Origin of the sequence: Geodermatophilus ruber (genome assembly GCF_900114385.1) — a bacterium.
GTDB lineage: Bacteria > Actinomycetota > Actinomycetes > Mycobacteriales > Geodermatophilaceae > Geodermatophilus > Geodermatophilus ruber.
This window is the reverse complement of record NZ_FOSW01000002.1, coordinates 56,506-284,146: the sequence shown is the minus strand read 5'-3', so window position 1 is coordinate 284,146 and position 227,641 is coordinate 56,506. Positions and strand designations below refer to the sequence as shown.

The 227,641-nt window shown below is 72.9% G+C and carries 200 protein-coding genes, 3 pseudogenes and 1 riboswitch (1 of these 204 cut by a window edge); of the genes and pseudogenes, 94 read left to right on the top strand and 109 right to left on the bottom strand.

The genetic code is table 11. The annotated features are described in order from the left end of the window. Positions 1 to 53 precede the first annotated feature (53 nt). The 7 genes from BMZ50_RS04020 to BMZ50_RS03985 all read left to right on the top strand — a co-directional run bounded on the left by BMZ50_RS04020 (position 54) and on the right by BMZ50_RS03985 (position 11,633). Positions 54 to 1,673, top strand: coding sequence for a tripartite tricarboxylate transporter permease (locus BMZ50_RS04020; RefSeq protein ID WP_091321477.1), 1,620 nt, complete (start codon positions 54 to 56; stop codon positions 1,671 to 1,673). A 23-nt stretch (positions 1,674 to 1,696) separates the two neighbouring features. Further along, on the top strand, positions 1,697 to 3,304 hold the full coding sequence (locus BMZ50_RS04015) for an FAD-dependent oxidoreductase (RefSeq protein ID WP_245753374.1): 1,608 nt from the start codon (positions 1,697 to 1,699) through the stop codon (positions 3,302 to 3,304). Between the two features lie 86 nt (positions 3,305 to 3,390). Further along, positions 3,391 to 4,725 carry an FAD-dependent oxidoreductase gene (locus BMZ50_RS04010; protein ID WP_091321473.1) on the top strand — a complete coding sequence of 445 codons (1,335 nt, stop codon included), beginning with the start codon at positions 3,391 to 3,393 and terminating at the stop codon, positions 4,723 to 4,725. 36 nt (positions 4,726 to 4,761) lie between these two features. Further along, entirely contained in the window at positions 4,762 to 5,739 is a 978-nt protein-coding gene (locus tag BMZ50_RS04005; protein WP_091321471.1) for a zinc-dependent alcohol dehydrogenase, read from the top strand. Between the two features lie 70 nt (positions 5,740 to 5,809). After that, positions 5,810 to 7,651 (top strand): bifunctional sugar phosphate isomerase/epimerase/4-hydroxyphenylpyruvate dioxygenase family protein, encoded by a 1,842-nt coding sequence (locus tag BMZ50_RS04000; protein ID WP_245753331.1) that lies wholly within the window; start codon positions 5,810 to 5,812, stop codon positions 7,649 to 7,651. 1,822 nt (positions 7,652 to 9,473) lie between these two features. Continuing rightward, on the top strand, positions 9,474 to 10,862 hold the full coding sequence (locus BMZ50_RS03990; protein WP_177212633.1) for an MFS transporter: 1,389 nt from the start codon (positions 9,474 to 9,476) through the stop codon (positions 10,860 to 10,862). A 72-nt stretch (positions 10,863 to 10,934) separates the two neighbouring features. Next, on the top strand, positions 10,935 to 11,633 hold the full coding sequence (locus BMZ50_RS03985; RefSeq protein WP_091321467.1) for a nitroreductase family protein: 699 nt from the start codon (positions 10,935 to 10,937) through the stop codon (positions 11,631 to 11,633). Positions 11,634 to 12,113: 480 nt separating this feature from the next. Here BMZ50_RS03985 and BMZ50_RS03980 read toward each other — a convergent pair whose 3' ends face one another. The 19 genes from BMZ50_RS03980 to BMZ50_RS03890 all read right to left on the bottom strand — a co-directional run bounded on the left by BMZ50_RS03980 (position 12,114) and on the right by BMZ50_RS03890 (position 32,514). Then, positions 12,114 to 13,133: a phosphotransferase family protein gene (locus BMZ50_RS03980; protein WP_091321465.1), complete on the bottom strand. Its 1,020-nt coding sequence runs from the start codon at positions 13,131 to 13,133 to the stop codon at positions 12,114 to 12,116. Further along, positions 13,130 to 14,353 (bottom strand): acyl-CoA dehydrogenase family protein, encoded by a 1,224-nt coding sequence (locus BMZ50_RS03975; protein WP_218146084.1) that lies wholly within the window; start codon positions 14,351 to 14,353, stop codon positions 13,130 to 13,132. Before BMZ50_RS03975 ends, BMZ50_RS03980 begins: the two co-directional genes overlap by 4 nt. 48 nt (positions 14,354 to 14,401) lie before the next feature. Next, positions 14,402 to 15,586: a thiolase family protein gene (locus BMZ50_RS03970; protein WP_091321463.1), complete on the bottom strand. Its 1,185-nt coding sequence runs from the start codon at positions 15,584 to 15,586 to the stop codon at positions 14,402 to 14,404. A gap of 114 nt (positions 15,587 to 15,700) precedes the next feature. Then, positions 15,701 to 16,462, bottom strand: a complete 762-nt coding sequence (gene fabG / locus BMZ50_RS03965) for a 3-oxoacyl-ACP reductase FabG (protein WP_091321461.1) — start codon at positions 16,460 to 16,462, stop codon at positions 15,701 to 15,703. Positions 16,463 to 16,578: 116 nt separating this feature from the next. Next, complete coding sequence (locus BMZ50_RS03960) at positions 16,579 to 17,820, bottom strand: LLM class flavin-dependent oxidoreductase (protein ID WP_091321459.1); 1,242 nt, start codon at positions 17,818 to 17,820, stop codon at positions 16,579 to 16,581. Between the two features lie 28 nt (positions 17,821 to 17,848). Continuing rightward, entirely contained in the window at positions 17,849 to 18,154 is a 306-nt protein-coding gene (locus BMZ50_RS03955) for an EthD family reductase (protein WP_091321457.1), read from the bottom strand. Between the two features lie 61 nt (positions 18,155 to 18,215). Further along, a complete protein-coding gene (locus BMZ50_RS03950; RefSeq protein WP_091321455.1) occupies positions 18,216 to 18,986 on the bottom strand; it encodes an SDR family NAD(P)-dependent oxidoreductase in 771 nt (256 codons plus the stop codon). A gap of 25 nt (positions 18,987 to 19,011) precedes the next feature. Further along, positions 19,012 to 19,785: an alpha/beta fold hydrolase gene (locus BMZ50_RS03945; RefSeq protein ID WP_091321454.1), complete on the bottom strand. Its 774-nt coding sequence runs from the start codon at positions 19,783 to 19,785 to the stop codon at positions 19,012 to 19,014. Beyond that, entirely contained in the window at positions 19,782 to 21,044 is a 1,263-nt protein-coding gene (locus tag BMZ50_RS03940) for an LLM class flavin-dependent oxidoreductase (RefSeq protein ID WP_091321452.1), read from the bottom strand. Before BMZ50_RS03940 ends, BMZ50_RS03945 begins: the two co-directional genes overlap by 4 nt. Before the next feature lie 22 nt (positions 21,045 to 21,066). After that, complete coding sequence (locus BMZ50_RS03935) at positions 21,067 to 21,858, bottom strand: SDR family NAD(P)-dependent oxidoreductase (RefSeq protein ID WP_091321451.1); 792 nt, start codon at positions 21,856 to 21,858, stop codon at positions 21,067 to 21,069. Positions 21,859 to 22,008: 150 nt separating this feature from the next. Continuing rightward, positions 22,009 to 23,583, bottom strand: a complete 1,575-nt coding sequence (locus BMZ50_RS03930) for an ABC transporter substrate-binding protein (protein WP_091321450.1) — start codon at positions 23,581 to 23,583, stop codon at positions 22,009 to 22,011. A gap of 35 nt (positions 23,584 to 23,618) precedes the next feature. After that, positions 23,619 to 24,410, bottom strand: coding sequence for an SDR family NAD(P)-dependent oxidoreductase (locus tag BMZ50_RS03925; RefSeq protein WP_091321449.1), 792 nt, complete (start codon positions 24,408 to 24,410; stop codon positions 23,619 to 23,621). 305 nt (positions 24,411 to 24,715) lie between these two features. After that, a complete protein-coding gene (locus BMZ50_RS03920) occupies positions 24,716 to 26,293 on the bottom strand; it encodes an ABC transporter substrate-binding protein (protein ID WP_143087073.1) in 1,578 nt (525 codons plus the stop codon). A gap of 240 nt (positions 26,294 to 26,533) precedes the next feature. Beyond that, positions 26,534 to 27,331: an SDR family NAD(P)-dependent oxidoreductase gene (locus tag BMZ50_RS03915; protein WP_091321447.1), complete on the bottom strand. Its 798-nt coding sequence runs from the start codon at positions 27,329 to 27,331 to the stop codon at positions 26,534 to 26,536. 122 nt (positions 27,332 to 27,453) lie between these two features. Continuing rightward, a complete protein-coding gene (locus BMZ50_RS03910; RefSeq protein ID WP_177212632.1) occupies positions 27,454 to 28,494 on the bottom strand; it encodes a zinc-dependent alcohol dehydrogenase in 1,041 nt (346 codons plus the stop codon). A gap of 10 nt (positions 28,495 to 28,504) precedes the next feature. Next, positions 28,505 to 29,548 carry an ABC transporter ATP-binding protein gene (locus BMZ50_RS03905; protein ID WP_218146108.1) on the bottom strand — a complete coding sequence of 348 codons (1,044 nt, stop codon included), beginning with the start codon at positions 29,546 to 29,548 and terminating at the stop codon, positions 28,505 to 28,507. Further along, a complete protein-coding gene (locus tag BMZ50_RS03900; RefSeq protein WP_091321443.1) occupies positions 29,545 to 30,570 on the bottom strand; it encodes an ABC transporter ATP-binding protein in 1,026 nt (341 codons plus the stop codon). The genes BMZ50_RS03905 and BMZ50_RS03900 overlap by 4 nt, the downstream gene beginning before the upstream one ends. Positions 30,571 to 30,598: 28 nt before the next feature. Beyond that, positions 30,599 to 31,573 carry an ABC transporter permease gene (locus BMZ50_RS03895; protein ID WP_091321441.1) on the bottom strand — a complete coding sequence of 325 codons (975 nt, stop codon included), beginning with the start codon at positions 31,571 to 31,573 and terminating at the stop codon, positions 30,599 to 30,601. Beyond that, on the bottom strand, positions 31,570 to 32,514 hold the full coding sequence (locus BMZ50_RS03890; RefSeq protein WP_091321439.1) for an ABC transporter permease: 945 nt from the start codon (positions 32,512 to 32,514) through the stop codon (positions 31,570 to 31,572). Before BMZ50_RS03890 ends, BMZ50_RS03895 begins: the two co-directional genes overlap by 4 nt. Before the next feature lie 509 nt (positions 32,515 to 33,023). Here BMZ50_RS03890 and BMZ50_RS03885 point away from each other — a divergent pair. The 3 genes from BMZ50_RS03885 to BMZ50_RS03875 all read left to right on the top strand — a co-directional run bounded on the left by BMZ50_RS03885 (position 33,024) and on the right by BMZ50_RS03875 (position 37,051). Beyond that, a complete protein-coding gene (locus BMZ50_RS03885; protein ID WP_091321437.1) occupies positions 33,024 to 33,827 on the top strand; it encodes an alpha/beta fold hydrolase in 804 nt (267 codons plus the stop codon). Between the two features lie 106 nt (positions 33,828 to 33,933). Next, positions 33,934 to 35,430: an MFS transporter gene (locus BMZ50_RS03880; RefSeq protein ID WP_143087072.1), complete on the top strand. Its 1,497-nt coding sequence runs from the start codon at positions 33,934 to 33,936 to the stop codon at positions 35,428 to 35,430. A gap of 52 nt (positions 35,431 to 35,482) precedes the next feature. Then, the gene (locus BMZ50_RS03875; RefSeq protein ID WP_177212631.1) at positions 35,483 to 37,051 is read left to right on the top strand and encodes an AMP-binding protein; all 1,569 of its coding nucleotides are present in this window, start codon (positions 35,483 to 35,485) and stop codon (positions 37,049 to 37,051) included. 15 nt (positions 37,052 to 37,066) lie between these two features. Here BMZ50_RS03875 and BMZ50_RS03870 read toward each other — a convergent pair whose 3' ends face one another. Then, a complete protein-coding gene (locus BMZ50_RS03870) occupies positions 37,067 to 38,986 on the bottom strand; it encodes a helix-turn-helix domain-containing protein (RefSeq protein WP_091321433.1) in 1,920 nt (639 codons plus the stop codon). Further along, positions 38,983 to 41,037, bottom strand: a complete 2,055-nt coding sequence (locus BMZ50_RS03865; protein WP_091321431.1) for a helix-turn-helix domain-containing protein — start codon at positions 41,035 to 41,037, stop codon at positions 38,983 to 38,985. The genes BMZ50_RS03870 and BMZ50_RS03865 overlap by 4 nt, the downstream gene beginning before the upstream one ends. Positions 41,038 to 41,389: 352 nt before the next feature. On the opposite strand from BMZ50_RS03865, the gene BMZ50_RS03860 reads away from it, so the two are divergent. The 6 genes from BMZ50_RS03860 to BMZ50_RS03830 all read left to right on the top strand — a co-directional run bounded on the left by BMZ50_RS03860 (position 41,390) and on the right by BMZ50_RS03830 (position 47,521). After that, positions 41,390 to 42,640, top strand: a complete 1,251-nt coding sequence (locus BMZ50_RS03860) for an LLM class flavin-dependent oxidoreductase (RefSeq protein WP_091321429.1) — start codon at positions 41,390 to 41,392, stop codon at positions 42,638 to 42,640. Between the two features lies 1 nt (position 42,641). Beyond that, the gene (locus tag BMZ50_RS03855) at positions 42,642 to 43,292 is read left to right on the top strand and encodes an NADPH-dependent FMN reductase (protein WP_177212630.1); all 651 of its coding nucleotides are present in this window, start codon (positions 42,642 to 42,644) and stop codon (positions 43,290 to 43,292) included. Next, entirely contained in the window at positions 43,289 to 44,383 is a 1,095-nt protein-coding gene (locus BMZ50_RS03850) for a 3,4-dihydroxy-2-butanone-4-phosphate synthase (protein ID WP_091321427.1), read from the top strand. The genes BMZ50_RS03855 and BMZ50_RS03850 overlap by 4 nt, the downstream gene beginning before the upstream one ends. 55 nt (positions 44,384 to 44,438) lie before the next feature. Further along, positions 44,439 to 45,245, top strand: a complete 807-nt coding sequence (locus BMZ50_RS03845; protein ID WP_245753328.1) for an SDR family NAD(P)-dependent oxidoreductase — start codon at positions 44,439 to 44,441, stop codon at positions 45,243 to 45,245. Positions 45,246 to 46,049: 804 nt separating this feature from the next. Next, positions 46,050 to 46,475 (top strand): DUF6221 family protein, encoded by a 426-nt coding sequence (locus BMZ50_RS03840; RefSeq protein ID WP_091321425.1) that lies wholly within the window; start codon positions 46,050 to 46,052, stop codon positions 46,473 to 46,475. A gap of 830 nt (positions 46,476 to 47,305) precedes the next feature. Continuing rightward, the gene (locus BMZ50_RS03830) at positions 47,306 to 47,521 is read left to right on the top strand and encodes a helix-turn-helix transcriptional regulator (RefSeq protein ID WP_091321924.1); all 216 of its coding nucleotides are present in this window, start codon (positions 47,306 to 47,308) and stop codon (positions 47,519 to 47,521) included. 300 nt (positions 47,522 to 47,821) lie between these two features. Here BMZ50_RS03830 and BMZ50_RS03825 read toward each other — a convergent pair whose 3' ends face one another. The 4 genes from BMZ50_RS03825 to BMZ50_RS25220 all read right to left on the bottom strand — a co-directional run bounded on the left by BMZ50_RS03825 (position 47,822) and on the right by BMZ50_RS25220 (position 52,553). Beyond that, positions 47,822 to 50,272, bottom strand: coding sequence for a heavy metal translocating P-type ATPase (locus tag BMZ50_RS03825; RefSeq protein WP_091321424.1), 2,451 nt, complete (start codon positions 50,270 to 50,272; stop codon positions 47,822 to 47,824). Between the two features lie 312 nt (positions 50,273 to 50,584). Further along, complete coding sequence (locus tag BMZ50_RS03820) at positions 50,585 to 51,292, bottom strand: hypothetical protein (RefSeq protein ID WP_091321422.1); 708 nt, start codon at positions 51,290 to 51,292, stop codon at positions 50,585 to 50,587. Between the two features lie 260 nt (positions 51,293 to 51,552). Beyond that, the gene (locus BMZ50_RS03815; protein WP_091321420.1) at positions 51,553 to 51,807 is read right to left on the bottom strand and encodes an SHOCT domain-containing protein; all 255 of its coding nucleotides are present in this window, start codon (positions 51,805 to 51,807) and stop codon (positions 51,553 to 51,555) included. 209 nt (positions 51,808 to 52,016) lie between these two features. Then, a complete protein-coding gene (locus BMZ50_RS25220) occupies positions 52,017 to 52,553 on the bottom strand; it encodes a DUF2218 domain-containing protein (RefSeq protein WP_143087071.1) in 537 nt (178 codons plus the stop codon). Here BMZ50_RS25220 and BMZ50_RS03805 point away from each other — a divergent pair. Then, entirely contained in the window at positions 52,552 to 54,180 is a 1,629-nt protein-coding gene (locus tag BMZ50_RS03805) for an SGNH/GDSL hydrolase family protein (protein ID WP_091321416.1), read from the top strand. The genes BMZ50_RS25220 and BMZ50_RS03805 overlap by 2 nt on opposite strands. A 235-nt stretch (positions 54,181 to 54,415) precedes the next feature. Here the strand turns inward: BMZ50_RS03805 and BMZ50_RS03800 are convergent, their stop codons facing one another. Next, positions 54,416 to 54,925, bottom strand: coding sequence for a C40 family peptidase (locus tag BMZ50_RS03800; RefSeq protein WP_091321414.1), 510 nt, complete (start codon positions 54,923 to 54,925; stop codon positions 54,416 to 54,418). Positions 54,926 to 54,940: 15 nt separating this feature from the next. Next, positions 54,941 to 55,096: riboswitch (cyclic di-AMP (ydaO/yuaA leader) on the bottom strand. A gap of 537 nt (positions 55,097 to 55,633) precedes the next feature. Here BMZ50_RS03800 and BMZ50_RS03795 point away from each other — a divergent pair. After that, a complete protein-coding gene (locus tag BMZ50_RS03795; RefSeq protein ID WP_091321923.1) occupies positions 55,634 to 56,014 on the top strand; it encodes a hypothetical protein in 381 nt (126 codons plus the stop codon). Here BMZ50_RS03795 and BMZ50_RS03790 read toward each other — a convergent pair. Beyond that, entirely contained in the window at positions 56,000 to 56,668 is a 669-nt protein-coding gene (locus BMZ50_RS03790; protein WP_218146082.1) for a dienelactone hydrolase family protein, read from the bottom strand. The two genes, BMZ50_RS03795 and BMZ50_RS03790, sit on opposite strands and share 15 nt — an antisense overlap. 20 nt (positions 56,669 to 56,688) lie before the next feature. Next, entirely contained in the window at positions 56,689 to 58,698 is a 2,010-nt protein-coding gene (locus tag BMZ50_RS03785) for an erythromycin esterase family protein (RefSeq protein WP_091321410.1), read from the bottom strand. Between the two features lie 242 nt (positions 58,699 to 58,940). Between BMZ50_RS03785 and BMZ50_RS03780 the strand changes: the two genes are divergently transcribed. Next, on the top strand, positions 58,941 to 59,990 hold the full coding sequence (locus tag BMZ50_RS03780) for a DNA topoisomerase IB (protein ID WP_177212629.1): 1,050 nt from the start codon (positions 58,941 to 58,943) through the stop codon (positions 59,988 to 59,990). A 27-nt stretch (positions 59,991 to 60,017) separates the two neighbouring features. Here the strand turns inward: BMZ50_RS03780 and BMZ50_RS03775 are convergent, their stop codons facing one another. Next, entirely contained in the window at positions 60,018 to 60,317 is a 300-nt protein-coding gene (locus BMZ50_RS03775) for a hypothetical protein (RefSeq protein ID WP_143087070.1), read from the bottom strand. Here BMZ50_RS03775 and BMZ50_RS25215 point away from each other — a divergent pair. Then, positions 60,294 to 60,659: a tetratricopeptide repeat protein gene (locus BMZ50_RS25215; RefSeq protein ID WP_091321404.1), complete on the top strand. Its 366-nt coding sequence runs from the start codon at positions 60,294 to 60,296 to the stop codon at positions 60,657 to 60,659. The two genes, BMZ50_RS03775 and BMZ50_RS25215, sit on opposite strands and share 24 nt — an antisense overlap. On the opposite strand, the gene BMZ50_RS03765 is transcribed toward BMZ50_RS25215, so the two are convergent. Further along, entirely contained in the window at positions 60,587 to 61,648 is a 1,062-nt protein-coding gene (locus tag BMZ50_RS03765; protein WP_245753326.1) for an AI-2E family transporter, read from the bottom strand. The genes BMZ50_RS25215 and BMZ50_RS03765 overlap by 73 nt on opposite strands. A gap of 520 nt (positions 61,649 to 62,168) precedes the next feature. Between BMZ50_RS03765 and BMZ50_RS03760 the strand changes: the two genes are divergently transcribed. Together BMZ50_RS03760 and BMZ50_RS25210 are read left to right on the top strand one after the other, a co-directional pair. Then, positions 62,169 to 62,603, top strand: coding sequence for a DUF1707 SHOCT-like domain-containing protein (locus tag BMZ50_RS03760; RefSeq protein ID WP_091321400.1), 435 nt, complete (start codon positions 62,169 to 62,171; stop codon positions 62,601 to 62,603). Positions 62,604 to 62,605: 2 nt separating this feature from the next. Continuing rightward, a pseudogene (locus BMZ50_RS25210) lies at positions 62,606 to 64,222 on the top strand (phosphatidylglycerol lysyltransferase domain-containing protein); the annotation flags it as partial. A gap of 288 nt (positions 64,223 to 64,510) precedes the next feature. On the opposite strand, the gene BMZ50_RS25205 reads toward BMZ50_RS25210, so the two are convergent. Continuing rightward, positions 64,511 to 65,038 carry a universal stress protein gene (locus tag BMZ50_RS25205; protein ID WP_091321921.1) on the bottom strand — a complete coding sequence of 176 codons (528 nt, stop codon included), beginning with the start codon at positions 65,036 to 65,038 and terminating at the stop codon, positions 64,511 to 64,513. A 96-nt stretch (positions 65,039 to 65,134) separates the two neighbouring features. Between BMZ50_RS25205 and BMZ50_RS03745 the strand changes: the two genes are divergently transcribed. Beyond that, positions 65,135 to 65,644 (top strand): mycothiol transferase, encoded by a 510-nt coding sequence (locus BMZ50_RS03745; RefSeq protein ID WP_091321399.1) that lies wholly within the window; start codon positions 65,135 to 65,137, stop codon positions 65,642 to 65,644. Between the two features lie 11 nt (positions 65,645 to 65,655). Here the strand turns inward: BMZ50_RS03745 and BMZ50_RS03740 are convergent, their stop codons facing one another. From BMZ50_RS03740 to BMZ50_RS03730, 3 genes are read right to left on the bottom strand one after another with little or no spacing between them, the layout of a single operon-like run. Beyond that, a complete protein-coding gene (locus tag BMZ50_RS03740; protein ID WP_091321397.1) occupies positions 65,656 to 66,627 on the bottom strand; it encodes an NAD(P)-dependent alcohol dehydrogenase in 972 nt (323 codons plus the stop codon). Then, the gene (locus tag BMZ50_RS03735; protein ID WP_091321396.1) at positions 66,624 to 66,863 is read right to left on the bottom strand and encodes a helix-turn-helix transcriptional regulator; all 240 of its coding nucleotides are present in this window, start codon (positions 66,861 to 66,863) and stop codon (positions 66,624 to 66,626) included. The genes BMZ50_RS03740 and BMZ50_RS03735 overlap by 4 nt, the downstream gene beginning before the upstream one ends. Continuing rightward, complete coding sequence (locus BMZ50_RS03730; RefSeq protein ID WP_091321394.1) at positions 66,857 to 67,285, bottom strand: hypothetical protein; 429 nt, start codon at positions 67,283 to 67,285, stop codon at positions 66,857 to 66,859. Before BMZ50_RS03730 ends, BMZ50_RS03735 begins: the two co-directional genes overlap by 7 nt. Before the next feature lie 171 nt (positions 67,286 to 67,456). Here BMZ50_RS03730 and BMZ50_RS03725 point away from each other — a divergent pair, with 171 nt between their 5' ends. Next, the gene (locus BMZ50_RS03725; RefSeq protein WP_245753325.1) at positions 67,457 to 68,638 is read left to right on the top strand and encodes an acyl-CoA dehydrogenase family protein; all 1,182 of its coding nucleotides are present in this window, start codon (positions 67,457 to 67,459) and stop codon (positions 68,636 to 68,638) included. A 10-nt stretch (positions 68,639 to 68,648) separates the two neighbouring features. On the opposite strand, the gene BMZ50_RS03720 is transcribed toward BMZ50_RS03725, so the two are convergent. Further along, on the bottom strand, positions 68,649 to 68,864 hold the full coding sequence (locus BMZ50_RS03720; RefSeq protein ID WP_091321390.1) for a hypothetical protein: 216 nt from the start codon (positions 68,862 to 68,864) through the stop codon (positions 68,649 to 68,651). Positions 68,865 to 69,108: 244 nt separating this feature from the next. Here BMZ50_RS03720 and BMZ50_RS24945 point away from each other — a divergent pair, with 244 nt between their 5' ends. Together BMZ50_RS24945 and BMZ50_RS03710 are read left to right on the top strand one after the other, a co-directional pair. Continuing rightward, entirely contained in the window at positions 69,109 to 69,684 is a 576-nt protein-coding gene (locus BMZ50_RS24945; protein ID WP_091321388.1) for a hemerythrin domain-containing protein, read from the top strand. A 63-nt stretch (positions 69,685 to 69,747) separates the two neighbouring features. Then, on the top strand, positions 69,748 to 70,053 hold the full coding sequence (locus BMZ50_RS03710; protein ID WP_091321386.1) for a hypothetical protein: 306 nt from the start codon (positions 69,748 to 69,750) through the stop codon (positions 70,051 to 70,053). Between the two features lie 12 nt (positions 70,054 to 70,065). Here BMZ50_RS03710 and BMZ50_RS03705 read toward each other — a convergent pair whose 3' ends face one another. Further along, positions 70,066 to 73,440 (bottom strand): pyruvate carboxylase, encoded by a 3,375-nt coding sequence (locus BMZ50_RS03705; RefSeq protein ID WP_091321383.1) that lies wholly within the window; start codon positions 73,438 to 73,440, stop codon positions 70,066 to 70,068. 173 nt (positions 73,441 to 73,613) lie between these two features. Between BMZ50_RS03705 and BMZ50_RS03700 the strand changes: the two genes are divergently transcribed. Continuing rightward, positions 73,614 to 74,030, top strand: a complete 417-nt coding sequence (locus BMZ50_RS03700) for a heme-binding protein (RefSeq protein ID WP_091321381.1) — start codon at positions 73,614 to 73,616, stop codon at positions 74,028 to 74,030. A gap of 10 nt (positions 74,031 to 74,040) precedes the next feature. On the opposite strand, the gene BMZ50_RS03695 is transcribed toward BMZ50_RS03700, so the two are convergent. Together BMZ50_RS03695 and BMZ50_RS03690 are read right to left on the bottom strand one after the other, a co-directional pair. Beyond that, entirely contained in the window at positions 74,041 to 74,976 is a 936-nt protein-coding gene (locus BMZ50_RS03695; protein ID WP_091321379.1) for an oxygenase MpaB family protein, read from the bottom strand. Between the two features lies 1 nt (position 74,977). Continuing rightward, complete coding sequence (locus tag BMZ50_RS03690; RefSeq protein ID WP_091321919.1) at positions 74,978 to 75,706, bottom strand: glutamine amidotransferase; 729 nt, start codon at positions 75,704 to 75,706, stop codon at positions 74,978 to 74,980. A 104-nt stretch (positions 75,707 to 75,810) separates the two neighbouring features. Here BMZ50_RS03690 and BMZ50_RS03685 point away from each other — a divergent pair, with 104 nt between their 5' ends. The 9 genes from BMZ50_RS03685 to BMZ50_RS03645 all read left to right on the top strand — a co-directional run bounded on the left by BMZ50_RS03685 (position 75,811) and on the right by BMZ50_RS03645 (position 85,565). Next, positions 75,811 to 76,434 (top strand): TetR/AcrR family transcriptional regulator, encoded by a 624-nt coding sequence (locus BMZ50_RS03685; RefSeq protein WP_091321377.1) that lies wholly within the window; start codon positions 75,811 to 75,813, stop codon positions 76,432 to 76,434. Between the two features lie 17 nt (positions 76,435 to 76,451). Next, positions 76,452 to 78,131: an MDR family MFS transporter gene (locus tag BMZ50_RS03680; protein WP_091321376.1), complete on the top strand. Its 1,680-nt coding sequence runs from the start codon at positions 76,452 to 76,454 to the stop codon at positions 78,129 to 78,131. Positions 78,132 to 78,310: 179 nt separating this feature from the next. After that, positions 78,311 to 78,571 carry a hypothetical protein gene (locus BMZ50_RS03675; protein WP_091321374.1) on the top strand — a complete coding sequence of 87 codons (261 nt, stop codon included), beginning with the start codon at positions 78,311 to 78,313 and terminating at the stop codon, positions 78,569 to 78,571. Next, complete coding sequence (locus tag BMZ50_RS03670; RefSeq protein WP_091321372.1) at positions 78,568 to 79,398, top strand: hypothetical protein; 831 nt, start codon at positions 78,568 to 78,570, stop codon at positions 79,396 to 79,398. The genes BMZ50_RS03675 and BMZ50_RS03670 overlap by 4 nt, the downstream gene beginning before the upstream one ends. After that, the gene (locus BMZ50_RS03665; RefSeq protein ID WP_177212627.1) at positions 79,398 to 81,224 is read left to right on the top strand and encodes a fumarate reductase/succinate dehydrogenase flavoprotein subunit; all 1,827 of its coding nucleotides are present in this window, start codon (positions 79,398 to 79,400) and stop codon (positions 81,222 to 81,224) included. Before BMZ50_RS03670 ends, BMZ50_RS03665 begins: the two co-directional genes overlap by 1 nt. After that, positions 81,221 to 81,976, top strand: coding sequence for a succinate dehydrogenase/fumarate reductase iron-sulfur subunit (locus BMZ50_RS03660; RefSeq protein WP_091321370.1), 756 nt, complete (start codon positions 81,221 to 81,223; stop codon positions 81,974 to 81,976). Before BMZ50_RS03665 ends, BMZ50_RS03660 begins: the two co-directional genes overlap by 4 nt. Positions 81,977 to 82,139: 163 nt before the next feature. Next, positions 82,140 to 83,078, top strand: coding sequence for an alpha/beta hydrolase (locus BMZ50_RS03655; RefSeq protein WP_091321368.1), 939 nt, complete (start codon positions 82,140 to 82,142; stop codon positions 83,076 to 83,078). 88 nt (positions 83,079 to 83,166) lie between these two features. Further along, positions 83,167 to 84,774 carry a flavin-containing monooxygenase gene (locus tag BMZ50_RS03650; RefSeq protein ID WP_091321366.1) on the top strand — a complete coding sequence of 536 codons (1,608 nt, stop codon included), beginning with the start codon at positions 83,167 to 83,169 and terminating at the stop codon, positions 84,772 to 84,774. 110 nt (positions 84,775 to 84,884) lie between these two features. Beyond that, positions 84,885 to 85,565 (top strand): GntR family transcriptional regulator, encoded by a 681-nt coding sequence (locus BMZ50_RS03645; protein ID WP_091321365.1) that lies wholly within the window; start codon positions 84,885 to 84,887, stop codon positions 85,563 to 85,565. Between the two features lie 265 nt (positions 85,566 to 85,830). On the opposite strand, the gene BMZ50_RS03640 is transcribed toward BMZ50_RS03645, so the two are convergent. From BMZ50_RS03640 to BMZ50_RS03625, 4 genes are all read right to left on the bottom strand, one after another. Beyond that, positions 85,831 to 86,394, bottom strand: a complete 564-nt coding sequence (locus BMZ50_RS03640; RefSeq protein ID WP_091321363.1) for a hemerythrin domain-containing protein — start codon at positions 86,392 to 86,394, stop codon at positions 85,831 to 85,833. A 168-nt stretch (positions 86,395 to 86,562) separates the two neighbouring features. Further along, positions 86,563 to 88,293, bottom strand: coding sequence for an MFS transporter (locus BMZ50_RS03635; protein WP_091321361.1), 1,731 nt, complete (start codon positions 88,291 to 88,293; stop codon positions 86,563 to 86,565). Positions 88,294 to 88,434: 141 nt separating this feature from the next. Then, positions 88,435 to 89,922 (bottom strand): FAD-dependent oxidoreductase, encoded by a 1,488-nt coding sequence (locus BMZ50_RS03630; RefSeq protein WP_091321360.1) that lies wholly within the window; start codon positions 89,920 to 89,922, stop codon positions 88,435 to 88,437. Further along, complete coding sequence (locus BMZ50_RS03625) at positions 89,849 to 91,075, bottom strand: polysaccharide pyruvyl transferase family protein (RefSeq protein ID WP_091321910.1); 1,227 nt, start codon at positions 91,073 to 91,075, stop codon at positions 89,849 to 89,851. The genes BMZ50_RS03630 and BMZ50_RS03625 overlap by 74 nt, the downstream gene beginning before the upstream one ends. A gap of 309 nt (positions 91,076 to 91,384) precedes the next feature. Here BMZ50_RS03625 and BMZ50_RS25345 point away from each other — a divergent pair, with 309 nt between their 5' ends. From BMZ50_RS25345 to nrfD, 4 genes and pseudogenes are all read left to right on the top strand, one after another. Continuing rightward, complete coding sequence (locus tag BMZ50_RS25345; protein ID WP_091321358.1) at positions 91,385 to 91,969, top strand: dehydrogenase; 585 nt, start codon at positions 91,385 to 91,387, stop codon at positions 91,967 to 91,969. Between the two features lie 12 nt (positions 91,970 to 91,981). Beyond that, positions 91,982 to 94,639, top strand: a pseudogene (fdh, locus tag BMZ50_RS03615) (formate dehydrogenase); the annotation flags it as partial. Next, complete coding sequence (locus BMZ50_RS03610; RefSeq protein ID WP_091321354.1) at positions 94,636 to 95,679, top strand: 4Fe-4S dicluster domain-containing protein; 1,044 nt, start codon at positions 94,636 to 94,638, stop codon at positions 95,677 to 95,679. The pseudogene fdh and the gene BMZ50_RS03610, both read left to right, overlap by 4 nt. Next, positions 95,676 to 96,641, top strand: a complete 966-nt coding sequence (nrfD, locus tag BMZ50_RS03605) for an NrfD/PsrC family molybdoenzyme membrane anchor subunit (RefSeq protein ID WP_218146078.1) — start codon at positions 95,676 to 95,678, stop codon at positions 96,639 to 96,641. Before BMZ50_RS03610 ends, nrfD begins: the two co-directional genes overlap by 4 nt. A 97-nt stretch (positions 96,642 to 96,738) precedes the next feature. Here the strand turns inward: nrfD and BMZ50_RS03600 are convergent, their stop codons facing one another. From BMZ50_RS03600 to BMZ50_RS03560, 9 genes are all read right to left on the bottom strand, one after another. Continuing rightward, positions 96,739 to 98,874: a putative bifunctional diguanylate cyclase/phosphodiesterase gene (locus BMZ50_RS03600; RefSeq protein WP_091321352.1), complete on the bottom strand. Its 2,136-nt coding sequence runs from the start codon at positions 98,872 to 98,874 to the stop codon at positions 96,739 to 96,741. A 227-nt stretch (positions 98,875 to 99,101) separates the two neighbouring features. Continuing rightward, positions 99,102 to 99,686 carry a hypothetical protein gene (locus BMZ50_RS03595; protein ID WP_091321351.1) on the bottom strand — a complete coding sequence of 195 codons (585 nt, stop codon included), beginning with the start codon at positions 99,684 to 99,686 and terminating at the stop codon, positions 99,102 to 99,104. Positions 99,687 to 99,702: 16 nt separating this feature from the next. Then, positions 99,703 to 100,854: a zinc-dependent alcohol dehydrogenase gene (locus BMZ50_RS03590; RefSeq protein WP_091321349.1), complete on the bottom strand. Its 1,152-nt coding sequence runs from the start codon at positions 100,852 to 100,854 to the stop codon at positions 99,703 to 99,705. Between the two features lie 180 nt (positions 100,855 to 101,034). After that, positions 101,035 to 102,084, bottom strand: coding sequence for a cytochrome d ubiquinol oxidase subunit II (locus BMZ50_RS03585; RefSeq protein WP_091321347.1), 1,050 nt, complete (start codon positions 102,082 to 102,084; stop codon positions 101,035 to 101,037). Then, positions 102,081 to 103,466, bottom strand: a complete 1,386-nt coding sequence (locus tag BMZ50_RS03580; RefSeq protein ID WP_091321345.1) for a cytochrome ubiquinol oxidase subunit I — start codon at positions 103,464 to 103,466, stop codon at positions 102,081 to 102,083. Before BMZ50_RS03580 ends, BMZ50_RS03585 begins: the two co-directional genes overlap by 4 nt. A 76-nt stretch (positions 103,467 to 103,542) precedes the next feature. Further along, positions 103,543 to 104,208 carry a DUF1345 domain-containing protein gene (locus BMZ50_RS03575; protein WP_091321344.1) on the bottom strand — a complete coding sequence of 222 codons (666 nt, stop codon included), beginning with the start codon at positions 104,206 to 104,208 and terminating at the stop codon, positions 103,543 to 103,545. A gap of 79 nt (positions 104,209 to 104,287) precedes the next feature. After that, positions 104,288 to 105,463, bottom strand: a complete 1,176-nt coding sequence (locus BMZ50_RS03570) for a zinc-dependent alcohol dehydrogenase (RefSeq protein WP_091321342.1) — start codon at positions 105,461 to 105,463, stop codon at positions 104,288 to 104,290. Next, positions 105,460 to 105,981 (bottom strand): hypothetical protein, encoded by a 522-nt coding sequence (locus tag BMZ50_RS03565; RefSeq protein ID WP_245753323.1) that lies wholly within the window; start codon positions 105,979 to 105,981, stop codon positions 105,460 to 105,462. The genes BMZ50_RS03570 and BMZ50_RS03565 overlap by 4 nt, the downstream gene beginning before the upstream one ends. A 75-nt stretch (positions 105,982 to 106,056) precedes the next feature. Beyond that, positions 106,057 to 107,217, bottom strand: a complete 1,161-nt coding sequence (locus BMZ50_RS03560) for a glutathione-independent formaldehyde dehydrogenase (protein ID WP_091321340.1) — start codon at positions 107,215 to 107,217, stop codon at positions 106,057 to 106,059. Between the two features lie 270 nt (positions 107,218 to 107,487). On the opposite strand from BMZ50_RS03560, the gene BMZ50_RS03555 reads away from it, so the two are divergent. Continuing rightward, positions 107,488 to 108,552, top strand: a complete 1,065-nt coding sequence (locus BMZ50_RS03555) for a glycosyltransferase (protein ID WP_091321338.1) — start codon at positions 107,488 to 107,490, stop codon at positions 108,550 to 108,552. On the opposite strand, the gene BMZ50_RS03550 is transcribed toward BMZ50_RS03555, so the two are convergent. Continuing rightward, positions 108,511 to 109,350 carry a glycerophosphodiester phosphodiesterase gene (locus BMZ50_RS03550; RefSeq protein ID WP_177212625.1) on the bottom strand — a complete coding sequence of 280 codons (840 nt, stop codon included), beginning with the start codon at positions 109,348 to 109,350 and terminating at the stop codon, positions 108,511 to 108,513. The genes BMZ50_RS03555 and BMZ50_RS03550 overlap by 42 nt on opposite strands. Before the next feature lie 2 nt (positions 109,351 to 109,352). Then, entirely contained in the window at positions 109,353 to 110,336 is a 984-nt protein-coding gene (locus tag BMZ50_RS03545) for a LysR family transcriptional regulator (protein ID WP_177212624.1), read from the bottom strand. 215 nt (positions 110,337 to 110,551) lie between these two features. Here BMZ50_RS03545 and BMZ50_RS03540 point away from each other — a divergent pair, with 215 nt between their 5' ends. Then, positions 110,552 to 111,577 (top strand): helix-turn-helix transcriptional regulator, encoded by a 1,026-nt coding sequence (locus tag BMZ50_RS03540; RefSeq protein WP_091321905.1) that lies wholly within the window; start codon positions 110,552 to 110,554, stop codon positions 111,575 to 111,577. A gap of 27 nt (positions 111,578 to 111,604) precedes the next feature. Here the strand turns inward: BMZ50_RS03540 and ctaD are convergent, their stop codons facing one another. The 12 genes from ctaD to BMZ50_RS03480 all read right to left on the bottom strand — a co-directional run bounded on the left by ctaD (position 111,605) and on the right by BMZ50_RS03480 (position 124,283). Continuing rightward, a complete protein-coding gene (gene ctaD, locus BMZ50_RS03535; RefSeq protein WP_091321331.1) occupies positions 111,605 to 113,359 on the bottom strand; it encodes an aa3-type cytochrome oxidase subunit I in 1,755 nt (584 codons plus the stop codon). A gap of 292 nt (positions 113,360 to 113,651) precedes the next feature. Continuing rightward, positions 113,652 to 114,095 (bottom strand): DUF1931 family protein, encoded by a 444-nt coding sequence (locus tag BMZ50_RS03530; RefSeq protein ID WP_091321329.1) that lies wholly within the window; start codon positions 114,093 to 114,095, stop codon positions 113,652 to 113,654. Between the two features lie 69 nt (positions 114,096 to 114,164). After that, positions 114,165 to 115,883: an FAD-dependent oxidoreductase gene (locus tag BMZ50_RS03525; protein WP_091321327.1), complete on the bottom strand. Its 1,719-nt coding sequence runs from the start codon at positions 115,881 to 115,883 to the stop codon at positions 114,165 to 114,167. Next, complete coding sequence (locus BMZ50_RS03520; protein WP_245753321.1) at positions 115,880 to 116,119, bottom strand: UBP-type zinc finger domain-containing protein; 240 nt, start codon at positions 116,117 to 116,119, stop codon at positions 115,880 to 115,882. The genes BMZ50_RS03525 and BMZ50_RS03520 overlap by 4 nt, the downstream gene beginning before the upstream one ends. Before the next feature lie 85 nt (positions 116,120 to 116,204). After that, a complete protein-coding gene (gene trxA, locus BMZ50_RS03515) occupies positions 116,205 to 116,690 on the bottom strand; it encodes a thioredoxin (protein ID WP_177212623.1) in 486 nt (161 codons plus the stop codon). Further along, positions 116,687 to 119,338, bottom strand: coding sequence for an ATP-dependent chaperone ClpB (gene clpB, locus BMZ50_RS03510; RefSeq protein ID WP_091321325.1), 2,652 nt, complete (start codon positions 119,336 to 119,338; stop codon positions 116,687 to 116,689). Before clpB ends, trxA begins: the two co-directional genes overlap by 4 nt. 18 nt (positions 119,339 to 119,356) lie before the next feature. Then, positions 119,357 to 119,734, bottom strand: a complete 378-nt coding sequence (locus BMZ50_RS03505) for a chaperone modulator CbpM (protein ID WP_091321323.1) — start codon at positions 119,732 to 119,734, stop codon at positions 119,357 to 119,359. Continuing rightward, on the bottom strand, positions 119,731 to 120,744 hold the full coding sequence (locus BMZ50_RS03500; protein WP_091321321.1) for a DnaJ C-terminal domain-containing protein: 1,014 nt from the start codon (positions 120,742 to 120,744) through the stop codon (positions 119,731 to 119,733). Before BMZ50_RS03500 ends, BMZ50_RS03505 begins: the two co-directional genes overlap by 4 nt. A 3-nt stretch (positions 120,745 to 120,747) precedes the next feature. Then, positions 120,748 to 121,323: a nucleotide exchange factor GrpE gene (locus tag BMZ50_RS03495; RefSeq protein WP_091321319.1), complete on the bottom strand. Its 576-nt coding sequence runs from the start codon at positions 121,321 to 121,323 to the stop codon at positions 120,748 to 120,750. 7 nt (positions 121,324 to 121,330) lie between these two features. Next, positions 121,331 to 123,220, bottom strand: a complete 1,890-nt coding sequence (dnaK, locus tag BMZ50_RS03490) for a molecular chaperone DnaK (RefSeq protein WP_091321317.1) — start codon at positions 123,218 to 123,220, stop codon at positions 121,331 to 121,333. Between the two features lie 3 nt (positions 123,221 to 123,223). Continuing rightward, entirely contained in the window at positions 123,224 to 123,772 is a 549-nt protein-coding gene (locus BMZ50_RS03485; protein ID WP_091321315.1) for a YflT domain-containing protein, read from the bottom strand. 13 nt (positions 123,773 to 123,785) lie between these two features. Beyond that, positions 123,786 to 124,283: an Hsp20/alpha crystallin family protein gene (locus tag BMZ50_RS03480; protein ID WP_245753320.1), complete on the bottom strand. Its 498-nt coding sequence runs from the start codon at positions 124,281 to 124,283 to the stop codon at positions 123,786 to 123,788. A gap of 570 nt (positions 124,284 to 124,853) precedes the next feature. On the opposite strand from BMZ50_RS03480, the gene BMZ50_RS03475 reads away from it, so the two are divergent. Together BMZ50_RS03475 and BMZ50_RS23985 are read left to right on the top strand one after the other, a co-directional pair. Further along, positions 124,854 to 126,560 carry a PucR family transcriptional regulator gene (locus BMZ50_RS03475; RefSeq protein WP_218146077.1) on the top strand — a complete coding sequence of 569 codons (1,707 nt, stop codon included), beginning with the start codon at positions 124,854 to 124,856 and terminating at the stop codon, positions 126,558 to 126,560. A gap of 207 nt (positions 126,561 to 126,767) precedes the next feature. Next, positions 126,768 to 126,941 (top strand): hypothetical protein, encoded by a 174-nt coding sequence (locus BMZ50_RS23985; protein ID WP_177212622.1) that lies wholly within the window; start codon positions 126,768 to 126,770, stop codon positions 126,939 to 126,941. Between the two features lie 18 nt (positions 126,942 to 126,959). Here the strand turns inward: BMZ50_RS23985 and BMZ50_RS03470 are convergent, their stop codons facing one another. After that, positions 126,960 to 128,180, bottom strand: coding sequence for a low temperature requirement protein A (locus BMZ50_RS03470; RefSeq protein WP_091321898.1), 1,221 nt, complete (start codon positions 128,178 to 128,180; stop codon positions 126,960 to 126,962). A gap of 29 nt (positions 128,181 to 128,209) precedes the next feature. Further along, positions 128,210 to 129,178 carry a DUF5996 family protein gene (locus tag BMZ50_RS03465; RefSeq protein WP_091321310.1) on the bottom strand — a complete coding sequence of 323 codons (969 nt, stop codon included), beginning with the start codon at positions 129,176 to 129,178 and terminating at the stop codon, positions 128,210 to 128,212. Between the two features lie 214 nt (positions 129,179 to 129,392). Here BMZ50_RS03465 and BMZ50_RS23980 point away from each other — a divergent pair, with 214 nt between their 5' ends. The 3 genes from BMZ50_RS23980 to BMZ50_RS03455 are packed head-to-tail and all read left to right on the top strand — an operon-like array spanning position 129,393 to position 132,863. Next, positions 129,393 to 129,542, top strand: a complete 150-nt coding sequence (locus tag BMZ50_RS23980) for a hypothetical protein (RefSeq protein ID WP_177212621.1) — start codon at positions 129,393 to 129,395, stop codon at positions 129,540 to 129,542. After that, a complete protein-coding gene (locus BMZ50_RS03460; protein ID WP_091321308.1) occupies positions 129,539 to 130,516 on the top strand; it encodes a hypothetical protein in 978 nt (325 codons plus the stop codon). Before BMZ50_RS23980 ends, BMZ50_RS03460 begins: the two co-directional genes overlap by 4 nt. 52 nt (positions 130,517 to 130,568) lie before the next feature. Next, positions 130,569 to 132,863 (top strand): heavy metal translocating P-type ATPase, encoded by a 2,295-nt coding sequence (locus BMZ50_RS03455; protein ID WP_281245387.1) that lies wholly within the window; start codon positions 130,569 to 130,571, stop codon positions 132,861 to 132,863. A 63-nt stretch (positions 132,864 to 132,926) separates the two neighbouring features. Here BMZ50_RS03455 and BMZ50_RS24475 read toward each other — a convergent pair whose 3' ends face one another. Then, complete coding sequence (locus tag BMZ50_RS24475; RefSeq protein WP_091321306.1) at positions 132,927 to 133,154, bottom strand: hypothetical protein; 228 nt, start codon at positions 133,152 to 133,154, stop codon at positions 132,927 to 132,929. A 337-nt stretch (positions 133,155 to 133,491) separates the two neighbouring features. Next, complete coding sequence (locus BMZ50_RS03445) at positions 133,492 to 135,291, bottom strand: FAD-dependent oxidoreductase (RefSeq protein ID WP_091321304.1); 1,800 nt, start codon at positions 135,289 to 135,291, stop codon at positions 133,492 to 133,494. A 252-nt stretch (positions 135,292 to 135,543) separates the two neighbouring features. Here BMZ50_RS03445 and BMZ50_RS03440 point away from each other — a divergent pair, with 252 nt between their 5' ends. Further along, complete coding sequence (locus BMZ50_RS03440) at positions 135,544 to 136,164, top strand: antibiotic biosynthesis monooxygenase (protein ID WP_091321302.1); 621 nt, start codon at positions 135,544 to 135,546, stop codon at positions 136,162 to 136,164. A 185-nt stretch (positions 136,165 to 136,349) separates the two neighbouring features. On the opposite strand, the gene ppk2 is transcribed toward BMZ50_RS03440, so the two are convergent. Then, on the bottom strand, positions 136,350 to 137,198 hold the full coding sequence (ppk2, locus tag BMZ50_RS03435; protein ID WP_091321300.1) for a polyphosphate kinase 2: 849 nt from the start codon (positions 137,196 to 137,198) through the stop codon (positions 136,350 to 136,352). A gap of 297 nt (positions 137,199 to 137,495) precedes the next feature. Between ppk2 and BMZ50_RS03430 the strand changes: the two genes are divergently transcribed. Both BMZ50_RS03430 and BMZ50_RS03425 read left to right on the top strand, forming a co-directional pair. Then, complete coding sequence (locus BMZ50_RS03430; protein WP_091321298.1) at positions 137,496 to 138,359, top strand: SDR family oxidoreductase; 864 nt, start codon at positions 137,496 to 137,498, stop codon at positions 138,357 to 138,359. A 130-nt stretch (positions 138,360 to 138,489) separates the two neighbouring features. Further along, positions 138,490 to 138,876, top strand: a complete 387-nt coding sequence (locus BMZ50_RS03425) for a winged helix-turn-helix transcriptional regulator (RefSeq protein WP_218146076.1) — start codon at positions 138,490 to 138,492, stop codon at positions 138,874 to 138,876. Between the two features lie 14 nt (positions 138,877 to 138,890). Here the strand turns inward: BMZ50_RS03425 and BMZ50_RS03420 are convergent, their stop codons facing one another. After that, positions 138,891 to 139,385, bottom strand: a complete 495-nt coding sequence (locus BMZ50_RS03420) for a MarR family winged helix-turn-helix transcriptional regulator (protein WP_091321296.1) — start codon at positions 139,383 to 139,385, stop codon at positions 138,891 to 138,893. Positions 139,386 to 139,489: 104 nt separating this feature from the next. Between BMZ50_RS03420 and BMZ50_RS03415 the strand changes: the two genes are divergently transcribed. The 3 genes from BMZ50_RS03415 to BMZ50_RS03405 all read left to right on the top strand — a co-directional run bounded on the left by BMZ50_RS03415 (position 139,490) and on the right by BMZ50_RS03405 (position 141,365). Further along, a complete protein-coding gene (locus BMZ50_RS03415) occupies positions 139,490 to 139,864 on the top strand; it encodes a DoxX family protein (protein ID WP_091321294.1) in 375 nt (124 codons plus the stop codon). A gap of 13 nt (positions 139,865 to 139,877) precedes the next feature. Then, positions 139,878 to 140,756, top strand: a complete 879-nt coding sequence (locus BMZ50_RS03410; protein WP_091321291.1) for a dioxygenase family protein — start codon at positions 139,878 to 139,880, stop codon at positions 140,754 to 140,756. Positions 140,757 to 140,846: 90 nt separating this feature from the next. Beyond that, positions 140,847 to 141,365, top strand: a complete 519-nt coding sequence (locus BMZ50_RS03405; protein WP_091321290.1) for a nitroreductase family protein — start codon at positions 140,847 to 140,849, stop codon at positions 141,363 to 141,365. A 93-nt stretch (positions 141,366 to 141,458) separates the two neighbouring features. On the opposite strand, the gene BMZ50_RS03400 is transcribed toward BMZ50_RS03405, so the two are convergent. The 8 genes from BMZ50_RS03400 to BMZ50_RS03365 all read right to left on the bottom strand — a co-directional run bounded on the left by BMZ50_RS03400 (position 141,459) and on the right by BMZ50_RS03365 (position 151,327). Then, the gene (locus BMZ50_RS03400) at positions 141,459 to 142,505 is read right to left on the bottom strand and encodes an ABC transporter substrate-binding protein (protein WP_091321288.1); all 1,047 of its coding nucleotides are present in this window, start codon (positions 142,503 to 142,505) and stop codon (positions 141,459 to 141,461) included. A 95-nt stretch (positions 142,506 to 142,600) separates the two neighbouring features. Beyond that, a complete protein-coding gene (locus tag BMZ50_RS03395) occupies positions 142,601 to 143,848 on the bottom strand; it encodes a 2-hydroxyacyl-CoA dehydratase family protein (RefSeq protein WP_091321286.1) in 1,248 nt (415 codons plus the stop codon). Then, positions 143,845 to 145,002 (bottom strand): 2-hydroxyacyl-CoA dehydratase family protein, encoded by a 1,158-nt coding sequence (locus tag BMZ50_RS03390; RefSeq protein WP_218146075.1) that lies wholly within the window; start codon positions 145,000 to 145,002, stop codon positions 143,845 to 143,847. Before BMZ50_RS03390 ends, BMZ50_RS03395 begins: the two co-directional genes overlap by 4 nt. Position 145,003: 1 nt before the next feature. Continuing rightward, on the bottom strand, positions 145,004 to 146,254 hold the full coding sequence (locus tag BMZ50_RS03385) for a CaiB/BaiF CoA transferase family protein (protein ID WP_218146074.1): 1,251 nt from the start codon (positions 146,252 to 146,254) through the stop codon (positions 145,004 to 145,006). After that, the gene (locus BMZ50_RS03380; RefSeq protein ID WP_091321284.1) at positions 146,251 to 147,465 is read right to left on the bottom strand and encodes a cytochrome P450; all 1,215 of its coding nucleotides are present in this window, start codon (positions 147,463 to 147,465) and stop codon (positions 146,251 to 146,253) included. The genes BMZ50_RS03385 and BMZ50_RS03380 overlap by 4 nt, the downstream gene beginning before the upstream one ends. Further along, positions 147,462 to 148,358 carry a PaaX family transcriptional regulator gene (locus tag BMZ50_RS03375; RefSeq protein ID WP_091321282.1) on the bottom strand — a complete coding sequence of 299 codons (897 nt, stop codon included), beginning with the start codon at positions 148,356 to 148,358 and terminating at the stop codon, positions 147,462 to 147,464. Before BMZ50_RS03375 ends, BMZ50_RS03380 begins: the two co-directional genes overlap by 4 nt. A 3-nt stretch (positions 148,359 to 148,361) precedes the next feature. Further along, a complete protein-coding gene (locus BMZ50_RS03370) occupies positions 148,362 to 150,131 on the bottom strand; it encodes an ABC transporter permease (protein ID WP_091321280.1) in 1,770 nt (589 codons plus the stop codon). Then, positions 150,128 to 151,327, bottom strand: a complete 1,200-nt coding sequence (locus BMZ50_RS03365; RefSeq protein ID WP_091321278.1) for an ABC transporter ATP-binding protein — start codon at positions 151,325 to 151,327, stop codon at positions 150,128 to 150,130. Before BMZ50_RS03365 ends, BMZ50_RS03370 begins: the two co-directional genes overlap by 4 nt. A gap of 279 nt (positions 151,328 to 151,606) precedes the next feature. Between BMZ50_RS03365 and BMZ50_RS03360 the strand changes: the two genes are divergently transcribed. Beyond that, the gene (locus tag BMZ50_RS03360) at positions 151,607 to 152,842 is read left to right on the top strand and encodes a cytochrome P450 (RefSeq protein ID WP_091321276.1); all 1,236 of its coding nucleotides are present in this window, start codon (positions 151,607 to 151,609) and stop codon (positions 152,840 to 152,842) included. Between the two features lie 84 nt (positions 152,843 to 152,926). Here the strand turns inward: BMZ50_RS03360 and BMZ50_RS03355 are convergent, their stop codons facing one another. Both BMZ50_RS03355 and BMZ50_RS03350 read right to left on the bottom strand, forming a co-directional pair. After that, the gene (locus BMZ50_RS03355) at positions 152,927 to 153,781 is read right to left on the bottom strand and encodes a PaaX family transcriptional regulator (protein ID WP_091321274.1); all 855 of its coding nucleotides are present in this window, start codon (positions 153,779 to 153,781) and stop codon (positions 152,927 to 152,929) included. A gap of 218 nt (positions 153,782 to 153,999) precedes the next feature. Beyond that, positions 154,000 to 154,653, bottom strand: coding sequence for a GNAT family N-acetyltransferase (locus BMZ50_RS03350; RefSeq protein ID WP_177212620.1), 654 nt, complete (start codon positions 154,651 to 154,653; stop codon positions 154,000 to 154,002). Positions 154,654 to 154,824: 171 nt separating this feature from the next. Here BMZ50_RS03350 and boxC point away from each other — a divergent pair, with 171 nt between their 5' ends. From boxC to BMZ50_RS03320, 6 genes are all read left to right on the top strand, one after another. Beyond that, positions 154,825 to 156,555 (top strand): 2,3-epoxybenzoyl-CoA dihydrolase, encoded by a 1,731-nt coding sequence (gene boxC / locus BMZ50_RS03345; protein ID WP_091321269.1) that lies wholly within the window; start codon positions 154,825 to 154,827, stop codon positions 156,553 to 156,555. A 2-nt stretch (positions 156,556 to 156,557) separates the two neighbouring features. After that, positions 156,558 to 158,042: a benzoyl-CoA 2,3-epoxidase subunit BoxB gene (gene boxB / locus BMZ50_RS03340; RefSeq protein ID WP_091321267.1), complete on the top strand. Its 1,485-nt coding sequence runs from the start codon at positions 156,558 to 156,560 to the stop codon at positions 158,040 to 158,042. Positions 158,043 to 158,132: 90 nt separating this feature from the next. Continuing rightward, positions 158,133 to 159,806, top strand: a complete 1,674-nt coding sequence (locus BMZ50_RS03335; RefSeq protein WP_091321265.1) for a benzoate-CoA ligase family protein — start codon at positions 158,133 to 158,135, stop codon at positions 159,804 to 159,806. Continuing rightward, positions 159,803 to 160,870, top strand: coding sequence for an NAD(P)/FAD-dependent oxidoreductase (locus BMZ50_RS03330; protein WP_177212619.1), 1,068 nt, complete (start codon positions 159,803 to 159,805; stop codon positions 160,868 to 160,870). The genes BMZ50_RS03335 and BMZ50_RS03330 overlap by 4 nt, the downstream gene beginning before the upstream one ends. 24 nt (positions 160,871 to 160,894) lie before the next feature. Further along, complete coding sequence (gene fdxA / locus BMZ50_RS03325) at positions 160,895 to 161,227, top strand: ferredoxin (protein WP_091321263.1); 333 nt, start codon at positions 160,895 to 160,897, stop codon at positions 161,225 to 161,227. A gap of 55 nt (positions 161,228 to 161,282) precedes the next feature. Further along, positions 161,283 to 162,194, top strand: coding sequence for an LLM class flavin-dependent oxidoreductase (locus BMZ50_RS03320; RefSeq protein ID WP_091321261.1), 912 nt, complete (start codon positions 161,283 to 161,285; stop codon positions 162,192 to 162,194). A 9-nt stretch (positions 162,195 to 162,203) separates the two neighbouring features. Here BMZ50_RS03320 and ppgK read toward each other — a convergent pair whose 3' ends face one another. From ppgK to BMZ50_RS03285, 7 genes are all read right to left on the bottom strand, one after another. Further along, complete coding sequence (gene ppgK / locus BMZ50_RS03315) at positions 162,204 to 162,992, bottom strand: polyphosphate--glucose phosphotransferase (RefSeq protein WP_091321259.1); 789 nt, start codon at positions 162,990 to 162,992, stop codon at positions 162,204 to 162,206. A gap of 20 nt (positions 162,993 to 163,012) precedes the next feature. After that, positions 163,013 to 163,957, bottom strand: a complete 945-nt coding sequence (locus BMZ50_RS03310) for an ROK family glucokinase (RefSeq protein WP_091321257.1) — start codon at positions 163,955 to 163,957, stop codon at positions 163,013 to 163,015. Between the two features lie 46 nt (positions 163,958 to 164,003). Beyond that, on the bottom strand, positions 164,004 to 165,488 hold the full coding sequence (locus tag BMZ50_RS03305) for a sugar porter family MFS transporter (RefSeq protein WP_091321255.1): 1,485 nt from the start codon (positions 165,486 to 165,488) through the stop codon (positions 164,004 to 164,006). Between the two features lie 98 nt (positions 165,489 to 165,586). Next, positions 165,587 to 166,357, bottom strand: a complete 771-nt coding sequence (locus BMZ50_RS03300; protein WP_091321252.1) for a hypothetical protein — start codon at positions 166,355 to 166,357, stop codon at positions 165,587 to 165,589. After that, a complete protein-coding gene (locus BMZ50_RS03295; RefSeq protein ID WP_091321249.1) occupies positions 166,354 to 166,533 on the bottom strand; it encodes a hypothetical protein in 180 nt (59 codons plus the stop codon). The genes BMZ50_RS03300 and BMZ50_RS03295 overlap by 4 nt, the downstream gene beginning before the upstream one ends. Positions 166,534 to 166,685: 152 nt before the next feature. Then, positions 166,686 to 168,245 carry an alpha/beta hydrolase fold domain-containing protein gene (locus tag BMZ50_RS03290; protein WP_091321246.1) on the bottom strand — a complete coding sequence of 520 codons (1,560 nt, stop codon included), beginning with the start codon at positions 168,243 to 168,245 and terminating at the stop codon, positions 166,686 to 166,688. A gap of 42 nt (positions 168,246 to 168,287) precedes the next feature. Next, the gene (locus tag BMZ50_RS03285) at positions 168,288 to 169,643 is read right to left on the bottom strand and encodes a diacylglycerol/lipid kinase family protein (protein WP_091321244.1); all 1,356 of its coding nucleotides are present in this window, start codon (positions 169,641 to 169,643) and stop codon (positions 168,288 to 168,290) included. Between the two features lie 248 nt (positions 169,644 to 169,891). On the opposite strand from BMZ50_RS03285, the gene BMZ50_RS03280 reads away from it, so the two are divergent. The 6 genes from BMZ50_RS03280 (at position 169,892) to BMZ50_RS03255 (ending at position 177,280) form a co-directional block, all read left to right on the top strand. Then, the gene (locus BMZ50_RS03280; protein WP_091321242.1) at positions 169,892 to 170,854 is read left to right on the top strand and encodes an MBL fold metallo-hydrolase; all 963 of its coding nucleotides are present in this window, start codon (positions 169,892 to 169,894) and stop codon (positions 170,852 to 170,854) included. A 5-nt stretch (positions 170,855 to 170,859) separates the two neighbouring features. Further along, complete coding sequence (locus tag BMZ50_RS03275; protein ID WP_091321885.1) at positions 170,860 to 172,506, top strand: FAD-dependent monooxygenase; 1,647 nt, start codon at positions 170,860 to 170,862, stop codon at positions 172,504 to 172,506. A gap of 16 nt (positions 172,507 to 172,522) precedes the next feature. After that, positions 172,523 to 173,728 (top strand): homogentisate 1,2-dioxygenase, encoded by a 1,206-nt coding sequence (locus BMZ50_RS03270; RefSeq protein ID WP_091321241.1) that lies wholly within the window; start codon positions 172,523 to 172,525, stop codon positions 173,726 to 173,728. Then, complete coding sequence (fahA, locus tag BMZ50_RS03265; RefSeq protein WP_091321239.1) at positions 173,725 to 174,915, top strand: fumarylacetoacetase; 1,191 nt, start codon at positions 173,725 to 173,727, stop codon at positions 174,913 to 174,915. The genes BMZ50_RS03270 and fahA overlap by 4 nt, the downstream gene beginning before the upstream one ends. A 62-nt stretch (positions 174,916 to 174,977) precedes the next feature. Next, the gene (locus BMZ50_RS03260; RefSeq protein ID WP_091321237.1) at positions 174,978 to 175,667 is read left to right on the top strand and encodes an IclR family transcriptional regulator; all 690 of its coding nucleotides are present in this window, start codon (positions 174,978 to 174,980) and stop codon (positions 175,665 to 175,667) included. Positions 175,668 to 175,918: 251 nt separating this feature from the next. Then, positions 175,919 to 177,280, top strand: coding sequence for an MFS transporter (locus tag BMZ50_RS03255; protein ID WP_091321234.1), 1,362 nt, complete (start codon positions 175,919 to 175,921; stop codon positions 177,278 to 177,280). A 4-nt stretch (positions 177,281 to 177,284) separates the two neighbouring features. Here BMZ50_RS03255 and BMZ50_RS03250 read toward each other — a convergent pair whose 3' ends face one another. Further along, positions 177,285 to 178,640 (bottom strand): MFS transporter, encoded by a 1,356-nt coding sequence (locus BMZ50_RS03250; RefSeq protein WP_177212618.1) that lies wholly within the window; start codon positions 178,638 to 178,640, stop codon positions 177,285 to 177,287. A 68-nt stretch (positions 178,641 to 178,708) separates the two neighbouring features. Next, entirely contained in the window at positions 178,709 to 179,920 is a 1,212-nt protein-coding gene (locus BMZ50_RS03245) for a cytochrome P450 (RefSeq protein WP_091321231.1), read from the bottom strand. 229 nt (positions 179,921 to 180,149) lie between these two features. On the opposite strand from BMZ50_RS03245, the gene BMZ50_RS03240 reads away from it, so the two are divergent. Further along, positions 180,150 to 181,130, top strand: a complete 981-nt coding sequence (locus tag BMZ50_RS03240; protein ID WP_245753317.1) for an ABC transporter substrate-binding protein — start codon at positions 180,150 to 180,152, stop codon at positions 181,128 to 181,130. 55 nt (positions 181,131 to 181,185) lie between these two features. Here the strand turns inward: BMZ50_RS03240 and BMZ50_RS03235 are convergent, their stop codons facing one another. Continuing rightward, positions 181,186 to 182,319, bottom strand: a complete 1,134-nt coding sequence (locus tag BMZ50_RS03235) for a helix-turn-helix domain-containing protein (protein WP_091321230.1) — start codon at positions 182,317 to 182,319, stop codon at positions 181,186 to 181,188. After that, positions 182,316 to 183,050 carry a hypothetical protein gene (locus BMZ50_RS03230; protein ID WP_143087069.1) on the bottom strand — a complete coding sequence of 245 codons (735 nt, stop codon included), beginning with the start codon at positions 183,048 to 183,050 and terminating at the stop codon, positions 182,316 to 182,318. Before BMZ50_RS03230 ends, BMZ50_RS03235 begins: the two co-directional genes overlap by 4 nt. Positions 183,051 to 183,184: 134 nt before the next feature. Between BMZ50_RS03230 and BMZ50_RS03225 the strand changes: the two genes are divergently transcribed. Beyond that, positions 183,185 to 184,612, top strand: coding sequence for a DUF2252 domain-containing protein (locus BMZ50_RS03225; RefSeq protein WP_091321227.1), 1,428 nt, complete (start codon positions 183,185 to 183,187; stop codon positions 184,610 to 184,612). 74 nt (positions 184,613 to 184,686) lie between these two features. Continuing rightward, positions 184,687 to 185,784 carry a calcium:cation antiporter gene (locus tag BMZ50_RS03220; protein ID WP_218146073.1) on the top strand — a complete coding sequence of 366 codons (1,098 nt, stop codon included), beginning with the start codon at positions 184,687 to 184,689 and terminating at the stop codon, positions 185,782 to 185,784. Between the two features lie 9 nt (positions 185,785 to 185,793). Here BMZ50_RS03220 and hppD read toward each other — a convergent pair whose 3' ends face one another. Further along, on the bottom strand, positions 185,794 to 186,999 hold the full coding sequence (hppD, locus tag BMZ50_RS03215) for a 4-hydroxyphenylpyruvate dioxygenase (RefSeq protein ID WP_091321222.1): 1,206 nt from the start codon (positions 186,997 to 186,999) through the stop codon (positions 185,794 to 185,796). Between the two features lie 171 nt (positions 187,000 to 187,170). On the opposite strand from hppD, the gene BMZ50_RS03210 reads away from it, so the two are divergent. Then, on the top strand, positions 187,171 to 187,704 hold the full coding sequence (locus BMZ50_RS03210; protein ID WP_091321220.1) for an Lrp/AsnC family transcriptional regulator: 534 nt from the start codon (positions 187,171 to 187,173) through the stop codon (positions 187,702 to 187,704). A gap of 18 nt (positions 187,705 to 187,722) precedes the next feature. Here BMZ50_RS03210 and BMZ50_RS03205 read toward each other — a convergent pair whose 3' ends face one another. Beyond that, positions 187,723 to 188,802, bottom strand: coding sequence for a DUF3616 domain-containing protein (locus BMZ50_RS03205; protein ID WP_091321881.1), 1,080 nt, complete (start codon positions 188,800 to 188,802; stop codon positions 187,723 to 187,725). A gap of 160 nt (positions 188,803 to 188,962) precedes the next feature. Between BMZ50_RS03205 and BMZ50_RS03200 the strand changes: the two genes are divergently transcribed. Then, on the top strand, positions 188,963 to 189,703 hold the full coding sequence (locus BMZ50_RS03200; protein ID WP_091321218.1) for a histidine phosphatase family protein: 741 nt from the start codon (positions 188,963 to 188,965) through the stop codon (positions 189,701 to 189,703). Continuing rightward, positions 189,687 to 190,574, top strand: a complete 888-nt coding sequence (locus BMZ50_RS03195) for an NAD(P)H-hydrate dehydratase (RefSeq protein ID WP_091321216.1) — start codon at positions 189,687 to 189,689, stop codon at positions 190,572 to 190,574. Before BMZ50_RS03200 ends, BMZ50_RS03195 begins: the two co-directional genes overlap by 17 nt. A gap of 144 nt (positions 190,575 to 190,718) precedes the next feature. Here BMZ50_RS03195 and BMZ50_RS03190 read toward each other — a convergent pair whose 3' ends face one another. After that, positions 190,719 to 192,791, bottom strand: a complete 2,073-nt coding sequence (locus tag BMZ50_RS03190; RefSeq protein WP_091321214.1) for a cation:proton antiporter domain-containing protein — start codon at positions 192,789 to 192,791, stop codon at positions 190,719 to 190,721. Between the two features lie 39 nt (positions 192,792 to 192,830). Here BMZ50_RS03190 and BMZ50_RS25200 point away from each other — a divergent pair, with 39 nt between their 5' ends. Next, entirely contained in the window at positions 192,831 to 193,292 is a 462-nt protein-coding gene (locus BMZ50_RS25200) for a YceI family protein (protein WP_425431989.1), read from the top strand. A 298-nt stretch (positions 193,293 to 193,590) separates the two neighbouring features. Here BMZ50_RS25200 and BMZ50_RS03180 read toward each other — a convergent pair whose 3' ends face one another. Next, on the bottom strand, positions 193,591 to 195,186 hold the full coding sequence (locus tag BMZ50_RS03180) for a methyl-accepting chemotaxis protein (RefSeq protein ID WP_177212617.1): 1,596 nt from the start codon (positions 195,184 to 195,186) through the stop codon (positions 193,591 to 193,593). A gap of 56 nt (positions 195,187 to 195,242) precedes the next feature. Beyond that, positions 195,243 to 195,377: a hypothetical protein gene (locus BMZ50_RS24940; RefSeq protein ID WP_281245386.1), complete on the bottom strand. Its 135-nt coding sequence runs from the start codon at positions 195,375 to 195,377 to the stop codon at positions 195,243 to 195,245. A gap of 167 nt (positions 195,378 to 195,544) precedes the next feature. On the opposite strand from BMZ50_RS24940, the gene nthB reads away from it, so the two are divergent. The 7 genes from nthB to BMZ50_RS25195 all read left to right on the top strand — a co-directional run bounded on the left by nthB (position 195,545) and on the right by BMZ50_RS25195 (position 201,143). Beyond that, on the top strand, positions 195,545 to 196,168 hold the full coding sequence (nthB, locus tag BMZ50_RS03175) for a nitrile hydratase subunit beta (protein ID WP_143087067.1): 624 nt from the start codon (positions 195,545 to 195,547) through the stop codon (positions 196,166 to 196,168). A gap of 37 nt (positions 196,169 to 196,205) precedes the next feature. Beyond that, on the top strand, positions 196,206 to 196,799 hold the full coding sequence (nthA, locus tag BMZ50_RS03170; protein ID WP_091321207.1) for a nitrile hydratase subunit alpha: 594 nt from the start codon (positions 196,206 to 196,208) through the stop codon (positions 196,797 to 196,799). After that, a complete protein-coding gene (locus tag BMZ50_RS03165) occupies positions 196,796 to 197,074 on the top strand; it encodes an SH3-like domain-containing protein (RefSeq protein WP_091321205.1) in 279 nt (92 codons plus the stop codon). The genes nthA and BMZ50_RS03165 overlap by 4 nt, the downstream gene beginning before the upstream one ends. Positions 197,075 to 197,084: 10 nt before the next feature. Further along, on the top strand, positions 197,085 to 198,173 hold the full coding sequence (locus tag BMZ50_RS03160) for an NAD(P)/FAD-dependent oxidoreductase (protein ID WP_091321203.1): 1,089 nt from the start codon (positions 197,085 to 197,087) through the stop codon (positions 198,171 to 198,173). A gap of 45 nt (positions 198,174 to 198,218) precedes the next feature. Then, the gene (locus tag BMZ50_RS23580; RefSeq protein WP_143087066.1) at positions 198,219 to 198,440 is read left to right on the top strand and encodes a hypothetical protein; all 222 of its coding nucleotides are present in this window, start codon (positions 198,219 to 198,221) and stop codon (positions 198,438 to 198,440) included. Positions 198,441 to 198,687: 247 nt separating this feature from the next. Beyond that, the gene (locus BMZ50_RS03155; RefSeq protein WP_091321201.1) at positions 198,688 to 200,727 is read left to right on the top strand and encodes a putative bifunctional diguanylate cyclase/phosphodiesterase; all 2,040 of its coding nucleotides are present in this window, start codon (positions 198,688 to 198,690) and stop codon (positions 200,725 to 200,727) included. Between the two features lie 35 nt (positions 200,728 to 200,762). Next, positions 200,763 to 201,143 carry a DUF6308 family protein gene (locus tag BMZ50_RS25195; RefSeq protein ID WP_425431988.1) on the top strand — a complete coding sequence of 127 codons (381 nt, stop codon included), beginning with the start codon at positions 200,763 to 200,765 and terminating at the stop codon, positions 201,141 to 201,143. 70 nt (positions 201,144 to 201,213) lie between these two features. Here the strand turns inward: BMZ50_RS25195 and BMZ50_RS03150 are convergent, their stop codons facing one another. Continuing rightward, on the bottom strand, positions 201,214 to 203,304 hold the full coding sequence (locus tag BMZ50_RS03150; RefSeq protein ID WP_091321199.1) for a M14 family zinc carboxypeptidase: 2,091 nt from the start codon (positions 203,302 to 203,304) through the stop codon (positions 201,214 to 201,216). A gap of 295 nt (positions 203,305 to 203,599) precedes the next feature. Between BMZ50_RS03150 and BMZ50_RS03145 the strand changes: the two genes are divergently transcribed. The 3 genes from BMZ50_RS03145 (at position 203,600) to BMZ50_RS03135 (ending at position 205,097) form a co-directional block, all read left to right on the top strand. Beyond that, a complete protein-coding gene (locus BMZ50_RS03145) occupies positions 203,600 to 203,947 on the top strand; it encodes a hypothetical protein (protein WP_091321198.1) in 348 nt (115 codons plus the stop codon). Between the two features lie 90 nt (positions 203,948 to 204,037). Further along, complete coding sequence (locus tag BMZ50_RS03140; protein WP_091321196.1) at positions 204,038 to 204,646, top strand: hypothetical protein; 609 nt, start codon at positions 204,038 to 204,040, stop codon at positions 204,644 to 204,646. Positions 204,647 to 204,851: 205 nt separating this feature from the next. Further along, positions 204,852 to 205,097 carry a hypothetical protein gene (locus BMZ50_RS03135; protein WP_091321194.1) on the top strand — a complete coding sequence of 82 codons (246 nt, stop codon included), beginning with the start codon at positions 204,852 to 204,854 and terminating at the stop codon, positions 205,095 to 205,097. A 243-nt stretch (positions 205,098 to 205,340) separates the two neighbouring features. On the opposite strand, the gene BMZ50_RS03130 is transcribed toward BMZ50_RS03135, so the two are convergent. After that, positions 205,341 to 205,904, bottom strand: coding sequence for a type 1 glutamine amidotransferase domain-containing protein (locus tag BMZ50_RS03130; RefSeq protein WP_091321191.1), 564 nt, complete (start codon positions 205,902 to 205,904; stop codon positions 205,341 to 205,343). A 1,041-nt stretch (positions 205,905 to 206,945) separates the two neighbouring features. Here BMZ50_RS03130 and BMZ50_RS03125 point away from each other — a divergent pair. From BMZ50_RS03125 to BMZ50_RS23575, 7 genes and pseudogenes are all read left to right on the top strand, one after another. Next, positions 206,946 to 207,791 carry an MEDS domain-containing protein gene (locus BMZ50_RS03125; RefSeq protein ID WP_177212616.1) on the top strand — a complete coding sequence of 282 codons (846 nt, stop codon included), beginning with the start codon at positions 206,946 to 206,948 and terminating at the stop codon, positions 207,789 to 207,791. A gap of 1 nt (position 207,792) precedes the next feature. Beyond that, positions 207,793 to 208,734, top strand: coding sequence for an anti-sigma factor RsbA family regulatory protein (locus tag BMZ50_RS03120; RefSeq protein ID WP_177212615.1), 942 nt, complete (start codon positions 207,793 to 207,795; stop codon positions 208,732 to 208,734). Between the two features lie 308 nt (positions 208,735 to 209,042). After that, a complete protein-coding gene (locus tag BMZ50_RS03115; protein ID WP_091321185.1) occupies positions 209,043 to 209,852 on the top strand; it encodes a DUF2267 domain-containing protein in 810 nt (269 codons plus the stop codon). 48 nt (positions 209,853 to 209,900) lie between these two features. Next, a complete protein-coding gene (locus BMZ50_RS23975; RefSeq protein ID WP_177212614.1) occupies positions 209,901 to 210,068 on the top strand; it encodes a hypothetical protein in 168 nt (55 codons plus the stop codon). 380 nt (positions 210,069 to 210,448) lie between these two features. Continuing rightward, a pseudogene (locus BMZ50_RS03110) lies at positions 210,449 to 211,388 on the top strand (IS481 family transposase); the annotation flags it as partial. 288 nt (positions 211,389 to 211,676) lie between these two features. Beyond that, the gene (locus tag BMZ50_RS23970) at positions 211,677 to 211,940 is read left to right on the top strand and encodes a hypothetical protein (RefSeq protein ID WP_177212611.1); all 264 of its coding nucleotides are present in this window, start codon (positions 211,677 to 211,679) and stop codon (positions 211,938 to 211,940) included. 56 nt (positions 211,941 to 211,996) lie between these two features. Further along, entirely contained in the window at positions 211,997 to 212,380 is a 384-nt protein-coding gene (locus BMZ50_RS23575; protein WP_143087065.1) for a hypothetical protein, read from the top strand. Here the strand turns inward: BMZ50_RS23575 and BMZ50_RS03105 are convergent. Beyond that, positions 212,317 to 213,825: a serine/threonine-protein kinase gene (locus BMZ50_RS03105; RefSeq protein ID WP_218146072.1), complete on the bottom strand. Its 1,509-nt coding sequence runs from the start codon at positions 213,823 to 213,825 to the stop codon at positions 212,317 to 212,319. The genes BMZ50_RS23575 and BMZ50_RS03105 overlap by 64 nt on opposite strands. Positions 213,826 to 214,201: 376 nt before the next feature. Here BMZ50_RS03105 and BMZ50_RS03100 point away from each other — a divergent pair, with 376 nt between their 5' ends. The 3 genes from BMZ50_RS03100 (at position 214,202) to BMZ50_RS03090 (ending at position 215,989) form a co-directional block, all read left to right on the top strand. After that, positions 214,202 to 214,657 carry a hypothetical protein gene (locus tag BMZ50_RS03100; protein ID WP_143087064.1) on the top strand — a complete coding sequence of 152 codons (456 nt, stop codon included), beginning with the start codon at positions 214,202 to 214,204 and terminating at the stop codon, positions 214,655 to 214,657. Positions 214,658 to 214,723: 66 nt separating this feature from the next. Further along, positions 214,724 to 215,617, top strand: coding sequence for an abortive infection family protein (locus BMZ50_RS03095; protein WP_091321181.1), 894 nt, complete (start codon positions 214,724 to 214,726; stop codon positions 215,615 to 215,617). A gap of 33 nt (positions 215,618 to 215,650) precedes the next feature. Further along, complete coding sequence (locus BMZ50_RS03090) at positions 215,651 to 215,989, top strand: hypothetical protein (protein WP_091321179.1); 339 nt, start codon at positions 215,651 to 215,653, stop codon at positions 215,987 to 215,989. Between the two features lie 76 nt (positions 215,990 to 216,065). Here BMZ50_RS03090 and BMZ50_RS03085 read toward each other — a convergent pair whose 3' ends face one another. From BMZ50_RS03085 to BMZ50_RS03055, 7 genes are all read right to left on the bottom strand, one after another. Then, positions 216,066 to 216,257, bottom strand: coding sequence for a hypothetical protein (locus BMZ50_RS03085; protein WP_091321177.1), 192 nt, complete (start codon positions 216,255 to 216,257; stop codon positions 216,066 to 216,068). Between the two features lie 633 nt (positions 216,258 to 216,890). After that, entirely contained in the window at positions 216,891 to 217,523 is a 633-nt protein-coding gene (locus BMZ50_RS03080; protein WP_177212613.1) for a GPP34 family phosphoprotein, read from the bottom strand. A gap of 252 nt (positions 217,524 to 217,775) precedes the next feature. Continuing rightward, complete coding sequence (locus BMZ50_RS03075) at positions 217,776 to 219,143, bottom strand: DUF3987 domain-containing protein (RefSeq protein ID WP_091321173.1); 1,368 nt, start codon at positions 219,141 to 219,143, stop codon at positions 217,776 to 217,778. A gap of 89 nt (positions 219,144 to 219,232) precedes the next feature. Further along, positions 219,233 to 219,766 (bottom strand): hypothetical protein, encoded by a 534-nt coding sequence (locus BMZ50_RS03070; protein WP_091321170.1) that lies wholly within the window; start codon positions 219,764 to 219,766, stop codon positions 219,233 to 219,235. Next, entirely contained in the window at positions 219,763 to 221,997 is a 2,235-nt protein-coding gene (locus BMZ50_RS03065) for a hypothetical protein (protein WP_091321168.1), read from the bottom strand. The genes BMZ50_RS03070 and BMZ50_RS03065 overlap by 4 nt, the downstream gene beginning before the upstream one ends. Continuing rightward, positions 221,990 to 223,855 (bottom strand): hypothetical protein, encoded by a 1,866-nt coding sequence (locus BMZ50_RS03060; RefSeq protein WP_091321166.1) that lies wholly within the window; start codon positions 223,853 to 223,855, stop codon positions 221,990 to 221,992. Before BMZ50_RS03060 ends, BMZ50_RS03065 begins: the two co-directional genes overlap by 8 nt. Beyond that, positions 223,855 to 225,264, bottom strand: coding sequence for a site-specific integrase (locus tag BMZ50_RS03055; protein ID WP_143087063.1), 1,410 nt, complete (start codon positions 225,262 to 225,264; stop codon positions 223,855 to 223,857). Before BMZ50_RS03055 ends, BMZ50_RS03060 begins: the two co-directional genes overlap by 1 nt. A 180-nt stretch (positions 225,265 to 225,444) precedes the next feature. Here BMZ50_RS03055 and BMZ50_RS25190 point away from each other — a divergent pair, with 180 nt between their 5' ends. After that, the gene (locus BMZ50_RS25190; protein WP_425431996.1) at positions 225,445 to 225,675 is read left to right on the top strand and encodes a winged helix-turn-helix transcriptional regulator; all 231 of its coding nucleotides are present in this window, start codon (positions 225,445 to 225,447) and stop codon (positions 225,673 to 225,675) included. A 103-nt stretch (positions 225,676 to 225,778) separates the two neighbouring features. Here BMZ50_RS25190 and BMZ50_RS03050 read toward each other — a convergent pair whose 3' ends face one another. Together BMZ50_RS03050 and BMZ50_RS03045 are read right to left on the bottom strand one after the other, a co-directional pair. Next, positions 225,779 to 226,546: a DUF2971 domain-containing protein gene (locus BMZ50_RS03050; RefSeq protein ID WP_091321163.1), complete on the bottom strand. Its 768-nt coding sequence runs from the start codon at positions 226,544 to 226,546 to the stop codon at positions 225,779 to 225,781. A gap of 136 nt (positions 226,547 to 226,682) precedes the next feature. Next, positions 226,683 to 227,641 carry the final stretch of a vitamin B12-dependent ribonucleotide reductase gene (locus BMZ50_RS03045; RefSeq protein WP_091321161.1) on the bottom strand. 1,903 nt of this gene lie beyond the right edge of the window, so the window shows 959 of its 2,862 coding nt (coding positions 1,904-2,862); its start codon lies off the right edge, out of view; the stop codon is at positions 226,683 to 226,685.

The following is a 227,641-nucleotide window of genomic DNA, read 5'->3' as shown; positions in this document are numbered from 1 at the left end:
GCTCCTGCGCCGCGACGTCGTTCCCCCCGCTACTGGCAACTGGAAGAACTAGCGTGGACATTCTCGAAGGACTTGGTCAGGGACTGGCGGTTGCCTTTCAACCGACCAATCTGCTGTTCGTCTTCGTCGGTGTGCTCATCGGGATGGTCATCGGCGTCCTGCCGGGCCTCGGCCCGACCGCGACGATCGCGCTGCTGCTGCCCCTGACGTTCGGCCTGGAGCCGGCCACCGCCGTCATCATGCTCGCCGGCATCTACTACGGGTCTATGTACGGGGGCACTATCACCTCCGTCCTGCTGCAGCTCCCGGGAGAAGCCAGCTCCGTGGTGACCGTCATCGACGGTCACCAGATGGCCCGCCAGGGGCGGGCGGGCGCGGCACTGGGCATCGCCGCGATCGGATCGGCGATCGGTGGCGTGGTCGCCACCGTCGGGCTGATCCTGCTCGCGCCTCCGCTGGCCGGTCTGGCCCTGAGACTGGGCCCGCCGGAGTTCACCTTCATTGCCATGCTCGGCCTGGTCCTGGCCGCCTACCTGGGGACTAGGTCCTTCGCCAAGTCCTTCGGCGCCGCGGCGCTGGGCCTGCTGCTGGCCACCGTCGGCCAGGACCCCATCGAGGGCACCTCCCGGTTCGCCTTCGACAGCATCAACCTGCTGGGCGGCCTGGATTTCGCCGCGATCGCCATGGGCCTGTTCGGCGTGGGGGAGGTCCTCTACAGCCTGGAGCAGCGCCAGGGCGGTCTCGTCATCGCGAAGAAGATCGGGCGCGCCCTGCCCAGCAAGGCGGAGTTTAAGCAATCACGCGGTGCGATCGGGCGCGGCAGCGTCCTCGGCTTCGGGCTCGGCGTGCTCCCCGGCGGGGGCGGCATGGTGCCGCCACTGGCCTCCTACGCCATCGAGAAGCGGTTCTCCAAGAACCGGGCCAACTTCGGCCGCGGCGCCATCGAGGGCGTGGCCGGACCGGAAACCGCGAACAACGCCGGCGCCCAGGCGGCCTTCGTTCCCCTGCTGACACTCGGATTGCCGGCCAACGGGGTTCTCGCGCTGATGTTCGGCGCGCTGCTCATCCAGGGCATCACGCCCGGACCCCAACTGGTCGACCAGCACCCCGCTGTGTTCTGGGGCGTCATCGCCTCGATGTTCATCGGGAACCTGCTGCTCCTGGTGCTGAACATCCCGCTGATCGGGGTCTTCATCAAGATCCTGCGCATTCCGTTCGCCGTGCTCGGGCCCATCGCCGCGATCGTCACGCTGATCGGCGTCTTCACGATCAACAACGACATCTTCGACATGTGGGTCGTGCTGGCCTTCGGCGCCGTCGGCTACCTGATGCGCAAGGCCGGGTTCGAACCCGGGCCGCTGGTCCTGGCGTTCGTGCTGGGCGTCATCGTCGAGCGGTCCATGCGCCAGAGCCTGCTGCTGGCCAACGGCGACCTGGACATCTTCGTCACCCGGCCGGCCTCTGCGGTTCTCCTGGCGGTGCTGGTGTCCCTGGTCCTCATGGCCGCCGTGCAGGCAGTCCGGCGGCGGCGCCACGCATCGCCGCCGACCGGCGAGCACGACGCCGCCGAGGCCCAACTGCCGAACGGGGAGCAGGCCCATCCGGTCACCGGCGCCCCCGTGACCGCCGGTCAGGTGGCCGAAGCGCCCTGCGAGCCGGGGGCGCAACGATGAGGAGAGCGCACGGCGTGAACGAGATGGCGACCGAGATCCTCATCGTCGGTGGTGGTCTGAGTGGTGTCGCCGCCGCCCTCGCGGTAGCGGCGGCGGGACGGCGGGTCGTGCTCAGTGAGGCGCTTCCCTGGCTGGGCGGTCAGCTGACCGCGCAGGCCGTGCCGCCGGACGAGCACCCATGGGTGGAGTACCAGCTGGGCTCACGCAGCTACAGCCAGTTCCGGGAGAAGATCCGCCAGCACTACCGGGAGCACTATCCCCTCACCCCGGCCGCGCGCGCCGACACCCGGCTCAACCCGGGCGCCGGCAATGTCAACACGCTCTGCCACGAGCCCCATGTGGCCGCGGCCGTGATCGAGCAGCAGCTGGCCGCCTACGTCAGCGCGGGTCGCATCTGGCTCCTGCGCGGCTACGAACCGGTGGCCGCCGAGTGCACCGGCGACAGGATCGATTCCGTCACCCTGAGGAATCGGCAGGTGGGGCATGACATCGTGGTCACCTTCGACCTGGTGATCGACGCCACCGAGCTGGGTGACCTGCTGGCGCTGGCCAAGGTGGAGCACGTCACCGGCGCCGAGTCGCAGGCCGACACCGGGGAACTGCACGCCCTGGAGGTCGCCGATCCCCTCGACCAGCAGGCAATCACCTGGTGCTTCGCCGTCGATCACCTGCCAGGTGAGGACCATGTCGTGGCCCGGCCCGCCGGCTACGACCACTGGCGCCGGATCCAGATCCCGTCCTGGCCCGGCCCCCAGTTCAGCTGGACGGTCAGTGACCACGTCACGCACCGCCCCCGCGTCCGTCAGCTCTTCGACGGGGAGCCCGACCAGGTGTGGGCCTGGGACCTGTGGCATGCCCGGCGCATCGCGGCTCGCCGCCAGCACGCGGACGGATTTTTCACCAGTGACATCACCCTGGCCAACTGGCCGCAGATGGACTACTGGGCCAAGCCCGTCCTCGGTGTGGACGACGAGTCTGCGCAGGCTGCGATGGCCGAGGCCAAGGAGGTCAGTCTCGCCTTCCTCTACTGGATGCAGACCGAGGCTCCCCGCCCCGACGGCGGCCAGGGTTACCCGGGGCTGAGGCTGCGCCCCAACGTGACGGGCACACACGACGGTTTCGCCATGCAGCCGTACTTCCGTGAGAGCCGCCGGATCGTGCCGGAGTTCCGCGTGCTCGAGCAGCATATCGGGGTCGAGGCACGCGGCAGCGCCGGAGCGGCCGAGACCTTCGCCGACAGTGTCGGCATCGGCGCGTACCGCATCGACATCCACCCGACCAGCACCGGCCGCAACACCGTCGACATCGATTCCTACCCCTTCCAGATCCCGCTGGGCGCCCTGATCCCGGCACGCGTCGAGAATCTCCTGGCCGCCGGCAAGAACATCGGCACCACCCGGATCACCAACGGGGCCTACCGCGTCCACCCCGTCGAATGGAGCATCGGCGAGGCCGCCGGCGTGACCGCAGCCCAGGCAGTGCAGCGACGCACGACGCCGCGGGCGATCCGAAACCGCCCCAGCGAACTGCTCGTGCTGCAGGGAGCCCTGACCGCGCGCGGCGTGGATCTGCGGTGGCCGAGCTTCGCCGCCCTGACGCCGACCTCCCGCTCGGGGTGGGTCGAGGCGTGACCCCGCCTGACCGCCCTGGTCCCACCCCTCTGTGTCCCCGGCTCGGCCCAGACCGCACTCATCCACCAGGCCCGTCGAGGAGCCCCATGTCTGACCTCAGCAGCACCGTCGACGAACCCGACCGCACGGTGCCCGTTCTCCGTGACACCGACGTCCTGGTCGTCGGCGGAGGGCCGGCGGGGGTCTGCGCCGCGGTCGCCGCGGCCCGCACCGGCGCGCGAGTCCTGCTGATGGAGCGCGCGGGCTTCCTCGGCGGTACGGCCACCGGTGGCATGGTGGCCGCCTGGAACGGGTTCTTCTGGCGGGACGTGCGGGTGACCGGGGGGATTGCATACGAGATCGTGGAGCGGCTCCGCGCCGCCGGTGGCGGCCACCCCAGCTTCGTCCACCACATCGCCGGAGAGCTCACCGACAGTCCCCTCGGCTTTGAGACCTTCCCGTTCGACCCGGAGATCCTCAAGTTCGTCCTCGACGACCTCGTCGGGGAGGCCGGCGTGCAGGTTCTGCACCACGTGCACGCCGCCGCGCTCACCCGGCACGACCGAGCCGTCGACACGGTGATCTACGAGGGGCCGACCGCGCGAGGGGGCATCCGCGCCCACCGCGTGATCGACGCGACCGGCAGCGGCACGATCGCGTTCAAGGCCGGGGCGTCCGCGGCACCGATGAGCCTGCCCACGCAGCCCATGACCCTGATGATGCGCCTCAGCGGTGTGAACCGGGACGAACTCGCCGCCACCGCCAAGGCCGTGCGACGGGAGATCGTCCACGCCGGCGTGGAGCGGGGATCGCTGTTCTACCGCACCCTCGCGGTGTCCTGGAGCCCCAGCAACGGCGATGCCTTCCTGCTCATGACCTCGGTCAACGGCAAGGACGCCGCCGACGAGTTCGAGCTCACCGGCGCCGAGATCGAGGGGCGTCGCCAGGCCCGCAGCACGCTGGCCTACCTGCGGGAGCACATGCCCGGCTTCGCCTCGGCCCAGCTCGTGCAGCTGGCTCCCTGGATCGGGGTCCGTGAGTCCCGGCGCGTGCTCGGCGAGTACGTCCTGACCGGGGACGACGTCCTCACCGGCCGCGCATTCTCCGATGCCGTGTCCTGGGGCGGCGGCCCCCTCGACCTGCACGAAGGCCACTCGGTGAGCCTGACCAGCCCGCAGCGGCCCTTCGCTGTCCCCTACCGGTGCCTGCTTCCCCTCGGCATCGACAACATGCTGGTGACCGGCCGTGCCGTCTCGGCAGACAGCGCGGGCATGGGCGGGCTGCGGCACATGGGCGGGGTCATGCCCGTCGGCGAAGCCGCCGGTGTGGCGGCAGCGCTGTCGCTGGCAGCAGGTCTGCGCCCCCGCGAGCTTTCCGTCGACGACCTCCGCAACCGACTCCGCCGAGCCGGCGTCATCGTCGACTCCCCGGTCGGGCGCTAGCCCGGTCCCCCTCCACACGAATCGGAGTACTGCCCCATGCACGCGGCTGTCCTCACCGCCCCCGGTCAGTTGCGGTCAGTTCAGCTCCCCGAACCCGACTGCGGCCCCCAAGACGTGCTCGTGCGCATGCGCGGCCTGGGCCTGTGCGGAACCGACCTGGCCGTGTACTCCGGTGCCCGGATACCACCGACCGGCTCCTGGCTGATGGGCCACGAAGGCGTCGGCGAGATCGTCGCCGTGGGGTCGCAGGTCCACGACCGCGCGGTGGGCGATCAGGTCGCCATAGAACCCAACTACTGCTGCGGCCGCTGCCGAGCCTGCCGGGCGGAGCTCACGTCGTCCTGCCAGAACCGGGTGGTCGTGGGGTTGAACCACCCTGGACTGCTGGCCGAGTACGTGAGCGTCCCTGGGCGCTTCACCTGGCCAGCCCCACCGAGCATCGGGATCGAGGACCTGGTCTGCGTCGAACCGCTGACCGTGGCCCGCGCCGCGATCCGGCGCGGCTCCGCCGCCTCGACGTCGCGCTGCCTCGTGGTCGGTGCCGGCTCCCAGGGCCTTCTCATGGTTCTGGCGCTACGCGCCATGGGAGCCAGGGTCTACGTGCAGGAGCCGCACGACGGCCGAGCCGAGCTCGCCCTGGCCCTCGGTGCGCGGGCAGCCGCCGAGCTCGGGGATGCCGAGATCGACGTGCTGTTCGAGACCTCGGGGGTGCCCCAGGCCCTGGGAGCTGGACTCGAGCACCTGGCCGCCGGCGGCACCGCGGTCCTGGTGGGCATCAGCAGCCGGCCGGTCGACCTGACCACCGCTGCCCTCGTCTACCGCCAGCACACGCTCCTGGGCTCGCTCATCTACGACCACCCGGTCGACTTCCCGAGCACCATCCGGGCACTGGCACGCGACGAGATCCGCCCGGGCGTCGTGCTCCAGGCCCGGTACCCGTTCCGTGAGGCAGCCGAGGCCTTCGCCTCGGTGGCAGAGGTGCCGGGGAAGGCGTGGATCTCCTTTGACGACTGAGGTCGGCCTTTTCCTCCCTCCCGGTCGGACCGGCGGGCGCAACCGAAGCCGGAATGAGCCGCTCCGACGGGTGGTCGCCACGGTGTGCCTGTCGGGCACGCTGGAGGACAAGCTTGCGGCGGTGGCTGCGGCCGGATTCGACGGGATCGAGGTGTTCGAGAACGACCTGATCGCCACGCCCTGGTCACCGGCCGAGGTCGCTGCACGCTGCGCGGACCTCGGCCTGTCGATCGACCTGTACCAGCCGTTCCGCGACCTGGACTCAGTCGACGAAGAACAGTTCGGGCGGAACTTGCGCCGGGCCGAAGCCAAACTCGACCTGATGGTGGCCCTTGGCGCGGACACCGTGCTGGTCTGTTCGTCGGTAGGTGACGACGCGGTCGCCGACGTCGACCGACTCGCCGGGCAGTTGCACACCCTGGCCGAGCGGGCGGCCGCCCGCGGGCTGCGGATCGCCTACGAGGCGCTGGCCTGGGGACGGCACGTGTCCACCTGGGACCGGTCGTGGGAGGCCGTCCGCCGCGGTGACCACTCGGCGCTCGGGCTGTGCCTGGATAGCTTCCACGTGCTCTCCCGCGGCAGCGACCCGACCGGCATCGCGGACCTGCCCGGGGAGAAGCTGTTCTTCCTGCAGCTGGCCGACGCCCCGCACCTGAACATGGACGTGCTGCAGTGGAGCCGCCATCACCGCCTCTTCCCTGGTCAGGGCGGCTTCGACCTGCCCGGCTTCCTCGGCCAGGTGCTGGCCGCCGGCTACTCCGGGCCGCTGTCGCTAGAGGTATTCAACGACGTCTTTCGGCAGACCGATCCGGCCCGGACAGCGGTCGACGCGATGCGCTCGCTCCTCGCGCTGGAGGAAGCGCTGGCCGGCCGCGACCCCCGACTGCCGGAGAGGGTGCGGCTGAGCACGCTCCCGCCGGCCCCACCGGTGGCCGGATACGCCTTCACCGAGCTCGCCGTGGACGGGGTCTCCGGCCCGGTCATCGCCACCGCCCTCGCCACGCTCGGCTTCACCCACACCGGGCAGCACCGCTCCAAGCCGGTGCAGCTGTGGGAGCAGGGCCGCGCCCGGGTGCTGCTCAACGCCGCCGTCGTCCGGTCGGATGGCGCCGGTGCCGCGGCGATCAGCGCGCTGGCGGTGGAGACCGCGGACCCGGTCGCCTCCGCGGCCCGCGCTGAGGCGCTGCTGGCCCCGGTCCTCCCCCGCAGTCGCGGCGCGACAGAGGCCGACCTGGCCGCGGTTGCTGCCCCGGACGGCACAGAGGTGTTCTTCTGCCGCGCCGGCGCCGACTGGCTCACCGACTTCCTGCCCACCCGCAGCCGACCAAGCCCCAGCGCCGGGCTGACCCACACCGACCATGTCGCCCTGGCCCAGCCCTTCGACCACTTCGACGAGGCGGCGCTGTTCTACCGTGTGGTGCTGGGCCTGCAGCCGGACGCCACGACCGAGGTCGCCGCCCCGTTCGGGCTGGTCCGGCACCGCGCGGTCACCGACTCCGACCACACCGTGCGGATCGGGCTGTCGGTGGCGCTGTTGCGCCGCGGGGAGTGGGCACCCGGCGTCCCCGACCCGCAGCATCTCGCCTTCGCCACTGACGACATCTTCGCCACCGCCCGCGCGCTGCACGCCCACGGCGCACCGCTGCTGGAGGTCCCGGCCAACTACCACGACGACCTCGAGGCCCGGCTGGACCTGGCCCCGGAGACGCTGGCCGCGATGCGTGAAAGCGGCGTCCTCTACGACCGAGACGAGCACGGCGAGTACTTCCACCTGCACACCCACGTGCTCGGCTCCCGGGTGTTCTTCGAGGTGGTGCAGCGGATCGCCGACTACACCAGCTACGGCACGGTCAACGCCCCCGTCCGCATGGCCGCCCACCGCCGACTACGGATGGCCGGCCCGAAGCGGTGACCGCGCTGCAGCGCCCCCGGTAGAACGCGTCCACGGCCGGCATGCCGCAGCTGCGGGTCCGGGTAGTCCTGCTCTTCCGCCACGCTGAGCGGCCGGACGCGGACTGGAGCCGGCGATTCGACTATAAGAAGCATCCTGGAAGGAGGCCGTAGGCGCGTGTCTGTCGGGCGATTGTTGACGAAAGTTGGTCGTCGAGGCGACCACAGCGGCTCCGCCAGGCCGCTGACCTGCGGTTCTGCTCCCCCGATTTGACTCGGACCAATATCCCTGCGAATTGATCTTGACGGTGTTGGCAGCCGTCGGGCAGCGATGGATGTGCAGGTCAGCGTTGTCCTCCAGCACCGGACGTCATCGGCTGTCGAGGGCTACTGAGGACGGATTGTTGGTCATAGATTGGTCGCGTCCGTCGCGAACCGGCCATCCTAAGGTCCGCACGACCTCCTCGACCGGAGCTGGGAGGGAACGGATGGCGACCAACCGGCCTGACCCGGGCGAATTCCTCGAACTGGCGCAGCGGATGCTGCGGGAGCTGTTCGGCGATCCGCGCAGCGATGACCAGCCGTGAGCGGAGGCGACGCGTCCTCCGCGGGAGCGCTCGGAGATCCCGCCGGGCAACCACGAGCCCAGCGCCGAGCGGTAGCGCGAGAACCTCACGTTCGCGCTCGCCACGCGCGCCGTCGAGGCGCTCGAGGATCTGGCGCTCAACGTCGCGGCGATCCGTCAGCGCCTCGAGCGCACGGACACGCAGGCCTCGGGAGCGCGACCCGAGACCGAGGAGCGAGGCCCGAACAGCTGACGCCCCCGGGCAGTGACCTTTCGATCTCACTGCGCCTGGGCCGCAGCAGGCGACCGCTCTACCGATGCTCGGCCCTCGCCGCCCAGCCGACGCCGGGAACCGGGCAGCGGCCCTCGTCGCCGTGGAGGCGACTCTTCAGGCAGGAGAGGAGCCCCGCCCGATGGGCAGGGCTCCTCCGGGGCCGGCGGATGCGGCCGGTCAGGCGGCCTGCCGCTGCTCATGGCCCGGGACCTGCCCAACATCCTTGGTACACCCCAACCAGTCCCCGGGGCGGTTTAGGGCGCAAGGGCAGAAGAGCCGGTGTTCCCTGCTGCGCTGGGCGGCCGGCGGGCCCTGGAAGATGGTCTGTGTAGGAACTCGTGGTCCGAGCCTGGGGTTTGCCTCAGTTGGGGCACGCTGGGCGTGGCCGCCGAGCTGACCGATCATCTGGGCTACGAGCGGGGTGATCAGCCCGGTCGTGGCTCGCCGAGGCCCTCGTCGCACGCACGGAGCTCATTGACGCGTGGCGACTGTTGGCCGACAGCACCCCGAGCTCCCCCATCTCCTGCCTCCACGCTGGCCGCGCGACGACATCCGCGAGATCTTCCTGGAGCTGCCTGGTCGACTGGACCCGTCCCCAGCCAAACCCCGATGCCGCTCCCCCTCGTCGAGCACTTCGTCACCACGCCGGATTTCGCGGCCCTGAGGAGCACCGACGCCCTCAGGGCCGCCGCGGACGAGCCTCGAGGGAGTGGCCCGCAGTCTCCCGCCCGCCGTCGTCGCGACGATGTGTGCGAGGCCAGCGAGAAGCCGGTCTGCACCGCCGAACCGGTCTTCCGCTTCTTCGGCCGACCACGACTCTCACGTTCGGCACCACAGATCTACCTGCCGGCGCCGCCGGAAGCAGCACATTCGGAGCGACCGCGCCATGGACGGGCTCCCATTGTCCCTGGCCGAGACCCACTCCACTGTTCCTCCCGACCGCCCAGTCGGGCGGGTCCCTCACGGACACGCCTCGAGGGCGGTCCCATCCGGGAAGGAGCCGGGGTGAGCGTGACAACAGGGGCGGCACGACCGTCCATCAGGATCGACGGCAAGCGGCGGTGGGTCTTCTACGCCGTCCTGTACACCAACTTCGTCGTCTGGCTGGACACGGCCAAGTTCAGCGTCCTCACACCGTTCTGGGCGGCTGACCTGGGAGCCGACGCCACCGAGATCGCCAGCATCTCGGCGTCGTACCTGTTGGGCTACTTCCCGATGCTGTTCCTGGCCGGGGTCCTCGCCGACCGGATCGGGCCGCGGCTCATGCTGCTGATCTGCCTCACCGGCGTTACCGTGCTCGGCGGCAGCATGGCCTTCGTCCAGACCGTCGACGAGATGTACTGGCGCAACATGCTGTTCGGCGTCTTCTTCGGCTTCTTGTGGGCGCCCTGCCAGCGGATGCTCGCCGTCTGGTTCGCCCCGATCGAGACCGCCAAGGTGACGGCGGCGTGGGTCGCCTCGCTGATGATCGTGTCGGTCGTCGCGCCACTGATCGCGCTGCCCATTGCCTCCGCCTGGGCCTGGGAAGAGGCGTTCCTGATCATCTCGGCGCTCGGCATCCCGGCGATCATCGCCATCGCGGTGTTCACGCGGAACCGGCCCGACCAGCTCCCGGGCATCAGCGCCCAGGAACTCGCGCACATCAACGTCGGTCGGGACGAGGCCGCCCGCGCCAACGTCCCCCTGCGCGAGATCGCCAAGGTGTTCCGCTCGCGCAGCGTGCTGTTCATGGTGGCCGCCGGTGCCCTGGCGACCACGCCGACCTGGCTCATCGGGACGTGGAGTACGTACGGACTGATCACTCTGCAGGGCATCGACCCGGACGTGGTGACCTACCTGGCGCCGCTGGCCGCCGTTCCGGTCATCCTCTACGCGTTCGGGCACGGCCGTGCCGTCGCGGGACCGTTCCGGGGTCGGCTGCGCCCCCCGATGGTCCTCGGTGCCGTTCTCGGCGCGGTCGGCTTCCTGGCGGCCGGACTGCTCAACCTGCCGTGGCTCGCGTGGATCTTCGCCATCGGAACGCTGGGCTTCATGGTCGACCCGCTGTTCTGGGGCAGCCTCAACACCTACTGGCTGGGGGTGGCCAAGCCCGAGCTGACCGGCACGCTCAACGGTGTGGCAGCCGGACTGCAGGTGGCCTTCGGCTACGTGCTGGTCAATGCGTCGGGGCGCTGGCTCGACACCTCCGAGGGCGGCCTCAACCAGCTCGACACCCTCTGGATCGTCGGCGGCGTCATCTACCTGGTGGCGATCATCCCGGTCCTGCTGTCGAAGGACGTCCGCATCCACCAGGAGCCCGACCCCACACCGCCGCCGCCACTGCCCGGGGAGGCCCGGTCCACCCCCGACGCGCCCGAGCCAAGCGTGCGGCCCCTGCCCGAGCCCACCACCTGATCCGCCGTCGTGCCGGCCGGCTCCTGGCCGGCCGGCACACCCGTCTCGTCCCTGCCGCCGAACGGAGACCTGATGACGTCGACCACCGAGCCCCAGGAGGACATCGTCCCCCGGAGCACCGAGCCACCCTTCGACACCGCCGAGATCGACCGGTTGCTGACCACGACCCGGTCGGTGCGCCGGCGGCTGGACCTCTCCCGCCCAGTCGCCCTGGACGTTGTGATGGAGTGCCTCCAGACAGCCGTCCACGCCCCGTCTGCCTCGAACACCCAGCTGTGGCGCTGGCTCGTCGTCACCGACGAGGGCCTGAGGCACGAGCTCGCGCGCCTGTACCGTGCCGGCGGCCAGGACTACCTGCGGGCAAACGCGGAGAACCCGGGCGACGAGTCGTCCCAGCGGGTCTACCGCTCGGCGCAACACCTGGTCGACGTGCTCGACCAGGTGCCAGTCCTGGTCGTCCCGTGCATCGCCGCCGAGGTCGACCAGAGAAACGCACCGGCCCTCTACGGCTCGGTCTTTCCCGCTCTCTGGAGTTTCATGCTGGCACTGCGTGCCCGAGGGCTCGGCTCCACCTACACCACGTTCCACCTCGCGCACGCGAAAGAGGCCGCAGCACTCCTGGACATCCCACCGGGCATCACCCAGGTCGGGCTCGTACCGGTGGCCTACACCGTGGGAACGGATTTCGGCCCGGCGCGCCGGCGCCCCGCGACCGAGGTCACGTACCTGGACCGATGGGGCGCCCCGGTTCCTCCGGCAGCCACGGGATGAGCGGGACGGTCCTGCCGGTCGTCCGGCGTTGCCGGCGACGGTCCACATCCAGTTCGAGGTCACGTGGACGAGGTCCCGGACATCCCGCAGGGTCGGGACGGCGACCTGCGGTTGTGCTCTCCATATACCCGGGCGTTCCGGGGGGGCGGCTCGTCCAGAACGGGAGCCAGCACCCTCGGCGGGAGCGGACACAGCTTGATGCCACAGGAGCCGAACACTTCTACGGCCGGTCGTCGGTACACCGCAGCCATCCGGCGGGCCACCGCGACCGGTCCCTGCCCGGACGACGGTCACCCCACTCCGACAGGGAGATGGCCGATCGGCTCGTGTGCACGGCCCGAGCCACCTCTGTCGGGGTGAGCCTGGCTGCCCTCCGGGCTTCCCCCAGGGTCCGGGGACGGCGGAGGTCCGGTGCGGTCCCCGCGACGGTGCTCCACGACGCGCTCGACGCCGCCACCCCCGGCGCACCGAGCGTGCTGGTCATCGCCGCCCGAGCGCCCCGAGACCGGCCGCGACCAGCTCGGGCACGGCCTCCGCGGCCCGCGCGGCACCCCGGCCTGCATCCGCGCCTGCGCGGGCCCGATGGGCGATGCCCTCGGCGATGACCGCGAGCTTGAGGTGGGCCAGCGCAAGGAAGAACGGCCAGTCGCCGAGGTCCCGCCCGGAGCCGCGGGCGTAGCTCTCGGCGAGATCGTCGGGGGACGGCAGCCGGGAACTGGTCCAGGCAGCGGGGATGCCGAGGATGACGTCGAGCGCCGGGTGGCGGTAGACGCACATCAGCGCCACGTCGGTCAGCGGGTCGCCGAGCGTGGACAGCTCCCAGTCGACGACGGCACGAACCGTGCCCGAATCGTCCCGATCGAGGATGGCGTTGTCGATCCGGTAGTCCCCGTGCACCACGGTCGCCTCCGCCGACGACGGCACCGAGTCCGCCAGCCGGGCGTGCAGTCGCTCCAGGTCCGGGACGTCCCGGGTCCGGACCTGGTCCCACTGGCGACGCCACAGCGCCACCTGCCGGGTGAGGAAGCCCTGCGGGCGACCGAAGTCGGCCAGCCCCACCGCCGGTACGTCGACGGCGTGCAGCGCGACGAGCACGTCGACCAGCGCCGCGGCGGCCCGCTGCACCTGGTCGTCCGCGAGCCCGGCCAGGTCGTCGCGGTCCCGGACCACCACGCCGTCCACCCACTCCACGATCGTGAACGGTGCGCCCAGGACCGTCTCGTCCTCGCACAGGCTGACCGGACGGGCCACCGGCACCCCGCTCCCCCGCAGGGCGGTGGTCACCCGCCACTCACGGACCATGTCGTGCGCCGATGCGGTGAGGCCGGCCAGCGGGGGACGGCGCACCACCCAGCGGGACGCCCCGTCGCTCACCGCATAGGTCAGGTTGGACCGCCCCCCGGCGATCAACTCGGCCCGCAAGGCCCCCGCCGGCTCGATGCCCCGCTCCACGAGGTGGACGTGCAGCGCACCCAGGTCGAGGCCGGGCGGGACGGTCACGACGAGGCTCGCAGCCGGGCGGCCTTGACCGCGCGCTTGGCGATGGCGAATCGGTGCACTTCCGACGGCCCGTCGTAGACCCGGAAGGGGCGGACCTCCCGGGCGATCCGGGCGATCGGCAGGTCGGCGGACACCCCGAGCCCCCCGCACAGCTGCATCGCCCGGTCCACCACGCGCCCGATCGCCTCGCCGCCGAACGCCTTGGCGATCGACGTCTCCTGCGACGCCGGCGAGCCGGCGTCCAGGGCCGCGCAGGCGACGTCCAGCAGGGCTCGCGTGGCGGCCAGGTCGATCTCGTTGTCGGCGATCATCTGCTGCGCCAGGCCCAGGTCGGCGATCGCGCTCCCGAACCCGCGCCGGGCCGCCGCGTGCTCCACCGCCACCTCGTGGGCCCGCACGGCCGCTCCCAGCCACCGCATCACGTGGGTCATCCGCGCCGGCCCCAGCCGCACCTGGGCGTTGGCGAAGCCCTGGTCGACCTCGCCGAGCACGGCGTCGTCGGCGACGATCAGCCCGTCGAAGACCACCTCGCAGTGCCCGCCGACCATCGAGCGGTCCATCGTCGGCACGTGCCGGCCCACCTGGAGCCCCGGTGCGCCCGCCGGCGCGAGGAACATCGTCCCGCCGCCGCGCTCGCCCGGCTCGCCGCTGGTGCGGGCCATGACGATGAAGAACCCGGCCCCGTCGGCGCCGGTGATGAATGTCTTCCGCCCGTCGATCCGCCAGCCACCGGGCACCCGGGATGCCGTCGTCGCCAGCGCCGCCGGGTCCGAGCCCGCCCCGGGCGCCGGCTCCGTCATCGCGAACGCCGACCGGACGACGCCGGCCGCCAACGGCGCCAGGAACTCCTCCCGCTGCGCCGGCGTGGCCACGTGCGCGAGCAAGTGCACGTTGCCCTCGTCGGGCGCCGCGGCGTTGATCGCCAGCCCGCCGAACACCGAGTACCCGGCCGCCTCGAACACCCGCGCGCGCTGCACCATCGACAGACCCAGCCCGCCGACGTCCACGGGTGCGTGCGGCGCCAGCAGCCCCCGTGCCCGGGCCGCGCCCTGCAGCTCGCGGCGCAGCCCGTCCCCGCCCGCGGCGGTCACGTCCCCGTCGAACCGGTCCTCCACCGGGAGGACCACCTCCCGCACGAACTCCCGCGTCCGCGCCACCAGGTCGGGGACGTCGGGCTCGGCGCCACGGGCTCCGGCGGGCACGGCGGTCGTACTGCTCACGGGGTCGGTCTCCTCTGGGGGTCGGGACGGGGCGGGACCGCGCGGGGGTCAGCCGATGCGGCGGAAGAGGGCGGCGAGCGCCTGGCCGCCGCCGATGCACATCGACACGACGCCGAGCTCGAGGTCGCGGCGCACCAGGTCCTGCACCACCCGCAGGGTCAAGATCGCCCCCGTAGCGCCGACCGGGTGGCCCAGGGCGATGGCGCCGCCGTAGGGATTGGTGCGCTCGGGATCGAGACCGGCGTCGCGGATGCAGGCGACGGCCTGGGCGGCGAAGGCCTCGTTGAGCTCCACGGTGCCGATGTCGGCCGGGGTGGTCCCGGTCTGCTCGAACAGCGCCCGCAGCGCCAGCACCGGGGCGTAGCCCATCAGCTCCGGCTCCAGCGCGGCGGTGGTCACCGCCTCCAGGGCGACCAGCCCGGTCGCCCCCCGCTCGCGGGCGACGTCCTCGGTGGCGAGCACCAGGGCGGCCCCGCCGTCGTTGATGCCCGAGGCGTTGCCCGCCGTCACCGTGCCACCCTTCTCGAACGCCGGCCGCAGCGCGGCCAGCGCCTCGGCGGTGGTGCCCGGCTTGGGGTGCTCGTCCGCGGCGACCGTCGTCGGCCGGCGCCCGCCGGTCGTCACCGGCACGATCTCCTCGTCGAAGACGGCCTTCGCGTCGGGGGTGGCGGCCCGGCGCTGGGACTCGAGGGCGAACTCGTCCTGCTCGGCCCGGCTGATGCCGTACTTCGCCGCGACCCGCTCGGCGGTCACGCCCATGTGGATGTCGTGGAACGGGTCGGTGAGCATCATGACCGTGCCGTCGACCAGGGTGCGGTCGCCCAGGCGCCAGCCGTTGCGGGCGCCGAAGTCGTAGAACGGCATCCGCGACATCGACTCGTCCCCACCGGCCAGTGCGATCGACGCCGCTCCCCAGCGGATCTGCATCGCCGCCGACCACACCGCCTGCAGTCCCGAGCCGCACAGCCGGTTGACCGTGTGCGCGGGGGTCCGCGCAGGGAGCCCCGCGGCCAGGGCGACCCGCCGGGCGTTGTAGGCATCCGCGCCGACCTGGCCGATGCAGCCCATGACGACCTCGTCGACCTCCTCAGGGGCGACCGAGGTGCGGTCCAGCGCGGCCCGGGCGGCCGTGGCGCCCAGCTCGTGCGCCGGCACCTCCTTCAGCACGCCGCCGAAGCCGCCCACCGGTGTCCGGGCGCCACCGAGCACGACGATCCGACTGCTCTCCGACATGTCCGTCCTTCTTCTTCCGAGGTCGCTGACGCGGATAGGCGAGGCACGCCCGGGGCTCCCGTCCACCCTGGGAGCACCGGGCTCCGGCTGCCCCGTGCCGGCGGGGCACGGCGCTCAGGTGCGCGGGCCGCCGGCGACGTAGACCACCTGCCCGGACACGAAACTCGCACCCTCGCTCGTCAGGAAGGACACCACGTGCGCGATGTCCTCGGGCTGTCCGACCCGCCGTACGGGGATCTCCGCGGCCGCGGCCGCCATGAACTCGCCGAACGGGACGCCCACCCGCTCAGCGGTGGCTCGGGTCATCTCCGTCTCGATGAAGCCAGGGGCGATCGCGTTGGCGGTCACCCCGAACTTGCCCAGCTCGATGGCGAGGGTCTTGGTGAAGCCCTGCAGGCCGGACTTGGCCGCCGAGTAGTTGGCCTGGCCGCGGTTGCCCAGCGCCGAGGTGCTCGAGAGGTTGACCACGCGGCCCCACCCGGCCTCGACCATGTGCCGCTGCACCGCGCGGGTCATCAGGAAAGCACCGCGCAGGTGCACGCCCATGACCGTGTCCCAGTCGGACTCGGTCATCTTGAACAGCAGGTTGTCCCGGGTCACCCCGGCGTTGTTGACCAGCACCGTCGGGGGGCCCAGCGCCGTGGCGACCTGCTCGACGGCCGAGGCGACGGCTTCGGGGTCGGCCACGTCCACGGCGGCGGCGAACGCCCGCCCGCCGGCGTCCCCGATGGCCTCCGCCGTCTCCTTCGCACCGCGCTCGTCGAGGTCCAGTACCCCGACCGCGAAGCCGTCCTCGGCCAGCCGACGGGCCACGGCCGCCCCGATCCCGCGGGCCGCGCCCGTCACCACTGCTGTCCGTCCGTTCCCGCCGCTCATCGTCCTTCTCCGCTCGTCGTCCCGTTGAACCGTCGTCCGCCGGAGCCCGGCCCGGCGGCCGGACGACGCACACGGCGTCGCCCGGCCACCGACGTCGGCTCGGCCCGGCGGGCCGCCTACTGCGGCAGCCCGCTGCCGAACTTCGCGGCCACTCGCTCCTGAGAGACCTTCGGCGTCCAGCGGTCCTCCTGGTCGGCCCACAGGTCCCGCAGCTGCGGCATGACCTCGGTGCCGAACAGCCGGTTGTTCTCCGCGGCGACCTCCTCGGGCAGGTTCCCGACGTGCATGCAGGTGATCAGCTGGCCGATCCGCAGGTCGGTCGCCAGCTCCCGCACGCGCTGCGCCACCCGGTCCGGGGTGCCGGCGATGATGTAGCCCAGCTCGTCGTACTCCCAGAAGCTGAGCTCGCCCCGCGTCGCCCGGCGCCGCTCGTCGTCGGACATGACTTTTGCCCGGTTCAGCGTGCTCCGGATCGACGCCGGCGTGTTGTACCCCGGCGGGGTCGCGAACTCGATGGCGGTCGGGTTCTGCCGGTAGAAGTACTTGACCGCCTCGGAGTACTGCCGCTCGGCCTCCTCGTCAGTATCGGCGCAGCAGATGACCTGGGTGAAGGCCATGCGGTTGGGGTTCATGTTCCCGCCCTGGCTCTCGGTGTAGTCCCAGAACCCCTTCACGATGGGCTCGGCGCTCTGCTTCCCCGAGAAGGACAGGTAGCCGTAGCAGTAGTCCAGGGCGTTGACGACATCCCAGGTCTCCGGGCTGCCGCTGCCCGGGATCCACACCGGGATGTCCTCCTGGACCGGCCGCGGCCAGGTGTTCACGTACCGCAGCTGCGTGTACTTGCCGTTGAAGGCGAACGGTTCCTCGGCCTGCCACGCGCGGGTGATGAGGTCGCGCGCTTCGTGGAAGCGTTCGCGCAGCTCGATCGGCGGGACCCCGTAGGAGAACGCGGTGTCCATCGGGGTGCCGAACACGATGCCGGCGATGATCCGGCCACCGGAGAGGCAGTCCAGCATCGCGATCTCCTCGGCGACCCGGATAGGCGGGTTGTACAGCGCCAGGGAGTTGCCGCACAGCGCGATCGCGGCGTTCTCGGTGGTCGCCGCGAGGATGCTGGCGATGAGGTTGGGCGACGGCGTCATCGCCAACGACGTCTGGTGGTGCTCGTTGAGCAGCAGCGAATCCCAGCCCAGACCGTCGGCCTGCTGCATCAGCCGCAGGTACATGTGGTAGTCCTCGCCCACCTGGACGGGGTCGGCCACGTTGATCGGCGCCGTCACCCAGGAGCTGCGGTTCACGTCCCCGTAGTCCGGCGGGAGCTTGGTGTAGTACTGCTGGGCGAACCAGTGGAACTTCATCGCAGGGTCCTCTCCCTGGCCGTGTCGCTCAGGCGACGACGCCGACGAGGCGGGTCGACGACGTGGTGCCGGGGAAGTTGGCGACATCGGCGCCGAGTGCCTTGCCCTCCTCTGACCCGAGGGCGGCCTGCATGGCCGCGGGGTCGTCGAAGGTGAGCTCGGCCATGAGGTGGTACTTCGGCAGCGAGCCGTCGGGGCCAGGCTGGAACAGCGTGACCTCGATGTCGTTGAGACCCGGCACCTTGCGGGCGAGCGGCACGTGGTTGGCCATGTAGTAGGCCTCGAACGCCTCCACGTCGGAGGGGCGGTCGTACAGGACGGTGAGCTTGATCATGAGGCCCTCCTGGGGCTGGGTGGCGGGTGGTGCGGATCGGGGTGCGGTCGGACGGGTGCGGTCAGCGGCCGCTGGAGCCGGCCTCCATCGACCCGCCGTCGACGCGGTAGGTCTCCCCGTTGACGAAGGCGGACTCGTCCGAGGCGAGGAACAGCACCATGTTGGCGATGTCGCTGGGCAGCCCCACCCGCGGCGAGGCGACCGTGGCCAGCGCCGCGGCCGGCAGGTCGGGTACGGCGTCGAGCAGCTGCTGGGTCTGGATGACCCCGGGGGCGATCGCGTTGCAGCGCACCCCTTGCTTGCCGTGCTGGGCGGCGATGTACCGGGTCAGCCCGATGACCGCGGCCTTCGTCGTGCCGTAGGCAGTCAGCGCCGTGCTGCCGCGCAGCCCGCCGATCGAAGACATGTTGATGATGGAGCCGCCGCCGTTCTCGACCATGTGCGGCAGCGCGTACTTGCAGATCAGGAAGATGCTGCGGACGTTGGTCGCGAACGCGCGGTCCCACATCTCGACCGACGTGTCGATCACGGTCGAGTCGGTGAACCACGCGTCGGGCCCGACGAGCGCGGCGTTGTTGTGGATGACGTCGACCCGGCCGTGCGCGCCGATGACCGCCGCGACCAACTCCTCGATCGACTGCTGGTCGGTCGCGTTGAAGTAGATCGGGGTCGCGGCGTCCCCGATCATCGCGGCGGTCTCCTTGGCGCCGTCCAGGTTCAGGTCGGCGATGACCACCCGCGCGCCCTCGCGCGCCAGCGTGACCGCGGTCTCCCGACCGATGCCCGCCGCGCCGCCGGTGACCAGCGCGACCTTTCCTTCGACCCTGCCCATGGCGTCTCTCCTCCGTCGATCCCGCTCAGGCGTCCAGGAACTTGCTGACCACCGACACGAACTCGTCCTCCTGCTCGACCATCGGGTAGTGGCCGGCGGCGTCGATGAGGGCGAGCTCCGCGTTGGGGATCAGGCGCACGAACTCGTCCGCGTAGGACACCGGCAGCAACCCGTCGGAGGTGCCGTGCACCACCAGCGTCGGCGCGTCGATCAGCGGCAGCCGGCGGCGCAGCCCCCGGTCGGCGATCGGCCACATGAACTTGGTGGCCGAGCCGAGGTTCTGGGCGCTGAACAGGATGGCCGCGTGCGGGTCGTCGGGGTCGGGCACGAAGTTCGTCGGCTCGTCCTTGGGCGCCTCGCCGTGCCACTTGGCCGCCTTCACCTCGGCCGCCGGGCCGAAGGGGTCCAGCGTCGGCTCGTCGTCCAGCCAGATGCCGAAGGGGTTGACCAGCACCAGGCGGCGGACCAGCTGCGGGGCGATGGCCGCCAGCTCCGCGGCGAACATCCCGCCCAGCGAGTGACCGACGACGTCGACGTCCTCGACACCCAGGGACTCCAGCAGCTCCCGGTGGTAGAGGGCGACGTCGATGACGTCGGTGAAGTTCTCGAAGCCGGTGGACCGGCCGTACCCGGGCTGCTCGGGCGCGAGCACCCGGCGGTTCTCGGCCAGCCGCGTGAGGAAGCCGGCGGTGCCCGGGTGCCGCTCGTACCCGTGCAGGTAGAGCAGCGGGGCCCCGCTCCCCTCCTCCAGCAGTTCGATGTCGAACGTCCCGATGTTCGGGATCTCCAGCGTGGTCATCGCGTGCTCTCCTGACGGCTCGGAACGGGGATCCGGGGCGCGTGGGCCGCGACCCGGTGCTGACTGACCGCGGGAGTCCAGTGGTCCTCGTGGTCGGCCCACAGATCTCGCAGGTACGGCGCCACCTGGGTGCCGAACAACTCGTTGTTCATGGCGGCGGTCTCCTCGGGGAGGTTGCCCATGTGCATGCAGGTGATCAGCTGGCCGATACGCAGCTCGGTGGCCAGCTCGCGCAGGCGCTGGCGGACCCGCTCGGGGGTGCCGGCGACGATGAACCCGAGCTCGTCGTACTCCCAGAACGACAGCTCGCCCCGCGTGGCCTTGAGCCGGGTCTCCGGGCTGACCCCCTTGGCCCGGTCGAGCGCCTCCCGCTGCGAGGCCTGCGACGTGTACCCGGGCGGCGCGCCGTAGTGCGGCGCCCCCTTCTGGCGGGTGAAGAAGTAGCGGACCGCCTCGGCGTAGCGCGCCTCGGCCTCGGCGTCGGTGTCGGCCACACAGACCAGCTGGGTGAAGGCCATCCGGTACGGGTTGGGATCCAGCCCGCGCTGCTCCACCCGGTCCCAGAAGCCCGCGACGATCGGCCGGGCGTTGGCCAGCCCGAAGAAGGACAGGTAGCCGTAGCAGTAGTTCTCGTCCAGGACGAGGTCCCAGGTCTCCACGCTGCCGGTGCCGGGGACCCACACCGGCGGCATGGCCTGCACCGGCCGGGGCAGGGTGTTGACGTACCGGAGCTTCGTGTAGGTGCCGTTGAAGGCGAACGGCTCCGGCTCGGTCCACGCCCGGGTGATCAGCCGGCGCGCCTCGTGGAACCGGTCGCGCAGCTCGGCGGGTGGCACGCCGTAGGCGAACGCAGTGTCCATCGGCGTCCCGAACACGAAGCCGGCGATGACCCGGCCCTCGGACAGGCAGTCGAGGTAGGCCATCTCCTCCGCGACCCGGACCGGCGGGTTGTAGAGGGCGAGGGAGTCGCCGATGACCAGGATGGCCGCGTTCTCGGTGGTGCCGGCCAGGCTGGCCGCCATCAGGTTCGGCGACGGCGTCATGGCGAACGTGGACTGGTGGTGCTCGTTGACGGCCAGGCCGTCCCAGCCGAGCCGGTCGGCCTGCTGCATCAGCCGGATCTGCATCCGGTAGTTGGCCCCGACGCGAGCAGAGTCGACGAGCGCGGCCGGGTAGTCGACGCTGCCGCTCTGGTGGCGCTGCGGGAACACCTCCGGCAGGTCGTCGTAGGTCGCCTCGGCGAACCAGTGGAACTTCACGGAAGTCCTCCTCCGCCCCGGCTCAGAAGTCCGGCCCGAGGCCGCCGATCGGCGGCATCCCCGAGTGCGCCCACAGCCCGCCGTCGGCGACCAGGTGGGTGCCGGTGACGAAACTGGACTCGTCGGAGGCCAGGAACAGGACGGCGGCGGCGATCTCCTCGGCCCGCCCGTAGCGGCCCATGGGGATGGCCTCCCGGATGGCCTCCCACGTCGCCGGCGCGGCGTCGTGCAGCCGGTCGATGGGCGGCGTCCCGATCGGGCCGGGGCAGACCGCGTTGCACCGCACGCCCTTGCGGGCGTACTCAATGCCGGTGACGCGGGACAGGTTCACGACGCCGGCCTTGAGCATGTTGTAGGCGCCGAGCCCGAAGTCCCCGGCCAGCCCGGAGACCGAGGCGGTGTTCACGATCGACCCGCGACCCTGAGCCAGCATCGGTTCCAGGGCCAGCTTGGTCGCGTACCAGTACGAGACCAGCCCGACGTCCAGCGAGCGGCGCAGCCCGTCCCACGTCAGGTCGCCGATCCGCCCGGCCTCGAACGAGACGTGATTGTTGTGCAGGACGTCGAGGCGGCCGTGGGTGCTCGTCGCAAACCCGATGACCCGCTCCAGATCGGCCTGCCCGGAGGCGTCGGCCTCGAGGAAGTCGATCGTTCCGCCGGCCGCCCGCAGCGCCTTGGCCACGGACTCCCCCGCGGCGGCGTCGATGTCGGCGATGACCACACGGGCGCCCTCGCGGGTGAACGCCTCCGCGGTGGCGGCGCCGATGCCGGAGCCGCCCCCGGTGATGACCGCGACCTTGCCCTCGAGACGCATGCGCTGACTTCCTCTCGGGACGGCGGCGCTACGGTGCGCCGCCGGGATCGGTGGTCCGGGATGTGCCGCCGAGCGGCTGGGGCCGGTCGATGCTGAGGTCGTGCACCGGGCGCGGGCGGGGCACGTTCCCCGTCCGCCCGCGCCCGGAGATCAGGCCGTGACGCCGACGCCGCGGAAGGTGGGCGCGTAGGCCGGCTCGTAGCCCTCGGGGAACACGGCCCGGTCGGTCCAGGCGCTGGGCGGGAAGTGCGCGTGGAGCGGGAAGGAGATCATGATCTCCTTCTCCGCCTCCACCATCCGGTGGAGCGCCGGGATGCGCTCCTCCGGCGTCGTGCCGGACAGCGCGTCCAGCCAGGCCTGCTGGAACTCCGGGCTGGAGACGTTCCACGGGTTGCGGAACGCCCCGGGCAGGTAGTTCTGGTACTGCACCGTCGGGTCGGCGAACGGTGCACCCATGCCGTTGTAGACGTTGCCCTCCTGGCGGCCGTAGAAGGTGACCGGGGTGGTGGGCGCCTCGATGACCCGCGTGTGGGCGGTCATCCCGACCTCGGCGAGCATCGGCACCAGCGCCTCGGCCACGGCCCGGTGGTCGTCCAGGCTCGGGACCAGCCACTCGAACTCGACGCCGTCGGGGTAGCCGGCCTCGGCCAGCAGCTCCCGCGCCCGCTCGGGGTCGTACCCGTACTCCCCCTCGGGCGTGACGTCCGGGTCGTAGGCCCAGTGGTCCGGCGGCATGAACTGCGCGACCGGCTCCCCGAGGCCGAAGAACACCCCGTCGACGATCGCCTGCCGGTCGATCGCGTGCTGCAGCGCCTGGCGTACCCGGATGTCGTCGAACGGCGGCTTCCCGACGTTCATGTTGATCGACATGACCGACAGGCTCTTCGACGGCGCGGAGTTCAGCCCCGCCGCCTCCGCCTGATCGGCCTGTGAGGGGTCGAGGTAGGTCAGCTCCGCCTGGCCGGTCTGCAGCATGTTGAACCGGGTGGTCGCCGAGGTCTGCACGAGGATCTCGTAGTGCGCGGCCTTCGCCGCCTCGGGGTCCCAGTACTCCTCATTGCGGTCGTACTTCGACACCTGCCCCGGCACGTACTCCACCAGCGTCGCCATGCCGGAGCCGACCGGGTTCTGGTCGAGATCCGGGTTGTCGAATGCCGCCGGGCTGATCATGCTGCCCAGCCGGTCGGTGAACAGGTTGGGCAGGTCACCGCCGGGACCGTTCAGGTTCAGCCGCACGGTGAACTCGTCGACGACCTCGACGGACTCCACCCGGGCCAGCTGCCCCTTCAGCGTGCTGGTCTCCAGCGTCTTGGCCCGCTCCAGGTTGGCCTTGACCGCCTCGGCGTTGAACGGCGTCCCGTCGATGAACGTCACGTCGTCGCGCAGCTCCATCACCAGCGCGGTCTCGCCGTCGACGAACTCCCACGAGGTGGCCAGCTGCGGCGCCAGCTCGTCGTTCTCGTCCAGCATGATCAACTGGTCGTAGACCAGCCGGAAGAAGATCATGTCCCAGGCGTTGCCCGACCGGTGCGGGTCGAACGTCGAGGGGTTCTGCACGAACACGTAGCGGAAGGTGCCGTTCGGGTCGATCTCACCGCCGGTGCTGCCGCTGTTCGCCGTGGTCCCGCCGCCACAGGCGGAGAGCACCAGGGCCAGGACCGACAGCAGGCCGACCCACAGGCGCTGTCGCCGGGGCCTGCGGACGGACGACGTCGTACCGCTCACTACGAACCTCCAGGATTGTGTGGCCGGGGTCTGGCTCAGTCGGTGAACTGGCCGCCGGCCGGGTGCAGGATCTGGCCGGTCACGAATGAGGACTCGTCACTGGCGAGGAACAGGCAGGCCGCCGCCTGCTCCTCCGGCGTCCCGTTCCGGTGCATCGGCGTGATGCTCATGGCCCACTGGTGGGAGGGGCTGTCCTCCGCGACGTCCCACATCGGCGTCGTGGTGAAGCCGGGGCCGACGGAGTTGACCCGGATGCCGGTGGTGGCCAGCTCGAGGGCCATGACCTTGGTCAGCATCCAGACACCGGCCTTGGACACGCAGTAGGGCGCCGCCCCGGCGATCGGGATCTTGGCCGCGGTGGAGGCGATGGTGATGATCGAGCCGGCGGTGCCCTGGGCGAGCATCTGCCGGGCCAACGCCCGGCTGGTCATCATCACGCCCGTCACGTTGATGTCCATGACGCGCTGGAACGCCGCCGTCGACAGCGTGGTCACGTGGCCGGCGTCGCTCTCCAGGCGCGCGACCCGGTCGGCGTCGGAGGCCGCGGAGGAGACCCCGGCCGAGGCGACGCCGACGTCCACCCGGCCGAACTCGGCGACCGCGGCGGCGACCAGCGCGTCGCAGTCGGCCTCCAGCGTGGTGTCGGTGCGCACGTAGAGCGCGCGCCGGCCGGCCTTCTCCACCAGTCGCAGGGTCTCGTCGCCGGGCTGGACGTCGCCGATCACGACGTCGGCGCCCTCCTCGGCGAACCGCACCGCGGTGGCCCGGCCGATGCCGCTTGCCCCGCCGGTGATCACCGCGACCCGGTCGTGCAGTGCGTGGCCCATGCCGTCCTCCTCGGCGACCGGGCCGGAGCCGGTCGCATCGCTTCTCGTCCCCGTCGAATCTGCTGGGTGCGGAAGACCCGAACAACGGAACGGCGACCACCTTCGGAGGCCGCATCATGGTGCGCGTCACACTGCCGACAGGCAGCCACTGTCCGGGCCGGCGGGCACCGTCGCGCGGCCCTGAGCAGCGCACTCGTCCCGCCGGCAGCGGGGACGACGACGGCCGGGCGGGGTGCACCCCGCCCGGCCGTCCCGGTGCGTCGTCCGGCCGCGGGCGGGCCCGGTCGAGCCCGCCCGCGCCGGGTTCAGGCGGTGACGCCCACCCCGCGGAAGGTCGGGGCGTAGGCCGGTTCGTAGCCCTCGGGGAAGACGGCCCGGTCGGTCCAGGCGCTGGGCGGGAAGTGCGCGTGGATCGGGAAGTTCTTCCGGATCCCCTTCTCCGCCTCGACCATCCGGTGGATCGCGTCGACCCGGGCCTCGCGGGTCGCCCCGCTGAGCGCGTCCATCCACGCCTGCTGGAACTCGTCGGTCGTGGTGTTCCACGGGTTGGAGAACTGGCCGGGCAGGCTGGCCTGGTAGGGCAGCGTGGGGTCGGCGAAGGGCGCACCCATGCCGGGGAACACGTTGCCCTCCTGGCGGCCGTAGAAGGTCACGCCGGTGGTCGGCGACTCCACCACCCGCGTGGTCGCCCGCAGGCCCACCTCGGCGAGCATCGGCACCAACGCCTCGGCCACGGCCCGGTGGTCGTCCAGGCTCGGGACGAGCATCTCGAAGTCGACGCCGTCGGGGTAGCCGGCCTCGGCCAGCAGCTCGCGGGCCCGCTCCGGGTCGTACCCGTACTCCGGGTCGTCGGGGGTGACGTCGGGGTTGTACGCCCAGTGGTCCGGCGGCATGTACTGGGCCACCGGCTCGCCCAGGCCGAAGAACACCCCGTCGACGATCGCCTGCCGGTCGACCGCGTGCTCCATGGCCTGGCGCACCCGGATGTCGTCGAACGGCGGCTTCCCGGTGTTCATGTACATCGACATGATCGACAGGCTCTTCGACGGCGCGGAGTTCAGCCCCGCCGCCTCCGCCTGCTCCGCCTGCGACGGGTCGAGGTAGGTCAGCTCCGCCTGGCCGGTCTGCAGCATGTTGAACCGCGTCGTGGCCGAGGTCTGCACGAGGATCTCGTAGTGCGCGGCCTTCGCCGCCTCGGGGTCCCAGTACTCCTCGTTGCGGTCATACTTCGACACCTGCCCGGGGACGTACTCCACCAGCGTCGCCATGCCGGAGCCCACAGGCTTCTGGTCCAGGTCCGGGTTGCCGAACGCCGCCGGGCTGATCATGGTGCCGGCTGTGGCGGAGAACAGCGCCGGCAGGTCACCGCCGGGGCCGTTGAGGTTGATCCGGACCTTGAACTCCTCGACCGCCTCCACCGACTCGACCCGAGCCAGCTGCCCCTTCAGCGTGCCGGTCTCCAGCGTCTTGGCCCGCTCCAGGTTGGCCTTGACCGCCTCGGCGTTGAACGGCGTCCCGTCGATGAAGGTGACGTCGTCACGCAGCTCCATCTCCAGCGCGGTCTCGTCGTCCACGAACTCCCACGAGGTGGCCAGCTGCGGCGCCAGCTCGTCGTTCTCGTCCAGCATGATCAGCTGGTCGTAGACCAGCCGGAAGAAGATCATGTCCCACGGGTTAGCCGACCGGTGCGGGTCGAACGTCGAGGGGTTCTGCACGAACACGTAGCGGAAGGTGCCGTTCGGGTCGATCTCCCCCGCACTACCACCGCTGGCCGTGGCCCCGCTCCCACAGGCGGACAGCAGCAGCGCCAGCACCGACAGCAGCCCGATCCACCACCGCCGTGGTCGTGCTGACCTGCGGGCGGACAACGTCGTACCGCTCACGTGAGCCTCCAAGAGAAGTCGGGTCTGCGCCGATTCGTGGCAAGGAACCTGTCGGGTCGCGGCAGCAGCGACAACGGGAGGCAGACCACCTCGGGAGCGCGGGCAGTGGTCTGCCTCACACTGCGGTGGTTCGGGACGAGGGACGTGTGACCTGCAGGGACGTGGAGACGACGACGCGCCGGGCGGGGAGCTAGCGGGCTCCCCGCCCGGCGCGTGCCGTGCGCTCGTCGGTGCGGTCGGTCAGCCGGTGAACTGGCCCCCGGCCGGGTGCAGCATCTGGCCGGTCATGAAGGAGGACTCCGACGACGTCAGGAACAGGCAGGCCGCCGCGATCTCCGCGGGCGTGCCGAGCCGGTTCATCGGGGTGATGCTCATGGCCAGGTCGTAGGCGGCCTGGTTTTGCTCGATGCCGCCGATCATGGGGGTGGCGGTGTAGCCCGGGCCTACGGCGTTGACCCGGATCCCGGTGGTGGCCAGCTCGAGGGCCATCACCTTGGTGAGCATCCACGCCCCCGCCTTGGAGACGCAGTACGGCGAGGCGCCGGCGAGCGGGATCTTGGCCGCGCTGGAGGCGATGTTGACGATGGAGCCACCCGTGCCCTGGGCCAGCATCTGCCGCGCCAGTGCCCGGCCGGTCATCATCAGGCCGGTTACGTTGACGTCCAGCACCCGCTGGAACGCCGCCACGTCGAGGTTCACCACGTGGGTGGCGTCCTTGCTCGCCGTCCGGGTCTGCACGTTGCTGGGTCCGGCGGCCGTGGCGATGCCCGCGGACGCGACGCCGACGTCCACCCGGCCGAACTCGGCCACCGCGGCGGCGACGAGACCGTCGCAGTCGGCCTCGACGGTGGTGTCGGTGCGCACGTAGAGCACGCGGCGTCCGGTCTTCTCGACCAGCCGCAGGGTCTCGTCGGCCGGACCGATGTCGCCGACGACGATGTCGGCGCCCTCCTCGGCGAACCGCTCGGCGGTGGCCTGCCCGATGCCGCTGGCCCCTCCCGTGATGACCGCGACCTTGCCTGCCAGTGCTGTGCCCATCGTCGTTCCTCTCCGGTGGTGCGGGGATGGCCGGCGTCCGGGCACGGGGGTCCCCGTGAGCGGGCGCGGGCGCGGCGGTCGCCGGCAGGTCCCGGTGACCGGTGGTGCGACGGTGCTGCGGTTCAGTCGGCGACGACGACGACCTTCACGGAGCCGTCGACGGCGTGCTGCGTCTCGAGCGCCTCCTCCACCCGGCTCAGCGGCACGCGGTGGGAGACCAGCGGCGCCACCTGCACGCGGCCCTCGGCGAGCAGCCCGAACGCCTCGGCGGAGTCCGGTGGGGTGTAGGCGAAGCTGCCCAGCAGCCGCAGCTCCTTCTGGGCCACCGTGTTGAGGTCCACGTGCGGCGTCGAGCTGGTCAGGCCGGCGATCGAGATGGTGCCGGCCGGGGCGGTCAGCTCGGGCAGCACGTCGAGCACCGGCAGGGCCCCCGAGCACTCGAAGACGGTGCCCACGTTGCCGCCCCGCTGGTACGGGGAGACCGTGGTGCCCCAGCGGTCGAGGACGTGCTGTCGGAGGTCCTCGGCGCGGGAGTCGAGCACCGCGGCCCCGGTCGCCGCTGCGACGGCCAGCCGTGGCGGCGACACGTCCACCCCGAGGACGTCGGTGGCGCCGTAGGCCCGCAGCACCCGCAGCACGCACTGGCCGATGGAGCCCAGCCCGGTCACCAGGATGGGCCCGTCCAGGTCGGGCGCGGCCGACCGCACCGCCCGGGTCGCCACCGACAGCGGCTCCAGGAAGGCCCCCTCCTCGAAGGTGAGGGTGTCCGGCATCCGGTACAGCTGCCGTCCGAGGGCGGCGTGCGGCACCAGGACCCGGTCGCTGAGGCCGCCGCGGGCGCTGTTGCTCAGGTCGGCGCAGAGGTTGGGATGGCCGACGGTGCACTGCGGGCACGCGCCGCAGGGCCCCATCGGGATCACCGCGACCCGGTCGCCGACGCCGATCCCGGCCACCTCGGCGCCCACCTCGGCCACCGTCCCGGCGAACTCGTGCCCCATCGGCGCGCCCTCGGTGATCCACGCGCCCTCGGCGTAGGCGTGCACGTCGGAGCCGCAGATCCCGCAGGCCTGCACGTCCAGGACGACGTCGTGCGGGCCGGGCTGCGGGTCGGGGACCTCGTCGAGGGAGATGCTCCGGATGCCCTTCCAGCGGGCTGATCGCATGCCGGCCGCCTCAGCCCACGACCGCGGCGTGCGGCGTGGTGAGCTCCCGGACGGACGCACCGGCCAGCTGCGGCCCGCTCGTGTGCAGGTGGCAGGTGACCTCGCCGGAGCCGATGGTCGGGGTGGGCAGCGGGACGACGGTCCGGCAGACATCCATCGCGTACTTGCACCGGGTGTGGAACCGGCAGCCCGGCGGCACCTTGGACGGGTCCGGCGGGTCACCGGCGAGCACGATCCGCTCCCGGCTGCGCTGCACCTTCGGCGAGGGCAGCGGGACGGCCGACAGCAGCGCCTCCGTGTACGGGTGCGCCGGGGCGTCGAACACCCGGTCGACGTCGCCGTGCTCGACGATCTGCCCCAGGTACATGACCGCGACCCGGTCGGAGATGTGCCGGACCACCGACAGGTCGTGGGCGATGAACAGGTAGGTCAGGTCGGCGTCCCGCGAGAGGTCCTCCAGCAGGCCGATGACCTGGTTCTGGGTGGAGACGTCGAGGGCGCTCACGGCCTCGTCGAGCACGAGGATCTTCGGGTCCGCGGCGATAGCGCGGGCGATCGTGATGCGCTGCCGCTGGCCGCCGGAGAACTCGTGCGGGTACCGGTACATGTACTCCGCCGGCAGCCCCACGCGCTGGAGCAGCGCCCCGACCCGCTCCACCGTCTGCGCCCGGTCGAGGTCCAGGTGCACGTCGATGGGCTCGGCGATCGAGTCCAGCACCAGCATCGAGGGGTCCAGCGACGAGTAGGGGTCCTGGAACACCATCTGGATGTCCTTGCGCGCCTTGCGCATCTTGTTCGCCGGCAGGCCCAGCAGTTCCCGGCCGGCCAGCGTCACCGAGCCACCGCTCGGCTCGACGAGGCGCATGAGCCCGCGGGCGGTGGTCGACTTCCCGCAGCCCGACTCGCCGACCAGGCCCACCGTCTCCCCGGGGTACAGCTGGAAGCTCACGCCGTCCACGGCCCGCAGGGACACCCGCTCGCGGAACATCTTCTTCCGCGGCGAGAAGGTGACCTGCAGGTCGCGGACGTCCAGCAGCGGCTCGGTCTCGATCACGTGGTCCCCCGCAGGGTCAGCTCGGGGTGCCGCAGGCACCGGGTGGTGTGCGTGGGGCCGACCTGTTCCAGGGCCGGCGCGTCTCCGTGGGTGCACTGCTCCCGCGTGTAGGAGCAGCGGGGGTGGAAGCGGCATCCCGCCGGCATCGCACCCACCTGCGGCGGGTGCCCGGGGATGCTGACCAGCGCCTCGCTGACCTGGTCCATCCGGGGCATCGCCATCAGCAGGCCCTCCATGTAGGGGTGCTGCGGGTCCTCGAACAGCTCGTCCAGCAGGGCGCCCTCGACGATCTGCCCGGCGTACATGACCAGGACCCGGTCGCAGACGTCGGCGACGACCCCGAGGTCGTGGGTGATGAAGATGACCGACATCCCGTGCTCGCGCTGGATCGCGCGCAGCAGCTCGAGGATCTGCGCCTGCACCGTCACGTCGAGGGCCGTGGTCGGCTCGTCGGCGATGATGATGTCCGGGGTGCAGGCCAGGGCGATGGCGATCATCACCCGCTGCCGCATCCCGCCGGAGAACTCGAACGGGTACTGGCCGAAGCGCCGGGCCGGGTTGGGGACGCCGACCCGGTCCAGCAGCTCGATCGCCCGGGCCTTCGACGCCTTGCGCGACAGCCCCTCGTGCCGGCGGAGCACCTCGGCGATCTGGTCGCCGACGGTGAACGCGGGGTTCAGGCTGCTCATCGGCTCCTGGAAGATCATGGCGATCCTCGGTCCCCGGATGTCGGCCATCTGCCGCTGGTCGAGCGCGGTGAGGTCCTGGCCGAGCAGCCGCAGCGTCCCGGCCCGGACCCGGGTCTGCCGCGGCGGCATCAGACCGGCGATGGCCAGGCAGGTGACGCTCTTGCCGGAGCCGGACTCCCCGACGATGCCCAGGGTCTCGCCCCGCCCGAGGCTGAACGAGACGCCGTCGACGACCGTGGCCCAGCCGTTCTCGGTGAGGACCTCGACGACGAGGTCCTCCACCTCCAGCGTCGTGGTGGCCGCCGGTCTGTCCAGCGGCAGTGTGCGGGTCATGTGCCCAGCCCTTCCTGTGCTCCGGTGATCAGGACTCGGTGCGCTCTTCACGGCCGAGGGCGTCGCGCAGGCCGTCGCCCAGGGTCACGAAGGTGAAGACGGTCAGGGCGATGAGCACGCCCGGGAAGATGCCGAGCCAGGGGGCCCGACCGACGTAGAGGAAGCCCTCGCGGATCATCGAGCCCCAGCTCGCATCGGGCGGCTGGACGCCGAGCCCGAGGAAGCTCAGGCCGGCCTCGGACAACATCGCGTACCCGGCGGTCACCGCGATCGCCACGGTCAGTGGCGACAGCGTGTTCGGCAGGATGTGCCGCACGATGATCGTGCGGGTGCGCGTCCCGATGCTCCGGGAGGCCTCGACGAAGGTCTCTTCCTTGAGCCCGATGACCACGCCGCGGACCAGCCGGAGGAACCGGGGCGCGAGCAGGATGCCGACGGCGATCATCGCGTTGCGCAGGCTGGGGCCGAGCACCCCGACGAGCGCGATCGCCAGCAGCAGCGGCGGGAAGCTCATCGCGGCGTCGTTGAGGCGCATCACCAGCATGTCGAAGCGCCCACCGAGGAACCCGGACAGGAACCCCGCGGGGACGCCGATGACCATGGCGACGGCCAGCGCCAGCACGATCGCCAGAAGCGACACCCGCGTGCCCATGATCAGCCGGCTCAGGATGTCCCGGCCCAACTGGTCGCTGCCCAGCAGGTAGCCGTCGCTGAAGGGCGGTAGGAGGACGCTGCGCAGGTCCTGCTGGTTGGGGTCCGCCGGGGTGATCCACGGGGCGATGACGGCGATGACCACGAGCAGGCCGAGGACGCCGAGGGCGATCACCGCCCCGGTGTTCTTGGCCACCCGCCGCCGGAAGTTGGACCAGGCGCCGCCGCGGTGGCGGACCGGGGGGTGCGCGACCGCCGCCACGTCGGTGCCGGCCGGGAGCCCGGCTGCGGCAGGTGCGCCGGGGGCCACGGACAGCTCGGAGGTCGTCGGGCCGGTCTGGGACTGGGTCATCGTGGCCGCACCTTCGGGTTGAGATAGCCGTATACGAGGTCGACGAGCAAGTTGCAGACCACGGCCACCAGAACGGCGACGAGCACGATGCCCTGGATGACCGGGATGTCGCGGGTGGTCACCGCCGCGATGGCGACCTGCCCGAGCCCGGGGACGCCGAAGACCTGCTCGACCAGCACCGCCCCGCCGAGCAGCGCGGTGATCTGCAGGCCGAGCACGGTCACCAGCGGGACGCTCGCGTTCTTCATGACGTGCTTGCCCACGACCATCCGGCCGCGCAGCCCCTTGGCCCGGGCCGTGCGTACGTAGTCCTGCTGCAGCACGCCGATGATCGAGCCGCGCAGCTGCCGCGTGCTCTCCGCGGCGCCGGCGATCCCGAGGGTCAGCGCCGGCAGGATCAGGTGGGTGACCCACGCCGCGGGGTCCGTCGCGAACGGGACGTACCCGGTCGCCGGGAGCCAGCCGAGGGTCAGGCTGAACACCAGGACGAAGACCAGGCCCAGCCAGAACGACGGCAGCGCGATGCCGAGCGAGGAGCCCAGCGTCGCCACGCGGTCGATCCAGGTCCCCCGGCGCAGCGCGGACACGATGGCCGTCGGCACCGCGATCACCAGCGAGACGAGCAGCGCCGCGCCGGCGAGTGCGATCGAGACGGGCAGGGCGTCACCGATCGACGTCGCCACCGCCCGGCTGGTGTACAGCGAGGTGCCCAGGTCGCCGGACATCGCGCTGGTGACCCAGTCCCAGTACTGGACGAGCAGCGACCGGTCCAGGCCCAGCCGCTCTCGGATGGCCGCGACCTGCTCGACCGTGGCGTCCGGCCCGGCGATCGTGACGGCCGGGTCGCCCGGGATGAGCAACACGAGGCCGAACACCACGAAGGTCACCAGCACCAGGACAGGAATGGTGGTCAACACTCGTAGCAGCAGGAATCTCAGCACAGATCCACCACCCCATCGTCGGAAGTAACGGGCGGCTGATCGCCTCGCGAGGCCTCGGACGGCACACGTCTCCCGTCCGGGTCCGCGGGATCGGACCTGACCCGGCGTCTCAGCCAGGAGTGCCGGCACGACCACGGGGGGTGTGACGACGGCCACGGACGTTAGGGGTCTGTGACCCGGGTCGCAACGACCAGTTGCTGATTCACCGGTCAAGAGGCCGCGAACCCCGGTTCCGGGTCCTCCGAGGGGCGGCCGAGTGGACCGCTGCCCACTGCCGGGCAGGTGGGATGTGGACCGTTCCCCATTGATCACCCCGCGCCCCCGCCCGACAGTTGCCCCACCGACGACTCGGTGGCCGGCGCGGGATCGCTGGTCCACCGGGGGCGCGGGATCCCTGGGGCGGTGGCACCGCCCGACCTCGCACGCCGGCGGTCCGCCGTGCCTGCGACGCCCCCACGGACGCGGATCGACGGGCCCCTCGTGGGATCCCGTGAGAGGAGCCGACCTCGATGTCCACCACGACGGTCAACGGGATCTCGATGCACTATGAGGTCAGCGGCGACGGCCCTCCCCTCCTGCTCATCGCCGGCCTGGGATCCAGCTCGATCGCCTGGACGGCCGCCGCGCCGCGCCTCCGCGAGAGCTTCACCGTCATCACGGTCGACAACCGGGGCACCGGGCAGACCGAGGTGCCCCCGGGCCCGTACTCGATCGACGACCTCGCCGACGACACGGCCGCGCTGGTGGAGTTCCTCGGCCTGGGGCCGGTGTCGGCGGTCGGCTGGTCGCTCGGCGGCTCGGTACTCCAGTCGATGCTCATCCGCCACGGCGAGGTGCTGTCGAAGGCGGTGCTGCTCAACGCGTTCCCGTCCTACACCGCCGTCCAGGACGCCTGGCTCGACACCGGCCTGGCCCTGCGGCGCAGCGGCGCCGACCCCGTGTCGATCGCCATCACCGGCATGCCCTGGGGGTTCACCCCGCGGCTGGTGAGCGACCACGCGGCGGTGACCGCGCAGGCGGAGCTGTCCCGCCTCGACCCGCACCCGACGACCCTGGCCGGCTTCGAGGCCCAGGCCGCGGGCCTGCGGATCTACGACTCCCGGCCCGACCTGCCCACCGTGCAGACCCCCACGCTGGTCCTGACCGGCGCCGAGGACGTGCTGACCCCGGTGTCGCAGTCGGTCGAGATCGCCGAGCTCATCCCCACCGCCACGCTGCAGGTGCTGCCCCGCGGCGGCCACGGCATGGTCCTCGAGTACCCCGACGACACCCTCGCCGCCATCACCACGTACCTGACCGGGAAGACCTCGTGACCCCGTCCGGGGCGGACTCCCCCGGTCGCACCCGGTGTCGCGCGGAACGGTGACCCCTCCGCCGCCGACCTGCCGGACGACCCCCGCACACCAGGAGGGCTGAGTCGTGGCCAGGCCCGTGACCGTGCCGGCGGAGCACCCCGCGCCCGCCGCACCGGCGGTCCGGCACCGGGGGCTGTTCCTGGCCCTGATGTGCAGCGTGCAGTTCATCCTGCTCGTCGGCGGGACGGTGGTCGTCGTCTCGCTCCCGGCGATCCGGGCCGACCTGGGCCTCGCGCCGGCTCAGCTGCAGTGGGTGCTGACAGCGTTCAGCCTGACCTTCGGCTGCCTGCTCCTGCTCGGCGGGCGCAGCGCCGACGTGTTCGGACGCCGGCGGCTGTTCCTGGCCGGCCTGTTCGTGTTCACCGTGGGGTCGCTGCTCTGCGCGGTCGCCTCGGACGCCGGCCTGCTGATCGCCGCCCGCGCGTTCGCCGGCATCGGCGCGGCCATGGCCTCCCCCGCGGCGATGTCCCTGCTCACCACGGTCTTCGTCGAGCCGCGGGAACGGAGCTCCGCGCTGGGCATGTGGGCGGCGATCGGGGCCTTCGGCGCCACCCTGGGCAACGTGATCGGCGGCGTCCTCACCGACATGGGCGGGTGGCGCTGGATCTTCCTGGTCAACGTGCCGGTGTGCCTGCTCGCTTTCGCGGTCGCCTTCTTCGTCGTCCCGGCGATCCGGCCGGAGCACCGCCAGCGGCTCGACGCGGTGGGCGGGCTGCTGGTCACCCTCGGGGTGGCGGCGCTCATCCTGGGACTGACCGAGCTCCAGGTGTACGGGGCGGAGCCGCGAACCTGGGGCACCCTGGCGGCCGCCGCGGTGCTGGTCGGGCTGTTCGTGGTCTCCCAGGCCCGGGGCGCCGACCCGCTGCTCCCCCTCGGCATCTTCCGGCATCGCACCTCCTTCGCCTTCCTGTTCGTCCTGCTCACCGCGGGGGTGGGCATCGGGGCGTACTACACCAGCTCGCTGTTCATGCAGGAGACGCTCGGCTGGTCGGCGCTGCGCGCGGGGTTCGCCTTCGTGCCGTGGGCGGCCACGGTCGCCGTGACCGCACGCCTGGTCTCCCGCAACACGCACCGAGTCGGCCCGCGGCTGCTCGTCCCCGCCGGGCTGGTCCTCTGCGCCGCCGGCGCCGGCCTCCTGGCCCTGGGGCTCGACAGCTCCACCGGCTACGCCGGCGGGCTGCTGGTCCCCTTCCTGCTGCTGGGCCTCGGCAGCGGGGCGATCAACGTCACCTGCACCGTGACGGCGCTGTCCGGCGTCCCGGGACGCCGCCACGGGGTCGGCGCCGGCGCCCTGAACAGCACCCAGGCCCTCGGCGGCACCCTGTCGATCGCGGTCGTCGCGGTGCTGACGACCATCGCGACCGAGCGCGCGCTCGCCGGCGGTGGCAGCCTGACCGTGAGCACGCTGGCCGGCCAGCGGTTCGCACTGCTCGTCGTAGCCGGGGTGGCCCTCGCCGGCGCCGTCCTCGCCGCGATCGTGCTGCCGCGCCGGCTGGCGGGCCCGGCGCAGGACGACGAGGACGTGCTCCTGGCGCGACCACCTGCCGCACCCCTGCCGTGACCCCCGGCCGTGCTCCCGGGCTGGGCGCGGCCGCTCCCGAGGATGGACCCTGATGACGACGCCGGATCTGGACGCCCTCGCCTTCGAGCCGCTGACGCCGATCTCCTACCTGGACCGGGCGGCCGCGGCCCACGGCGACCGGGTGGCGGTGGTCGACGGAGACCGGCGCTGGACCTACACCGAGCTGCACGACCGGGCGCGGCGGCTGGCCGGCGCGCTGGCCCCCCTCGCGCAGGGCCGGCCTGTGGCGGTCCTCGCCCCGAACACACACGTGCTGCTCGAGGCGAACTTCGGCGTGCCGTGGGCGGGGGTGCCCCTCGTCGCGGTCAACACCCGCCTGTCGGCCGGGGAGATCGCCTACATCCTGGAGCACTCGGAGTCCGCCGTCCTGGTGCACGACCCGGCGTTCGACGAGGTCGTCGACGCGGCGCTCGCGCAGGTGACGGAGCCGCCGCGGCGGCTCCGCGCGGGCGCGGACTACGAGGAGCTGCTCGCCGGGGCCGCTCCCCTGGCCCTGCGGCCGGACGACGAGCGGACGCTGCTGTCGATCAACTACACGTCGGGCACGACCGGGCGGCCCAAGGGCGTGATGTACCACCACCGGGGCGCCTACCTGCAGGCCCTGGCGATGGTGGCGCACACGCAGCTGTCGCCGTCCGCGGTGCACCTGTGGACGCTGCCGATGTTCCACTGCAACGGCTGGTGCTTCCCGTGGGCGGTCACCGCGGCCGGCGGCACGCATGTCTGCCTGCCGAAGGTCGACCCGGCCGAGGTGTGGCGGCTGATCCGGGCCGAGGGGGTCACCCACCTCGAGGGCGCGCCGACGGTGCTGTCGATGCTCGCCTACGCCGAGGAGGCGGCCCCGGTGCCCACACCGGTGCGGGTGGCGACCGGGGGCGCGCCGCCGAGCCCGGCGATCCTGCGCCGGATGGAGGAGCTGGGGTTCGAGGTGACCCACCTCTACGGGCTGACCGAGACGTTCGGACCGGCGATGATCTGCGACTGGCGCCCGGAGTGGAACGGCCTGGACCACCAGGCGAAGGCCCGGCTGCGCGCCCGGCAGGGCGTCGGCAACATGATCTCCTGCACCGCCCGCGTGGTGGGCTCCGACGGGCAGGACGTCCCCGCCGACGGCGTCTCGGTCGGCGAGATCGCCCTGCGCGGAAACAACGTGATGCTCGGCTACCTCAAGGACGAGGAGGCCACGCGGCGGGCGGTGCCGGACGGCTGGTTCCGCACCGGCGACCTCGGCGTCGTGCACCTCGACGGCTACGTCGAGCTGCGCGACCGCAGCAAGGACGTGATCATCTCCGGCGGGGAGAACATCGCCAGCGTCGAGGTCGAGCAGGCCATCGCGGAGCACCCCGCCGTCCTGGAGGTCGCGGTGGTCGCCGCCCCGGACGAGCGCTGGGGCGAGGTCCCGGTCGCCTACGTGACCCTGCACGAGCACGCCGAGGTCACCGAGGCGGAGATCGTCGAGCACGTCCGCGGGCGGCTGGCCCGCTTCAAGGCACCGAAGTCCGTGGTGTTCGGCCCGCTGCCCAAGACCTCCACCGGCAAGATCCAGAAGTTCCGGCTCCGCGAGCAGGCCGGGGACGGCGGGCACCTGGCCGTCGGGTGACCGCCGGGCCTCGGTTCACCGGGTGGGCGTCGACCTCGCGTCGGCCGCCCGCCCGGTGGCCCGGTGCAGCTGCAGCGCCATCTGCATCTCGAGGGCACCCTGCGGCTCCCGCCAGCCGGTACCGCCGAGGACCCGGTCGACGCGCTCGAGCCGCTGGTAGACGGTGTTGACGTGCACCTGCAGCCGGCGCGCCGCCTCCGGCGGGCTCTGCCCGCAGGCGAAGTAGGCCTCCACGGTGTCGAACAGCGCCGCTGAGTGCTGAGCGTCGTAGGCGGTCAACGGCCCGAGCACCCGGTCGACCACCCGCTGAACCCGCCCAGGGGTCGCGCCCTCGAGCAACTGACCGACGATGCCCAGCTCCTGGAGCATCGCCCCGTCGCCCTCCCGCCCGAGGGCGAGCAGAAGCCGGTGGCCGCGGGCTGCCTCCCGGTGCAGCGCGTGCAGGTCGGTCGCCGTCGCGGCCTGCCCGGAGGCACCCGCGGTCACCGGTGCGCCCACGAACCGTCCAAGCTCGGCGGCGACCGTCCGCGCCGCCGTCCCCCCGTCCGTGCCGGGCAGCAGCACGACCACCGATCCGCTGTGCTCGCTGGCCAGGCCGCCCGAGCGGGCGGCCAGGGCGCCGGCGGCGGTGAGCAGGGCCGACAGCGGCACGTCGGTAGCCGAGCAGACCACCAGCGTCTGCAGCTCCCCCGGGCGCAGCACGCCGAGCCGCTCGGCCCGCCGGCGCACGACGTCCCAGTCCGGCGTCCCGTCGGCGAGCAGGTCGTCCAGGAGCTCGGCGCGCAGCTCCTCCTCCAGGAGCGCCGTCTGTCGCTCCATGAGCACCAGCAGGGCGGCGGTCTGCGCCGCGCGCTCCAGCGTCCGCATCTCGGCCTCGGTGAGCGGGGTGGCGCGGGTCAGCCGCAGGCTCCCGAAGACCTCCTTGCCTGCCCGGACCCGGACGACCGCGGGCGCCGGCACCGGGCCGTCGTCGTCCCCACCGGCCGGACCGTCCGCCGTGGCCAGCAGCCGGCCCTCGGTGTCCACCAGCTCGACGGCACCCCCCAGGATGCGGCTGACCGTCTCGGCGAACTGGCCGAGGTCGGCACGGCTGAGGGCGAGCGGCATGAGCTGTTCGTGGGCGGCGCTGGCCCGCTCCAGCACGTGCCGCTGCTCGGACAGGCGGGCGTTGGCCTCGCGGAGCTCCTCGGTGGACGCCCGCACGCCCGCGAACAGGCGCGCGTTCTCGATGACCACGGAGGCGTGGTTCGCGAGCGACGACAGCAGGGCGATCTCCGCCTGATCGAACGTCCGCCGGCGGCGGTCGGCGGCGAAGAGCGCACCGATGACCTGCGAGCCGAGCTTCATGGGGACGCCGGCGATGCCGACGATGCCCTCCTCGCGGACAGCGGCCGCGACCGAGGGCGAGAGCGCGAGGCGGGGGTCGGCCAGGTAGTCGGCCGTGGCGATCGGCTGACCCGTCTCGATAACCCGTCCGCCGATGCCCCAGCCCCGGGGCTGGCGCACCGTCTCGATCGGCGCCGTCATCGCGCCCGAGGTGACCCGCATGTAGGCGTCTCCGGTCTCCTCGTCGACCAGCGCGATGTAGGTGAGGTCCGCGCCCAGCAGTCGGCGGACCCGGTCCACGATCGCGTGCAGGGCGCCGTCGACGTCGCGCAGCGACGTGAGGTCGCGGGCGGTCTCGTACAGCGCCTGCATCTCCGCCTCGCGCCGTTCGCGCTGCGCCAGCAGCTCCCGGATGCGGCGGGCGTCCTCGGCCGCGAGCAGCAGCACCTGGCGGTCCGGGGACTGCGGGGCCTCGCGCACCTGGGCGGCGAGCGCGTCGATCTCCGCGACCGGCCCCTCGTCGGCGAGCACGTCCAGCAGCCGCGCCAGGACGACGGACTGCGCCGGTGCGCGATCGGACGGAGCGGGGCGCTGACCTGGACCGTTCATGCGCCGACCAGCACCTCGATCGGGACCTGCTGGACGACCCGGTGGAGCTGGAGGGCCATCTGCATGGCCAGCGCGCCCTGCGGCTCGCGCCACGTCCGGTGCCCGAGCACGACGTCGACCCGCTCGAGGCGCTGGTAGACGGTGTTGGGGTGCACCCGGAGTGAGCGGGCCGCCGCCCGCGGGTTCTGCCCCGCCGAGAAGAAGACCGACAGCGTCTCGACCAGCGGGGTGCCGTGCTCCTCGTCGTAGCGGACGACCGGGCCCAAGGTCTCGGCGAGCACCTGTTGCAGCTGCTCGCGGGAGGTGCCGCTCAGCACCAGGCCGATGACGCCCAGGTCCTCCACGCCGGCGGCCTGCCCCTCTCGCCCCAGCGCGAGCAGGAGCCGGTGGCACCGGTCGGCGCTGCGGTGCAGCTCCCGCACCGCGGCCGCCGAGGCGGCCGGTCCGGCGACGCCGCAGGTGACCTGCCCGCCGGTCATCCGGTCCAGCTGCGGCTTGACCGTGCGGCCCGCGGTGGCCTCGTCGATCCCCGGGAGCAGCAGCACCACCTTCCCGGCGTGCTCACTGGCCAGCCCACGGCGGGTGGCCGCGTAGTCCGCCGCCGCCCGGAGGAGGCGTCGGCGCGGCACGCCGCCGGCGGTCAGTACGAGCACCGAGTGCGGCACGTCGAAGTCGATGCCGCTGGCGCGCTTGGCCCGGCGCGTGAAGGAGTCCCAGCGGGGTTCCCGCTCGGCGAGAAGGTCGGCGATGACCTCCCCGCGCACGTGCTGCTCGGCCGCCGCCGCCTGCCGCTCCATCAGCAGCAGGAGCGCCGCCGTCTGCGCCGAGCGCTCGAGGATGCGCACGTCGGCCTCCAGGAGCGGCTTGCCGGCGCGGAAGACCAGGTGCCCGAAGGAGTCCGGTCCCGCCTGCACGGGCACTGCCCAGTTCTCGGTGCCGACGTCGGCCGGCCCGTCAAGCCGGTGCGCGCCCCCTGGCCGGGCCGTGGTCGACCCGTCCGGCTCCCCGCCCGCGGCCGGCGGGTCGGCGACGGGAGGGGCGTGGCCGGCCCGCGTGCTGGCCACGACCTGGCCGTTCGGGTCGACGAGCGCGACCTCGCCCTCCAGGATCGCGCCGATCGCGTCGATCAGCTCGGCCATGTCCGCCCGCCGCAGCACCGTGCGCATCAGCTGCCCGTGCGCCGAGGTGCCGCGCTCCAGCGCCTGCCCCTGCACGCGCAGCTGGGCGTTGGCCGTCCGCAGCTCCTCGGCCGTCCGCTCGGCGCGCTCGAACAGCCGAGCGTTCTCGATGACGATCGCCGCGTGGTCGGCGAGTGAGCACAGCAGCGCGACCTCGGTCGGCTCGAACGAGTGCTCGTACCGGTTGGCGCCGAAGAGGGCGCCGACCACGTCACCGCCGACGCGCAGCGGTGCACCGATGATGCCGACGATGCCGTCCTCGACCACCGCGTCGGCGACCGAGGGATCGCGGTCGAGGCTCCGGTCGGCCTGGTAGTTGGCCGTCGCATAGGGCCGGCCGGTCCGGATGATGCGCCCGCCGATGCCCTGCCCCGGTCGCTGGCGGACCGACTCGATCCGCGTGGTGACCGTGCCCAGCGTCAACCGCATGTAGACCTCGCCCGTGTCGGGGTCCACCAGGGCCAGGTAGGCGGCGTCGGTGCCCAGCAATTGGCGGGTCCGGTGCACGATCGCCTCGAGCACCTGCTCGCCGTCCCGCAGCGAGGCGAGGTCGCGGGCGCTCTCGTACAGCGCCTGGGTCTCTTTCTCCCGGCGCTTGCGGTGGGCGAGCAGCTCCCGGACCCGCCCGGCCCGCGCCAGCGCGGTCAGCGCGAGATCCCGGTCGGAGGGTGCGGTCGCGTCGAGCACGCTGCGCGAGAGCCGGTCGAATGCCTCGGCGGGCGCCTCCTCGGCGAGCAGGTGCAGCAGGTGGGCGATGGCCCGGTGCGCCGCCGTCCCGGCGGGCCCGCTGCGCGGGACACCGCCGTTGCGGGCAGCCTGCACGCCGGCCGCCGGCACGCGCCGGCTCGTCATCGCGACTGGTGCGCTGGTCATGTGGCCCGGGTCACCTCCGCGTCAGGCACCGTACGGCAGCTCGCAACCGCTCGGGAGCGTTTCCCCAGGTGGGCCCGCACTGTGACCAACCTCACCCCCCGTCGAGTGTGCGCAGTCGCGCCCGCGCGAGGACAGGGGGAAACGCACACTCCTGCCCCCTGGGAGGTGGACACCTCTCCACACCCGGCGTCGTCGTCCGCCGTCGGCACGCGCGCTCCGACGGGTGTGACGCTGCCCACCGCCGCCCGGACACGTGTGGGCCGCTGTCCGTTGTCCGGCGCCGCGCGGGCGTTCGACAGTGAGCCCGTTCCCAGCGGGCGACGAGGACGCAACAGTCCGGGATGAGGCGACGATGAAGTTCCACTGGTTCGCGGAAGTGACCTACGACGGGCTCCCTGACCAGTTCCCGGCCCCCGGCCAGGGAGCGTGGGTCGACAGCCCGATCGACATGGCCGACCCCGGTCGCGTGGGTGAGAACTACCGGATGTTCATCCGCCTCATGCAGCAGGCCGACCGGGACGGCTTCGACGGGCTCGCGGTCAACGAGCACCACCAGACGCCGTTCGCGATGACGCCGTCGCCCAACCTGCTCGCCGCGAGCCTCGCGAGCAGCACCCAGAACGCGGCGATCCTGGTGATCGGCGACTCGCTGGCGCTCTACAACCCCCCGACCCGGGTCGCCGAGGAGATGGCCTACCTGGACTGCCTGTCCGAGGGACGGCTCATCGCCGGCTTCGTCTTCGGCACCCCGATGGACTCGGCCTTCGCCTACGCCCGCACCCCGGTGGAGCTGCGCGACCGCTTCCACGAGGCACGCCAGCTCGTCCTGCGCGCGTGGGAGGAGCGCGACCCGTTCGCCTTCAACGGCAAGTACACCCAGCTGCGCTACGTCAACCTCTGGCCCCGGCCGATCCAGCCGCGGCCGCCCATCTGGATCCCCGGGTCGAGCAGCGTCGAGACGTGGGATCTGGTGACCCGGGAGAACTACTGCTACGGGCACCTCTCCTTCTCCGGCCTGCAGGCGGCCAAGCCGCTGGTGGACGGCTACTGGGACTACGTCGCGACACACGACGGCGACATGAACCCCCACCGCATGGCCTTCACCCAGCTGGTCTGCGTGGCCGACACCGACGCCGAGGCGGAGGCGAAGTACTACGAGGCAGTCAAGTACTTCCAGCGGGTCCGCAACCCCGCCATGCGGTACGCAACGCCCCCGGGCTACAACTCGACGCGGACCCTCGCCCAGACGCTCAAGCACACGACCAACCCCGCGGCGGCCGCCGACCGGGAGCGGGCGGTCCGCGGGGAGATGAGCTTCTGGGAGTACGACGAGAAGGGCTACATCGTCGCGGGCACGCCCGACCGCGTGGCCCAGCGCCTGCGCGAGCTGGCCACGGAGCTGCGCGTCGGCCAGCTCATCGCCTCGCTGCACATGGGGAACCTCCCGGAGGAGACCGCGGCCGAGAACACCCACCTGTTCGGTACCCAGGTCATCCCGCAGCTGCGCGACCTGTGGGCCGACGAGCCCGACCACTGGACACCGCAGGTCAGCCAGCGACGGGTCGCCGCCGCCAGTCGGCCGGCCGTGCCGGCGGGGGCCTGACGTGGACCCGGCGACCGCCGCGCGACCGGGCCGGGGAGGGGACGGGGCGCGGCCGCTGCACGTCGTGGGCCTCGGCGGGACGGTGCGTCCGGGCTCGTCCAGCGAGCAGGCACTGCGCACCGCGATGCGCCGCGCGGAGGAGCTGGGCGCCACGACGCGCGCCTTCACCGGCGCGGAGCTGGCCCAGTTGCCGATGTACGCCCCGGACTCCGGCAGCGGGGGCCCGGTCGCCGAGGAGCTCGTCGCCGAGCTGCGGCGGGCCGACGGGGTGATCGTCGCCTCCCCCGGCTACCACGGCTCGCTCTCGGGGATGGTGAAGAACGCCCTCGACTACACCGAGGACATGCGGGAGGACCGGCTGCCGTACCTCGCCGACCGGTCCGTCGGGCTGATCGTCACCGCCTACGGCTGGCAGGCCTCGGTGACGACGTTGACGGCGCTGCGGGCGATCGTGCACGCCCTGCGCGGGTGGGTCACCCCCTACGGCGCCGCCATCAACTCGGCGCAGTGCAGCTTCGCGGACGGGATGTGCAGCGACCATCGGGTCCTGGAGCAGCTGCACGTGGTCGCGGACGAGGTCGTCCGCTTCGCCGAGCTGGTATCGGCGCGGCGCGACCCCGCTCTCCCTGGCCTGCCGGGCGGCCGGCGATGACCGGGGCGGTGCTCGCCGAGCGCACGGAGATGGTCGACGGCGCGCCCAGCGCCCTGGCCGCGCTTCGCCGGGGCGAGCCGGTGGTCCTCACCCACGCCCGCGAGCGGCACCTGGTGATCGCCGCGGAACGGGTGACCGGCCGGACCATGGCGCTGCTCGTGCGCTACAGCAGCGGCTTCGCTTGCGTGGCCATCGAGGGGGAACGGCTGGCGGCCCTCGACATCCCGCTCATGGAGGCCGACGACGCTGGCCGCGAGGCCTTCGCCGTGTCGGTCGACGCCGGCGCCGGGCTGACGACGGGGATCTCCGCACTCGAGCGAGCCCGCACGGTCCGTGCACTGGCGCACCCGTCGACGACACCGGCGGACCTCGTCCGCCCGGGACACGTCGTGCCGGTGCAGGTGCGCCCGGGTGGTGTCCTGGAGCGCCCGGCGCCCCCCGAGGCCGCGGCCGACCTCTGCCGCCTGGCCGGACTCGTCCCCGCCGCGGTGTTCGCGGCGATCCCCGAGTCCGTGTCCGAGCCGCTGCCGACGGCGCTGGCCGACCTGACGACCGTTCGGGTGGAGGACGTCGTCCGGCACAGGGAACGGGCGGAACCCCTGGTCCACCCCGCCGCGGTCGCCCCTCTGGCCACCCGGCGCGGGCTCTTGACGCAGCACACGTACGTCGACGTGCGCGGCGGCACGGAACACCTTGCCGTCGTGGCCGGGGCGGTCGCGGACGCAGACGCCGTTCCCGTGCGGGTCCACGACGAGTGCCTGGCGGGGGACCTGCTCGGCTCGGTGCGGTGCCGGTGCGCCGGCGACCTGGCGGCAGCGCTGGACGCCGTCGCCACGGCAGGGAACGGCGTCGTGGTCTACGTGCGCGGCGGGGCGGCGTGCGGCGGGCAACCAACCGGCGTCGCCGTACCCGCGGATCGGGACCGGGTGGCCGCGCACGTGCTGCGCGACCTCGGCGTCCGCTCTGTGGTCCTGCTCACCGACGATCACGGGCACGCCGGACGGCTGAGCGCCTTCGGGATGCCGGTGGTCGCCTGCGCTCCGTTGACGCCCGCCGGCCAGTGCGACCTCCGGGCCGGGGCCGTCGAATGACGCACCCGCCCTCCACCCGTTCCCACTCGACTGCTGCATCCCGGAGGCCGCTCACATGACACTCACCGGGACGGCCATGGGCAGCGCGCCGACGTCCACCGCCTCGCCGCTGGACGCCTTCCGCCTGGACGGACGGGTCGTGGTGCTCACCGGCGCCAGCTCCGGCCTGGGAGTGGGCTTCGCGCGTGCGCTGGCGGCCGTGGGGGCCCACCTCGTCCTGGCGGCGCGTAGGTCCCACCTCCTGGAGAAGCACGCGGAGCGGCTGCGGGCGTCGGGCAGCCGGGTGGTCACGCAGGTCGCGGACGTGAGCTCGCCGGAGGACTGTCGCGCGGTCGCCGCCCGCGCCGTCGAGGAGTTCGGGCGGATCGACGTCCTGGTCAACAACGCCGGCCTCGGCACGGCCGTACCGGCCTCGCGAGAAACGCCGGAGTCCTTCGACAGCGTCATCGACGTCAACCTGCGGGGCACGTTCTGGATGGCCCAAGCGTGTGCCCCGGCCATGCCCCCGGGGTCGGCGATCGTGAACGTCGCCAGTGTGCTCGGCCTGGTCGCCCCCCGCTTCCCGCAGGCGTCCTACGCCGCCAGCAAGGCAGGCGTGATCGGGCTGACCCGCGACCTGGCGCAGGAGTGGTCCGGCCGCAGGGGGATCCGGGTGAACGCCCTGTGCCCCGGCTACTTCGCCAGCGAGATGACCGCTGGTGACGACACGGTCCTGCGCGAGATGGTGGCCGCCCAGAGCATCCTCGGCCGGTTCGGGGAGCAGCACGAGCTCGACAGCGCACTGCTCTACCTGGCCTCCCCCGCCTCCTCGTACGTCACGGGGACGACGCTGACCGTCGATGGAGGTCTCGCTGCCGTGTGACGTCCCAGGGCCACGCCTCCCGGGGATGAGGTCGTCCTGCAGGCGGCTGCACGCCCGTCAGTCGAAGGCCACCGAGCCGTTCCGATTGCTCGGCCTCGTCTATGGGTCCGCGACCCCGGCGGCCTGGCGGCGACTGCGCGGCTGACTGGCCACGCCGAACTCACACCTGTCCCATGGGCCGCCCTCTGACCCCATAGCGGCCCACTCGGGGCGAGAGGTCTCACGCCCACCAGGCTGAGCGGTCCATCGGTAGAACTACCTAATCCTCCGATAGACGGCCTGGCCAGAGGGGTATGGAGGGTTTTTGGGAGGGGTGAACGGGCGCTCCGCGGTGCGGGTCTAACCCTGACTCGGGGCACACCCGGAGTGACTCCTCCTCCTGGCCGCCCCGGGCCGAGCTCAGGCTCGGGGGACGGTGTGAATCGCTCAGATAGCGTGCGCGTCGCCGCCCGGGGAGACTTAACACTGTCAAGTTCCGGGGAAGCCGTCTCCGGGGCCTCGGTGGCGAGGCGGGTATGAGCGAGCGAGTGACCTGGGGGGCATGTCCCAGCTGCGGTGAGCGGGCCGCTGTTGGGTGGACGGGCGACGCGGTGGCCGAGTTCGACTGCGTTGGAGGCTGCGAGCTGACCGAGGATCAGATGGCCGAGGTCCGGGCGCCCGGCGACCCGGCAGCCGGCAGCTAGACGTCTCGCGATCTAGGCCCGCCCCCAGGCCCCCGGTACGGCAGCCGACCAAGCAGTCGCCCCAGAGCGGCCCACTTAGGGACACGTTGGTTCACGCGGGGGATCGCGGGAAGATCGGCGCGTGGAGAACCTCCCCGCATTCCTTCTGGCTCGCATCACCGAGGACGAGTCAGCAGCCCGCGCGGCGGTAAGGGTGATCGATTCCCGCGAGACCGCCGGTTGGTACTGGAGCGGCGCGGGGGATGCGGTCTTCCTCGATGGAACCAGCGTCCCTGTCGCCTGTGGCCCGTGGAAGCAGTTGATGGATCAGGCGTCGGCTCGTCACATCGTTCGGAACGACCCTGAGCGCGTGCTCGCCGAGTGCGACGCCAAGCGGCGGATTCTCTCAGCCCACAGAAGCGCCCAGGACGCTGTCACCGCGACAGCAGGCGACGATCCCACGCCATCAGAGCCTCTGGGCGCTGTGGAAGCGCTCGGCCTGGTCCTCCGCTTCATGGCCGTGCCATACGCCGATCACCCGGAATACAACCCGGAGTGGATGCCATGAGGCGCCGATGCAACCTGCGACGGTCGAGCGGCGCCTGTCCCTAAAGCCGCCCTTAGGGACACCACCGCGACCAGGACCAGTCATCGATGCCACCCCTGCGCTGGTTGCCCACCGTCACAGAACGCCATCCAAGGCCTACTGCAGACTCACAAGATCAAGAGGGACACACCTCTTGCACGTCGGGCGACTTATTCCGTCGTGATGAATACGCTGCGCCTATGGCCAGGCGTTCAAGCGGACGACACGAGGCCCTACCAGGGCGTGACCAACCGCGCGGTGAGCGCTCGGGCCAGCAGCGTCCTGAGCCGCATGAGAGCTCAGAATCGCCGCCAGCGCCAACAGCAGACGATCGCCGGCGTGCGGCCGCCACGTGCGGCTGGTGCGGCCAGAAGCTCGAGTTGAAGGCGCGTGGACGGCTTCCGAAGTGGTGCTCGGTGTCGTGCCGGCAGCGCGCCTGGGAGCAAGCCCGTGCTGCCGCCTCGGGACTGGCCGCCGTACGAGTCGTCGAGCGACCCGTCGAAGTCCGGGTGCCCGCGACTCCGACACGACGGGACTGGGCGCAACTGCTGCACGAGCTCGCTCGCCAAATCGACGACGGCCGTGTCTACGACCGGGACCTGCACGACCTGAGCGCCGCGCTCCGTGAGGTGCACCAGGCCTTCGATCGACGCCTCTTCGTCCGCGACCGGAGGGCAGCGGGACGACCGATCTGAACACCGTCCGTACGCGGAACGGTGGTCCCGACGACCGGAGTGGAACTGCAGATCGCCTGGAGCGGAACCGGAGGTCTCCGATGCACGGTGCGGGACCCGAACCGCGAAGGAGCCGACGTGCACGCCGACGAGACGGTCCCCGGAGCTCCACACCTGCTCACGCTGCCGGAGGCCGCCACCTACCTCCGGACCCCGGTCGCCACGCTGCGGTACTGGCGCCATCTCGGCGCCGGCCCCCGCGGCTTCCGGTTAGGACGACGGGTCATGTTCCGCCGCGAGGATCTGGACAGCTGGCTGACCGACCAGATCGCAGCGGAAGCGTTCCGCCGGTAACAGCGGCGGGCCGGCGGCAACACCGCACGGATGCGGCAGCAAGGGCATACCCCTACCTGGGACCCCTACCTCTCGCGCCCACACCGCGCCCACAGAAGGTCCGAAAACGACCCAAAGCGGCCAACACGCACCAACTGCAAAGTCCCAGCTCAGACGCGCGATAACAAGATCGGTGCAGGTCAGAAGGGTCCTCCGAAAGACCTCATAATCCCTGGGTCGTGGGTTCGAGCCCCACCCGCCCCACCGTGCTCAGGTCCTTCGTCGCCCCACGAGAGGACCCGTGGTCATCGGCCCACGGCCTCAGCCGACCGACGGCTCGGGCGAACGCACCGTCGCCGCCTGAGCCGTGGGCGCCTCCGGGGCGGCGGGCAACCGGAGCCGCTTGAGCAGCAGGGCGTTGACCGCGACCAGGAAGCTCGACCCGGACATCGACAGGGCGGCGATCTCCGGTCGCAGCACCAGCCCGAAGGCCGGCTCGAACACCCCGGCGGCGATGGGCAGGGCGATGGCGTTGTAGCCGACGGCCCAGCCCAGGTTCTGCCGCATCTTGCGCAGCGTGCCCCGGCCGATGGTCAGTGCGGTGGGGACGTCGAGCGGGTCGGAGCGCATGAGCACGACGTCGGCGGTCTCGATGGCGACGTCGGTGCCGGCGCCGATAGCGATGCCGAGGTCGGCCGTCGCGAGTGCGGGTGCGTCGTTGACCCCGTCGCCGACCATCGCGACCCGCTCACTGGACCGCTGCAGCTCGGTGATCTTCGCGGCCTTGTCGCCGGGCAGGACGTCGGCGATGGCGGTGTCGACGCCGAGCTGGCCGGCGATGCGCCTGGCGGTGGCCTCGTTGTCGCCGCTGAGCATGACGACCTCGACGCCGGCCTCGTGCAGCGCGGCCACGGCGGCGGCCGAGGTCGCCCGCGGGGCGTCGGCCAGAGCGATCACCCCGGCGGCGCGTCCGTCGACGGCGACCAGGACGGCGGTGCGGCCGCTGCGAGCGAGCTCGTCCTGGCGGGCGGCGAGGGTGCCGAGGTCGACGCCCTCGTCGGCCATCAGCGTGGCGTTGCCGAGCAGAACCCGACGTCCCGCGACCTCGGCGGACGCCCCGTGGCCGGGGACGTTGCGGAAGCCGCTCGCGGTCAGGGCCGGCACGCCGAGAGTGTCGGCGTGCCGGGCAATCGCGGCGGCCAGTGGGTGCTCGGACTCCCGCTCCACGGCCGCGGCCAGGGCCAGGACGTCGTCGGGCTCCAGGCCGTCGACGACGACGTCGGTGACCTCCGGCTCGCCCTTGGTCAGGGTGCCGGTCTTGTCCATCACCACGGTGTCGATCCGGGCGGCGGTCTCCAGCGCGGTGGCGTTCTTGAACAGCACGCCGCGCCGGGCGCCCAGCCCGGTGCCGACCATGATCGCCGTCGGCGTGGCCAGGCCGAGCGCGTCCGGGCAGGTGATCACCACGACGGTGATCGCAAACAGCATCGCCGTGGCGAACGACGCGCCGGCCAGCAGCCACACGGCCAGGGTGAGACCGCCGCCGAGGAGTGCGACGAGCACCAGCCAGAACGCGGCCCGGTCGGCCAGCCGCTGGCCGGGTGCCTTGGAGTTCTGCGCCTTCTGCACCATCGCGACGATCTGCGCCAGCGCGGTGTCGGAGCCGACCTTCGTCGCCCGGACCCGCAGCGTGCCGGTGGTGTTGACCGAGGCGCCGATGATCGCGTCGCCGGGCGCCTTGTGCACCGGCAGGCTCTCCCCGGTGACCATCGACTCGTCCACCTCGGAGTCGCCGTCCTCGACCGTCCCGTCGACGGGGATCTTGGCTCCGGGGCGGACCAGCAACAGATCGCCGACGACGACCTCGGCCGTGGGCACCTCGGCCGGCTGCCCGTCTCGGATCACGACCGCGCGCGGCGGCGCAAGCTCCAGCAGCGTGCGGATGGCGTCGTTGGCCCCGCCGCGGGCGCGCATCTCGAACCAGTGCCCGAGCAGCACGAACGCGGTCAGCACGGTGGCCGCCTCGTAGAACACCTCGCCGCCGCCGGTCAGCGTGATCACCACGCTGTAGCCCCAGCCGGCGCCGACCGCGACGGCGACCAGCACCATCATGTCCAGCGTCCGCCCGCGCAGCGCCCGCCAGGCGCCGGCGAAGAAGATCCAGGCCGAGTAGAAGGTCACCGGAAGCGAGAGGATCAGCGAGAAGACGTCGTCCCGCAGGCCAAACGGTGCGGGCGTGGTGAAGCCCAGGACCTCCCGGCCGATCGGTGACCACAGCAGGATCGGGATCGACAGCAGCGCCGCCACCAGGAACCGGGTGCGCATGTCCCTGGTCATGTCGTCCATCGACATGCCGGCGTGGTGCCCACCGTGGCCCATCGCGTCCTGAGGCGCCATCGCGGGGTGATCGCCGTGTGCCGCCACGCGGCCGTCGGCGCCGGCATGGTCGTGCGGTGCTCCCCCGTCGCTCCCTTCCCGCCGGTGGCCGTCGGGGCGCGCGGCTCGGCCGTGCGGCTCGGCCGCCGGATCGCACACGTGCTGAGGAACCGACTGCCCGTCGCAGTGGTAGCCGCAGTCGCGGATCCATGCGGCGAGGTCGGCCACCGAGGTCCGTGCGGGATCGTAGGTGACCGTCGCGGTCTGGCTCACGGGATTGGCATCGACCGTCAGCACGCCAGGGCGTCGGCCGAGGACGCGTTCGACGGGGGCCTTCTCCGACGCCCAGTGCACGCCGGCGACTTCGAGCACGGCGGTCGTCTGCTGCGATGCCATGACCTCTCCTCTGGAGATCCGAGCGGCCGCGGAGGCCAGAAGGCTCGCCTGGCGTGGTGAGCGTGTGCCCGAGCGGTCGCTCCTCGGCGGCCTGCACCCTGAGATATACCCCAGGGGGGTAGCCAGTTCAAGGGCGGTGGGGCCTCTGTCCCGAACGAGTGCCTGGGCGCTGCCCGCCCGGCCGACTCACCGGTGACGGGATGGTCACCGTCGTGCCGAGCCGGTGAGGCGCCCGGCGCCCGCGATCCGCCCCACCGCGTCGGGCGACGTCCGCTCCGGGGCGGTCGTCGTCGGCACACCGGCCGGCGACAGTCAGGCGGCGACGCGTGCGTGGTCCGCCCGCGCGGAGACCAGGACGCCGACCCCCACGACGAGCGTCAGCACCTGGAACGCCGGCACGGCCGGCGCCTGGAAGGGACTCTCCAGACCGCTGTAGGCCACATCGACCCCGATTGCGACCGAGACGAGGCCCGCGAGTGCGGCAACCCAGCCGACCCAGGCGGCCACGGCGCGGGTGACCACGATCGTCACGCCGAACAGGAGCAGTGCCAGCCCCAGCGTCACGCGGAAGTAGCTCTGCAGGCCCCACTCGATCCAGCGCACCACCTCCGCGTCGCCGAGGCGGATGGCCCGCTCGGGTCCGTCGGCGGCAACCCAGGCATCCACGGCCTGCTTCAGCGTCACCCCGTCGACGGCCTGCAGCACGGCCCACACCGCGGCGGTCGCCACCGTCGTCCCGGCGGCGCACGCCGACAGTCGCCGGGCCAGCGGCCGCAGCACCTGATACAGGACGATCAGCCCGCTGAGGGCGGCCAGCACGCCGACGAACTGGGCGAAGTGCACCCACTCCCACGCGGCGCTCGCCGCGTACCTGGCGAAGATGTCCTCGTGGACGTCCTCGTTGCCACCGGGATGGAACAGCACGGTGACCACGGTGGTGAAGAGGAAGCCACCCAGGAGCAGCGCCCCACTGGAGCGCAGCAGCTCACGGTCGGTCTGGGTGCCCGGTGCCGACGTCATGGCTACCCCTTCCGCCGAACGGCGGCGACGGACGAGCGTAACGACCGGACCGACCGTGGAGGGCGGGTCGCGCCGCGGGGCGACCGGGGCCCAGGTCTCTCGGCCGCCGGTTCCCCAACCGGACGATGTCCCCATGTCCACCCGGCCAGCAGGTCGCGCGACCACGAGGGGCCGCTTCCCGGCCGGGATGCCGTCGACGACCCGGACCCGCACCGCCGCGGCCGCGCCCGCGCCGGCCTCGTGCGCCGCGCGCCGGCCAGTCAGCGGGTCAACACCCCGGTCCCCCGCAGCGTGGCCAGCTGCTGGCGATACTGCTCCTCGGTCAGCTCCCCGCTCGCGAACCGCTCGGCGAGGATCTTCTCGGGCGAGCGTGGCCCGGCAGACGGCTCCTGGCGGGCATAGCGGATCAGCAGCGTCCCGCCGAGCAAGAGCACGGCGATGAACAGCAGGCTGCCGAAGGTCATGACGAACCAGCCCCAGCCGGTCATGTGATCACCGACGTACCAGCCCATCATCGCTGTCTCAGCTCCTCCGCATGGGCGGTCCCCGCCGACCTGGTCCACCGCCTCGTCCCCAGCGTGGGCTCCGGCGGCCGCGCCCGGCAGCGAGCGAAGGTCACCACCGCCAGGGCCCTCAGACTCCCGCTACGGTCAGCGGATCACCAGCCATCGAGCCCCTCGACCGTGTGGTTGCCGGGGTGGAAGGAGCGACCGGCCCGCCGAGGTCACACCCTGTCCCCCGACCCCAACCCAGTGGTGGCCGGGACGCCGATGACCAGCCGGCCCTGTCGGAGTCGGTGCACCGTGGGGGTCGGCATCGCTGACCCAGGTGACGGTGAGCTGTTGCGCTGGCCGAACCGCTCAACGTGACTGCCAAGCACGAACTGCACCTGGCTCAGCGTCTCGGGGTGGGGCGTCTCCGCCATCAGGGTGAACACGCCCTCCCCGACCACGACACGGCCGGTGCCGCCAGCGATCTCCGCGGTTGAGGTGGCTCCCACGGCGGTCCAGGCGCCCCCCTGACCCAGGTGGGAGAGCAGCTGCTTGCCCCACCACGATCCGCACGTGACCACGGGCGCTCGGGCAGTCACTCCGGGGAACGACCGTCCACCGGGCGACGGGCCCCGGCATGCGCTACGGCACCGCGCGGGACCGTCGTCCCTAGGCTTCGCCCCGCGTCCACCGCCCTGAGTGCCAGCTCTGCCCCTCGAGGTGGTGCCGCACGTGCCCTCCTGCCGCTCCTCCGGAAAGGGAGGACACATGCCTCCCGCGGCCGACCGTGTCCCGCCCGGCACTCCGGAGGACGTCCGCGGACAGGCCGAGCAGCCCGAGGCCCGCGCTCCGCAGTTCGATCCCACGCTGGGGATCGCGGTCCCCCACCAGCCGCGCCGCGGGACCCCGCCGCACCGGCTGGTCGTCCTCGGGGACTCACTCAGCCACGGCTTCCAGAGCGGCGCGGTCTACCACACCGACGTCTCCTGGCCGGCGATCGTCGCCCACGAACTCGGCTGGCTCGATGAGTACCGCTACCCGGTGTACGGCGGTCCCGGCGGGCTGCCGCTCAACATCGAACTGCTGTTGCGACACCTCGAGGAGCGCTTCGGTCCGCGGATCGGACTCTGGGAGCTGCCGATGGCCCTCTTCGCCGCGCGGTCCTTCATGGACGGCGTCGAGGACTACTGGGAACGGGGGCCGGGCCGAGTCCCACCGAAGGTCGACCGGTACAACCACGATCTCGCGATCTACGGGTGGGACCTGCGTGACGCGCTCTCGCGGACCGCGGCGATGGCGGAGCAGGCCATCGAGCGACCCAACGACTCGCTGCTCGACCAGATCGTCGAGAACGACAGCGCCCGCGCGGCCCTGCGGGTGTTCCCGCACTGGAACGCCGAGGTGCGGAGGCAGACCCTGCTGGAGGCGGCCGCGGCGCTGGGCCGCGACCACGACGGGACCGCCGAGTGCGGGATCGAGACGCTGGTGGTCTTCCTCGGCGCGAACAACGCCCTGCGCTCCGTGGTCGACCTGCGGGTCCGCTGGACCGAGGACGACTTCCGGGACCTCGACCGCAAAGGCCGGTACACCGTCTGGCGACCGGAGCACTTCGCGGCGGAGCTCGCCGAGGTCGTGCGGGCGGTGCAGGCGATCTCGGCCCGGCACACCATCTGGTGCACCGTCCCGCACGTCACCATCCCGCCGGTGACCCGCGGGATCGGCCACAAGGTGCGTCCCGGCTCGCGCTACTTCCCCTACTACGCCAGACCGTGGGTCCGCGACGACCAGTTCGACCCGACCCGCGACCGGCACCTGACCGAGCAGCACGCCCGGGCGATCGACGCCGCGATCGACCTCTACAACGCGGACATCGAGCGGGTCGTCCGCAACGCCAGGACCGGTTCTCGCCGCCGGCCGCCGCGGGACTGGTTCCTGTTCGACGTCGCGGGACTGCTCGACCGGCTCGCGTCACGGCGCTACATCGCCGATCCGAACGCGCGCCCGTCCTGGTGGACGCCGTACCCGCTGCCCTCCGCCCTCGCCGCCCTGGATCCCCCACCCGACTCGCGGTTCCTGATCGGCGACGGCACCGGCGGACGTGCTGCGGGCGGCTTGTTCTCGCTCGACGGCGTCCACCCCACCACCGTCGGCTACGGGGTGGTCGCCCAGGAGGTCGTCAGCATCCTCCAGCTGGCAGGCGTGCCGTTCCACGACCCGAGCGGGCACCCCCGGGTCGGCCCGGTCCTCGTCGACTTCGACCGGCTGCTGCGCCGGGACACGCTGGTGAACCACCCTCCGCAGAACCTGGGCGCGACCCTGGATGTCCTGGGCTGGGCCGACGAGAACCTCGGCTGGGTCGCGCGGGCGCTGGCCTGGCGGCCGACGCCGCGGCACTAGCCGTCGCGCGACTCAGCTACCGCGGTCGTGGCCCTCCGGAGCGCCGCCGAGCGCCTCCGTCACCCCCGGCCCGGCTCTGCCCTGCGCCGCCCGGCGGAGCGGAACCTGCAGGTGCTCCAGCTCCGAGGTCGCAGCGGTCCGGGGCTCGGCCGACGGACCGCCCTCCACGGCGCAGAGCAGATTGCCCAGAAGATTTCCGGGCCCCGGCCGCACGAGGGCGGCCGGGGCGGCCGGCTCACCCGACTCGGCGAGCGGAGTTGTAGTCGCCGATCGCGTCGATGTCGGTCACCTTCACCACGTCGCCCTCGGTCGGCGCGTGCACCACCTGGTTGTTCCCGACGTAGACGCCCGCGTGGCTCACCGGGTCGTAGAAGAACACCAGGTCACCGGGCTGCAGATCGGCCCGCGCCACCGGTGTCCCGGTCTGGGACTGCTGCTTCGACGAGTGCGGCAACTCCACACCCGCCGCGCCCCACGCGTACTGGGTCAGGCCTGAGCAGTCGTAGCTGTCCGGGCCTGCCGCGCCGTACTCATAGGGCTTGCCGCGCTGGTTCATCGCGGTGTCGACGGCGGTCTGCGCGGCCTGGTCGGGCGCCGCGGGGGAACCCTCCGACGAGCTCGCCGCCGGCGGGGGCTCCGTGGAGGCCTGCGCGACCTGCGGTGTGAGCGCGATCCCGGCGCCGGCCAGGAGAGCGAACGTGGGACGGGCGAGACGACGGGCGGTGGACGTACGAGCAGTCGTCATGGACGACGGGTTCTCCTGTTCTCCACGAACCGCCTACCGAGTTAGCTGACGGGTTCGGGCGGGGAACGCGCCCGGCGCAACCACACGGCTGCGCTTCACCCCAGTGCTGCGGTGGGTCCCCGGCCCGGGCACCGGCACACGGCCGGCTGCCCGGTTCGGCGGTGTCCGGCGGGTGTCCCCACCTGCGGGAACGTCTGCGGCCTCGACCGGACCGCGTCGACGTTAGGAAGACTGCGAGGACGTCGCAAAGCGGGCCTGCAGCGTCGTGGCAGCGTGGCGCCACCGGGATCGAGGACGCTGATTCACCGCTCTGACCTGCGAGAACGACGCCGGCAGATGAACGGCGAGACGCCGCCGCCCCGGAATCGGATGTTTAGCGCGTGTTACCACTGCACGTGAGGGCATCTTGACCCACTGTCAGGAGCCCTTCCCGGCCCAGGGGCCGGCGAGCCGCGGTGGTCGTCGGGGCGCCGGCGCGGGGACCGAGCGACCGGCTTCCCCGTTCACGACGGGGCTCCTAGGGTGAGGGCGCGCCCCGCAAGGGCGACGCCGTCGCCGGATCCCCCGTCCGCCGTGGTCCCGACCCGCGTCGGCCGGCCCGTGCGGGCCCCGCCGGCCGCGGCGACGGAGCGGCCGGCATGCCCGGGGACGAGCGACGGCGGCCCCACGCAGCGGGGACAGGACCTCTTCACCAGGAAGCCGGACGAGATGGCCGTGACGCTGAACCAGCGGGCCTATGACCACGCGCGGTCCCTGATCCAGGACCGCCAGGTGGTGCTCGACGAGCGCGACGCGTGGAGCGAGCACCGGCCGTCGGCCCGGGAGGAGAACCGCTTCCTCGAGGAGCACGACATCCGGGCCTACGGCCGGTGGTACCTCGGCGTCGACGACGAGCACGGCGAGGACACCAAGAGCCACTACAAGTTCCCCTACGGCGACTTCGAGAAGGTGCACCGGTGCGGGGTGCTGTCGGCCGAGGCGCGGGCCGGGCAGCAGAAGTACCTCGACATCGAGAAGGCCGCCGCACACCTGCACGGGATGCTGGACGGCCTGGCGGCGGCAGACGGGGACGCCTCAGCCGACGGGTGACCCCGCCTCCGCCTCGGGCAGGTGCCGCACGAACCAGTCCCGGGCCAACGCGGCGGCCTGCTCCAGAGCCCCCGGCTCCTCGAACAGGTGGCTCGCGCCGGGCACGAGGGCCAGCTCCGCGTCGGCCGGGATCAGCTGCAGGGCCCTGCGGTTGAGCTCGAGGACGGTCGTGTCGCTGCCGCCCACGATCAGCAGGGTCGGCTGGCGGATCAGGCGCAGGAACTCCCCCGCCAGATCCGGTCGCCCGCCGCGGGAGACGACCGCGCGGACCGGGTCCGGCCGCGCGGCGGCGGCCACGAGCGCGGCCGCCGCCCCGGTGCTGGCCCCGAACAGCCCGACGGACAGCCCGGCGGTCGGCTCGTAGCCGGTCACCCAGTCGGTCAGCGCGATCACCCGGACCGCCAGCAGGCTGATGTCGAAGCGCAGCTCGCCGGTCCGGGCGTCGAGCCGCTCCTCCTCCTCGGTGAGCAGATCGGCCAGCACGGTCGCCAGCCCTACGGCCTGCAGCTCGCCCGCGACGTACCGGTTGCGCGGGCTGTGCCGGCCGCTGCCACTGCCGTGCGCGAACACCACGACACCGCGCGCCTGCGCCGGCACGGTGACATCGGCGTCGAGCACCACGCCGGCGACGCCGATCCGCAAGGCCTGGGCCACGGCCACGACGGCGCCCCGACCTACACGGCGAACGGGTACGTCTCGGGCAGCTCGCCGCGCTCCCAGCGGGCGGTCCGCTCCAGAGGCTCCAGCGCGCGCGTCTCGTCGATGTGGATGACGGCGTCGAACTGGTGGGCCACCCGGCACCGGAAGTAGTGGCTCTGCCGCTCCGTGTCGGGCCGGTAGATCACACCGATGGCCCGTTCCAGCCGGGCCGCGTCGAGCACGTCGACGGCTGGAGGAGCCCGGTCGAACGCGACGAGGAAGCCCTTCTCGCCGGTGTCGTGGAACAGCTCCTCGACGCTGTCGGGCAGCGCGGGGCGGACCCACTTGCGGTCGGCCGGCGCGCCCCAGTCGTCCGCCGCGGTCACGGTGCCGGTGTAGGTCGTGAACCCGAACAGCCGGCAGGCGTCGGGATGGCGTTCGCGGGCGAGCTGGCCGATCGTCAGCTCGCCGCGCATGCGGGCCTCGGTGGCGCGGGCGTCACCCACGTGCGAGTTGTGCGCCCACACGACGACCTTGGCCGGCTCCCCGCGCCGCCGGGAGAGGTGCGCGGTGAGCGCGTCGAGGGTGTCCATCATGTGCGTGTCGCGCAGGTTCCACGAGGAGACCCGCCCCCCGAACATGGTCCGGTAGTACTGCTCGGCGTCCCGGACGACGAGCGCGTTCAGCTGCGCGTGGAAGGCCTCGTCCTCGGCCAGCAGCCCGTCGCCGCGGGCCCGCTCAGCGGCCAGCCGCTGCATCTCGAGGAGCTGCTCGACGGCCCTCTGCTCGCACGACTCGCCGGCGCCGTAGGCCGCCGCGTACCCGTAGGACTGCCCGTCGTCACCGGCGTAGTGGTCGAAGCAGGAGTACCGCTCCCGCGCGCGGGCCGCGGCGGCCGGGTCCACGCTCTCGAGGTAGGCGATGACCTCCTGCATCGAGCGGCGCAGGCTGTAGAGGTCCAGCCCGTAGAAGCCCGCCTGCGCGCGCTCGTCGCCGACCCGGTCGTTGTGCTCGCGCAACCAGCCGACGAAGTCCAGCACCGCGGTGTTGCGCCACATCCAGGTCGGGAACCGCTCGAAGTCCCGCAGCGCCTCCTCCGCGTCCGCGTCCTCGCTGCGGCCGCGGACGTACCGGTTGACCCGGTAGGCGTCCGGCCAGTCGGCCTCGGCGGCGACCGCGGTGAACCCCTTCTCCTCGATCAGCCGGCGGGTCATCACGGCCCGCGCCGCGTAGAAGTCGTGGGTGCCGTGCGAGGCCTCCCCGATCAGCACCAGCTGCGCATCGCCGACCAGGGAGAGCAGCGTCTCGGTGGCGGGCACGCCGTCCTCCACCGGCAGGGCCAGGGCCCGGATGAGCGCGGCCTCCGTCGGCCCGGGGGCGCCGGCCGCGCCGGCCGGGGCGGTGGCCGCCGCCCGCAGCAGGTCGCGCACCTCCTCGTCGGTCGTCTGCGTGAAGTCCCAGTAGGACTCGCCGACCGCGTGGAAGGGCGACGGGGTGGTCGCGCAGACCACCTGGTCGACCATGAGGTCGAGTTCTCGGCAGGTGGACTCCGGCGCCGCGGGGACGGCGACCACGACCGGACCGGCGGAGCGTGCGTGCAGCGCCTCGATGGCCGCGCGCATGCTCGCCCCGGTCGCCAGCCCGTCGTCGACCAGGATCACCGTCCTGCCCTCCACCTCCGGGGGTGGCCGGCCCTCCCGGTAGACGACCTCCCGGCGGAGCAGCTCCCGGCCCTCCTGCCCGGCGACCTGCTGCAACACCTCGGACGGGATGCGCAGGCCGCGCACGACGTCGTCGTTGATCACGACCACGCCGCCGCCGGCGATCGCGCCCATGGCCATCTCCTCGCGGCCGGGCACGCCGAGCTTGCGGACGACGAACACGTCCAGCGGCGCTCCCAGCGCCCGGGCGATCTCGAAGCCGACGGGCACGCCGCCACGAGGCAGCGCCAGGACCAGCACGTCGGGCTGGTCCCGATAGTTCTCCAGCAGCCGCGCCAGGACCCGCCCGGCGTCCCTGCGGTCACGGAACACGCGGTCCGCCATGTCGACCCCACTCCGCTCCCCGGAGGAGAGCAACGGTGCGATGCCACGCCCGCCCGGCTCTGGGGCACGAGGCAGGAGACGCCCCGCGGGCGACGCTACGCCCGCCTCCCGGCGTGTCGGACGTCCGCCCGCGGGTACCGGGCCGGACGGCGGCCAGCATCACGGCCACCCCACGTCGCCCCCGATCCGCGCCCCCGGGGCGGCCCGGCCCCGGAGGCCAGTACGAGCGTGCGGTACCCCTCGTGACGACGCTGGATCCGCGAAGCGCCGGGGAGCTGCGTCTGGCTCCCGAGGTCGCGGCCGAGCGGGCCGGGCTGATCTACGTGACCGACACCGTCCCGGGCATCAGCCGCGAGCGCGGCGAGGGAGGATGGCGCTACCGCCGTCCGGACGGCACCGTCGTCACCGACGCCGGCGAGCTCGCCCGGATCGCGGCGATCGGCATCCCGCCGGCGTGGACCCGGGTCTGGATCACCCCCCTGCCCGACGGGCACCTCCAGGCCACCGGCCGGGACGGCCGCGGCCGCAAGCAGTACCGCTACCACCCGCGCTGGCGGGAGGTGCAGGACCGGACCAAGTTCCACCGGACGGGCGCCTTCGGGCACGCGCTGCCCGGCCTGCGCGAGCGGATCGACCAGGACCTCGACCGTCCCGGCCTGCCCCGGGAGAAGGTGCTCGGAGCCGTGCTGCGGCTCATGGACCAGACGCTGATCCGGATCGGCAACGAGGAGTACGCCCGGCAGAACCAGTCCTTCGGACTCACCACGCTGCGGCACGACCACGTCCGGGTCGAGGGCCCCACGATCGCCTTCGAGTTCCGCGCCAAGTCGGGCAAGGAGCAGCGGGTCCGGCTCAGCGACCCACGCCTGGCCACCGTCGTCCACGCCTGCCACGAGCTGCCCGGGCAGGAACTGTTCTCCTACGTCGACGATGCGGGCCAGGTGGTCGACGTCGGCTCCGCCGACGTCAACGCCTACCTGCGGGCGGTCACGCACGCGGTCTTCACCGCCAAGGACTTCCGCACCTGGGGCGGCACCCGGGTCGCCGCGGAGTCCCTGGTCGACCTCGGCCCGCCGCGCTCACCGGCCGACGCGCGGAGGAAGATCCTGGCCGCCATCGACGCCGCGGCCGCCCGGCTGAACAACACCCGCGCGGTGTGCCGGGCCAGCTACGTGAACCCCCGCGTGCCCGACGCCTACGTCGAGGGCAGCCTGACCGCCGCCTTCGACCGGGCCGGGGATCGCCAGGGCCTGTCGCACTCGGAGTCGGCGATGCTGCTGGTCATCGGCTGAGCCAGACCGAGCGGAACCGGGGTGCCGTTAGTCCTCGTCGGCGGCGACCAGGCTGAAGCTGACGCCGTGGTCCTCGTCGGGCGTCACGGCGACCGGCATGACCTTGCAGGAGACGATGTCGACCCCGCGGATGTACTGCGAGCCGTCCATCAGGGTCCAGACCCCGGCTCGGGCCAGCGCCGGGAGCTCGGCCGCGACCAGCCTGCGCGCCTCCTCGTGGGTGATCGGCGGGTCCATCCGGATGGACCGGACGAGGAGCGCCGTCGGGTTCCAGCGGACGACGTACTCGAGGCGAAAAGCGGCATGCCGCACGTCAGCTTCGGTCATGAGGAAAGCGTGGAGCGACGATCCGGGCGAAGCTCCTCGGATTGCGGGCCGGCGGTGTGGCGCGTGCACCGCGTCCGACCCCCGGCGCTGAGTGTCGCGCCCCATCAGGCGCCGTGCCGCCGGCCCCGCCCGGCCGGTTCCCGGACGACGAGCACCGGGATCTCGCTGGCCAGCTCGACGACGTCGTCCGCGCTGGCCCCGCACCTGCCCCGGTACCGGCGCTCGGTGACCAACTACGCGCGGCTGCGCGTAGTTGGTCACCGCCCTGCCTACTTCGCCGCCAGCGCGGGTCTGCGGTCCTCCCCCACGGTCGGCTCGTCCTTGAGCTCGCCCCGACGGTGATCCCACACGTCCCGCAGGATCACCTGGATGATGCTGGCCACCGGGATGGCCAGCAGCGCCCCGAGGATCCCCATGAGCTCCGCCCCGATGAGGATCGCGACGATCACGGTGAGCGGATCGAGCTTCACCGTGCGGGCGAAGACGACCGGCTGCAGCAGGTGGTTCTCCAGCTGCTGGTAGAGAACGAAGAAGACCAGCACCGTGATCCCGGCCGGCACCGAGTGGATGAATCCGGCCAGCACGGCAGTAGCACCGCCGATCGTGGCGCCCACCAGGGGGATGAGGTCGGCGATGCCGACGAAGAGTGCGATGAGCCCCGCGAAGGGCACTCCCAGGACGAGAAGCACCACGTAGGTGAGGCCGGCGCAGAGGACGCTGATCAGCAGGTTCCCCGACAGGTAGCCCGTGACCGACCGCGCGCAGTCGGCACCGACACGGCGGACCCGCTCGGCCGTCGCCGGGCGGAGGACGTTCAGCGTCCCCTCCACCACCCTGGGACCTTCGAGCACCATGAGGTACGCGAGCACCAGCACGGTGAGCGTGCCCGCGATCCCGCTGGCCAGCCCGGACAGCGCCCCGGCAACGGGCGCGGTCAGCCCGCTGGCGAAGCCGCTGATCCTCGCCTGGTTGTTCTGCACCCACTGCAGGGCATGCGTGCGCTCGAGCAGATCCCCGACCGGACCACGTCCCGCCCGCGCGTCGTCGATGAGCCCGGGAAGCTGCCCGGCGAACCTGGTTCCCTCGTTGACCAGCGGCACTGCGAAGGCCGCGATGAGCGCCGCCAGCAGGACGACCACGACGAGGAAGACCAGGAAGGTGGCCAGCGCGCGTCGCCGCCCTCCGAGCACGCGCCGCTGGACCCAGTCGACCACCGGACCGAGCGCCACGGCGAAGAACGCGCCGATGACGATCCAGGTCAGCACCCGGCGGGTGTGCAGGACGACGTACAGCAGCAACGCCGTCGCGAGAACCAGAGCGATCGTGGTCACGATCGTCCGGACCGGTACGGGCTGCGGCTGTCCGCGGGCGGGAAGGGAGGTCACCGCGGGTTCATTCCCCGGGCGTCCCCACCACACGCGGCTTCCGGACAAAAAGGTTGTGCACCGCGCTTTCCGCGGCGTGACCTGCTGCTCGGGGCGTCAGCGGCTCCGTGCATCCGCGGGGGGCCTCGTCGGACCACCCCTCGTCGGGCTCCGGGAGCGGGCTACGGACACACCCGCACGCCCCTCAGGTGGGCACCCCGGCGTCGGTCACCGTCGGACGAGGCGCCCGCGGCGGGTGGATGGCCGCACCCTCGTGCGCGGCGCGAATGGTGGCCAGCGGGCTGCGCCGGGTCCAGTGTGGTGGGCGCAGCTGAACGTCGGCTCAGAACGGGTTCCCCGGAAGCTCCCAGCCGCTCTCAACGCGGTCACAGGAACGGACCACGAGCCTCGGGGCACGGGTCGCCCGCGCGGCCCACGCATGGCGGCGAGGATCCGCGCGTACCCCCAGGAAGGACGGGCGAGGACGATGACACCCACGCCGGCCGCCGGACCGGACCCTCTTCCCGGATCGGCACCCGGACCGCGCCTGCGGGCCTCGGACGCCGACCGGGCCGCCACCGTGGCCGCGCTGGAGGACGCGGTCGGGCGCGGTCTGCTCACTCACGAGGAGGGCGGCGAGCGGATGGTGGCCGCCCTCTCGGCCCGCTTCCTCGACGAGCTCCCGCCGCTGACGGCGGACCTCCCGCCGGCCGTCGCTCCCGCCGACCACCCGGTGACGGGCTGGCGCGGCATCGGGTCCGCGGTCGCGACCCAGGTGCGCTCGGAGATGACGGCGGGGCTGCGGTCACGGCGGGTCCTCATCGCCGTGCTCGTGATCGTCGGCCTGCTGATCGCGCTGGCCGTGCTCGGCGGCCTGGCGATGGAGGGGATCGACGGCGCGTTCGAGCACCTCGACCTGTAACGGTGACCGGCGTCGCGCCTCCGGGCCCCCGGGCCGGGCCCGTGCGCTTGCTGCGGCACCTGACGACGCCCCGCTGGCTGGCCCGGCTGGTCGCCCTCCTCGGCGGAGTGAGCCTCGTGTCGGCTCTGGTCCCCGCCTGGCGGGGCCGCCTGGAACTGCTCGCCGAGGTGGTGCCTCCGGTAGCCCCGGCCGCGGCCACGGCCGGCGCGGCCGCGGTGGGGCTGCTGCTCGTCGTCCTCGCCCGGGGCCTGCGCCGCGGCAAGCGACGGGCCTGGACCCTCACCACACTCCTCGCAGCCGCGGCCGTCGTGCTGCACGTGGTCAAGGGCCTGGACGTGGAGGAGGCGCTGCTCGCCGGCGTGGTCCTGGTGCTGCTGCTCCTGGGCCGCCGGCACTTCGTCGCGGCGCCCGATCCGCGTTCCGGCCGCGCCACGATCGGGTCCGTGCTGGCCACCGCGGTCGCCGGCACCGCGCTCGGGTACGTGCTGCTCACCGCAGTCGACGGCGGGCAGGCCGCCGACACCAGGGCGGGTCAGCGGCTGGCCGAGGCGGCGTTGGGGCTGGGAGGCATCCCCGGGCCGGTCCGCTTCACGACGTCCGCGGCCGCGGAGCAGGCGGCCGCCGCGCTCGTCGTACTCGGCGTGATCGCGCTGCTGACCGTGCTCGCCGTGGCCCTGCGCCCGCCCGGCGGCCCGCACCCGCTCTCGCCCGAGGAGGAGTCCCGGCTGCGCGTGCTGCTCGGCGACCGGCACGGGCAGCCCGACTCCCTCTCCTGGTTCGCCCTGCGGCGCGACCGCTCGGCCGTCTTCTCCCCCACCGGCAAGGCCGCGGTCAGCTACCGAGTGCTGGGCGGTGTCAGCCTGGCCGCCGGCGACCCGGTCGGGGATCCGGAGGCCTGGCCGGGCGCCATCCGCGCCTGGCTGGCCGAGGCCCGGTCGTTCGGCTGGATCCCGGCGGTGCTGGGCGCGTCGGAGCGGGCCGCGACCGCGTACGCCCGGGAGGGCCTCGACGCGCTGGAACTGGGCGACGAGGCGGTGCTGGACGTCTCCGACTTCCACCTGGACGGGCGGGCGATGCGCAGCGTCCGGCAGGCCGTGGCGCGGACCCGGCGGGCCGGCTATCGGGTGCGCTGCGACCGCGTGCGGGAGCTGTCCGACGACGACCTCCGCGCGGCGCGGGAGGCCGCGGCCGCCTGGCGCGACGGCCCGGTGGAGCGCGGCTTCTCGATGGCGCTCGGTCGCCTCGGTGATCCCGCCGACGGCGACTGCGTGCTCGTCCGGGTGGCGGACGCAACCTCCGGCCTGCGAGGCCTGCTGCACCTCGTGCCGTGGGGCGCCGATGGCCTGTCCCTGGACCTGATGCGGCGGTCCCGGGACGCCGAGAACGGCACGGTCGAGGCCATGGTCACGGGCCTGCTCGCCGAGTGCGGCCGGCTGGGCGTCGCGCGGGTATCGCTGAACTTCGCGGTGTTCCGGTCGGTGTTCGCGCGCGGCGAGCGGCTGGGCGCCGGCCCGGTGCTGCGGCTGTGGCGCGCGGTGCTGCTGCAGGCGTCGCGCTTCTGGCAGATCGAGTCGCTCTACCGCGCCAACGCCAAGTACTCCCCGCAGTGGGTGCCGCGGTTCCTGTGCTTCGACCGGCCCGGGGACCTCTCCGCCGTCGGCGTGGCCGCCCTGCGCGCCGAGGCGTTCCTCACCGCTCCGGCATGGGTCCGGCGGCTGCGCCCGGCCCGCGGCCGGCCACGGCGCGCCGTGCCCGCCACCGGCGGATCAGCCGGTGTGCCCCCCATCCCACGACCACGACCACGACCACGACCACGACCACGAGGACACCCGGGCCGGCCCAGCGCCCGAAGCACCCCGCCCAGCGGCCGGCACCGGTCCGACCCCGGCGCTGAGTGTCCCGCCCGGTCAGGAGCCGTGCCGCCGGCCCCGCCCGGCCGGTTCCCGGACGACGAGCACCGGGCAGGGGGCGTGCCGGAGGACGTCGCGCGAGGTGCTGCCGAGCAGCACCTCGCTCAGGGCCCCGTGGGCGTGCGCCCCGATGGCCAGCGCCGGGGCATCCTGCTCGCGGGCCACCCGCACGAGGGTGTCGGCCACGCTCACCTCGTCGGCGACGACGAGGGACTCCGCCTCCAGCCCCATCGCCCGCGCCCGGCCGGCCCCCTGCCGCGCCATCCGCTCCGCGGCCTCGTACGCCGCCTGGTCCAGCTCGAAGGCGGTCCGCAGGTCGACGGTGGGCACCGGGACGTCGAGGGTCATCGCCGACCAGGTCGCCGCCTCGAACGCGCGCCCCGCCTCCCACACCACGACCACCAGCGCCGGCCGCGAGGCCAGCAGGCAAGCGGCCTCCGCCAGCGCCCGCTCGGCCACCGGGGTCCCGTCGTACCCGATGACCACCGGCCCCGTCCGCCGCGGGACCTCCGGGGGCGCCGTCATGCGACCTCTCTCCACATGTCGGAGGACCCGAGCGTAGGCCGGGACGAGTTCCGCGGGTGCGGTTGCGCGCGGGCCGGCTGCGGGTAGCGAGAGCCCATGCGCAGTCGCGAACTCCTGCTCGACGCCTACGGGCGGATCCAGGAGGAGCTGAGGCCGGCCGTCGAGGGCCTCACCCCCGAGCAGTTGACGTACCGGCCCGCCCCGAACGCCAACAGCATCGCCTGGCTGGCCTGGCACCTGGCCCGGGTGCAGGACGACCACATCGCCGAGGTCGCCGGAACCGAGCAGGTGTGGACGGCGGAGGGCTGGTACGACCGTTTCGGCCTGCCCTTCCCGCCTTCAGCGACCGGCTACGGCTTCACCTCCGAGCAGGTGGCGCAGGTCCGGGTGCCGTCGGCCGACCTGCTGCTCGACTACGCAGCGGCGGTGCACGCCCGGACCGCGGAGTTCCTGCGCGGCCTGACCGACAACGACCTGGACCGGGTCGTCGACGAGAACTGGGACCCACCGGTGACCCTGGGCGTCCGGCTGGTCAGCGTGCTCGCCGACGACCTGCAGCACGTCGGCCAGGCGGCCTACGTCCGCGGGTCCCTGCTTCCCGGCTGAGGCGCGACCGCCTACGGGACGACGACGGCCTTGCCCCGTGCGTGGCCGCTGCCGACGTGGTCGACGGCGTCGGCCGCGGCGGCCAAGGGGTATCTCCGGTCCACGACCGGCCTGACCCGGCCGGCCTCGATCAGCTCGGTCAGGGCCTCGAGCCCCGCCGTGCTCGACCGCGACAGCAGCGGCACCAGCCGCGCGCCGGCGAACGGGGAGAGCAGCAGCGCGCGGAGCTGGCGGTCGAAGCCCTGCAGCCACTTCCCGTCGCTGCCCTCCCCGCCGACGAGCACCAGCGTCCCGCGGGGCACCAACACCCCCCGCAGCTCCGCCAGCGAGCGGTTGCCCGCGGTGTCGACGACGACGTCGAAGATGCGCCCGCGATCGGCGATGCCCTCGCGCGTGTAGTCGACGACGTCGACGGCACCCAGCGACCGGACGAGCTCGAGCTTGCCGGTGCTGCACACACCGGTGACCGAGGCCCCGGCGGCCGCGGCGAGCTGGACCGCGAAGGACCCCACGCCCCCACCGGCGCCGACGACCAGGACGCGCTGCCCCGGCCGCACCCGCCCGACGCGGCGCACGGCCTCCAGCGCCGTCTGCCCGGAGACCGGGACGGTGGCCGCCTCCTCGAACGACAGGATGGTGGGCTTGCGCGCGAGCGTCGCCGCGGACGCGACCGCGTACTCGGCGAAGCTGCCGGAGCCGGTGCCGAACACCTCGTCCCCCGGCCGGAAGCGGGCACCGCCCGGGCCGACCGCCTCCACCACGCCGGCGAGGTCCATGCCGGGGATGCGCCTGCGGGGCCGGCGCAGGCCCGCACCGAGCCGCACCGCGTACGGCAGCCCCGTGCTCAGGTGCCACACCCCGGGATCCACGCCGGCCGCGCGCACCCGGACGAGCACCTCGCCCTTCCTGGGCTCGGGCACGTCGACGTCCCGGAGCTCCAGCGCGTCGGCCGTGCCGTACCGGTCCTGGACGATCGCCTTCACGACTGCTCTTCTCCTGACTCCCCGGCGGGGTACTGGAACACCTCGACGAGCGGCACGCCGAACACCGCCGCGATCTGGAAGGCCATCTCCAGCGAGGGCGAGTAGCGGCCCTGCTCGATGGCGATGACGGTCTGCCGCGTCACGCCGATCCGGCGGGCGAGCTCGGCCTGGGTCATCTCCCCGGCGGCGAACCGCAGGGTGCGGATCCGGTTGGTGATCCGGGTCGGCTTCACCACGACTGGAAGCCCCGGCGATAGGCGATGATCTTGGCGACCGAGCCGAGCACGGCCGACAGCGTGAAGCCCAGGTAGACCGCGTTGGCGATCCAGAAGGGATCCCACTCGGCCAGGGCCATGCCGAGCGCGGCCACCGCCCCGACGACGACGAACGACTGGCCGATGTACTCCCCGAGCCGGTGGATCTCCCGGTCCCGCTGGTCCTTCTCGTTGGCGCCCTCGGGGAAGACGGTCGACAGCACGATGTTCAGGACGATCGACGCCCCGATCGCGCCGCCCACGGTCCACAGCAGCGTGGCCGCATAGGGCACCTCGGTCAGCGGCGCTCCCCCGGCGCGGCCGAGGACGACCCCGACGTAGCAGACGTAGGCCGCCACGGCGACCAGCACCATCACCCAGGCCCGCTTCTCCTCGAACGCCACGCCCCGCTCCTCTGTAAAGAATCTTTGACGTGAGGAACGTAAAGCTTCGTCGACATGGGGTCAAGAATTTTTTACACGCTGATCCGACCCGCCGGTACGCACGGCGGGCGCCGGCGTGGTACCCCTCGGCTCGAGGAGCGGTGCGCCCGGGCCGCCCGTAGCCTGCCCGCCGTGACGACCCCCGACTTCTACGCCCTGGAGGAGCTCCTCGAGCCGGAGGAGATCGAGATCCGCGACCGCGTGCGCGCCTTCTGCGAGAAGGAGGTCACGCCGCGGATCAACGAGTACTGGGAGCGGGCGGAGTTCCCGTTCGAGCTGGTGCCGCGGATCGCCGAGCTCGGGATCTCCGGCGGCACGGTGCAGGGCTACGGATCACCGGGCATGAGCGCCGTCGCGGCCGGGTTGGTCGCCGCCGAGTGGGCCCGCGCCGACGGCAGCGTCGGCACCTTCTACGGCGTGCACAGCTTCCTCGCCATGCAGTCGATCGCGATGCTGGGCTCGGAGGAGCAGCGCGAGCGGTGGCTGCCGGCGATGGCGCGGATGGAGCGGATCGGCGCCTTCGGGCTCACCGAGCCCCGGCACGGCTCCGACGCCGTGGCGCTGGAGACCACCGCCCGCCGGGACGGCGACAGCTACGTCCTCGACGGGCAGAAGAAGTGGATCGGCAACGGCTCCATCGCCGACCACGTGATCATCTGGGCCCGCGGGGAGGACGGCGCGGTCGGCGGGTACGTCGTCGACAAGGGGACGCCGGGCTACGAGGCCACGGTCATGACCGGGAAGACGGCGCTGCGGGCGGTCTGGCAGGCCGAGATCACGCTGACCGGCGTCCGGGTGCCGGTGGAGAACAAGCTGGCGAACTGCTCCTCGTTCCGGGACGTGTCCCGGGTGCTGGACCGCACGCGGTACACCGTCGCCTGGCGGGCGCTGGGGCTGGCCACCGCCGCCTACGAACTGGCGCTGGCCCACGCTCTGGGCCGCGAGCAGTTCGGGCAGCCGATCGCCGGCTTCCAGCTGGTGCAGGACAAGCTGGCGCGGATGCTCGCCGAGATCACCTCGATGCAGCTGATGTGCTGGCGGCTGTCGAAGCTGGCCGACAGCGGCCGGATGACCGCGGCCATGGCGTCGCTGGCGAAGATGAACCACGCGGCCAAGGCCCGCGCGATCGTCGCCGACGCCCGCGACATCCTCGGCGGTGACGGCATCCTGCTGGACCACCACGTGGCCCGTCACCACGCCGACATGGAGGCGATCTTCACCTTCGAGGGCACGGACTCGGTGCAGGCGCTCATCGTGGGCCGGGAGATCACCGGCCTCTCGGCGATCAGCGGCCGCCGGCCGGAACGCGGCTGACCGCGACCGCTCAGCGCACCGAGCTGAGCGACCGGTCCGCCGCCGTCAGCCGGCAGCACTCGGGACAGGCGGTACGGCCGGCGCCCACCCGCTCCCACCGCTGCGAGCCCCACACCTGCACGATCGCGCCGCAGACGGCCAGCTCGGCCTCGCCGTCCAGCTCCTCGGGCGGGCGGTGGGCCTCGACGGCGTGCCACGGGTGGCTCTGCTCGGTGGGCTTGCCCATGGACCAGCGATCGGGACGGGCGAAACCCACGGCATAGAAGTCGACGGCAGGGGATCCGGCGGCGGGGGGTTCGGCGGCAGAGGACTGCACGGTGTGGGACCGCACGGCATAGGACGGCACGGCTGCCCTGTGCCCGGGTTCACGACGCCGGAAACCACCCGCAAGGAGCACCGGACCGGACCGGTCCGGTGCTGATTGCCGGTGGGCCCTCCGGGGCAGTGACCGGGGGCCGGAAGGAGTCCCCGTGGCCGAGACCCAGCGCGACGTGGTGGACCTGCTCACCGCCGACCACCGCCAGTTCGACCGCGTCTTCTGCGAGCTCGAGGAGCTGCTGGGCAACGCCGGTGCCGAGCTGGACGACCGCAAGCAGCAGCTGGTCGGCGAGGTCAGCCTCGGCCTGGCGCGGCACTCGGTCGCCGAGGAGGCGCACGTCTACCCCCGCGTCCACGAGCAGATCGACGCCGCCGAGGCCCGGCGTTGCCAGGCCGAGCACGAGCTGGCCGAGCGGACGATGAAGCGCCTGGAGCGGCTGCACCCCAGCGACGAGCAGTTCGACACCGAGGTGCGGGCGCTGATCCACGAGATCCGCATGCACGTCGCCCACGAGGAGGGCCAGTTGTTCTCCGGGCTCCGGGCGACCTTCTCCCACGCCCAGCTGGTCGAGATGGGCGACCAGGTCGAGCAGGTCATGACGCTGGCCGCCCCCTGGGAGCACCCGCTCGTCCCCGACGAGGGGGTGGCCCCCCGGGCGCTGGGTCCGGTGGCCGCGCTGCTGGAACACCTGCGCGCGGCGGTCGGCGGCCGGGGACCCGTCCGCTGAGCTCTCCCGGCGGGTCCCCGGCGGAGTTACCGTCGAGGACGAACGTCCGGGAGGAGCACGTCGGTGGAACCTGTCAGCCTGCTGGTCGGCGCCGCGCTGCTCGCGGCCGGCTTCCTCGGCGGTCGGCTCAGCCGCCGCCGGCCGGCCGGGCCGCCGTCGGCCCCGGCGCCGCTGTGCGGCTGCGGGCACACCCTGAGCCAGCACGACACCGAGACCAACACCTGCTACGCCGAGCTGCGACGCGACACCTACGACAAGCGGGGCCGCTGGTCGGGGCCCACCTGGGTGGCCTGCACCTGCCGGCAGTACGTCGGCCCGCGCCCGATCGACGAGGTCTTCCTCCCCCGCTTGCTGCCGCCGACCGACTGACCGGCGTCCGGTTCAGGTCAGCACGACCAGCAGGTCCCCGCCCTCCACCTGCTGCACCGGGCCGATCGCCAGCCGCTCCACGGTGCCGGCGACCGGCGCGCTGATGGTGGCCTCCATCTTCATCGCCTCGATGGTCGCCACCGGGTCCCCGGCGGCCACCTCATCGCCCTCGGCGACGGTGAGCGTGACCACGCCGGCGAACGGCGCGGGCACGTGCCCGGGCTTGCCGCGGTCGGCCTTCTCGGCCGCCTTGACGGCGGCGTCGACGTTCCGGTCGCGGACGGTGACCGGCCGCAGCTGCCCGTTGAGGGTGCACATGACCGTGCGCATGCCCCGCTCGTCGGGGTCGCCGATGGCCTCGATGCCCATGAACAACCGGACGCCCGGCTCCAGATCGACCGCGTGCTCGCTGCCGGCCCGCAGCCCGTAGAGGAAGTCCTTGCTCGGCAGCACCGAGGTGTCGCCGTACAGCTCGGCGTGCGCCAGGTACTCGTTGGTGGGCCCGGGGAACAGCAGCCGGTTCAGGGTGCCCCGCCGGTCCTCGCGCAGCCCCGCCCGGTCGGCGTCGGTGAGCTCGGCGGGCGGCCGGGCCGGACGGCGGCCCTCCAGCGCGCGGGTGCGGAAGGGCTCGGGCCAGCCGCCGGGCGGGTCGCCCAGCTCGCCGCGGAGGAAGCCGATGACCGAGTCGGGCAGGTCGTACTTGCCGGGTTCGGCGGCGAAGTCGGCGGGGTCGACGCCGGAGCCGACCAGCTGCAGCGCGAGGTCGCCGACCACCTTGGAGCTCGGGGTGACCTTGACCAGCCGGCCGAGCAGCCGGTCGACGGCGGCGTAGGCGGACTCCACCTCCTCGAACCGCTCGCCCAGGCCCAGCCCGATGGCCTGCTGGCGCAGGTTGGACAGCTGCCCGCCGGGGATCTCGTGCGAGTAGACCCGCCCGGTCGGGGAGGGCAGCCCGGACTCGAACGGCGCGTAGATCCGCCGCACGGCCTCCCAGTAGGGCTCCAGGTCGTTCACGGCTGTGAGGTCCAGGCCGGTGGCCCGCTCGGTGGCGTCGGTGGCGGCGACGATCGCCGACAGCGGCGGCTGGCTGGTCGTGCCGGCCATCGACGCGACCGCGCCGTCGACGGCGTCCACGCCCGCGGACCAGGCCGCCATCAGGGTGGCCAGCTGGCCGCCGGCGGTGTCGTGGGTGTGCAGGTGCACCGGCAGGTCGAACCGCTCCCGCAGCGCGCTCACCAGCGCCGCGGCCGCCGGCGGGCGCAGCAGCCCGGCCATGTCCTTGATCGCCAGCACGTGCGCGCCGGCGTCGACGATCTGCTCGGCCAGGTGCAGGTAGTAGTCCAGCGTGTACAGCGACTCCCCCGGGTCGCAGAGGTCCCCGGTGTAGCACAGCGCGACCTCCGCCAGCGCCGTCCCGGTCTCCCGGACCGCGTCGATCGCCGGGCGCATCTGGGCGACGTCGTTGAGCGCGTCGAAGATCCGGAAGACGTCGATGCCGGTGGCGGCCGCCTCGGCCACGAACGCGTCGGTGACCTCCTCCGGGTAGGGGGTGTAACCGACCGTGTTGCGGCCGCGCAGCAGCATCTGCAGCGCGATGTTGGGCACCGCCTCGCGCAGCGCGGCCAGCCGCTGCCACGGGTCCTCGTGCAGGAAGCGCAGCGCCACGTCGTAGGTCGCCCCGCCCCACGCCTCCAGGGAGAGCAGCTGCGGGGCGGTGCGCGCGACGTGGCCGGCCACGGCCAGCAGGTCACGGGTGCGGACCCGGGTGGCCAGCAGGGACTGGTGCGCGTCCCGGAACGTGGTGTCGGTGACGGCGAGGGCGGCCTGCTCCCGCAGCTCGGTGGCGAACCGCTCGGGCCCGACGGCCAGCAGCCGCTGCCGGGAACCCGCCGGCGGGGGCTGCTCCAGGTCCACGGCGGGCAGCTTCTCGATGGGGTCGACCAGCTGCGGCCGCTCGCCGTGCGGCTTGTTGACCGTCACGTCGGCCAGGTAGGTCAGCAGCTTGGTGCCCCGGTCGGCCGAGGTGCGGGCGGTCAGCAGGTGGGGCCGCTCCTCGATGAACGACGTCGTCACCCGCCCGGCGCGGAAGTCCGGGTCGTCGAGCACCGCCTGCAGGAACGGGATGTTGGTGGCCACCCCGCGGATGCGGAACTCGGCCACCGCCCGGCGGGCCCGGGCCACCGCGGTGCCGAAGTCCCGGCCCCGGCAGGTCAGCTTGACCATCATCGAGTCGAAGTGGGCGCCCACCTCCGCCCCCAGCGACGAGCCGCCGTCCAGCCGGATGCCGGCCCCGCCGGGCGAGCGGTAGGCGGTGATCCGACCGGTGTCGGGGCGGAAGCCGTTGGCCGGGTCCTCGGTGGTGATCCGGCACTGCAGCGCCGCCCCGCGCAGCACGATGCTCTCCTGCGCCAGGCCCAGGTCGGGCAGCGTCTCCCCCGCCGCGATCCGCAACTGGGCGGCCACCAGGTCGACGTCGGTCACCTCCTCGGTGACCGTGTGCTCCACCTGGATCCGCGGGTTCATCTCGATGAACACGTGCCGGCCGTCCGCGTCGAGCAGGAACTCCACGGTGCCGGCGTTGACGTAGCCGATGTGGCGGGCGAACGCGACCGCGTCGGCGCAGATCCGCTCCCGCAACTGCGGGTCCAGGTTGGGGGCCGGCGCCAGCTCGATGACCTTCTGGTGCCGGCGCTGCACCGAGCAGTCCCGCTCGAACAGGTGGACGACGTTCCCGGCGCCGTCGGCCAGGATCTGCACCTCGATGTGCCGGGGGTCGACCACCGCCTGCTCGAGGAAGACCGTGGGGTCGCCGAAGGCCGATTCGGCCTCCCGCATCGCCGCCTCGATCGCGCCGCGCAGCTGGTCCCTGTCGTCGACCCGCCGCATGCCGCGCCCGCCCCCGCCGGCGACGGCCTTGACGAAGACCGGGCCGTCGATCGCCCCGGCCGCGACCAGCAGCTCGTCGACGTCCTTGCTCGGGTCGGTGGACGCCAGCACCGGCAGACCGGCCTCCCGGGCGGCGGCGATCGCCCGCGCCTTGTTCCCCGTCAGCTCCAGCACCTCCGCCGAGGGGCCGACGAAGGTGATCCCGGCCCGCGCGCACGCCTCGGCCAGCTCCGGGTTCTCCGACAGGAAGCCGTAGCCGGGGTAGACCGCGTCCGCGCCCGCCCGCTGCGCGGCGGCGACGATCTCCTCGACCGACAGGTAGGCCCGCACCGGATGCCCGGCCTCGCCGATCTGGTAGCTCTCGTCGGCCTTGAGCCGGTGCACCGAGTTGCGGTCCTCCCACGGGAACACCGCCACCGTCCCCGTACCCAGCTCGTAGGCGGCCCGGAACGCCCGGACGGCGATCTCTCCCCGGTTGGCGACCAGCACCTTGTCGAACACGCGGAACTCCTCGTCGACGTCGTCGCCCTTCCCTCCGGCCGACGGTGTGCGCGCAGGGTACGGCCGCGCGGCGGCCCACCTCCACGCGCGGGCGCCCCATCCCGCGTGCGGCCGGCCGCACCGGTCCCCCGAGGATGGGCGGGTACGGCACCGACGGGAGGGACGGAGCGGAGATGGCCGAGGACATCGGGCACGAGCAGGCACGCGATGCGGTGGCCGTCGCGCTGGCGCACGCGGCGGCCACCGGGCTGCGGGTCAGCGTCGCCGTGGTCGACGCCGGCGGGTGGGACGTGGCCGTCGGCCGCGGGGACGGCGCGCCGGGGTTCACCGCAGGGATCGCCCGGGCCAAGGCCGGCACCGCGGCGGCGTTCCGCCGTCCCTCCGGGGAGCTGGCCGCGCTCCGGGAGGTCCGCCCGGAGGTGCTGGAGCTGGCGGGCGAGCAGCTGGCGTTCCGGCCGACGACGCTGAGCGGGGGCGTGCCGGTCGTCCGCGACGGCGCCGTCGTCGGGGCGGTCGGGGTGGCCGGCGCGACCCCCGAGCAGGACGTCGAGTGCGCCGAGGCGGCCTGCGCGGTGCTCGCCCGGCCCTGAGCAGCGCCGGTCAGGCCGGGGCGTCCCGGCCGGCCCAGGCGGGGGCCGGGCCGAGCCCGAGCCGCCAGCGCGCCGCCTCCTCCGAGGGGCTGTGCGGGCCGAGCACGGCGCGCAGCGCGCGCAGCTGGAGGCCGGTCACGGGCAGCCGGACGGGCGCGCCGCGGCCGCGGCCCGGTACACCCGCGAGCGGCGCCAGCGTCGGTGACAGCAGCAGCCCGGCGGCGTCGGCGAGGCCGCGGTAGACCAGCCGCTCCGCGGCGCCGAGCCCGGGCGGCGCGGCCAGGAAGGCACGCACCTCCTCCGGCACCGGCTCGAGGACCGGCCGGTAGGAGCCCAGCACCTCGGCCAGCTCCGCCGCGGTGGTGGGCAGGTCGGCTGCGCCGAGGGCCCGGGCGGCGCACGCCCACCGGGCCACGTAGGCGTCCGGCCAGCGGCGGCCGAAGCGGGCGGTCAGGTCCGGCCCGACGGCCCGGTGCGCCGCGAGGAACGCGTCGGTGAAGGCCACGTGCACCCAGCGCAGCAGGTCGGGATCCGACGCGGAGTAGGCCCGCCCGGCCTCGTCGGTCCCCCGGACGACGGCGTGCATGCGCCGCACCCGGGCGGCCTCCCGCTCGGCCAGCTCGGCCGAGCCGAAGGTGGTCACCACCAGCCAGCGCGCGGTACCGGCCAGCCGCTGCCACGGGTCCTCGAGGTAGGCCGAGTGCCGCTGCACCCCGGCCAGCGCGAGGGGGTGCGCGGCCTGGCCGAGCAGCGCCGCGACCCCGCCGATCAGCGTCGAGAGATCGCCGTGCACCCGCCACACCACGCCGTCCGGCTCGAACCAGCCGGGGCCCTCCCCCACCCGGGCGATGTCCCGGACCCAGCCCGGCGCCCCGGTGGGATCGCCGGACACGCGCGCCCGGAAGCGGGCGCGGGCGGCGTCGGGAAGGGCGGTCAGCGCGGGCATGTCAGGCGTACCGGGCGACGAAGGTGGCCAGCAGCCGGCCCGCCTCGGTCACCACCGCGAGGCGCAGCCGGTCGGTGAGCTCCTCCAGCTCGGTGGGCGCGAAGTAGCCGGCGTGCCGGTAGACCCGGATCCGCGTGAGGATCCCCGCGACGTCCAGCTCGGGGTGGAACTGCGTGGCGTAGACGTTGCGCCCGACCCGGAACATCTGGACCGGGCAGGCCGGCGAGGTGGCCAGCAGCACCGCCGACGGAGGGAGCACCTGGCACGCCTCCTTGTGCCCGACGAAGGCGTCGAACACCTCCGGCACGCCGGCCAGGAGCGGGTCGGCCCGCCCCGCGGCGGTCAGGGTGATCGGCACGCTCGAGACCGGCTCGCCGTAGGTGCGGTCGACGACGCCGCCCTGGTGGACCCCCAGCGTGCCCACCCCGTAGCAGGCCCCCAGGAAGGGCAGGTCGCGGGCGACGACCTCGTCCAGCAGCGCCGCGAGCTCGCGCTCGACCCGGTGCTGGACCGCGGACTTGCTCTCCGGCGGGTCGCTGGAGTTGAACGGCCCTCCGCCGAGGAGGATGCCCGCGTAGTCGTCCAGGTCCAGCGGGGGCAGCGGGCCGGCCTCCAGGCGGACGCGGTGCAGCTGCTCCTCGGTCAGGCCGGTCAGCCGGAGGAATGCCGCGTACTCCTCGTCCGCGGCCTCGTTCTCGGGGCGCGAGGCCAGCAGCAGGAACGGCCTCACGGGCACGATGCTAGGCCGGCCGCGCTGCCGACGAGGGCCGCTCCTCCCGGCCGTGGGCAGCGCCACTCCGCACGTCCGTTGCTGTCGCTGCACAGCGTGCAAAGATGCACGTCGTGCAAGATCTTGGTCTGCGGGAGCGCAAGAAGTCCGAGACCCGTCGCCGGCTCACCACCGCCGCCCAGGAGCTGGTGCTGGCGCACGGGCTCGACGGCATCACGGTGGAGCAGATCTGCGGCCGGGCCGACGTCTCGCTGCGCACGTTCTTCAACTACTTCGAGTCGAAGGAACTGGCCGTGATCGGCCCGGAGCCGCCCCTGGGCACGCCGGAGTCCCGCGCCGGGTTCCTCGGCGGCGGCCCCACCGGCGACCTGCTGGCCGACCTGCTGGAGCTGCTCGACCCGTCCCCCTTCCTCGACGAGGTCGGGCGCGGCGGACTCCTGGTGGCCGTGCAGCTCGCCGAGCGCGAGCCCCGGCTGCTGGCCGCGCACCTCGCGCGGGCGGCGGCCCAGGAGCAGGAGATCGTCGCGCTGCTGGCCGAGCGTCGCGGGCTGCCCGCGCCCGACACCGGCTGCATCGCGCTGGCCTCGGCCGCGCAGGCGCTGATGCGGACCGCCTGCCGCGCCTGGCTGGAGGCCGACGACGGCACCCCCCTGCACCGCTACATCGAGGGGACGCGCACCGCGCTCCTCGCCACCCTCACCCCCACGCCGGCAGACCCGGCGTCATGACCCCCTCGAGGAGCACGTTGTCCACCCCGACCACCGCCGACGCACCGATCGTCCTGACCCGCCGGCGGATCAACCTCATCTTCTCCGCGCTGATCGCCGGCATGCTGGTGTCCAGCCTGGACCAGACGATCATCTCCACCGCGATGCCGACGATCGTCGGCGATCTCGGCGGCATCTCGCACATGGCGTGGGTGACCACCGCCTACCTGCTGGCCAGCACCCTGGTGATGCCGATCTACGGCAAGTTCGGTGACCTGTGGGGCCGCCGCAACCTGTTCCTCATCGCCATCGCGCTGTTCACCCTGGCCAGCATCGGGGCGGCCCTGTCGCCGAACTTCACCTGGTTCGTCGTCTGGCGCGGCGTCCAGGGCCTCGGTGGAGGCGGCATGATGATCCTGAGCCAGGCGATCATCGCTGACGTCGTCCCCGCGCGGGAGCGCGGCAAGTACATGGGTCCGCTCGGCGCCGTCTTCGGCCTCTCCGCGGTCGCCGGTCCGCTCCTCGGCGGGTTCCTCACCGACCACGCCAGCCTCGGCTGGGAATGGTGCTTCTGGATCAACGTCCCGGTCGGCGTCGCCGCACTGGTCATCGGCTGGTTCGCCCTGGCGCTGCCGCGCAAGCGCAACACCGAACCGCTGGACTACCTCGGCGTCATCTTCCTCTCCGCCACCACCACGTCGCTGATCTTCTTCACCGACTTCGGCGGGCGGGAGGGCTGGACGGCGTGGCCGACCCTCGCCCTGGGCGCGGCGTTCGTCGTCTCGGCGGTGGTCTTCGTCCTCGTCGAACTGCGGGCCGCGCAGCCGATCATCCCGATGAGCCTGTTCCGCAACTCGACGTTCGTGGTCACCACTGCGCTGGGCGCCGCCGTCGGGCTGGGCATGTTCTCCGCGGTGGCGTTCCTGCCGACGTTCCTGCAGATGGCCTCGGGGACCTCGGCGGCCAACTCCGGCCTGCTCATGCTGCCGATGATGGGTGGCCTGTTCCTCACCGTGATCGGCTCGGGCATCGCGACCACGAAGACCGGCCGCTACAAGATCTACCCGATCGCCGGCGTGCTGATCGTCGCCGCCGCGATGATCTGGATGACCAGCCTGTCGGGCCGGACCTCGCTGTGGACGGTCGGCACGATGCTGTTCGTCATGGGCCTCGGACTGGGGCTGATCATGCAGATCGTCGTCCTGGTCGCGCAGAACGCGGTCCCGGCGTCCGACCTCGGTGCGGCGACCGCGACCAACAACTACTTCCGTGAGGTGGGCGCCACCCTCGGCGTCGCCGTCTTCGGCACGATCTTCACCAGCCGGCTCGCCGAGAACCTCTCCGGCGCGCTGCAGGCCAACGGTGAGCAGGCCGCCGCGGCGGGCATCACCTCGCCCGACAGCCTGGTCCCCGCGGCGGTGCAGGCGGCCGGCGACCCGCTGCGCGCGGCGATCGTCGACTCCTACGCCGACGCGCTGGCCCCGGTGTTCGCCTACCTGCTGCCCGCGTTCGTGATCGCCCTGGTGCTCGCCCTGCTGCTGAAGGAGATCCCGCTGTCCGACGTCGCCGGCATGGTGGCACGCGGCGAGGCGGTGGAGGACCCGGAGCTGCAGAAGTCCCACCACCACGCCGAGCCGCCGGCCGTGGGCACCGCGCCGGCCGCCGTGCCCGCCCAGCGTGACGGCGACGAGGAGCAGGCTCCGGCGCTGCCCGGCTGACCGGGAACGCCCCCACGACCGCGGGGGCGCGGTGGCTCGGAGCCACCGCGCCCGCGCGGTCGTTCGCGCGCCCATGACGCACCGCAGGCGCGCCGACACCCCTTTCCACGGGTCGGCGTCCGTGGTGCACTGCCTTCCCCCGCCGCGACGGCGGCGTTCCCACCGATCTGGGGGCAGCGATGTCACTGGAGCAGGACGTGGCGGCGGCTCGCCGAGCCGTCGATGCCCTCGAGCAGGCGTGCGGCCCGCTCGCGAGGCACTTCGGTGACACCGTGGACGCGCGCCGGTTGAAGGCCGACATCGCCCGGCTGCGCGACGACCTCACCCTGCTCTGCGGGGCCGCGCGCGGAGCGGAGGTCGCGGACCGGTCCTACGCCGCCGTCCTGTGGGACGACGGCTACCCCGAGGGCGTCGGCGGGGCCGCCCGCAGGGTCCCGTGACCGCCACCGCCCCCCGCCGGACCGGGGCGGTCACCCCCGGCGGCGGGAACGGCTCCGCCGCTCCCCGCCGCGCGGCGATCGCGGCGCGGACGCTGCGCACCGACCGCTGGTGGCTCGAGCCGCTGCTCACCGTCGCCGCGCTGGTGGCCTTCGTCGCCTGGTCGACGTTCCGCGCCTTCCAGAACGACCACTACTTCGCCGAGCCCTACATCTCGCCGTTCTACTCACCGTGCCTGACCACGGCCTGCGAGGGCGACACCTTCCCGGAGCTGTTCACCGGGCCGGCCTGGATCTCCCCGGCGATCTACATCCTGATCGTGCCGCTGGGCTTCCGGCTGACCTGCTACTACTACCGCAAGGCCTACTACCGGTCCTTCTGGCTCTCGCCGCCGGCGTGCGCGGTCACCGAGCCGCACCGGCGCTACACCGGCGAGACGCGGCTGCCGCTGCTGGCCCAGAACGTGCACCGCTACTTCTTCTACCTCGGGCTGGTCTTCAACGTCGTCCTCACCTACGACGCGATCCTCGCCTTCCGCGACGAGACCGGCGCCTGGGGGCACATGGGCCTGGGCACCGTCGTCCTGCTGGCCAACGCGGCCCTGCTGTGGCTGTACTCGCTGTCCTGCCACTCCTGCCGGCACATCGTGGGCGGCCGGCTCAACTCCTTCTCCCGGCACCCGCTGCGCTACCGGTTCTGGACGGCGGTCTCGCGGCTGAACGCCCGGCACATGCAGATCGCGTGGGTCTCGCTGTTCGGCGTCGCCTTCGCCGACCTCTACATCTTCCTGCTGGCCACCGGCACGATCACGGACCCGAGGTTCTTCTGATGGAGCTCGAGAGACACGAGTACGACGTCGTCGTGGTCGGCGCGGGCGGGGCCGGCCTGCGGGCGGCGATCGCGGCGCACGAGGCGGGTGCCCGCACGGCGGTGGTGTGCAAGTCGCTGCTCGGCAAGGCGCACACCGTCATGGCCGAGGGCGGCATCGCCGCGGCGATGGCCAACGCCTACCCCGAGGACAACTGGCGGGTGCACTTCCGCGACACGATGCGCGGCGGGAAGATGCTCAACCACTGGCGGATGGCCCAGCTGCACGCGCAGGAGGCGCCCGACCGGGTCCGCGAGCTGGAGGACTGGGGCGCGCTGTTCGACCGGACGCCGGACGGCCTGATCAGCCAGCGCGACTTCGGCGGCCACCGCTACGCCCGCCTGGCGCACGTCGGCGACCGCACCGGGCTGGAGCTGATCCGCACCCTGCAGCAGCGCACCGTCGCGCTCGGCATCGACGTGTTCATGGAGTGCACGGTCACCCGGCTGCTCACCGAGGGCGGGGGCGGCGGCGGGGCGGGTGATCACGGAGCCATCACCGGCGCGTTCGGGTACTGGCGGGAGTCGGGGCGCTTCATCGCCTGGCAGGCCCCGTCGGTCGTGCTCGCCACCGGCGGGATCGGCAAGGCCTACAAGGTCACCTCGAACTCGTGGGAGTACACCGGCGACGGCCACTCGCTCGCGCTCCAGGCCGGCGCGGGGCTGGTGAACATGGAGTTCGTGCAGTTCCACCCCACCGGGATGGTCTGGCCGCCATCGGTGCGCGGGATCCTGGTCACCGAGAGCGTCCGCGGCGACGGCGGGGTGCTGAAGAATGCCGCCGGCAACCGGTTCATGTTCGACTACATCCCCGACTTCTTCCGCAAGGAGACCGCGGAGACCGAGGCCGAGGCCGACCGCTGGTACACCGACAAGAAGAACAACCGGCGCCCGCCCGAGCTGCTCCCCCGCGACGAGGTCGCCCGCGCGATCAACAGCGAGGTGAAGGCCGGGCGCGGGTCGCCGCACGGCGGGGTGTTCCTCGACATCGCCTCGCGCCGGTCCCCGGACTACATCCGCAAGCGGTTGCCGTCGATGTACCACCAGTTCAAGGAGCTGGCCGACGTCGACATCACCGCCGAGGCGATGGAGGTCGGCCCCACCTGCCACTACGTGATGGGCGGGGTGGAGGTCGATCCCGACAGCGCGGCCGCCGGGGTGCCGGGCCTGTTCGCCGCGGGTGAGGTGGCCGGCGGGATGCACGGGTCCAATCGGCTCGGCGGCAACTCCCTGTCCGACCTGCTGGTCTTCGGACGGCGGGCCGGCGCGGCCGCGGCCGAGCACGCGTCCCGCCATGCCGACCGGGTCGCCCTGTCCGACGGGGCGCTGGCCGATGCGGCCCGCGCGGCGCTGGCCCCGTTCGAGCGGGACGGCGGCGAGAACGCCTACACCGTGCAGCACGACCTGCAGCAGACGATGCACGACCTGGTCGGGATCATCCGCACGGAACCGGAGATGAAGGAGGCGCTCGAGCGGATCGTCGCCCTCAAGCAGCGGGTCGCGAACCTCTCCGTCGACGGGCACCGGCAGTACAACCCCGGATGGCACCTGGCGCTGGACCTTCCGCACATGCTGATCGTCAGCGAGTGCATCGCGCGGGCGGCCCTCGAGCGGCGGGAGAGCCGGGGCGGGCACACCCGCGACGACTTCCCGACGGCGGACGACGAGTGGGCCCGCACCAACCTGGTCTGCACGCTGGCCGCAGACGGCACGGTGGCGGTGCGCCAGCGGCCGCTGCCCGGGATGCCCGCCGAGCTGGCCGAGATCTTCGACGAGGTCAGCGCATGAGCTACGACGCGACCGTCCGGATCTGGCGGGGCGACGCCGCAGGCGGCGACCTGCAGACCTTCACCGTCGAGGTGAACGAGGGTGAGGTGGTCCTCGACATCGTCCACCGGCTGCAGGCCACCCAGGCCGGCGACCTCGCCGTCCGGTGGAACTGCAAGGCGGGCAAGTGCGGGTCCTGCAGCGCGGAGATCAACGGCCGCCCGCGGCTGATGTGCCTCACCCGGATGAGCACGTTCGCCGAGGACGAGACGGTGACCGTCACGCCGCTGCGCACCTTCCCGGTCATCCGGGACCTGGTCACCGACGTGTCGTTCAACTACGAGAAGGCCGCGCAGATCCCGGCGTTCACCCCGCGGCCGCGGGACGCCGACGGCAACCACCGGATGCAGCAGGTCGACGTCGAGCGGCCGCAGGAGTTCCGCAAGTGCATCGAGTGCTGGCTCTGCCAGGACACCTGCCACGTCGTCCGCGACCACGAGGAGAACAAGGCGGTCTTCGCCGGCCCCCGCTTCCTCATCCGGCTGGCCGAGCTGGACATGCACCCGCTGGACGTGCGCGACCGCCGGGACGCCGCCCAGGAGGACTTCGGCCTCGGCTACTGCAACATCACCAAGTGCTGCACCGAGGTGTGCCCGGAGAACATCCACCTCACCGACAACGGCATCATCCCGCTCAAGGAGCGGGTGGTGGACCGCAGGTACGACCCGCTCACCTGGCTGGGATCCAAGATCCGCAGGCGCCCGCGGGACTGACCGGGGCGGCCGGGATCGGCCCGGGGACGGCGACGCGGGCGGATCGCGCCGCGGCAGCGAGGCCCGTTGACTGCAGGATGCATCCTGCAGTGTGATGTGCATCACAGGCGCTGCGTCGCCGGCGGATCGGGACGAGCGCTCCACCCCTCCCCGAGGAGAGCCCATGGCACTGGACCAGGCGACGTCCGCGCTGCTGCAGCAGATGGCCGAGAGCGGCGGAAAGCCTCTGCACGAGATGACCCCCGAGGAGGCGCGCGGGTTCGGCGGGGCGCTCCGGGAGCTCTACGGCCCCGGGCCGGAGATGGCCCGGGTGGAGGACATCTCCATCCCGGCCCCGCACGGCAGCATCCCCGCCCGGGTCCTCGTCCCCGACGAGGCGCCCCGCGCGGTGATCGTCTACTACCACGGCGGCGGCTGGGTGATCGGCGCCCTGGACGAGTTCGACACGCTCGGCCGGCAGCTCGCGGAGAAGTCGTCGTCGACCGTGGTGCTGGTCGACTACCGCCTCGCTCCCGAGCACCGCTACCCGGCGGCGGCCGAGGACGCCTACACCGCGCTGGAGTGGGTCGCCGACCACCTGGGCGAGCTGGCCGCCGACGGCGCGCCGCTGGTGGTGATGGGCGACAGCGCGGGCGGCAACCTGTCCGCCGTCGTGGCCCAGCGCGCCCGGGAGGGCGGCCCGGCCATCGCCCTGCAGGTGCTGGTCTACCCGGTGACCGACTGCGACCTGGACAACGAGACCTACCGCGACCCGGATAACCAGTTGCTGCTGACCCGCGAGGCCATGGTCTGGTTCTGGGACCACTACGCCCCGGACCAGTCCTGCCGGACCGCACCGGATGCCTCGCCGCTGCGCGTGGCCGACCTGTCCGGGCTGCCGCCGGCAGTCGTCATCACCGCCGAGCACGACGTCCTCCGCCAGGAGGGCGAGGCGTACGCCGAGGCGATGCGGGCCGCCGGCGTCCCGGTCGACCTGCGCCGGTTCCCCGGCCAGATGCACGGCTTCTTCACCATGCCCAACGTGCTCCCGGGCGCGGCCGCGGCCCTCCAGCACGTCGTCGAGCAGCTCGACTCCCGCCTCTCCGGCAGCACCTCCGCCTGACGGCGCGCCGCCGTCCGCCCACCCCCTCCCCCGGCATCGCCACGATCCCGAGCAGCGCGGACGACGACGTCCGCCGACAGGAGCTCTCATGTCCGAACCACGCACCGTCGACGCCGTCATCGTCGGCGCCGGCCTCTCCGGCCTCTACCAACTGCACCGCCTGCGGGAGGCCGGGCTGTCCGTCCGGGTCCTGGAGGCAGCCGACGACGTCGGCGGCACCTGGTACTGGAACCGCTACCCGGGCGCCCGCTGTGACGTGGAGAGCATGTCCTACTCGTACTCGTTCTCCCCGGAGCTCGAGCAGGAGTGGACCTGGACCGAGAAGTACCCCACCCAGCCCGAGATCCTGAAGTACGTCAGGCACGTCGCCGACCGGTTCGACCTGCGCCGGGACATCACCTTCGGCACGCGGGTGACCAGCGCGGCCTACGACGAGACGACCGGCCGCTGGCTGGTCATCAGCGACAGCGGCGACGTCGTGGACGCCCGGTTCCTGATCATGGCCACCGGATGCCTGTCGGCGTCGAAGACGCCCGAGGTCCCCGGCCTGGACCGCTTCCAGGGGCCGACGTACCACACCGGGCACTGGCCGCACGACGGCGTGGACTTCACCGGGCAGCGGGTCGGCGTCATCGGCACCGGGTCCTCGGGGATCCAGTCCATCCCGATCCTCGCCGAGCAGGCGGCCGACCTCACGGTCTTCCAGCGCACGCCGAACTTCAGCATGCCGGCGGGCAACCGGCCGCTGACCGAGGACGAGATCCGGGAGATGAAGGCCAACTACCGGGCCTGGCGCGAGGCGCAGCGCACCTCCGCCTTCGGCGTCCCGGTGCGGCCGGCCACCCACTCCGCCCTCGAGGTGTCCGAGGAGGAGCGCAACGCCGTCTACCAGGACGGCTGGGACCAGGGGAACCTGGTCGCCATCCTCGGCTCCTACACGGACACGCTCACGAACAAGGAGGCCAACGACACCGCGGCCGAGTTCGTGCGCGACAAGATCCGCCGGATCGTCAAGGACCCCGAGCTCGCCGAGACGCTGTCGCCGCGCAGCTTCCCCTACGGGACCAAGCGCCCGTGCCTCGACACCGGGTACTACGAGACCTTCAACAAGGAGCACGTCCACCTCGTCGACGTGCGCAAGACCCCCCTCGTCGAGCTCACCGAGCGGGGCGTTCGCACCTCGGAGCAGGAGTACGAGTTCGACGCGATCGTCTTCGCCACCGGCTTCGACGCGATGACCGGCGCACTGGCCGCGATCGACATCCGCGGGAGGAACGGCCTGTCCCTCAAGGAGAAGTGGGGTGAGGGCCCGCGCACCTACCTGGGGCTGGCCATCGCCGGGTTCCCCAACCTGTTCACCATCACCGGCCCGCTCAGCCCGTCGGTGCTCAGCAACATGATCGTGTCCATCGAGCAGCACGTCGACTGGGTCACCGACTGCATCACCTGGATGCAGGAGCACGGCAAGACCGCGATCGAGACGACCACGGAGGCGGAGGACGCCTGGGTCGAGCACGTCGCCGAGGTCGGCGCGTACACCCTCTACCCCACGGCCGACTCCTGGTACATGGGCTCCAACGTGCCCGGCAAGCCACGGGTGTTCATGGCCTACATCGGCGGCGTGGGGACCTACCGTCAGCAGTGCGACCAGGTCGCGGCCGACGGCTACCGGGGATTCACGCTCACCCCCGCCTGAGCGCGACGTCGGGCCGCCCCGTCGCCAGAATGGCGAGGGGCGGCCCCGCGTGCCCACCGACGGGGGGATCGCCTCGGTCGGCCCCGTCCCCGGACAGGGAGGTGGCGCGGATGGCGGACCCCCCGGCCGACGAAGCCTTCACCATGCCGCCGACCCGGCGCGAGGCCGTGCTGCGCCGGATCCGCACGGAGATCGTCACCGGCGTCCTCCCGCCCGGCACCGTCCTCAAGGACGCCGAGGTCGCCGCCCGGCTGGGCGTGAGCATCACGCCGGTCCGGGAGGCCATCGCCCAGCTCGCCGCCGAGGGGCTCATCGACATCGCCCCCAACCGGAGCCGACGGGTCACCCAGGTGACGCAGAAGAACGCGCTGGAACTCATCGACGTCATGGCCGTGCTGGCCTGCGCCGGCTTCGAGTGGGGCGTTCCCAACCTGACCCCCTCGCACCTCCAGCGCATGCGCGTCCGGCTGGACGAGTTCGTGGCCAACCTGCGGGCCGGGAACCTGCCCGCAGCCTCGGCCGCGGGCGCGGACTTCAGCACGATCGTCATCCTCGCCAGCGGCAACCGGGAACTGCAGACCCACGTGGACCTGGTCGTCGCCCGCACCCTGCGGCTGATCGCGACCAGCGCGGGCGACGACATCTGGCAGGTCTGGGTGACCGGCTACCGCGAGACCCTCGAGCTGCTGGAGGCCGATCGCCCGGCCGACGCCGTCGCCCGCTATCGGCAGATCTACGTCGAGTACCGGGCCCTGGTGGAGACCATGCTCTTCCGGCCGCCCGGCTGCTGACCTGGGCGCTCGGTGCCGGCCGCCGACGGAGGTGGTCCGGTTCGGCCCGCCTCGGCTCCGTCGCACCGGTGGCATGACACGGCCCCGGCGCGGGGGCTTCACGGCCACGCCGGGGCCGGTGCGCGCGCCCTGCCCGTCACGGTGACCGCTCAAACCCCGCCGCGTCACGAGCTTTCACCGTCCGGTCGCGCGGGCCCACGGTGTCGGCGGACTTCGCCGACCACCGGTCACCCTTCCTCGGCGGCAGCGGGCGCGGCCCCGCCGGTCAGCTGCCCCGGGAGAGCGCGTCGCGGGCCCGGTCCAGCATCGCCGCGAACGGGCCGGCGACGTAGTTCGCCACCGTGGTCTTCGCGCTGGGGTGCGGATGGGTGGGGGCCAGCTGCTCGGCGCGCCGGACCCGGTCGCGGGCTGCGATCAGTGCGTGCGGGTCGGTGGTCTGCCGCAGCAGCGGGAACTCCTCGCGCTCCTCGGCCTCGGCGTGCTCGAGCACGGCCTGGCGGAACGCGGTGAACCGCACGACGAACTCGTTGCTGTCGACCTCCATCTTCTCCAGGTCGGCCAGGACCCGCTTGGCCTCGTTCTCCTCGGCCATCCGCTCGTCGGCGACGACGCGACCGTCGGGCGCCTTGCGGGTGAGCGGGCGGACGATCATCTCCTCGCCCGTCTCGTGCCGGGCCAGCATCTCCCGCACCTCGTCGAAAGCGCGCTGCCGCTCCGGCCCGCTGCGGTCCAGTACCTCGGCCAGCAACCCCCGGATCTGCCGGTGCTGGTCCAGCAGGAAGTCGACGACGTCGCTGGCGTCGTCGGTCGTCTCTCGTCCACCGGTCATGCCCCGCACCTTCCTCTCGCTGCCGGGACGGCACAGCGACCGGCTCCGGTCACCCGCCGCCCGCACGGGACTGCCACGCAGCCGATCCTGCCCGTGGGTCCCGGCCGGCGGCATCGGTCAGCCGGCCGATCGACAGCGGCCCTGGACCGGCGTCGGGCCCGCAGCCGGTCACGGTGGGTCGGCCGCCGCCGGCCCGGCGCTCGGGGTCGGTTCGGGGTGCGCGTGCGGCAGGACCTCGGGCTCGATGTCGGGCAGGGCCGACGGCACCGCATAGGCCCACACCAGGTGCCGGACGACCGGCTCGGTGCCGCCGGAGAGGAAACTGCGGGCGCGTTCCTCCAGGATGGCGTCGGCGACCGTTCCACGCTCGACGTGCTGGCGGAGATGCTCGTGCCAGGTGCTGACGGTGAACGTCTCCAGGAACAGCTCCGGGTTGTCCGCGTCCTGGAACACCCCCCACAGGAAGGCCCCGGTGCGGCGGCGGGCCCGGCCGAGCTCCCGCATGACGACGAGGAACTCGGGGACGTCGGAGCCGCGGACCCGCCACTCCACCGTGACCAGGACGGGGCCGGCGTCGTCGGCCCAGTGCAGGGCCGACGGCGGCTGCGGCCACGGGAGCTCGCTGTGCCGGACGTCCTCGTCCAAGCGCAGCGGCACCTGCAGCAGGCTCAACAGGGCGGTCAGGACCAGTCCCCCGGCGGGCAGGAGGAACGCCGCGGTGAGGCCGAGCGTGTCCGCCACCAGGCCCCAGGCCACGGCACCGAGGGCCTGCCCGCCCATGAAGACCAGCTGGAAGTAGGCCAGCGCACGGGCCCGGGCCCACGTGGGCAGCAGCAGCTGGGCCGTGGCGCCGAAGGTGGACTGCACGGCGACCCAGCTGAGCCCCGCCAGGACCAGGGCCGCCACGACCGCCTCCAGTGAGGTGGCCAGGCCCACCACGGCGACCGCCAGGGCGTACGCCAGGGTCGTGCCGAGGAGCAGCACCGGCGTGCCGAGCCGCTCGCGCAGCCGCGGCAGCACGACCGTCCCCACCACCGCTCCCAGCCCCACCGCGGCCAGCAGCCCGCCGTACCCGTTGGGCCCGAGGTCCAGCGGGCCACGGGCCAGGGCGGGCAGCAGCGCCCACAACCCGCTGGCGAACACCATGAACATCGCCGACCGGGCGAGCACGCTGCTGAACGCGGGAGCGCTGCGCACGTACCGCATCCCCGCGCGGATCGCCTGCCGGATCGGTTCGGCACCCAGCGGCTGCGGGATGAGTTCGCGCGGCCAGCGGTACAGCACGGCGATGACGCCGAGGAAGGACACCGCGTTCATGGCGAACGCTGCGGCCGGACCGGCCTGGGCGATGAGCAGGCCGCCGATCGCCGGCCCGACGGCCCGGGCGACGTTGCCATTGGCGCCGTTGAGCAGCGCGGCCTGGGGCAGCTCGTCGCGCTCCACCAACTCGGGCTGGATCGCCTGGAAGCAGGGTGCGGCCAGCGCCTGACCGACGGCCAGCAACGCCGTGAGGGTGAGCAGTCCGTTCGGCGTGACCGCGCCGGCCGCGGTGAGGACGGCCAGGGCAGCGGCCGACAGCAGCATCAGCGTCTGGCTGAGCAGCAGCAGCCGTCGCCGGTCGACGACGTCGCCGAGCGCGCCGGCGGGGATCACCAGGAGGAACACCGGCAGCGTCGCTGCCGTCTGCACGAGGGCGATCTGCAGCGCGGAGCCCCCGAGGTCGCCCATGAGCCACTGCGCGCCGACCGTCTGGGCCCAGGTGCCGGCGTTGGCGACGAACTGCGCGATCCACAGGGCCCGGAACCAGGGTCGCCGCAAGGGCGCCCACGCCGACGAGCCGTCGGTTGCGGGGGGCTCCACGCGGGGTGCGTCCCGGCGGACGTCCACGACGTCGACCATCCCCGGGCTCTACCCATGCGCACCCGGCCCACGCAACCGTCGCGGCCCCAATGGTGGCGCCGGAGCCCACCGCGGTCGGTGAGTTCGCCCGCAGGGTCGCGGAGCAGGCCGAGCTCATCGGGACAGCGCCGTGGTCCCGGCTCACGCTCCGGAGCGCTGGTTCCTGCCCACCCGGCCGGCCGGCGCACGCCCGCCGCGCGTCCCGACCTCGCGTCGGCGCGCCCCCAGGTCCGCGCCCTGACGGACCAGCTCGGCCTGCACGGCGGCGACCTCGACCTGCCGCGGTGGGCGCCCCGAGGTGGCGGCCAGCGCCGCGCAGACGCCGGCGGCCTGCCCGGTCGCCATCGCGGTCGGGGTGACCCGGTAGGACGAGTGCGCCTCGTGGGTGCCGGAGATGCAGCGGCCGGCGGTCAGCAGGTCGTCGACGTCTCGCGGCAGCAGGCAGCGCAGGGGGATGTCGTAGGCGTCCCCGGCCGGCACCGAGCGCAGCACGGTGCCCCTGCCGTTGGGGTTGTGGATGTCGACCGGGTAGGTCCCGCGGGCGATCACGTCGTCGAACTTGCGGGCGATCAGGATGTCCTCGCCGGTGAGCAGGTAGTCGCCCAGGATGCGCCGGGTCTCCCGGACACCGACCTGCACGCCGCTCTGCACGACGTAGGACTCGCCGAAGCCGGGCACGTAGTCGCGGAGGAAGGCCGCGACCTGGGCCATCTGGCGGTGGCTCACCGCCTCGGCGTGGGTGAGGTCGAAGACGTCGGTGCCGAAGACCTGCGAGACCCGGGTCGAGTTGACCGCCACCTCCCCCGGGTGCGCCGTCCCGAAGAACAGGATGTCCTCGCGGGGCAGGTCCAGGTCGCCCGCGGCGGTCGCCTCCTCGACCAGATCCCACAGCCCGTGGACGCTGCGCCACTGGTCGGGGTGCTCGGCCACGTACCGGCCGAACGCGTCCTCGTCGTAGCCGACCATGCGGAACATCAGCGTCATCGGCTGCACCAGCCCGTCGCGCTCGCGGCCGATCTCGAACGGCGCCCCGGCGGCCGCCGCGATGTCGCCGTCCCCCGTGCAGTCCACCGTCGCCCGCGCGGAGAGGACCAGCGGCCCGGACTTGGTCTCGAACACCACCTCACCGGCCCGGCCCTCGGTGCGGACCCCGCTGGCGAACGCATGCAGCAGGTAGCGCACGCCGGCGCCGTCGAGCAGGTCGAGCGCGACCTGCTTGAACACCTCCGGGTCGAACGGGACGGTGTAGCCGGTCTCGGCCGAGGGCGGAACGGCGCCACCGGCCTCGATCAGCCGGTCGATGACCTCCACGTGCTTGCCGGCCACGACCGGCTCGCCCTCGCCGTGGTCGGTGGGGAACAGCCCCACGTCGCCCATCCGCGGCGGCCGCGGACGGCGGGTGTGGAAGGACATCCACGGCATCACCAGTGCCGCCGTCGCGTTCCCGCCCAGGAACCCGTACCGCTCGACGAGGACGACGTCGGCCCCGGCGTCGGCCGACGCCAGCGCGGCCCCGAGGCCGGCCGGCCCGCCGCCGACGACGAGGACGTCGGCCTCAGCCGCGTGCAGCGCTGAGCGCGGGGGCAGCGTCAGCCGCTCCGCTCCTGCCGGCCGGGTCAACGGGGGCACGCCGAACTCCCTTCTCGGGGTTCAGGCCGTCGGCCGCGGGCGCCGCCCGCGACGGCCCGGACAGCAGGTCCAGGACGTGCTGCAGCGCCGCGGCAGCCCGGGGCTTGAGCTTCTCGGTCCGGGCCCGTACCCGGCGCCCGTGCTCGTTCCGCTCGTCCCAGATCCGGTCGAGGGCCGACAGCAGCGGGCCGACCGCGGCCCGGTCGAGGCTGTCCGGCGTCGGGACGCCCAGCGCCCGGGCCAGCTCGGTGACCTTGCCGGCGTAGGGCAGCGGCAGGAAGGGCACCCCGGAGATCGCCGCGAAGATCAGAAAGTGCAGCCGCATGCCGACGGCCAGGTCCATGTGCTGCATCAGGCCGAGCAGTTCGCATGGCGTGTACGAGCCGTGCAGCACGCGGGCCCGGTCCGGGGCCACCATGTGGGACAGCACGGCATGGCTCTCGCGGACGTCACCGCGCTCCATGGGGATGAACACGATCTGCCCCGCGTAGCGGTGCACCGCGAAGTCCGCCACCGCTGCGAGCGTCGAGTGGTGGGACTCGGCCGCGAGCCCCGGCGCCGCCCCGCCGGGCTCCCGCACGGAGATCGCGATCATGCGGCCCGAGGTGTCGACCCCCTCGCCGGCGAGCGCATCGGCCGGGAAGGGCTCCGGCACGAGCAGCAGCGCCGGGTCGGCCACCACGTGGACGGGGCGGTCGACCCCCACCTCCTGCAGGACCCGCTTGCTGTCCTCGTCCCGGACGGTCACCCGGGTCATGTCCGTGAGCACCTCGCGCACGACGCGGCGGTCCTCGGGCGTGGTGAGCGGCCCGGCACCGAGGGCGTAGGCCACCGTCGGCACCCCGTACCGGTGCGCCGTCCGCACGTGCCGGAGGTACTCGGTGGCCTCGCCGTCGTACAGCAGGCCGCCGCCGCCGATCACGAGGACGTCCAGCCGGGAGATCTCCTCGTCCACCGCGTCGCAGAACCCCCGGCGGGCGTCGATGGCCCGGTCCACCTCGTGGGCGTCCCGGCTGTGCGCGGCGTCGCGGGAGAAGAGCACGGTCTCGGCGAACGGGGCGGCCTCCCGCAACGAGGCCAGCATGGAGGTCAGGATCGCCTCGTCACCGACGTTCAGACCGCCGTAGGAGCCGAGCAGTCCGATTCTTGCCATTCCGTGCTCCTGTCCGGGTGGTACCGGTCGTGCGCCCCCGGTCGGTGGCTGGGCCCCGGGTCGTCACGACCTGCCCGGCGCGCATGCGCATCGGGCGGGGGTAGGGGAAGCGGCCGGCGCCCGCGATTCGGGAAGCCGCTGAGAGGCAGACGCTGTCCGAGGCGTTACCCGCACGCGGATCGGCTCACTCGGGACGAACGGCCCATGCCCGGCGGCCGGGGTGCGAGCTAGCGTCGGGGGTCCCCGGGGTCGAGTCCGGATGCCCGGGATCGGTGGGCAGCACCCGACACGTGAGCTCGGGGGACGACGATGACGAAGCCGACCGGCCGGCTCCACCGCTGGCTCGACTCCTGGCCCGTCTACCGCCAGCTCACCGGCCCCGACCGCACGGGGCGCGGGGCGGCCGCGCAGTCCCCGCGCTCCCGGCAACTGCATGCACGGACCTCGGCGGCCGAGCCACCGGCGCGATCGGTCTGCCCCTACTGCGCCGTGGGCTGCGCGCAGCTGGTCTACACGAAGGACGGCCGGGTGACCCAGATCGAGGGTGACCCCGCCTCCCCCATCTCCCGGGGCCGGCTGTGCCCCAAGGGGTCGGCCAGCCTGCAGCTGGTCACCGGGCCGCAGCGGGAACAGCGCGTCCGCTACCGGGCGCCGTACGCCACCGAGTGGAGCGACCTGCCGCTGGACACGGCGATGGACATGATCGCCGACCGGATGCTCGACGCCCGCCGGCGCGGCTGGCAGGACACCGACGCCGACGGGAGCGTGCTGCGCCGCACCATGGGCATCGCCGGTCTCGGCGGGGCGACGACGGACAACGAGGAGAACTACCTCTTCAAGAAGCTGTGGACCGCCATGGGCGCGGTGCAGATCGAGAACCAGGCCCGCATATAGCACTCCGCCACCGTCCCCGGTCTGGGGACCAGCTTCGGCCGTGGCGGGGCGACCGACTACCAGCAGGACCTGGTCAACTCCGACTGCATCGTGATCATGGGCTCGAACATGGCCGAGTGCCACCCGGTCGGGTTCCAGTGGGTGATGGAAGCCAAGCAGCGCGGCGCGCGGGTGATCCACGTCGACCCGCGATTCACCCGGACCAGCGCGCACGCCGACCAGTACGTCCGGATCCGGGCCGGCACCGACATCGCCTTCCTCGGCGGCGTGATCAACCACATCCTCGGCAACGACCTCGACTTCCGGGAGTACGTGCAGGCGTACACGAATGCCGCGTTCCTCGTGCGGGAGGAGTTCGCCGACACCGAGGACCTCGACGGCCTGTTCAGCGGCTACGAGCCCGGGAGGGCGCGCTACGACAGCAGCAGCTGGGGGTACGAGGGCGCGGGCCACCACCCGACCCGCCCGATGGAGTCGGGCATGGGCGGCCCGCCCATCGACATGCCGGCGCGGATCGCCGAGGACCCGACGCTGCAGCACCCGCGGTGCGTCTTCCAGATCCTCAAGCGGCACTTCTCCCGCTACACGCCGGAGATGGTCGAGCGGATCTGCGGCGTCCCGCAGGACCGCTTCCTCGAGGTCTGCCGGGCCTGGACGGCGAACTCCGGCCGCGACCGCACCGCGGCGCTGGTCTACAGCGTCGGCTGGACGCAGCACACCGTCGGCGCGCAGAACATCCGCGCCGGCGCGATCGTGCAGCTGCTGCTGGGCAACGTCGGCCGCCCGGGCGGCGGCGTGTACGCGCTGCGGGGGCACGCCAACATCCAGGGGTCCACCGACATCCCCACGCTCTTCGACCTGCTGCCCGGCTACCTGCCGATGCCCGACGCCGACCGCCATCCGGATCTCGCGGCCTACCTCGACGCGATGCGCGCCCGAGGCCAGAAGGGCTACTGGCAGGGCGCGGACGCCTACCTGATCTCACTGCTCAAGGAGTGGTTCGGCGACGCGGCGACCCCCGAGAACGACTTCGGCTACGGCTGGCTGCCGCGGATCAACGGCGACCACGGCACCTACCGGACGACGATGGACATGATCGACGGCCGGGTGTTCGGCTACCTGGTCATGGGCCAGAACCCCGCCGTGGGCTCGGCGAACGGCCGGCTGCAGCGCCTCGGGCTGGCCAACCTGGACTGGCTGGTCGTCCGCGACCTCACGATGCTCGAGACCGCCACCTTCTGGAAGGACGCCCCCGAGATCGAGACCGGGGAGATCGTCCCGGAGCAGTGCCGCACCGAGGTGTTCTTCCTCCCGGCGGCGTCGCACGTGGAGAAGGCCGGGACGTTCACCCAGACCCAGCGGATGCTCCAGTGGCGGGAGAAGGCCGTCGACCCGGTCGGCGACCAGCGCTCCGACGCGTGGTTCTTCCACCAGCTCCACTGCCGGATCCGCGACCGGCTGACCGACTCGACCGACCCCCGCGACGAGCCGCTGCAGCGGCTCGCCTGGGACTACCGGCTGGAGGGCAGCGGGGCGCACGAGGAGCCGGATCCCGACGACGTGCTCCGGCACATCAACGGCCTCGACCTCACCACCGGGCGCACCGTCGACGGCGCCGCGCAGCTGCGCGCCGACGGCACCACCGCCTGCGGCTGCTGGCAGTACTGCGGGGTGTACGCCCACGAGCAGAACCAGGCGGCGCACCGCAAACCACACGACGAGCAGGGCCCCTACGACCCGGCGTGGGGCTGGACGTGGCCCGGCAACCGCCGGGTGCTGTACAACCGGGCCTCGGCCGACCCGGACGGCAGGCCCTGGAGCGAGCGCAAGAAGCTGCTCTGGTGGGACCCCGCGGCCGGCCGGTGGACCGGCTACGACGTCCCGGACTTCCCGGCCACCACCCCGCCCGGCCACGTCCCTCCGGAGGGCGCGCGTGGGCCCGAGGCGCTGCGCGGCGACGACCCGTTCATCATGCAGGGCGACGGCAAGGGCTGGCTGTTCGCGCCGCAGGGCCTGTGCGACGGGCCACTGCCGACCCACTACGAGCCGCACGAGTCGCCGATGCGCAACCCCCTCTACGGCCAGCAGAGCAACCCGACGCGGCGGGTCTACCCGCGGCCGGAAAACCCGTACAACCCGTCGCCCCCGGAGGCCCACGGCGAGGTCTTCCCGTTCGTGCTCACCGCCGCCCGGCTCACCGAGCACCACACCGCCGGCGCGATGAGCCGGCAGCTGCCCCACCTCTCCGAGCTGCAGCCCGAACTGTTCGTCGAGGTCTCCCCCGAGCTGGCGCGGATGCGGGGGCTGACCCACCTGGGTGTGGCGCACGTCGTCACCAGCCGGAGCGCGGTCGAGGCCCGCGTGTACGTGACCGACCGGATGGCCCCGCTGCGCCTGGACGGGCGCGTCGTGCACCAGGTGTGGCTCCCCTACCACTGGGGGCCCACCGGGCTGGTCACCGGCGACGTGGTCAACGACCTCCTCGGCGTCGTCGCCGACCCCAACGTCCTGATCCAGGAGAGCAAGGTCGCCACCTGCGACATCCGCCGGGGCCCGCGCCCGCACGGAGCCCAACCGACCGGCCGCCTCGACTCGCTGCGCGCCCGCGCGGGCGGTCCCGCTGTCGCGGGAACCACGTCCGGAACGGCAGTCCCCAGGGAGATGCCATGACCAGCGACGCCGTGACCAGAGAGCTGGCGGAACCGCCGGACGCCCTCGCCCGGGCCAACGGGTACGACGAGCCGCCGCCACGCGTCGGCTTCTTCACCGACACGTCGGTCTGCATCGGCTGCAAGGCGTGCGAAGTGGCCTGCAAGGAGTGGAACGACGTCCCCGACGACGGCCTGGACCTGCTGGGCATGTCCTTCGACAACACCGGGATGCTGGGCGCGAACTCGTGGCGCCACGTCGCCTTCGTGGAGCAGCGGCGCCCGGCCGGGCAGCAGGGCGACGGCTGGGCGCTCCTCGACGAGATGACCGCCGAGGTCGAACCCCGGCTGCGGGCCGCTCCCCGCGGTGGCTCCGAGCTCGGCACGACACCGCTCCCCACAGCACCCGGGGGCGCCGTCCAGGACCTGGGCATGCCGACGTTCACCCGCCCCGGGGACGGCACCGGCGCGGAGACCCGCACCGACTTCCGCTGGCTGATGGAGTCGGACGTGTGCAAGCACTGCACGCACGCGGGCTGCCTGGACGTCTGCCCGACCGGGGCGCTGTTCCGCACCGAGTTCGGCACCGTCGTCGTCCAGCAGGACATCTGCAACGGCTGCGGGTACTGCGTGAGCGGGTGCCCGTACGGGGTGATCGACCGCAGCCCGCTGGATGGCCGGGCGCACAAGTGCACGCTGTGCTACGACCGGTTGCACGACGGCCTGACCCCCGCCTGCGCCAAGGCGTGCCCGACCGAGTCCATCCAGTTCGGCGACCTCGACGAGCTGCGCGAGCGCGCCGATCGCCGGCTGGCCGACCTGCACCAGCAGGGCGTGGAGGAGGCCCAGCTCTACGGCCGCGACCCCGGCGACGGGGTGGGCGGGCACGGCTCGCTGTTCCTGCTGCTGGACGACCCCGAGGTGTACGGGATGCCGCCCGCACCGGTCGTCCCCACCCGCTACGCCCCCCAGATCTGGCGCCGGGTGGGCGCGGCCGCCGGGGCGTTCGCCCTCGCCGCGATCGGGGCGTTCGTCTCCGCCGCGGTCGGGAACCGGCCGTGAGCGAGCTGCCGGAGAACGCGGCACCGCCGGCCGAGGCCCGCTCCTACTACGGCCGCCCGGTGATCAAGGCGCCGGTCTGGGAGTGGCCCGTCCCCGCCTACCTGTTCACCGGCGGGCTGGCCGCCGGGACGGCCGTCCTGGCGGCCGGCGCCGACGTCGTCGGGGCCGGCCGGTTGCGCCGCGCCTGCTGGCTCGGCTCCTTCGGGGCCCTGCTCAGCAGCATCGTGCTGCTCGTCGCCGACCTTGGGCGGCCGGAGCGGTTCCACCACATGCTGCGGGTGGCCAAGCCGACCTCGCCGATGAGCATGGGCACCTGGCTGCTGACCGCCTTCGGGCCCGGCGTGGCCGCGGCCGCGATCTGGGAGCTGCTGCCGGAGCGGTGGCGGTCGTCCTGGCCGGCCCGGCTGCTGCGCACGGTCTCCCGTGGCGTCGGTCTCGCCTCGGCCGCAACCGCGCCCGGCGTGGCCACGTACACCGCCGCGCTGCTGTCCCAGACGGCCGTGCCCGGCTGGCAGGAGGTCCGCGAGGAGCTGCCGTTCGTGTTCGCCGGGTCCGCGGCGGCCAGCGGCGGCGGCTTCGGCATGGTGGCCGCCCCGCCGTCGGAGGCCGGCCCGGCCCGCGCCTTCGCGGCGATCGGCGCGGCCGGAGAGCTCGTGGCGTCCCAGGTGATGGAGCGGCGCATGGGCCTGATCCGGGAGGTGTACCACCACGGTGCGGCCGGACGCCGCCGCAGGGGCGCCGACCTGCTCACCGCCGCCGGGCTGGCGGGCACCGTGCTCGCCGCGCCGCGCAGCAGGATCGGCGCCGCCGTGTCCGGGATCGCCCTGCTGGCCGGCAGCGCGCTGCAGCGGTTCGGGGTCTTCGAGGCCGGCGTCGAGTCCACCAAGGACCCCCGGTACGTGGTGGTGCCGCAGCGGCAGGCCCTGGAGGCCGCCGGGCGCGACCGGGCGGTCAGCGGCTGACCGTCAGCGCCCCTCACGCGACCGGGCCGTCAGGGATTCCCCCGCGCTCCCGGTCTGGAACCGGGGGCGACGGCGGGTGCGGGCAGAGCCCGGACGGTCAGTGCGGGCGCAGCCCGGGCGGCACCCTCGCCACCGAGGGGTGCATCCCGGCCCGCCAGCAGAAGGACGACTCGGCCGGGACCGTCATGGGCAGGTGTTCTGGCGCCGAGGGGCGGGCGAGCAGGTAGCCGCAGGCGGAGTCCACCCCCAGGGCGCTGAGCGTCGTCAGCTGCGGCAGCGTCTCGACCCCCTCGGCGATGACCTCGGCGCCGATGGCGTGCGCGAGGGTCACGATGCCGGCCACCACGGCCTCCCCGCGCGCCGTGCCCAGGTCGGCGACGAACATCTGGTCGATCTTGATGACGTCCACGGGGAGGGCGTTGAGCCGGGCGAGGGAGCTGTAGCCGGTGCCGAAGTCGTCGATGGCGATCGCCACGCCGAGCGCCCGGATCCGGCCCAGCACCTCGGCCAGTCGCGACACGTCGGCCAGGGCGGACTCGGTCACCTCGATCCCGAGGCGATCGCCGGGCAGGCCGGCGCGGTGCAACTGCGCGGCGAGCCGCTCCGGCAGGCCGGCGTCGGCCAGCTGGTGCGGGGACACGTTGACCCACACCCGCAGATCGGGGATGTGGCTCCACCGCGTGGCCTGCGCGACGGCGCGGGCGAGCACCCACTCGCCGACCCGCTGGATGAGCCCGGACTCCTCGGCGACGGGGATGAAGTCCAGCGGGGGGACGAGGCCACGCAGGGGGTGCTGCCAGCGGACCAGGGCCTCGACGTGGCTGATCCGCTCGAACCTCAGGTCGAAGGCGGGCTGGTACTCCACCAGCAACTCGTCCCGGTCCAGGGCCTGGCGCAGGTCCTGCTCGGTCTGCACCCGGTGCACCGAGTCCCGGTGCATCTGCTCGTCGAACCAGGCGAACTGCTCCCGGCCGGCGTCCTTCGCCCGGTACAGCGCCGCGTCGGCCTCCCGGAGCAGGGTGTCCAGGTCGGCGGGCCCGGCGGCCGAGGAGAGCCCGACGCTCGCGGTGACCAGCAGGCGGGCGCCGATGTCCACCGGCTCGCGGCTGGTGGCGATCACCGCCTCGGCCATCCGGGCGGCCGCCGCGGTCGGGACGTCGAACATCACCACGACGAACTCGTCGCCGCCGAAGCGGGCGACCATGTCCGTCGGGCCGGCCAGCGCCGCCAGGCGCCGCGCGAAGGCGGCCAGCAGGTGGTCGCCGGTGCCGTGCCCGAGGCTGTCGTTCACCAGCTTGAACCGGTCGAGGTCGATGAACAGGACGGTCAGCCCGGTTGCCGGCCACTTGGCCTGGACGGACGCGACGTGCTGCACCAGCCCGGCGCGGTTGAGCAGCCCGGTCAGCTCGTCGTGGCTGGCCCGGTGCGCCAGGTCGAGCTGCGCCCGCTCGGCGACGGTGCGCGCCTGCCGCTCGGCGAGGAGCAGCCGCTCCCGCTCCTGCTCCATCGCCCGCCGCTCGGCGATGTCGCGGAAGTAGATGCCGATCCCGCCCCGGCGCAGCGGGTACACACGCACCTCGCACCAGAGGTCGGCCGCCGCGTAGTGCTCCTCGAAGGTCGTGGGCGCACCGGTGCGGACGACCCGCCGGTAGGCCTCCTCGAAGGGGGTGCCGAGGAGTGTGGGGAACACCGTCCAGAGGTCACCGCCGATGACGTGGTCCCGGACGACGCCCAGCCGGAACTCGGCCTGCGCGTTGATGTAGGTCACCCTCCAGCTGGCGTCGACGCCGATGTACATGTCGCTGGTGGCCTCGAGGCTGTCGATGACCTCCGCGGCTGCACGCCTGGTCTCCGCCGTCCGCGCCGCCTCGGCCTCCGCCTCGGTGATGTCCCGGAAGCTGACGAAGGCGCGGCGGACGCCGCCGTCGAGGAAGGTCGCGGTGGTCACCTCGGCGGGAAAACTGGTGCCGTCCCTCCTCCGCAGCCGGAACGTGCCGCGGAAGGCGCCGTCCCGGGCCCGCGTCTCGAGCGCCTCGGTCCATCGCCGGTCCCCCTGGTCGACGACCCCGTCACGGCCCAGTTCGAGCAGCTCGGCCTCGGACCAGCCCAGCAGCTCGCAGGCTCTCGCATTCGCCGCCAGGGTCTGCCCATCGGCCGAGGTGATGAGCACCCCGTCGACGCCGTGCACGAACAGCGACTCGTAGACGGTGCTGCGCAGCGGGGCCGGGGTCATGCGGAAGCATCGACACCGCCGGCCTTCCGCTTGATCCGGTTCCACAATATGGGTGATGCGCGCGGGTCAGCCGCCGCCGCCATCGTGAGGACGCCGAACCACTCGTCTGACCTCGAGACGCACCGGGCGGGTCAGGCCCGCTCCTCGAGCATCCGGTCGAACAGATCGCGGGCCCTCCAGCCCCGCGGCAGGTCGATCATCGGCCCGGCGGGCAGCAGCGGTCGGCGTCAGCCCCGCAGGGAGTCGACGAGGCGGCGGGCGCCGACGTACGCGCCGCCGGCGGCCGCCGCCCACGGGCCGGCCACGATGATCGGGTCGAGCGGCTGGTGCTTGAGGTCCGCCCGGTGCTGGCCCAGGCGGGAACGCAACCCGTGGTGGGTGAACTCGCTCTTCACGCCGGTCTCGGTGATCGGGTTGTCCGGACGCAGCCTGAGGAAGGACTCCACGTGGTTCTCGAAGGCGTCGATGCGGTCGGCGAGCACGAAGAGCAGCCAGCGTGCGGACCGCCCCTCGCTGTACCTGGCGTACGAGTACCTCCGGATGGCGCCGGACAGCCACCTCGGCGGGCAGGCGGTCCCGAAGACCGGGGTGAGCATCTTGTGCTCGACCGACCGCTCCCGCGGCCACTTCTCCGGTTGACGCTCGGGGAACTCCCAGTGCGCGCCGGTGTCCTCCTGCCACTGCAGCCGGGTCGCCGACGGGCGGTTGATCGGATCGAGGTCGGCGCCCCAGCCGGGGATGCGCTCCCGCAGCCGCTCGGGCGACTCGGCGATGGGGGGCTTCTGCGCGGTGTAGGGCCCTGTGTCGGTCATGGCAGACTCCTGCGGCTCAGACCGCGGTCGGGACGACGAGCGGCTTGATGCAGCCGTCGAGCTTGGCAGAGAAGATGTGGTACCCCTCCGCGATGTGCTCCAGCGGGACGCGGTGGGTGACGAGCTCGCCGGGCTTGAGGTAACCGTTGCGGACGTGGTCGAACAGCCGCGGCCACTGGCGCTTCACCGGGCACTGGTTGGTGTGCAGGGTGATGCCCTTGTTCATCAGGTCGCCGGTCTTGACGTTGCTGAAGAGGGGCCCGTAGCCGCCCATCACCGAGATCGTCCCGCCCTTGCGGACCGAGTCGATCGCCCAGTTCAGCGCCACCGGCGATCCCCCGCCCTGCAGCTTGAGCTTGGCCGCGGTGACGTGCTGGAAGAAGGCCCCGTCGGCCTCGCACCCGACGGCGTCGATGGCGACGTCGGCCCCGAAGAAGTCGGTGGTCTTCTTCATCTCGAGGACGATGTCGCCGTACTGGGTGAAGTTGTAGGTCTCGGCGAAGGCGAACTCGCGCGCCTTCTCCAGCCGGTAGTCGAGGTGGTCGATGACGATCACCCGGCCGGCGCCCATCAGCCACGCGGACCTCGCCGCGTACAGGCCCACCGGCCCGGCCCCGAACACGATCACCACGTCGCCCTCCACGATGTCGCCGCACTGGGCGCCGAAGTACCCGGTGGGGCACGCGTCGGTCAGCGTGACGGCGTCCTCGTCGTCCATCCAGTCCGGTATCCGGCTCGGGCCGACGTCGGCGAAGGGCACGCGGACGTACTCCGCCTGCGCGCCGTCGTACCCCCCGGCGGTGTGCGAGTAGCCGTAGTAGGCGCCGACGGCGTAGTTGTTGGCGTTCGTGTTGTTGCAGTTGCCGAACAGTCCCCGCTTGCAGAACCAGCACGAGCCGCAGTAGATGTTGAACGGCACCATCACCCGGTCGCCCGGCTGCAGGTTCTGGACCGACGACCCGACCTCGTGCACCACGCCGATGAACTCGTGGCCGAAGGTCATCCCGACCCGGGTGTCGGGCATGAGCCCGTGGTATAGGTGCAGGTCCGAGCCGCAGATGGCGGCCAGCGTCACCCGGACGATCGCGTCGTTCGGGTGCTCGATCGGGGGGACGTCCTTCTCCTCGACCCTGACCTTGTAGGGCCCTCGGTAGACCATTGCTCGCATCGGTACGGCCTCCTCGCGAGCGATGTCCGGTGCCGGGCACCGCGCGGCTCCGGTCCAGCCCGCCGGCCCGGCTCACCGGCTCCTCGACCTTGCGCCACGCGGCATCCGGAGGCCAGTCGGAGCCGGGTCCGCCCAGCGTGGCGCGCCCCGAAATCGGTCGTTCTGCCGATGGCTCCGCGGTCAGGAGGCGGCGGCGTCGGTGACCCCCATCCGTGCCGCGCCACCGGCCGCGGGCCGTTCGACCGACCGCTGGAACAGCCAGTAGAGGTACACGAGCGAGGGCAGCAGGACCAGTGCCCCGACCCCGAGCGCCACCAGCAGCGCGACCAGCGTGGTCCGGCCGCCGGCGGCCTCCTCGATGGTCAGCTCGGGCACCAGGACGTACGGGTACTGGGCGACCGCCCACCCGAGGAGGATCGCGGTCACCGCCAGCGCCGAGGCCGCCCGGGCGGCCACGTAGCGCCCGGTCCAGAGCAGCACCAGGGCGGCGAGGCCCGCGACCACCGACAGCAGGACCACCGGGAGGGCCCGGCCGGTGAGGCCGTCGAACAGCAGAGGGGCGTCGGCCCGGAGCACGAAGAGGCCGACGATGCCGACCGCGCCGGTCAGCGCCGCCGTCCCGAGGGCGCGGGCGCGGAACTGTCGCAGCAGGTCCTCAGCGCCCTCCCGGCGGGCGTCGGCGCAGAGGAACACGGCGGCGAGGTAGGCGCAGACCAGCACGGCGAGCACCCCGCCGAGCACGGAGGTCGGGTTGAGCCAGCTGGTGAGGACGTCGCCGGCCGCGATGCCCGGCGGTACCCGGCCGGAGGCGACACCGCCGACGACGGCACCGAGGAAGTACGGGGTGCCCAGCGACGACAGCGCGAACGAGGCCCCCAGGAAGCGCCGCATGCCGGCGGTGCTGATGCTCTTGCGGAACGCGAAGGCCGCCCCGCGGGCGATCATGCCGAACGCGGCGAGCGTGAGCGGGATGTAGAGCGTGGTCACCACGGCGGCGAACGCCGTGGGGAACGCCGTCCACAGGACGACGAGGACGAAGATCAGCCAGACGTGGTTGGCCTCCCAGACCGGGGCGATGGAGCGCTCGATGAGGTCCCGCTGGCGGGCGCCGCCCCGCGTGCCGCCGGCGAGCAGGTCCCAGATGCCGGCCCCGAAGTCGGCCCCGCCGAACAGCCCGTAGGCGATCAGGCCGACGAACATGGCGCTCAGGACCACCTCCGCCAGGGTCATCGAACCGCCGCCTCGCCGGTGCTCCGGTCGGGGGGCGGGGCGTCCACCTCCTGCGGGGCGCGGGTGTCGGGACTGCGGGCCAGCCGCCGCAGCACGTAGACGGTGAGCACGGTCAGCACCGCGTACACCGCGGCCACGCCGTAGAGGCCGAAATAGAGCCCGGGTGCGGGGCTGACCGCCTCGGCGGTGCGCAGGATGCCGTAGACGGTCCAGGGCTGGCGGCCGACCTCGGTGACGATCCAGCCGGCCTCCATCGCCACGATCGAGGCGGCCCCGGCGACCGCCACCGCCCGCAGGAACCACGGGGTCTGCGGGATCCGGCGGCGCCTCCACCAGGTCCAGCCGAACCACGCGGACACGAGCAGCAGCGCGAACCCGAGCGAGACCATCGTGTCGAAGGCCAGGTGCACGACGTTGACCGGCGGCCGCTCATCGGGCGGGAACGCGTCGAGGCCGGTCACCACGCCGCCCGGGTCGTGGTGGATGAGCAGGGAGAGACCGTTGGGGAGCTCCAGGGCGCCGTGCAGCTCGTCGTCGCGGTAGAGACCGCCGACCGACAGCGGTGCGCCGGCCGTCGTCCGGAACAGCCCCTCCATCGCCGCCAGCTTGGCCGGCTGGTTGGTCGCCACGGCCTTGGCGATCCAGTCACCCACGCCGATCTGCACCGGGGTGACCACGGCCGCGAACGCGAGCGGGATCACCAGGCCCAGGTAGTGCCGCCGCTCCCGGCGTCCCCGGAGCATCCCGACGGCGTACACCGACGCGATGGTGAACCCGGTGACCATGTACGCCGCCAGCAGCATGTGCGTCACCTGCGGCCAGGTGGACGGCCCGAACATCGCCGCCCACGGCCGCGCGTCCACGACGCGCCCGTCCTCGTCCAGCCGGAAGCCGGTGGGGTTGTTCATCCAGGCGTTGGCCGCGACCACGAAGAAGGCACCGGCCATGCCGGACACGATCATCGGCACGGCGCTGAGCATGTGCGCCCGCGGCGAGAGCCGGTTCCAGCCGAACAGGTAGACGCCCACGAAGATCGCCTCGACGAAGAAGGCGAACCCCTCCAGCACGAACGGGAACCCGAACACCTCGCCGAAGCGGGCCATCAGCCCCGGCCAGAGGATCCCCATCTCGAAGGAGAGCAGCGTGCCTGACACCGCCCCCGCCGCGAAGAGCACGCCCATCGCCCGGGCCCAGGTGTGCGCGAGCTCCAGCCGCGCCGCGTCGTCACGCCGGTGGCCGCGCCACTCGGTGAACACGGTGATCAGCGGGAAGGCGATCCCGAAGCAGGCGAAGACGATGTGCCAGCCCAGGGACAACGCCATCTGCATCCGGGCCGGGACGAGGTTCTCCGCCGCGTCGGCGAGCACGACCGAGGGATCCATCGGGATCTCCGCTCACGAGCCGGGTATCTGCAGCATGGGCCCCGGTCCGTAGGGCCGCAACGGCAGCGCCCCCGGCTCAGCCCTGCCCGAGGTTGGTGACCAGGTTGATGGCCACCGCGATGAGGACGGTCCCGAAGACGTAGGAGAGCAGGGAGTGGCCGAGGGCCACCTTGCGGACGGCGGTGGACTGGGGCTCGGTCTCCGAGACGGCGTAGCTCATGCCGATGGTGAACGCCATGTAGGCGAAGTCGCTGTAGGACGGTGGCTCCTTCTGATGGAACTCGATGCCGCCGTCCCCGCCGGCGTAGTACAGGCGGGCGTACTTCAGCGCGAAGACCGTGTTGACCGTGGCCCAGGAGAGGATCACGACGGCGATGCCCAGCACCACCGTGGCGATGCTGACGACGTCCTGCGAGCTGGCCCGGACGAGGGCCTCGACGACGGCGGCCAGGCTGGCCACCGCCGCGACCAGCACGACCGTGTCGGTGACGTGCGTCCTCCCCTCCTGCTCGGCCAGGCGCTTGGTGCCCCGGTGGTCCAGCGGCCAGCTGACCCACCACACCCAGGTGAGCAGGCAGCTGGCCGCCACGGCCCAGCCGGTCAGGACCGCCAGCTCCGGTGCGCCGGCGACGATCACCGCGGTCGCGGCGATCAGACCGGCGGCCAGGCACACCAGCAGGCGCCGCCAGGAGAGGATGCGCTCGGCACGGGCGGCCTGCCGGTCGCGGGTCTGAGTGGCCATGGGCCTTGCTCCCGCGGGCGCCGACGCCGGCCGCTGAGCCGGCGTCGGCGCCCGGATCGGAACTGCGGACCGACCCGGGTCAGTTCTGGGTCGTGAAGACGGCGCGCACGCAGCCGTCCTCCTTGTTCTTGAACATCTCGTAGCCCTTGGGTGCCTGGTCGAGGGGCATCACATGGGTCGCGAGATGCTCGGTCCTGACCTCGTCGCGGCTCATCAGGTCGAGGATCTCGGGGATGTAGCGGTGCCCGTGCTGCTGGGCCCCGCGCAGGGTCAGTGCCTTGTTCATCACCGCCCCCAGCGGGAACTTGTCCACCAGGCCGGCGAAGACCCCGAGCGTGAACACCGTGCCGCCCTTGCGGCAGGCGTAGATCGCCTCCCGGACGGCGGTGGGGCGGTCGGTCTGCAGCCTCATCTGCTGCTTGACCTGGTCGTAGATGTACTGCGGGCCGGGGCTGTGGGCCTCCATGCCCACCGCCTCGATGCAGACGTCCGGACCGCGCCCGCCGGACCTCTCCCGCAGTTCCGCGACCACGTTGACCTCCTCGTAGTCGAGTGTCTCCGCGCCGATGTGGGTGCGGACCTGCTCGAGCCGGTTGTCGAAGCGGTCGATGACGATGACCCGCTCGGCACCCATGTGCATCGACGCCCGCGCGGCCATCTGCCCGACGCCGCCGGCACCCCACACCGCGACGACGTCACCCGGCTTCACCTCCGCCTGGTGCGCCCCGGTCCACCCGGTGGGCGCGGCGTCGGAAGCGAACAGGGCCCGCTCGTCGGGGACGCCGTCCGGGATCGGGAAGGCGCCGCGGTCGGCGTAGGGCACGCGGATGTAGGGCGCGTGGCTGCCGGCGAACCCGCCCAGGGCGTGGGAGTAGCCGTAGCAGCCGCCGATGGACTGGCCCCACAGCGCCTCGGTGATGCCCGGGTTGGGGTTGCCGTTGTCGCACAGCGACCACAGCTGGTTGTCGCAGTACCAGCACTGCCCGCAACTGATGAACGAGCACACCACCACCCGGTCCCCGACCTGGTGCCGGGTGACGCCGGACCCCACCTCCGCGACCGTGCCCATGAACTCGTGCCCCAGCACGTCGCCGGAGCGCATCGCGGGGATGTACCCGCCGAGCAGGTGGAGGTCCGAGCCGCACGTCGCGGAGAGGTTCACCTCCAGGATGAGGTCGTGCGAGTTGAGGATCGTGGGTTCCGGGACGTCCTCGACCCCGATCTCGTTGATGCCCCGCCAGGTCGCCGCCTTCACAGCACCCCCTCCCTGTCCGCCCGGCGGGTGACCGCCTCCAGCACCAGACCGCCGGGTGTGGCGCTCCGTTTGCCGTGCGGCACGGGGTCGACCTTCAGCACCTCCCCCACCTCGAGCAGCTGCTTGGCCCTGCGCAGCGCGGAGCGCAGCTTGGCCCGCGGATCGTCCCCACGCACCTTCGCGGCCGCACCGGAGATCCCGGACGGCGGCGGCGTGCGCAGCCGGGCACCGAGCTCGGTGCCCTTCGCGTCCGCGGCCTCGCGGACCAGCACCTCGATCTCGTCGCCGTACTCGGCCAGTGGTGCCGGCAGGTTTCCGGTGTCGATCTCGGCCCGCTCCCGGTACACGGTCACCACGAGCCACCGGGACGCCGGCTCCACCGCGGCGCCGGCCGTCGGCAGCGCGCCGGGTTCGAGGACCGAACGGACCTGACGGACGACGCTCCCGCCCGCACGGGCGGCCAGCGTGGCCACGTGTTCCAGGGTGGTGGTCATGCGGTGTTCCAGCGTGCTCGTCATGCGCCGCTCCCCGCACCGGCCGGCGTGCGGGTCGCGAGGATCGCGACCCGGCGTCCGTTCAGTTCGCCTGCCATGTCACGCTCCCGCCAGCGCACCGTTCGGGTGGAGGACGACCTTCGTCCATCCCTGGTCGCGCTTGTCGAAGTGCTCGTAGCCCTGCGGCGCCTGGTCCAGCGGCAGCTCGTGGCTGACGATCCAGGAGGGCTTGGCCTTGCCGCCGGCGATGAGGTCGCGCAGCTGCCGGTTGTACCGCTTCACCGGGCACTGGCCGGTGCCCATCTTCTGGCCGCGGAACCAGTGCTCGCCGTAGTCGAAGGCGACGTACCCCTCCTTGTACAGCGGGTCCGGCGACCCCGGGTCCTCGGGGACGAAGACGCCGACGACGCCGATCTCCCCGGTGAACCGCACCGACTTGACCAGCCGGTTCAGCGTCATGTTCGGGTGCTCGTTGCCCTGCGGGTCGTGCGCCTGGTATCCGACGCACTCGCAGCCGTTGTCCGCCCCGAGCCCCATGGTCATCTCGGTGACGGCCTCGACCGGGTCGACCTTGGAGTCGTCGATGGGGATGGCGCCGATCTCCTCGGCCTTCGCCAGCCGGTCGGGGTGCCGGTCGACCACCATCACCCTGCTCGCACCCTTGATCACCGCGGAGTAGGCGGCCATGCAGCCGACGGGGCCGGCGCCGTAGATGACGGTCTGGTCACCGGGCTTCACGTTGGCCATCTCGGTGGCGTGGTAGCCGGTCGGCCAGATGTCGGCCAGCATCACGTAGTCGGTCTGCTTCTCCTGGGCGTCCTCGCCCAGGCGCAGGCAGTTGAAGTCGCCCCAGGGCACCCGCAGCAGCTCGGCCTGGCCTCCGGGCCAGGGGCCCATGTCGGCGAAGCCGTAGGCCGCTCCGGCCCAGTTGGGCACCGGCTGGGCGGTGAGGCAGTAGTTGGTGTAGCCGCGCTCGCAGTTCTTGCAGTGCCCGCAGGCGACGTTGAACGGCAGGACGACGTACTCCCCGACCTTCACCTTGTCGACGCCCTCGCCGACCTCGATGACCTGGCCCATGTTCTCGTGGCCGAACCAGCGGCCGGTCTCGAAGTCGGTCCGCCCCTCGTACATGTGCAGGTCCGACCCGCAGATGTTGGTCGTGGTGATCCGCACCAGGACGTCCGTCGGCCGCTCGATCCGGGCGTCGGGTACATCCTTGACGCTCACCTTGCGCGGCCCCTCGTAGACGACGGCTCTCATCGCGCCTCCTCGATGGTCGTGGCTCGCGTCGGCCCCGCCGGCAGGCCGGTACCTGCACCGGATGCGGGGGAGACGCAGCTCGATTCCAGTGCCGCGCGGGGCCGGAATGCATCGGCAGACCTACCCATCCCGGCTGTGCCGGCCCGTCTCGGGCGGTCGCCGGGCGGGAATGGGTCGCTCTGCCGATGGAGGGAGAGCCGCCCGGTCGACTGTCATGGGCCCGTGCGCCCGAGCCGCGGGCACCTTCCGCGTCTCCCCCTGGACCTGTCCATGCGCATCGGTCTCATCGCCCCACCGTGGGTGCCCGTCCCACCGCCGGCCTACGGCGGCACGGAGTCGGTGGTGGACGGTCTGGCCCGCGGCCTCGTCGCCGCCGGCTACGACGTGCTGCTCGCCGCCCCGGCGAACAGCTCCTGCCCGGTGCCCCGGGTGCCCGGCACCGACGAGGCCCCCACGTCCGCCCCGGTGTGCGGGAACGGCGTCACCGAGCTGCGGCACGTCATCACCAGCTACGCCGCCATGAGCGACGTGGGCCTGGTGCACGACCACACCCTCACCGGGCCGCTGTACCGGCAGCGGTGCCCGGACACGCCGGTGGTGACCACCGCGCACGGCCCGTTCGACGCGACGTTCGCGCCCATCTACCGGGCCATGCAGGAAGTCTCGATCCTGGGCATCTCCCGCCACCAGGCCGCGAGCGCCGCGGGCATCCCTCTCGCCGGCGTGATCCACCACGGCATCGACGTCGGCGCCGTCCCCGTGGGTCGCGGCGACGGTGGCTACGCGAGCTTCCTCGGGCGGATGAGCCCGGAGAAGGGTCCCCGTCAAGCGGCCCTGACCGCGCGGGCCGCGGGCGTGCCGCTGCGCATGGCCGCCAAGCTGCGCGAACCCGAGGAGCAGGAGTACTTCGACGCCGAGGTCAGGCCGCTGCTGTGCTCCGACGTCGAGTACGTCGGTGAACTCGGCTGGGCGGACAAGCTGGCGCTGCTGGGAACCTCGTTCGCCCTGCTCAACCCGATCCAGTGGGCCGAGCCCTTCGGTCTGGTCATGATCGAGTCGCTGGCCACGGGAACCCCGGTGGTGGGCACGCCGGCCGGGTCCGCCCCCGAGATCGTCCACGACGGGGTGACCGGCTACCTGCGCACGGGGCGCCGCCCCCTCGCCTCGGCGCTGCTGGCCGCCGCGGACCTGGACCGGACCGCGTGCCGTGCGGTCGCGGCCCGGCGGTTCGACACCAGGCGCATGGTCAGCGAGCACGTGCGGTTCTACCGGGAGCTCCTGGCCGGCCCGCGGTCACTCCCCCGGGCGGACCGGTCCCGGGTCCGGGCGTCCTGACCGGCCGGGAGCCCCGTCCGCCAGGGCGCCCAGGATGCCGGGTACCTCGTCGACGACCACGGCGTCGGTGCCCGCCTCGACGAGCACGCGGGCAGGCTGGGCCTCCGGGCACCACACGAGCAGTTGCCGTCCCGAGCCGTGGACGAAGGAGAGCGTGCGGGACACGGCGGTCCGGTCCACGGTGCCGGTCGCCGGATCCCACCCGAGCGAGCCGACGTGCAGACCGAGGACGTCGACGTCCATGTGCGCGCAGCCGGCCACCGCCGCCTCCAGCGGGAAGGAGCGCCACGTGAGCCATCCCAGCGGGACCCGGGGGGCCTGCCGGCGCAGGCGGCACAGGGCGCCGGGGTCGAACGAGGACACCATCAGGCGCCGCCTGGCCGCCTCGACCTCCACCACGGGCCCGAGGAGGCCGGCGGTGGTGCACGGCGCCCGGCGCACGCTGTCGTCGATCGAGGACTTGAGGTCCACGTTCAACCCCACGTCGGCCGGCAGATGCTCGAGCAGGGCCGAAAGCCGCAGGCTGCCGCGCCGATCGGCCTCCTCGGCCCGGAGGTCGGCCAGGTACGTGCCGTCGGGGTAGGCCGCGTCGTGAGCGACGACCAGGACGTCGTCGCTCGTCCTGCGGACGTCGGCCTCCACCCAGGCGATCCCGAGGCCGGCCGCGGTGGCGAAGGAGTCGAGCGTGTTCTCCCGGTGTCCCCACACGACGCCGCAGCCCAGGCCCCGGTGCCCGATGAGCGCCGGTCCCTCGCCGAAGACGCCGCCGTCCGACCGGTACCGGGGCGAGCCGGGCACGGTCACCGCGAGCGGCCGCGAGCGGCGCGGGCGCTGATCGGCTCCCCCGCCGTGCCGCCGACCGGGCGCGCGGGCGGGTCGATGACGGCGTGCGGGTCGTCGGCCGATTCGACGAGGAAGTCGATGAGTCGACGAACCGACGACTGGGCCGGCCCTCGCCACACGACCTCCAGGTCCAGCCGGAGCTCGGGTTCCAGCGGCCGGACCTCGATGCCGCCGATGCCCATGTGGTCGGCCACCCCGAGGATCCCGGCCGCGACCCCCGCGCCCGCGGCGACCGCGCGCAGCACCGCCTCGGGCGCGTTGAGCAGGTCCGGCTCCAGGGTCACCTGCCCGGGGAGTGCTCCCTCGGGCAGCAGGTGATCGACCGTGCGCTCCCAGATCCCGGCGAAGGGTTGCCGCGGAAACATGACCAGCGCCTCGTGACCGAGGGCCGCGACCGGCACCCGCGGGGCGACGGTCAGCGGGTGGCCCCGCGGCAGCACGACACCGAAGACCACCGAGCCGAGGACCACCCCGTCGAGGTCCCGCTGGTCGTGCGACCGGCTCCAGACCACCGCTGCGTCCGCACGCGCCTGCCGGACCGCCTCGATCGCGTCGTCCCCCGGGCTGGAGGCCACGGAGACGTCGATCCCCGGAATGCCCATGGCCGCACCCCGCAGCGGGCCGTCCAGGACGAGCTCGGCCATGTTGCAGACCCGCAGGCTCAAGTGCTCACGACGACCGTCCCCCGTGGCCCGGACGTCCTCCCGGGCCCGGTCGACCTCGGCGAGGATCACCCTGGCCCGCCACACGAGCGCCTCGCCCGCGGGAGTCAGGTGGATCCGCTGCGGCGTGCGCTCGAACAGGGTGACCCGCAGTTCCCGCTCCAGGGCCTGGATCTGCTGGGAGAGCGAGGGGGCCGCGATGTGCAGTCGTTCGGCGGCCCGGGCGAAGCGCCCCTCATCGGCCACCGCGAGGAGGTACCTCAGCTGGCGCAGCTCCATGATCGACGGTACCTCCCGTCGGTGTCGATGCGGCTGGATCGGAAGCGTTAGGCCCGGCCTCATCCCCCTGTGCCTTTACGTCACCGGGCCGAGGACTAAGCCCGTGCCGCGGAGGTACCCCTCCGCCATCTCTGCGTCGGCCTCGTCCGCCGTGGACGGAGTCGTCGACGGTGTGCTGCCAGCTCTTGACGAGGCTCGACGGTGGGAGTGTGACCATGCCGGACCTTTCGGCCGCGAGTCTCGCGCTGATCGAGATCGCGGCCTCCTCCGCGCCGATCCCGGAACGCGCGGAGGCACTGCTCGGCGGGCTCCGGCGCCTGGTCCCGTTCGATGCCGCCTGGGTTGCTCTCGCCGAGCCCCTGAGCAGCGGCTACACCTCCCTGGCCAGTGTCGACCTGGACGACTCGACGCTGGAGTTCCTGGGCGGGCCGGTGACGGCCCGCGACATCGAGATGACCGGCGCCAACCAGGCCCGTTTCCCCATCGGACCGTCCGACCTGCCGTACCCGGCCGAGGAAGTGCCCACCTGGACGGAGTGCCTGCTCCCCGCCGGTTTCCGCGAGGGCCTGGGGGTCGCACTGTTCGGCCCGGGAGGGCGCCAGGTCGGGTTCGTGACCGTTCTCTCCGGGAGCAAGGAGCCGCCCTCCCCGGAGATGCGCCACCGGCTCGGCCGGCTCACCTCGGTGCTCGCGCACGGGATCGACCCGATGCGCTCCCTGCTGCCCGCCGCCCGTCTCGTGCGGGGGGCCACCGCGGGGGCGGTGGTCCGCGCGGACGGCGGCACCCAGCCACTACCGGGACTGGCCGACCACGCCCTGCTCGCCGCAGGCTCCCCCGTCGTCGGCATCGCGCACGCCGAGATCGGCGCCGGCCACGTCTACACGTCCTTCCTGTGGCCCGTGGGCGGCCGTCACGCGCCGGACGGTCACACCCGCGTCACCGCCCTGGCGAGCGCCGACGACGTCCCGGCGGTGCTGACGGGGATGGTGCTGCTCTCCCCGCCGCCGTACCTGCGCGGGCTCACGCCGCGCGAGCTGGAGGTGCTGGGGCTGCTGGTCAACGGGTGCTCGAACCACGCGATCGCCAGCCACCTCGTGGTGGCCCCGCGCACCGTGGCCGCGCACCTCGAGCACATCCTCGTCAAGCTCGGATCGCAGACCAGGACGCTCGCCGCCGTGCGTGCCGAGCGGGACGGGCTCTACGTCCCCCCGCTCACCCTGGCACCGCCCCGCCGGCCCTGACGTTCCAGCCGGACGTTCCCGCCGGACTCAGGTGGGGTCGGGGTCCTTGGGCCCCTGCCGGGGGCCCGTTCCCTCGACGAGCCCGCTCACGTAGGGCTCGCGCCTGCGGCCCGCGTGCGCCTCGGCGTCCAGGCGGTCCAGCAGGTGGGGGTGGTGGGCCTCGAAGGCCGGCCGCTCGGAGCGGATCCTGGGGATCTCCACGAAGTTGTGCCGCGGCGGCGGGCTCGACGTCGCCCACTCCAGGGAGTTCCCGTAACCCCACGGGTCGTCCCGCAGGGCGAGCTTCCCGTGCCGCCACGACCTGATGACGTTGTAGACGAACGGGAAGGACGCCGCGCCGAGGATGAAGGAACCGATCGTCGAGACGGTGTGCAGCGTGGTGAACCCGTCGCTCTCCAGGTAGTTGGCGTACCGGCGCGGCATGCCCGCGTCGCCCATCCAGTGCTGCACCAGGAACGTGGTGTGGAAGCCGACCAGGGTCAGCCAGAAGTGCAGCTTCCCCAGCCGCTCGTCCATGAACCGGCCGGTCATCTTCGGGAACCAGAAGTAGATCCCCGCGAACGTCGCGAAGACGATGGTCCCGAAGAGGACGTAGTGGAAGTGGGCGACGACGAAGTAGCTGTCGTTGAGGTGCCAGTCCAGGGGCGGGGAGGCGAGCAGCACGCCGGTCAGGCCGCCCAGCAGGAAGGTCACCATGAACCCGATCGACCACAGCATCGGGGTCTCGAACGTCAGCTGGCCCCGCCACATGGTGCCGATCCAGTTGAAGAACTTGATCCCGGTCGGGACCGCGATCATGTACGTCAGGAACGAGAAGAAGGGCAGCAGCACGACACCCGTGGCGTACATGTGGTGGGCCCACACCGAGAAGGACAGGAACCCGATCGCCAGCAGGGCGAAGATCATCCCCTTGTAGCCGAACAACGGCTTCCGGCTGAACACCGGCACGATCTCGCTGATGATCGCGAAGAACGGCAGCGCGACGATGTACACCTCGGGGTGGCCGAAGAACCAGAACAGGTGCTGCCACAGCACCCCACCGCCGTTCTCCCGGCTGAAGACCCGGGAGCGGAGTTCCCGGTCGGACAGGAGTGCGAAGAACGCCGAGGTGAGCGGCGGGAACGCCACGAGGATGAGCAGGCTGGTGACGAAGATGCCCCAGCAGAAGATCGGCATCCGGAACAGGGTCATCCCGGGCGCGCGAAGGCACACCAGCGTCGTCAGCATGTTGACCGCGCCGAGGATCGTCCCGACACCCGCGATGATCAACCCGACGATCCACATGTTCGCGCCCACGCCGGGCGTGTGTGCGGACGTGGACAGCGGTGCGTAGGCGTACCACCCGAAGTCCGGTGCTCCCCCCGGTGTCAGGAACGTCGCCATCACCATCGTGGCGCCGACCAGGTAGAGCCAGTAGGAGAGGGCGTTCAGCCGCGGGAAAGCGACATCCGGAGCCCCGATCTGCAGCGGCAGGATCATGTTGGCGAAGGCGAACACCAGCGGTGTCGCGAACAGCAGCAACATCACCGACCCGTGCATGGTGAGCAGCTGGTTGTACTGCTCCGGAGAGAGGAACTGCAGTCCGGGACGGGCCAGTTCGGCGCGCATCAGCAACGCCATGAAGCCGGCGGCGAAGAAGTACACGAAGCTCGTGCCCATGTACATCAGGCCGATCGTCTTGTGATCGGTCGTCCGGAGGAATTCGAGGAACCGGGAACCGCGGGTGGGCGGCTCGATACCGGACGGCCGGCTGACGATGGGCTGCGGGGCTAGTGCGGTCACGCCAACGCTCCCGGGCTCCGATGACGACTGCAGCGTGAGACGGGACCGCGCACCGGCGGTTCACGGAGTTCTCGGCATGCGGCGACGAGCACCTGCGTCGGCCGGCTCCGCTGCCGCTCGTGTCGGAGCGCCCCACCGTCGCGCCACCCCCGTGCACGGATCGTCTCGGCCGTGGGCACGTCGCTGCGCCCTGTACCGCCATCCATCAGACGCCGACCACGCGCGGCGACGCATCGGGAGATGTGCCGATCTGCGCCGGCGGTTCTCCCGGTCCGGCGGTCCTCATCCGCACCTAGAGGAGCAACCGGAACAGCTCGAACGCGCGGTCCCAGTGCCGGGACTGCGGGTTCTTCAGCTCCGGATCGATGATCCGGAACGTCCGTGCCAGCGCCAGGCTGATGCCGCCGAACACCTCGACGAGCACGTCCTCGGTCTCCTCCCCGAACGTGATGTCGTCGGGGGGACGGCGCAGGGTGCCGCGCAGCAGTTCACGGATCTCGGTGGCCTCCTCGAGCTTGTCGAACTCCCGCATCCGCTCCTGCAGGCCCTTGGTGATCGGCAGGTCCTGCGGGGCGATCACGTCCCGGGCGTTCCAGCGCGCGGAGTTGCGGCCGGCGATCGCGATGTCGTCGACCTTCTCGTCGACGAACGTCCGGAAGCGATCCACGTCCGCCTTGTCCACGTCGATGCCGCCGGCCGCGCGGAAGAACCGCTCCAGGTCGGGTATGCCGGTCATGTCCGTCTCCTCCGCGATCGTTCGTCACCGCGTCCTGGATCACCGCGGCCTGGATCACCGCGTCGTGGATCACCGCGTCCTCGCCAGGTGCTCGTGCACCAGGCGCACGGCCATGGAGCCCTCCCCCACCGCCGAGGCCACCCGTTTGACCGAGCCGCTGCGCACGTCGCCAGCGGCGAAGACGCCGGGCACGCTGGTCTCGAGCAGCAGCGGCTCGGGGCCGTCGGCCTCCCCCGACTCGGTGGTCCGGCGCGCCGCAGCGCCGGTGATGACGTAACCACCGGTGTCCAGGCTGACCTCGTCGGGCAGCCATGACGTGCTCGGGACCCCGCCGATGAACACCATCAGGTCGCGGGCGGGCAGGCGCGTCTGCTCACCGGTGACGAGGTCCCTGACGATCACGGCCTCCAGCCGCCCGTTCTCGCCCTCCAGGTCCTCGACCCGGCTGTGCAGGTACACCTCGATGCGCGGGTCCTGCATGATCCGGTCGGCCAGGTAGCGCGACATGTTCTCGTCGAGCCGGGACTCCAGGACCACCAGCCGGACCTCGGCCGCGTGATCGGCGAGGAAGGTCGCGGCCTGGCCGCCCGAGTTGCCGCCGCCCACGACCACCACCGGGTCGCCGACGCACGCCTGGGCCTCCAGCGGCGTGGCCGCGTAGTACACGCAGGTGGCCTCGAACTCCTCCAGCCGCGGTACCGGGAGCCGGCGGACGCGGACACCGGACGCGACGATCACGCAGCGCGCCACGACGTGGCCACCGTCGGCGAGCCACAGGTCGTGGTTCCCCTCGCGCTCGCCCATGCCCACCACCTCGGCCGGCACGCTCCGGTGGGCCCCGAATTTCTCGGTCTGGAGCACCGCCCGATCGGCGAGCTCGCCCCCCGAGATGCCGGTGGGGAAGCCGAGGTAGTTCTCGATGCTCGACGTCCGGCCCGCCTGACCGCCGGTCGCGACGGCATCGAGCAGCGTGGTGCGGAGGCCCTCCGAGGCGCCGTACACCGTGGCGGCGAGCCCGGCCGGCCCGGCACCGACCACCACGAGATCGCAGACCTCCTCGGCCGTGCCGACGTCACGCAGACCGAACACATGAGCCAGCTCGTCGGTCGACGGATTGCGCAGCACCCGGCCCTGGTAGAGCACGACCGGCGTGTCCTCGGGGCCGAGCCCGAGCCCGCGCAGCAGCTGCTCGGCCGACGGATCGCTCTCCAGGTCGACGAACCGGTGCGGCAGCCGGTTGCGGGCGGCGAACTCGCGCAGCTGCCGCGTGGCGGCGGAGTACCGGGAGCCGATGATCCGGAACCCGATCCCCTCGCCGAGTGCCAGCGAGCGGCGGACCAGGAACGCGCGCAGCACCAGGTCGCCGAAGGCGGGATCCCGGAGGGCGAGGGCGCGCAGCTGGTCGGCAGGGACCACCAGCACCTCCCCCGGGTCGGCGACCACGTTGGTCAGGAAGGCCGGCTGCCCCGTCAGGATGCCGAGCTCGCCGAGGAAGCGACCCGGTCCGTGGACCCGGACGACCCGTTGGGCCGGCGTCCCGAACGCCTCGGCCACGGCGACCCGGCCGGAGAGCACCGTGTAGAAGGCGGTCTCCCGTTGGCCCTCGGCGATGAGCACCTCACCACGCGCGGTCGGGCGGCGCTCCCCCACGACCTCCAGCGCCCGGAGCCGTTCCTCCTCCAGCCGCGGGAAGGCCCCGTGCAGGTCCGGGGTCTCCCCCGGCGGCACCTGGGCGAGCAGGTCCTCGACCCACGGGCGCCTCTCCGCGGCCGCCGAGCCGGCCGTCACACCAGTGCCTCGTCGACGTAGCACCAGCGCCAGTCCTCGCCCGGTTCGAAGGACTGCACGATCGGGTGGCCGACCAGGCCGGCGTGCGCGCGGGCGTGCCGGTTGGGTGAGGAGTCGCAGCACCCGACGTGCCCGCAGGTCAGGCACAGCCGCAGGTGCACCCAGGGCGAGCCGATGCGCAGGCAGTCCTCGCAGCCCTGCGGGGTCCGCGGCACGACGTCCTGGATGAAGCTCACGTGCGGATCCGGCCGGAGCGGCATGCCGGTGGTCACCGCAGTCCCCCCTCGGGACGCCGCGTCCACCGGACCGGGCCGTGCGTGCTCATGCGCCGCCCGCCTCCTTCGCCGGCGTGCCCGGTTCCTGCGCCTGCAGCGCCTGGTCCAGCCAGCTGCGCAGGGCCTCCACCGGGGCGGCGCCGGGCTGGCGGGCGATCACCTCGCCGTCGCGCAGCACCATCAGGGTCGGGACGGCGCGCACCTGGAAGCGCTGCGACAGCCGGGGCGCGGCGTCGACGTCGACCTTGACGAGCTTGATCTGCCCGGCCCGCTCGGTGGCCAGCTGTTCCAGCGCCGGGCTCACCATCCGGCAGGGTGCACACCACGTCGCCCACAGGTCCACGACCACCGGGACCGGCGACCGTTCGGCGATCTCGGCGAAGTCGTCGTCGCCCGCGTCGGCGATCCACGGCAGGGGCTGGTGGCAGTTCCCGCACTTCGGGATGCTGTCCGCCGCAGCCGGCACCCGGTTCTTCTTGCCGCAGTTCGGGCAGGTGACGATGCTCGTGCGCGGCATCGTCGGGGCGCTCATACCTGCGCTCCGGCCTGCTGGTCGGCCTGTGCTCCGGTCGGGGCCTGGACGGCGACGACGAGGTGGCCGCCCTCGACGTCGACCCGGATGGTCTCGCCCTCGAGCGCTCCGGCGCGCAGCAGCGCGCGGGCGACGCGGGTCTCCACTTCCTTCGCGATGAACCGGCGCAGCGGCCGGGCGCCGTACACCGGGTCGTACCCCTCACGCGCTATGAAGCGACGGGCCTCGTCGGTGACCTCCAGCGTGATGTTGCGTTCGGCCAGCCGTTTGCGCAGGTCGGCGAGCATGAGCTCGACGATGTGCTCGATCTGGGCCGGCGTGAGCGGCTTGAACAGCACGGTGTCGTCGACCCGGTTGAGGAACTCGGGACGGAAGTGGCTCCGCAGCTCCGCCAGCACCAGGTCGCGGGCCTCGGGCTTGAGCTGGCCGTCGGCAGTGACGCCGTCGAGCAGGTACTGCGACCCGATGTTCGAGGTCATGATGATCACGGTGTTGCGGAAGTCGACGGTGCGGCCCTGTGCGTCGGTCAGCCGGCCGTCGTCGAGGACCTGCAGCAACGTGTTGAACACGTCCGGGTGGGCCTTCTCGATCTCGTCGAAGAGGACGACGGCGTACGGCCGGCGGCGCACCGCCTCGGTGAGCTGCCCGCCCTCCTCGTAGCCCACATAACCGGGCGGGGCGCCGACCAGGCGGGACACCGTGTGACGCTCCTGGTACTCGCTCATGTCGATCCGGACGATGTTCTCCTCGGAGTCGAACAGTGCCTCGGCCAGCGCCTTGGCCAGCTCCGTCTTCCCGACGCCGGTGGGGCCCAGGAAGATGAACGAGCCGGTCGGCCGGCGCGGGTCCTTGACCCCGGAGCGGGCACGGATGATCGCGTCCGCGACCGCCTGCACCGCTTCTTCCTGGCCGATGACCCGCTGGTGCAGCAACTCGTCGAGGCGCAGCAGCTTCTCCCGTTCCCCCTCGGTGAGCCGGGACACCGGGATGCCGGTCCAGGAGGAGACGATCTCGGCGATCTCCTCGGGCGTGACCACCTCGCGCAGCAGCCTGTTCTCCCCCTGCTTCGCGGCGAGCCGCTGCTCCTCCGCCTCCAGCTTCCGCTCCAGCTCGGCGAGCCGGCCGTAGCGCAGCTCGGCGGCGCGGTTGAGGTCGTAGGACCGCTCGGCCTCCTCGATCTCGCGGCGTACCTGCTCCAGTTCCGCCCGCAGTTCCTGGACCCGCTGGATCGCCTGGCGCTCGGCATTCCACTGGGCGCGCATGGCGTCGGCCTCGGCGCGCAGGTCGGCCAGCTCGCGGCGGAGCTGGTCGAGCCGGGCGATGGATGCGGGATCGTCCTCCTTCTCGAGCGCGGCCTCCTCGATCTCCAGCCGCATCACCCTGCGGGTGATCTCGTCGAGCTCGGCGGGCATGGAGTCGATCTCGGTGCGCAGCCGGGCGCACGCCTCGTCGACCAGGTCGATGGCTTTGTCCGGCAGGAACCGGTCGGTGAGGTAGCGATGGCTCAGCGTCGCCGCCGCGACCAGCGCGCCGTCCAGGATCCGCACGCCGTGGAACACCTCGAACCGCTCCCGCAGCCCGCGCAGGATCGAGATCGTGTCCTCGACGCTCGGCTCCTCGACGAAGACGGGCTGGAAGCGGCGCTCGAGCGCGGCGTCCTTCTCGATGTACTTGCGGTACTCGGTGAGCGTGGTCGCGCCGATCATGTGCAGCTCACCGCGGGCGAGCATCGGCTTGAGCATGTTGCCGGCGTCCATCGCGCCCTCGGAGGCACCGGCCCCGACCACGTTGTGCACCTCGTCGATGAACAGCAGGACCCGGCCCTCGGCTGCCTTCACCTCGGTCAGCACCGCCTGGAGCCGTTCCTCGAATTCGCCGCGGTACTTCGCCCCTGCCACGAGCAGGCCCATGTCGAGGGCGAAGATCGTGCGGTCGCGCAGCCCCTCGGGGACGTCCCCGTTGACGATGCGCTGGGCGAGCCCCTCGACGATCGCGGTCTTGCCGACGCCCGGCTCGCCGAGCAGCACCGGATTGTTCTTGGACTTCCGGGACAGGATCTGGATCACGCGGCGGATCTCGGCGTCGCGCCCGATCACCGGGTCCATCCGGCCGGTGCGCGCCGCTTCCACGAGGTCCATCCCGTACTTCGCCAGCGCCTCGTAGGTGCCCTCCGGGGTCGCGGAGGTGACCCGCTGGTTGCCGCGAATCTGCGTCAGCGCCGAGAGGAACGCGTCACGGGTGACGCCGTGCTGGGCCAACACCCGTCCGGCGCCGGTCGTCTGTCCCGTCTCCACCAGTGCGACGAGCAGGTGCTCGACCGAGACGTACTCGTCCTTCATGCGGCGAGCTTCACGGTCGGCAGTCTCGAGCACCCGGGCCACCCGCTGCGTGAGCGAGACCTGCCCGGGCTGCGGGGCCGCGCCCGTCGTGCGCGGCTTGCGCGAGACCTCCGCCTCGACATCCCGGCGCAGCGCGGCCAGGTCGACGTCCATGGCGGCGAGCAGCCGGGGAACCAGCCCCTCGGACTGGTCGAGCAGCGCGAGCAGCAGGTGCTCGACGTCGACCTCGGTGTGGCCGTGCTGGATGGCCAGGGCCTGGGCGGCGGCGAGTGCCTCCTGTGACTTCTGGGTCAAGCGGTTCAGGTCCATCGTGGACTTCGCTCCTGGTCAGTGGCGGGGGCTGTCGGTGGCGGGGCTACGGGGTGCCGGCGGGGAGCGCACCGGTTCGGTGTGCCCCCGGACGCGCAGCGCGGTTTCCAGCTCGGTGATCCGGTCGAGCAGGTCGCAGACCAGGCCGAGCGCGGAGTAGTTCAGCGGCAGCCCGGCCCGCAGCCGCTGCAGCCGGGCGACGGCGGCGACCTGCGACGGGTCGAACCACAGCGCGCCGTCGACGTCGCGCACGGCCGGGACCAGGCCCAGCGCGACGAACCGCCGCACGAGATCGGGATGCAGGCCGCAGCGCCGGGCGAACTCCTCGTGGCCGACGAGGACGCGGGGCCTCCCCCGGGCCGCCGGGGTCGGGACGGGCAGGTAGTGCACGGTCATCGGCCGCCTCCACTCCCCCGGTCGGCACCGGAACGGCTGCCGGCACCGGGACGGCGCGGATCGAAGGGTGAGACCTCGGCGAGCTCGGAGAACAGCTCGCGCTCCCGGTCGGTGAGGGTCGGCGGCACCATGATCTTGACCTCGGCGAGAAGGTCGCCCGGTCGGCCCCGGGGATCGGGCATGCCCTCCCCTCGCAGCCGCAGCCGGCGTCCCGTGGACGTACCCGGCGGCACGGTGACCTTGGACTCGCCGCCGGGTGTGGCGACCGGCACCGTGGCGCCGAGCGCCCCCTCCCAGGGCGCCAGCCGCAGATCGACCAGGATGTCCTTGCCGCGCACACGGAAGATCGGGTGCGGCAGCAGCCGGACCACCAGGTAGAGGTCCCCCGGCGGGCCGTCGCCCAGCCCCCGGCCGCCTTCCCCGGCCAGCCTGATCCGCTGGCCGTCGGTGACCCCGGGGGGGATGTTCACCGTGTAGGTCCGCGGGCCGTCCGGACCGTTGAGAGTGACCTGCTTGCGCCCGCCGCGGTAGGCCTCCTCCACGGTGAGCGGGAGCTCCGCCTCCTGGTCGGCGCCGGCCACCGGTCCCGCGCGCCCCCGGCCGCGGCCGCCGAAGAACCCGCCCAGCAGGTCCTCGATGTCGACCCCGCCGTAGCCGCCGCCCCCGTAGCCGCCGCCGAAGCCACCGAAGTCGACGTCCCCGCTCGTCCAGGTGCCGCGGCGTGCGCCGCCGGCCCTTCCTCGACCGCCGCCGGCACCGGCCCCGACACGCTGCTCCCAGTCGTCGGGAACCTGCCGGAAGTCCTCGCCGAAGCGGTCGTACTTCTTGCGCGTGTTCGGGTCGGACAGCGCCGAGTAGGCCTCGTTGATCTCCTTGAAGCGCTCCTCCGCCCCCGGGTCCCGGTTGACGTCGGGGTGGTTGGCCCTGGCCAGCCGCCGGTAGGCCTGCTGCAGCTCCTCCTGGCCGGCGTCGCGCGACACCCCGAGGACCTCGTAGTAGTCGCGAGCCATCGGTCAGCTTTCCGGACGCTGCGCCACGGTGACCGCGGCCGGCCGCAGCTGGTGGCCCGGAGCGCCGTAGCCGGGCCGTACGACCGCGACGACCGAGCCCGGGGCCGCCTCGCTGCCGTCGGTCTGCACCACGCCCACCACCTCGTGGCGGGTCGGGTCGAAGGGCACGCCGGCCTCGTCCTCGCGGCGGAACCCCAGTCCCGAGACGACGGCGAGGGCCTGCTCGCGCAGCGAACGGACGCCCTCGATGATCGACCGGGGGTCGGCATCGGCGTGCTCGAGCGCGCGGTCGAGGTTGTCGAGCACGGGCAGGAAGGCCGTCGTCACCATTTCCCGCTCGGCCGAGCGCTCCCGCCCCAGCTCCCGGGCGTACCGCTTGCGCAGGTTGTCCAGATCGGCGAGGGCCCGCCGCCAGCGGTCCTCCAGCTCGGCAGCGTCGGGCCCTTCCATCGTCGCGCCCGCGGGGGACGCGTCCTCCGGTGGAGCCGTGGCCTGCTCCGCCGCTGCCCGGGTCTCGGCATCGGCCGCCGCGCCGGAGGGCTGCTGACCGGAGGTCGTGTTCGGTGCCGGATCCGTCATCGGAGGATCAGCCCCGGTCGAACTCGGCGTCGATCACGTCGTCGTCGGACCCACCGGGCGCGCCGGCGGCCGCTCCGGCGGTCGCCTCGCCGCCCCCGCCGCCGGCCGACACCGCGCTCAGGCCGGCCAGGACCTGCTGGAGCTCGCCGGTCAGGTCACGGATCCGGTCCATCGGCGCCTGGTCCTGCACCGCCTGGCGAGCCTCGGAGACGAGCATCTCGGCCCGGGCGCGCTCGTGCGAGGGCGCCGCGTCCCCGAGCTCGTCGAGGCGGCGTTGCACCTGGTACGCGAGGGTGTCGAGCTGGTTGCGCGCGTCGACCTCCTCGCGCAACTGCTGGTCGGAGGCCCGGTTGCGCTCGGCCTCCTGCACCATCCGCTCGACCTCGGAGGCATCCAGGTTGGTGCTCTCGGAGATGGTGATGCCCTGCTCGGCGCCGGTGCCCTTGTCCCGGGCGGTGATGTTGAGGATGCCGTTGGCGTCGATGTCGGTGATCACCTCGATCTGCGGCTCCCCACGCGCGGCCGGCCGGATGCCGGTGAGCTGGAACCGGCCGAGCACGCGGTTGTCCGCCGCCCGTTCCCGCTCGCCCTGGAGCACCACCACGTCGACGGCGGGCTGGTCGTCCGCGGCCGTCGTGAACGTCTCGGTGCGCCGGACCGGGATCGTCGTGTTGCGGTCGACGAGCCTGGTCATCAGGCCGCCCTGGGTCTCCACTCCCAGGGACAGCGGCGTGACGTCGAGCAGCACGACGTCGGACACGTCGCCCTTGAGCACGCCGGCCTGGATCCCCGCACCGACGGCGACGACCTCGTCGGGGTTGACCGTCATGTTCGGGTCCTTGCCGCCGGTGAGGCGCTTCACCAGCGCCTGCACCGCCGGGATCCGGGTGGACCCGCCGACCAGGATGACCTCGTCGATGTCGTCGGCCGAGACCTTGGCGTCCGACATCGCCTGCCGGACCGGCCCCATCGTCCGCTCGACGAGGTCGTGGGTGAGCTCCTCGAACGTCGCCCGCGTCAGCGTCATCGTCAGGTGCTTGGGCCCGCTCGCGTCCGCGGTGATGAAGGGCAGGTTGATCTGGGTCTGGGTGACCGAGCTCAGCTCGACCTTCGCCCTCTCCGCGGCCTCGGAGAGCCGCTGCAGCGCCTGCGGGTCCTTGCGCAGGTCGATGCCGTGCTCCTTCTGGAACTGGTCGGCCAGGTAGTCGACGATCCGCCGGTCGAAGTCGTCTCCGCCGAGATGGGTGTCACCAGCGGTCGCGCGCACCTCGACCACGCCGTCACCGACGTCGAGGATGCTGACGTCGAAGGTCCCGCCGCCGAGGTCGAACACCAGCACGGTCTCGTGCTGGCGCTTGTCCAGCCCGTAGGCGAGCGCCGCGGCCGTCGGCTCGTTGATGATCCGCAGGACCTCGAGGCCGGCGATCTTCCCGGCGTCCCGGGTGGCCGTCCGCTGGGCGTCATTGAAGTAGGCCGGGACGGTGATGACCGCCTCGGTGACCTTCTCGCCGAGGTTGCGGCCGGCGTCGTCGGCGAGCTTGCGCAGGATCAGCGCGGAGATCTCCTCCGGGGCGTACAGCTTGTCCCGCACCTTGATCCGGGCGTTCCCATGCTCGTCGGGCACGACGTCGTAGGTGACCTGTTTCGCCTCCTCCTCGACCTCCTCGAAGCGGCGGCCGATGAAGCGTTTGACCGAGTAGATCGTGCCCTTGGGGTTCAAGATGGCCTGCCGTTTGGCCAGCTGTCCCACCAGCCGCTCACCGCTCTCGGTGAACGCCACCACCGACGGCGTCGTTCGCGAGCCCTCGGCGTTGGGGACGACCTGCGACTCGCCCCCCTCCCACGCGGCGATGACGGAGTTCGTCGTGCCCAGGTCGATACCCGCTGCACGCGCCATCGCTCAGACCCCCGTTCCCAGCAACCGGGCGGCCTGTTCGGCGACCTCGTCGTCGACGACGATCTCGTAGCGTTGCGGGCGCATCACCGTCACCGACTCGAAGTCGCGACGGCCGCCCTGCAGGGCGTAGATGATGACCCCGATGATCGCGCCCAGCACGGCACCGAAGACCAGGCCGTAGAGGGCGAGCAGCAGGCTGGAGATCAGCGGGTCGGTCCAGTTGAACAACCCGAAGATCCAGCCGATGAGCGCGCCGGGGATCGCGCCGCTCAGTGCGCCGCGCCAGGCGGCGCGGGGGTAGTTCAGCTTCCCGGTGACCTGCTCGATGGTCTGCAGGTCCTGGCCGATGATGGCCACGCGCTCGACCGGGAAGTCCATGTCGGCGAGCCGGTCGACGGCGCGTTCGGCGTCCTCGTACCGGGTGAACGAGGCGATCGCCCGCCGGGCCGACCGGGTCGGGTGACCCGGGCTGCCGGGCGACCACGGGGTGGTGGTGACTCCGCCGGGGGGGCCGACGGTGGAGTCTGCACGCTGTCGCGGCTGTTCTGTCATGAGGTTCTCCGGATCAGACGGCGGACGAGCGGTCGGTCGCCGAGGCGGTCGCCGCCTCCGCCGTGACGGTCGAGCCGGCGCCGCCGGCGTCGCTGGAGGTGGTGGCCCCGGAGCCCAGCGGGATCCGCCGTGGCTTGCTCTTCTCGCTGACCGGGATCGTGAGCGAGAGCACGCCGTTGCTCGTGTCCGCGGTCATGCGGTCGGGGTCCAGGTTGTCGCCGAGGAACAGCTGGCGGGTGAACTCGCCGTAGGGTCGCTCGTCGATGATCACCTCGTCGCCCTCCTGGCGGGCAGGCGTCCGGCGGACCCGCACGGTGACGACATTGCGCTCGACGGTGAGGTCGATGTCGTCCGGTAGGACGCCGGGGACGTCGAGGTAGACCAGCAGCATGTCGCCGCGGCGCAATGCCTCCATGGGCAGGGTGCGGGCGACGCGGGTGCCGGCCGTCAGGGTCTGTTCGGCCAGCCGGTCGAGTTCGCGGAACGGGTCGAATCGCATGAGAGAAGTCACGCCGCACCTCCGGATCGGGATTCACCAACCTGATCCGACCGTCGCAGCGCCGTCGGGGCGGCGCATCGGTCCGACGGGCGCAACCGTGCCCCGGCATTAGGCCTGTCAGGGTGATCCGCGTGCCGTGACCTGGGCCTTCTCGCGCCGGTCCCGGCGGCGGGGCCGGCGGCCCCCGCGCAGCGGCCAGCACCTCCTGCCGCGCGAGAAGCGGCCGGATCGGACGTTCTGCCGATCGACTCGGGGGACGGTGAGCGGTGTCATGAGCTGCGGTCACCGTCCACGTGCACCGTCTTCGTCGCCGCCCTGCCGGCCGGGTCCCTCCCGGCGGGACCGTGCCGGACGGCCGGCTGGTACGTGGAAGGAGGCGGCATCCTACGTCGATGCGCCCGGGAGGGGACGCCGTCATGACGCGACTCGAAGCGTTCCGCGCCTTTCCTCCCGGTGCCGCGGACACCCGGGGAGCCCGCCCACCGGGCTCCCTCCGGGGGCCCGGGGAGCCCCCGGGGGCGCGGTGGCACGCTGGGTTCCTGCCCCCTCGTGCGCACGGAGCGGGAAGCCGGGGAACACCGAATGAGCGGCCATCCGTCGGTGCCGGTGCTGCAGGAGCAGCTGTCCCCCGTGTGCAGCCTGCTCGCGGTGTCGCTGGTGATGTCTGACGGGCGTGGGGAAAGGCAGATCGTCGAGCTGGCCGCCGCCTCGGTCGCCTCGCTCACCTCCTGCCGTCCCCTCGCCAGCTACCTGACCACGGACGGCGAGGGCCTGCGCGCGGCCGACGGCAGCACGCTGAGCTGGCCGGGGCTGGAGGCGCAGCTGGCCGGACTGGGTGGTGTCGACGGGCGGGTGACCGGGAGCGGGTCCGCCTGGGCGCACGCCTTCGCCCTGTGCGGCCCCGACGGCATCGTCGGCCACCTCGTCGTCGCCGCCGACGCCGAGCCCTCGGACGACCAGGTCCACGTGCTGTGCATGCTCGCCCGGCAGGCCGGCTGCGCGCTCACCACCGCGGCGGTCCAGCGCCGGGAGCGGGAGTCGGCGAGCGAGCTGCGCAAGCTCAACGCCCGGCTCGCCGAGGTCAACGAGCGCCTCGGCGCGAGCGTCGCCGACCTGGAGTGGCGCCGCCGGGTGCACGAGACGCTGGCCGCCGCGGCCGCCGCGGGCAGCGGCGAAGCCGGGGTCGCCACCGCCGTGCACCAGCTCACCGGGTTCGGGGTGACGGCCGAGGACGGCTTCGGCAACCTGCTCACCTGGGCCGGCCCCGGCCCGCCGGAGCCCTGTCCCCGACCACCGGCCCGGCACCGGGCCGCGGTGCTCGACCACGCCCGCCGCAGCCCGCGCCCGCTCCGCGACGGGGACCGGCTCGTCGCAGTGGCCCAGCAGCGTGACGAGGTGCTCGGCGTGCTCGCTCTCCTCGATCCCGACCGCCGGGCCGGTGAGCACGAGTTGTTCGCCCTGGAGCACGGCGCCCGGGCGCTGACGATCGAGCTGGCGCACCAGCGCAGCCTGGTGGAGACCGAGCTGCGGCTCCGCCGTGATCTGGTGGACGACCTGCTCACCGGCACCGACGACGAGAGCGCGCTGTCCCGCTCGCAGGCGCTCGGTCACGACCTGCACCGACCGCACCAGGTCCTGGTCGTGCACTGGCCGGGCGCGCCGTCGGAGGACGCGCTGGTCCATGCCGTCGAGAACGCCACGACCCGGGTGCTGCACGCCCGGGTGCTGCTGGCGCACAGGCCGGACGGGGTGGTGCTCGTCCTCCCGTGGCCCGACGAGCGTGGGGACCGACGCCCGTGGGGGCAGCTGTACCGGGTCGTGGCCGAGCGCCTGCGGCCGACGGCGGGCGCGATCGGCGTCGGCGGCGTCTGCCACGCGCCGTCCGAGATCCCGAAGTCCTACGCCGAGGGGCGGCGGGCCCTGCGCGTACGCCTGGGATCGCTGACCCCGGACGGGATCACGGTGGATGCCGACCTCGGCATCTACCGGCTGCTCACCCTCGGGGACGACGACCGCGAGCTGCGGCAGTTCGTCCGCGCGTGGCTCGGCCCGCTGCTCGACTACGACGCCACCAACCGGTCCGACCTGGTCATGACCCTCCTCCAGTACCTCGAGTGCGGGGGGAACTACGACGCCGCGGCCCGGGCCCTTCTCATCCACCGCAGCACCCTTCGGTACCGGCTCCGGCGCATCCGGGAGATCAGCGGCCAGAACCTGGGCTGCGTCGACACCCGGCTCAACCTGCACGTCGCGGCCCGGGCCTGGCAGACCCTCCGCGGCGAACCCTGAACCCCGGACGGGCCGCGGCGGTCGAGCGGCGGGGGCGACGAGACCGGCCGGCGGGAACAGGGTCCCCTGCGGCGGCACCTGCCCTCGTCGATGGCCGCCAGCGAGCGCGGTCGATTGCCCCGCGGCACACCTCGTCGGATGCTGCAGAGAGGGATCCGGCCGGCGGTCCGCCGGACCGGGCGTCGACGGAGACGAGGAGGCACTGCCGTGAGCGAGCGAGTCACCTGGGAGACCTGCCCCGGGTGCGGACATGCCGCCGCCGTCGGCTGGGTCGACCGTGACCCGGTCGAGTTCGACTGCCCGAGGGGGTGTCCGCTGTCCTCCAGGCAGGTGGCAGCTCTGTTCGGCGCACCGTCCGCGCTGCCGGGTGCCGGCGACTGAGCCACGCAGCTCCGTGGGTCAGGACGCTCGCCTGAGGAGGCGCGCGAGCACCTGCTCCTCGTGGCGGTGGCCGATCGTCTCGTAGCCCACGACGGTCACCCACGGCGTCAGGGCGAGGACCGCCAGGCACCACACCACCGCCGTTCCCGTGACCGCCATGGCCAGGGAGGCCGCCACCAGCAGGACCGAGCCGGCCACGAGCAGCAGGTGGAACGGGTCGAACGAGTGCGTGAGCTGGCTGTAGACGCCGAACACCGAGGCGACGTACAGGACGACGGGGACCGCCACCGTGAGCACCGTGGCCCGGGTGTCGAGGACGCTCCGGTGCTCCAGGTGGAGAGCGACGACGTGCAGGCCGGCGCCGACGGCGACCGTGGCGCCGAACAGGACGATGTGGCCGTACCCCCATCCGAAGCTGCGCTCCCGGTGCACCCGCAGGATCTCGCCGCAGGGCAGGACGAAGTAGACCCACCACATGCCGAAGGACAGCGCCGTGCCGGCCAGACCCAGCACGGCGACGTCCACCGACCAGCCCGGACCCTCCGGCCCGATCAGGGCGGCGAGGACGACGGTCGTGCCGAGCAGGACCTCGCCCAGCGCGATGACGACCACCAGCCCGTAGCGCTCCGCGATGTGGCGGGCGTGCCAGGGCGTACCGCCCGTGCGGGTCTCGGCGATCACCGGCCCGGCGAGCTCGACGAGCACGAGCAGCGCCGCCCACAGGAACATCACCCCGATCGACGTCCGGGCCAGCAGCAACCCCATCCAGCCGGCCTGGGCGAGGAGGATCGTGGTGGCGTAGGTGAGGCAGGCGCTGCGCCGGCCGGGATCCTGACGGGCCGCGCGCAGCCACTGGAACACCATCGCGATCCGCATGACGACGTACCCGGCGACCATGACCCCGTTGTCGACGGTGTCGCCCCGGTCGAGGGACGCGAACACCGCCGGCAGGCCCAGCGCGAGGACCAGCACGCCGACCATCTGCACCATCGTGGCCAGCCGGAAGACCCAGTCGTCGGTGTCGTAGGCCGACGCGAACCACGAGAAGTTGATCCACGCCCAGGCGATCGCGAACGTGCTGAACAGGAAGCCGGCCAGGCCGGCTGCGACGTGGCCCTCGGCGAGGGCGTGCGCCAGCTCGTCGGCGGCCGAGCCGAACGCGATGACGAACGTCAGGTCGAACAGGAGCTCCAGCGGCGTGGCTGCGCGGTGCTCCTGGTCCGGGTCGCGCCCGCCCATGCGCAGGCGGTGGTGGACCGGTGAGCCGATCACGTCCGCGCGTGGGGGTCGGTGACGCCGTTCCGTGAGGCGTCGCGGGCGACGTCCCAACCGGCTCGTGCCGCCCCGGCCCGGAACGCGCTGCCGTAGAAGTCCAGCACCGCAGCGCGCGGATCGGCCTCCCGGCGGGCGTCGTCGTAGGTCAGCACCGCCAGGTGACTGCCGTTCCGCTCGGTCCACCGGGCCGCCGGCGGCGCGAGGGGTTCGTCGGCCAGCCCGTCCGGTTCCGGCGCGGTGTAGGAGTAGAACGCCGGCTCGGGGAACGCCTCGTCGCCGAACCAGAAGCCGAAGCTGATGACCTCGCGGGAGTAGGCCTCGCGGGTGACCGGGTCGGTCTCCGGCCCGAGATCGACGTGCCGGTCGGAGAACCGGGTGACCGCGACGTCGAAGGTGTGCCAGAAGTGGTGGACCGGGCTGGTCTTGCCGGCCCAGTCCCCGGCGAACTCCTCCAGGAGCAGGCTGACCCGGCTCAGCGTCTGCCAGTAGCGGGTGACCGCGGCCGGGTCGTAGGTGGCGTGCTCGTGGTCGTCGGCGAACTGCCGGTCGGTGTCGGCGAGGTCGTAGGGATGCGGGAGCGCCGGCCGCGCCCGCACCCCGACGGCGTCGAGCCCCCGCAGCAGCTCGCGGGTGAAGTCGGCGACGGACTTCCCGGGGAGGGGGAAGGCGAAGCGCAGCCCCTCGATCGTGGTCAGGTCGAGCCGGTGGTCGAGGAAGTCGAAGTCGATGGTGAAGATCGGGTCCGCGCCCATCGGGCGGGTGGTGATCCCGCGGCCGGTGACGTGGAAGGGCACGTTCCACCAGTGGTTGCGGCGCGGGGACGCGGCAAGCCGGATCTTGCCGACCAGCTGGGCGAACCGGTGGAGCGTCGCCAGCGTCTCCGCCCAGGAGGGGTAGGGCAGGTCCGGCCAGGCCGCCGCCGTTCGGACGGCGACGTCGGTGGGTGCCTCGTCGGTGGTCATCGCACGTCTCCCGCCGGGCTCGGTTCAGCGGTCCGGGCCCCTGCCCCGCTGCCGATGGTTCCCCTCCCGCCCCCGGAGCGGAAGGCACCCGTGCGGGTCCGCGGCGGCGGCACACCGGAGATCCGCTTGCGGCGGATACCCCCCACCCGTATAGTCCGCCCTGCAGAGCAGTACCCCCAGGGGGTAGACTTGACGGAGAAGACAGGGAGTCCACGTGCCCACCGCCCGCTCCACCGCGTCCGGTATGACCTGCGGCCACTGCGTGTCCGCCGTGACCGTCCTCAGCGACGCGCCGCTCGCCACGCACGCCGTCCGGGCGGCCATCGACGAGGCCGGCCACGAGGCCACGGGCGGCGCGCGATGAGGCTCTCCAGCACGCCGGTGAAGCTCGGCGCCTACGCCGGCGGGCTCGCCGTCGCCTTCGCCGCTGCCTTCACGGTCGGCAGCGCGCTCGACCCGGTCACCGACACCGCCGCGGCCGCTCCGGCCGGCTCGGCCGAGCACGAGGAGACCGACGCGGGCGGGCACGACGACGGCCACGGTGCCGCCGACGCCGCCACGCCCCCGGCCGGGCTGGCCGTCTCCGAGCGCGGCTACACCCTGGCCCCGGCCGCGGGCAGCCTCCCGGCCGGGAGCTCGGTGCCGTTCGCGTTCACCGTCACCGGGCCCGACGGCGCGCCGGTCCAGGAGTTCACCGAGGAGCACGAGAAGGAGCTGCACCTGATCGTCGTCCGCCGGGACCTCGCCGGGTTCCAGCACGTGCACCCGGCCCGCGACGCCGCCGGCACGTGGAGCGTGCCGCTCGACCTCGCGCAGGGGGGCAGCTACCGCGTCTTCGCCGACTTCACCCCGGCCGCCCTCGGCGAGGGCCTGACCCTGGGCACCGACCTGTCCGTCGCCGGCGACTACGCGCCCGAGCCGCTGCCCGCGCCCGCGGCCACCGCGGCCGTGGACGGCTACGAGATCCGCCTCGCGGGCACCCCGGTGGCCGGCCGGGAGTCCGAGCTGACCTTCACCGTCAGCCGGAACGGCCGCGAGGTCACCGACCTGGAGGCCTACCTGGGCGCGTTCGGGCACCTGGTCTCCCTGCGCACCGGCGACCTGGCCTACCTGCACACCCACCCGGCCCAGGAGGCCCACGGTGACGAGACCGGCGGCCCCGCCGTGCAGTTCGCCACGACCTTCCCCACCAACGGCTCCTACCGGCTGTTCCTCGACTTCGCGCACGGCGGCCGCGTCCACACGGCGGAGTTCACCGTGACGGTGGGCGCCCCGGCCGCGCCGGAGCTCCCGGCCTCCGATCCCGCCGCCCACGACGCCATCCCGCACGAGGACTGACCTCCCTCGCCCCCGAGCTGCGCTCGGGCTCCCAGGAACAGGAGAAACTTCCGTGAGTACGCCCACCCCGACGGCCACGCCGGGTTCCGCCACGCCCGTGCAGGGGCGCACCGTCGAGCTCGCCATCGGCGGGATGACCTGCGCCTCCTGCCAGGCGCGGGTGGAGAAGAAGCTCAACCGGATGGACGGCGTGAGCGCGACGGTCAACTACGCCACCGAGAAGGCCAAGGTCACCGTCGCCGACGGCGTCACGGTCGACGACCTCATCGCCACCGTCGAGGCCACCGGCTACACCGCCGCGCTCATCGAGCCGGCACGACCCCGTCCCGAGGCTCGCACCGAGCTTGCGAGGGGTGAGGAGGACGGGGCCCTTCAGCCGCTGCGCCGCCGGCTGGTCACCAGCATCGCGCTGACCGTGCCGGTCATCGCGATGGCCATGGTCCCCGCCCTCCAGTTCGACCACTGGCAGTGGCTGACCCTCACCCTCACCGCGCCGGTGGTGACCTGGGCCGCCTGGCCGTTCCACAAGGCGGCCTGGACCAACCTGCGGCACGGCGCCGCCACCATGGACACCCTCATCTCCCTCGGCGTGCTCGCGGCGTTCGGCTGGTCGCTGTATGCGCTGTTCCTCGGCGGGGCCGGCGTGACCGGGATGACGATGCCGTTCACCCTGCTGCCCTCCCGGGGGCACGGCTCGGCCGAGATCTACCTCGAGGTGGCCGCCGCGGTCACCATGTTCATCCTCGCCGGTCGCTGGTTCGAGGCCCGGGCCAAGCGCCGCTCCGGCGCCGCGCTGCGGGCGCTGATGGAGCTGGGCGCCAAGGACGTCGCCGTGCTGCGCGCCGGGATCGAGACCCGGGTGCCGGTCGAGCAGCTGGCCCTCGGCGACGAGTTCGTCGTCCGCCCGGGCGAGAAGCTCGCGACCGACGGTGTCGTGGTCGCCGGCACCTCCGCGGTCGACGCCTCGCTGCTCACCGGCGAGTCGGTGCCGGTCGAGGTCGGCCCCGGGGACGCCGTCATCGGCGCCACGGTCAACGCCGGCGGCCGGCTGGTCGTGCGGGCCACCCGCGTCGGCTCCGACACCCAGCTGGCCCAGATGGCCCGCCTGGTCGAGGACGCGCAGAACGGCAAGGCGCAGGTGCAGCGGCTGGCCGACCGGGTGTCGGCGGTCTTCGTGCCGATCGTCATCGCCCTCGCCCTGGCCACGCTGGGCTTCTGGCTCGGCAACGGCGCGCCCGCCGAGGTCGCCTTCACCGCCGCGGTCGCCGTGCTGATCATCGCCTGCCCCTGCGCGCTGGGGCTGGCCACGCCGACCGCGCTGATGGTCGGCACCGGCCGCGGCGCCCAGCTGGGCATCCTGATCAAGGGGCCGGAGGTGCTGGAGTCCACCCGCCGGGTCGACACGGTCGTGCTGGACAAGACCGGCACGGTCACCACCGGCCGGATGAGCCTCGTGGACGTGGTCCCGGCCCCCGGGGAGGACGCCGACGAGGTGCTGCGGTTCGCCGGCGCCCTGGAGGACGCCTCCGAGCACCCGATCGCGCAGGCGGTCGCCGCCGGCGCCCGCGAGCGCCTCGGCCCGCTGCCCGCGGTGGAGGGGTTCACCAACGCCGAGGGACGCGGCGTGTCCGGCGTCGTCGAGGGCTGCGCGGTCGTGGTCGGCCGGGGCAGCTGGCTGGCCGAGGAGTGGTCGCTGGCCGCGCCGCAGGCGCTGGTCGCCGCCGTCCGCGCGGCCGAGGAGCAGGGCCGCACGCCGGTGTGGGTGGGCTGGGACGGCGCCGTCCGCGGCGTCGTGGTCGTCGCCGACACCGTCAAGCCCACCTCCGCGGAGGCGATCGCCCGGTTCCGCTCCCTCGGCCTGCGCCCGGTCCTGCTGACCGGCGACAACGCCCGGGCCGCCGCCGCGGTCGCCGCTCAGGTGGGCATCGAGGCGGGCGATGTCATCGCCGAGGTGCTCCCGGCCGAGAAGGTCGAGGTGGTCCGCCGGCTGCAGGCCGAGGGCCGGACCGTGGCGATGGTCGGCGACGGCGTCAACGATGCCGCCGCCCTCGCCCGGGCCGACCTCGGGCTGAGCATGGGCACCGGCTCCGACGTCGCCATCGAGGCCTCCGACCTCACCCTCGTCCGAGGCGACCTGCGCGCCGCGGCCGACGCCATCCGGCTCTCCCGCCGCACGCTGGCCACGATCAAGGGCAACCTGTTCTGGGCCTTCGCCTACAACGTGGCGGCCCTGCCCCTCGCCGCGACGGGGCTGCTCAACCCGATGATCGCCGGCGCCGCGATGGCCTTCTCCTCGGTGTTCGTGGTGAGCAACAGCCTGCGGCTGCGCCGGTTCCGCGCCGCCTGACGCACACGACCGACCGCGGTGGAGCGCACAGCTCCACCGCGGTCGGTCGCGTTCCGGGGTTCCTCAGCGCAGCAGGTGCTCGGGTGCGACGACGTCCAGCCCGTGGGCGGCGGCCACGGCCTCGTTCGTCACCTGCCCGTCGTGGGTGTTGAGGCCCCGGGCGAGGGCGGGGTCGGCCCGGCGCGCGATCTGGCTCAGCGTGAGGTACCGGTGGCGGCCGTCGGAGGCATCGAGCAACGCCAGCGCGCGGGAGGCGACCGAACGCCCGGACCCTCTGCTGGGCTCCGACATGACACCCCCTCCCTCTGCCCGGTGCGGCGCTCGAAGCTACCTCAGCCGAGCTCGCGCACCGAGCTGGCACGGGAGCGCGTACGGGCCGTTTCCTGCGCCGGTAGGTCAGCTCGGCCACGATCCGCTCGCGATGCCGCCGACGGTGACGGAGGCCCGGACAGCGGGCCCGGAGCCGGCGCCGGGCCCCGGTTGCTGCCGGCCGTTCGCGGAACGCAGGTGAGGAGTCCGGTCGCAGGAACGCGACAGAGGCGGCGTCCCCGTAGCCCTGCAGCGGGGACGCCGCCTCTCGCCTCGGTGTGCCCGGTCTCCCCGGGCCGGCGCCCGGGGAGGAGCGGGGTCAGCCCTCGGCGCGCCCCAGGACGGCGGCCAGCGCCGCGCGGAGCCAGTCGTGCGCCTGCTGCGCCGAGGAGGGCGAGGAGAGCTGCCGGGCGGCGACGTGCAGGTCGGGGCGCACGAGCAGCACGCCGCCGTCCTCGATCTCCCGCAACTCGGCCCAGGTGCCGTACGGGTCCTCGATCTCCTGCCCCGGGCCGATGGAGACAGCGGTGATCGTCAACCCGAACTCGTCGCCGAGGGCCCGGGCCGCCTCCAGCCACGCCTCCCCGCCGATGCCGGTCACGACGCTGAACCGGCCCCGGCCGACCAGGTCGAGGGTGGAGGTGCGCACCCCGTGCCGGGTGACCCAGGTGTGCGGGATCTTGGCGCCGGGCCAGGTGGTCGGCTGCGCGTACAGCTCCGGATCGCGCCGGTACTCCGGCATCGGCGTCCCGTCGCCCACGACCGCCGCGGAGGCGTACCGGTGGTTGTGCTCGACGCCGTGGGCGTCGAACTCGTAGGCCTTGTAGGCAATGGCCTCCCGCAGCGCGGCGCGGACCTTCTCCCCCTCCGGCCCCGGCGCCTTGCGCAGCGCCAGCTGCTGCTCGAGCTTGTCGACGTCCGTGGTGTCGGACAGGTCCAGCGCGGTGAGGATCTTCCCGGTGTCCGCGATGCTCTGGTTGGCCCGCTCGACGATCTGGCGGGCGACCGGGGCGCGCTCGGCGTCGTAGGTGTCCAGCAGGGCCGGCGAGGCCGCCCCGGAGACGACGTGCGCCAGCTTCCAGGCCAGGTTGTAGCTGTCCTGGATCGAGGTGTTGGACCCCAGCCCGTTCGTCGGCGGGTGGCGGTGGATCGCGTCGCCGGCGCAGAAGACCCGTCCGCGGGAGATCGTGGTGGCGTAGTGGTGGTTCACCGTCCACGGCGAGCGGGACTTCACGCGCATCTCGAAGTCGTCGGTGCCGACCAGCGCCACGGCGAGCTCCCGCACCACCTCGTCGGTCAGGTCCGGCGGGCCGCCGGCCACCTCGTAGCCCCACATGAGCATCCACTCGTTCCAGGGCTTGATCATGCGCAGCACGCCGAGGCCGACGCCCTCGCGCTCGGCGCCGGGCTGGAGCATCCAGTACAGGACGGAGGGGCGGTGCGCGACGAAGCGCGAGAGGTCGGCTTCGAAGACGATGCTCAGCGCACCGGCCACGGCGCCGGGGCCCTCGAACGGCAGCCCCAGGTCGGCGGCGACCTTGCTGCGGGCGCCGTCGGCCCCGACGAGGTACTTCGACCGGATCGTGTACTCCGCGCCGGTCAAGCGGTCGCGGACGGTGGTCGTGACCCCCTCGTCGTCCTGCACGTGTCCCAGGTACTCGGTGTCGAACCGCACGCGCGCGCCGCGCTCCTGGGCCGCCTGCACGAGGATCGGCTCGGTGATCGTCTGGGGCGCGTCGAGCATGGTGCACGGGCTCTGCAGCTCGTAGTCGGCGTGCCGGACGGTGTCGGTGCCCCACGACGGGATCCGGCCCAGCTCGTCACCGGCCAGGCTCGTGCAGAAGGTCGTGTTACCCATGTACTCCCAGGGCGTCGCCTCGCGCATCAGGCGGTCCTCGATGCCCATGTCGCGCATCGCTTCCATCGTGCGCTGGTTGGTGATGTGCGCCCGGGGGGTGTCGGACAACCGGCCGTACTTCGTCACCAGGACGGTCGACGTGCCGTACGTGGCGAGGAACAGGGCCGCCGAGGCACCGGCCGGGCCGGAGCCCACGACCAGGACGTCGGTGGTGACGGCCGGCTGAGCAGGGGGCGAGGTCTCCGTCGTGGGAGCGGTCATCGACAGCCTCTCTGGGATCGGATTGCGGACAGATGTCCGCGTCACGGTCAGCGTCCATTGGAGTGAGCCGCCCGGGCTGTGTCAAGGGCCACATCGGGGTGGCGCACCGGCCGGTCGCCGATACGGGCTCCCCCGGCGCCGCGCCCCTCGCCGGGACTGCGCCGGACTGTTGCCCGGGCTCCGCGGTGGCGAGGACAGTGGGCGCAGCGGCGGTGCCGCAGGGGCGTCGCCGTCACCTGGAGGGAGGGTGGCATGTACGCCCGAACTGCCACCATGCGGGTCAGGCCCCACACCGTCGACGACTTCGTCGTGCACGTCCGCGACCAGCTCATGCCGGCGGTCACGCGGCTGGCGGGCTGCGTCGGCCTCTCGGTCCTGGTCGACCCCCACACCGGCCGCTGCATCGCGACCACCGCCTGGGAGACCGAGGAGGCGATGTACGCCGGCACCGAGCAGGACCGCACCGCCTGGGATCTCGCCGCCCAGAAGTTCGGCGTCGTCCCCGAGGTGCACGAGTGGGAGATCGCCGTGCTGCACCGGGCGCAGCAGGTCGGGGACGGCGCCTGCGCGCGGGTGACCTGGACCCGCACCGACCCCGGCAACCTCGACCGTGTCGTCGCCGCCTACCGGGAGAGCCTCATGCCCTGGTGGGAGCAGACGCCCGGGTTCTGCAGCAACAGTTTCCTCATCGACCGGCGGGAGGGACGCTGCGCCTCGGCCGTCGTGTTCGACAGCCGCGAGGCGATGGCAGACACCCGCGACCAGTTCACGACGCTGCGGCAGGAGTTCACGCAGCGGATGGGGATGGAGATCCTCGAGGTCGCGGAGTTCGACCTCGCCCTCGCCCACCTCCGGGTGCCCGAGACCGTCTGATCAGCGGCCCCCCGGCCCGCCGTCGGCTGGAGAGGTGTCACGGGCCGCCCGCCCGGGGGAAGCGGGCGGCCCGCACATCACTACTCTGACGGCCCGGCAGGCCGGCACCCACCCCCAGAGCGGGGGTGCTCAGGCCGCCAGACCTGGGGCCCGAGGTCCCCGCCCTGCAGCGCCAGGCGGCCCGATCAGGCGGGCACCTGGGGAACGACGTCGGGGACGAGGTGCTGGCTCTCCTTGGGCGGCCGGAGGTAGTCGTCACGCGCCGGCGGCCGGAGCGGCAGCTTCGGTGGCGCCTCCGGGGTGAGGTCCTCGTAGGGCACCTGGCCGAGCAGGTGGGTGATCACGTTCAGCCGGGCGCGCTTCTTGACATCGGCCTCGACCACCCACCACGGCGCCTGAGGGATGTCCGTGGCGGCGAACATGACGTCCTTGGCGCGGGAGAAGTCGACCCAGCGGTTGCGCGCCTCGAGGTCCATGGGGCTGAGCTTCCAGCGCCTGGTCGGGTCCTTCAGCCGCGCCTGGAACCGCTTCTCCTGCTCGGTGTCGCTGACGGAGAACCAGTACTTGATCAGCGTGATGCCGCTGCGGACGAGCATCCGCTCGAACTCCGGGCAGGAGCGCAGGAACTCCTCGTACTCCTGCTCGGTGCAGAAGCCCATGACCCACTCCACGCCGGCGCGGTTGTACCAGGAGCGGTCGAACAGGACCATCTCACCGCGGGCGGGCAGGTGGGCGACGTAGCGCTGGAAGTACCACTGGGCCCGCTCGCGCTCGGTCGGTGCGGCGAGCGCGACGACGTGGGCGGCGCGGGGGTTGAGCGTCTCCGTGATGCGCTGGATCGCTCCACCCTTGCCCGCGGCGTCGCGGCCCTCGAAGATCACGACCACCCGCAGCCCCTGGGCGCGGATGTACTCCTGCTGCTTGACCAGCTCCACCTGCAACCGCGCCAGCTCCTGCTCGTAGTACTTGGTGCTGACCTTCGCGACCGCCTGCGGGGCTTCCTCGACGGACGGCTGGGCCGGAGCAGTCCTCATGACGGCAGCATCGTCCGCCGGTCCCTGCGCATCAACGGGTTACGGCCTCGTTCCGGAGGCCGCAGGGCACCGACGGCGCCCCGTCCCATGCGGACCCCGCACCGCGGAGGCCGGCCCGCGCCCACGACGACGACGGCGACCTCCCCGCGCACTACTTACCCAAGGGTGAGTACAGCACTTGCAAGTGCCCACTCTCCGATGGGAAGTGACCGGGTCACGGTCTGGTTGCTGGTCGTGGACCGCGGCTCGCCGCGGCCGAACTGGTCAGACCGAGCAGCCCCAGAAGGAGCACAGCACATGCCGATCATCGTCACCGGCGCCACCGGACACCTGGGCCGACTGGCCGTCGAGGCCCTGCTGGACCGAGGGGTCCCGGCCGAGCAGATCATCGCCACCGGACGGCGCACCGAGACCCTCGCCGACCTGGCCGAGCGCGGCGTCGTGGTCCGGCGCGCGGACTTCGACGACCCGGCCTCGCTGCGCGAGGCATTCACGGGGGCGGAGAAGCTGCTGCTGGTCTCCGGCAGCGAGGTGGGCCAGCGCCCCCGGCAGCACGGCAACGCGATCGACGCCGCGAAGGCCGCCGGCGTGCAGTTCATCGCCTACACCAGCATCGCCCACGCCGACACCTCCACGCTGCTGCTGGCCGAGGACCACCGGGCCACCGAGCGGCTGCTGGCCGAGGCGGGCGTGCCTCACGCACTGCTGCGCAACGGCTGGTACCTGGAGAACTACACCGGGCAGCTGCCGGTGTACCTCGAGCACGGCATCGCCGGCGCGGCCGGCACCGGCAAGGTGAGCGCCGCGACCCGCGCCGACTACGCCGAGGCCGCCGCGGCAGTGCTCACCGGCGAGGGGCACGCCGGTGCCGTCTACGAGCTGGGCGGCGAGCCGTTCACCATGACCGAGCTCGCCGAGATCGTCTCGGCGGCCACCGGCCGGACGGTGACCTACACCGACCTGCCGCTCGAGCAGTACCAGGCGGTCCTGGTCGGCGCGGGTCTGCCCGAGCCCGTCGCGGCGGTGTTCGCCGACGGCGACCGCGGTGTCGCGGCCGGCGAGCTGTTCGTCGAGAGCCAGGACCTGGCGACGCTCATCGGCCGCACGCCGACGTCCCCGGCCGACGCCGTGGCCGCCGCCGTGGCGGGCCTGCGCGGCTGATCCGCCCGGCCGGCCCGGCACCTGCGCCGGGCCGGCCGCTCCCGGTGGCCACCGGGACCTGCGGGAACGGACGGCAGTCAGTTCCTGTTGGGAAGTGGCAGCCTGTCCGGGAACCGATGAGGAGATCGTGATGCCCGAGCCGATGCCGCCGTTCGACCCGTACGTCGCGGCGTGCCCGAGCCGCCAGGCGCTGGACCGGATCGGGGACCGCTGGACGATCCTCGTCGTCGGCGCCCTCGCCGCCGGCCCCCGGCGCTTCACCGAGCTCGCCCGGCGGATCGAGGGTGTCAGCCAGAAGATGCTCACCCAGACCCTGCGCGGCCTGGAGCGGGACGGCCTGGTCACCCGCACGGTCCACGCCACCGTGCCGCCGCGGGTCGACTACGAGCTGACCGCGCTCGGGCGGACGCTGCGCGCCCCGATCGCGGCCCTGGAGCAGTGGGCGCTCGACCACATGGCCGACGTCCTCGCCGCGCGCGAGGCCTACGACGCCCGGCGCGCACAGCCCGTCGCCTGACCCCTCCCCCGACGTCAGGGCGCCGCGGTGGGCGGCCAGCCGCCGTCGGGATCGATGGCCTGCCCGATGCGGCGGCTGATCTCGCGCAGCTGCCGGGCCTGGGCCTGGGTCAGCGGGTCGAAGACGAGCCGGCGCACCTCCTCCACGTGGCCGGGCGCAGTCTGCTCGACCTTCTCCCTGCCGGCCTCGGTGAGGACGGCCAGGGTGTACCGGCCGTCGTCCGGGTCCGGACGGCGCTCCACCCACCCGCGCTTCTCGAGCCGGTCGACCACCCGCGAGAGGCGGGACAACGAGCCGTTGGAGAACGCCGCCAGCTCGCTCATCCGCAGGGTGCCCCCGGGCGACATCGACAGGCCCGCCAGCACCTGGTACTCGAAGTGCGTGATCCCGGCGTCGCGCTGGAGCTGGGCATCCAGCGCGGAGGGCAGCCACATCAGCACACCGCCCAGCGCGAGCCACGCCTGCATCTCCTCCTCGGTCAGCCAGCGCGGCTCGGCAGGTTTCTCCATGCCCCCAACCTATCCAGGACGCACGACGGCAAATTACTTGACGGCTCAAGTAATACCTCGCTAGGTTACTTGACGTATCAAGTCATCGGAGAGGGATGGGCCCCATGAACGTCGTCCTGTGGATCATCGCCGGAGTGCTCGCCGCCGCCTTCCTGAGCGCCGGGCTGATGAAGCTCGGGCAACCGAAGAAGAAGCTCGCCGACTCCGGCATGGGCTGGGTGGAGGACTTCTCCCCCGGCGCGGTCAAGGCCATCGGCGCGCTGGAGGTGCTGGCGGCGATCGGGCTGATCCTGCCGGCGGCGCTGGGCATCGCCCCGGTCCTCGTGCCCCTCGCGGCGACCGGCCTGGTGCTGCTCATGCTGGGTGCCGCGGTGGTCCACGCCCGCCGCGGGGAGTCGCAGATGATCGTCGTCAACGTGGTGCTGCTGGTCCTCGCGGCCGTCGTCGCCTGGGGCCGGTTCGGACCGTACGCGTTCTGACCCGCGCACCGCGATGTCCTCCTTCCTGCACCCCGCCGTCCCCGCCGGAGCCTTCGACGAGTTCCTGCGGGAGACGGCGCCGGCCGGTCGCGACCGGCGCACCTGGACGCCCGAGGACGGCCGCATGCCTGCGCTGTACCTCAGCCACGGTGCGCCGCCGGTCTTCGATGACCCGCACTGGATGAACCAGCTCTTCGGCTGGGCGCAGTCGATGCCCAGGCCGCGGGCGATCCTCATCGTCAGCGCGCACTGGGAGTCCGCGCCGCTGGCGCTCAGCGCGCCGGCCGCCGGCACGCCGCTGGTCTACGACTTCGGCGGCTTCCACCGCCGGTACTACGAGATGACGTACGAGACCCCGGACGCCACCGCGCTGGCGCAGCGGGTGGCCGCGGCGATGCCCGCGACCGAACCCGTGCACGCCTCCGCCCGGCGCGGCCTCGACCACGGCGCCTGGGTCCCGCTCAAGGTGATGTACCCCTACGCCGATGTGCCGGTGCTCCAGATGAGCCTTCCCACGCACGAGCCCGCCCGCCTGCTCGACCTCGGCCGGCGGCTGCGCCCGCTGCGTGACGAGGGGGTGCTCGTGATCGGCTCGGGCTTCATGACGCACGGGCTGCCGTTCGTCACCCGCGACATGCTCGAGCACAACGTCGTCCCCGGGTGGTCCGGCGAGTTCGACGCCTGGGTCGCCGAGGCGCTCGCCCGGGGCGACCTCGACACCCTCGCCGACTTCCGCCGTGCCCCGGGCATGCCCTACGCCCATCCGACGGTCGAGCACTTCACTCCGCTGTTCGTCACCCTCGGTGCTGCCACGGACCCGACGGCCGCGCCGACCACGGTCATCGACGACTTCCAGATCGGCATGGCCAAGCGGTCGTTCGAGGTCGCCTGACAGTGACGACGCGTCCGGTCCCGCCGCAGCCGGATGCCCACCCGTCCTGACCGGTGCTCGGCGGGGCCGGCCCTGCGCTAGAACGAGGCCATGGAGACATGGGACGCCGTTCGGGCGCGCCGCAACGTGCGCGAGTACACCGACCAGCCCATCCCCCGCGAGGACCTCGAGCGCATCCTCGAGGCGGGACGGCGGTCACCGTCGTCGCAGAACTGGCAGCCGTGGGACTTCGTGGCCGTGACCGACCGCGACCAGCTCGTCGAGCTGGCGAAGGTCTGGCCGCAGGGCGGCCGGCACATCGCCCGCTCGGCGGCGACGATCGCCCTCGTCGGCCGGCAGCAGGAGGACCAGCGGCAGCGCGAGACGATGCTGTACGACTTCGGCCAGGCGACGATGAACATGATGCTGACCGCGACCGACCTCGGCATCGGATCCGGTCACTCGGCGGTGGTCGACCAGGAGCAGGCGCAGCGCGTGCTGGGGTTCCCCGACGGCTACCTGGCCGTCTACCTGATCGGCCTGGGTTATCCGGCCGATCGGCCCCTGCGGCCGATCGCCAGGCCGAACCGCCGGCCCTTCGAGGAGGTCGTGCACTGGGGCCGCTGGTAGGGCGACGGGGCGGCGCTGAGGGCGGGTGGGCCCGGTCCGGCCGGGCCCACCCGCCGTGCCGTCACGTGGGGCTGTCCGACGGCCTGGGCTCGGTCAGGGAGCGCCCAGCAGGGTGCGGATCTCCTCGGCCTGCTCCTCCGGGACCGGCGTCGGCCGGACGAAGTCCTCGGCCTCGGGGGCGTATGGGGAGATGTCACCGGTCTGCTCGTTGAGGTAGGTGTTGCCCTCCTCCGAGAGGACGAAGTTGGCGAACAGGCGGGCGGCGTTCGAGCACTCGCTGCCGGCGGTGAGGCCCAGAGCGATCTGCGGCCCGGTCGTCGGGGACAGCTGGACCGCGTCGACCGGCGCGTTGGCGGCCTGCAGGCTCCGCACGATCGCGGTGACCCCGGGGAAGCCGAGCGACCCCTCGCCGGCCGCGACGCCCTGAGTGGCAGGGACGGCGCTGTTGTACCAGCTGGGCTGGTTGGCGGCGACGGCCTCCAGGAAGTCGTCCCCGTAGGTCTCCCGCATGAGCGTCCAGAACGCCACGTTCGCCGGGGACGACGTCGGCTCGGCGAACAGCAGCTCGCCCTGGTAGGCCGGGTCCGCGTAGTCCTCCCACGACGAGGGCGGCTCGGACACCAGCCCGGTGTTGTAGACCATGGTGGTCGGGACCAGCTGGACCAGCGGCGTCGCGCCGTCGTCGGCGGTGTAGTCCGCGGGGAAGCCCTCCGGGTAGCTGGGCAGCTCGGCCTCGCTCACCGGGGTCAGCCAACCGTTGGCGTACGCCTGCTCGTAGAACGGAGAGTGGGTCAGCAGGATGACGTCGGCTGCCACCGCGCCCGCCTCCGCCTCGGAGGAGTAGCGCTGCTGCAGGTCGGCGGAGACCAGTCGGACGAACGACACCGGGATGTCGTACTGCGCGGTGAACTCGTCGGTCACGGCCTGCAGTGCCGCCTCGTCCGGGACGCCGTAGAGCGTCAGGCAGTTCTCCTCCTGGGCGGCGGCGATGAGCTCGTCGAGCTCCGCCGAGCTCTCCAGCGTGGGAGCGGCGGGCTCCTCGGCGGAGGCGTCGTCCTCGCCCCCGCCGCACGCGGCCAGGACGAGGGTGAGGGCGAGTCCCATCCCGAGGGCCTCGTAACGGGTACGTCTGGTGGGCATGTTCCTGCTCTCTCGGTCGTCCGCGGCACTGCCGCGGGTGGGTGGTGCGAGGGCCGGACGGCGTCCGGGGGCCGTGCTGGGGTGGTGCCGGCGGGTCACGGCCGGCTGGGTAGGAGTCGTCGTTCGATGAAGTCGCAGACCGCCCGCTCCAGCCGCGTCCCGCCGTCCCCGCGCGGATCGGCGTTGTTGGCGCGGACCTCGAGGACGGGGATGCCGGCGGCCTCGAGCGCTCGGGTGGTGAACCAACTGCCCGGCACGTCGTCGGCGACCAGGTGCACGACGCCGTCGACGCCGTGGCTCAGGGCCTCCTTGACGTACCACTCGGTGCTCCACGGCGGCGTGTACAGCTGGTCGGTCAGGCCGGCGAATCGGGCGGCCAGCGTGCGGATCGGGTCGGTTCCGTAGCGGGCGTAACCGTCGGCGGCGATGGCCAGGTACATCGACCAGACGAAGACCGCGCCGTAGCGCTCCTGGAAGCGCCGGTAGAGGCCCAGGTCGTACCAGAGGCCCCGGCCCAGCCACATGAGCCGCAGCCGCTCCCCCGGCGCCACCGCGGCGCCGCGGTCGACCAGGTCGGCGACCTCCTCGTAGAGCCGGCGCGCCGCGTCACGTGCCCACGGCGTCCCGCGGTGCCACTGCGGGATCATCACGCTGGGGATCGTGTCGCCGACCGCCACGGGGGTCGGCCGGGCCGCGGCGATCAGGTCGCGGGTGCGCCGGTTCCACTCGGCCTGCTCGTTGACCAGGTCCATGACCTCGGCGAGCCGGTCGAGGTCCAGCCGGCGGCCGGTGCGCTCCTCGAGGAACGCCGCCAGGCCCTCGATCTCCGACGAGAGCAGGTCCAGCCGCTCGGGTCCGAACGCCTCCTCCCAGCGGTGCGGGACCAGCTCCCACCAGCGGCTCGGCGCCTCGACGGCGGAGGAACGCTCGATCGGGTAGAAACTCGTGCCGTCCAGCTCGTCCCAGAGGTCGAAGACCTTGCGCGCGGCATCGCCGCTGGTCTCGGCGACGACGACGGTCGGCCGGGGCAGGCCACCCCACGGGGCCTCGTCCTCGGCCAGGAAGTGGGAGCCGAGCGAGATCGCGTCGTACTGGCGGCTGTAGTCCGGGTACCCGCGGTCGCGCAGCACCTGGAGGCTCGCGTCCGCCCGCTGCCGGGCCGAGACCACCGAGGCCCACCACTGGTTGACCACGTACGGGATGCCCATGGCCCGGAGGACCTCCTGCGGGGCATCGGCGTTGACCAGCGCGAGCGGTTCCCCTGCCGCCACGCGGGCGCGGATGCCGGCGAACCACTCGCGCTGGTATGCCGTCGCGGCCAGCGCCGACTCCAGGCGGGTCATGCCCGTGCTCCCGAGAGGACCGGCTCGCAGGTCGCGGAGCCCAGCGCCGAACGGAGGTCCGTCGCGAGGACCCGGTACGGCTGGCGCGCCAGGAGCGCGCTCGGCACCCCGTCGGCTGCCACTGCCGCCCGCTGGGCCGGGAAGTCCCAGGCCGGCGCCTCGTCGTGCTCGCGGACGACGCCCAGCAGGACCTCCGCGGCACTGCGACGCACCTGCTCGGCGGTCCACGCCGCTCGCCGGGGCAGCGACGCGGTCGCCGCAGCCGGGCCGCGGTCACGGTAGGCCCGTGCGAGCGCCCCGAGGTCGGCGCCGCCGACGTCGGCGGAGAGTGCGAGGTCCCCCCAGTCGGTGTCCTCCCCGACGACGAGACAGCCGAGCGCCGCCTCCAGGGCGACGTACACCTCGTCGTGGTCCTGGGCGCTGCCGGTGAGGTAGACCCGCCGGCCCTGCGGCAGCGCGGGCAGCGCTCCGGCGCCGTCCACCAGGCGGCGGAGCAGGGGGAGGCTCACATCCGTCGGAAGGGCGGCTGCAGCACCGAGGACGCGCAGCACCCGGGTGCCGGTGAGGACCGGCCGGGGGCCGCGCCGGAGGTCGCTGACCTCCCGCAGGAGATGCCGCAGTTCCGCCACCGCGGCCACCGAGGCGGTGAGGCCGGCGGTCACCGGCTGCCCGGTCCACGAGCCGAGCACGTCGGCCAGCCGGCCCAGCCGCACCTCGTCGTACCGTGCCGTGGGCTCGGTCGGGAGGTGCAGCAGGTCGAGCAGGTGGAGCGGTGGGATCGCCCGGTGCGGTTCCAGCCGGCGAAGCTCCCGCAGCGCGTAGAACAGCTGGAGGGATGCCTGCGAGTCGCGGGAGACCACCAGGCCGTCGAGGAAGGTCAGCGACCCGCCGAGCACCTGCGTCAGCACCGAGTGGGCGACCGGGTCGAGCGAGGCGCCCAGGACCTCCTGCGCCTCCGCGCTGAGCACGTCGGGGTGCCCGTGCAGCCGGTAGGCCACGGCGCCGGCGGCCTCCACCAGCTCCACCGGGACGTCCGCACCGACCACCCCGATGACGCGGCGCCCCTGCTCGGCCAGGGCCCGAACGGTCCCGGGGCGGGAGGAGTAGACCTGCTCCAGCCGGTCCAGCGCGGCAGCCGCTGTCGTCACGTCCACGTCAGACCACCCCGCCCTCGGCCAGGGCGTCGATGCGCTCCTCCGGGTAGCCGCACAGCTCGCGCAACACGCTGCGGGTGTGCTCGCCGAGCTGCGGTGCCGGTCGGTCCAGCGTCGTGCCGCTGCCGGACATCACGATCGGGATCCCGGTCCCGTACAGCTCGACGACGTCCGGGCCGGTCGCCTCGGTGAGCCGGACGACCTCGCCCCGGGCGAGGACCAGCGGGTCGCGCACCGCGCTGCTGGGGTCCCGGACCTCGGCCGCCGGCGCGCCCGCGGCGTCGAGCGCGGAGAGCACCTCGGCCAGGCTGCGGTCGGCGGACCACGCCGCGATCAGTCCGTGCAGCTCGTCGGCGTGGGCGACCCGGCCGTCGCGGCCGGCGAAGCGCGGGTCCTCGACGAGGTCTTCCCGCCCGATGGCACGCAGGAGCCCGTGGGCCAGCGGGTCGACCGGCGCGCACAGCGCGAACCAGCCGTCCTTCGCCTCGAAGGTGCCGAACGGGGCGAGCCGGGGCACGGTCGCGCCGGTGCGCAGCGGCAGCCCGATCTGCTCGAAGGCGTCGAACGGCTCGCAGGCGACGAGGGACGTGAGGGCACCGAGCATGGAGACGTCGACGTGCTGCCCGACGCCGGTCCGCTCGGCCTGCAGCACGGCGGCCACCGTCCCGATCACGGCGTACAGCGGGGCGAGGAGGTCGGCGACCGGGAGGCCGAGGCGCACCGGCGGCTCCCCCGGCGCCCCCGAGGTCATCATCACGCCGCTCAGCGCCTGGATGATCGTGTCCATGGCCTTGCCGGTGCCGGGGCCGCCCCCGGCACCGAACCCGCTGATCGAGGTGTAGACGAGCCGGGGGTTGAGCTGCCGCGCCCAGGCGTGGTCGATGCCGAGCCGGGCGGTGACGCCGGCGCTGTAGTTCTCGACCAGGATGTCGGCGCTGCGGACCAGATCGGCGAGCACCTCGCGGCCCTCGTCGGTGCGCAGATCGAGGGTGAGGCTCTCCTTGTTGCGGCCGCGGACCAGCATGGAGACCGACATGTCCTCGGGTGCCTGGCGACGGACGCTGAGCCGGCCGTCGGACAGGTAGGGCGAGTTGTTGCGCGCCGGGTCGCCGCCGCGGGACGGGTTCTCGACCTTGACCACGCGGGCGCCGAGCCCCGCGAGCAGGAGCGTCGCGTACGGGCCGGCCAGGGCGTTGGTCAGGTCGATGACGACCATGCCGGCCAGGGGCCGGTCACCCGCGGAGCCGGTCACCGGGGCCCCCGCTCGTCCACCGGCGTGAGGCGCAGCGGCGCGGACACGTAGCCGATCTCGGGCATGCGCGCGCCCTCGAGTGGCCCGTCCAGCGCGAAGTGGGTGGTGCGGGACAGCAGCTCCCCCAGCGCGATCCGCAGGGACAGCCGGGCCAGGGGCATCCCGACGCAGCGGTGGCGGCCGCGCCCGAACGCCAGGTGCTGGGCGATGTTCGGCCGGCCGAGGACGAAGGCGTCGGGCTCGGGGAAGACCTCGGCGTCGCGGTTGGCCGAGGCGTAGACGAGGGTCACCGGCTCCCGGGGGCGGATCACCCGACCGTGGAGTTCGACGTCCCGGGAGACCGTCCGCGCGAAACCCCGGTAGGGCGTGTACAGGCGCAGGAACTCCTCCAGCGCGTCCGGCAGGAGCTCCGGGTGGGCCCGCAGCCGGGCCTGCAGCTCGGGGTCGCGGGCCAGGTGCACGCAGATCGACCCGAGGATGATCGGCGGCGCCACCATGCCGACGACGAGGCTCTGCCGGAGGGCGCCGACGAGGTGCTCCTCCTCCAGCGGGCGGCCGTCGAGACGCTCGGCGAGCAGCGAGCTCGCCGGGTCCTCCTCCACCGGCCGGGGGGCGTGCCGGCGGTCGCGGACGAGGTCGCGGGCGATCTGGTACATCCGCTCGCTCATCTCGTTGACCACCGGACCGTCCATCCGGCGCCAGGCCCGCACCCAGGCTGTCGCGGTGTCGGCCAGCTGCGGTGCGATGCCGGGGTGCAGGTTGAGCCACTCGGTGGTCACCCAGGCCGGGAAGCGGGCGCCGAACTCCTGGGCGACGTCCCCGCTCCCCCGCTCCACCATCGGGCTCAGCTCGCGCGCGGCGTGCGCCCGGAGCCGGGGCTCCAGCCGGCTGATGCGTGCCCGCTGCAGCGTCCGGTCCAGTGCCCGGCGGTAGGGCGTGTGCGCGGGCGCGTCGAAGTTGAGCGGTGGGCGGCGCAGCCCGCGGGGGTCGCTGGGCACCACCGCGCGGACCGAGGAGATGAAGGTGGCGGAGTCACCCGCCGCGGCGGCCACGTCGGCGTGCCGGGTCAGGGCCCAGAAACCGCCGTACGCGTCCGTGTGCGCCACCGGGCACTCCGCGCGCAGCCGCGCGTACAGCCCGTGGGCAACGGTCGGGTCGTCGGACTCCAGGGGGTCGAAGTCCGGGTGCACCGGGCCCGGGACGGCGGTCACGGCGCGGCCTCCTCGTGGTCGCCCGCTCCGACGGGCGCGGGGATGGTGTCGAATACCGACGCCGCGACGGCGCGGGCCTCGACCTCGATCTCGGCGTGCAACCGGTGGAACAGCTGCTGGGCCCGTTCGGCGGGCCACGGCGCGGGCAGCAGCTCGACGGGCAGCTGGGGGTCCTCCCGCAGGGCCAGCCGCCACTCCTCCTGCAGCGCCAGCTGGCGGCCCAGGGGGTCGGTGTGGCTGCGGTCGGCGGCGCCGCCGTCCCAGCGCTCGACGAACCGCTCGTACTTGTGGGCCAGGTGCGGGATGTCCCAGACGTCGCGCACCATCCCGGCGACGTCCAGACCGGCGTGGGGCTGGGCGACGAAGGGCCGGACGTGCTCGGCGGCCTCCAGGCCGGACAGGAGCCGGTCGACGTCCACGGCCGACGGCGCGATCCAGAGGCCGCCCTGGAGCGGCCCGAAGCCGGCCCAGATCAGGCGCGTCCTCAGCTCGTGGCGCTGGCGCTGCCAGGACTCGGGAAGGGTGAAGCTGAGCAGCGTCCACCGGCCGTCCCAGTGCCGGTTGACCGCTCCGGTCCGCCAGATCTGGACGTACGCGTCGTGCAGCACCTCCCGCGAGCGCGCGGTGAGCCCGTAGTAGACCGGCCGGCCCCGCCGCTGGCTGACCAGGCGCCCCTTCTTGACCATGCGCGCGACGGCCGAGCGGGTCGCGTGCGGGGAGACGCCGACCCGCTGCATCGCCTCGATGATGCTGGTGCCGGCGAGCAGCACCGGACGCCCGAGCAGGTGCGCGCCGAAGAGGGTCAGCAGCAGGTTCTCCGGCCGGAGGACGGTCTCGTCGGCCGCGGTGCCCGGCTCCGGCACGCCCAGGGCGTCGAGGGTTTCCGGGGTCATGGCTCAGACACCCCCGACCCGTGCGGCGACACCGAGCTTGGACTTGCGCCGGGTGTAGGCGAGAACGACGACCAGGACCGTGCCGGTGATGAGGACGAGGACGGTCGACAGGGACGCCAGCAGGGCGAAGGAACCGCTGGTGAACACCTCGAGGATGCGGAAGCCGACCACCGGGTTGGCCGTGCCGGCCAGGATGGCCGACGCGGTCAGGTCTCCCACCATGCGGATGAACAGCAGCGCCCAGCCGGCGACCAGCCCCGGCATCATCAGCGGCAGGTAGATCCGGGAGAAGGTGCGGAAGGGCCGGGCCCCGGAGACCGCCGAGGCCTCCGGCAGCTCCTTGCCGACGCCGCTGACCGCGGCATCGGCAGCGATCGAGGCCTGCGGCAGGTACAGCGCGAGGTAGCCGATCAGCAGGATCAGCAGGGTGCCGGAGAGGAAGAACGGCGCACCGGCCAGGAGCAGCAGGATGCCGACGGCGATGACCATGTTGGAGATCGCCGCGGGCAGCTTGATGGCCGCGTCGATGCCCTTGGCGAGCAGGGTCCGCCGGCGCGCCACGTAGAGGGCGATCATCGCCGCGCCGAGGATGCCGATCAGCCCGCCGACCAGCCCGAGCCCGAGGCTGTTCACCAGCGCCTGGAGCGTGGTCGCGTCGTCGAAGACGGCCCGCTGCAGCGCGGTGAAGCTGAGGTTGGACCAGGCGATGTCCGGCGTCCAGAAGCCGTTCAGCGACACCAGCACCAGCGCGACGATCGGCAGGATCGTCGAGAAGACGACGTAGCCGAGCACCAGCAGCCGGGCCGGCCACTTCCACGCACCCAGGTCGATGGTCTTCGCCCGGGCACCCTTGCCCGCCACGGTGGCGTGCCGGCCGCGCCGGAGGATCCGCAGCTGCAGCCAGTAGGCCAGCCCGACGAAGACGACCACGAAGAAACTGAGCCCGATCGCCACGTCGGTCTCCGCCGGGAAGGTGAAGGTCAGCAGCTCGACGATCCGCACGGAGATGACGTCGATGCCGGCCGGGGTCCCGATGATCGCCGGGATCGAGAACATCCCGACGCCGAACCAGACGGCCAGCAGCAGCCCGGCACCCAGGCTGGGCGCGACCGCGGGGAGCGTGACCGTGCGCAGCGTCCGGAACGTGCCCGCCCCGCTGAGCCGCGAGGCCTCCTCGAGCGCCGGATCCAGGTTCCGCAGGCCGGCCGAGGCGTTCATGAACACGAACGGGACGGCGTAGAAGGCCATGACCAGGATCAGGCCGTACCAGGAGTTGATGTCGAAGGGGCCCTCGCGCAGCTCGATGCCGAAGACGGCGAGGCCGTCCCGGATCCAGCTGTTGAGCAGGCCGGCGCGCGGCGACAGCAGCATCGTCCAGCCGACCGCCCCGGCCACCGGCGGCAGGAGGAACGGCAGCAGCGGCAGCGCGTCGGTCAGCAGCCCCATCCGGGCGTTGGTGCGCTCGTTGAGCCAGGCCAGCCCGACGCCGATCACGAACGCCAGCGCCGAGCTGGCCAGGACCAGGATCAGCGTGTCCAGCAGGAGCGAACCCAGGTCGGGGATGGCCAGCGTCTTGCGGATCGGCTCCAGGGTGAGGCCCCCGTCGACCCAGAACAGCCGGGTCAGCACCCGGCCGAGCGGGACGACGACGATGGCGATGAAGACGGCCGCGATGAGCAGGGTGACGGCGTCGAAGGGGCCGGGCAGCCGCCGCGAGAGCCGAGCGTGCCGGCCCGCCGGCCGGTCGCTGAGGAGGGCGCCGGTGCCGCTCACGACGCCGTGACCATCGCCGGTGCGGCACTCGGGCGCTCGGCGTCCGCGCGCCTGCCGTCGCCGTCGAGCGGCAGGACCCGCACGTCCTCGGGCGCCACGGACACCCACGCCGCGGCTCCCGCGTCGACGAGATCGGAGCGAGGGCTCCAGAGGCGGACGTCGACGTCACCCACGGCGAGCAGGTACTCGGTGTGCGAGCCGACGAACATCGGCGCCTTGACCCGGCCCAGCCAGCGGTTGACCGCCTGCGGCTCCTCACGGGAGAGCAGGCCGCGCTCGGGACGCCACATCGCCGCCACCCGGTCGCCCACCGCCACGCGCTGCCCGACCAGAGCGCCCACGACCCGCCCGTGGCCGGTGTCGACGACGACCGTGTCCCCGTCGACGGCGGAGACGGTGCCGAGCGACTCGTTGATGGCACCGATGAACTTGGCGACGTACCGGGTCGCCGGCCGGTGGTAGATCTCCTGGGGGCTGCCGAACTGGGCGATGCGCCCGCTGTCGAGCACCGCGATCCGGTGCGCCAGCTCCATGGCCTCGGTCTGGTCGTGGGTGACGAACAGGGCCGAGAAGCCGAGCTTGCGCTGCATGGAGACCAGCTCGAAGCGCAGCTGCTCGCGGACCTTGGCGTCCACGTTCGACAGGGGTTCGTCGAAGAGCACCAGATCGTCGTTGTTCACCAGCGCGCGGGCGAGGGCGATCCGCTGCTGCTGGCCACCGCTCATCTGGCCCGGGTACTGCCGCTCCAGCTCACCGACGCCGACGAGTTCGAGCGCCTCGCGCACGCGCCGGGCGACCTCGTCCTTCGGGACCTTCCGGCCGCGCCGGCTGAGCAGCGGATAGGCGACGTTCTTGAACGCCGTCATGTGCGGCCACAGCGCATAGGACTGGAAGATCATGCTGATGTCCCGCCGCTCGGGCGGGACCTCGATCCCCTCCCGGGACGAGAACTGGGTCCGCCCGGCGATGGCGATCGAGCCCTCGTCCGGCGTCTCGAGCCCGGCGATGGTGCGCAGCAGCGTGGTCTTGCCGCACCCGCTGGGGCCCAGGAGGACGACGAAGTCGCCCTGCGCGACCTCGAAGGTCACGTCGTCGATGGCGTTGACGACGGCCCCGCTCTCCCGGCGGAAGCGCTTGATCAGGTTCTTCACTTCCACGACCGGTGTCGCGGAACTGGTGGTCTCATCCAGCGGCATTGCACTCGCCTGTCTGTTCGTTCGAAGCGTTGCACCCCGCTGACCTGGGCGGTCGTAGGGGACCACAGCTAGGGCCGTCAGTCCGGTGACCCGCATCACCCGACGGGCCGCTGCGAATGTTTGCCGAACAAGTCACCGCCGTCAACACTCTGGCGAAAATCAGTGCGGCCGTGTCAGGCTGCTCCCGTCGGCCGCCGACATCGCGGCGGCAGCTACCCGCAGGAACCCGAGCGCCTCCGGCGCAGTCGGTCCACCCGCTCACCGATCCGAGGAATGCCGATGACCGCCCAGCACCCCCGGTTCCAGGTCGACCTGGAGGCCGACGACGCCCGGCGCGCGGAGCACGACTTCGACCCGGTGCGGCCCGACGAGACCTTCACCAGCGCGCACGAGGAGTTCGCGGAGCTGAGGAGCCGGTGCCCGATCGCGCGCAGCCAGGAGTACGGCGGGTTCTGGGCGGCCCTCGGCTACGACGAGGTGCTGTCGGTGATCACCGACATCGAGCACTTCACGACGTCCAAGCAGAACGCGATCCCGAAATTCGCCTTCACCGGCGTCCGGCCGCCACTGCACCTGGACCCGCCGGACCACATGGCCTACCGGCGCGTGATCAACCACTTCTTCACGCCACCGAAGATGCGCGCGATCGAGCCGAAGGTCCGGGCCGCCTCGGTCGAGCTGCTCGACCCGCTCATCGACCAGCAGTGGGTGGACGTCTGCAAGGGGTACGCGCAGAAGTTCCCGGCGCACGTCTTCGCCCACTTCTTCAACCTCTCGGTCGAGACGTCCGAGGAGATCAAGCAGGTCAGCGGCACCTACGTCGACGCCATCCAGGTGCTCAACCACGAGGTCGTGATCAGGCTGAGCCGCCGGCTCTACGAGATCGCCCAGAGCGTCATCGACGAGCGGCGGGCCAACTCCTACGACCCGGCCGAGGACCTCACGGCGGCCCTGCTCGCCGCGGAGTACCAGGGCGCCCCGCTGCCTGCCGACATGGTCCTCGGCTGCGTCCGGCAGCTCATCGTCACCGGCATGGTGGCGCCCAGCGTCTTCATCGGGAACATGTTCGTCCACCTGAGCCGGGACCCGGAGCTCCAGGACCAGCTCCGCAACCAGCCGCACCTCATCCCCGCAGCGGTCGAGGAGTTCCTGCGGCTCTACTCCCCCTACCGCGGCATGGCCCGGACCGCGCGCGAGGACGTCATGCTGAGCGGTCAGCTCATCCGCAAGGACGACCCGATCGCCCTCGTCTACACCTCCGCCAACCGGGACGAGCGCGTGTTCCCGAACGGTGAGCAGTTCGTCCTCGACCGCCCGAACATCTCCCAGCACATCTCGTTCGGCCGCGGTACGCACAGCTGCCCCGGGGCGCCGCTGGCCCGGATGATGATGACGATCACGCTGGAGGAGGCCCTGGCGCGCAGCTCCTCGTTCACCATGGCCGGCTCGCCCGAGATGGCGATCTGGGCGGAGTGGGGCACCCGCTCGGTCCCGCTGGACTTCGTCCGCGCCTGACCCACCCCGCCACCGGGCGGGATCCGATCGTCAGGACACCCGAGCGACCACGAGACGGCGAACCCGGCCCGATCCGCCCGCCGGTCAGCGGTCCCGGATCAGCTCCGCCCAGGCCGCCTGCGCCCGCGGGGCCCAGGCGGCGTGTCGCTCGCGGAACACCTCGGCCGCCCGGTTGCCGCTCCACCGCGGCGGCAGCAGCTCCCGCGGGAGCCGGGGGTCGAGGAGCGGGAAGCGCCGCCACTCCTGCACCAGCCGGACCTGGGCGACCAGCGCCTGCAGGTCGGTGCGGGGGCGGCGGCGGGCGGCGAGCTCGAGGAAGTCCTCGTAGCGGGCCTCGATGGCGTCCAGGTCCCAGGCGCTGCGGGTCAGCGACCGCTCGTCCCCGATGACGCCGGCCGCGGCGACGAACGACCAGCTGCCCTCGACCAGCCCGAGCTCCTCGAGCACCCGCCGCGCCTCGCGCTCGCGGTCGACCCGCGGGGTGACCCAGGTGGTCCCGTTCACCGAGCCGAGCCCGGCCCACCCGAGCTGGGTCCGCAGCCGCTGGCGCAGCGGCCGCGCGTTCTCCGGGATGCCGACGGTCAGGACCAGCCAGCGGCCGTCCCACGTCCGCTCGTCGGCGGCGAACCCGTAGATGCGGTCCGTGCCCTCCTTGAGCAGCCGTGTCCCGGCCTCGGTGAGCGACCAGCAGGTCTCCCGGCCGACCCGGCTCCCCGCGATCCAGCCGCTGTCGGCGGTGCGCATGATCGCCTGGCGGGCCGCCTTCTCGGCGACGTCCAGCTCGGCCAGCAGGTCGATGAGCGTGGCGGTCCACACCGGCCGGCCGCCGGGCAGCACGAACTCACCGAGCACCGTCAGCAGCAGACTGCGCGCGCTCGCCGCGCCGAGCTCCTGCCGCCGCGTCACGAACGGCTCCTCCATGACCTCCACGTCCCTCATGGTGACACCCGGCCCGGCCGGCGCCGGAGAGCGCTGCCGGCACCACCGGGCAGCCAGGTCACGAGTTCGCCACGAGACCACCCGGCACCGATGTGAGGCCTGACGCGCCAGAAGCTGACGCTACAGATTCTTGCATCAAACAGGGTGCCATGTATCACGTTTCCGTCGCCGCCCGGAGCGCCCCGTGCCACAGCACCGGCCCCGACCCCGTCGTCCCCTCAGAACCGGTGCCGCTCCACGTCGACGTAGCCGCCGCTCTCCTCGTGACCGGGCCCCATCGGCTCGGCGTCGGCAGCCCCCGCGGGAGTGTCGTGCGGCCGGGCCGCCGCCCGCTCCCGTTCGGCCGCGTAGCGCGCCTGCCGCGTCCCGTCGGGCGGCTGCGCCCGGCCGGTCCCCGGGCGGCCGTCCTGGTGCTGGCCGACGTCGCGGCCCCGACTGCCCACCTGCTTGCGCAGCCGGCCGTCCTCGGTGGCCGCGAAGCCGTGCCGCTCGAACCAGGCGGTGACCGCCGCCCGTTCCGGGTGACCCTCGCGGACCACGTTGAGGACGTAGTTGAGCCCGCGGGCGGCCGCCTCCTCCTCGAGCCGGCCGAGGACGAACGCCCCGACGCCCGCGCCCCGCTCGCCCTCCTCGACGGCGAGCAGGATCTCCGCATCCCCCCAGACGTCGTCCAGCCAGCCGTACCCGACGACGCGGCCGTCGCGCTCGGCCCGCCACCAGTCGCTGGAGAGCCGCTCACCGGGCCGGCGGGCCACGGTCGGGAACACGCCGTCGGGGACCGCGGCGAAGACCCGCTGCCGGTCGGCGTCCCACCGGGGGTCGTCCTCGCGCACCCAGTGCAGACCACTCGTGACTGCGTCCGTGACAGCCATGGCCGAACCGGTCCGTTCCTCGGGGCCGCGGGCCGGCCGCGGCTCGTCCAGCATGCGTGACCTGCACCACATGTCTACAAGGAACACGCCACTTGCGCAAGCTCATGTAGCACGTAACGATGGCGTTCGGCAGCCGGCGTGGTTCTCGCACCCGCACCCCCTGGAGGCACCGTGACCACCCTCGACACCCGCTCGGTCCCCGGCGCGGAGGGCTCGGCCCCCGGCGAGGAGCCGGTCCCGACGACCGAGGTGTCCTTCGACACCTCGCCCGAGCAGTACCGGCACTGGACGCTGTCGGTCGACGGTGAGGTGGCGACGCTGACTCTCGACGTGGCCGAGGACGGCGGGATCGTGCCGGGCTACGAGCTGAAGATGAACAGCTACGACCTGGGCGTGGACATCGAGCTGCACGACGCGGTGCAGCGCATCCGGTTCGAGCACCCCGAGGTCCGGGCGGTCGTGGTGACCAGCGGCAAGGACCGCATGTTCTGCGCCGGGGCGAACATCAAGATGCTGGCCGCCTCGCCGCACAGCTGGAAGGTGAACTTCTGCAAGTTCACCAACGAGACCCGCAACGGCATCGAGGACGCCTCGGCCCGCTCCGGGCTGCCGTTCCTCGCCGCGGTCAACGGCACCGCGGCCGGCGGCGGCTACGAGCTCGCGCTGGCCTGCGACCAGATCGTGCTGGTCGACGACAACTCCTCGGTGGTGTCCCTGCCCGAGGTGCCGCTGCTCGGCGTGCTGCCGGGCACCGGTGGGCTGACCCGGGTGGTGGACAAGCGCGGCGTCCGCCGCGACCTGGCCGATGTCTTCTCCACCACGGCCGAGGGGATCCGCGGCGAGCGGGCGGTGCGGTGGCGGCTGGTCGACGCCACCGTCAAGGCCCGCGACTTCGACGCCGAGATCGCCCGCCGGGCCGCGGAGGCGGCCGCCGGCTCGTCCCGCCCGGGCGCCGGCGCGACCGGGGTGGCACTGACCCCGCTGCACCGCGAGATCGACGGCGACACCGTCCGCTACGCGCACGTCCGGGTGGTCCTCGACCGCGAGTCGGGGACCGCGACGATCAGCGTCCTCGGCCCCACGGCCGTGCCGGGCAGCGTCGAGGAGCTGCACGCGCAGGGCGACGCCGCCTGGCTGCTGGCCGCCACCCGGGAGCTGGACGACGCGATCCTGCGGCTGCGCACCAACGAGCTGGCCGTCGGCACCTGGCTGCTGCGCACCGAGGGCGACCCCGCCACCGCCGCCGCCTACGACCGGTTCCTCCTCGCCCACCGCGACGACTGGCTGGTCAACGAGACCATCGGTTTCTACCGCCGGACGATGAAGCGGCTGGACACCACCAGCCGCAGCCTGTTCGCGCTCATCGAGCCCGGGTCCTGCTTCGTCGGGGCGCTGGCGGAGATCGCGTTCGCCGCCGACCGGCAGTACATGCTCGACGGGCAGTTCGAGGACGACGCGCACCCGTTGCCGCCGGCGGTGCTCCGGCTGGACGAGTTCAACACCGGGCTGCTGCCGATGAGCAACGACCTCACCCGGCTGCAGGTCCGCTTCCTCGGCAGCGCCGACGAGCTCGCCGCCGCGGAGGCCGCGCTCGGCCGGGACCTCCTCGCCGCCGACGCCGCCGAGCTGGGTGTGGTCACGGCCACCCCGGACGACATCGACTGGGACGACGAGATCCGGCTGGCCGTCGAGGAGCGGGCCAGCTTCTCCCCCGACGCGCTCACCGGCATGGAGGCCAACCTGCGCTTCGCCGGCCGCGAGACGCCGGAGACGAAGGTGTTCGGGCGGCTCACCGCCTGGCAGAACTGGATCTTCCAGCGGCCCAACGCCGCTGGCCCCGAAGGAGCGCTGCGCCGCTACGGCACCGGCAAGCGGGCCGACTACGACAGGAAGCGGGTCTGACCATGACTGCGTCCACCGAGAGCTCGCCGCAGAACGGCACGGTCACCGGCGAGGCCCCCACCCCGACCGGGCCGCTGTCGACGATCGACTACAGCGAGCGGATCCCGAACAACGTCGACCTGGCCTCCGACCGCAAGCTGCAGCGGGCGCTGGAGAGCTGGCAGCCGAAGTTCCTCGACTGGTGGAAGAACCTCGGGCCCTCCATCCCCACCCACGACGTCTACCTGCGCACGGCGATCGCGGTCGGCCGGGACGGCTGGGCGCACTTCGACCGGGTGCCCATGGAGCAGTACCGGTGGGGCATCTTCCTCGCCGAGCGCAACCCCGACCGCACGGTCGCCTTCGGCGACCGCAAGGGCGAGCCGGCCTGGCAGGAGGTGCCCGGCGAGCACCGCTCGGACCTGCGCCGGCTGATCGTCGTCCAGGGCGACACCGAGCCGGCCTCGGTCGAGCAGCAGCGCCACCTGGGCATGACCGCGCCGTCGCTGTACGACATGCGCAACCTGTTCCAGGTCAACGTGGAGGAGGGCCGGCACCTGTGGGCGATGGTCTACCTGCTGCACGCCTACTTCGGGAAGGACGGCCGCGAGGAGGCCGAGCAGCTGCTGAAGCGCAACTCCGGTGACTACGACTCCCCGCGCATCCTCGGGGCGTTCAACGAGGAGACCACCGACTGGCTGAGCTTCTTCATGTTCACCTACTTCACCGACCGGGACGGCAAGTACCAGCTCGGCACGCTGAAGGAGAGCGGCTTCGACCCGCTGGCGCGCACCTGCGAGTTCATGCTCAAGGAGGAGGCGCACCACATGTTCGTCGGGACGACGGGCGTGCAGCGCACCGTGCAGCGGACCGCCGAGCTGATGAAGCAGCACGGCACCGACGACATCTGGGCCTACGGCGGCATCCCGCTGTCGGTGATCCAGAAGTACCTGAACTTCCAGTACTCGGTGTCGATGGACCTGTTCGGGTCGGAGACGTCGTCCAACGTGGCCGGCTACTACACCGCCGGGCTCAAGGGGCGCTGGATGGAGACCCGCCGCAAGGACGACCACCAGCTGCACGACCTGACCATGGACGTCCCGCTCATCGAGGACGGGCGGATGAGCACCCGAACCGTCCCGATGCTCACCGCGCTGAACCTGGATCTGCGCAACGAGTACGCCGCCGACTGCGAGAACGGTGTCAAGCGGTGGAACCAGGAGCTCGAGGACGCCGGCCTGGAGCAGCGGCTGTTCCTCCCGCACCAGGGCTTCAACCGCAAGGTCGGCGCCTTCGCCGGCCACCACGTCACGCCCGACGGCCAGATCGTCGACGACGCCACCTGGCGGCAGCGGGCCGGCGAGTGGCTGCCCACCGCCGACGACCGCGCCCGGGTGGCGGAGCTGATGGTGCCGCACTACGAGCCGGGCCACTTCGCCGGCTGGATCGCCCCGCCGTCGGTCGGCATCAACTCGCTGCCGGTCGAGTACGACTACGTCCGCTTCTGAAAGGACCCTCCTGCCCCCCACCGCTCGCACGCTCGCGGCGGGACCCTGCAGGAGGGCCGTTGCAGTACGTCACGAGAAGGGCTGAGCAGCGTGGCCACCCTCGACACCGCCCCCGCAGCACCCGCCGCCCCCCTACCGCCGGCACCGGAGCTCTTCAACGCCGCCGAGTGGCTGGTCACCCGGCACGCCCGGGCGACGCCGGACCGGCGGGCGATCACCGCGGTCGACCTCGACGGCAGCGTGCGCACCCTCACCTACGCCCAGGTCGAGGACGCCGTGACCCGGTTCGCCGCGGCGCTGCTCGCCTCCGGCGTCCGCCCCGAGGAGCGGCTGCTGCTGTGCATGGGCGACACCCCCGAGCTGCTCACCGCGTTCCTGGCCGGCCTGCGCATCGGCGCCGTCCCCGTGCCGGTGAGCACCATGCTCAAGCCCGCCGACATCGCCACGCTGGCCACCGACAGCCGGGCCCGGCTGGTGGCGCTGAGCTCCGAGTTCGCCGGGCTGGGCACCGCGGTGAGCGGGTGCCGTGACCTCGCCGACGTCGTCGTGCTCACCACCGGCGACCTCCCGGAGGTCACCGGCGCGCGGGTGCGCACCTGGGACGCCTTCGTCACCGCCGGCGCCGACTTCCTCGAGCAGGCCGCGACGCCCTACCCCACCGTCGCCGACTCCCCGGCCTTCTGGCTCTACACCTCCGGCACGACCGGGAAGCCCAAGGGCGCGATGCACCGGCACGGCTCGTTGCGCGACACGGCCGAGACCTACGCCCGGCACGTCCTGGCCATCGGCCCGGACGACGTCACCTTCTCGGTGGCCAAGTTCTTCTTCGCCTACGGCCTGGGCAACACCCTCACCTTCCCGTTCTCGGTCGGCGCGAGCACGGTGCTCGACCGCTCCCGGCCCAGCCCCGCCGGCACCCTGCGGGTGCTCCGCGAGCACCGGCCGACGCTGTTCTTCGCCGGGCCCACCTACTACGCCGCGCTGCTGGCCGCCGGGCTACCGGGCGACGCCTTCGCCGGGGTGCGGGCCTGCGTCTCTGCCGGCGAGGCGTTCCCTGCCGCCCTGTTCGAGCGGTTCACGGGCACCTTCGGGGTCGAGATGCTCGACGGCATCGGTTCCACCGAGATGCTGCACATCTTCATCAGCGGCCGCCCCGGCCGGACCCGCGCCGGGGCCACCGGCGAGATCGTTCCCGGCTACGAGGCCAGGATCGTCGACGACGACGGCGCACCGGTTCCCGACGGGACGCCCGGCAACCTGTACGTGAAGGGCTCCTCCGCAGCGACCGGCTACTGGTCCCGCATGGACGTCACCCGGCGGGTGTTCCAGGGCGAGTGGGTGCGCACCGGCGACACCTACGTCCGCAGCGCCGACGGCTTCTACTCCTCGCTGGGCCGCACCGACGACATCATCAAGGCCGGCGGCATCTGGGTCTCCCCCACCGAGGTCGAGGAGCGCCTGCGCGCACATCCGCAGGTCAACCAGGTCGTCGTCGTCTCCGTACCCGACGAGGCGGGCCTCGACAAGCCGGTCGCCTGCGTCGTCCTGCTCCCCGGAGCCACCACGACCCCCGACGAGCTGGTGGCCTTCTGCCGGGACAGCCTGGCTGCGTTCAAGCGGCCCCGGCACATCCTCGTGTTCGAGGAGCTGCCCACCACCGCCACCGGGAAGCTGCAGCGCTTCCGCGTCCGCGAGCTGGCGCTCGAGCTGCTCGGCGGCGCCGCCCGGCCCGACCTCACCCCGGCACCCGGGAGCCCCGCATGACCGCGACCGACGTCCTGCTGCTGGAGGGAGTGGCCGCCCCCGGTCGCTCCGTCGACGTCGACCTGCTCGTCGTCGGTGCCGGCCCGGCCGGGCTGTACGCCGCCTACTACGCCGGCTTCCGCGGCCTGCGGACGGCGGTCGTCGACAGCCTCCCCGAGCCGGGCGGCCAGGTCACGGCGCTCTACCCGGAGAAGATGATCTACGACGTCGCCGGGTTCCCGGGCATCAAGGGGCGCGACCTCGTCGCCGGCCTCGTGGAGCAGGCGGCCCGCTTCGACCCCGTCTACGTGCTCGGCGAGCGCGCGGAGAGGCTGGGCAACGAGGCCGGTCACCGTCCGCGGCCCGGCGACCGGCTGGTCGTGACCACCGACAAGGGCACCCGCATCGGCTGCGGCGCCGTCGTCGTCACCGGGGGGATCGGCACCTTCACCCCGCGGCCGCTGCCCGGCGGTGCGGAGTGGGAGGGCCGCGGCCTGACCTACGTGGTCCGGGAGCTCGCCGCGCACACCGGCCAGGACGTCGTCATCGTCGGCGGCGGGGACAGCGCCGTCGACTGGGCCCTGGCCCTGGACGGCATCGCCACCTCGGTGACGCTCGTGCACCGCCGCAAGCACTTCCGCGCCCACGCGGCCAGCGTCGCCGACCTCGAGCGGAGCCGGGCCGTCATCGTCACCGACGCGCAGGTCAGCCACCTCGAGGGCGACGGCACGCTGCACACCGTGCACGTCCGGCACAAGGACGGCACGGTCACCCCGCACCAGGCGCAGGCGGTCATCGCCGCCCTCGGCTTCACCGCCGACATCGGGCCGCTGGAGAGCTGGGGCATCGAGATCGTCGACCGCAAGATCCTCGTCGACACCGCGATGCGCACCTCGGTCGCGGGCGTCTACTCCGCCGGGGACATCACCGAGTACTCCGGGAAGGTGCGGTTGATCGCGGTCGGGTTCGGGGAAGCCGCCACCGCGGTGAACAACGCCGCGACCTACCTCGACCCCGACCAGCCGCTCTTCCCCGGCCACAGCAGCGACGACCCCGCCGGCATCGGCGCTCCCGCCGCGCACTGAGTTCACGCACAGGAGGAGACACCCGTGCCCTACGTCATCGGCGCCGAGTGCATCGACACCACCGACATGTCCTGCGTCGAGGAGTGCCCGGTCGACTGCATCTACGAAGGCGACCGCAAGCTCTACATCAACCCCAAGGAATGCATCGACTGCGGCGCCTGCGAGCCGGTCTGCCCCGTCGAGGCGATCGCCCAGGACCGCCGGGTGACCGACGAGAACGAGCCGCACGTCGCCGACAACCGGCGGTTCTTCGTCGAGCTCCTGCCCGGCCGCGACGCCGCCCTGGGCAGCCCCGGCGGTGCCTCCAAGGTCGGCCGGATCGGCGTGGACACCGAACTCGTCGCCGAGCACTCATGACGCTCTGGGCGCTACCGCGCCGGCAAGACCCGTGTCGGCTGAGGGGGCCGGTCCGATGCGCGCCGTGCTGACCCTCGGCAGCGACCAGACCGCCGTCGCGACCGAGGCGCGGGCGGCGGAGGACGCCGGCTACGACGGCGTGGCCACCGGCGAGCACCTCTTCTTCCACTCCCCGCACCCCAACGGCTTCGTCACGCTGGCCGCGGCGGCCGGCGCGACCACGCGCATCCGGCTGCTCAGCGCGCTCACCGTGCTGCCGCTGTATCCGGCGGCGCTGGCGGCCAAGCTGGCGACCACGCTGGACCGGGTCTCGGGTGGCCGGTTCGACATGGGCGTCGGCGTGGGCGGGGAGTACCCCCCGGAGTTCGTCGCCGCCGGGGTGGACGTGGCCCAGCGCGGCGCGCGTGCGGACGAGGCGCTCGAGGTGATGAAGTCTCTCTGGGACGGCGGCGCGGTCGAGGTCGAGGGCACGTTCACCCGGATTCCCGACCTCGCCCTCGACCCGGGGCCGGTCCAGCCCGGCGGGCCGCCGCTCTGGCTGGGCGGCCGGCGCCCCGCGGCCATCCGCCGGGCCGGCCGCTTCGCCGACGTCTGGATGCCGTACATGTACACCCCCGAGCAGGTGGCCTCGAGCCTGGCCGAGGTGCGCGCGGCCGCCGAGCGGGCCGGCCGCGACCCGGCCGCGGTCCGGGGCGCGGTGTTCTGCTGGGGCGGCGTCGACGCAGACCCGGCGCGGTCGCGCCGGGAGGTGGTCGACGGGGTCGGTGCGGTGTACCAGCAGGACTTCAGCCGGCTCGCGGACCGGTACCTGCTGCACGGCGACCCCGACCGGGTGGTCGCCCGGGCCCGCGAGTACGCCGACGCCGGCGCCGGGACGCTGATCTTCTCCCCGGTCGGCGCGGGCGACCGCCGCCGCGAGATCGTCGATCTGTTCACCCGCGCGGTGCTGCCCCGGCTGCGCGCCTGAGCCGGCCGGTCAGTTGCGGGCGCCGGTTCCCTCACCGGCGGCCAGCAGGGCCGCGCCCACGATCCCGGCCTCGTTGCGCAGCGCCGCGGGGACGATCGGCGTCCGCAGGTCGAGCAGCGGCAGGAACTTGTCGGCCTTCTTGCTGACCCCACCGCCGACGACGATCAGGTCGGGCCAGAACAGTTTCTCCAGGGTCCGGTAGTAGCGCTGCAGCCGCTTGGCCCACTTCTCCCAGGCGAGGCCGTCGCGCTCGCGGGCGGCCTCGCTGGCGCGGTGCTCGGCGTCGACGCCGTCGATCTCGATGTGCCCGAGCTCGGTGTTGGGCACCAGCCGGCCGTCGTGGACCAGCGCGGTGCCGATCCCCGTGCCCAGGGTGGTGACCAGCACGACCCCGGGGTGGCCGCGCGCGGCGCCGAACCGGGCCTCGGCGTACCCGGCCGCGTCCGCGTCGTTGACCACGGTGACCTCGCAGCCGGTCGCCCGGCGCAGCAGCGCCTCGGCGTCGGCGTCCACCCAGGCGGGGTCGATGTTGGCCGCCGTCCGCGTCACCCCCCGGGTGACGACGGCCGGGATCGTCACCCCGAGCCGCCCGGTCCAGCCCGCGGTGCCGACGATCTCGGCCACCACCTCGCCCACCTGCTCGGGGGTCGAGGGCCGGGGCGTCGGCAGCCGGACCCGCTCACCGGCGAGATCGCCGGTGTCCAGGTGGACCGGCGCACCCTTGACCCCGCTCCCGCCGATGTCGACCCCGAAGCCCCGCGCGCCGGTCGACCGGGCGGTTCCCGCCGGAGCGGTCATGGCGCGTCCCGGACCGCGGCTCAGCGGCGCCGGGACAGGTCGGCGGCGCCGACGATGCCGGCGAGCTGGCCGAGCTCGGCCAGCTCCACGCGGGGCGGGGGCCGGTAGTTGGCCGCGGTCAGCCGGTCCTCCAGGGCGCGCACGGTCGGCCGGCGCAGCACCTCGCCGGCCTCCGACACCCCGCCGCCGAGGATGAACATCCCGGGATCGAACGCCGCCGCCAGTCCGGCCATCCCGTGCCCGAGCCAGGAGCCGACGATCGCGAAGCACTCCAGCGCGGCCTCGTCCCCCTCCTGCGCCGCCTGGCTGATGTGCCGGCCGATGATGTCCGCGGGGCGCCCGCCGGCGAGCTCGAGCAGCCGCACCGCCGTGGCCGGGGAGACCGAGGCCAGCTCGCGGGCCTCCTGGACGAGCGCGGTCCCGCTGGCGTAGCGCTCCCAGCAGCCGCGGCTGCCGCAGCCGCAGCGGCGCCCGCCCTCCTCGACGGTGATGTGCCCGAACTCCGCCGCGACGCCGTTGCGGCCCCGGTACATGCGCCCGTCCACCACGATCCCCCCGCCGAGGCCGGTGCCGACGGTGATGGTCACGACGTACTGCTCGCCCCGGCCGGCGCCGAACCGCGACTCCCCCCAGGCGGCGGCGTTCGCGTCGTTCTCGACCACCACCGGGAGGCCGGTGCGCTTCTCGACCGCCTGGCGCAGCGGCTCCCGGCGCCAGGCGAGGTTGGGGGCGAACAGCACCGTGGACCGGTCGGCGTCCACCAGCCCGGCGGCGGCCAGACCCACCGCCTCGACGTCCTCCCCGACCGCAAGCTCCCGGACGACGTCGGTGATCGCCTCCTCGATCTTCTCCGGATCGGTGGACGGCGTGTCCCGGCGGGTCGTCGCGGCCACCCTGCCCTGCTCGTCGACCAGCCCGGCCGCGATCTTGGTGCCGCCGACGTCCACGCCGATGGCCCGATGCATGGCGCCTCCTCCTCTGCTCCCGGCCGGATCCCGTGCCGGCGCGGGCTCACGTCCGGCCGGGAGGCCGGGTGGCCGGGGCCGGCGCGCGGCGCGCACGGCCCACCGCGTTGTCCATGTGCTCGAGCTCGCGCCCCTTCGTCTCGTGGACGTACCGCATGACGAAGACGAACGACAGCACCGCGAAGGCCGTGTACAGGCCGTAGGCGAACGACAGCCCGATGCTGGCGAGGGCGGGGAAGGTCGTGGAGATGAGGAAGTTCGCCAGCCACTGCGCCGCCGCGGCGACCGCGAGCGCGGCCGCCCGGATCTGGTTGGAGAACATCTCGCCCAGCAGCACCCACACGACCGGCCCCCACGAGACGCCGAAGAAGACGACGTAGAGGTTGGCCGCGACCAGGGCGATCGTCCCCCACGGGTCGGGCAGGGAGAGGGTGTCGCCGGAGCCGGTGGCCTGGGTGAAGCAGATCGCCATCAGGCCGAGGGTGACCGCCATGCCCGCCGACCCGATCAGCAGCAGCGGCTTGCGGCCGATCTTGTCGATCAGCGAGATGGCGACGAGCGTGACCACCACGTTGGTGACCGAGGTGATCACGGTGATCGTCAGCGCGCTCTCCTCGGTGAACCCGACCGAGCGCCACAGCGTCGTCGAGTAGTAGAAGATCACGTTGATCCCGACGAACTGCTGGAAGACCGACAGCAGGATGCCGACCCAGACGATGGGCAGCAGTCCGAGGTTGCGCCCGCGGATGTCGCTCATCCGCGGCCGGTGCTCGCGGTTGAGGCTGTCCTGGATCTCCCTGATCTTGGTGTCGACGCGCGCCGAGCCGAGCACCTGGCGCAGCACCTGCCGGGCGGTGTCGTCGTCGCCGCGGGCGACCAGCCAGCGCGGCGACTCGGGGATCTGCAGCGCGAGCACCCCGTAGGCCAGAGCCGGGACCAGCATCGTCAGGAACATCCACCGCCACGCCGGCAGGCCGAACCAGAGCTCCTGGTCCGCGCCGCCGGCCAGGCGGGCGAGGAAGGCGTCGGAGAGCAGCGCCACGAAGATGCCCGTGACGATGGCCAGCTGCTGCAGCGAGCCGAGCCGGCCACGCAGGTGGGCGGGCGCGATCTCGGCGATGTAGGCGGGCGCGATCACCGACGCCACGCCGACCCCCACGCCGCCGACGAACCGCCACAGGGCGAGGTCCCAGGCGGCCGTGGCGAGGCCCGAGCCGATCGCCCCGGCCGCGAACAGGCCGGCCGCGATCACCATGACCCGGACACGCCCCCACCGGTCCGCGGCGGCGCCGGCGAACCACGCCCCCACCGCGGACCCGAGCAGCGCGATGGCCACGGTGAAGCCCAGCGCGAACGAGCTGAGGTCGAACTCTTCGCGGATGGCGTCCACCGCACCGTTGATGACCGCGGTGTCGAAGCCGAACAGGAAGCCGCCGATCGCGGCGACCACGGAGATCAGCAGTGCCCGGCCGGTGGTGTGCTCGTCCTCCGGGGGCGTCTGCGCAGCCGCCCGCGACGGTTCGTCGACCATGTCCCGACACCTCGATGTGCGCCGTGGTGGATGACACGTGCGGTTCGACGGTGGACCCCTGCGGGGCGCAGGTCAACGGTGTGCGGAACGGTTTCGTCCTAGCTGGGGTCAGCTGCGCCGGGGACGGTGGGCTCGCCGGCTGCCGGTGGGGGCTCCCCCCGGGGGCCGGCGGGTAGCGGCGCGGCCCGGGCGACGAGCCAGACGAGCGTCGCCTGCCACAGGACGAAGCAGGTCAGCGCGACCGACCACACGACCGGACCGATCTGGGCGAGCGCCCCGCGCGGCACCATCGCCACCGAGCACAGGGCCAGGACGCCGAGCAGCCACACGGCCAGCGCGGCCCGGAAGCAGCGGAGGGCCGGGTCCGGACGGACGGCGATGCCGAGGGCGGACAGGTCGTCGGGCGGGTGGCGGCGCAGCATGGTCCGCCCGGACCGGTAGACCAGCACCCCGGGATAGCGCTCGCCCAGCATCCGCTCGCACCGGCGACGCCGGCGCGGGCGGAGGCCGAGGCGGCGGGGCAGGGCGACGGCCTGGATCCGCGCCGCGGCCGCGCGGAAGCCGTGGTCGGCGAGGACGATGCGGCCGCGGGCGGCGATCACCGCGGTCACGTCCCCCCAGCCGGTGCCCGGGCCTGCGTAACTGGGGTGGTACCACCCGTAGAGGCCGCACCCGCACCCCCGCGCGGGCGGGAGGTGCGCGTCGTCGGCGGCGCACCGGGCGTGCTCGAGCTGCCCGCTCCAGGGCCCGGCGGTGACGTGCACCGGCGGTCGCAGCCCGTCCTCGGCCAGGTGGAACCGCCGGTAGCCCCGCACCTCCCCGGCGACCAGGGCGGGAGGCTCCCCGGGAGGCTCGGGAACCGGGGTCACGCCGGTGCGGGGTGCGGCGCCGGCTCGGGACGGGGCGCGGCGGGACCCGGGTCGGCCACCGGCTCGGCCTCGATCTCCCGGCGCTCGACGCCGATGTTCCCTGCGACGCAGGGGCGCACCGGCGGCCCGGCGACCTCCCGGGTCCGGTCCGGCGGGCATGCGGTGAGCGTGTCCATCTGCGGCTCCTCGCCGAGTGGGGTCGGTCGGGCATCGCGTGTCCGCAGTGAAGCACCGGCCGGCCCGCCCCGTAAGGGCGTTCGGCCCCGGGGGTCACCGCGCGGCGCGCCATCGCCGGTGTGGGGGGTGAGCCGCCGGGGCCGGTCGCCGCTCACACGCCGGCGGCGGTGAAGGCGTGGGTGAAGTGCGCCGCGGTCTCCCGCTGGGCCTGGTCGGCCGCGTCGAGGACGGCGGCGGCGCCGAAGAACTCGTGCATGACGCCGAGGTAGTAGCGGTACGTCGTGGGGATCGCGGCGATGTCGAGGTGGCGGGCGAACTCCTGGCCCTGGCTGCGCAGCACGTCCCGTTCGGCGGTGATGACCAGCGTGGGCGGCATGAAGGTCAGCTCCCGGGCGGACCAGCCGTGCAGGTCGATGCGCGGGTCCTTGGCGGCGTCCGGCTCGCCCCGGAAGGCGTGCATCTCCGCCCACGACAGCAGCGGGCGCGTGAGCGGCCGGGCGTCGGCGGCGTCCTCCATCGACGGCCCGAACTGCTCACCGGTGGTCAGCGGGTAGACGCTCACCACGGCGGCCGGCCGCCGCTCCCCCGCCTCGGCCAGCGAGAGCACCGTCGCCGCGGCCATGGTGCCGCCGGTGGACTCCCCGCCGATCCCCATCCGGCCGGGGTCGCCGCCGAGCTCGTCGGCATGCCGGAAGGTCCAGCGGTAGGCGGCCAGGACGTCGTCGTGCGCGGCCGGGAAGGGCGCCTCCGGGGCCCGCCGGTAGTCGGGGCTGACCACGATCGCGCGGGTCCGGGTGCACACGCCGCGGCAGGAGGCGTCGTAGGTGTCGACGTCGTGGAGCACCCAGCCGCCCCCGTGGACCCACACGACGATCGGCAGCGGGCCGGGCCCGGCCGCGGGGGGCCGGTAGACGCGTAGCCGCATGCGGCCGCCCGCGGCGTCCGGGATCGTGCGGTCCTCCACGGAGTCGACCGGCTCGGGGCCCTCGATGCCGCGGTCGGCCATCACCTTCCGGACGGCGTCGCTCAGGGTGGGCTGCCGGCGCGCCTGGTCGGGCTCGAGGATCTCCGGGGGCATCGGACCCATCGCGGACCACGCATCGACGATCGCCTGCGCCTGCGGGGTCAGCAGGCCCGAGGCGTCGGTGCCCAGCTCCTTCTTCTTGCCGGACAGCACGTCGCGCACCAGGTCCAGCGGCCGGGCCAGCACGCCGGCGATCCGCTCGGCGAGCCCCTCGTCGGGTGCGTGCGGGTGCGGCCGGGTGGGGGCCTGCCGCTTGGCCGCGAGGAACTGCCGGCCCAGCTCCGCCATCCGCTCGGACCCGGCCTTCTGCCGGAACTCGGGCAGCTCCTCGTCCTCCTCGTCGTGCACGTGGTGGCGGGTGACCCGGATGAGCGTCGCGAGCGACTGCTCGAACTCGGGCTCCCCCGGTTCGGTGCGGCCCAGGACGACCATCTGCCGCTTCATCTCGTGGTGCTCGTGCTCGGCGTCGTCACGCTCGTCGGTCATCCCGATCTCCGGCCAGATCGGGTAGAGGACGGTCTCCTCGGCGTAGGCGTGCAGCGCCAGCTCGAAGGAGATCTGGTCGGCCAGGACCCGCCGGTTGCCGCGGCCGTCCTCCAGGTGCTGGAAGAGGCGCTCGACGACGGCGTGGTCGTCGGCGATCAGGTGGTCGATGTCGCCGGGCAGGGTCGGGTAGTCCAGGGCCACGGAGGCCTCCCGGGGATCGCGCAACAGCAGATCGACGGTGCCCTACCCACCCGGCCGATCCCGGAACGCCGTCGTCCCCAGAGCCTGCTGGCGCAGCAGCGCCCGGTCCAGCGGCGGGCGCGGCACCGGGATCCCGGGCCGGTTCCGCGGCAGCCGCACGCGCAGCGCACCCGGCGCGACGGTGCAGCGCACCGGGGTGGGCAGCAGCAGCGCCTCGCCGTCCACCCCGACCGGGATCTGCGGGGCGTCGGCCTCGACCACCACCTCGTGCGCGGTGCGGGTGCGCAGGCCCGGGCCGCGCCGCCCGCGCAGCAGCCCGGCCGCCTGCGCGGCGCTGCCCACGGTGAGCACGACGACGCCGAGCACGCCGCCGTCGAGCCGGGGACGGCGGCCCAGACCGGCGAGGTCCCCGGACCCGTACGGGTTGTTGCTGACCAGCAGGGCCGTCGGCGCCTCGAGCACCTCGGTGCCGTCGATCCGGACCCGCAACCGGGGCCCCCGGTGCCCGGCGAGCAGGTCGGGCAGCAGCTGCAGCGTGGTGCCCCGCTTGTCGTCCCGGTAAGCGGGGCTCTGCACCACCTCGGCGTAGGCGCCGAAGGAGGCGTTGTTGACGAACGTCCGCCCATCGATCCGCCCCAGGTCGAGTCGCACCTCGACGCCGTCGGTGAGCGCGTCCAGCCCGAGGTCCGGGCGTTCCCGGTCCAGCCCGAGGTCCAGGGCGAAGTGGTTCCGGGTCCCCGCGGAGATCACCAGGAACGGCAGCCCGTGCTCGGCGGCGACACCCGCGACCAGCGCCTGGGTGCCGTCCCCACCCGCGACACCGAGCAGGTCCGCGCCGTCGGCGACGGCACGGCGGGCCCGTTCCGCCACGTCGACCTCGCCCGGCCCGCTCAGCAGGTCGACATCCGCACCGAGGGCGGTGGCCTTCTCCGCCAGCTGGAAGCGCCCCACCTTCCCGCCGCCGGACCGGGGATTCATGATCACGAACGGCCGCCGGGGCGGAGGGGCCGGTTGCTCCGGCGTGCGCGCCGGAGGCCGGGCCCGGGCCAGGGCGGCCCGGGCCGCCGCGACCGCCGCGAGCCAGAGCGCGGCGACCAGGGCGACCTGCCACACGAGGTCCCGGCGGGCGTAGACGACGATCACCGTCACCGGCGCCGCGAGGGCCAGGGCCGCGGCCAGCCAGCGCAGCGGCCCGCGCCGGCTCAGGAACCACCAGACCGCGGCGAGCATCACCGCCAGCCCGCCCACGCCCACGGCCAGCACCCCGGGCTGCCCCAGGGCGGCGAGCACGAGCAGCACCCCGGCGGCCAGCCCGAGGAGGAGGGCCAGCCGGGCCAGCCACCGCTGCGCGGCCGGCGCGGGTGCGGCATCCGGGCCAGGCTCCGTGTTCTCTGCCATCGCTGCCCTCTCCCACGCGTCGCGGCCGGTCGCCGCCAGCGTCCCGCCGGCCCGGCGCCGGCGGCATCCTCCGGGCCGGGTGAGGCGCTCGGATCGGTGCGGCGCTCGCGGCCCCTCGTCGCGCGGCACCCCGTCGCACGGCACGGCCGGGGTGGCGCCACCCTTGTGTCGCCCACCACAGTCCCGTAGCCTCGAAACCGCTACGAGAGCAAACGGCTCGTTTATCGAATACCGGGAGGGCGCCGCTCATGGCCGCCAAGCCGTTCGCCTCCTCCGCCGACCTGGGCGTCAAGGAGCAGACCCTCGAGGTGCTCGCCGACGGCGTGTACGCGCTGACCGCGGAGGGTGACCCCAACCTCGGGGCGATCGAGGGCGAGGACTTCCTCGTCTGCTTCGAGGCCCTGGCCACGCCGGTCGCCGCCCGCCGCTGGCTGGCCACGTTGCGCGAGCACACCGACAAGCCGGTGCGCTACCTGGTGCTGTCCCACTACCACGCCGTCCGGGTGCTGGGCGCGAGCGCGTTCGACGCCGAGGTGATCGTCAGCTCCGAGCAGACGAGGGCCCTCATCGCCGAGCGCGGCCAGCAGGACTGGGAGAGCGAGTACGGCCGGATGCCGCGGCTGTTCGAGGAGCCCGAGTCCATCCCCGGCCTGACCTGGCCAACGCTGACCTTTCGCGACCGGCTGACCATCGAGCTGGGCGGGGACCGCGGGGAGCTGGTGCTGGAGTTCCTCGGCCGCGGGCACACCGAGGGCGACATCGTCGCCTGGCTGCCGAAGCAGGAGATCCTCTTCGCCGGCGACCTGGTGGAGTCCCAGGCCGCGCTCTACACCGGCGACGCGTTCCACTTCGACTGGGCCGCCGGCACCCTCGACCGGGTCAAGGCCCTCGGCGCGCAGCAGCTGATCGGCGGGCGGGGCGCGATCGCTCGCGGCCGCGACCAGGTGGACGCCGCGATCGAGCAGACCCGCGACTTCCTGCTCACCATGCAGCGCACGGTCGGCGAGGCGCACCGCTCCGGCGGGACGCTGACGGACGCGTTCGCCGCCACCCACGCCGCGCTGGCCCCGAAGTACGGCCAGTGGCCGATCTTCGAGCACTGCCTGCCCTTCGACGTCCAGCGGCTGTGGGACGAGCTGGACGGTGTCGAGCGCCCGGTCATCTGGACCGCCGAGCGCGACCGCGCCGTGTGGGACGAGCTGCAGGGGTGAGCGCGATGACCGCGACCGATCCCGTGCTGGTCCTGGGCTGCGGCCCGGTCGGCCAGACCACGGCGCTGCTGCTGGCCCGCTGGGGCCTGCCGGTCGCGGTCCTCGACGGCCGGCCCGCGCGGGACCTGGTCGGCAGCAAGGCGATCTGCCAGCAGCGCGACGTCCTCGACGTCTGGGACGCCGTCGGGGTCGGCGCCGAGGTCGCCCGGCGCGGGGTCACCTGGACCACCGCCCGCACCTTCCACCGCGACCGGGAGCTGTTCAGCTTCCGGTTCGCCGACCGCGGCCGGTCACCGTTCCCGCCGTTCGTGAACATCTCCCAGTGCGAGACCGAGGAGCTGCTCGACGAGCGGATCGCCGCCGAGCCGCTGATCGAGGTCCGCTGGGGCGCCCGCGTGGTCGGCCTCACCCAGGACGAGGCCGGGGTCACCGTCACCTGCGCGGACGGCGCGACCCTCCGCGGCTCCTACGTCGTGGCCTGCCCCGGGTCGCGCGGCGACGCGCTGCGCGCGGCCCTGGGGCTGCGCTTCGACGGCGAGACGTTCGACGACCACTTCCTCATCTGCGACATCCGCACCGACCTGCCCAGCTGGCAGACCGAGCGGCGGTTCTACTTCGACCCGGCGTGGAACCCCGGCCGGCAGGTGCTCATCCACCCCTGCCCGGACTCCACCTTCCGCATCGACTGGCAGGTGCCGCCGGACTTCGACCTCACCGCCGAGGAGGCCTCCGGCGGACTCGACCGGCGGATCCGGCAGGTGATCGGCGACCGCCCCTACGAGATCGTGTGGAAGTCGGTCTACCGGTTCCACTCCCGCGTGGTGGACCGGATGCGGGTCGGCCGCGTGCTGGTCGCCGGCGACGCCGCACACCTGGTCGCCCCCTTCGGCGCCCGCGGCCTCAACTCCGGGGTGCTCGACGCGGAGAACGCCGCCTGGAAGATCGCCTTCGTGCTGCGTGGGTGGGCGCCGGAGTCGCTGCTCTCCAGCTACCACGCCGAGCGGCACGCCGCGGCGCTGGAGAACCTCGCCGTCACCGGGGCCACCATGCGCTTCCTCGTCCCCCGGGACGAAGACGAGGCCCGCCACCGCCTCGACGTCCTGGAGCGCGCGGCGACCGACCCCGAGGCCCGGGCGCAGGTCGACTCCGGCCGGCTGGCCGAGCCGTTCTGGTACGTCGACTCCCCGCTGACCACGCCGGACGCGCGGCGACCGTTCCCCGGGCGGCCCGCCCGCGGCGACGTGCCGGTGCCCGCGCCGGGCATCCTGGTGCCCGACTGCCCGGTGACCGTGCCGGGCCGGGCGGACGTCGTCCGGCTGCGGCAGCTGGCCCGCGAGGGGGTCACCGTGCTGGTGGGGGACGACGCCCCGCTGCCCTCGCTCGCCGAGGGGCCGGCGGGCGGGCCGCCCGTGGCGGTCCACCGGATCCGCGACCTCGACGCCGGGCCCACGCTGCGCGAGGCGCTCGGTGCCCGCCCCGACGAGCTCTGGGTGCTGCGCCCGGACGCCCACGTCGCCGCCGTCCTCACCCGCGCCGCCGACGCCGCCCCCGCGATCGCCCGGCTGCTCGCCCGCCCCCAGCAGGACCCCCGCGCCCCCCGCCACTCGCAAGCGCGCGGCGGGACCCTGCACGAGGGCCTCCAGGTCGTCTAACTGAAGGAGGCACCCCATGGCGTTCTACCGGCAGGTGGGCAGCGTTCCGCCGAAGCGGCACACCCAGCACCGGCGGCCCGACGGCGGGCTGTACTCCGAGGAGCTCATGGGCGAGGAGGGGTTCTCCTCGGACTCCTCGCTGCTCTACCACCGGGGCATCCCCTCGGCGCTGGTCGACGCCCGGCCGTGGGAGCTGCCCGACCAGACGCTCACCCCGAACACGCCGCTGGTGCCCCGGCACCTGAGGCTGCACGGCCTGTTCCCCGGCGAGGAGCACAAGGCCACCGACCCGGTCACCGGACGGCGACTGGTGCTGGGCAACGCCGACGTGCGCATCTCCTACGCGGTCTCGTCGCTGACCAGCCCGTACTACCGCAACGCGACCGGCGACGAGTGCGTCTACGTCGAGCGCGGCGCCGCCACCGTCGAGACCGTCTTCGGCGCGCTGGAGGTGGGCCAGGGCGACTACGTACTCCTCCCGCGGGCCACCACCCACCGCTGGATCCCGACCGGCGACGAACCGCTGCGCACCTACGCCATCGAGGCCAGCAGCCACATCGCCCCACCCAAGCGGTACCTGTCCCGCTTCGGGCAGTTCCTCGAGCACGCCCCCTACTGCGAGCGGGACCTGCGCACCCCGGCCGAGCCGCTGCTGGCCGAGGGCAGCGACGTCGAGGTCTACGTCAAGCACCGCGGCACCGGTCCCGGCGGCCTCGCGGGCACCGTCCACGTCGTCCCGGAGCACCCCTTCGACGTGGTCGGCTGGGACGGCTGCCTCTACCCCTACGCCTTCAACATCACCGACTTCGAGCCGATCACCGGCCGGGTCCACCAGCCACCGCCGGTGCACCAGGTCTTCGAGGGGCAGAACTTCGTCGTCTGCAACTTCGTGCCCCGCAAGGTCGACTACCACCCGCTGGCGGTGCCGGTGCCCTACTACCACTCCAACGTCGACTCCGACGAGGTCATGTTCTACGTCGACGGCGACTACGAGGCGCGCAGGGGCTCGGGCATCGGCAAGGGCTCGATCAGCCTGCACCCCGGCGGGCACTCCCACGGCCCGCAGCCGGGCGCGGTGGAGCGCTCGCTGGGCGCCGAGTTCTTCGACGAGACCGCGGTCATGGTCGACACCTTCCGCCCGCTGTCCCTCGGCGAGGCCGGGACCGCGGCGGACGACGGCGTCTACGCCTGGTCCTGGTCCGGCCGGGGGCCGGGCGCATGAGCTGGCTCGACCTCCCCGCCGGCACCGGATTCGGGCCGGAGAACCTGCCCTTCGGCGTCTTCTCCACCCCCGGCACCGCCCCGCGCACCGGCGTCGCGATCGGCGACTCCGTCCTCGACCTGGCCGCCGCGACAGCCGACCCGGTGCACGCCACCGGCTCGCTCAACGCCTTCATGGCGCAGGGTCCGCAGGCGTGGGCGGCGCTGCGGCAGCAGCTGACCCGCTGGTTCACCGACCAGCGCCACCGGGGCAGCGTGGAGCCGCACCTGATGCCGCGGGCCGACGTGACCATGCACCTGCCGGTCGAGGTCGCCGACTACGTCGACTTCTACAGCTCTGAAACCCACGCGGCGAACCTCGGCCGGATGTTCCGGCCCGACTCCGAGCCCCTGACGCCGAACTGGAAGCACCTGCCGATCGGCTACCACGGCCGCGCCGGCACCGTGCAGGTGTCGGGCACCCCGGTGGTCCGCCCCGCCGGCCAGCGCAGGGCGCCCACCGACGAGGCACCCACCTTCGGGCCCTCGCAGCGGCTGGACATCGAGGCCGAGGTCGGCTTCGTCGTCGGCACGCCGTCCGCGCTCGGCACCCGGGTGCCGGTCGAGGACTTCGCCGACCACGTGTTCGGGGTCTGCCTGGTCAACGACTGGTCCGCCCGTGACCTGCAGGCCTGGGAGTACGTGCCGCTCGGGCCGTTCCTGGGCAAGTCCTTCCTCACCTCGGTCTCGCCGTGGGTGGTGCCGCTGGCCGCGCTCGAGTCCGCCCGGGTGGCGCCGCCGGCCCGAGACCCGCAGCCGCTGCCCTACCTGGACGACGGCGCGCACCCGTGGGGCCTGGACATCACCCTCGAGGTGCGGCTCAACGGAGAGCTGATCAGCTGCCCGCCGTTCCGCGAGCTGTACTGGACCGCCGCCCAGCAGCTGGCGCACATGACCGTCAACGGCGCCTCCCTGCGCACCGGTGACCTGTTCGCCTCCGGCACGGTGAGCGGGCCGGCCCGCGACCAGCGCGGCTCGTTCATCGAGCTGTCCTGGGGCGGCAAGGAGCCGCTGCCCCTCGCCGACGGCAGCACCCGCACGTTCCTCCAGGACGGCGACGTCGTCTCGATCTCCGCCACCGCCCCCGGGCCGGACGGCACCCGGATCTCCTTCGGCGAGGTGACCGGCCGGGTCGAGCCGACGCCGTGACCGGGAGCCGGGCACCCCGCCCGTACGCTGACACCGGCTCCGGGGGCACGGGAGGGCGCGACATGGCGGAGGACGGCGGGAGCGCGCCGCAGTCGCAGACGCTGGACCGGGGCATCCGCATCCTGGAGCACCTGGCTGCCGTCGGCACGCCGCAGCCGATCGCGGAGATCGGCCAGGCCCTGGGCCTGCACCGGTCGATCACCTACCGGCTGCTGCGCACGCTGGAGGACCACCGGCTCGTCGAGCGCGACGCCGCCGGGCACTACTGGCTCGGCCTGGGCATGGCCGGGCTGGCGCGGGGCGTGCGCAGCGACCTGCAGACCGCCGCGCTGCCCCGGCTGCACGCGCTGGTCGCCGAGCTGGGCATGACCGCCTTCCTCGTCGTCCGCACCGGGGACGACGCGGTCACCGTGGCCAGCGTGGAGCCGCACGACACCGCCGCGCACATCGTCTACCGCCCCGGCACCCGCCATCCGGTCGACCGGGGCGCCCCCGGCCTCGCCCTGCTCATGCCCGAGCCCGCGACCCCCGGGGATCGGGAGGCGCTGCGGGAGGCCCGGCGGATCGGCTGGGCCCGCTCGCACGGCGAGGTGATCCCCGGTGTCCGCTCGATCGCCGCGCCGGTGCTCGGTCCCGACGGCGGGGCGCGCGGCGCCCTGGCCGTGGTCTTCGTCGACGAGAGCGCCGACGTGCAGCGGATCGGCCGCGCCGTGGCGACCGCCGCCGCGACGGTCGCCGCCGGCCTGCGCTGACCCCGGCCTCCCCACCCGGGCTTCCTGACCATCGGCCCGCCCTGGCCGGTGTTCCCCGCCATTCCCCGGTGTTGTGGTCGGCGCCACACGTCCGATACGGTTCCACTCGCTAGGCGAACGGACTGTTCTGTTATCGAATGGCTCACCGCTGTGGAGCAGCACGGGACGTCCGCCGGCACCACACAGCCACGCTCAGATCACGGGACCCGCGACGCCCGAGAGAGTCGTCCGGCCCGGGCAACGGAGTTCCGATGACCTCACCCCCGACCACCGCAGCGGCCCCGAAGCTGTCCCGCGAGGAGCGCAAGGTCCTCGCGAGCACGCTGGCCGGCACGACCATCGAGTGGTACGACTTCTTCATCTACGCCCAGGCCGCCAGCCTGGTCCTGGCCCCGCTCTTCCTCGAGCCGCTCACCGACGACCGGCCGGGCCTGGCGACGATCGTCTCGCTGGCGACCATCGGCATCAGCTTCCTGTTCCGGCCCCTGGGCGCCATCGTCGCCGGCCGCTTCGGTGACCGGCTGGGGCGCAAGAAGATGCTGGTCCTCACCCTGCTGCTGATGGGGGTGGCCACGGCGCTCATCGGCCTGCTGCCCACCTACGCGAGCATCGGGGTCGCCGCGCCGATCGCGCTGATCCTGCTGCGGATCCTGCAGGGCTTCTCGGCGGGCGGCGAGTGGGGCGGCGCGGCGCTGATGGCCGTCGAGCACGCCCCCCGCGGCCGCCGCGGCCTGTTCGGCGCGTATCCGCAGATCGGGGTGCCGCTGGGCCTGATCCTCGCCACCGGCGTGCTGTGGCTGATGACCACCCTGACCACCCCCGAGCAGTTCCAGGCCTGGGGCTGGCGGGTGCCGTTCCTGGGCTCCATCGTGCTGATCGTGGTCGGCTACCTCATCCGCCGCGCCGTCGAGGAGAGCCCGGTCTTCCAGGAGATGCTGCAGCGCAAGCGCGAGTCCTCCGCGCCGCTGCGGGACCTGTTCGCCCGCAACACCAAGCAGGTCGTCCTCACCGCACTGGTCTTCGTCGCCAACAACGCCGCCGGGTACCTGGTGATCGCCTACTTCATCGGCTACGCGACCAAGGCCCTGGGCATGGAGCGCGCGCCGGTGCTCGCGGCGATCGTCGTGGCCTCGGTCGGGTGGCTGGTGTTCACCCTCTACGGCGGCGCACTGTCGGACCGGATCGGCCGGGTGCGGACGTTCCAGATCGGGTTCGCCCTCATCTTCGTCTGGATGATCCCGATGTTCCTGCTCATCGAGACGGCCGACATCTGGCTCTTCGGCATCGCGGTCTTCCTGCTCACCGCCGGTCTGGGCCTCTCCTACGGCCCCATGTCGGCGATGTACGCGGAGCTGTTCCCCGTCTCGGTCCGCTACTCGGGCGTCTCGATCGGGTACGCCCTCGGGGCGATCCTCGGCGGCGCCTTCGCGCCGACGATCAGCGAGATCCTCGTGCAGTCCACCGGCAGCTCGCTGTCGGTCGGCTTCTACATCATGGTCACCGCCGTCATCTCCTTTGCCGCCGTCTCGGCGATCAAGGAGACCAGGGGCAACGACCTGGGCGTCACCGACGCCGGCCCCCGGCCGACGACGGAGTCCGCGGTCCCGCTCTGACCCGTCACGCGGGGGGCGCGAGGTGGACGCCGCGGCGCAGCGCCGCCAGGGCCTCGGGGTCGCGCTCGGCCAGCCCGCGCACGACCCGCCGGCGGTACCGCAGGGCCTGGGCCGCCCCGATCGCCCAGAACACGTACTGGGTCGCGAAGGCCCACTTGAAGGCGGTGAGCGAGTACTCCGTCGACCCGCGGGGAGTGACCACCTGCAGCACGAGCCCGATGGCCAGGACGGCGAGCAGGGTGCCGAGGAAACCCCCGGCGTTGACCAGCCCGATCGCGCTGCCCAGGCGACGCGGCGGGTTGAACGTCCGGGCGAGGTCGAGCGTCAGGATCGCGGCCACACCGGCGAGCGGGACGACCAGCACGAGCACCACGAGCAGCCACACCGGTGCCGGGCCGGGCCAGAGGAGGACCACCCCCCACACCGCCGCGGCCAGGCCGACCAGGCCGAGCCCGATGAGGGTGCGGCGGTACGGGTAGCGGTTCATCAGCAGGCCCACGCTGGCGCCGTAGGCCACCCCCGAGACGGCCAGGATCGTGAGCATGGCGCCGGCGAGCCCCGGGGACACGCCCTGGCCGACGACGAGGAACGGGTAGCCCCACAGGACGCCGAACATCATCCCCGGGAAGAGGGCGGCGAAGTTCAGCCAGAACGCCAGCCGGGTGCCCGGCTCGACCCACGCCGCCCGGAGGTCCCGGCCGGCCACCTCCAGCGCCCGGCCGAGCGGGATGCGCGGCGGACGCGGCTGCGGGGAGTCGCGCAGCAGGACCACCACCACCAGCGCGGCGGCCACGCTGACCAGGGCCGCCAGCAGGAAGGACGGCGTCCACCCCAGGGCGGCGAGGACGGCGGCGAACGCCACCCCGGACACCACGAAGCCCAGCGCGTTCATCGGGCCGACGGCGGAGGTGATCGTCCCGCTCCGGGCCGGCGGGAACCAGGCGGGCACCAACCGCATCACGCTGATGAAGACGAGCGCGTCGCCGATCCCGAGCGCCACTCGCGCCGCGATCGCCACCGGCAGCGTCTCGCTGAACGCGAAGACGCTCTGCGCGCCGGCCATCACCACGGACCCGAGAACGATCAGCCGCCGGGAGCCGTACCGGTCGATGAGCACGCCCACCGGCACCTGCATCAGGGCGTAGACGACCAGTTGCGCCACGGAGAACGTCGCCAGCGTCGCCGCGGCGATGCCGAACCGGTCGAACGCGTCGGTTGCCGCGACCCCCAGGGACGAGCGCTGCAGGACCGCGATGACCGCGGCGAACTGCCCCACGGTCAGGACCGCCCACGCGGTGCGGCCGCCCAGCACCGGGGACGGCGCGAGCGGGGACGGTGGACTCAGCCGAGGGCGGGGCACCGACAGAGTGTGCCGGTCCCCCGCCCCCGCCCCGGCCGGGCCTCCCGGTCGGGGCCCGCCCGCGTCGGTCAGGCCGGGGTCACCCGGACCGGGACGCTCGCCCAGCCCTTGAGGGTGTTGTTCAGCTTCGGCGCCGGCTCCCCGGCCGGCTCGAGGCTGCGGGCCCGCTCGGCCAGCGCGGAGAGCACGAGCTCGGTCTCCAGGCGGGCGACCGGCTGGCCGACGCACTGGTGGACGCCCATGCCGAAGGCGACGTGGCCGGCCGCGCGGCGGTTGATGTCCAGGGCCTCGGCGTCCGCGCCCCAGTGGCGCGGGTCGCGGTTGGCCGAGCCGAGGAACAGCAGCACCTTGGTGCCCTCGGGGATGGTGGTGCCGGCGACCTCCACCTCGCGGGAGGTGGTGCGGAAGAAGGTCTGCACCGGGGACTCCCAGCGCAGCGCCTCGTCGAAGGCGAACTTGGCCTTCGCCGGGGAGGCGTGCAGCTGCGCCCACTGCTCGGGGTGACGGGAGAGGCCGTAGACGGTGTTGCCGATGCCGTACACGGTGGTGTCCACGCCCGCGGTCAGCAGCGAGCGGACCAGCATCGGCGCCTGCTCGGCGCTGATCTCCCCGCGGTCGGCGGCCGCCCAGATCTGCGCGCCGAAGCCGCCAGGCGCCAGGTTCTCCCGCTGGCACTGCTCCATCACCCAGGCCTGCACGGGTGCGGCAGCGGCCAGCGCGGTGCGGCGCAGCTCGTTGTCCGGGCCGAAGGCGTTGAACGCCAGCCCGCCGTAGGGCAGCAGGTTCTCCCGCCCCTCCTCGGGCAGCCCGACGGCGTCGGGGAAGACCCGCAGCGGGTACACCTCGGCGAGGTCGGTGACCGCGTCGAAGGTGCCCTGCTCGACCAGCCGGTCGGCGATCTCCGCCGCCGGAGCGGCGAAGCGCTCGCGCAGCGCCCGCATGCTGCGCGGGGAGATGACCCCGTTCATCGCCGTCCGGACGACGGTGTGGTCCGGCGGGTCGGCCTCGAGCAGGAGGCTCGGCGGCCGCCAGGGCTTCTCCTTGGCGAAGTCGCTGATCCCGGCCCCGCGGCTGGACACGAACGTCGCCCAGTCGCTCAGCGCGGCCTTGACGTGCTCGAAGCGGCCCATCGCGTAGATGCCGTACCGGGCCAGGAACACCACCGGCCCGGCGTCGCGCAGCCGGCGGTGGAAGTCGTAGGGATCGCTCAGCACCTCGGTGCCGAACGGGTCGTCGTCCAGGGTGGGGACGCCGGTGGCGGGCGGGCTGTCGACGGTCATCGGGGCCTCCTGTCTCTCAGTGAGGCACAGCGTGGCCGCGGTCACTGCGCAGCCCGCGCGAACTCTCATTGGTCGAGAGAGCCGGGGACGAGGCTGTGAGCCGGATCGCATGATCCACACCACTCCCCGCCACCCGGCGGGGTGTGCGCGACAACCCGCCGCGGGCCCGACCGGCCCGCTCCCTCCCGCAGGCGGGAAGTCCTGCGGGCTCTCCGGAAGGGAGACGTCATTGATCCACGCACCTGAGGTCCGGCCGCGTCGCCGCGGGTTCACCGGCGTCGCGCTCGGCTGCGCCGCCGCCCTGGTGCTCGCCGCCTGCGGCTCCGACGAGGACGGTGGCAGCGCCGCCGCCGACGACGGGACGACGCAGCTGACCGTCGGCTACTTCCCGCTGGTGCACACCGCCACCGCCGTGCACGCCGACGAGACCGGCCTGTTCGAGCAGGAGGGGCTCGACGTCGAGCTGGCCCAGACCGCCGGCGGCGCGCAGGCGATCCCGTCGCTGATCGCCGGCGAGTACGACATCACCTACGGCAACTACACCTCGGCGCTGCTGGCCGCCCAGCAGGGCCTGCCGATCCGGGTCATCGCCGGCAACGACGTCGGCGCCGACGACCACGCGATCATGGTCGCCCCCGACGCGCCGTACCAGTCCCCCGCCGACCTGGCCGGCGCCCGCATCGCGGTGAACAACCTGCAGAACATCGGCACCGTCGCGGTCAACGCCGTCCTCGAGGACGCCGGCGTGGACCTCTCCACGATCGAGTTCGTCGAACTGCCCCTGCCCGACATGGCCGCGGCCCTGGACGCCGGGGACGTCGACGCGATCTGGCAGGTCGAACCGTTCCAGGCCTCCGCACTGGCCGGCGGCGCCCGGGTGCTGTTCCCGCTGTTCAGCGGGCCGGCCGAGGACATGCCGGTGGCCGGCTGGCTGACCACCGAGCAGTACGCCCAGGAGAACCCGGAGGCCGTCGAGGCCTTCCGCCGGGCGATGGCCGCCTCGACCGAGCAGCTCCAGGGCGACCGGGAGCGGCTGGTCGAGCTGGTGCCCACCTACTCCCAGGTGCCCGCCGAGGTGGTCGAGCAGGTCGCCCTGCCGGAGTGGAACGCCGAGGTCGACTCCGCGCAGCTGCAGAAGGTCTCCGACCTGATGTTCGAGTACGGGATCATCAGCGACGAGTTCGACGTCGAGACGATGATCGTCGACTGAGCATGGGCACGGCGGCCCCGCGGTCTCGTGGCGGGGCCGCCGTACCGGCGCCGTCCTAGACGGTCAGCCTCGGCTTGACGCTCCGCCCTGCCGCGATGACCTCGAGAACCGACGCGAGCGGGATGCGCGCCGCCTCGGCGAGGGAGCGCAGCGGGGTGCCGCTCTGCTCCAGGAGCTCGGCGGCGGCCCCCAGGACGCTGGGACTCTCCGGCGGGCCGAGCGGTCCCGGCTCCGGGTTGCCCCAGAGCTTCAGCTGCTGATTGGCCCGGCGGTAGGCCGGGTCCGGCAGCCGCCCGAGCGTGTGCGCCCGGTAGACCAGGGCGCGCAGGCTGACCCCCCAGTGCCGCTTCAGCGCGTGGAAGGCCGCCCAGTCCACGCGCGTCGGCAGGCTCTGCTCGATCTCCGCTCGCGGCATGAGGAACTCGGCCGCGAAGGACATCGCCTGCGACTCGATCACCTTCGACCCCGGCTCCACTCCGGCGTGCATCAGCAGGTGGCCCAGCTCGTGGCCGGCGTCGAATCGACTTCTCGCCTTGTCGTCCTTCAGCGGGGACATGAGCACGAGGGGGCGACCCGAGGCGGTCTCGGACGAGGAGAAGGCATCCACCCGCGGATCGAAGCCCTCCGCCGGCAGCCGGACGACCAGCACCCCGTGCGCCTCCAGCAGGCGCACCACGTCCGGGACGGGACCGGGGGCGACCGCCAGGCCGCGCCGCGCCCGCGCCGCAGCGGCGGCGATGTCCTCCTCCGAGGGGTGGGCCGGCAGGTCCAGCGACGGCAGCCGCACCGGCGGGAGGTCGACGTACTGCTCGATGACCTCGAGCACCGCCAGGGCCAGCTCGCCGAAGGCCAGGGCCTGCTCGCGCCGGTTGGCCGGGGTGCTGCGCAACGAGCGGAAGTGTGCGGTCGACGGCTGCACCTCGGGGATGTCGAGCCCCCGGGAGAAGAACTCCGTCGGCATGCCGAGCACGAGGCCGATCCGCGCGAGCACCGTCGTCGTCGGCCGGCTCTGGCCGCGCTCGTACTGCGTGACCGCCGAGGGGGTGACCTCGATGCGCCGCGCCAACTCCGAGCGGGACATGCACTGCAGCCGACGGGCCACTGCCAGGCGGCGGCCGTCGAAGTCGACGGCGACCCCGGAGGTGCGACGGCGCCGGGCGGCGGTCGTGCGCGACGCCTCGTCGGTCATCGGGCCGCCGCCACCTCCCGCCGCTTGAGCGACACGGCCGGACGGGGGGCCTCGCGCTCGGAGAAGGCAGCACCGGCCGGGCCGGCGGGCGCGCCGTTCGCCGGCCGGCCGAGTTCGGCCTCGTCATCGCGCCACAGAGGGGTCACGGCCAGCCATCGTTGCGGGCCCAGCCGGGGCAGGCCCAGCCACCCCGCCGTCAGGCCGATGGCGTCCCCGGCCCAGACGAAGAACAGCTCCCGGTAGTCCGGGCAGCCCCCGGCGGGGAGCACCTCGAAGTCGAAGGCCAGCTGCCCATCGATCGGCGGGGGCGGGAGGGCGAGGCTCCCGGCGTTGCGCGCCGCGGCCTCGTGGCGGACGACGCTGGTGTCCCACGCGAAGCTGGTCCACTCCGGTTCGCGCAGCCGCACCCCGGGGGCCTTGACCACGTGCACCGCCAGGTCGCCCACCTCGATGAGCAGCGAGCCGTGGGGAACGGTCAGGCGGACGCCGCGGGTCCGCCAGCGCGAATCGGCCGCCCGGTACTCGGCCAGCATCCGCTCCCGGAAGTTCTCCGCGGCCAGGCCGGCTACCCCGCGCGGGGTGTCGAACAGGTGCGAGGGCTCGTAGCGCTCGGCGTTGGGCCGCCACATCGCCCGGGTGACCTCCTGCAGCCAGCCGACCACATCGCGTTCCTCGAGCGTCTGCCGGCAGTTGGCCAGGGCGGTGAGCGCAGCCGTGTCCCAGTCACGCATGGCGGGATGTTAAGTGGAATGCTGATTGTGCGGTGCGTTTGTTGTCGCGATCCGCACCGGTTGTCGGGAATTCGAGTGTGCGGTTCGGCGCGGCACCGGGGGACGGCGCGGCGCTTTGCTGCCAGGCTCTGCGAATGACCGGTCAGCGGGTCGAGCGGCACCGACACACCGTCCTCGCCGCGGCCGACAGCCGCGGGTTCTCCTCGTTGCGGCAGAGCACGCCACCGCGCACCGAGCGCTATGCGCTCGGCCGCCGATTGCGGCGGCGGGCGCCTCGCGCCGCGCTCGCCGACTGGACCGCCCCGGCCGACCGCCCCGATGTCGCCGAGCTGGTGATCCGCTCGCACGCGGGCCGGCTGGAACGGCTGGTTCCCATCCGCATCGGGCGGATGATCGCGTCCCCCTACGCCTTTCTCCGCGGTGCGGCGAACGTGCACGCGGAGGATTTCGCCCGGCTGCCCGCCACGGGCATCACGCCGGTCATCTGCGGCGACGCCCACCTGGGCAACTTCGGCTTCTACGCCTCCCCCGAGCGGGATCTGGTCTTCGACCTGAACGACTTCGACGAGGCGCACCCGGGCGCCTGGGAATGGGATCTGCGCCGGCTCGCGGCCAGCATCCGGGTGGCCGGGCGGCAGAACGGATCGTCGGAGAGCTCGTGCGACGAGGCGGTGACGCGGTGCGTCGCGGAGTACCGGCTGCAGATCGCGACGCTGGCCGAGCAGCCGCTTCTCGCACGGTCCTACGAGCGGCTGGACGTCGACCGGATGCTCCACACCGCATCCCGCTCCAGCCTGCGCGCCGAGATCGAGGAGTCCGCCCGCCGCGCCCGCCGGCGCACCAGCGACCGCGCGCTGCCCCGGTTCACCGAGCAGCGCGACGGCACCCGGCGGATCGTCGAGGAGCCGCCGCTGATCACCCGCCCGGAGCCGGCCGAGGCCGAACAGCTCGCCGAGGCGCTGGACGGCTACCTCACCACCCTGGCGCCCTACTGGGCCCGGGTCGTGGGCGGCTACCGGATCGTCGACATCGCGCACAAGGTCGTCGGGGTCGGCTCGGTCGGACTGCGGGCCTGGGTCGCGCTGTGCGAGGGCAGCAGCGCCGACGACGTGCTGTTCCTGCAGCTCAAGCAGGCCCGGCGCTCGGTGGTCGCGCCGTTCGTGCACGGCGAGTCGGCCTGGCACGCCCACCAGGGGCAGCGCGTCGTGGAGTACCAACAGGCGCTGCAGACGGTGAGCGACCCCCTGCTCGGCTGGACCGCCGTGGGCGACGTCCAGTACTACGTCCGCCAGTTCCGGGACATGAAGGGCGCCATCACCGTCGACGGCATCGACGCCGCGGCGCTCGTCGACTACGCGGGCATCTGCGGCTACCTGCTGGCCAAGGGGCACGCCCGCACCAGCGGGGCCTCGATGATCGCGGGATACCTGGGCGGCGGGCGGAAGGTCGGCGAGGCGCTGTGCCGGTTCTCCCGCGCCTACGCCGACCAGACCGAGCGCGACCACGCCGACCTCGTCGGCGCCGTCCGGCGCGGTGTCCTGCCCGCCGAGGTCGGGGTCTGACCCGGGCCGGCGAGCACGGCCGGCTCCGAGCGATGCGGGCCATCCGGGGCCGCGGGCTCTGCAAGGCTGACCCCGTGGCTGGCGGCAACCGTGCGCTCCTCCAGTGGTCGACGTTCGTCCCGGTCCTCGCGGGCCTGGTCCTCGCCCTGACCTGGGGCCGCGACCTCGGCCCGGTGCTGGTCGGCCTGGTCGCGCTGATCCTCGCCGGCGCGGTGCTGGCGGCGGTGCACCACGCCGAGGTGGTCGCGCACCGGGTGGGTGAGCCGTTCGGGTCGCTGGTGCTGGCCGTCGCGGTCACCGTGATCGAGGTGGCGCTGATCGTGACGCTGATGGTGTCCGGGGGTCCGGAGACCGCGTCGTTGGCCCGCGACACGGTGTTCGCCGCCGTGATGATCACGACCAACGGCATCCTCGGCCTCTCGTTGCTGGTCGGCGCGATCCGCTACGGGGTCACGCTGTTCAACGCGGAGGGCACCGGGGCGGCGCTGGCCACCGTGGCCTCCCTGGCCACGCTGAGCCTGGTGCTCCCGAACTTCACCTCCAGCCGGCCCGGCCCGGAGTTCTCCCCCTCGCAGCTGACGTTCGCCGCGGTCGCCTCGCTGCTGCTCTACGGGATGTTCGTGCTGACGCAGACCGTGCGGCACCGCGACTTCTTCCTCCCGGTCCCCGCCGGAGGGGCCGCGGCCGACGACGAGTCGCACGCGGCCCCGCCGAGCAACCGGGCTGCCGCGGCCAGCCTGGCGCTGCTCGTGCTGGCCCTCGTCGCCGTGGTCGGGCTGGCGAAGGTGGAGTCACCGGCGATCGAGGCGGGGGTGCGGGCCGTCGGCTTCCCGCCGTCCTTCGTCGGTGTGGTGATCGCGCTGCTGGTGCTGCTGCCGGAGACCCTGGCGGCGTACCGGGCCGCTACCCGCCACCGCACCCAGACCAGCCTCAACCTGGCGCTCGGGTCGGCGATGGCCAGCATCGGGCTCACCATCCCGGCGATCGCGGTCGCCACGATCTGGCTGGACGGGCCGCTGCTGCTCGGCCTGGAGGCCACCCAGATGGTGCTGCTCGCGCTCACCGTCACCGTCGGCATCCTGACCGTGGTGCCCGGCCGGGCGACCCGCCTGCAGGGCGGGGTGCACCTGGTGCTGCTCGCGGCCTTCCTGTTCCTGTCCGTCAACCCCTGACGGCGCCGATCAGAAGTTGCCGCGCGAGGCCTGCTCCCGCTCGATCGCCTCGAACAGGGCCTTGAAGTTGCCGATGCCGAAGCCGAGCGACCCGTGCCGCTCGATGAGCTCGAAGAAGACCGTGGGCCGGTCACCGATCGGCTTGGTGAAGATCTGCAGCAGGTAGCCGTCCTCGTCCCGGTCGACCAGGATGCCGCGCCGCTGCAGCTCCTCGATCGGGACCCGCACCGAGCCGATCCGGGCCCGCAGCTGCGGGTCCTCGTAGTAGGAGTCCGGGGTGCTGAGGAACTCGATGCCCTCGGCCCGCAGCGCGTCGACCGTGGCCAGGATGTCGTTGGTGGCCAGCGCGACGTGCTGGGCGCCCGGGCCGCCGTAGAACTCCAGGTACTCGTCGATCTGCGACTTCTTCTTGCCGATCGCCGGCTCGTTGAGCGGGAACTTCACCCGGTGGTTGCCGTTGGCGACGACCTTGCTCATCAGCGCCGAGTACTCGGTGGCGATGTCCTCGCCGACGAACTCGGCCATGTTGGTGAAGCCCATGACCCGGTTGTAGAAGTCCACCCACCGGTCCATGGCGCCGAGCTCCACATTGCCGACGACGTGGTCGACGGCCTGGAACAGCCGCTTCGGCGTGCCCTCCCGCCGGACGCGGGTCGAGCTGCGGGCGATGTACCCGGGCAGGTACGGGCCGGTGTAGCGCGAGCGGTCGACCAGGGTGTGCCGGGTGTCGCCGTAGGCGGCGATCGCGGCCACGCGGACGGTGCCGTGCTCGTCGCTGGCGTCGTGCGGCTCCTCCAGCACGGTGGCGCCCTGGCTCCGGGCGTGGGCGATGCACCGGTCGACGTCGGGCACCGCGAGGGCGATGTCGACGATGCCGTCGCCGTGCCGGCGGTGGTGGTCGGCCAGCGGACTGGCGGGGTCGTAGGCGCCGGTGATGACGAAGCGGGCCGCCCCCGACCGCAGGACGTAGGCGAGGTGGTCGCGGTTGCCGGTCTCGGGGCCGGAGTAGGCGACCAGCTCCATGCCGAACGCCGACTGGAAGAAGTGCGCGGTCTGCGTGGCGTTCCCGGCGATCCATACCAGGGCGTCCCAGCCGGAGACCGGGAACGGGTCGCCGGAGGCGTCGTACTCGACCAGCCCGACCAGCTGCCGGAGCTGGTCTGCGTCCAGCTGCGCCAGGCGCTCCTCGTCGCTGAGCGTCTGCTCGAGGGTCATGGTCGTCTCCTCTCACCGGGGCGGACCCCCACTGCACCGGAGGAGTACGTGCTGGGCAAGCGGTAGCCCTGATGCTGGACCGACTGCCCATCCCAGCCAGTCCGACCGCCGCTAAGCTGGCCATAGCGCACAGCTGGACCGCGGAGCCACCGGACCGGGAGGTCGACCGGGATGACCGAGAGGCGCGCGCTCGACGCGCTCGATCTGGCCCTGCTGGCGGCCCTCGAGGCGCACCCCCGGGCCGGGCACCTGGAGCTGGCCCGGATCACCGGCGTGGCCCGGGGCACCGTGGCGGCCCGGCTGCAGCACATGGAGGACGCCGGCGTGATCACCGGCTACGGGCCGGACGTCGACGTCCGCGCGGCCGGTTTCGGGGTGCACGCCTTCGTGACCCTGGAGATCGCCCAGGGCGCGATCGAGGCCGTGCGGCGCGACCTCGAGAGCATCCCCGGGGTGCTGGAGGCGCACGCCACCACCGGGAGCGGCGACGTTCTGTGCCGGGTCGCCGCCAGCTCGCACGAGGCGCTGCAACAGGCCCTCCTCGACCTCAACCGGTCCTCGGCGGTGGTGCGCTCGACCAGCGTCGTGGCGCTCTCGGAGCTGGTCCCGTGGCGGACCCGGCCGCTGCTGGAGTCCGAGGCGGCGCCCGGCGCCGGCCGGTCCGGCATGCCGCAGGGGGACGGCACCAGCCGCTCCGCCACGTGAGCCGATCGCCCGGGCCGACTACGGCAGGGGGACCACGTCGGCGAGGACGCTGCCGTCGTCGGCCAGCCGAGCCGGGGACGGGCTGTCGTACACCACCAGCAGACGCGGGCTGACGGCCAGACCGAGCAGCCCGATGCCCTCCGCGTGGTCGTAGCCGTCGCCGTAGGGCAGGTCGAGCTCCCGCGTGAGCAGGTCGCCGCGGACGACCTGTGGCGCTTCTGCGCGCAGGGCCTCGTGCCAGCGGAAGACGTGCACCGGCCCGTCGAGGTCCATGGTGGGCCCGGCCAGGACGAGCAGGTCGTCGCCGTGCGGGCACAGGTCGCGCACCCCGAGGCCCCGCAGGCGCAGGACGTGCTTGCGGTAAGGCCGGCCGTCATCGTCGAAGGGCGCCAGGCGGAGCCGCTCCGGCGCGTCGGGGTCGACCTCGGGACGCAGCTCCAGGACCACTGCCCAGCCGCGCAGCACCGGACCGCGCAGGCCGAGGTACACCCGCGCCCCGGCGACGGCGATGCCCTCGACGTCCAGACCGTTGTCCTTGCCCGGCAGCGGCAGGAAGGGGCCCAGGTGCTCGTCGTCGGCCAGGATCTCCCGCAGGTTGGTGCCGTGCGCCCCGAAGGACGCGGCCCGGTGCCGTACGCCGTCGGCCTCGAGCTCCCGGACGACTGTCGGCAGGCCGTCGACGACGGCGACCGGGAGCCGGACGAGGATCTGGCGGTTGGGCTGGCCGGTGACCCTGGCCAGCCGGCGGAGCGCCTTCCCCCCGCTGTGCTTGGACTTGATCTGCCTGCGGCGCAGGCTGTGCGACCCGACCGCCCACAGGAAGGAGCCGTGCCGGGCCAGGCCCTCGATGTCGGCCTCCTGCTCGTCCTCGTCGGCCCCGGGCAGCTGCACGAGGTCGGCCAGGCGGAAGCTGGTCTGCTGCGCGTACCGGTGCGGTTCGGCCGGGTCGTCGGCGACCAGCCGCTCGACCGTCGCGGTCTCGTCGCCGGCCACCCAGAGGACGCCGCTGTCGCTGCGGACGGCCGAGAGGTTGGTGTGGGTGCCGGCGGCCCGCGCCGACTCCTCGAACTGCAGCCGGACCGTCCGTTCCACAGTCACGCCACCACCCTGGCACTCCGTCGGCGGCGCGGGGACCGCCGTGGCGCGCGCCACCCCACCGTCGACCGTCCGCTGCCCTCGTTTGCCGGGAGGCCGGACGGGCTAGGCAGGACGGCGCCGGTGAGCCCGCCGGCGCTCCCCCGAGCTGCCGGGAGGCCGGATGACCGCGACACCGGGTCCGAGCGCGCTGTGGCTGGTGCGGCACGCCGAGAGCCAGGGCAACCTGGCCGACGCGCGCGCCACCGAGGCCGGGGCGCCGCGCCTGGAGCTCGACGTCCGGGACCCCGACGTGCCCCTCTCGGACACCGGCCGCCACCAGGCCGAGGCGCTGGGCGCCTGGCTGCGCGAGCTGCCCGCCGCTCAGCGACCGACCGCGCTGCTGAGCTCGCCGTTCACCCGGGCGGCGGACACGGCGCAGATCGCGGTGCAGGTCAGCGGCCTGGACCTGCCGGTCCGGTTCGACGAGCGGCTCCGCGAGCGGGACTTCGGCGCCTTCGACGGGATGACCCGACCCGGGATCCGGGCCGAGTACCCGCAGGAGGCGAAGCGCCGAGACCTGCTCGGCAAGTTCTACTACCGCCCGCCGGGCGGAGAGAGCTGGGCCGACGCGGCCCTGCGGGTGCGCAGCGTGCTGACGACCGCCGAACTGCGCCACGCCGGCGAGCGGCTGATGGTCGTCTCGCACCAGGCGGTGATCCTGGTCTTCCGCTACGTGCTCGAGGAGCTCACCGAGCAGGAGCTGCTCGACATCGACAAGCGCGAGCCGATCGCGAACTGCTCGGTGACCCGGTACGAGACCGGCCCGGACGGGACGCTGCAGCTCGTCGACTTCAACGCCGTGGGGCATCTGACCCGCGCCGAGGAACCCGTCACCGAGGAACCCGATGTCAGCCGCGCCTGAGCACGACCTGATCACCCCGCAGCTGCTGCGTGCCTGGCCGCTGCCCGAGCCCACCGGGGGGAAGGAGTCCCGCGGCCAGATCCTGATCGTCGGCGGCAGCGCCGAGGTACCGGGAGCGGTGCTGCTGGCGGCGGAGGGGGCGCTGCGCGCCGGCGCCGGCAAGCTGCAGGTCGCGACCGTGGCCGGCGTCGTGGGCTCGCTGTCGGTGAACCTGCCGGAGGCGCTGGTCCGTGCCCTGCCCGAGACGCCGGGCGGGGCCGTCGCCGCGGATGCGGCCGAGCGGGTGCTCGACCTGGCCACGGAGGCCTCCGCGGTGCTGGTCGGGCCGGGCATGAGGGACGTGGAGGAGACCCGGGGCTTCACCGACCAGCTGCTGGAGCACCTGACGTGCCCCGTCGTCCTGGACGCCCTGGGGCTGGCCAGCGTGACCGCGGACCCGACCTGCCTGCACCGGCTGCAGGGGCGGGCGGTGCTCACGCCCAACCCGAAGGAACTGGCGATCACGCTGCACCGGGAGCTCGACGAGGTCGAGGCCGATCCCGCCGGCGCGGCGCTCGAGCTCGCGCAGCGGGCGCAGGCGACCGTCGCGCTGGGTGGGGCGACCTCCTGGATCGCCTCGCCCACCGGCGCGCTGTGGTGCGACCAGAGCGGCGGCGCGGGGCTGGGGGTCTCCGGCTCCGGCGACGTCCGGGCCGGCGTCACCGCCGGGCTGCTGGCCCGCGGGGCCGAGCCCGACCAGGCCGCCGCCTGGGGCGCCCATCTGCACGGCCGGGCCGGGGAGCGGCTGGCCGCGGCGATCGGCAAGCTCGGGTTCCTCGCCCGCGAGCTCCCGGCGGAGATACCCCGGGTGCAGGAGGAGATCGAGCTCTGACCCAGCCGTCGCCTCGAGGGGCTCGCCCGCTGAGCGACCTCGTCGCCGGCGAACACGGACGCTGCCCATCAACCCTCCACCTGCGCACGTCCCGCCGCAGCCCGCGGTGTCCTGCAGAGCCCGTATCGGCCTGCCCGTGCTTCGTCAGCGCAGCCTCGGCGCCGCCTGGGCCGGTGCCGGCACGGTGACGTCGTCGACGAAGCAGTACCCCCAGGACTCCCCCGGCTCGGCGGAGACGACCAGCGGATGGCCGTCGGTGTGGGCGTGCACGCGGGCGTGGCGGTGCCGTGAGGAGTCGCAGCACCCGACGTGTCCGCAGCTCAGGCAGATCCGCAGGTGCACCCAGTCCGTCCCCGCCCGCAGGCACGCCACGCAGCCGGGGGCCCGCGGGACGACCGGCCGCGACGCCTCTGCATGCCCGCAGTCCTCCCCGGCGTCGGGCCAGGGGTAGCGGATCACCCGCGCGGTGTCCACGACCGTCCGGCGCCGGTCGGGCGCTGTCTCGGCGTGGCCGAGCTCGGCCAGTACCGACTGCAGCAGGGCGTGCCCGGAGACGTGCCGGGGATCCACGACGTGGTCGGCTCCGGCCGCGGCGAACTCGGTGACGTCCACCTCGCCCAGCGGCCGGACGAGGATCGGCGCCGTGGTCACCGCGCGGACGGCCCGGACCACCCGCAGCGCCTGTTCGGGCTCGTCCTCCGCCACCACGACCAGTCGCGCGGCCGGCACTCCCGCCGCCCGCAGCACCGCCACCTTGGTCGGGTCGCCACGGACCACTCGGACCCCGGCGGCCTCGGCCTCGGCGGCACCATCGGGGTTCAGCGTGGTCATGAGCACCGGGACGCCGCGGTGCTGGAGGGTCTCGGCGATGTCCAGCGCTGTAGGACCCCATCCGATGATCACCACGTGGTCACGGAGGGAGTCGTGGTCGGCGACCGCGTGCTCGCCGCCGCCGTCCGGACCGGCAGGTGACGCCCCGCCGGCCGGCACGGCATCGCGGGGCGTCCCGGTGCCCGGACGATCCACCCGCGCCGCTGCCGCAGCCAGCACAGGGGTGGCCAGCATGAGCAGAACGGTCGTGGCGACCACGACCTGCGCTGCGTCCTGACCGCGGCCCAGCGGGGCGAGCCCGGCGGCGGTGCCCACCGTGAGGAGCACGAAGGAGAACTCGCCGATCTGCGCCAGCAGCAGACCGGTGGCCGCCGCCGTCCGGACGGGGATGCGCACCGCCGTGGCGGCCGCTGCGGTCGTCAGCGCCTTGACCACCAGCACCACGGCTGCCGCGGCGAGCACCAGGAGGACGTTGTCCAGGACGAACCCCAGGTCGAGCAGCATGCCCACGGAGACGAAGAACACCGCGCTGAAGATGATCTGCAGCGGCAGCACCTCGGACAGCACATGGGTGCTGGCCCCGCTCTCGCTGACCACCAGGCCGGCGAGGAAGGCGCCCAGCGACACGCTCACGCCGGCCAGCGCGGTCAGGTAGGCGGTGCCGAGGCAGACGGCGACGATCGTGAGCAGGAAGACCTCGGGGGAACAGATGCGGGCCACCACGTCCAGCGCTGGAGGCATCACCCGACGAGCCACCACAAGGACGGCGGCGACGACGGCGACGGCGGTCAGGATCGCCCGCACCAGCGAGCCGAGCCCGGTCCCGCCCTCCGCCCCCGAGCCGAGCAGCGGAACGATCAGCACCATCCCGACGACCGCGAGGTCCTGGGCGATCAGCACGGCCACGGCCAGTCGGCCCCGGGTGGTGGCAGTCTCCCGGCGGTCCCCGAGCAGCTTGAGCACGATGGCCGTCGAGGACAAGGAGATCAGGAACCCGGTGAAGACCCCGTCTCGCCAGGTACCGCCCAAGGCGAGCGTCAGAGCCAGGCCGGCGCCGGTGGCCAGGAGCAGTTGCAGCCCGCCGGCGACCGCGATCCAGGTCCAGACCCGCGCCAGCCGCTCCAGCGAGAACTCGATGCCGATGGTGAACAGCAGCAGGATGACGCCGATCTCGGCGGCCGCCCGGACCATCTCGCTGTTCTCGATGACACCCAGCTGGGAGGGACCGAGGAGGACCCCGGCGACGAGGAACCCCACGATCGGCACCACACGAGCCCGCGCGGTGAGGTAGCCGATCGCCGCGGCCGCGGCGACCAGGGCGGCGACCGGCCCCAGGTAGCCCGACACCTCCCCGGCTGCCATCGCCAGCTCTCCGGGAGGCGTCATGGCGGTCACCGGAGGTCCCGGTCTCGAGGGAGCGGCGCCGTGACCTGCACGGCAGCGGCCCCGGCAGCAGCCTCAGCCGGCCGCTGCACCGGAGCCCCGCAGCTCGGACGCCGGCTCAGCGGGCCGGGACAGGATCTGCCTGACGAATGGCTGGAGCACGGCGCCCTCCGACACCTACAGGACCGGCACCCACAGCCTCGACCCGACCACACCCGCACCGGCTCCGTCGCCCGGCACGCGATGCTCACGAAGGTGCGCGGCTCGTTCAACGAGCTCGGGGGCACCTCCACCATCGACGGTGACGACCCCGCCGGCTCGAGTGTCCGCGTGACGATCGACGTCGCGGGCATCGGTACCCGCAAAGCCCGGCGTCACGCCCACTGGCGCAGCAACGCCCTCGTCGCGATGGACGAGTTCCCACGGAGGGAGGCGCTGACCGGAGACGCGAGGGCCCCGGCTGCTGCCGGGGCCCTCGATTGCCGCCGAGGCCCCCGGTGCTGATCGTGCGGGCGCCGCGGCCGCTCGCAGATGTTCCCGTACGCCACCGGCCCGGCCCTGCAACGCAGGACCGGGCCGGTGGACGTGCCTCAGCGGTCAGGAACGTCCCGCTGGCCGAATCCGGAACATTGCTGTCCGAGCCAGCGTGGCTGTTTCCTGGCCGTTCGCATCAGCTGTCGATGGCCAGTCAATGTCCATCTGCCGGCGACGAACGTCACGGTGATCAGGTCGCTCGTGACGCCGAACCGTACAAGCCCGCACCAGGACGCCGCCGGCCTTCCTACAGGGAGAGTCGGCTCCGTCAGACCGTGAACTGGTCGACCTGCCGACGCAGCTCCGAGGCCTTCGCAGCCAGCTGCTCGGCCAGGCTGCGCGACTCTTCGATCCGCCCCGCGCTGACCTCCGAGGACTCGGCGACGGCCTCGGCCCCCGTGGCGATGTCCTGGCTGCCGCGAGCAGCGACGCCGATGCTGCGGTCGATCTCCGCCGCGGCCGCCGTCTGCTGCTCGACCGCCGCGGCGATCGTCGTCTGCAGTGCGCTGATCTGGTCCACGGTCTGACCGATCTGCCCGATCGCGCGCACCGCCTCGCCGGAATCGGCCTGGATCGCCTGGATGCGCTGCGAGACGTCCTCGGTCGCCTTGGCCGTCTCCTGCGCCAGCTCCTTGACCTCGTTGGCGACGACGGCGAAGCCCTTGCCCGCCTCACCGGCCCGCGCGGCCTCGATGGTGGCGTTGAGCGCCAGCAGGTTCGTCTGCTCCGCGATTCCGGTGATCACCTTGATGACGTTGCCGATCTCGGCGGACGAGCTGCCCAGCTGGGTGAGGGTGTCGTTGGTGCTCGACACGATCCGGACGGCGTCGTCGGCGACGGCGGCGGCCTCCTGCGCGGAGCGGGAGATCTCGCGGATGGAGGAGCTCATCTCCTCGGCGCCGGTCGCGACCTGGGCCACGTTGCCAGAGACGGACGCGGCGGTCGCGGAGACCGACTGCGCGTGCTCGGCACCGGTGCGGGAGGCGTCGACCACGTCGGCGGTTGCACGATCGAGGTCGTCGACCAGGGCGGTCATCGTGCCTGCGGAGCTGACGACGCCGGTGACCATTTCGCGGATCCGGCCCATGCCGTCGGAGAGCGCTTCGCCCAACTGGCCGAGCTCGTCGTCGGACCGGTGGGTGATCTCGTGCGACAGGTCGCCGCGCGCCAGGGCCTGGGCCGCCTCGCGGACGGGCACGATCCGGCGGCGGATGTCGCGCGCGATGGCGATGCCGAGGGCGAGGGCGAGGGCGGTGCCACCGCCGAGGAGGATCAGCGTCCACAAGCGGGCCGTCGCGAAGCTGTCGCCGATCTTCGCGCGGTTGGTCGCCTCGTCGGCGACGAAGGCGTCGGTCAGGTCGGCGATCTCGGTCTGGAGCTGAAGGTAGGCGGCCGTGGCGGCGTCGCCGAGCGCCTTGGCGTTCGGGGCCTGCGCCGCCGCGGCGGCCCGGTAGGTGGCGTCCTTGTCGGCCATGTCCTGCCAGGTGGCGGCGATCTGCTCCGACTGCGCCTTCATCTCATCCGGGGTGTGGGCGATCAGCGCCTCGATGGAGGCGTCGGTCCGCTGTCGCGCCTGCTCCTGCAGATCGGTCTGCGCCGCCGCCACCTGGAACTGACCCGTGACCCCGGAGACGGCTGCGACCAGCCCGTGCACCGAGTAGGCCTGGAAGTCGTCGGTCACCTGCTGCAGGTCGGCCAGCGGCGCCACGTCCCGCGCGGCGAGCTCCTCCACCTGCTGGTGGATCGACGACATCTGGGCGACGTTGATCAGCCCCAGGGTCACCATGACGGCAGCCACGCCGAGGAAGGCGGCGAGGAGCCGGGTACGCACGCTGCGCCGCAGGAACGACGGGGTCAGGGACAACGATCGGCTCCATCCGAGGAAGGACATGTCGAGGCCTCTATCGGCACCACGTGCTCTCACTTCAGCTGAGCGTCGGGGAGCCACCCGATCCGGTCCCGGCTGATGTCCCGGATCACCTGGTCGACCCGTTCCAGGGCAGCCATGAACGGATTCGTGGTGGCGCTGCCGGCGATGATGTCCGGTGCCTTCATCCGGACCGTAGGGCTGGCGCTGGGTCCACGGTGTCGGCCGGGCTGCGCGGCGCGGCAGGCTACTCGGGCCTGACCGGCGAGTCGGCAGGGCGCTGGTGAACCTCCCCGTCAGCCGGACCGCGGACACCGGGTGGCCCGCCGCCTCGCGAGCTGTCACGCTGGGGTCCGTGGACGGTCCCCACGACCTGGGCGGCCGGATGGACTTCGGCGCCGTCCGCGTCGACCCCCGCGAGCCGGTCTTCCGAGCCCGCTGGGAGGCCGCCGCGATGGTGCTGGTCTCCGCGGCGTCGGCGCGGGCCCCGAACTACACGTTGTCCTCTTTCCGGTACGCCGTGGAGCGCATGGACCCGGTGCACTACCTCGGCTCCCCGTACTACGAGCACTGGCTCACCGCCGCGGCGACGACCGCGGTGGAGACGGGGCTGCTCAGCCGCGAGCAGCTGGAGAAGCGGGCGGGTGGCCCCTTCCCGCTCGCCCACCCGCCCCGGGTGCACGGGGTCGAGAACCCGGGGACCGGTGCGGCGCGGTTCACCGCCGGTGACCGCGTCCGGGTCCGGCGGTGGCATCCACTGGGCCACACCCGCTGCCCCGGGTACCTGCGCGGGCACGTCGGCACGGTGCTGCGGCGCCATGGCGCGGTGAGCCTCCCCGACGTGGAGGTCCACGCCCCGCGGCGGGTGCGGGAGACCGTCTACACGGTCCGGTTCGACGCCGGTGAGGTCTGGGGCGACCGGCAGACCGGCGTCCGGCTGAACGCCGACCTCTGGGACAGCTACCTGGAGACGCCGTAGCAACCGGCGACCTACCACGACCACCGGGGGTGCACCCATGACCACCGGCCACCACCACGGCACGCCGCCGGCGCCGGTCGAACGCCGCGCGGCCGCGCTGGAGGAGCTGCTCGCCGAGCAGGGGCTGGTCAGCCCCGAGTACATCGACGCGGTGCAGCAGGCGTACGAGACCCAACTCGGCCCGATGCACGGCGCCCGCGTGGTCGCGCGGGCCTGGGTGGACCCGGCCTACCGGGAGCACCTGCTCGCGAACGGCACGCGGGCGGTGCACGAGCTCGGCATCCAGGGGCCGGAGATCGAGCACCTCACCGTCGTGGCGAACGGCCCCGAGGTGCACCACGTCGTCGTGTGCACGCTGTGCTCCTGCTACCCGTGGGCGGTGCTCGGGCTGCCGCCGAACTGGTACAAGGACCCGCCGTACCGCGCCCGCATGGTGCGCGAGCCGCGGACCCTGCTCGCCGAGATGGGCTGCCCGCTCCACGAGTCCGTCGAGATCCAGGTGTGGGACAGCTCCGCCGAGAGCCGGTACCTGGTACTGCCGGAGCGGCCCCCCGGGACCGAGGGCCTGTCCGAGGCAGAGCTGGCCGCGCTGGTGACCCGGGACTCGATGGTCGGGGTGGCGGTCCCGTGAGGCTCGACCTGGACGGGACGGCGGCCCCGCCGCGCCGCAACGGCGAGCCGGTCTTCGACGCGCCCTGGCAGGGCCGGGTCTTCGGCCTGGCCGCGGGGGTGGTGGCGCGCCGCTTCGACGGCGACTGGGCCCCGTTCCGCCGCTGCCTCGTGGATGCGATCGCCGACCGGCCCGAACGGGCGTACTGGGACAGCTGGACCGCCGCGCTGGAGGAGCTGGTGGTCGGCGCCGGCCTGCTGGGCCGGGACGCGGTGGCCCGGCGGATCGCGGACTGACCGGCAGCCGATGCGGGTGGTGATCTGCGGCGGCGGCGTGATCGGCGCCTGCACTGCGTACTTCCTGACCCGCGGCGGGGTCGAGGTGACCGTCGTCGAGCAGACCGGCGTCGCCTGCGCGGCGTCCGGCCGCTCGGGGGCGTTCCTCGCCCGGGACTGGAACGCCGGCACCCCGCTGGACGCGCTCACCCGCCGCAGCTTCGAGCTGCACGCCCGGCTCCCGGACGAGGTCGACGCCGACTGGGCGTTCCACGGCGTGACCGCGTACGCGGGCTACGTCCCGGCGGGGCGGGCCGCGCCGGGCCACGGCCCGATCACCCTGGACTGGCTCAGCGATGCCGTGGTCGTCACCGGCCGGCTGGGCACGCCCGAGGACACCGCGGTGATCCATCCGGCCCGGTTCACCGAGGCCGTGCTGGGCGCGGCGCGCCGCCGGGGCGCCCAGCTGCGGCACGGCCGGGTCACCGGGGTGGTCCGCGACGGCTCGCGGGCCACCGGTGCCGAGGTCGACGGCGCGCCCGTCCCCGCCGACGCCGTCGTCGTCGCGATGGGGCCGTGGACGGCCCGTGCGGCAGCGTGGCTGCCGCTGCCCGGCGTCGTCCCCGACCGAGGCCACAGCCTCGTCTTCGACACCGGCACGGCGGTGCCACCGGACGCCCTCTTCCTGGAGTACCAGGAGGAGACCGGCGCCGTGCTGACGCCCGAGGTGTTCCCCCGTGCGGACGGGACGACGTACGTCACCGCGTTCTCCGAGCGGGCTCCGCTGCCGGCCGACCCCGCCGAGGTCACCCCGGACCCGGTGGCGATCAGCCGGCTCGAGGCGCTGTGCGCCCGGCTGTCGCCGGCCTTCGACCGGAACCGCATCCTGGTCCGGCAGGCCTGCCACCGGCCGGTCACCCAGGACGGGCTGCCGCTGATCGGCCGGGTGCCCGGCGTCGACGGTGCCTACGTGGCCACCGGCCACAGCGTCTGGGGCATGCTGGAGGCTCCGGCGACCGGCGAGGCACTGGCCGAGCTCATCATCGCCGGGCACGCGCGGAGCACCGACCTGACCCCGTTCGATCCCGCCCGCCTCCGGCCCCTGGGCGAGGTGCGGTGAGCCCTGGAACTAGCGGACGGCGATCCTCCGGCGCGCGCTCACCCCGTGGACGAGCCGCGTGCCCGCGACGACGGCGGCGGGCACCGCCACGAGCAGCCAGCCGTGCTGGCCGACCACGTGCGCGATGACGCAGAGCGCGACGCCGAGGGCGACGACCTGTCCGAACGTCAGGATGCGCTGTCGAGGTTCGTCACCGTGGAGCGGGACTTCGAGCCGTATCACCGTGACGCGGTGAACGGGACCGTCACGATCACCGCGACACGGTGAGCCCCGGCATCCGCGGTGCCGTCCCGCACCGGAATGACCTATCGCGCCGGGCGGCCCGTCCACGACGCCTCGGGTCGGCTGACGTCGGCGCCGGCGGCGACGTGGATCTCGGACTGTCGGCGCGTCCGCCATCGGTTCCCGCCGGCCACCGTGCGCCCGAGAAGTGGTCGGGAGGGCCCGGCTTGCCGTACCCGTCGCGGGGTAGGGACGCCGGAACGCCGGCCGCCGTCTCCTGGAGGTGGTCCTGATGGTGGAGCACGACGAGGCGGACGAGGCGCTGCTCGCGGCACTGGGGACACACCCGGAACAAGGGGGCGTCGTCTTCCGGGCGCTGACCGGCGAGGCCCACGCGGTCGTCGACTTCCTGGTCGAGCGTCTCGTCGGCGTCGCCGGACGGCTGCTCGACCCCGCCCTGGCGCCGGGCGCCCGGGTGGGCCAGGTCGCCCGGGGCGGGCACGCGCTCGTCGCGGAGCTGGCGCGGGTGGTGGCGGTCGGCGGATGGTCCCGGCTGGGACTTCCGGCGGCGGGCGCGCAGGAGCCGCTCGACGTGCCGGCCCTGGCCATCGGCGACCGGGTGGCGGCCCTGGTCGCACCGGGGGGAGCGGGCCAGCCGACGGTGGAGGAGCGGGCCTTCCGTGCGCTGGTCGAGTCCGCGGCCGACGTCATCCAGGTCATCGATCGCTCCGGGGTAAGCCACTACATCAGCCCGGGGGTCACCGCGGTCCTGGGCTACACCCCGCAGGAGGTGGTCGGTGAGCACTTCCGGGTGATGATCGACCCGAGAGACCAGGCCGCCGTCGAGCAGGCATTCGCCGACGTTCTGGCCGCCCCACCGGGCGCAGTGGCCGAGGCGGAGTTCCGGGTGCGGACGCGGGACGGTCGGGTCCGCTGGGTGCACGGCCGGGGTTCCAACCACCTGCAGACCGCGGGTGTGCACGCCGTCGTCGTCAACTGGCGGGACGTGACCGTGCCCATCGAGCTGCGGTCCCGGCTGGAGTTCGCCGCCACCCACGACGTGCTCACCGGCCTGGCGAACCGGAGGTTGTTCATCGACCACCTGGAGCTGGCGCTCGCCGGCGCCGCCCGGCACCGGGACGAGCGCGTCGCGGTGCTCATGTGCGACCTCGACCGGTTCAAGCTGATCAACGACACCTTGGGCCACGCTGCCGGCGACGCCCTGCTGCGCGAGGTGGCGCAGCGGCTGCGCGAAGCGGTCCGGCCGGGCGACACCGTGGCGCGCTTCGGCGGCGACGAGTTCGCCGTGCTCTGCCCCGAGCTGACCGACGAGGAGCAGGCCGGCCACGTGGCCGAGCGGGTGGTGTCCGCGATCGCCGGTCCCTACCGGCTCGAGGAGGACGCGGTGGAGGTCCTCGTGGGCACCTCGGTCGGCGTAGCGCTCTCGCGGACACCACCGCAGAGCGCCGACGAGATGATGCGCGCGGCCGACTCGGCCCTGTACGAGGCCAAGCGTCTCGGTCGCGGCCAGGTCCAGGTCTACAGCGGCAGGCTCAGCGAGAACGTCAGCCGGCGCCTGCGCCTGGAGGCTGACCTCCGCCAGGCACTGGTCAGCAACGACCAGTTGTTCCTCCTGTACCAGCCCAAGCTGAACTTGGTTCACGACCGGGTCTTCGCGGCCGAGGCCCTGCTGCGCTGGGCGCATCCCGAGCACGGGCTGCTGCTACCCGCCGCGTTCCTCCCGGTGGCCGAGGAGGCCGGGCTGCTGTTCCCCCTCGCCGAGTGGGTGCTGCGCGCAGCCACTGCCCAGGTCGCGACCTGGGGCCGTACCGGGTTCGGGCTCGGCGTCTGCGTGAACTTCTCCAATCGGGAGCTGAACGACCCCCGGATGCCCCACCTCATCGAGAGCACCCGGGCGCGGACCGACATCGACGCGGCGAAGCTGGAGATCGAGATCACCGAGCGGGCCGCCGCGGCCGACCTGGCGCGCACCATCGAGACCGTGCGAACCGTCCGGTCGGACGGCCACCACGTCGCGTTGGACGACTTCGGCACCGGCTACTGCTCGCTGACCTGGCTGCAGCAGATCCCGGTGGACACCGTGAAGCTCGACCGGACTTTCACCATGCGCCTCGGCCAGGACAAGGCGAGCACCGCGATCGTGGAGGCGATGCTCCGCCTGTGCTCCGCGCTTGAGCTCGGCACCACCGCCGAGGGCGTGGAGACGGCCGCCCAGATGGCGCAGCTGCGCGAGATGGGTTGTGAGGCCGCGCAGGGCTTCTACATCGGGTTGCCGATGTCCGCCACCGACCTGGAGGCCGCGCTCCGCTGACGGTGGGGACCTGACGAGGACGGACCCGGCGGTCGGTGACCGGTCGCCGCCTCCGACGCGGACGGCGACGCGAGGGTCAGCAGCGCCGTCGGCGATGGTGGTCCCGGGGGCGGTGCGGCGCGGCGAGCGACTCAAAGCTGTGCGCCCGCAAGCGCCCCCGGCTGTTCCCGGGGCGCGACCGAGTGGTCTGCGAAGGCCCCGGGCTGTACGGGACACCGGTCCGGCGGACCGGGACCCGCCGAGTCGACTGGCAGGTGTTCGCGACGCTCTTCGGAGACCCCGATGTCCGTCACCGGCTTGAGCAGCTCACCGCGCACGTGCAGTGCACCCACGGAGTGCGCTGCGACAAGGTGCCGCTGCGCGTGCTCGACGTCGTCCTGTGGACCTGGCTGCCCCGCGGCCCCCCCCTACGGTGAGGGTGGACGCCGACCGCACGGGAGTGGGACGCCGGGCCTGCCCGGCGTCCCACTCCGCGAAACTCTGCGCTCAGCGCCTGCCGCAGGCGGTGAGGTCGACCCGAAGCTGCTGCCCGCGGTCGACGACCACCGGCACCCGCTGGACGACGCGGCCGTCGCGCTCGCAGGTGAGCGTCCACGCCTCGACCAGCCCGGGCACCGTCGACGTCTCCGCCTGGAACAGCGCCGCGGTCAGCGTCCAGCTCGGCGTCACCGACGCGAAGTTGCTGACCCGCAGGACGTAGGCGCCCCGGGCCGGGTCCTGCAGGAGCACCCGCTCCTTCTCCGCGACCGCATTGCCCGAGCTGCCGACCTGGGTCAGCGAGCCGTCGGTGTTCTTCCGGTAGACCTCGAGGTCGAGGTCGTCGGGGGTCGGCCAGTCGAGGGTGATCTCGAGCAGGTCGACGTCCTGGGTGACCGCGAACTCCTGGTCGGTGGACTGCAGCGGCGCCGTCGTCCCGCTCCAGGACTGCTCCTGCACCGGCTCACCGGAGACCGTCTCGACCTGCCGGTCCATGACCACCGGACGGGTGGAGGGGTTGACGTGCCAGGTGTAGCGGCCGTTCGGCCCGACAGTCATCGTCGTGTCGAGGGTGTCCTGGATCGACCCCTCCCAGGTGGGGCTGGCGAAGGTCTTCCTCAGCCGCAGGGTCGCACCGGCCGGTGCCTTGCCGGTGAGCACCGAGTGGGTCTCCGGGTTCACCGCGTTCTCCAGGGCCAGGAGGTACGCCTCGCGGTTGCCCTTGCCGGCGTACGCCCCGGCGCCCAGGTACTCGTCGATCACCTCGGGGAACGGCGGGTGGAACTCGTCCGGGCCGATCTCGAAGGTGTAGCCGAAGCCGCCGGTCGCGTTGTACGACCAGTCCTCCGTGGAGCCGGTGGTGTCGTAGAGCTCCCACGCGTGCTGGCTGGTGTACCCGTTCTGCGCGGCCATCGCGTCGCCGAGCTCCTTGAGCGCGGCCTCGTCGAACGGATCACCGAGCGGGATGCCCTCGCTGCCCGGCACGAGATCGGGTGCGGCGCCGTTCGGCCGTAGCACCAGGTTCGAGAACGTGTGGTTGGTGATCAGCGTCGTCACCTGCCGGCCGCTGACGAGTTCGCGGATGTTCTGCGTCTCCGGCTCCGAGAAGGCGGCGGCGCCCCGGTACGTGGGGTCGGCGAACAGGTCGGAGGCGCCCGGACCGCCCCAGTAGCCGCCGTAGTTGCGGTTGAGGTCGACGCCGGTCCCGAAACCCCCGGGGCTGGTGAGGCTGCCCGCCCGGCAGGCGCCGTCCGGGGTGTCCTGCCCGTCGACGAGGCGGCAGTTCTTGCGCTTGTAGGCGTTGCCGGGGGTGCCCAGGATCGTCGCGGTGCCGCCGCCGTCGGTCTCGCGGAGGTCGATCAGTGCGCCGTCGGTGCGGGAGAGCTCGAACCCGTCGACGTTCACCACCGGGACGACGATGACCCGGGAGCGGTCGACGAGGTCGGTGATCCGCCGGTCGGTGCCGTAGTTCTTGACCAGGTCGACGGCGAACTCCATCGCGTGCTCGCCGGAGGGCCACTCGCGCGCGTGGTGCACGCCCAGCATGAGGAAGACGGGCAGCCCGCGGTCCGGGCCGGTCACGTCCTTGCCGATCTCGACACCCTGGATCGGTCGCCCGTCGAGCGACGGGTGGGGCAGGGTGAACGTCTTGACCAGGTCGGGGTGGTCCTGTGCCAAGGCGGCCATGTCGGCGTTGTAGTCGTCGAGCGTGCGGTAGGTGTCGCGCCCGGACGGCAGCGGCGAGCTGACCGTCGCCGCCGCGTAGGCCGCGTTGAGCCGGTTGATCTCCGCCTCGCGGGCCAGCAGGTCGGGGATGCGGACGTCGAAGCCCAGGCCGGCCGCCGCGAGCGCGGCGACGTCGGCCGGCGTGTGCAGGACGACCTCGACGTAGTCGTGGCCTGCGTGCTCGGTGAGGTCCAGGCCGAGGGTCTGCAGGAGCTGCTTGTCCTCGCGCGTCGGGGTGTCGACGGTGACCAGTTGCGGGCGGAACACCTCGTCCTCGGCGGCGGCCGGCACGGTGAGGCCCGCCGTGGTGAGGCCGACCAGCACTGCGGTGCTGATGCCTGCGAGAGCGGTCCGTCTGCGGAGCGCAGGAAGCATGGGTGTGCCTCTCGGTCTGGACAGCGAATCTGTCGAGTTGCCGAGAGAACGAGCGCGCTGGCGGGAGGTCACGCGGCGCGCGGCAAGCCCCCTGGACCGCGCGGCGTGCGGCAGCTACACCGAGGGATGAGCGTGTCCTTGGCCGGGCTGGACACCCGGGTCCTCGTGCCGGCCGGCGTCGCCACGGACGATCTGGCGGTCGTCCCCACCGGCAAGGGCAGCCCCGGCGCCGAGCCGCCGCGATGGGAGACCATCGCGATCGGCCCGCGGAACGGCACCGGTCGATGGCGGCCCGGTGGCCCCGTGGCACAGCCGCTACCTGGTCAAGGAGGTCGCCGCGGCGTCGTGGGCGGTCGCCGGTGGCGCGTCCTACACCGACGCCGCGCTGCGGATGCGCCGCCGCGCCTGGGGCGACGACGGCGCCGAACGCCGGGCAGCGACCACCGTCGCCTCCGGGCAGACCGTCGCCGACTGGCTGGACCGCTACGGCCCGGTCGTCGCCGCGCCGCACGCGGAGGAGGCCTGGCCGGAGTCGATCGTGCTCGACTCGACCCGGTGCATGTACACCGACTCATTCACCGGGGCACCCACCAGCTGTTCTCGGTGCTGGCGGCCTGGGGCTACCCGGCCAAGGGGCGGGTGAGGCCGGCTCTGGCGGCTGCGGGCCTACCCGCAGCAGGACGCCGCGACCTGGCAGCAGTTCCTCGCCGAGCTGCCCGGCCGGCCGCAGCTGGTGGTCATCGACCGGGACTACGGCGCCATCGGTGGCGTGCGCGGGCACTGGGGTGGCGGGCGCAACGAGGTGCCCATTCATCTGTGCGAGCACCACCTGCATGAGCGCGGCAAGAAGGTGCTCACCGAGGCCGGCCACACGGCGTTCGGTCACCCGCTGCAGGTGGCGCTGGCGCAGGCGCTGCAGTCGCCGGAGGGCTGGGACGCCTTCTACACCCCGGCTGTCCAGGCCGGAGGCGGCCCGCGCACGTGGGCGCGGCACTGGGACAAGCGCAGGCGCACCCAGACCCGGCGCCGGGCGAGCATCCCCGAGCACTACGCCAACGGCGCGGTCGAGGCGCCGCTGGAGGAGGTCGAGCGCATCCTGGCCCAGCGTCGCTGGACCTTCCGCAACGCCGCCCGGATGAACCAGCTGCTCGAGCTGGTCCGTATCCGCTACAACCACACCGCCGACGAGAGCGGCGGCTGGCTCACCGGCGCTCTCCTCGTGTTCGTGACCATGCCGAGCCGCCCCGGCCCTCCGAAGAGGGCCGGGGCGGCTGAGGGCTGGTGGATCAAGATCACGCGGTCACGCGAACTTGATCCACAATGTCAGTGCAAGCCGCGGTGACATTTCGACGAGCCGCCGGTGACCTGGGGCAAGAAGCCCCAGGACGTTCCGGCGAGCCTCTCCATCAGCTGGCGAGACTCGTCCAAGTGTCACAGCGCCTGGCCGAGCACCGGATCAGACTGCTCGCCAGCGGCGCGCTCGTCATCGAGCGCGGTGGAACCCGCGCGAGCTACGCCCCAGCCCTGCGAGCCGGGCACTGTTCACCGTGCGCCACGGCGAGCAGACCCTCGCGCCCGCGTTCCAGTTCACCTCGGATGGCTCTTCACGCCCGGGGTTGCGGCCGCTGATCGCGACGCTGATCGCCGACGGTATCGACGGCTGGCAGCTGTGGACCTGGCTGACCTCGCCGAGCAGCCTGCTCTCTGGTGAAGTGCCGCACGAGGTGGCGCGGACGCAGCCGGAGCGTGCCCTACGTGCCGCACGGCGGTTCGCCGCCCCGAACGCGTCCTGACTACCTGCTGCCGCGGCGGCCGGCCCGGGATCCTCGTGGCAGCGCACCGGCTCGACGTCGGCCCTCCTACGCTCCTCCCGCCGACCGCGCGAGTAGCGGTCGGCCGCCGGCAGCCCCGCAGGTGGCGATGGGCTGGGCGACCGGGTTCAGGAACGAGACTCCGGCGCGAAGTCGCGGATCGCGGCCGCTACCAGGCCGTGGCTGACCGGCCGGACGTCGCCCCCGTCCGCGCTGACCGTCGGCTCAGGCCATCACACTCGTCTTCTGCCCGGCGAACTGGTCGACGATCGCCAGGCAGAACGCGGGCAGATCCATCGGCGACCGACTGGTGGTGAACTGCCCGTCGATGCAGACCTCCTGGTCGACCACCTCGGCGCCGGCGTTGCGCAGGTCGGTGCGGATGCTCGGCCAGCTGGTGAACCGGTGGCCACGTACGACGTCGGCCTCGACCAGCGTCCACGGGCCGTGGCACAGCGCCGCCACGGGCTTGCCGGTCTCGACGAAGGACCTCACCCAGTTGACGGCGTCCCTGTTCATCCGCAGCTGGTCGGGGTTCATCGTGCCGCCGGGCAGGAACAGGGCGTCGTAGTCTTCGACCCTGGCCTCGCCGACCATCTTGTCGACGGGGAAGGACCCCGCCTCCTTGAAGTCCCAGTGCCGGGCCTGGATCTCCCCGTCGTGGATCGAGATCACGTCGGCCTGCGCGCCCGCGCCGTAGAGAGCACCACGCGGCGCCTCGAGCTCGCATCGCTCAACTCCGTCGGCGGCCATGATCGCGACCTTCTTGCCGTCCAGTTCGTGCGCCATGCGCTTCTCCAAGGCCCCCGCGGTGTGGAATGACCTCCGGCGCCGGGAGGGGGCTGGTCCCGAACATCGTCGGTGCCCCATCGGTAGCCCTCGTGTCCCGGCGGAAACGCCATCCGCTCAGATCATTGGCGACGGGGGGCACCGACGTTCCGCGGCGGCCAGGGCACGTCGTCGCCGCCCTCATGGGTTCCGGGTTCGGAGGCGTTGTCCGCGCAGTCGGTAGCGCCTGGGCGCCCATGTCGAACGGGATTCCGGTGAGATCGGCCGGCGGACCTCACGCCCGAGGGCTGCCCCGCGTGCACAGCACATGAGCACACTGACGACAGCCGGTGCAGCGGCGCCAACCGCGAGCCGGTCACGTCGCTCCACCCGGCCGCCGGTGCGGGCACGCCCGGCGCCGGCGGCGCGAGCGGTGGTGCCGGCGACCGGCCGGTGCCGCCGCGGCGCCGACGGGGGCTGGGTCACGCGCCTGTGCTTTCCGGTGCAAGCAGAGCAGCCCGCCCCTCCGAAGAGGGCCGGGGCGGCTGGGACTGTTTGCCAACTTCGCAATCGCTCACAAACTTGGCAAGAAATGTCAGTGGCAGTCCCGCTGACATTTCGGCAAGCCTGCCGGGACATCAGGCGAGAATCGCACTGACATCCCGGCAAGCCTCGCCATCAGCTGTCAACGGCCATCCAATGTCCCTCCAACGGCCACGGATCGTCTTCGTAGCCGCTGCACCCGCCACCGCCTGCCATGCCCGGTCAGGCTGATGCCGATCCTCGTCTGCAAGTCATCCTCGCTCACATCGAGCGCACCACCGAAGGCCCTACGTCGGGGGTCCCGGGCGGCTACCGCCATAGGCATCGTCGCAGTCACCCTCCTGCCGGTTGAGGGCATGCCGCCACCATCTGGGTGACATCTGACAGGCCATGCCAGGGTTGGTCGCACTGGGACCACGTCGCCACAGATCGGCACAACGGCCGATCCACCCGCGTGCTCGTCTGCGGTCGCCGTCAGGTGATGGCTGGGTAGGCTACGGCGCCGTAGCGGGAGGCAGCATGGCTGCAGCGCAGACCGGTCGAACGGGCCCTGTCGAGCGTGACCCACGGGACCATCTGTGCTGCCTGCACCGCGACGCGGCGGAGTACCGCCTCCGCGCGGCCGCGTTCTTCGCCGAGGGGCTCCGCGCGGGCCTGCGGGTGGCGTACCCCGCGACCGACGGGCTGGAGGCGGCGCGGGCGGAGCTTGCAGACCTGGATGACGTCGATCGACTGGTGGCCGACGGCGCGGTTCAGATCCTGCCGGCCCAGGAGGTGTACGGGCCCGGGGGGCCGGTGGATCCCGAGCGGGTCGTCGCGGCCTGCGCGGCCGCGACCGAGGCGGCCCTGGCCGACGGGTTCCGCGGGCTGCGGATGAGCGCGGACGTCACCGGACTGGTGCGCACACCTGAGCAGCAAGACGCGTTCGCCCGGTACGAGTTCATGGCCGACCAGTACATCGCGGACCATCCGCTCTCGGGCCTGTGCGGCTACAGCGTCGACCTCGGCGAGGACACCGCGGCCGATTTCGCGGCGCTGCACGCCCCCGGGCCGTCCCAGGACACGGACGTGCGGGTCTTCGGCTGCGCCGACGGCGCGCTCGGCCTGGCCGGCGAGTTCGACCTGGCCACGGTCCCGGTGCTGGACCGCTTGCTGACCCGGTTGCGGCCGGGAGCCGACGCCGGGGCCCTCGTCGTGGACATGGCCGCCGTCGACTTCCTCGACCACAGGCTGCTGATCGCGCTCGACGACTATGCGCGGACCCGCGCCGTGGCGCTGTCGCTGCGTTCGGCGCCGCGACTCACGGCCCGGCTGCTGGAGTTGCTAGCGGATGCCGGCCTGCACCTCACGGAGCTGGGGCGGTGACATGAGGACGGGCGCCGCGCGCGGCTGGGGCGGGAACTTCCATGAGGCCGGCTTCTTCGCTTCCGACGCCGAGTTCCTGGAGCTGCTCGTGCCGTTCGTGACCGAGGGCACCGCCGGCGGCGAGCCGGTCCTCGTCGCGGACGACGAGCGCAAGTGCGCCCTGCTCCGGGCGGCGCTGCCCCGCCCGGAGGCGGTCACCTTCATCACCGACGCGGGCCTGTACGCCTCGCCCGCCAGCGCCATCGAGGCCTACCGGCGGCGGTTCGAGCGGCATCTGGCGGCCGGCGCCGGGCAGATCCGGATCACCGGCGAGATCGCGCAGGCGAGCGGCGGCGGGCGGTTCGCCGGCTGGGACCGGTACGAGTCCGCCATCAACGCCGTCTGGCAGGACTACCCGGTGTGGAGCCGCTGCCTGTACGACGCCACCACCGTCGCCGACGACGTGCGCGATGCCGTCGAACGCAGCCACCCCCGGCTCGTCGCCCCCGATGGCAGTGCCACCGCCAGCCGGCGCTACCAGGACGTCGCCGAGTTCAAGCCCCTGTCCCCCGAGCCCGACCCGCTGGAGGCGACCACCCCGAGCCTTCGGCTGACCGATGCCTCGCCGAGGCAGGCCCGGCACCTCATCGCCCAGGTCGCGAACGAAAGGTTCGACACCGCCACCCGCGACGAGCTGGTCCTCGCGGTGTCCGAGGCGGTGGAGAACTCGCAGCAGCACGGGCGACCGCCCACCACCGTCACGGCCTGGACGGCCGCGGACCGGGTCGTCGTGCGCGTACACGACACCGGCCCCGGCCCCGCCAACCCTCTGGCCGGCCTGGTCTGGGATCGCTCGTCCCGGGGCGGAAGGGGGCTATGGATCAGCCACCAGTTGGCCCGCGTCGACGTCGCGCTCGTCGCCGATGCGGAGGGCTTCACCGTCCGCCTGCGCTCGCCCGTCTGACGCTGCCTCGTCCACTGCCCGGTACGCCACCGGCCCGGTCCTCTCGAGGACCGGGCCGGTGGACGGGCCGAACCAGCCGGGAAATGTCTCGCTGACCGGACTCGGGACAATGCTGACCGAAGTCAGGACATTGCTGTCCCGAACTCGGTGTCGCAGAAGAAGCGCCGCACGCGATAACCGTAGGGGTGCCCGTGTTGCCCCCCCGGTCCCCGGGTATCCCTGGCCGCACGTGCCGATGCCCTGGCACCCCTCCTCCCCCAGCCGCGGAGCGCTCCTCACGGGCACCGCGCAGGACGGAGACCCCGGCCATGCAGACCTTCGAACGCTTCCGCACCGCCGTCCGGCTGGGAACCGGCTGGGACCGGCGGACGGCGGACCACGGCGCGCAGTCGGTGCTGGTCACGCTGTTCGAGCGGATCACGGGCGGTCAGGCCGCCGACGTGGCCCAGCAGCTGAGCCCGCCGGACGGCTTCCTCCCGCAGCCGCTGATGGAACGCAGCCGACCCGCCGAGCGGTTCGGGGTGGAGGAGTTCCTGCGCCGGGTGGCCGAGCGGGAGCACGTCGACACGGAGGCCGCCCGCCTGCTCACCAGCACGGTGCTCAACGCGCTGGGGCTGGTGATACCGCACAAGGAGTGGAAGGACACCGTCGCCCAGCTGCCCACGGAGTTCGAGCAGCTGTGGTCAATCCCGTGGCGGCCGCGCCACCCGCTGCAGTCCGCTGCGGATCTGCTGGATCCCGTCGGCGCACGAAGCGGGCTGTCCACCGACGAGGCCCGCCGGGTCGCCGACGCGGTCCTACACATCCTCGCCGAGTGCCTGTCGGTCACGGTGGCCGGCGAACTGGCCCAGCGGCTGCCCGACGACCTGCGTGCGCCGCTCGAGCAGGGTCTCGCCCACCGCTCGGCGCCGCTCCCGTTCACCCCGGAGAACTTCCTCAAGCTGCTCGCCGTGCGGCTGGGCACCGACCCGCAGTCTGCGCGCGAGCGCGCCCGCGCCGTGCTGCAGGTCCTCGTGGAGGAGATCGACGACTCGGTGCTGGCGGACCTCCTGGCCGAGCTGCCCGCCGACTTCGACGACCTGCTCGTCCCGACGCCGTCGCGGGCGGGCTCCGTCTGACGCCTGCCGGCGATGCCCCGGGAGCCGCCGCCCGGTTAGCGTTCGGCCATGCCGGTGCTGGCCATTGACGCAGGTACGACCGGGGTGACCGCGCTGGTCGTGGGTGAGGACTTCCTGTCGATCGCAGCAATCCGGGGCGTGGACCCCGAGCTGCTCGCCAGGAAGGCGGCGGAGCGTAAGGCAGCGCCGCAGCCGAGACCCCGCAGCATGTGGTGAGCTAGCGCTACCGACGACGAACCGCCCGGCCCCCACGAAGGGGACCGGGCGGTTCGGGTTGCCAAGCTCGGTTAGAGCTTGGTAAGAAATGTCAGCGGCAAGCCGGGTGACATTTCGACGAGCCCGTCAGGACATTCCGCGAGAATCGCGGAGACATTCAGACGAGCGTCATCAGCTGTCAACTGCCATCCAATGTCCGTCCAACGGCCACGGAATGTCTCGACCGCTTGCACAGCAACCGACAAGGCCCAGGGCAGTCGCGCCCTGACGGCCTAGTTGTACTGACCACGGACGTTGGTGACGGCGTCTGGTGACATGAGGAAGACCTCCGAGTGAGGTGTGGAGCTGTCTAGGAACCGCTCCTCAGCCCGGAGGTCTTCGTGTCCCACGCTAATGCCCTGCTGACGCCTCGGGGCCGGCTTCTGCTGGCTCGCTGTGTCGTCGATCAGCGCTGGACGCTGCGGCGGGCGGCCGAGCGGTTCCAGGTCTCGGCGCCGACTGCTGCCCGGTGGGCCGGCCGCTACCGCCAGCACGGCGCGGCCGGCATGCACGACCGCTCCGGCCGGCCGCATCGCAGTCCGCGGCGCACCCCGACGTGCCTGGAGCGGCGGATCATCAAGGTCCGGGTGACCCGCCGGTGGGGGCCGGCGCGCATCGGGTTCCTGCTCGGCGTGCACCCCTCCACCGTCTACCGGGTGCTCTCCCGCTACGGCATGGCCCGGTTGACCCGGCTGGACCGGCCCACCGGCCGGGTCATCCGCCGCTACGAACACGCCGCTCCCGGCGACCTGGTGCAGGTCGATGTCAAGAAGCTCGGCCGGATCCCCGACGGCGGCGGCTGGCGGGTCCACGGCCGCCAGCACCGGCCTAACCGCCACCGCGGCAGGGGCTACTCATACCTGCACACCGCCATCGACGACTTCTCCCGGCTGGCCTACTCCGAGCTGCTAACCGACGAACGGCAAGAGACCGCCGCAGCCTTCTGGACCCGCGCCAACGCCTACTTCGCCAGCTGCGGCATCACCGTGCGCCGGGTCCTCACCGACAACGGCAGCTGCTACCGCTCCCGCGCCTTCGCCGCCGCCCTGGACGACATCGCGCACAAGCGCACCCGCCCCTACCGGCCGGCCGGCCACCAACGGCAAGGTCGAACGCTTCCACCGGACCCTGCTCGAGGAATGGGCCTACGGCCGTTCCTACGCCAGCAACTCAGAACGGGAAGCGGCCTACCCGCACTGGCTGCACCGCTATAACCATCACCGCGGCCACACCGCACTCGCGCAGCTGTGGCTGGTGCACCGGCCGCCGCGGGAGCGCGTTCGTCCGGGGGCTGACCCGCCGCGGTGCCACCGAGGCCGACCTGACCGACGTCCCCTTGCCCGCGGCCGCACCGCAGCCGGGCGTGAGCGAGCGGATCGAGCTGCCCGCGGTCCCCGCCGAGGAGTTCACGAGCTTCCGTCACTCCTGCCAGCAGATGCTGCCGCACGAGGACGCCGCCCGCGTCGACGCGCACTTCATCGTCACCGCCGGCCGCTGCGACGTCGTGCTCCGGGAGGCCGGCGCGACCCGGGCCACCGTCGCCGACCTGCTGCACCGGCTGCCGCCGGCATGTCCGTCGCCCGGCACCAGGACGAGATCTGGCTGGTGCCGCTGGTCGACACCGCGAGGACCGCCCCGGCCGACCGGCCGCTCACCCTCGCCGAGGCCCGGCTGCTGCGCCGCATCCACCGCGGTGAGGACGTCCGACGCGTCCTGTCCGGTCCAGACCGCCAGTTCGTGCTCCCAGCGCTGCTCCGCCGGGGCCTCGTCGTCGACCACGGCGCCGGCCCCGTCGTGACGCCGCACGTCGCCGCGTCGCTCGCTGCCGTTTGATGCGCACCCGCGAGCACGACCGTCCGGCCCCTGCCGTCCCAACCCGAGCAGGAACCGTGCACCTGGACCTGAGCGGGCTGCTGCTCGCGGGCAGCATGTGGATGCTCGCCGCGGTCGTCGTCTGGCCCTGGGGTTACCCGGCCATCGCCGCGGCCCTGCTCATCGGGCAGGCCGTCGGCTTCATCGCCCTCGCCATCTGGGCGGCATCAGTGATTCGTGCGTCTCCATCTCCCGTGTCCGGCGCCGGGGCCGTCCATGAGCACTCACGAAGGCCTCAACCGCTTGTCGCGCCGCCCGCGGTGATGCTCGTGCCGTGCTTTGGGAGTGGTCCCGCGTGTCACATCTCCGAGCGTGACGGGTCCGCCGAGGATGGCGATCAGGACCGACGCCACGACCCCTCTGGCCGCCCCTCCGGCATCGTCGAGGGCCGAGCAACCTGACCATCGACAGCCGCAGCGAACCAGCCCACCCAACGGTCGATGAACTCCTCCACCTCGCCCGTCACCAACTTGGTGAAGGGCCAGGCGACCTGGAACTCGTTGATGCCGTTTCCCAAAGCCTGCGCGGCCGGTTCGCCCGGCGGCAAGGCGAACGGATCCTGGCGCCCTCGCTTTGGTAGCAAGGGGCTAACCATGAAGGCCGTCTCGTACCAGCCATACGCATCGCGTCGCTCTGCGTCGCAGAAGTAGAGAGAGTGGCTGCGACCTTCGTATCCGAATCGGTCCGGCGGGACGTGCACGCTGATGGTCGCGTGCGCGATGACGTCGAACGCAGGTGGTGGCCAACTGCCCCACTTTCCGCCGGAATGGGGCGTCGCGTCAGACAGTCCCAAGCGCGCGCGGCCGAGCTGGACGGTCCACCCCCGGTCGGGTCGCTGCTCGCAGATGACACCGGGAGCGATGTCGTTCACCACCTCCAGCAGCGCGCTCGAGATTCCCCGTAGCGACCGGCGGGCAGCCTCGGTCAGCTCACGCCGTCGCTCCTGCTCGCTCAGCGCGCGCGAGGCCGCAACTTCCTCGGCCCGCCGTCGCCCGACCTCCTGCTGATACGCCCCGGCCAACGCTGCGGCGCCAGGCGACAACCCGTTGTCAGCGGCCCGCTGCAGGCGGGCGAGGAGGTTCGTCGGTGACGGCCGGGCCCCGGGTGCCTTGTACAGACACTCCTCGACGAGGGCGGCCAGGCGACGCGGTGCCCCGGCGAGCTGAGGCGGGTCGGCGTGCAGATGCTGATCACGGAAGTCCGCTGTGTCCGGCCCCGGAAACGGGAGCTCACCGCTCATCAGCTCGAAGGCCATGACGCCGAGAGCGTAGACATCCGTCGCAGCCGTGGCCCGCTCCGACCGCCAGCGCTCCGGCGCCAGGTACTCCGCCGTTCCGGACCACTTGTGGGTGTCGGTCGCCGTGGCGGCTTCGGTGTACCGGGAGATCCCGAAGTCGGCGAGGCACCAGGAGCCGTCGATCAGGAGCACGTTCTCGGGCTTGAGGTCACGGTGGACCACCCGCCCGTCGAGGTCCGCAAGGGCGGTAGCGACATCGGTCAGGGCGGCTAAGGCCTCCTCGAGAGGCATCGGACCACTGACGGACTCGAGCCGGTCCCGCAGCGACTCGGCCGCGAGCGGCATCACGATGGCGTAGTGGCTGTCGGTCTCGCCGGAGTCCAGCACTGGGACGACATTGCGCACGCCGTCGTGCCCTCCGGGCAGGTCGACGAACAGCATCTCTCGCGATGCGCCGGGCTCCTTCGGCACGAGCTTCACGGCTGCCGACGTGCGGTCTTCAGCGGTGGCCGCAAACACCCGGCCGAAGCCGCCCTTGCCGAGCTGCTCGCCCAGCGCCCAGCGCCGCGACAGCTGGATGACGTCACCCGAGCCAATCAACACCTTCACCCTTCCCGTGCACCACCGGCCCGGCCCTCAAGGAGGAGCCGGGCCGGTGGACGAGCCGTACTAGCCGAGGAAATGTCCCGCTGACCGAATCCGGGACATTGCTGACCGAACTCGGGACATTGCTGTCCGATTCAGCAGGACATTTCCTGGCCGTTCACATCACGAGGACCTGACCATCCGGGGGGTGTCCCCCCGGCTGGCGAGTCCCCTGTCTGGTCCGACCGGTCCCCTGTGCGGCTCTGGCAGTCTGTCCCCGGATCGCCCCTGCCGTGTCCCCTGCGGAGATGCGGAGGAAGCGGAGAAACGGTTCACCCGCATGGGTGCGACGTGGCCGTCAGCGAGCGCCCTCGACACACGCCACTGCATCATCACGGCCGTGACCTCGCCGAACGCCGTGTTCGAACTGCGCCCGCCACGCCTGTCCACCGCCCTCTACGCCGCCTCTCTCGTGGTGGCCGTCGCGCTCGTGCTGTTCGCCCTGACCACCGGCGGTTCCCCGCTCTTCACGGTCGTCTTCGTGGCCTTCGCAGTGGGCATCACCGGCTACAACACAGCGACCGTGTTCAGCCGCGTCCGCGGGCATGCCGACGGGTCACTCGAGGTGCGGAACCGACTGACCACCCGCCGGCTCCAGCGGGCAGACATCGACCGGGTGATGGTCGGCCGACAAGCCGGGTTCGGGTCCGTGCGGCGCGTCGAGCTGCTGCTCAAGGACGGGGCGACCCTGCATCTCGTGGCGACGGAGACGCTGCCGTTCCCCGGGCAGCGACAGTTGGAGCAGCAGGCCGCGGAGCTGCGCCAGTGGCTCGGAGACACGTCGACCCACAGCTGACGCGTGGGGCCTCGGCACCGCTTGGGTGCGCCGACTGCGCATGTCCCGCTACCGTCGGTTGCTGCGATGGCCACCTTCTCCAAGCGGACGCTCCGCATCCTGGGCGACGTCCTCACGGACTGGTCCGCCCTCACGCCCATCGGGCACCTCTTCGAGGACCACGGCATCAGCCTGCCGCCGCCGGAGGTGGCCGAGGAGGCGGTGCGGGCCATCAACGGGCAGCGCCGGGGGCTGACCGCGCAGTACGTCGCCTCGCTCGACCTCAGCGACCCGGCGGATCGGCGCAAGCTGCTGCGCGTCCTCGACGACGTGCTCGCCGACGTCCTTCCGCGTGAGGGGGACGAGACCGGCGACCGGGCCCGCGGGAAGCTGCTGCGGGCGTTGACCGACGACGGCTTCGCGCAGGGCCCAGACGGGCAGCTGCGCGCCGTCGCCGGCCGCCGGGTGGAGATCCCGCTGGACCAGATCGCCGACATCGAGGTCCTGCAGGAGCACCTGGAGCGCATCGACCGCGAGGTCGACACCGACCCGGCCAGCGCGCTCAGCGCGGTCAAGGCCCTCATCGAGAGCACGGCCAAGATTGTCCTGCGGGAGACCGGCGGCAGCTGGGGCCGCAACCCGAAGTTCAACGTGCTCGTCTCCGACGCGCAGAAGGCGCTCGGCCTCATGGTGGGCACCCTGGCGCCGGACAAGGCCGGCGACACCAGCCTGAAGATGGTTCTCGACGGCCTGTACAAGGTCGCGATCGGCATCGACGAGCTGCGCAACCGGTACGGCCGCGACCACGGGCGGGACACTCCACTGCGGGGCCTCACCGAGCGGCACGCCCGCCTCGCGGTGCATAGCGGCACGGCGTACTGCCGGTTCCTGCTGGACACACTGGCCGACCCGGCCGCTCCCTGGCGCAAGACGCCGTCAGCGGACGCCGCGGACGTGCAGCCGCAGGAGGCCGGGGGCTAGCGGTGACTTCACCACCCGCGGTAGAGAGACCCCATGCTCGACGCGACCAGGGAGCCGTCTTCGGCATGCCGTGCGGCCTTCGTAGCCGCCGTCGCCGCTGAAGGGGCGCACTGCGCTGGCGGGCACGGGGAGGCCCTGGGTTGGGTGCTCGCCGACCTGGCGGCCGGATGGCCGCTGACCTACGACTACGGACAGCTGACCGCGGCCGTTGAGAGCCGGCCGGAGCTGGCGCGAGCACTCGTGGCAACGGCCGGCTTCACGCCGGTGCGCCTTGAGTATGGCGATTCGTGCCCAGACGGGCGCTACGTGCAGTGGGAACACACGTGGCGCGGCACCGCCGGTGCGTTGTGGGACGCTGCGACCACGCTCTGAGTACAGCAACTGAGGGTGATCCATCGGGCTGACTTCCTGCCCCCTCGCCCTGAAGGCAGCTTTAGGGACAGTCTCGTCATGTCCCTCTGCGGGTTCGGATGACCGCGTAGATGAAGAGCAGGATGCTTCCGAGGCCCAGCGCGCCGAAGACGATGTACGGAGTCCTCGACCCGCTGCCGGTCAAGCCGTACACGAGCGACAACACGCTGACCGCGAAGACGACTCCAAAGAAGACTTTCAGGTTGTTCGGCACGTGCTGCGACTCCATGGCTCCGTCCTACCGGCCGCAGTCAGGGACGGCACCCGGGTCCCTCGGTTTCACCCACCCGAGGGACCGGAGCAGGGTGTCCCTAGGTGGGCCGCTCAGGGACACCGGGCGCCGGCCCGCCCCGAGGGCGGCTTCAGGGGAAAGGTCATGCGACGGGACGCCCGTCGCGCTTCTCAGGGGTTTGTGATCCGTCGTTCACTCGTTCGGTGGGCTCTCCTCCGTCCGACTGGCCGGGAGTTGCCGGTGTTCAGTCGGCTCACCAATGGTGTGGACATGGAGGACCGACCAAACGGCGGCGCACGCAACTCGTACGAGCAGGCATCTCATCGAATGCGAGAGCAGGACCGCGCGGGAGCCAGGGCTTATGCGACAGCTCCGCTAGGTCCCTTCCTGCTCCGGCAACTGCTCTGGGGCGTCGTGGGAGCCGCGCTGGGCTATGTGCTTGGCGGTTGGGTCTGGGCGTTGATCATGTTCCTCGGTTGGGGGCTAGCGGCTCTGCCGGTCCGCTGGTGGCTGCGACGGAGGTACGCGGACCGGCACACGGAGCCTCCCGCCCAACCGTAGGGATGTTGGGGTGAACCGGGCTGTCCCCGTGGTGGGCCGCGCGCGGACGTGGGCGAAGTCATGGAGCTGTCAGCCTGGAGCGCCGATGACCCGTCCAGCACGCATGGCCCCGTACGCCTGCAGGTTCTTCGCCCGTTCCTGGCTGATCGCGCGCCACGCAAGCTCGCAGAACCACCGCAGTTCACCGGTCCGGTACAGGACCTCGTCGATCTCCTTGTCCTGATCCCCGAGTCCGGCCGCTCGCGCCAGGAGGAGCACCGCCGCGTCCCGGTGTGAGGCCGGGATGGTCCCTAGGGGCTGCACGAGTTCGCGCTCCGGAGTCCGGCCCCAACGGTCACGCGGCCGTCCCGTGTCATACCGGGCCCGACGTCGCAGCGGCCGCTTGACCCGAGACCAAGCCCCGGCAGCCACCAGGCCCTCGACCACGTCAGCGAGTCCGAGGGAACCGCTGAGAATCCACGCATCGAGCGTGAACTGCCCCCTGCTCAGCTGTTCCAGCGTGCGGTCCAGCGGAGCCCAACCGACGGGCTGCTGGTCGACCCGGATTTCGTCGGTGTCGTTCTCTAGCCGTCCCAACCGGACGAGGTCTGCGGCCAGGGCCGCCCGGCTCGCACAGTCGAGCAAGAAGTGCTCGATCAGACGGCCTCCTTCATCGACGCACGCGCCCGCCAGTCCAGCGGTGATGGTCCCGGAGGTCTTCACGGCGGGGTCCTTCCCTGCGGCTAGACCGAACATGCGCTGGTCGAACTGACGTGTCCCACAGTGGGCCGCTCAGGGACAAGGACGTGCGGAGGTAGTGACCCGGGTTCCCCGCCCTCCCCTCCGCACCAGTCTGCGGCACCCCGCTGCGGCGCAAGGGCACCCCGGAGGGGACCCCTCCCTTGCACCTCCTCGAGGCCCCGCCGCTGACAGGCGTCTACGGGCAGGGCGGGGAAAGTGGGTGGGCCCCGCCGGCTACCAGCGGGCGGCCGGGGCGCGGCTGTCTGCGGCGCCGTTGAAGCGGATGACGGTGGCGGGGCGGCCGCCATTGGCGCCCTGCACGGCCTTCTTGGCGATGACACCGTCCCGGGCGAGGCGGTCGAGCATCCGGCCGCGCTTGTGGGCCGACATGTGCTTGCTGAACATCTCGTCGATGTCGGTCAGCGTCAGGTCGGCGTAGTCCATCTCCCGCCACATCTGCAGCAGCTGGTCGGCGTGCTGGTTGCCGGTCATCCCGGAGAAGAACGCCCCGGCGGAGCGGTGGTTGTAGGCCCAGGCGGCCCGGGCTGCCGCGATGTGCACGGCGCCGATGCTCTTGTGGCCGTCGATCGCGGCGTAGACGACGGCGAGCTTGTAGATCTGCGGGGCCCACCGGGCCGACTGCTTGCCCATCGCGCCGCCGAACCGGTACCTGGTCATGGCGGCGTGGGTCTCGGCGAACACCTCAGCGGCCTGCGGGGTCAGCTGCATCGGGCCGTCGATGCAGGACCGGGACTGCTCGAGGTTGGTCCTGATGACGTCGACCAGTGCGGCGGCGCCGGGGATCTGGTGGGGCGCGGGCGGGCGCACGACCACGGCGGTGCGCTTGATGAGCACGTAGAGCCAGCGGTTGGAGAACCCGTTGTCCAGCAGCCGCTTGTCCAGGCGGTCGTGCAGCTCGTCAGGCGTGATGTGGCCGATGATGGAGACGTGCGGCTGCGTGCAGCGCATGGACTCCTTCTTCGTCGCCGTCTCCAGGACGCCGGAGTCCCACGCCTTCGTGATCATCTTCTCGACGGACTCCTGGCTGACCATCTTGTTGAACAGCGCGCCGAGCTCCTCCTCGAGGTAGAGCACGCGCTTGTCCTGCGAGCCGGGGATGGCCAGCACGCTGTCGCCCCGCGGGGACAGCGTGTAGACGGGGTCGGTGATCTTCGACAGCAGCCCCTCGCCGGAGCCGACGGCGGTGATCACGCGATCGAGCCGGTAGGCGTCGTCGACGCCGGCGAGCAGCCAGTCGACGAAGGCGAACGATGACCCCTTGCCCGACGCAGTACCGCCGACGACGGCGAGGAACAGATTGGCCCGGCGCTGGTTGGCGCCGTCCTCGACGTGAGGGGTGTAGCCGAGGTGGTTCCCGAGCGCGACGAGCGCCTGCATGTGGAAGGCGATGGGGTCCCACGGCACGTGCGGGGCGATGGTGCGGGTGAGCTGTCCCAGCGGCCCGGTGAACATGTCCGGTCCGGGCGCTGCGGGCGCTGCGGCCGGGTCGGGGAAGACGTCGGCCCAACCTTGCTCGTCCGAGATGGGCTGCTCGTAGCGGATGCCCAGGACATCGGCGATGGCCGGCTGCTGGTCGGTCATGGTCGGCTACCTCTCCCCCGGTGTGTGGTGGCGTAGTGGCAGGTCAGCGTGCCGGGACCGGGACGTGCCGGCAGTCGCCGGCCGCGGCTTCACGGGACGTCCTGGGGGTCTGCGGTGGCGTCTGGCTGGGCGTCGACGAGCCGCAGTGGTCGCACCTTCTCGGCCTTCTCCCGCACGAGGGCGTCGAACTGGGGCTTGAGCTGCCACTGCAGCTCCCGCGCGTAGGAGGCGACGTGCTGGAGCCGGAGCTCGGCTTCCTCCCGCTTCCTGCGCTCCTCGGCGATGGTGTCGTTGGCGTGCTGGAGCTGCCTGGCCAGGTCGGTGACGGAGGCGCCGGTGCCGGCGGTCTCCAGCTGGGCCTGCACCAGCGCGGGCAGGTGAGCGGTCACCTGGTCGAGCAGTTGGGCGTGGTCCCGGTAGGTCGCCGATCGTGCCGCGGGGGCGATGGCGGTGACGGCCTTCTTCGTGACCGGACGGTCGGACGCGGCGAGCACCGCAGCGGCGAGTACCAGCCGCAGCGGCACGGGAACTGCTTCCTCGCCGAGCAGCTCCCCGGTGAACTTCTCACCGGCGGCGACCCGGGCGGCGGCGCGGACCAGGGCGTCGAGGCCGGGGTCGCTCATGCCCGGTCCTCCAACGCGGCGCGGATGTAGTCATCGACGTGCTCGGTGATGATCCGCTGTAGGTCGGCGTCGTCGTGGTCGGCGAACTCGACCCGGATCGCGGGGTTGGCGTCGTCCATCTTGTCGGCGGCTCGACGGAGCACGTCGGCGTGCGCAGCCAGGTGCTGACGGCGCATCAGCTCGTAGCGGGCGCGGTCGGCCAGACTCATCACCGAGTTGCGGCACTGCCCCGGCAGGCACAGCCGGAAGTCGGGCTTGCCCTTGCCTCCGCACAGCGCCCCTTCGGGCTGGTAGACGCACAGGGTCAGCGGCCCCTGCTCGATGTGCGGGTTCTTCCTGCCCAGGGTCTTCAGCCGCGCCGGCGTGAGCGGGGTGGGGTTGCTCAGGGCGGCGCTGGCCTCCACCGCGGCGTCGAAGCGCGCCAGCCCGTTGCCGGTGAGCCCGACGCGGCTGCGGGCGGTGCGTACCAGCCGCCGGCCGGTGTCCTGCTGGGCGATCTCGCGGGTGTCCTCCGGCTCCAGCGGCGCGATCAGCCGGTAGACGTCGCCGATGTAGCCGCCGGCGACGGCGGCGGTGTCCCACTGGCCGAAGGCCGCGGCGAGCGCCTGGCCGTGCTCGCGGCCGGCGTAGGCCTGGGCGCAGGTGATGCGCACCTGGCGCATGTTCAGGGCGACGTCAGTGAGGTCGCGACTGAGGACCCCGCGCTGGTGCAGAGCTCGCGCCCCCTCAACCATGACCTTGACGAACCCCTGGTCGAGGTAGAGGCCGTCGCGGGCGTCGACGCGGGGCTGCTTGCCCAGCGGGGTGGCCAGGCGCTGGTCGAACAGGTAGCTCACGCCGGTGTGGGGATGGCGTGCGGGCTCGTAGCCCAGCGCCTGCTGGAGCCGCTGCAGAAGGGTGATGATGCCGGCGACGCGTCCGTTGGTGGTGACCTCGGTGGGCACCGGCGCGTGCCGGTTCTTGGTCTTGTACGCCGCGAGCTTGTGCTGCACGTAGCTGGTGCCGTCAGGTCGCTGGATGTCCTCGGTGACCAGGCAGTTCAGCGGCAGGACGGCCAGCTGGCTGTCGCGCAGCATGATGGTGGCCGAGAGGTAGTACATGGCCGCGTAGACCATCCGGCGCTGCCAGATGTCGAGTTCGTCCTCACTGGCCAGCAACCGCGGCACCCAGGGGCGCTCCCCACCGTCGCGGGTGGGCAGCGCGGTGATCGGCAGCGGGCAGGGACTGGCCTCCTCGGAGAGGGTGACCTGCCCGCGCAGCTGTGACATCACCCAGCGGCCGGCGTCGAACGCTGCGTCGGCGTCGTAGCAGTGCTGCAGCCGGGCCAACGCGGAGTGGGCCAGGGTGAGGCCGCCGTTGACGTTGCGGGACCCGGGGAGCACGCCGCCGGTGCGTTCGGCGATCTCACCGGCCCGGTAGAGCATGCCCTCGCGCAGCTCGTCGCGGGACAGCGGCGCCTCGTCGGCGGTGTTGTCCGCCCACCAGGCGACGTGGTCGACGATGTCGTTGGCGACGTGGTCGAACAGCCAGGCGGTGTACCCGAGGACGTGGCCGACGTTCTCGTGCGGGCGCACGGAGTTGCGGCCACGATCGGTGGTGGAGAACAGGGTGTTGATGTCGCGGCCGTCGAAGGGCAGCGCGTCGCTGAACAGGTCGCTGCGCCCGGTGATCCGGGTGACCTGCCAGAGGGCCACGAGCTGCTGGGCGCGGCCACGGGCGGTCTTGGGCGATAGCGTGGCCCCGGCCTGCTTGTCCTCCACGCTGGCCGGCTGGGGCAGCAGCAGCCGTAGCCGCTGCCAGTCCTCGCTGTCCAGCGGGGTCAGCCGATGCTGGTCGACGACCGCCAGCGCGTGCCCCAGCATCTTCAGGTTCCCCTGCGCGGTGACCGGCTTGACCGGCTCCTGGATGTGCGGCCAGTTCTGCGCCATCGGGCTGTCCGAGGCGCGGGCGGCGGCGAGTGCGGGGTTGAGCTGCAGCAGCGCCATCTCCTTCGCGGGCTCGCGCCAGTGCGGAGCGAGCTTGCCGAAGTCGAGCCTCGTGTAGGCGCCGGCCTTGTCTCGCCAGCTGTGGTGCCCGGCGAGGTCCCAGACGTCGACTCCGAAGCGGACGTCGGCGTCGATGTGCTCGCCGCCGGGAACGAGGTCGTTGACCCGTTCCTCGGGGCCGAACAGGTCGGCGCGGGGCCGCGGGTCGCGGACGGGAGCGCCGAAGAGGGGGATGACGTCAGCCATGCCGCATCTCCATGTACATGCCAGTGACGGTGAGGATGTGGGGGCGCAGGTCGGTGGTGCGGCGGACGTTCTCCACGACCATGCGCGGGAACTGCTGCAGGCACTGCTGGGCGTAGAAGCGCAACCGAGAGGCCTCGCCGAACTCCCACTCGGTGGGGTCGTTGCGTTCGATGATGTCGCCCAGTTCCACCGCGCCGAGCAGGCCGGGGATGTGGTCGACGGTGCGGTAGCCGTTGGGGCAGGTGAAGCAGGCGACGATGCCCAGCGCGCAGCGCTGAGTGGGGCTCTCGGGGTCGTTGCCGCCGCTGGTGCACACCCCGATCTCGACGTCCATGACCTGGTCCGGGTCGACGGCGGCGAGCTCGGCCGCCGGCCCGTCGGTCGCGTCGGCGACCACGGTGAACGACGCGACGGCGTCGTCGTGGAAGGCGTTCTGCGCGGCCACGGCGTGCTTGTTCAACACGTGCTGCGGCAACACGTGGGCGGCGTAGTGGACCTTCGTGCGCTCGCTGTGGCCGTGCACGTCGGCGTGCAGGCCCTCGTTGAGGGCGCGGGCCTGAGCGACCATCCGCAGGGCGGCCATCCGCAGCGACACGGACTCCCGGGGCCCGGCGGTGGCCTCGTCCCAGTGCTCGTCCCACTGCGGGTTGCTGCGCCAGGCCGACTGCTGTCGCTGCAGATCGAGGACCTTCGCCTGGGTGGGGTCGGCGCAGTGCTCGACGTAGAGCCGGCGCACCACCGGGGCGTGGTTGCCGTCGGTGTCGAGGAGGGTCCGCCGGTGGTGGCGGGCGAAGCGGGTGAGCCCGGTGAGGGTCTCGATGACGCCGCCGGGGGTGAAGATCGACGACAGCCGGGTGGGGCGGGTGTCCTGCGTCTGGTTGCGGCTCTTGGCGCTGCGCTCGAGCGCGTGCTGGCTGCCGAGGTAGACGAGGCTGTCCACGCTCTTCTCGAGCAGTACCGAGTGGTTGTAGCCGCTGTTCTCCCCCAGGCAATGCAGGACCAGGGCTGCGGTGAGGGTGACGTTGTCCGGGTAGAGGGCGTCGCCGAGGTCGGCCATCCACTGGCCGCGGATGGGGCGGTCGTGACGCCGCTGGTGCTTGACGTAGCCGAACATGCCCGGGTGGGTGAGAGCCCAGGCGACCTGGCGTTCGTAGGTGTCGCCGACCCGGGGCTGGGGTGCGTCGGGCTGGCAGACGTCCGGGTGTGTGGTGCGCGCCCAGTCGATGACCTCCTCGGCTGGGATGCGGAGCCAGGAGCGGCCGTCCACGGCGTAGCCGAGGCGCTGGAACAGCTCCCGCTGGGCGGTGTACCGGGCCAGGTAGACGCCGCGCGCGGAGGCTTCGATCGCGTCGGAGACGGCTTCGTCGTAGGTGAACGGGTTGGTGTCCTCGACGGAGAAGCGGGTGTTCTTCAGCGCCGCGGCGACCGCGGGACCGTTGGGGTGGTTGGCACGCACGACGCGGGCGAGCAGCAAGCACGCCGACCGGCGCATGCCGCTGGACATCGGCTGGTAGAGCGCCCGCAGCACGGGCACGTCGATGCGCGCGTCGGCGAAGTCGTCGAAGCCCAACGCCGCGAGCTCCGCCAGCATGATCTTCCCGTACCAGCAGGCGTTGATGACACTCTTCGCGGACTCCCAGCCGGAGTCGCTGTCGCCGTTGTCGGCCACCTTGATGGAGTCGGCCATCGCCTGGAGCAGCTGGCGGGCCGCCGGGGTGGAGTCGGCGGTGAGCCGGGCGGTCTGGGGCTGGTAAGCGCCGGCGTGCCGGTAGGTGATGGTCAGCGCGTCGGGGTCGACGGCGAGGAGCTCTTGGATCTCGTAGGTGCCGCTGCGGTGACCCCGCGTGGCGTGTGCCATCAGACCTCTCCGAGGAACTGGTTGAGGGGGATGTCTAGGAACCGGTGGGCCGTCTGGATGTACAGCCGGGTGGAGGCCTCGCTGGCGTGACCGAGGCAGGACTTGACCAGCTCGACGGCGCCGGCGATGCGGTCGACGCGCCAGTCCTCTCGGCGGTCCTCGGGCAGGACCGCGGCCAGCGCGTCGCGGTAGATCGCGATGGTGAGGTGCACGGCGTAGGTGTGCCGGAGGTCGTGCAGCCGGACGTGGGCGGGGAAGTTCGGGTTGAGGTGCTCCCGGGCGAACTGGCGGGCGCCTTCGATGCTGTGCTGCAGGCTGCGGTAGACGATCGGCTGCCCGGTGAGCTCGTTGAGGAAGACGATGGGAGTGGAACCGTCGGTGTCGACGAGCCTGCGGCGGAACTGCTCGTCGCAGTCGGTCCACCGGCGGGTGTGCACCTTGCCGGGGTGGGTCGGGTCCTCGTAGCGGACCGAGACTGCGTCGGCGTCGACGATGTACAGCGGATCAGCCGGCCGGTAGGGGCGCCGGGTGGTGAGGTCGGCGCGGGCGCCGTCGACGTAGCCCCAGATGGCCGGCAGGTAGTGGGTGAACACCAGGCTGTCGCCGCCGGCGCCGAGCTTGGTGATGCTGTCGGCGACGCGCATGACCGAGAGCGGCTGTGCAGTCGGCCGCGGGAGCTCGTAGACGGTGACGTGGGCGAGGTTGTTGTGCCGGAGCCCGGTGGCAAGCCCCAGCGCGAGAAGGGCATGGTCTCGGTCGGCGCCGCGGTAGGCCAGCTGCTGACCGGAGAGGTCGACACGCAGTGCCCCCATGAGCAGCAGCTGTGCGAACTCCGGGGTGAGCGGGGTGCCGGCTGAGCCGGTCTTGCGGCGGCGGGGGCGGTACTTGGCGATGGTCGTGCCGGTCCAGTGGCCGGGCCGGCTGACGGTGATGATCTCGAACGGCGGGGTGTGCTGGTACTGGTACTGCAGGTGCTCGTAGAGCCGCTTGATCGCCGACGCCGCGTTCCCCCAGGCGTCCGGGGTGAGCTGCTGATCGGCCGGGCCGTACTGGCGCAGCCGGTAGTAGGCGGCGAGGTCGTCCTCGGTGGCGGCGAAGATCGGGTCGCGGCCGTCCTCGTGGGGGTGGAGGTGCCGCTCGTGGATCAGGTAGGCCAGCCAGCCCTTGAGGTCGGAGGCGATGCGGCGGGCCGTGGCCAGGTCGGGCCGTGCCATGCAGTGGTGGCGGAGGAAGTTGCTCGTCGGGGCGTGCACTCGACCGTTGACCGTGATGAACGGCGCGAGCACCCGGTCCTTCTCCGGCAGTGCCAGCGGTGGCTCGCCGAGGGCCGCGGCGACCAGGTCGTGGTCGTAGGCCACTGGCTGCCACGCACGAACCTCGACCGCGGGCGCCGACCTCGGCTCCGTCATCACACCTCCACCGTCGCTTGCTGCTTGGGTTAGCGCCGAGACGCTAACAGAAGCAGCGGACAAGCGTTGGTGGCCGCCCGATCGCAGCAGGGCCACGCCCAGTACGCTCACGACGTGGCCCTTGCCCCCAACCTCGCGCGCCAGCTCGCTACGGCGAACCGCAAGAGCGAGGAATGGCGAATGAGGCGGGATCGGCTCATCGTCGAAGCCGCCGAGCAAGGGGCTTCGCTACGTGAGATCGCGTCAGCTGTCGGACTCTCGAACCCCGGGGTCCTGCGAGTGCTCCGGCGGCTCGAGGCGCATCACATCGCACCTCGGTCGGAACGCGACGTAGAGAACGATCTGGACAACCTCGAGGTACTCACTACGAACGAGCACCGACTACGCCACAGCAGTCAGCCGGAATCTTGATGCGCTAACCCACCACCGCACCGTGGGCAGGAAGGGACCGTCGAGGACACAGGCGAAGGCACGACAATGCCTTTACTGCTTCCCCACTGCGACTCGACGTCGATCACCAGATGGGATCAGCAGACAGGTCAGAGTGCTGGACCGTCCAGGGCAGCTCGTAGCGTTTGATGACCTTGCCAACAAGCTCCGCGTACCAGCCGGCCGCTTCCGGGGCGACGTAGACCTGATCCGTGATCTGGGTGAGGTCAACTGGAACGTCGTAGCCCGGCGGCGTCGGACCGGACGCCGCAGCTGCATTCTCGTCTCCGAGCGTGACGGTTCCCAGAGGACCGCGGTCCGCGTGCGACCAGAGGACCAGACGAACCTCCCGCTCGTGGGCGAAGCTGACGCGCTTGTGCATGAACGGCGAGAAGAGGTTGCCCTCGGGGATGAAGGTCACGCGGTAGTCGACGTAGCTAACCGCCCCGCCGTGGATCGGCCACGGGCTGCCGAGTGAGGACTTGAGCGCCCCCCAGGTGGTCTGGATGGCGATGCCCTGCCCGCTGCTCTGGTAGAGGCTCCACATGGCGGCCGACTCGTGCGCCGAGGCGTGCCAGCAGTTCAGGTAGATCTCCTGTCGCATCCGCTGGCGGGCGTACGCCATCTGTGGGCGCATCCTCGCGTAGTCCTCTCCGTAGAGAGTCGGTCCGGCCTCGAGGTTGACCGGGCCGGCGGAGCCCTCCCATCGGTCTGCCATGAGATCCGCGCGGGTGAAGTGCAGCGCCTGGTCCTCCATCACCGCGAGGAACTTGGGCAGGTCGAGGTACCGCCACAGGACGGTCTCATCTGCCAACGGCGGGAAGTCCGGGTGTTCAGAGTCGTCGAACGACATGAGGCCTCCCTGAACGCGTGTCCCCCCGGAGCAGAAGCTCCGGGGGGACACGGGTGTTGGTTAGAACTGCGACGCCGGGCCGCGGCGTTGGCCCTGACTCACTTCCCCGCAGGGGACACGGTGAAGATGGTGAGAATCAGCTGCAGCCGCTGGTGGAGCCGCAGCCCTCGCAGACGTAGCAGCTGCCGGCCGGGCGCATCTTCGTGCCGCAGGTCATGCACAGCGGCGCGTCGGTGGCGGTGCCGGTGACCAACTCGAGGAGCTCGGCCGAGGAGTGGACCTCCTTGAGCGACTTCTCCGCCTTCGGCTTGTCCTCCTTGGCCGGGGCCGCGGTGGGGGCCGAGCTGCGCAGCGCCTCCAGGTCGACCTCGTCCTCCTCGACCACCTCGGTGGTGGCGGCGGAGGTGCCGTAACCGGAGACCTGGGCGGCCCGCTCCTCGGCGCTGAAGATGCCGAGGTTGGCCCGCTTCTCCACCGGCAGGTGGTCCAGCGCCAGGCGACGGAAGATGTAGTCCATCACCGACTGGGCGATCCGGATGTCGGGGTCGTCGGTCATGCCGGCCGGCTCGAAGCGCATGTTGGTGAACTTCTGGATGTAGGTCTCCAGCGGCACACCGTGCTGCAGCGCGATCGAAATACCGATGGAGAACGCGTCCATGACACCGGCCAGGGTCGAACCCTGCTTGCCGAGCTTGAGGAAGACCTCGCCGAGGCTGCCGTCCTCGTACATGCCGGCGGTCATGTAGCCCTCGGCGCCGGCGACGCTGAAGGACGTGGTCATGCTGGTCCGCTTCTTCGGCAGCCGCTTGCGCACCGGGTGCGACAGGGCGGCCGGGGCGGCCTCCTCGGCCTTCGCCTCGACCTTCTTGGCCTTGGCGTCGGACAGCGGCTGGCCGACCTTGCAGTTGTCGCGGTAGATCGCCAGCGCCTTGAGGCCGAGCTTCCAGCCCTGGAAGTAGATGTTCTCGACGTCCTCGACGGTGGCCGACTCCGGCATGTTGACCGTCTTGCTGATGGCACCGGAGATGAACGGCTGCACCGCGGCCATCATCCGGACGTGGCCCATCGGGGGGATGGCCCGCTCGCCCATGGCGC

Excerpts from the sequence above, each read along its gene's own strand:
- BMZ50_RS04015 (WP_245753374.1), top strand. The coding sequence starts at position 1,697 with ATGGCGACCGAGATCCTCATCGTCGGTGGTGGTCTGAGTGGTGTCGCC.
- BMZ50_RS04010 (WP_091321473.1), top strand. The coding sequence starts at position 3,391 with ATGTCTGACCTCAGCAGCACCGTCGACGAACCCGACCGCACGGTGCCC.
- BMZ50_RS04005 (WP_091321471.1), top strand. The coding sequence starts at position 4,762 with ATGCACGCGGCTGTCCTCACCGCCCCCGGTCAGTTGCGGTCAGTTCAG.
- BMZ50_RS03985 (WP_091321467.1), top strand. The coding sequence starts at position 10,935 with ATGACGTCGACCACCGAGCCCCAGGAGGACATCGTCCCCCGGAGCACC.
- BMZ50_RS03970 (WP_091321463.1), bottom strand. The coding sequence starts at position 15,586 with ATGTCGGAGAGCAGTCGGATCGTCGTGCTCGGTGGCGCCCGGACACCG.
- fabG (WP_091321461.1), bottom strand. The coding sequence starts at position 16,462 with ATGAGCGGCGGGAACGGACGGACAGCAGTGGTGACGGGCGCGGCCCGC.
- BMZ50_RS03960 (WP_091321459.1), bottom strand. The coding sequence starts at position 17,820 with ATGAAGTTCCACTGGTTCGCCCAGCAGTACTACACCAAGCTCCCGCCG.
- BMZ50_RS03955 (WP_091321457.1), bottom strand. The coding sequence starts at position 18,154 with ATGATCAAGCTCACCGTCCTGTACGACCGCCCCTCCGACGTGGAGGCG.
- BMZ50_RS03950 (WP_091321455.1), bottom strand. The coding sequence starts at position 18,986 with ATGGGCAGGGTCGAAGGAAAGGTCGCGCTGGTCACCGGCGGCGCGGCG.
- BMZ50_RS03945 (WP_091321454.1), bottom strand. The coding sequence starts at position 19,785 with ATGACCACGCTGGAGATCCCGAACATCGGGACGTTCGACATCGAACTG.
- BMZ50_RS03935 (WP_091321451.1), bottom strand. The coding sequence starts at position 21,858 with ATGCGTCTCGAGGGCAAGGTCGCGGTCATCACCGGGGGCGGCTCCGGC.
- BMZ50_RS03925 (WP_091321449.1), bottom strand. The coding sequence starts at position 24,410 with ATGGGCCACGCACTGCACGACCGGGTCGCGGTGATCACCGGCGGGGCA.
- BMZ50_RS03915 (WP_091321447.1), bottom strand. The coding sequence starts at position 27,331 with ATGGGCACAGCACTGGCAGGCAAGGTCGCGGTCATCACGGGAGGGGCC.
- BMZ50_RS03910 (WP_177212632.1), bottom strand. The coding sequence starts at position 28,494 with ATGCGATCAGCCCGCTGGAAGGGCATCCGGAGCATCTCCCTCGACGAG.
- BMZ50_RS03900 (WP_091321443.1), bottom strand. The coding sequence starts at position 30,570 with ATGACCCGCACACTGCCGCTGGACAGACCGGCGGCCACCACGACGCTG.
- BMZ50_RS03895 (WP_091321441.1), bottom strand. The coding sequence starts at position 31,573 with ATGACCCAGTCCCAGACCGGCCCGACGACCTCCGAGCTGTCCGTGGCC.
- BMZ50_RS03885 (WP_091321437.1), top strand. The coding sequence starts at position 33,024 with ATGTCCACCACGACGGTCAACGGGATCTCGATGCACTATGAGGTCAGC.
- BMZ50_RS03875 (WP_177212631.1), top strand. The coding sequence starts at position 35,483 with ATGACGACGCCGGATCTGGACGCCCTCGCCTTCGAGCCGCTGACGCCG.
- BMZ50_RS03870 (WP_091321433.1), bottom strand. The coding sequence starts at position 38,986 with ATGAACGGTCCAGGTCAGCGCCCCGCTCCGTCCGATCGCGCACCGGCG.
- BMZ50_RS03865 (WP_091321431.1), bottom strand. The coding sequence starts at position 41,037 with ATGACCAGCGCACCAGTCGCGATGACGAGCCGGCGCGTGCCGGCGGCC.
- BMZ50_RS03860 (WP_091321429.1), top strand. The coding sequence starts at position 41,390 with ATGAAGTTCCACTGGTTCGCGGAAGTGACCTACGACGGGCTCCCTGAC.
- BMZ50_RS03850 (WP_091321427.1), top strand. The coding sequence starts at position 43,289 with ATGACCGGGGCGGTGCTCGCCGAGCGCACGGAGATGGTCGACGGCGCG.
- BMZ50_RS03845 (WP_245753328.1), top strand. The coding sequence starts at position 44,439 with ATGACACTCACCGGGACGGCCATGGGCAGCGCGCCGACGTCCACCGCC.
- BMZ50_RS03825 (WP_091321424.1), bottom strand. The coding sequence starts at position 50,272 with ATGGCATCGCAGCAGACGACCGCCGTGCTCGAAGTCGCCGGCGTGCAC.
- BMZ50_RS03820 (WP_091321422.1), bottom strand. The coding sequence starts at position 51,292 with ATGACGTCGGCACCGGGCACCCAGACCGACCGTGAGCTGCTGCGCTCC.
- BMZ50_RS03815 (WP_091321420.1), bottom strand. The coding sequence starts at position 51,807 with ATGATGGGCTGGTACGTCGGTGATCACATGACCGGCTGGGGCTGGTTC.
- BMZ50_RS03805 (WP_091321416.1), top strand. The coding sequence starts at position 52,552 with ATGCCTCCCGCGGCCGACCGTGTCCCGCCCGGCACTCCGGAGGACGTC.
- BMZ50_RS25220 (WP_143087071.1), bottom strand. The coding sequence starts at position 52,553 with ATGTGTCCTCCCTTTCCGGAGGAGCGGCAGGAGGGCACGTGCGGCACC.
- BMZ50_RS03800 (WP_091321414.1), bottom strand. The coding sequence starts at position 54,925 with ATGACGACTGCTCGTACGTCCACCGCCCGTCGTCTCGCCCGTCCCACG.
- BMZ50_RS03795 (WP_091321923.1), top strand. The coding sequence starts at position 55,634 with ATGGCCGTGACGCTGAACCAGCGGGCCTATGACCACGCGCGGTCCCTG.
- BMZ50_RS03785 (WP_091321410.1), bottom strand. The coding sequence starts at position 58,698 with ATGGCGGACCGCGTGTTCCGTGACCGCAGGGACGCCGGGCGGGTCCTG.
- BMZ50_RS25215 (WP_091321404.1), top strand. The coding sequence starts at position 60,294 with ATGCCGCACGTCAGCTTCGGTCATGAGGAAAGCGTGGAGCGACGATCC.
- BMZ50_RS03775 (WP_143087070.1), bottom strand. The coding sequence starts at position 60,317 with ATGACCGAAGCTGACGTGCGGCATGCCGCTTTTCGCCTCGAGTACGTC.
- BMZ50_RS03760 (WP_091321400.1), top strand. The coding sequence starts at position 62,169 with ATGACACCCACGCCGGCCGCCGGACCGGACCCTCTTCCCGGATCGGCA.
- BMZ50_RS25205 (WP_091321921.1), bottom strand. The coding sequence starts at position 65,038 with ATGACGGCGCCCCCGGAGGTCCCGCGGCGGACGGGGCCGGTGGTCATC.
- BMZ50_RS03745 (WP_091321399.1), top strand. The coding sequence starts at position 65,135 with ATGCGCAGTCGCGAACTCCTGCTCGACGCCTACGGGCGGATCCAGGAG.
- BMZ50_RS03720 (WP_091321390.1), bottom strand. The coding sequence starts at position 68,864 with ATGGGCAAGCCCACCGAGCAGAGCCACCCGTGGCACGCCGTCGAGGCC.
- BMZ50_RS03700 (WP_091321381.1), top strand. The coding sequence starts at position 73,614 with ATGGCCGAGGACATCGGGCACGAGCAGGCACGCGATGCGGTGGCCGTC.
- BMZ50_RS03695 (WP_091321379.1), bottom strand. The coding sequence starts at position 74,976 with ATGCCCGCGCTGACCGCCCTTCCCGACGCCGCCCGCGCCCGCTTCCGG.
- BMZ50_RS03685 (WP_091321377.1), top strand. The coding sequence starts at position 75,811 with ATGCACGTCGTGCAAGATCTTGGTCTGCGGGAGCGCAAGAAGTCCGAG.
- BMZ50_RS03675 (WP_091321374.1), top strand. The coding sequence starts at position 78,311 with ATGTCACTGGAGCAGGACGTGGCGGCGGCTCGCCGAGCCGTCGATGCC.
- BMZ50_RS03665 (WP_177212627.1), top strand. The coding sequence starts at position 79,398 with ATGGAGCTCGAGAGACACGAGTACGACGTCGTCGTGGTCGGCGCGGGC.
- BMZ50_RS03660 (WP_091321370.1), top strand. The coding sequence starts at position 81,221 with ATGAGCTACGACGCGACCGTCCGGATCTGGCGGGGCGACGCCGCAGGC.
- BMZ50_RS03655 (WP_091321368.1), top strand. The coding sequence starts at position 82,140 with ATGGCACTGGACCAGGCGACGTCCGCGCTGCTGCAGCAGATGGCCGAG.
- BMZ50_RS03650 (WP_091321366.1), top strand. The coding sequence starts at position 83,167 with ATGTCCGAACCACGCACCGTCGACGCCGTCATCGTCGGCGCCGGCCTC.
- BMZ50_RS03645 (WP_091321365.1), top strand. The coding sequence starts at position 84,885 with ATGGCGGACCCCCCGGCCGACGAAGCCTTCACCATGCCGCCGACCCGG.
- BMZ50_RS03640 (WP_091321363.1), bottom strand. The coding sequence starts at position 86,394 with ATGACCGGTGGACGAGAGACGACCGACGACGCCAGCGACGTCGTCGAC.
- BMZ50_RS03635 (WP_091321361.1), bottom strand. The coding sequence starts at position 88,293 with ATGGTCGACGTCGTGGACGTCCGCCGGGACGCACCCCGCGTGGAGCCC.
- BMZ50_RS03625 (WP_091321910.1), bottom strand. The coding sequence starts at position 91,075 with ATGGCAAGAATCGGACTGCTCGGCTCCTACGGCGGTCTGAACGTCGGT.
- BMZ50_RS25345 (WP_091321358.1), top strand. The coding sequence starts at position 91,385 with ATGACGAAGCCGACCGGCCGGCTCCACCGCTGGCTCGACTCCTGGCCC.
- BMZ50_RS03610 (WP_091321354.1), top strand. The coding sequence starts at position 94,636 with ATGACCAGCGACGCCGTGACCAGAGAGCTGGCGGAACCGCCGGACGCC.
- BMZ50_RS03600 (WP_091321352.1), bottom strand. The coding sequence starts at position 98,874 with ATGACCCCGGCCCCGCTGCGCAGCACCGTCTACGAGTCGCTGTTCGTG.
- BMZ50_RS03595 (WP_091321351.1), bottom strand. The coding sequence starts at position 99,686 with ATGACCGACACAGGGCCCTACACCGCGCAGAAGCCCCCCATCGCCGAG.
- BMZ50_RS03590 (WP_091321349.1), bottom strand. The coding sequence starts at position 100,854 with ATGCGAGCAATGGTCTACCGAGGGCCCTACAAGGTCAGGGTCGAGGAG.
- BMZ50_RS03585 (WP_091321347.1), bottom strand. The coding sequence starts at position 102,084 with ATGACCCTGGCGGAGGTGGTCCTGAGCGCCATGTTCGTCGGCCTGATC.
- BMZ50_RS03580 (WP_091321345.1), bottom strand. The coding sequence starts at position 103,466 with ATGGATCCCTCGGTCGTGCTCGCCGACGCGGCGGAGAACCTCGTCCCG.
- BMZ50_RS03575 (WP_091321344.1), bottom strand. The coding sequence starts at position 104,208 with ATGGCCACTCAGACCCGCGACCGGCAGGCCGCCCGTGCCGAGCGCATC.
- BMZ50_RS03565 (WP_245753323.1), bottom strand. The coding sequence starts at position 105,981 with ATGACGAGCACGCTGGAACACCGCATGACCACCACCCTGGAACACGTG.
- BMZ50_RS03560 (WP_091321340.1), bottom strand. The coding sequence starts at position 107,217 with ATGAGAGCCGTCGTCTACGAGGGGCCGCGCAAGGTGAGCGTCAAGGAT.
- BMZ50_RS03555 (WP_091321338.1), top strand. The coding sequence starts at position 107,488 with ATGCGCATCGGTCTCATCGCCCCACCGTGGGTGCCCGTCCCACCGCCG.
- BMZ50_RS03545 (WP_177212624.1), bottom strand. The coding sequence starts at position 110,336 with ATGGAGCTGCGCCAGCTGAGGTACCTCCTCGCGGTGGCCGATGAGGGG.
- BMZ50_RS03540 (WP_091321905.1), top strand. The coding sequence starts at position 110,552 with ATGCCGGACCTTTCGGCCGCGAGTCTCGCGCTGATCGAGATCGCGGCC.
- BMZ50_RS03530 (WP_091321329.1), bottom strand. The coding sequence starts at position 114,095 with ATGACCGGCATACCCGACCTGGAGCGGTTCTTCCGCGCGGCCGGCGGC.
- trxA (WP_177212623.1), bottom strand. The coding sequence starts at position 116,690 with ATGAGCGCCCCGACGATGCCGCGCACGAGCATCGTCACCTGCCCGAAC.
- clpB (WP_091321325.1), bottom strand. The coding sequence starts at position 119,338 with ATGGACCTGAACCGCTTGACCCAGAAGTCACAGGAGGCACTCGCCGCC.
- BMZ50_RS03505 (WP_091321323.1), bottom strand. The coding sequence starts at position 119,734 with ATGACCGTGCACTACCTGCCCGTCCCGACCCCGGCGGCCCGGGGGAGG.
- BMZ50_RS03500 (WP_091321321.1), bottom strand. The coding sequence starts at position 120,744 with ATGGCTCGCGACTACTACGAGGTCCTCGGGGTGTCGCGCGACGCCGGC.
- BMZ50_RS03495 (WP_091321319.1), bottom strand. The coding sequence starts at position 121,323 with ATGACGGATCCGGCACCGAACACGACCTCCGGTCAGCAGCCCTCCGGC.
- dnaK (WP_091321317.1), bottom strand. The coding sequence starts at position 123,220 with ATGGCGCGTGCAGCGGGTATCGACCTGGGCACGACGAACTCCGTCATC.
- BMZ50_RS03485 (WP_091321315.1), bottom strand. The coding sequence starts at position 123,772 with ATGACAGAACAGCCGCGACAGCGTGCAGACTCCACCGTCGGCCCCCCC.
- BMZ50_RS03475 (WP_218146077.1), top strand. The coding sequence starts at position 124,854 with ATGAGCGGCCATCCGTCGGTGCCGGTGCTGCAGGAGCAGCTGTCCCCC.
- BMZ50_RS03470 (WP_091321898.1), bottom strand. The coding sequence starts at position 128,180 with ATGGGCGGGCGCGACCCGGACCAGGAGCACCGCGCAGCCACGCCGCTG.
- BMZ50_RS03465 (WP_091321310.1), bottom strand. The coding sequence starts at position 129,178 with ATGACCACCGACGAGGCACCCACCGACGTCGCCGTCCGAACGGCGGCG.
- BMZ50_RS03460 (WP_091321308.1), top strand. The coding sequence starts at position 129,539 with ATGAGGCTCTCCAGCACGCCGGTGAAGCTCGGCGCCTACGCCGGCGGG.
- BMZ50_RS24475 (WP_091321306.1), bottom strand. The coding sequence starts at position 133,154 with ATGTCGGAGCCCAGCAGAGGGTCCGGGCGTTCGGTCGCCTCCCGCGCG.
- BMZ50_RS03445 (WP_091321304.1), bottom strand. The coding sequence starts at position 135,291 with ATGACCGCTCCCACGACGGAGACCTCGCCCCCTGCTCAGCCGGCCGTC.
- BMZ50_RS03440 (WP_091321302.1), top strand. The coding sequence starts at position 135,544 with ATGTACGCCCGAACTGCCACCATGCGGGTCAGGCCCCACACCGTCGAC.
- ppk2 (WP_091321300.1), bottom strand. The coding sequence starts at position 137,198 with ATGAGGACTGCTCCGGCCCAGCCGTCCGTCGAGGAAGCCCCGCAGGCG.
- BMZ50_RS03430 (WP_091321298.1), top strand. The coding sequence starts at position 137,496 with ATGCCGATCATCGTCACCGGCGCCACCGGACACCTGGGCCGACTGGCC.
- BMZ50_RS03425 (WP_218146076.1), top strand. The coding sequence starts at position 138,490 with ATGCCCGAGCCGATGCCGCCGTTCGACCCGTACGTCGCGGCGTGCCCG.
- BMZ50_RS03420 (WP_091321296.1), bottom strand. The coding sequence starts at position 139,385 with ATGGAGAAACCTGCCGAGCCGCGCTGGCTGACCGAGGAGGAGATGCAG.
- BMZ50_RS03415 (WP_091321294.1), top strand. The coding sequence starts at position 139,490 with ATGAACGTCGTCCTGTGGATCATCGCCGGAGTGCTCGCCGCCGCCTTC.
- BMZ50_RS03410 (WP_091321291.1), top strand. The coding sequence starts at position 139,878 with ATGTCCTCCTTCCTGCACCCCGCCGTCCCCGCCGGAGCCTTCGACGAG.
- BMZ50_RS03405 (WP_091321290.1), top strand. The coding sequence starts at position 140,847 with ATGGAGACATGGGACGCCGTTCGGGCGCGCCGCAACGTGCGCGAGTAC.
- BMZ50_RS03400 (WP_091321288.1), bottom strand. The coding sequence starts at position 142,505 with ATGCCCACCAGACGTACCCGTTACGAGGCCCTCGGGATGGGACTCGCC.
- BMZ50_RS03395 (WP_091321286.1), bottom strand. The coding sequence starts at position 143,848 with ATGACCCGCCTGGAGTCGGCGCTGGCCGCGACGGCATACCAGCGCGAG.
- BMZ50_RS03375 (WP_091321282.1), bottom strand. The coding sequence starts at position 148,358 with ATGACCCCGGAAACCCTCGACGCCCTGGGCGTGCCGGAGCCGGGCACC.
- BMZ50_RS03365 (WP_091321278.1), bottom strand. The coding sequence starts at position 151,327 with ATGCCGCTGGATGAGACCACCAGTTCCGCGACACCGGTCGTGGAAGTG.
- BMZ50_RS03360 (WP_091321276.1), top strand. The coding sequence starts at position 151,607 with ATGACCGCCCAGCACCCCCGGTTCCAGGTCGACCTGGAGGCCGACGAC.
- BMZ50_RS03355 (WP_091321274.1), bottom strand. The coding sequence starts at position 153,781 with ATGAGGGACGTGGAGGTCATGGAGGAGCCGTTCGTGACGCGGCGGCAG.
- BMZ50_RS03350 (WP_177212620.1), bottom strand. The coding sequence starts at position 154,653 with ATGGCTGTCACGGACGCAGTCACGAGTGGTCTGCACTGGGTGCGCGAG.
- boxB (WP_091321267.1), top strand. The coding sequence starts at position 156,558 with ATGACTGCGTCCACCGAGAGCTCGCCGCAGAACGGCACGGTCACCGGC.
- BMZ50_RS03330 (WP_177212619.1), top strand. The coding sequence starts at position 159,803 with ATGACCGCGACCGACGTCCTGCTGCTGGAGGGAGTGGCCGCCCCCGGT.
- BMZ50_RS03320 (WP_091321261.1), top strand. The coding sequence starts at position 161,283 with ATGCGCGCCGTGCTGACCCTCGGCAGCGACCAGACCGCCGTCGCGACC.
- ppgK (WP_091321259.1), bottom strand. The coding sequence starts at position 162,992 with ATGACCGCTCCGGCGGGAACCGCCCGGTCGACCGGCGCGCGGGGCTTC.
- BMZ50_RS03310 (WP_091321257.1), bottom strand. The coding sequence starts at position 163,957 with ATGCATCGGGCCATCGGCGTGGACGTCGGCGGCACCAAGATCGCGGCC.
- BMZ50_RS03305 (WP_091321255.1), bottom strand. The coding sequence starts at position 165,488 with ATGGTCGACGAACCGTCGCGGGCGGCTGCGCAGACGCCCCCGGAGGAC.
- BMZ50_RS03295 (WP_091321249.1), bottom strand. The coding sequence starts at position 166,533 with ATGGACACGCTCACCGCATGCCCGCCGGACCGGACCCGGGAGGTCGCC.
- BMZ50_RS03285 (WP_091321244.1), bottom strand. The coding sequence starts at position 169,643 with ATGGCAGAGAACACGGAGCCTGGCCCGGATGCCGCACCCGCGCCGGCC.
- BMZ50_RS03280 (WP_091321242.1), top strand. The coding sequence starts at position 169,892 with ATGGCCGCCAAGCCGTTCGCCTCCTCCGCCGACCTGGGCGTCAAGGAG.
- BMZ50_RS03275 (WP_091321885.1), top strand. The coding sequence starts at position 170,860 with ATGACCGCGACCGATCCCGTGCTGGTCCTGGGCTGCGGCCCGGTCGGC.
- BMZ50_RS03270 (WP_091321241.1), top strand. The coding sequence starts at position 172,523 with ATGGCGTTCTACCGGCAGGTGGGCAGCGTTCCGCCGAAGCGGCACACC.
- fahA (WP_091321239.1), top strand. The coding sequence starts at position 173,725 with ATGAGCTGGCTCGACCTCCCCGCCGGCACCGGATTCGGGCCGGAGAAC.
- BMZ50_RS03260 (WP_091321237.1), top strand. The coding sequence starts at position 174,978 with ATGGCGGAGGACGGCGGGAGCGCGCCGCAGTCGCAGACGCTGGACCGG.
- BMZ50_RS03255 (WP_091321234.1), top strand. The coding sequence starts at position 175,919 with ATGACCTCACCCCCGACCACCGCAGCGGCCCCGAAGCTGTCCCGCGAG.
- BMZ50_RS03245 (WP_091321231.1), bottom strand. The coding sequence starts at position 179,920 with ATGACCGTCGACAGCCCGCCCGCCACCGGCGTCCCCACCCTGGACGAC.
- BMZ50_RS03235 (WP_091321230.1), bottom strand. The coding sequence starts at position 182,319 with ATGACCGACGAGGCGTCGCGCACGACCGCCGCCCGGCGCCGTCGCACC.
- BMZ50_RS03230 (WP_143087069.1), bottom strand. The coding sequence starts at position 183,050 with ATGCGTGACTGGGACACGGCTGCGCTCACCGCCCTGGCCAACTGCCGG.
- BMZ50_RS03225 (WP_091321227.1), top strand. The coding sequence starts at position 183,185 with ATGACCGGTCAGCGGGTCGAGCGGCACCGACACACCGTCCTCGCCGCG.
- hppD (WP_091321222.1), bottom strand. The coding sequence starts at position 186,999 with ATGACCCTCGAGCAGACGCTCAGCGACGAGGAGCGCCTGGCGCAGCTG.
- BMZ50_RS03210 (WP_091321220.1), top strand. The coding sequence starts at position 187,171 with ATGACCGAGAGGCGCGCGCTCGACGCGCTCGATCTGGCCCTGCTGGCG.
- BMZ50_RS03200 (WP_091321218.1), top strand. The coding sequence starts at position 188,963 with ATGACCGCGACACCGGGTCCGAGCGCGCTGTGGCTGGTGCGGCACGCC.
- BMZ50_RS03195 (WP_091321216.1), top strand. The coding sequence starts at position 189,687 with ATGTCAGCCGCGCCTGAGCACGACCTGATCACCCCGCAGCTGCTGCGT.
- BMZ50_RS03190 (WP_091321214.1), bottom strand. The coding sequence starts at position 192,791 with ATGACGCCTCCCGGAGAGCTGGCGATGGCAGCCGGGGAGGTGTCGGGC.
- BMZ50_RS24940 (WP_281245386.1), bottom strand. The coding sequence starts at position 195,377 with ATGAAGGCACCGGACATCATCGCCGGCAGCGCCACCACGAATCCGTTC.
- nthA (WP_091321207.1), top strand. The coding sequence starts at position 196,206 with ATGACCACCGGCCACCACCACGGCACGCCGCCGGCGCCGGTCGAACGC.
- BMZ50_RS03160 (WP_091321203.1), top strand. The coding sequence starts at position 197,085 with ATGCGGGTGGTGATCTGCGGCGGCGGCGTGATCGGCGCCTGCACTGCG.
- BMZ50_RS03155 (WP_091321201.1), top strand. The coding sequence starts at position 198,688 with ATGGTGGAGCACGACGAGGCGGACGAGGCGCTGCTCGCGGCACTGGGG.
- BMZ50_RS03150 (WP_091321199.1), bottom strand. The coding sequence starts at position 203,304 with ATGCTTCCTGCGCTCCGCAGACGGACCGCTCTCGCAGGCATCAGCACC.
- BMZ50_RS03130 (WP_091321191.1), bottom strand. The coding sequence starts at position 205,904 with ATGGCGCACGAACTGGACGGCAAGAAGGTCGCGATCATGGCCGCCGAC.
- BMZ50_RS03125 (WP_177212616.1), top strand. The coding sequence starts at position 206,946 with ATGGCTGCAGCGCAGACCGGTCGAACGGGCCCTGTCGAGCGTGACCCA.
- BMZ50_RS03120 (WP_177212615.1), top strand. The coding sequence starts at position 207,793 with ATGAGGACGGGCGCCGCGCGCGGCTGGGGCGGGAACTTCCATGAGGCC.
- BMZ50_RS03115 (WP_091321185.1), top strand. The coding sequence starts at position 209,043 with ATGCAGACCTTCGAACGCTTCCGCACCGCCGTCCGGCTGGGAACCGGC.
- BMZ50_RS23975 (WP_177212614.1), top strand. The coding sequence starts at position 209,901 with ATGCCGGTGCTGGCCATTGACGCAGGTACGACCGGGGTGACCGCGCTG.
- BMZ50_RS23970 (WP_177212611.1), top strand. The coding sequence starts at position 211,677 with ATGTCCGTCGCCCGGCACCAGGACGAGATCTGGCTGGTGCCGCTGGTC.
- BMZ50_RS03095 (WP_091321181.1), top strand. The coding sequence starts at position 214,724 with ATGGCCACCTTCTCCAAGCGGACGCTCCGCATCCTGGGCGACGTCCTC.
- BMZ50_RS03090 (WP_091321179.1), top strand. The coding sequence starts at position 215,651 with ATGCTCGACGCGACCAGGGAGCCGTCTTCGGCATGCCGTGCGGCCTTC.
- BMZ50_RS03085 (WP_091321177.1), bottom strand. The coding sequence starts at position 216,257 with ATGGAGTCGCAGCACGTGCCGAACAACCTGAAAGTCTTCTTTGGAGTC.
- BMZ50_RS03075 (WP_091321173.1), bottom strand. The coding sequence starts at position 219,143 with ATGACCGACCAGCAGCCGGCCATCGCCGATGTCCTGGGCATCCGCTAC.
- BMZ50_RS03070 (WP_091321170.1), bottom strand. The coding sequence starts at position 219,766 with ATGAGCGACCCCGGCCTCGACGCCCTGGTCCGCGCCGCCGCCCGGGTC.
- BMZ50_RS03065 (WP_091321168.1), bottom strand. The coding sequence starts at position 221,997 with ATGGCTGACGTCATCCCCCTCTTCGGCGCTCCCGTCCGCGACCCGCGG.
- BMZ50_RS03060 (WP_091321166.1), bottom strand. The coding sequence starts at position 223,855 with ATGGCACACGCCACGCGGGGTCACCGCAGCGGCACCTACGAGATCCAA.
- BMZ50_RS03055 (WP_143087063.1), bottom strand. The coding sequence starts at position 225,264 with ATGACGGAGCCGAGGTCGGCGCCCGCGGTCGAGGTTCGTGCGTGGCAG.
- BMZ50_RS25190 (WP_425431996.1), top strand. The coding sequence starts at position 225,445 with ATGAGGCGGGATCGGCTCATCGTCGAAGCCGCCGAGCAAGGGGCTTCG.
- BMZ50_RS03050 (WP_091321163.1), bottom strand. The coding sequence starts at position 226,546 with ATGTCGTTCGACGACTCTGAACACCCGGACTTCCCGCCGTTGGCAGAT.